Source organism: Acidovorax sp. BL-A-41-H1 (assembly GCF_051942715.1).
The window spans coordinates 511021-739488 of the sequence record NZ_JBPVJQ010000003.1 but is presented as its reverse complement, the minus strand read 5'-3'; the positions used below and the strand labels follow the sequence as shown (position 1 = coordinate 739488).

General features: G+C 66.4%; 196 protein-coding genes and 2 tRNA genes (2 of these 198 cut by a window edge). 94 read left to right on the top strand and 104 right to left on the bottom strand.

What is annotated here, in order from left to right; translation table 11 throughout:
• Positions 1–897: the 5' end (the start) of a putative bifunctional diguanylate cyclase/phosphodiesterase gene (locus ACTPOI_RS04365; RefSeq protein WP_440106769.1), read on the bottom strand. The gene continues 1452 nt to the left of window position 1, outside the view; 897 of the gene's 2349 nt are visible here — the first part of the coding sequence; its start codon is at positions 895–897; the stop codon falls past the left edge of the window.
• Positions 894–1520, bottom strand: coding sequence for a methylamine utilization protein (locus tag ACTPOI_RS04360; RefSeq protein WP_440106767.1), 627 nt, complete (start codon positions 1518–1520; stop codon positions 894–896). The genes ACTPOI_RS04365 and ACTPOI_RS04360 overlap by 4 nt, the downstream gene beginning before the upstream one ends.
• Before the next feature lie 383 nt (positions 1521–1903).
• Here ACTPOI_RS04360 and ACTPOI_RS04355 point away from each other — a divergent pair, with 383 nt between their 5' ends.
• Complete coding sequence (locus ACTPOI_RS04355; protein ID WP_440106765.1) at positions 1904–3610, top strand: methyl-accepting chemotaxis protein; 1707 nt, start codon at positions 1904–1906, stop codon at positions 3608–3610.
• Between the two features lie 53 nt (positions 3611–3663).
• Here the strand turns inward: ACTPOI_RS04355 and ACTPOI_RS04350 are convergent, their stop codons facing one another.
• Positions 3664–4377 carry a Crp/Fnr family transcriptional regulator gene (locus ACTPOI_RS04350; protein WP_440106763.1) on the bottom strand — a complete coding sequence of 238 codons (714 nt, stop codon included), beginning with the start codon at positions 4375–4377 and terminating at the stop codon, positions 3664–3666.
• 277 nt (positions 4378–4654) lie between these two features.
• Here ACTPOI_RS04350 and ACTPOI_RS04345 point away from each other — a divergent pair, with 277 nt between their 5' ends.
• The gene (locus ACTPOI_RS04345; RefSeq protein WP_440108261.1) at positions 4655–5761 is read left to right on the top strand and encodes an ABC transporter substrate-binding protein; all 1107 of its coding nucleotides are present in this window, start codon (positions 4655–4657) and stop codon (positions 5759–5761) included.
• A gap of 163 nt (positions 5762–5924) precedes the next feature.
• Here ACTPOI_RS04345 and ACTPOI_RS04340 read toward each other — a convergent pair whose 3' ends face one another.
• Both ACTPOI_RS04340 and ACTPOI_RS04335 read right to left on the bottom strand, forming a co-directional pair.
• On the bottom strand, positions 5925–6809 hold the full coding sequence (locus ACTPOI_RS04340) for a general secretion pathway protein GspB (protein WP_440106761.1): 885 nt from the start codon (positions 6807–6809) through the stop codon (positions 5925–5927).
• Between the two features lie 5 nt (positions 6810–6814).
• Positions 6815–8542 carry an ExeA family protein gene (locus tag ACTPOI_RS04335; protein ID WP_440108260.1) on the bottom strand — a complete coding sequence of 576 codons (1728 nt, stop codon included), beginning with the start codon at positions 8540–8542 and terminating at the stop codon, positions 6815–6817.
• A 226-nt stretch (positions 8543–8768) separates the two neighbouring features.
• On the opposite strand from ACTPOI_RS04335, the gene ACTPOI_RS04330 reads away from it, so the two are divergent.
• The 9 genes from ACTPOI_RS04330 (at position 8769) to ACTPOI_RS04290 (ending at position 20189) form a co-directional block, all read left to right on the top strand.
• On the top strand, positions 8769–10715 hold the full coding sequence (locus tag ACTPOI_RS04330; protein WP_440106759.1) for an AMP-dependent synthetase/ligase: 1947 nt from the start codon (positions 8769–8771) through the stop codon (positions 10713–10715).
• 22 nt (positions 10716–10737) lie between these two features.
• On the top strand, positions 10738–11523 hold the full coding sequence (locus tag ACTPOI_RS04325) for an ABC transporter ATP-binding protein (RefSeq protein ID WP_440106757.1): 786 nt from the start codon (positions 10738–10740) through the stop codon (positions 11521–11523).
• Positions 11524–11539: 16 nt separating this feature from the next.
• Positions 11540–12469: a branched-chain amino acid ABC transporter permease gene (locus tag ACTPOI_RS04320; protein WP_440106755.1), complete on the top strand. Its 930-nt coding sequence runs from the start codon at positions 11540–11542 to the stop codon at positions 12467–12469.
• Positions 12470–12620: 151 nt separating this feature from the next.
• A complete protein-coding gene (locus tag ACTPOI_RS04315) occupies positions 12621–13697 on the top strand; it encodes a branched-chain amino acid ABC transporter permease (RefSeq protein ID WP_440106753.1) in 1077 nt (358 codons plus the stop codon).
• Positions 13698–13745: 48 nt separating this feature from the next.
• A complete protein-coding gene (locus ACTPOI_RS04310) occupies positions 13746–15083 on the top strand; it encodes an ABC transporter substrate-binding protein (RefSeq protein ID WP_440106751.1) in 1338 nt (445 codons plus the stop codon).
• Between the two features lie 222 nt (positions 15084–15305).
• A complete protein-coding gene (locus ACTPOI_RS04305; protein WP_440106749.1) occupies positions 15306–16115 on the top strand; it encodes an ABC transporter ATP-binding protein in 810 nt (269 codons plus the stop codon).
• Positions 16116–16342: 227 nt separating this feature from the next.
• Positions 16343–17590, top strand: a complete 1248-nt coding sequence (locus tag ACTPOI_RS04300; protein WP_440106747.1) for a phenylacetate--CoA ligase family protein — start codon at positions 16343–16345, stop codon at positions 17588–17590.
• Between the two features lie 364 nt (positions 17591–17954).
• Positions 17955–18941: a tripartite tricarboxylate transporter substrate-binding protein gene (locus ACTPOI_RS04295; protein WP_440106745.1), complete on the top strand. Its 987-nt coding sequence runs from the start codon at positions 17955–17957 to the stop codon at positions 18939–18941.
• A 222-nt stretch (positions 18942–19163) separates the two neighbouring features.
• Positions 19164–20189 (top strand): Bug family tripartite tricarboxylate transporter substrate binding protein, encoded by a 1026-nt coding sequence (locus ACTPOI_RS04290; RefSeq protein WP_440106743.1) that lies wholly within the window; start codon positions 19164–19166, stop codon positions 20187–20189.
• 36 nt (positions 20190–20225) lie between these two features.
• Here ACTPOI_RS04290 and ACTPOI_RS04285 read toward each other — a convergent pair whose 3' ends face one another.
• Both ACTPOI_RS04285 and ACTPOI_RS04280 read right to left on the bottom strand, forming a co-directional pair.
• Positions 20226–20624, bottom strand: coding sequence for a nuclear transport factor 2 family protein (locus ACTPOI_RS04285; RefSeq protein WP_440106741.1), 399 nt, complete (start codon positions 20622–20624; stop codon positions 20226–20228).
• A complete protein-coding gene (locus tag ACTPOI_RS04280; RefSeq protein WP_440106739.1) occupies positions 20612–20929 on the bottom strand; it encodes a DUF1840 domain-containing protein in 318 nt (105 codons plus the stop codon). Before ACTPOI_RS04280 ends, ACTPOI_RS04285 begins: the two co-directional genes overlap by 13 nt.
• Before the next feature lie 150 nt (positions 20930–21079).
• Between ACTPOI_RS04280 and ACTPOI_RS04275 the strand changes: the two genes are divergently transcribed.
• From ACTPOI_RS04275 to ACTPOI_RS04250, 6 genes are read left to right on the top strand one after another with little or no spacing between them, the layout of a single operon-like run.
• On the top strand, positions 21080–23431 hold the full coding sequence (locus tag ACTPOI_RS04275) for a bifunctional salicylyl-CoA 5-hydroxylase/oxidoreductase (RefSeq protein ID WP_440106737.1): 2352 nt from the start codon (positions 21080–21082) through the stop codon (positions 23429–23431).
• An 8-nt stretch (positions 23432–23439) separates the two neighbouring features.
• Entirely contained in the window at positions 23440–23940 is a 501-nt protein-coding gene (locus ACTPOI_RS04270; protein WP_440106735.1) for a MarR family winged helix-turn-helix transcriptional regulator, read from the top strand.
• Positions 23937–24791 (top strand): enoyl-CoA hydratase family protein, encoded by an 855-nt coding sequence (locus ACTPOI_RS04265; protein WP_440106733.1) that lies wholly within the window; start codon positions 23937–23939, stop codon positions 24789–24791. The genes ACTPOI_RS04270 and ACTPOI_RS04265 overlap by 4 nt, the downstream gene beginning before the upstream one ends.
• A 4-nt stretch (positions 24792–24795) precedes the next feature.
• Complete coding sequence (locus ACTPOI_RS04260) at positions 24796–26031, top strand: acyl-CoA dehydrogenase family protein (protein WP_440106731.1); 1236 nt, start codon at positions 24796–24798, stop codon at positions 26029–26031.
• Between the two features lie 6 nt (positions 26032–26037).
• A complete protein-coding gene (locus ACTPOI_RS04255; protein ID WP_440106729.1) occupies positions 26038–27720 on the top strand; it encodes an AMP-binding protein in 1683 nt (560 codons plus the stop codon).
• Positions 27721–27725: 5 nt separating this feature from the next.
• On the top strand, positions 27726–28130 hold the full coding sequence (locus tag ACTPOI_RS04250; protein WP_440108259.1) for a RidA family protein: 405 nt from the start codon (positions 27726–27728) through the stop codon (positions 28128–28130).
• 936 nt (positions 28131–29066) lie between these two features.
• Here the strand turns inward: ACTPOI_RS04250 and ACTPOI_RS04245 are convergent.
• On the bottom strand, positions 29067–30014 hold the full coding sequence (locus ACTPOI_RS04245) for an EamA family transporter (protein WP_440106727.1): 948 nt from the start codon (positions 30012–30014) through the stop codon (positions 29067–29069).
• Positions 30015–30111: 97 nt separating this feature from the next.
• On the opposite strand from ACTPOI_RS04245, the gene ACTPOI_RS04240 reads away from it, so the two are divergent.
• From ACTPOI_RS04240 to ACTPOI_RS04220, 5 genes are all read left to right on the top strand, one after another.
• Positions 30112–30573, top strand: coding sequence for an Lrp/AsnC family transcriptional regulator (locus ACTPOI_RS04240; protein WP_440106725.1), 462 nt, complete (start codon positions 30112–30114; stop codon positions 30571–30573).
• Between the two features lie 72 nt (positions 30574–30645).
• On the top strand, positions 30646–31368 hold the full coding sequence (locus ACTPOI_RS04235; protein WP_440106723.1) for a DUF1045 domain-containing protein: 723 nt from the start codon (positions 30646–30648) through the stop codon (positions 31366–31368).
• A gap of 43 nt (positions 31369–31411) precedes the next feature.
• Positions 31412–31843 carry an arsenate reductase (glutaredoxin) gene (arsC, locus tag ACTPOI_RS04230; protein ID WP_440106721.1) on the top strand — a complete coding sequence of 144 codons (432 nt, stop codon included), beginning with the start codon at positions 31412–31414 and terminating at the stop codon, positions 31841–31843.
• The gene (arsH, locus tag ACTPOI_RS04225; RefSeq protein WP_440106719.1) at positions 31836–32582 is read left to right on the top strand and encodes an arsenical resistance protein ArsH; all 747 of its coding nucleotides are present in this window, start codon (positions 31836–31838) and stop codon (positions 32580–32582) included. The genes arsC and arsH overlap by 8 nt, the downstream gene beginning before the upstream one ends.
• A 34-nt stretch (positions 32583–32616) precedes the next feature.
• Positions 32617–33837 (top strand): MFS transporter, encoded by a 1221-nt coding sequence (locus ACTPOI_RS04220; RefSeq protein ID WP_440106717.1) that lies wholly within the window; start codon positions 32617–32619, stop codon positions 33835–33837.
• Between the two features lie 57 nt (positions 33838–33894).
• On the opposite strand, the gene ACTPOI_RS04215 is transcribed toward ACTPOI_RS04220, so the two are convergent.
• On the bottom strand, positions 33895–34566 hold the full coding sequence (locus ACTPOI_RS04215) for a DNA-3-methyladenine glycosylase I (protein WP_440106715.1): 672 nt from the start codon (positions 34564–34566) through the stop codon (positions 33895–33897).
• 85 nt (positions 34567–34651) lie between these two features.
• On the opposite strand from ACTPOI_RS04215, the gene ACTPOI_RS04210 reads away from it, so the two are divergent.
• Genes ACTPOI_RS04210 through ACTPOI_RS04200 form a run of 3 tightly spaced genes read left to right on the top strand, consistent with a single transcriptional unit; the run spans position 34652 to position 36998 of the window.
• Positions 34652–35800: an aminopeptidase gene (locus ACTPOI_RS04210; protein WP_440106713.1), complete on the top strand. Its 1149-nt coding sequence runs from the start codon at positions 34652–34654 to the stop codon at positions 35798–35800.
• 29 nt (positions 35801–35829) lie between these two features.
• Entirely contained in the window at positions 35830–36249 is a 420-nt protein-coding gene (locus ACTPOI_RS04205) for a polyhydroxyalkanoic acid system family protein (RefSeq protein WP_440106711.1), read from the top strand.
• Positions 36250–36287: 38 nt separating this feature from the next.
• A complete protein-coding gene (locus tag ACTPOI_RS04200) occupies positions 36288–36998 on the top strand; it encodes a nitroreductase (RefSeq protein ID WP_440106709.1) in 711 nt (236 codons plus the stop codon).
• Between the two features lie 66 nt (positions 36999–37064).
• Here the strand turns inward: ACTPOI_RS04200 and ACTPOI_RS04195 are convergent, their stop codons facing one another.
• Positions 37065–38180: an ornithine cyclodeaminase gene (locus ACTPOI_RS04195; protein ID WP_440106707.1), complete on the bottom strand. Its 1116-nt coding sequence runs from the start codon at positions 38178–38180 to the stop codon at positions 37065–37067.
• Between the two features lie 208 nt (positions 38181–38388).
• Here ACTPOI_RS04195 and ACTPOI_RS04190 point away from each other — a divergent pair, with 208 nt between their 5' ends.
• Positions 38389–38808: an Lrp/AsnC family transcriptional regulator gene (locus ACTPOI_RS04190; protein WP_440106705.1), complete on the top strand. Its 420-nt coding sequence runs from the start codon at positions 38389–38391 to the stop codon at positions 38806–38808.
• Positions 38809–38849: 41 nt separating this feature from the next.
• Positions 38850–39773: a hydroxymethylglutaryl-CoA lyase gene (locus tag ACTPOI_RS04185; RefSeq protein WP_440106703.1), complete on the top strand. Its 924-nt coding sequence runs from the start codon at positions 38850–38852 to the stop codon at positions 39771–39773.
• Positions 39774–39879: 106 nt separating this feature from the next.
• Here the strand turns inward: ACTPOI_RS04185 and ACTPOI_RS04180 are convergent, their stop codons facing one another.
• The gene (locus ACTPOI_RS04180; protein ID WP_291516770.1) at positions 39880–40134 is read right to left on the bottom strand and encodes an acyl-CoA-binding protein; all 255 of its coding nucleotides are present in this window, start codon (positions 40132–40134) and stop codon (positions 39880–39882) included.
• Positions 40135–40318: 184 nt separating this feature from the next.
• Between ACTPOI_RS04180 and ACTPOI_RS04175 the strand changes: the two genes are divergently transcribed.
• Together ACTPOI_RS04175 and ACTPOI_RS04170 are read left to right on the top strand one after the other, a co-directional pair.
• On the top strand, positions 40319–41977 hold the full coding sequence (locus ACTPOI_RS04175) for a wax ester/triacylglycerol synthase family O-acyltransferase (RefSeq protein WP_440106701.1): 1659 nt from the start codon (positions 40319–40321) through the stop codon (positions 41975–41977).
• Entirely contained in the window at positions 41974–42561 is a 588-nt protein-coding gene (locus tag ACTPOI_RS04170) for a DUF922 domain-containing protein (protein WP_440106699.1), read from the top strand. Before ACTPOI_RS04175 ends, ACTPOI_RS04170 begins: the two co-directional genes overlap by 4 nt.
• Before the next feature lie 97 nt (positions 42562–42658).
• Here ACTPOI_RS04170 and ACTPOI_RS04165 read toward each other — a convergent pair whose 3' ends face one another.
• Both ACTPOI_RS04165 and ACTPOI_RS04160 read right to left on the bottom strand, forming a co-directional pair.
• Positions 42659–43756, bottom strand: coding sequence for a M14 family metallopeptidase (locus ACTPOI_RS04165; RefSeq protein WP_440106697.1), 1098 nt, complete (start codon positions 43754–43756; stop codon positions 42659–42661).
• Between the two features lie 83 nt (positions 43757–43839).
• On the bottom strand, positions 43840–45051 hold the full coding sequence (locus ACTPOI_RS04160; protein WP_440106695.1) for a M20 aminoacylase family protein: 1212 nt from the start codon (positions 45049–45051) through the stop codon (positions 43840–43842).
• Positions 45052–45131: 80 nt separating this feature from the next.
• Between ACTPOI_RS04160 and argE the strand changes: the two genes are divergently transcribed.
• Positions 45132–46301 carry an acetylornithine deacetylase gene (gene argE, locus ACTPOI_RS04155; protein WP_440106693.1) on the top strand — a complete coding sequence of 390 codons (1170 nt, stop codon included), beginning with the start codon at positions 45132–45134 and terminating at the stop codon, positions 46299–46301.
• On the opposite strand, the gene ACTPOI_RS04150 is transcribed toward argE, so the two are convergent.
• Positions 46264–53001: a hypothetical protein gene (locus tag ACTPOI_RS04150; RefSeq protein WP_440106691.1), complete on the bottom strand. Its 6738-nt coding sequence runs from the start codon at positions 52999–53001 to the stop codon at positions 46264–46266. The genes argE and ACTPOI_RS04150 overlap by 38 nt on opposite strands.
• A gap of 448 nt (positions 53002–53449) precedes the next feature.
• On the bottom strand, positions 53450–54598 hold the full coding sequence (locus tag ACTPOI_RS04145; RefSeq protein ID WP_440106689.1) for an ABC transporter substrate-binding protein: 1149 nt from the start codon (positions 54596–54598) through the stop codon (positions 53450–53452).
• 138 nt (positions 54599–54736) lie between these two features.
• Here ACTPOI_RS04145 and ACTPOI_RS04140 point away from each other — a divergent pair, with 138 nt between their 5' ends.
• On the top strand, positions 54737–56848 hold the full coding sequence (locus tag ACTPOI_RS04140) for a molybdopterin-containing oxidoreductase family protein (protein ID WP_440106687.1): 2112 nt from the start codon (positions 54737–54739) through the stop codon (positions 56846–56848).
• A 268-nt stretch (positions 56849–57116) separates the two neighbouring features.
• Here the strand turns inward: ACTPOI_RS04140 and ACTPOI_RS04135 are convergent, their stop codons facing one another.
• The 4 genes from ACTPOI_RS04135 to ACTPOI_RS04120 all read right to left on the bottom strand — a co-directional run bounded on the left by ACTPOI_RS04135 (position 57117) and on the right by ACTPOI_RS04120 (position 61546).
• The gene (locus ACTPOI_RS04135) at positions 57117–57806 is read right to left on the bottom strand and encodes a type 1 glutamine amidotransferase domain-containing protein (RefSeq protein ID WP_440106685.1); all 690 of its coding nucleotides are present in this window, start codon (positions 57804–57806) and stop codon (positions 57117–57119) included.
• Between the two features lie 151 nt (positions 57807–57957).
• Entirely contained in the window at positions 57958–59040 is a 1083-nt protein-coding gene (locus tag ACTPOI_RS04130) for an alpha/beta hydrolase family protein (RefSeq protein ID WP_440106683.1), read from the bottom strand.
• Between the two features lie 159 nt (positions 59041–59199).
• Entirely contained in the window at positions 59200–60360 is a 1161-nt protein-coding gene (locus ACTPOI_RS04125; protein ID WP_440106681.1) for an iron-containing alcohol dehydrogenase, read from the bottom strand.
• Between the two features lie 172 nt (positions 60361–60532).
• The gene (locus ACTPOI_RS04120) at positions 60533–61546 is read right to left on the bottom strand and encodes a fumarylacetoacetate hydrolase family protein (RefSeq protein ID WP_440106679.1); all 1014 of its coding nucleotides are present in this window, start codon (positions 61544–61546) and stop codon (positions 60533–60535) included.
• 160 nt (positions 61547–61706) lie between these two features.
• Here ACTPOI_RS04120 and ACTPOI_RS04115 point away from each other — a divergent pair, with 160 nt between their 5' ends.
• From ACTPOI_RS04115 to ACTPOI_RS04105, 3 genes are all read left to right on the top strand, one after another.
• Complete coding sequence (locus ACTPOI_RS04115; protein ID WP_440106677.1) at positions 61707–62489, top strand: IclR family transcriptional regulator; 783 nt, start codon at positions 61707–61709, stop codon at positions 62487–62489.
• 14 nt (positions 62490–62503) lie between these two features.
• The gene (locus ACTPOI_RS04110; RefSeq protein ID WP_440106675.1) at positions 62504–63691 is read left to right on the top strand and encodes a DUF3108 domain-containing protein; all 1188 of its coding nucleotides are present in this window, start codon (positions 62504–62506) and stop codon (positions 63689–63691) included.
• A gap of 363 nt (positions 63692–64054) precedes the next feature.
• Positions 64055–64360 carry a BTH_I0359 family protein gene (locus tag ACTPOI_RS04105; protein WP_440106673.1) on the top strand — a complete coding sequence of 102 codons (306 nt, stop codon included), beginning with the start codon at positions 64055–64057 and terminating at the stop codon, positions 64358–64360.
• Between the two features lie 319 nt (positions 64361–64679).
• On the opposite strand, the gene ACTPOI_RS04100 is transcribed toward ACTPOI_RS04105, so the two are convergent.
• From ACTPOI_RS04100 to ACTPOI_RS04025, 16 genes are all read right to left on the bottom strand, one after another.
• Complete coding sequence (locus tag ACTPOI_RS04100; protein ID WP_440106671.1) at positions 64680–65771, bottom strand: AbrB family transcriptional regulator; 1092 nt, start codon at positions 65769–65771, stop codon at positions 64680–64682.
• Between the two features lie 470 nt (positions 65772–66241).
• Positions 66242–66802, bottom strand: a complete 561-nt coding sequence (locus ACTPOI_RS04095) for a hemerythrin domain-containing protein (RefSeq protein WP_440106669.1) — start codon at positions 66800–66802, stop codon at positions 66242–66244.
• Between the two features lie 10 nt (positions 66803–66812).
• Positions 66813–67226 carry a ribonucleotide reductase subunit alpha gene (locus tag ACTPOI_RS04090; RefSeq protein WP_440106667.1) on the bottom strand — a complete coding sequence of 138 codons (414 nt, stop codon included), beginning with the start codon at positions 67224–67226 and terminating at the stop codon, positions 66813–66815.
• A 110-nt stretch (positions 67227–67336) separates the two neighbouring features.
• The gene (locus ACTPOI_RS04085; RefSeq protein WP_440106665.1) at positions 67337–67999 is read right to left on the bottom strand and encodes a nitroreductase family protein; all 663 of its coding nucleotides are present in this window, start codon (positions 67997–67999) and stop codon (positions 67337–67339) included.
• 18 nt (positions 68000–68017) lie between these two features.
• Positions 68018–69337 (bottom strand): NnrS family protein, encoded by a 1320-nt coding sequence (locus tag ACTPOI_RS04080; RefSeq protein ID WP_440106663.1) that lies wholly within the window; start codon positions 69335–69337, stop codon positions 68018–68020.
• 55 nt (positions 69338–69392) lie between these two features.
• Positions 69393–71837 (bottom strand): adenosylcobalamin-dependent ribonucleoside-diphosphate reductase, encoded by a 2445-nt coding sequence (locus ACTPOI_RS04075; RefSeq protein ID WP_440106661.1) that lies wholly within the window; start codon positions 71835–71837, stop codon positions 69393–69395.
• Between the two features lie 142 nt (positions 71838–71979).
• The gene (locus tag ACTPOI_RS04070; protein ID WP_440106659.1) at positions 71980–72654 is read right to left on the bottom strand and encodes a carbonic anhydrase; all 675 of its coding nucleotides are present in this window, start codon (positions 72652–72654) and stop codon (positions 71980–71982) included.
• A 32-nt stretch (positions 72655–72686) separates the two neighbouring features.
• Complete coding sequence (locus ACTPOI_RS04065; RefSeq protein WP_440106657.1) at positions 72687–73628, bottom strand: peptidylprolyl isomerase; 942 nt, start codon at positions 73626–73628, stop codon at positions 72687–72689.
• A gap of 26 nt (positions 73629–73654) precedes the next feature.
• Positions 73655–74386: a respiratory nitrate reductase subunit gamma gene (narI, locus tag ACTPOI_RS04060; RefSeq protein ID WP_440106655.1), complete on the bottom strand. Its 732-nt coding sequence runs from the start codon at positions 74384–74386 to the stop codon at positions 73655–73657.
• Positions 74383–75084 (bottom strand): nitrate reductase molybdenum cofactor assembly chaperone, encoded by a 702-nt coding sequence (gene narJ / locus ACTPOI_RS04055; RefSeq protein WP_440106653.1) that lies wholly within the window; start codon positions 75082–75084, stop codon positions 74383–74385. Before narJ ends, narI begins: the two co-directional genes overlap by 4 nt.
• A 159-nt stretch (positions 75085–75243) precedes the next feature.
• The gene (gene narH, locus ACTPOI_RS04050; protein ID WP_440106651.1) at positions 75244–76767 is read right to left on the bottom strand and encodes a nitrate reductase subunit beta; all 1524 of its coding nucleotides are present in this window, start codon (positions 76765–76767) and stop codon (positions 75244–75246) included.
• A gap of 23 nt (positions 76768–76790) precedes the next feature.
• Positions 76791–80594 carry a nitrate reductase subunit alpha gene (locus ACTPOI_RS04045; RefSeq protein ID WP_440106649.1) on the bottom strand — a complete coding sequence of 1268 codons (3804 nt, stop codon included), beginning with the start codon at positions 80592–80594 and terminating at the stop codon, positions 76791–76793.
• 41 nt (positions 80595–80635) lie between these two features.
• Positions 80636–82048, bottom strand: coding sequence for a NarK family nitrate/nitrite MFS transporter (locus ACTPOI_RS04040; RefSeq protein ID WP_440106647.1), 1413 nt, complete (start codon positions 82046–82048; stop codon positions 80636–80638).
• A 23-nt stretch (positions 82049–82071) separates the two neighbouring features.
• Positions 82072–83364, bottom strand: coding sequence for an MFS transporter (locus ACTPOI_RS04035; RefSeq protein ID WP_440106645.1), 1293 nt, complete (start codon positions 83362–83364; stop codon positions 82072–82074).
• A 301-nt stretch (positions 83365–83665) separates the two neighbouring features.
• Complete coding sequence (locus ACTPOI_RS04030; protein WP_440106643.1) at positions 83666–84400, bottom strand: response regulator; 735 nt, start codon at positions 84398–84400, stop codon at positions 83666–83668.
• Positions 84397–86379, bottom strand: a complete 1983-nt coding sequence (locus ACTPOI_RS04025) for a type IV pili methyl-accepting chemotaxis transducer N-terminal domain-containing protein (RefSeq protein WP_440106641.1) — start codon at positions 86377–86379, stop codon at positions 84397–84399. The genes ACTPOI_RS04030 and ACTPOI_RS04025 overlap by 4 nt, the downstream gene beginning before the upstream one ends.
• A 72-nt stretch (positions 86380–86451) precedes the next feature.
• On the opposite strand from ACTPOI_RS04025, the gene ACTPOI_RS04020 reads away from it, so the two are divergent.
• Positions 86452–87366: a ChaN family lipoprotein gene (locus ACTPOI_RS04020; RefSeq protein WP_440106639.1), complete on the top strand. Its 915-nt coding sequence runs from the start codon at positions 86452–86454 to the stop codon at positions 87364–87366.
• 49 nt (positions 87367–87415) lie between these two features.
• On the opposite strand, the gene ACTPOI_RS04015 is transcribed toward ACTPOI_RS04020, so the two are convergent.
• Positions 87416–89755, bottom strand: coding sequence for a putative bifunctional diguanylate cyclase/phosphodiesterase (locus ACTPOI_RS04015; protein WP_440106636.1), 2340 nt, complete (start codon positions 89753–89755; stop codon positions 87416–87418).
• A gap of 51 nt (positions 89756–89806) precedes the next feature.
• Here ACTPOI_RS04015 and purU point away from each other — a divergent pair, with 51 nt between their 5' ends.
• The 6 genes from purU to ACTPOI_RS03985 all read left to right on the top strand — a co-directional run bounded on the left by purU (position 89807) and on the right by ACTPOI_RS03985 (position 95520).
• Positions 89807–90655 carry a formyltetrahydrofolate deformylase gene (gene purU, locus ACTPOI_RS04010; RefSeq protein ID WP_440106634.1) on the top strand — a complete coding sequence of 283 codons (849 nt, stop codon included), beginning with the start codon at positions 89807–89809 and terminating at the stop codon, positions 90653–90655.
• 19 nt (positions 90656–90674) lie between these two features.
• A complete protein-coding gene (locus ACTPOI_RS04005; protein ID WP_440106632.1) occupies positions 90675–91580 on the top strand; it encodes a LysR substrate-binding domain-containing protein in 906 nt (301 codons plus the stop codon).
• Positions 91581–91808: 228 nt separating this feature from the next.
• The gene (locus ACTPOI_RS04000; RefSeq protein WP_440106630.1) at positions 91809–93317 is read left to right on the top strand and encodes an FAD-linked oxidase C-terminal domain-containing protein; all 1509 of its coding nucleotides are present in this window, start codon (positions 91809–91811) and stop codon (positions 93315–93317) included.
• A 15-nt stretch (positions 93318–93332) separates the two neighbouring features.
• Positions 93333–93710 carry a CidA/LrgA family protein gene (locus tag ACTPOI_RS03995; RefSeq protein ID WP_440106628.1) on the top strand — a complete coding sequence of 126 codons (378 nt, stop codon included), beginning with the start codon at positions 93333–93335 and terminating at the stop codon, positions 93708–93710.
• Complete coding sequence (locus ACTPOI_RS03990) at positions 93691–94419, top strand: LrgB family protein (RefSeq protein WP_440106626.1); 729 nt, start codon at positions 93691–93693, stop codon at positions 94417–94419. The genes ACTPOI_RS03995 and ACTPOI_RS03990 overlap by 20 nt, the downstream gene beginning before the upstream one ends.
• Before the next feature lie 645 nt (positions 94420–95064).
• Positions 95065–95520, top strand: coding sequence for a hypothetical protein (locus tag ACTPOI_RS03985; RefSeq protein WP_440106624.1), 456 nt, complete (start codon positions 95065–95067; stop codon positions 95518–95520).
• A 262-nt stretch (positions 95521–95782) separates the two neighbouring features.
• Here the strand turns inward: ACTPOI_RS03985 and ACTPOI_RS03980 are convergent, their stop codons facing one another.
• The 3 genes from ACTPOI_RS03980 to ACTPOI_RS03970 form a co-directional block, all read right to left on the bottom strand.
• Positions 95783–97090, bottom strand: a complete 1308-nt coding sequence (locus tag ACTPOI_RS03980; protein ID WP_440106622.1) for a DUF445 domain-containing protein — start codon at positions 97088–97090, stop codon at positions 95783–95785.
• A gap of 27 nt (positions 97091–97117) precedes the next feature.
• On the bottom strand, positions 97118–98275 hold the full coding sequence (locus ACTPOI_RS03975; protein ID WP_440106620.1) for a pyridoxal-phosphate-dependent aminotransferase family protein: 1158 nt from the start codon (positions 98273–98275) through the stop codon (positions 97118–97120).
• 90 nt (positions 98276–98365) lie between these two features.
• A complete protein-coding gene (locus ACTPOI_RS03970) occupies positions 98366–101638 on the bottom strand; it encodes a carboxyl transferase domain-containing protein (protein ID WP_440108258.1) in 3273 nt (1090 codons plus the stop codon).
• Between the two features lie 174 nt (positions 101639–101812).
• Between ACTPOI_RS03970 and ltaE the strand changes: the two genes are divergently transcribed.
• Positions 101813–102877 (top strand): low-specificity L-threonine aldolase, encoded by a 1065-nt coding sequence (ltaE, locus tag ACTPOI_RS03965; protein WP_440106618.1) that lies wholly within the window; start codon positions 101813–101815, stop codon positions 102875–102877.
• An 85-nt stretch (positions 102878–102962) separates the two neighbouring features.
• On the opposite strand, the gene ACTPOI_RS03960 is transcribed toward ltaE, so the two are convergent.
• Positions 102963–103688, bottom strand: a complete 726-nt coding sequence (locus tag ACTPOI_RS03960; protein ID WP_440106616.1) for a YggS family pyridoxal phosphate-dependent enzyme — start codon at positions 103686–103688, stop codon at positions 102963–102965.
• A gap of 38 nt (positions 103689–103726) precedes the next feature.
• On the opposite strand from ACTPOI_RS03960, the gene ACTPOI_RS03955 reads away from it, so the two are divergent.
• The 4 genes from ACTPOI_RS03955 (at position 103727) to ACTPOI_RS03940 (ending at position 107788) form a co-directional block, all read left to right on the top strand.
• The gene (locus ACTPOI_RS03955; RefSeq protein WP_440106614.1) at positions 103727–104770 is read left to right on the top strand and encodes a type IV pilus twitching motility protein PilT; all 1044 of its coding nucleotides are present in this window, start codon (positions 103727–103729) and stop codon (positions 104768–104770) included.
• 58 nt (positions 104771–104828) lie between these two features.
• Positions 104829–105464 carry a cyclic nucleotide-binding domain-containing protein gene (locus ACTPOI_RS03950; RefSeq protein ID WP_440106612.1) on the top strand — a complete coding sequence of 212 codons (636 nt, stop codon included), beginning with the start codon at positions 104829–104831 and terminating at the stop codon, positions 105462–105464.
• A gap of 69 nt (positions 105465–105533) precedes the next feature.
• Complete coding sequence (locus tag ACTPOI_RS03945; protein ID WP_300457332.1) at positions 105534–106670, top strand: PilT/PilU family type 4a pilus ATPase; 1137 nt, start codon at positions 105534–105536, stop codon at positions 106668–106670.
• A gap of 203 nt (positions 106671–106873) precedes the next feature.
• Positions 106874–107788 carry an NAD(P)-dependent oxidoreductase gene (locus ACTPOI_RS03940; protein ID WP_440106609.1) on the top strand — a complete coding sequence of 305 codons (915 nt, stop codon included), beginning with the start codon at positions 106874–106876 and terminating at the stop codon, positions 107786–107788.
• A 76-nt stretch (positions 107789–107864) separates the two neighbouring features.
• Here the strand turns inward: ACTPOI_RS03940 and ACTPOI_RS03935 are convergent, their stop codons facing one another.
• The 3 genes from ACTPOI_RS03935 to ACTPOI_RS03925 form a co-directional block, all read right to left on the bottom strand.
• Positions 107865–108560, bottom strand: a complete 696-nt coding sequence (locus ACTPOI_RS03935; protein WP_440106607.1) for a BON domain-containing protein — start codon at positions 108558–108560, stop codon at positions 107865–107867.
• Complete coding sequence (locus tag ACTPOI_RS03930) at positions 108557–109159, bottom strand: SIS domain-containing protein (RefSeq protein WP_440106605.1); 603 nt, start codon at positions 109157–109159, stop codon at positions 108557–108559. The genes ACTPOI_RS03935 and ACTPOI_RS03930 overlap by 4 nt, the downstream gene beginning before the upstream one ends.
• Before the next feature lie 95 nt (positions 109160–109254).
• Entirely contained in the window at positions 109255–109662 is a 408-nt protein-coding gene (locus ACTPOI_RS03925; RefSeq protein ID WP_440106603.1) for a YraN family protein, read from the bottom strand.
• On the opposite strand from ACTPOI_RS03925, the gene rsmI reads away from it, so the two are divergent.
• Complete coding sequence (gene rsmI / locus ACTPOI_RS03920; RefSeq protein WP_440106601.1) at positions 109662–110633, top strand: 16S rRNA (cytidine(1402)-2'-O)-methyltransferase; 972 nt, start codon at positions 109662–109664, stop codon at positions 110631–110633. The genes ACTPOI_RS03925 and rsmI overlap by 1 nt on opposite strands.
• 136 nt (positions 110634–110769) lie before the next feature.
• On the opposite strand, the gene ACTPOI_RS03915 is transcribed toward rsmI, so the two are convergent.
• Complete coding sequence (locus ACTPOI_RS03915; protein WP_440106599.1) at positions 110770–112038, bottom strand: Hsp70 family protein; 1269 nt, start codon at positions 112036–112038, stop codon at positions 110770–110772.
• A gap of 245 nt (positions 112039–112283) precedes the next feature.
• Here ACTPOI_RS03915 and ACTPOI_RS03910 point away from each other — a divergent pair, with 245 nt between their 5' ends.
• The gene (locus tag ACTPOI_RS03910) at positions 112284–112430 is read left to right on the top strand and encodes a hypothetical protein (protein WP_440106597.1); all 147 of its coding nucleotides are present in this window, start codon (positions 112284–112286) and stop codon (positions 112428–112430) included.
• Between the two features lie 73 nt (positions 112431–112503).
• Here the strand turns inward: ACTPOI_RS03910 and ACTPOI_RS03905 are convergent, their stop codons facing one another.
• A complete protein-coding gene (locus tag ACTPOI_RS03905; RefSeq protein ID WP_440106595.1) occupies positions 112504–113886 on the bottom strand; it encodes a sigma-54-dependent transcriptional regulator in 1383 nt (460 codons plus the stop codon).
• Between the two features lie 451 nt (positions 113887–114337).
• Between ACTPOI_RS03905 and rpoN the strand changes: the two genes are divergently transcribed.
• The 3 genes from rpoN to ACTPOI_RS03890 all read left to right on the top strand — a co-directional run bounded on the left by rpoN (position 114338) and on the right by ACTPOI_RS03890 (position 117253).
• Positions 114338–115762 (top strand): RNA polymerase factor sigma-54, encoded by a 1425-nt coding sequence (rpoN, locus tag ACTPOI_RS03900; protein ID WP_440106593.1) that lies wholly within the window; start codon positions 114338–114340, stop codon positions 115760–115762.
• A 242-nt stretch (positions 115763–116004) separates the two neighbouring features.
• On the top strand, positions 116005–116328 hold the full coding sequence (locus ACTPOI_RS03895) for a KGG domain-containing protein (protein WP_440106591.1): 324 nt from the start codon (positions 116005–116007) through the stop codon (positions 116326–116328).
• A gap of 289 nt (positions 116329–116617) precedes the next feature.
• On the top strand, positions 116618–117253 hold the full coding sequence (locus ACTPOI_RS03890; RefSeq protein ID WP_440106589.1) for a DUF4142 domain-containing protein: 636 nt from the start codon (positions 116618–116620) through the stop codon (positions 117251–117253).
• Between the two features lie 169 nt (positions 117254–117422).
• On the opposite strand, the gene ACTPOI_RS03885 is transcribed toward ACTPOI_RS03890, so the two are convergent.
• From ACTPOI_RS03885 to ACTPOI_RS03770, 24 genes are all read right to left on the bottom strand, one after another.
• Positions 117423–117498: transfer RNA gene (locus ACTPOI_RS03885), tRNA-Phe, on the bottom strand.
• Between the two features lie 79 nt (positions 117499–117577).
• Positions 117578–118273, bottom strand: coding sequence for a response regulator (locus ACTPOI_RS03880; protein ID WP_440106587.1), 696 nt, complete (start codon positions 118271–118273; stop codon positions 117578–117580).
• A 42-nt stretch (positions 118274–118315) separates the two neighbouring features.
• The gene (locus ACTPOI_RS03875) at positions 118316–120628 is read right to left on the bottom strand and encodes an ATP-binding protein (RefSeq protein WP_440106585.1); all 2313 of its coding nucleotides are present in this window, start codon (positions 120626–120628) and stop codon (positions 118316–118318) included.
• Positions 120625–121185 carry a DUF4390 domain-containing protein gene (locus tag ACTPOI_RS03870; protein WP_440106583.1) on the bottom strand — a complete coding sequence of 187 codons (561 nt, stop codon included), beginning with the start codon at positions 121183–121185 and terminating at the stop codon, positions 120625–120627. The genes ACTPOI_RS03875 and ACTPOI_RS03870 overlap by 4 nt, the downstream gene beginning before the upstream one ends.
• A 49-nt stretch (positions 121186–121234) precedes the next feature.
• Positions 121235–122563, bottom strand: a complete 1329-nt coding sequence (rsmB, locus tag ACTPOI_RS03865) for a 16S rRNA (cytosine(967)-C(5))-methyltransferase RsmB (RefSeq protein WP_440108257.1) — start codon at positions 122561–122563, stop codon at positions 121235–121237.
• Between the two features lie 163 nt (positions 122564–122726).
• Positions 122727–123407, bottom strand: coding sequence for a LemA family protein (locus tag ACTPOI_RS03860; protein ID WP_440106581.1), 681 nt, complete (start codon positions 123405–123407; stop codon positions 122727–122729).
• A 172-nt stretch (positions 123408–123579) separates the two neighbouring features.
• Entirely contained in the window at positions 123580–127818 is a 4239-nt protein-coding gene (gene rpoC / locus ACTPOI_RS03855) for a DNA-directed RNA polymerase subunit beta' (RefSeq protein ID WP_440106578.1), read from the bottom strand.
• A 21-nt stretch (positions 127819–127839) separates the two neighbouring features.
• A complete protein-coding gene (rpoB, locus tag ACTPOI_RS03850; RefSeq protein WP_440106576.1) occupies positions 127840–131952 on the bottom strand; it encodes a DNA-directed RNA polymerase subunit beta in 4113 nt (1370 codons plus the stop codon).
• 302 nt (positions 131953–132254) lie between these two features.
• A complete protein-coding gene (rplL, locus tag ACTPOI_RS03845) occupies positions 132255–132632 on the bottom strand; it encodes a 50S ribosomal protein L7/L12 (protein WP_440106574.1) in 378 nt (125 codons plus the stop codon).
• Positions 132633–132672: 40 nt separating this feature from the next.
• Positions 132673–133197: a 50S ribosomal protein L10 gene (rplJ, locus tag ACTPOI_RS03840; protein ID WP_056165010.1), complete on the bottom strand. Its 525-nt coding sequence runs from the start codon at positions 133195–133197 to the stop codon at positions 132673–132675.
• A gap of 229 nt (positions 133198–133426) precedes the next feature.
• Complete coding sequence (rplA, locus tag ACTPOI_RS03835; RefSeq protein WP_291519235.1) at positions 133427–134122, bottom strand: 50S ribosomal protein L1; 696 nt, start codon at positions 134120–134122, stop codon at positions 133427–133429.
• A gap of 1 nt (position 134123) precedes the next feature.
• Positions 134124–134555, bottom strand: coding sequence for a 50S ribosomal protein L11 (rplK, locus tag ACTPOI_RS03830; RefSeq protein WP_007850051.1), 432 nt, complete (start codon positions 134553–134555; stop codon positions 134124–134126).
• 143 nt (positions 134556–134698) lie between these two features.
• Entirely contained in the window at positions 134699–135295 is a 597-nt protein-coding gene (nusG, locus tag ACTPOI_RS03825; RefSeq protein ID WP_440106571.1) for a transcription termination/antitermination protein NusG, read from the bottom strand.
• Positions 135292–135678 carry a preprotein translocase subunit SecE gene (gene secE / locus ACTPOI_RS03820; RefSeq protein ID WP_440106569.1) on the bottom strand — a complete coding sequence of 129 codons (387 nt, stop codon included), beginning with the start codon at positions 135676–135678 and terminating at the stop codon, positions 135292–135294. Before secE ends, nusG begins: the two co-directional genes overlap by 4 nt.
• A gap of 91 nt (positions 135679–135769) precedes the next feature.
• Positions 135770–135845 (bottom strand) — tRNA-Trp (locus ACTPOI_RS03815).
• Between the two features lie 14 nt (positions 135846–135859).
• Positions 135860–137050: an elongation factor Tu gene (gene tuf, locus ACTPOI_RS03810; RefSeq protein ID WP_069104469.1), complete on the bottom strand. Its 1191-nt coding sequence runs from the start codon at positions 137048–137050 to the stop codon at positions 135860–135862.
• A 219-nt stretch (positions 137051–137269) separates the two neighbouring features.
• On the bottom strand, positions 137270–139372 hold the full coding sequence (fusA, locus tag ACTPOI_RS03805) for an elongation factor G (protein WP_440106566.1): 2103 nt from the start codon (positions 139370–139372) through the stop codon (positions 137270–137272).
• Between the two features lie 153 nt (positions 139373–139525).
• The gene (gene rpsG, locus ACTPOI_RS03800; protein WP_005798541.1) at positions 139526–139999 is read right to left on the bottom strand and encodes a 30S ribosomal protein S7; all 474 of its coding nucleotides are present in this window, start codon (positions 139997–139999) and stop codon (positions 139526–139528) included.
• Between the two features lie 171 nt (positions 140000–140170).
• A complete protein-coding gene (gene rpsL / locus ACTPOI_RS03795) occupies positions 140171–140548 on the bottom strand; it encodes a 30S ribosomal protein S12 (protein WP_008905797.1) in 378 nt (125 codons plus the stop codon).
• Between the two features lie 484 nt (positions 140549–141032).
• Positions 141033–142202, bottom strand: a complete 1170-nt coding sequence (locus ACTPOI_RS03790) for a D-alanyl-D-alanine carboxypeptidase family protein (RefSeq protein ID WP_440106562.1) — start codon at positions 142200–142202, stop codon at positions 141033–141035.
• Positions 142203–142355: 153 nt separating this feature from the next.
• Positions 142356–143006 (bottom strand): alpha/beta hydrolase, encoded by a 651-nt coding sequence (locus tag ACTPOI_RS03785; protein ID WP_440106559.1) that lies wholly within the window; start codon positions 143004–143006, stop codon positions 142356–142358.
• Positions 143007–143180: 174 nt separating this feature from the next.
• The gene (locus tag ACTPOI_RS03780; protein ID WP_440106557.1) at positions 143181–143528 is read right to left on the bottom strand and encodes a (2Fe-2S) ferredoxin domain-containing protein; all 348 of its coding nucleotides are present in this window, start codon (positions 143526–143528) and stop codon (positions 143181–143183) included.
• A gap of 81 nt (positions 143529–143609) precedes the next feature.
• Positions 143610–144707 carry a VanZ family protein gene (locus ACTPOI_RS03775; RefSeq protein WP_440106555.1) on the bottom strand — a complete coding sequence of 366 codons (1098 nt, stop codon included), beginning with the start codon at positions 144705–144707 and terminating at the stop codon, positions 143610–143612.
• A gap of 21 nt (positions 144708–144728) precedes the next feature.
• Positions 144729–145151 carry a CopD family protein gene (locus tag ACTPOI_RS03770; protein ID WP_440106553.1) on the bottom strand — a complete coding sequence of 141 codons (423 nt, stop codon included), beginning with the start codon at positions 145149–145151 and terminating at the stop codon, positions 144729–144731.
• Between the two features lie 257 nt (positions 145152–145408).
• Between ACTPOI_RS03770 and hemB the strand changes: the two genes are divergently transcribed.
• From hemB to ACTPOI_RS03750, 4 genes are all read left to right on the top strand, one after another.
• Positions 145409–146416, top strand: a complete 1008-nt coding sequence (hemB, locus tag ACTPOI_RS03765; protein ID WP_440106551.1) for a porphobilinogen synthase — start codon at positions 145409–145411, stop codon at positions 146414–146416.
• A 78-nt stretch (positions 146417–146494) separates the two neighbouring features.
• Entirely contained in the window at positions 146495–147661 is a 1167-nt protein-coding gene (locus ACTPOI_RS03760) for a magnesium transporter CorA family protein (protein WP_440106549.1), read from the top strand.
• A 101-nt stretch (positions 147662–147762) separates the two neighbouring features.
• On the top strand, positions 147763–148578 hold the full coding sequence (locus tag ACTPOI_RS03755; RefSeq protein ID WP_440106547.1) for a DUF72 domain-containing protein: 816 nt from the start codon (positions 147763–147765) through the stop codon (positions 148576–148578).
• Between the two features lie 176 nt (positions 148579–148754).
• Positions 148755–150332: a methyl-accepting chemotaxis protein gene (locus tag ACTPOI_RS03750; RefSeq protein ID WP_440106545.1), complete on the top strand. Its 1578-nt coding sequence runs from the start codon at positions 148755–148757 to the stop codon at positions 150330–150332.
• Between the two features lie 22 nt (positions 150333–150354).
• On the opposite strand, the gene ACTPOI_RS03745 is transcribed toward ACTPOI_RS03750, so the two are convergent.
• Together ACTPOI_RS03745 and ACTPOI_RS03740 are read right to left on the bottom strand one after the other, a co-directional pair.
• Positions 150355–151284 carry an amidohydrolase family protein gene (locus tag ACTPOI_RS03745; protein ID WP_440106543.1) on the bottom strand — a complete coding sequence of 310 codons (930 nt, stop codon included), beginning with the start codon at positions 151282–151284 and terminating at the stop codon, positions 150355–150357.
• A 61-nt stretch (positions 151285–151345) separates the two neighbouring features.
• Complete coding sequence (locus tag ACTPOI_RS03740; protein WP_440106541.1) at positions 151346–152035, bottom strand: dienelactone hydrolase family protein; 690 nt, start codon at positions 152033–152035, stop codon at positions 151346–151348.
• Between the two features lie 122 nt (positions 152036–152157).
• On the opposite strand from ACTPOI_RS03740, the gene ACTPOI_RS03735 reads away from it, so the two are divergent.
• The 6 genes from ACTPOI_RS03735 (at position 152158) to ACTPOI_RS03710 (ending at position 157877) form a co-directional block, all read left to right on the top strand.
• Entirely contained in the window at positions 152158–152904 is a 747-nt protein-coding gene (locus tag ACTPOI_RS03735; RefSeq protein WP_440106538.1) for an SDR family oxidoreductase, read from the top strand.
• A gap of 170 nt (positions 152905–153074) precedes the next feature.
• Entirely contained in the window at positions 153075–153710 is a 636-nt protein-coding gene (locus ACTPOI_RS03730; RefSeq protein ID WP_440106535.1) for a MarC family protein, read from the top strand.
• A gap of 42 nt (positions 153711–153752) precedes the next feature.
• On the top strand, positions 153753–154448 hold the full coding sequence (locus ACTPOI_RS03725) for a winged helix-turn-helix domain-containing protein (RefSeq protein ID WP_440106533.1): 696 nt from the start codon (positions 153753–153755) through the stop codon (positions 154446–154448).
• A gap of 66 nt (positions 154449–154514) precedes the next feature.
• Positions 154515–155978 carry a two-component system sensor histidine kinase CreC gene (creC, locus tag ACTPOI_RS03720; protein WP_440106531.1) on the top strand — a complete coding sequence of 488 codons (1464 nt, stop codon included), beginning with the start codon at positions 154515–154517 and terminating at the stop codon, positions 155976–155978.
• Positions 155979–156105: 127 nt separating this feature from the next.
• Entirely contained in the window at positions 156106–157536 is a 1431-nt protein-coding gene (gene creD / locus ACTPOI_RS03715; RefSeq protein ID WP_440106529.1) for a cell envelope integrity protein CreD, read from the top strand.
• Positions 157533–157877, top strand: coding sequence for a hypothetical protein (locus ACTPOI_RS03710; RefSeq protein WP_440106527.1), 345 nt, complete (start codon positions 157533–157535; stop codon positions 157875–157877). The genes creD and ACTPOI_RS03710 overlap by 4 nt, the downstream gene beginning before the upstream one ends.
• A gap of 85 nt (positions 157878–157962) precedes the next feature.
• Here ACTPOI_RS03710 and ACTPOI_RS03705 read toward each other — a convergent pair whose 3' ends face one another.
• The 3 genes from ACTPOI_RS03705 to ACTPOI_RS03695 all read right to left on the bottom strand — a co-directional run bounded on the left by ACTPOI_RS03705 (position 157963) and on the right by ACTPOI_RS03695 (position 159657).
• A complete protein-coding gene (locus tag ACTPOI_RS03705; protein WP_440106525.1) occupies positions 157963–158484 on the bottom strand; it encodes a hemerythrin domain-containing protein in 522 nt (173 codons plus the stop codon).
• 280 nt (positions 158485–158764) lie between these two features.
• Entirely contained in the window at positions 158765–159349 is a 585-nt protein-coding gene (locus ACTPOI_RS03700) for a hypothetical protein (RefSeq protein WP_440106523.1), read from the bottom strand.
• An 89-nt stretch (positions 159350–159438) separates the two neighbouring features.
• Positions 159439–159657 carry a CsbD family protein gene (locus ACTPOI_RS03695; protein WP_440106521.1) on the bottom strand — a complete coding sequence of 73 codons (219 nt, stop codon included), beginning with the start codon at positions 159655–159657 and terminating at the stop codon, positions 159439–159441.
• Between the two features lie 532 nt (positions 159658–160189).
• Here ACTPOI_RS03695 and ACTPOI_RS03690 point away from each other — a divergent pair.
• The 3 genes from ACTPOI_RS03690 (at position 160190) to ACTPOI_RS03680 (ending at position 165337) form a co-directional block, all read left to right on the top strand.
• Positions 160190–162193 carry a DUF1800 domain-containing protein gene (locus tag ACTPOI_RS03690; RefSeq protein WP_440106519.1) on the top strand — a complete coding sequence of 668 codons (2004 nt, stop codon included), beginning with the start codon at positions 160190–160192 and terminating at the stop codon, positions 162191–162193.
• A gap of 43 nt (positions 162194–162236) precedes the next feature.
• The gene (locus tag ACTPOI_RS03685) at positions 162237–163700 is read left to right on the top strand and encodes a DUF1501 domain-containing protein (RefSeq protein WP_440106517.1); all 1464 of its coding nucleotides are present in this window, start codon (positions 162237–162239) and stop codon (positions 163698–163700) included.
• 218 nt (positions 163701–163918) lie between these two features.
• Complete coding sequence (locus ACTPOI_RS03680) at positions 163919–165337, top strand: NAD(P)/FAD-dependent oxidoreductase (RefSeq protein WP_440106515.1); 1419 nt, start codon at positions 163919–163921, stop codon at positions 165335–165337.
• Between the two features lie 59 nt (positions 165338–165396).
• Here ACTPOI_RS03680 and ACTPOI_RS03675 read toward each other — a convergent pair whose 3' ends face one another.
• From ACTPOI_RS03675 to ACTPOI_RS03655, 5 genes are all read right to left on the bottom strand, one after another.
• On the bottom strand, positions 165397–165999 hold the full coding sequence (locus ACTPOI_RS03675; protein ID WP_440106513.1) for an ABC-type transport auxiliary lipoprotein family protein: 603 nt from the start codon (positions 165997–165999) through the stop codon (positions 165397–165399).
• A gap of 99 nt (positions 166000–166098) precedes the next feature.
• Entirely contained in the window at positions 166099–167064 is a 966-nt protein-coding gene (locus ACTPOI_RS03670) for an MlaD family protein (protein WP_440106511.1), read from the bottom strand.
• Positions 167064–167936: an ABC transporter ATP-binding protein gene (locus ACTPOI_RS03665; RefSeq protein WP_440106509.1), complete on the bottom strand. Its 873-nt coding sequence runs from the start codon at positions 167934–167936 to the stop codon at positions 167064–167066. The genes ACTPOI_RS03670 and ACTPOI_RS03665 overlap by 1 nt, the downstream gene beginning before the upstream one ends.
• A gap of 126 nt (positions 167937–168062) precedes the next feature.
• Positions 168063–169193 carry an MlaE family ABC transporter permease gene (locus tag ACTPOI_RS03660; RefSeq protein WP_440108256.1) on the bottom strand — a complete coding sequence of 377 codons (1131 nt, stop codon included), beginning with the start codon at positions 169191–169193 and terminating at the stop codon, positions 168063–168065.
• 353 nt (positions 169194–169546) lie between these two features.
• Positions 169547–170467, bottom strand: a complete 921-nt coding sequence (locus ACTPOI_RS03655) for a LysR family transcriptional regulator (RefSeq protein ID WP_440106507.1) — start codon at positions 170465–170467, stop codon at positions 169547–169549.
• A gap of 133 nt (positions 170468–170600) precedes the next feature.
• On the opposite strand from ACTPOI_RS03655, the gene ACTPOI_RS03650 reads away from it, so the two are divergent.
• The 7 genes from ACTPOI_RS03650 to ACTPOI_RS03620 all read left to right on the top strand — a co-directional run bounded on the left by ACTPOI_RS03650 (position 170601) and on the right by ACTPOI_RS03620 (position 178427).
• Positions 170601–172277, top strand: a complete 1677-nt coding sequence (locus ACTPOI_RS03650; RefSeq protein WP_440106505.1) for a GMC family oxidoreductase — start codon at positions 170601–170603, stop codon at positions 172275–172277.
• 320 nt (positions 172278–172597) lie between these two features.
• Complete coding sequence (locus ACTPOI_RS03645) at positions 172598–173356, top strand: sulfite exporter TauE/SafE family protein (protein WP_440106503.1); 759 nt, start codon at positions 172598–172600, stop codon at positions 173354–173356.
• A gap of 238 nt (positions 173357–173594) precedes the next feature.
• Entirely contained in the window at positions 173595–174356 is a 762-nt protein-coding gene (locus ACTPOI_RS03640; protein ID WP_440106501.1) for an ABC transporter substrate-binding protein, read from the top strand.
• 166 nt (positions 174357–174522) lie between these two features.
• On the top strand, positions 174523–175305 hold the full coding sequence (locus ACTPOI_RS03635) for an amino acid ABC transporter permease (RefSeq protein ID WP_291519164.1): 783 nt from the start codon (positions 174523–174525) through the stop codon (positions 175303–175305).
• Positions 175302–176048 carry an amino acid ABC transporter ATP-binding protein gene (locus ACTPOI_RS03630; RefSeq protein WP_440106499.1) on the top strand — a complete coding sequence of 249 codons (747 nt, stop codon included), beginning with the start codon at positions 175302–175304 and terminating at the stop codon, positions 176046–176048. Before ACTPOI_RS03635 ends, ACTPOI_RS03630 begins: the two co-directional genes overlap by 4 nt.
• Positions 176049–176167: 119 nt before the next feature.
• Positions 176168–177466, top strand: a complete 1299-nt coding sequence (locus tag ACTPOI_RS03625; RefSeq protein WP_440106497.1) for a DcaP family trimeric outer membrane transporter — start codon at positions 176168–176170, stop codon at positions 177464–177466.
• A gap of 67 nt (positions 177467–177533) precedes the next feature.
• Complete coding sequence (locus ACTPOI_RS03620) at positions 177534–178427, top strand: DMT family transporter (RefSeq protein WP_440106495.1); 894 nt, start codon at positions 177534–177536, stop codon at positions 178425–178427.
• A 299-nt stretch (positions 178428–178726) separates the two neighbouring features.
• On the opposite strand, the gene mrdA is transcribed toward ACTPOI_RS03620, so the two are convergent.
• The 4 genes from mrdA to ACTPOI_RS03600 all read right to left on the bottom strand — a co-directional run bounded on the left by mrdA (position 178727) and on the right by ACTPOI_RS03600 (position 183474).
• Positions 178727–180667 (bottom strand): penicillin-binding protein 2, encoded by a 1941-nt coding sequence (mrdA, locus tag ACTPOI_RS03615; protein WP_440108255.1) that lies wholly within the window; start codon positions 180665–180667, stop codon positions 178727–178729.
• A 96-nt stretch (positions 180668–180763) separates the two neighbouring features.
• Positions 180764–181282, bottom strand: a complete 519-nt coding sequence (gene mreD / locus ACTPOI_RS03610) for a rod shape-determining protein MreD (RefSeq protein ID WP_440106493.1) — start codon at positions 181280–181282, stop codon at positions 180764–180766.
• Between the two features lie 100 nt (positions 181283–181382).
• Positions 181383–182303, bottom strand: coding sequence for a rod shape-determining protein MreC (gene mreC, locus ACTPOI_RS03605; protein ID WP_440106491.1), 921 nt, complete (start codon positions 182301–182303; stop codon positions 181383–181385).
• Between the two features lie 127 nt (positions 182304–182430).
• Complete coding sequence (locus ACTPOI_RS03600; RefSeq protein WP_005798130.1) at positions 182431–183474, bottom strand: rod shape-determining protein; 1044 nt, start codon at positions 183472–183474, stop codon at positions 182431–182433.
• A 205-nt stretch (positions 183475–183679) separates the two neighbouring features.
• Here ACTPOI_RS03600 and gatC point away from each other — a divergent pair, with 205 nt between their 5' ends.
• Genes gatC through gatB form a run of 3 tightly spaced genes read left to right on the top strand, consistent with a single transcriptional unit; the run spans position 183680 to position 186946 of the window.
• Entirely contained in the window at positions 183680–183979 is a 300-nt protein-coding gene (gene gatC / locus ACTPOI_RS03595; RefSeq protein WP_440106488.1) for an Asp-tRNA(Asn)/Glu-tRNA(Gln) amidotransferase subunit GatC, read from the top strand.
• 11 nt (positions 183980–183990) lie between these two features.
• Positions 183991–185490: an Asp-tRNA(Asn)/Glu-tRNA(Gln) amidotransferase subunit GatA gene (gene gatA / locus ACTPOI_RS03590; protein ID WP_440106486.1), complete on the top strand. Its 1500-nt coding sequence runs from the start codon at positions 183991–183993 to the stop codon at positions 185488–185490.
• Between the two features lies 1 nt (position 185491).
• Positions 185492–186946 (top strand): Asp-tRNA(Asn)/Glu-tRNA(Gln) amidotransferase subunit GatB, encoded by a 1455-nt coding sequence (gene gatB / locus ACTPOI_RS03585; protein ID WP_440106484.1) that lies wholly within the window; start codon positions 185492–185494, stop codon positions 186944–186946.
• A gap of 244 nt (positions 186947–187190) precedes the next feature.
• Here the strand turns inward: gatB and ACTPOI_RS03580 are convergent, their stop codons facing one another.
• Entirely contained in the window at positions 187191–187880 is a 690-nt protein-coding gene (locus ACTPOI_RS03580; protein WP_440106482.1) for a DUF4124 domain-containing protein, read from the bottom strand.
• 5 nt (positions 187881–187885) lie between these two features.
• A complete protein-coding gene (gene pyrE / locus ACTPOI_RS03575; protein ID WP_440106480.1) occupies positions 187886–188584 on the bottom strand; it encodes an orotate phosphoribosyltransferase in 699 nt (232 codons plus the stop codon).
• A 10-nt stretch (positions 188585–188594) separates the two neighbouring features.
• Between pyrE and ACTPOI_RS03570 the strand changes: the two genes are divergently transcribed.
• The 4 genes from ACTPOI_RS03570 to ACTPOI_RS03555 all read left to right on the top strand — a co-directional run bounded on the left by ACTPOI_RS03570 (position 188595) and on the right by ACTPOI_RS03555 (position 193126).
• Positions 188595–189398, top strand: coding sequence for an exodeoxyribonuclease III (locus ACTPOI_RS03570; RefSeq protein ID WP_440106478.1), 804 nt, complete (start codon positions 188595–188597; stop codon positions 189396–189398).
• 24 nt (positions 189399–189422) lie between these two features.
• Positions 189423–191369 (top strand): GspE/PulE family protein, encoded by a 1947-nt coding sequence (locus tag ACTPOI_RS03565; RefSeq protein ID WP_440106476.1) that lies wholly within the window; start codon positions 189423–189425, stop codon positions 191367–191369.
• Between the two features lie 145 nt (positions 191370–191514).
• Complete coding sequence (locus tag ACTPOI_RS03560; RefSeq protein WP_440106474.1) at positions 191515–192153, top strand: MBL fold metallo-hydrolase; 639 nt, start codon at positions 191515–191517, stop codon at positions 192151–192153.
• A 310-nt stretch (positions 192154–192463) separates the two neighbouring features.
• A complete protein-coding gene (locus ACTPOI_RS03555; protein WP_440106472.1) occupies positions 192464–193126 on the top strand; it encodes an ORF6N domain-containing protein in 663 nt (220 codons plus the stop codon).
• Between the two features lie 106 nt (positions 193127–193232).
• Here the strand turns inward: ACTPOI_RS03555 and ACTPOI_RS03550 are convergent, their stop codons facing one another.
• The 3 genes from ACTPOI_RS03550 to ACTPOI_RS03540 all read right to left on the bottom strand — a co-directional run bounded on the left by ACTPOI_RS03550 (position 193233) and on the right by ACTPOI_RS03540 (position 196154).
• Entirely contained in the window at positions 193233–193562 is a 330-nt protein-coding gene (locus ACTPOI_RS03550) for an Imm58 family immunity protein (RefSeq protein WP_440106470.1), read from the bottom strand.
• Between the two features lie 9 nt (positions 193563–193571).
• A complete protein-coding gene (locus tag ACTPOI_RS03545; protein ID WP_440106468.1) occupies positions 193572–195110 on the bottom strand; it encodes an RHS repeat-associated core domain-containing protein in 1539 nt (512 codons plus the stop codon).
• A gap of 165 nt (positions 195111–195275) precedes the next feature.
• A complete protein-coding gene (locus ACTPOI_RS03540) occupies positions 195276–196154 on the bottom strand; it encodes a M48 family metallopeptidase (protein ID WP_440106466.1) in 879 nt (292 codons plus the stop codon).
• A gap of 192 nt (positions 196155–196346) precedes the next feature.
• On the opposite strand from ACTPOI_RS03540, the gene ACTPOI_RS03535 reads away from it, so the two are divergent.
• The 3 genes from ACTPOI_RS03535 (at position 196347) to ACTPOI_RS03525 (ending at position 200035) form a co-directional block, all read left to right on the top strand.
• Positions 196347–197723: an AmpG family muropeptide MFS transporter gene (locus ACTPOI_RS03535; RefSeq protein ID WP_440106464.1), complete on the top strand. Its 1377-nt coding sequence runs from the start codon at positions 196347–196349 to the stop codon at positions 197721–197723.
• 161 nt (positions 197724–197884) lie between these two features.
• Positions 197885–198610, top strand: a complete 726-nt coding sequence (locus ACTPOI_RS03530; protein ID WP_440106462.1) for a response regulator — start codon at positions 197885–197887, stop codon at positions 198608–198610.
• Between the two features lie 150 nt (positions 198611–198760).
• Complete coding sequence (locus tag ACTPOI_RS03525) at positions 198761–200035, top strand: HAMP domain-containing sensor histidine kinase (protein WP_440106460.1); 1275 nt, start codon at positions 198761–198763, stop codon at positions 200033–200035.
• Here the strand turns inward: ACTPOI_RS03525 and ACTPOI_RS03520 are convergent.
• The gene (locus tag ACTPOI_RS03520; RefSeq protein ID WP_440106458.1) at positions 200010–201251 is read right to left on the bottom strand and encodes a YbfB/YjiJ family MFS transporter; all 1242 of its coding nucleotides are present in this window, start codon (positions 201249–201251) and stop codon (positions 200010–200012) included. The genes ACTPOI_RS03525 and ACTPOI_RS03520 overlap by 26 nt on opposite strands.
• Positions 201252–201340: 89 nt before the next feature.
• Between ACTPOI_RS03520 and ACTPOI_RS03515 the strand changes: the two genes are divergently transcribed.
• The 3 genes from ACTPOI_RS03515 to ACTPOI_RS03505 all read left to right on the top strand — a co-directional run bounded on the left by ACTPOI_RS03515 (position 201341) and on the right by ACTPOI_RS03505 (position 204436).
• Entirely contained in the window at positions 201341–202216 is an 876-nt protein-coding gene (locus tag ACTPOI_RS03515) for a LysR substrate-binding domain-containing protein (RefSeq protein WP_440106456.1), read from the top strand.
• 63 nt (positions 202217–202279) lie between these two features.
• Positions 202280–203389, top strand: coding sequence for an NAD(P)H-dependent flavin oxidoreductase (locus ACTPOI_RS03510; RefSeq protein ID WP_440106454.1), 1110 nt, complete (start codon positions 202280–202282; stop codon positions 203387–203389).
• Positions 203390–203455: 66 nt separating this feature from the next.
• Positions 203456–204436 (top strand): hypothetical protein, encoded by a 981-nt coding sequence (locus ACTPOI_RS03505; protein WP_440106452.1) that lies wholly within the window; start codon positions 203456–203458, stop codon positions 204434–204436.
• Between the two features lie 13 nt (positions 204437–204449).
• On the opposite strand, the gene ACTPOI_RS03500 is transcribed toward ACTPOI_RS03505, so the two are convergent.
• Positions 204450–205652, bottom strand: a complete 1203-nt coding sequence (locus ACTPOI_RS03500; RefSeq protein WP_440106450.1) for an O-antigen ligase family protein — start codon at positions 205650–205652, stop codon at positions 204450–204452.
• A gap of 153 nt (positions 205653–205805) precedes the next feature.
• On the opposite strand from ACTPOI_RS03500, the gene ACTPOI_RS03495 reads away from it, so the two are divergent.
• Positions 205806–206528 carry a hypothetical protein gene (locus ACTPOI_RS03495; protein ID WP_440106448.1) on the top strand — a complete coding sequence of 241 codons (723 nt, stop codon included), beginning with the start codon at positions 205806–205808 and terminating at the stop codon, positions 206526–206528.
• A gap of 17 nt (positions 206529–206545) precedes the next feature.
• Positions 206546–207286 carry a glycosyltransferase family 25 protein gene (locus tag ACTPOI_RS03490; protein ID WP_440106446.1) on the top strand — a complete coding sequence of 247 codons (741 nt, stop codon included), beginning with the start codon at positions 206546–206548 and terminating at the stop codon, positions 207284–207286.
• A gap of 44 nt (positions 207287–207330) precedes the next feature.
• Here the strand turns inward: ACTPOI_RS03490 and ACTPOI_RS03485 are convergent, their stop codons facing one another.
• From ACTPOI_RS03485 to radA, 5 genes are all read right to left on the bottom strand, one after another.
• A complete protein-coding gene (locus ACTPOI_RS03485) occupies positions 207331–208422 on the bottom strand; it encodes a glycosyltransferase (protein ID WP_440106444.1) in 1092 nt (363 codons plus the stop codon).
• Positions 208423–208492: 70 nt separating this feature from the next.
• Entirely contained in the window at positions 208493–208699 is a 207-nt protein-coding gene (locus tag ACTPOI_RS03480; protein WP_440106442.1) for a zinc-finger domain-containing protein, read from the bottom strand.
• Positions 208700–208704: 5 nt separating this feature from the next.
• On the bottom strand, positions 208705–209643 hold the full coding sequence (locus ACTPOI_RS03475; RefSeq protein WP_440106440.1) for a branched-chain amino acid transaminase: 939 nt from the start codon (positions 209641–209643) through the stop codon (positions 208705–208707).
• A gap of 39 nt (positions 209644–209682) precedes the next feature.
• Complete coding sequence (locus ACTPOI_RS03470) at positions 209683–210117, bottom strand: glycerate kinase (RefSeq protein WP_440106438.1); 435 nt, start codon at positions 210115–210117, stop codon at positions 209683–209685.
• Between the two features lie 79 nt (positions 210118–210196).
• On the bottom strand, positions 210197–211576 hold the full coding sequence (radA, locus tag ACTPOI_RS03465) for a DNA repair protein RadA (protein ID WP_291516000.1): 1380 nt from the start codon (positions 211574–211576) through the stop codon (positions 210197–210199).
• A gap of 115 nt (positions 211577–211691) precedes the next feature.
• Between radA and ACTPOI_RS03460 the strand changes: the two genes are divergently transcribed.
• The 3 genes from ACTPOI_RS03460 (at position 211692) to ACTPOI_RS03450 (ending at position 214258) form a co-directional block, all read left to right on the top strand.
• Complete coding sequence (locus tag ACTPOI_RS03460; RefSeq protein ID WP_440106435.1) at positions 211692–212534, top strand: aldolase/citrate lyase family protein; 843 nt, start codon at positions 211692–211694, stop codon at positions 212532–212534.
• 46 nt (positions 212535–212580) lie between these two features.
• Positions 212581–213561, top strand: coding sequence for a 2-dehydropantoate 2-reductase (locus tag ACTPOI_RS03455; RefSeq protein ID WP_440106433.1), 981 nt, complete (start codon positions 212581–212583; stop codon positions 213559–213561).
• Between the two features lie 73 nt (positions 213562–213634).
• Positions 213635–214258, top strand: a complete 624-nt coding sequence (locus tag ACTPOI_RS03450; RefSeq protein WP_440106431.1) for a glutathione S-transferase family protein — start codon at positions 213635–213637, stop codon at positions 214256–214258.
• A gap of 261 nt (positions 214259–214519) precedes the next feature.
• Here ACTPOI_RS03450 and ACTPOI_RS03445 read toward each other — a convergent pair whose 3' ends face one another.
• Both ACTPOI_RS03445 and ACTPOI_RS03440 read right to left on the bottom strand, forming a co-directional pair.
• Complete coding sequence (locus ACTPOI_RS03445; protein ID WP_440106429.1) at positions 214520–216106, bottom strand: ABC transporter substrate-binding protein; 1587 nt, start codon at positions 216104–216106, stop codon at positions 214520–214522.
• A gap of 71 nt (positions 216107–216177) precedes the next feature.
• A complete protein-coding gene (locus ACTPOI_RS03440) occupies positions 216178–216786 on the bottom strand; it encodes a LysE/ArgO family amino acid transporter (RefSeq protein WP_440106427.1) in 609 nt (202 codons plus the stop codon).
• Between the two features lie 89 nt (positions 216787–216875).
• Between ACTPOI_RS03440 and ACTPOI_RS03435 the strand changes: the two genes are divergently transcribed.
• The gene (locus ACTPOI_RS03435; RefSeq protein ID WP_440106425.1) at positions 216876–217778 is read left to right on the top strand and encodes a LysR family transcriptional regulator ArgP; all 903 of its coding nucleotides are present in this window, start codon (positions 216876–216878) and stop codon (positions 217776–217778) included.
• Positions 217779–217941: 163 nt separating this feature from the next.
• On the opposite strand, the gene ACTPOI_RS03430 is transcribed toward ACTPOI_RS03435, so the two are convergent.
• Both ACTPOI_RS03430 and alr read right to left on the bottom strand, forming a co-directional pair.
• Positions 217942–218799, bottom strand: coding sequence for a hypothetical protein (locus tag ACTPOI_RS03430; RefSeq protein ID WP_440106423.1), 858 nt, complete (start codon positions 218797–218799; stop codon positions 217942–217944).
• Positions 218800–218973: 174 nt separating this feature from the next.
• Positions 218974–220089, bottom strand: a complete 1116-nt coding sequence (gene alr / locus ACTPOI_RS03425; protein ID WP_440106421.1) for an alanine racemase — start codon at positions 220087–220089, stop codon at positions 218974–218976.
• A 167-nt stretch (positions 220090–220256) separates the two neighbouring features.
• On the opposite strand from alr, the gene lplT reads away from it, so the two are divergent.
• The 3 genes from lplT (at position 220257) to ACTPOI_RS03410 (ending at position 223206) form a co-directional block, all read left to right on the top strand.
• Positions 220257–221561, top strand: coding sequence for a lysophospholipid transporter LplT (lplT, locus tag ACTPOI_RS03420; protein ID WP_440106419.1), 1305 nt, complete (start codon positions 220257–220259; stop codon positions 221559–221561).
• Positions 221562–221752: 191 nt separating this feature from the next.
• On the top strand, positions 221753–222649 hold the full coding sequence (locus ACTPOI_RS03415; RefSeq protein WP_440106417.1) for a DMT family transporter: 897 nt from the start codon (positions 221753–221755) through the stop codon (positions 222647–222649).
• Positions 222650–222717: 68 nt separating this feature from the next.
• A complete protein-coding gene (locus ACTPOI_RS03410; RefSeq protein ID WP_440106415.1) occupies positions 222718–223206 on the top strand; it encodes a glutathione peroxidase in 489 nt (162 codons plus the stop codon).
• 30 nt (positions 223207–223236) lie between these two features.
• On the opposite strand, the gene ACTPOI_RS03405 is transcribed toward ACTPOI_RS03410, so the two are convergent.
• The 5 genes from ACTPOI_RS03405 to ACTPOI_RS03385 form a co-directional block, all read right to left on the bottom strand.
• Positions 223237–224493, bottom strand: coding sequence for a putative Na+/H+ antiporter (locus tag ACTPOI_RS03405; RefSeq protein WP_440106413.1), 1257 nt, complete (start codon positions 224491–224493; stop codon positions 223237–223239).
• 137 nt (positions 224494–224630) lie between these two features.
• Positions 224631–225353, bottom strand: coding sequence for a helix-turn-helix transcriptional regulator (locus ACTPOI_RS03400; RefSeq protein ID WP_440106411.1), 723 nt, complete (start codon positions 225351–225353; stop codon positions 224631–224633).
• Between the two features lie 110 nt (positions 225354–225463).
• Positions 225464–226123, bottom strand: coding sequence for a glutathione S-transferase family protein (locus ACTPOI_RS03395; RefSeq protein ID WP_440106409.1), 660 nt, complete (start codon positions 226121–226123; stop codon positions 225464–225466).
• Between the two features lie 27 nt (positions 226124–226150).
• Entirely contained in the window at positions 226151–226681 is a 531-nt protein-coding gene (locus ACTPOI_RS03390) for a GyrI-like domain-containing protein (protein WP_440106407.1), read from the bottom strand.
• A gap of 307 nt (positions 226682–226988) precedes the next feature.
• On the bottom strand, positions 226989–227867 hold the full coding sequence (locus ACTPOI_RS03385; RefSeq protein ID WP_440106405.1) for a ProQ/FINO family protein: 879 nt from the start codon (positions 227865–227867) through the stop codon (positions 226989–226991).
• 150 nt (positions 227868–228017) lie between these two features.
• Between ACTPOI_RS03385 and ACTPOI_RS03380 the strand changes: the two genes are divergently transcribed.
• On the top strand, positions 228018–228468 hold the 5' end (the start) of the coding sequence (locus ACTPOI_RS03380; RefSeq protein WP_440106403.1) for an ABC transporter substrate-binding protein. The gene runs 563 nt beyond the window's last position; 451 of the gene's 1014 nt are visible here — the first part of the coding sequence; it begins with the start codon at positions 228018–228020; its stop codon lies beyond the right edge, outside the window.

Here is a 228468-nt window from a genome sequence, read left to right as displayed (position 1 = left end):
GCGCTGCGCGACCAGCCCCGTGCCTACGGCAAACAGCGCAAGGCCTGCCGCCGTGATGATGGCCAGCAGCACCTGGAGCTGCTGGTACGGCGCCACCACCTCATCCACCGAACGCAGCAGCAGCGTGCGCACATCGGCCCCCTTGCCGGCACTGGCCATGCGCACATCCCGCGCAAGCAAGGTGCCCTCGGGCGTGACCAGAGCACCGCCCACCACGCCTTGCTCGCGCAGCAGTGCCAGCGACGGGGCGGGCAGCGTGCTGACCGGCAGACTCATGCCGGATGCGTCCGACCCCACGCGCAAGACCACGTCCACCGACATGAGCTGGCGCATTTCGTCGGCCAGCATCTGGTTGATGGGAAAGCCCATCAGCACCCAGCCCACCACCACTGGTGCCCGCAGCGGCACCATGACGAACTGGTAGGCCATGCCATTGATCACGGCAATGCGGCTGCCGCTCGGATCGGCCGCCAAAGGCTGCACCACTTCAGCCAGCGCAGCCGGCAGCGCCTCCATGCCGTCGGCCATGCTCACCGAGCGCAGCGCAAACCCGGTATCCAGCAACGCTGTCACCGCGGCGCCAATGCGGCTGCCGTGGTTTTCCAGCACGGACTGGATCGTCTCTTCGTCGCCCGAATTCACAGCCGAACGGAAACCGTAATCGGCAGCCAGCAGGGCCGAGCCCTGGCGCAGCCGCTCGGCGTTCTGGTCCAGAAGGCGGCGCCAGACCTTCTCGTCCAGATCCAGCGCCCGCTCGATCTGGGCGCGTGCGTTGCGGTCGATGCTGGCGCGCACCACGGCAAAACCGGCAGCCTGCACGATCAGCAGGAGCAGCAGCGAGAAGCCCACCAGCCGCAGGATCAGGCTGCGCCGCAGCCACTGCCACCTCTGGCTCAAGGCTGCAGTCCCGTGACGCGCGCCGCGGCCTGTATGGACCCGGTGGCGGGCACCACCAGCGTCTGCTCCATGGCAGCAGCGCCTGCGGGCAAGCGTGAATGCCAGGTGCGCAAGGTGTATCGGCCCGCTGGCACGTTATCGATCTGCAGTTTGCCGGTGCCGGCGGCCGAGCGGCCGAAATACGGCGTATCGACCACCACCACCCAGCCCACCATCCGGTCATGGATGTTGCAGCCCAGCGTGACCACGCCCTGCTGGTCGAAGACCACCGGGCTGGACGGCGTGCCTGCATAGAGCTTGAGCTCGAACTTCTTGGCCGGTGAAAACGAATAGACGTGGTGGCGTACTTTGTCGCGGTTCGGGAACATCACCGCGGTACCCGTGGGCACCACCAGGACCGCAGGGACAAACTGGCGGCCTTCCTGGACGATCTCTGCATCGGCCAGCGGCTTGACCAGCTTGCGGGCTTCAGGCGATTCGAGATACACGATGGCATCGGACAGGGGCCGGCCTTCGGCGTCGGATACGTCCACCTGCACCGTGGCGGCCACGGCGCTGCCACACACCAGCCACGCAAGCAACGCTGCGCGGCCATACGCGGGTAACGGGACAGGACGGGCCATGCAGGGTCTCCGGGATGTAACGACGCTTTATACACCCGGCTTGTACAAGCACGATCCGCATGGGCGTAACGTCCTGGCGCAGGCAGCATTTTTGATAGCAGTAGGCATAGATACAACGTGCGCCCCAACCCGTTTTCCCAAGGGTTCTTCCTGATCAGGCGGCACCGCGGCGGTGCAAGCCCCCGGAGTCAGATATGTAACAGCGCTCCTATGCGAATTGGGCATAGCCCAATCCGCAAGCCTCATGACACATTTTGTAAATATTCCCTACACTGGGCTGGCGCAGCGGTGACGCCCCTCCCGACAACCGCGCACAGGCACCGATATTGCATGGCCCGGTTCATGGTCAGTAGCGAGGCCTCGATCGATCCCAAAGGACTGTCATGCCATCTGTTTCACTCAAATCCCTGTCCATCTCCAGCCGGCTCGGCCTGGGCTTTGGCTGCATGCTCGTTCTATTGATTGCGGTAGCGGCGGTAGGGCGGCTATCACTGGGCAAGGTGCACGACCAGATGCGGCAGATCACCGGCGCGGGTGCCGAGAAGTCCAAGCTGGTGAACGGCATGCTGGAAACCGTGAGCGCCATCGGCATCCAGAGCCGCTCGGCCGCCATGCTCAACGACATTGACCCCAAACAGGCCCAGGCACAGATCGCCGCCGTAGCCAGCAGCCTCAAGGAATACGCCCGCCAGGAGGCCGCCCTCATCGATCTTCTCAAGACACCGACTGCACTGCCAGCGCAGGTCAAGCTGCTCGAAGAAGTGCAGGCCCTGGGGAGCAAAACGCGGCCCGAGCTGGACACGGCCATCAAGGCTGCGGATGACGGCGACACGGTGAGCGCCACCCTTGCGCTGATGACCCGCGTCGCCCCCAACGAGACCCTCTGGCGCGCCAAGCTGCGCGAGCTGATCGAACTGCAGAACACCCTGAACGCGGAAGCCACCGCATCGGCCGAGCAGACGCAGAGCCGCGCACGCACCGTGGGCGGGCTGCTGGTGACCCTGGCCATTGCCCTGGGCGTGCTCATTGCCTGGCGCATCACCACCAGCATCACGGCGCCCATCGGCCGCGCAGTGGTGGTGGCCGAGCGCATTGCCAACGGCGACCTCACCTCGCAGATCGAGGTGCGCATCCACGACGAAACGGGCCGGCTGCTCGACGCCATTGCAGCCATGCAGGACCGCCTGCGCGCGCTGGTGGGCGACATCAGCCAGACGGCCGACTCCATCCTGGTGGCCAGCTCCGAGGTGGCGTCTGGCAACCTGGACCTGAGCCAGCGCACCGAGCACACCTCCCACAACCTGCAGGGTGCAGCGTCTGCGCTGGCAGAGCTCACCGGCACGGTGTCGCAAAGCGCCGACTCGGCACGGCAGGCCAACCAGCTGGCCTCCACCGCGTCCGAAGCCGCCACCCGTGGCGGTGAGGTGGTGGGCCAGGTGGTGCGCACCATGGACACCATCAGCGCCAGTTCGCGCAAGATTGCCGACATCATCAGCGTGATTGATGGCATTGCCTTCCAGACCAACATCCTGGCACTGAATGCGGCCGTGGAGGCCGCCCGTGCGGGCGAGCAGGGCCGCGGCTTTGCGGTGGTGGCGAGCGAAGTGCGCAGCCTCGCCGGGCGCAGTGCAGAGGCTGCCAAGCAGATCAAGGCCCTGATCGGTGCCAGCGTGGACCAGGTGCAAGAGGGCAGCACGCTCGTCAACCATGCCGGCAAGACCATTCAGGACCTGGTGCTGTCGGTCCGACGCGTGTCGGACATCATGGGAGAGATCACGGCGGCCACGCAGGAGCAAAGCCAGCGCATCGGCCACGTGAGCCAGTCTGTAGGCGAGCTGGAAGATATGACCCAGCAGAACGCTGCGCTGGTGGAGGAAGGCGCCGCCGCAGCCGACAGTCTCAAGGAGCAGGCCGGCCGCCTGACGCAGATGGTGCATGCCTTCCGGCTGACCCGCAACGGTGGTGAGACCGGTGGATGGAACGCCTCGGGTGGCGCAACGGCAGCCCCGGCTGCAATGCCTGCACCCCATCACAACGCTGCTCCACGCCAGCTTGCATCCCGCAGCGCCCCCGCACTGCCGCGCAGCTGAAGCGACGGCGGGGCAAGGCGCAGGGGAGCATCCCGCGCGATGCGGCGGGCCCCTCAGGAAGGGATCACGCTCGACCGGAGCGACGCAAGGTCCAGCACGCGCAGGCCGCCGTATTCCACGCGGATCGTGCCCTGTGCTTCCAGTGCCGAAAGCGCCTCGTTCACACGCTGGCGCGACAGCCCCACCAGGTAGGCCAGCTCCTGCTGCGTGATGCGCAGCACCTCGCCCACGCCCGGGTACAGCACCGGGTTGAACAGTGAGGCCAGGCTGCGCGCCACGCGCACGTCGGGGTTGTTCATGCGGTCGATCTCGCGCGCTGCGATGAACTGACCCAGCCGTTCGTTGAGCTGGTTCATCACGAAACGGTTGAAGCCGATGGAGTGATCGAGCAGCCAGTGGAAGGTGTCGATGGGCAACCCCGCCACGGTGCTTCTGCGCAGCGCCTGGATGTTGTAGCGGTAGGGCTCGCGCTTGAGCGCCGTGCCCTCGCCAAACCAGCCGCCGGGCGGCACGCCGGTGAAGGTCATGGTCTGGCCCTGGGCGTTGTCGCTGCTCATCTTGAGCAGCCCTTCCACCACACCAAACCAGTACGTCACGGGCCGGCCCACGCGGCAGACATAGTCGCCGGCCCGGGCATCGCCCACCAGTAGCGCGGCCATGGCGCGTTCGCATTCGGATGGCTGCAGCAGGCCCAGCCACGGGATGCCCTGCAGCTCTTCCTCGGTGGGCGGCCTGCGCCGCTGGTGCAATGAAAGGTCCTGGCTCATGGCGGGATCATCGCGGGTTTCTTGCGGTTGAACGCAACCCCGGGGCCCCGGGAATACCACGAGGGCAATTGTCGTCAGAAAGACAAAAAAATGCCAATTGCACCCGGATGATCCTGCGTCTTGCGCGCCGCCACCCCTGGCGCAGCCCCACTATCCAGGAGACCTCATGCAGTCACATCAGCGCGCCACTGCCGGGCATGCGCAAGCTCACCCTCTGCCTTTCGCATCAGGCCCAGGCACCACACCCCCGCTGGCACGGCGGCGGCTGGTGGCCGCCATGGTGGGCGTGCCCTTGCTGGCGGTGGCCGGACGCACCGTGCGCGCGCAAGAGGGCTCCATCCGTATCGGGCAGTCCACCGCGCTCACGGGGCCGCTGGGCGAGCTGGGCTCGGCCATGCACCAGGGAGCCAAGGCTGCATTTGCCGCCATCAACGCCCGCGGCGGCGTGAACGGCCGCAGCATCGAGTTGGTGACCCAGGACGATACCTACGACGTGACCAAGGCGGTGGCCAACGTGGATGCATTCCTGGCCGACCGTGACACCTTCGCCCTGTTCAACTGCATGGGCACCCCGATGATCGAGGCCATGCTGCCCAAGGTGATCGACAGCGGCATGCCGTTCTTCGCGCCGTTTACCGGTGCGCAGGTCAGCCGCGTCAAGACGGCGCGCAATGTGTTCAACATCCGCGCCAGCTACGGCGACGAGGCCGAAAAGCTCGTGCAGCACCTGGCCACCATCGGCATCCGCCGCATTGGCATGGTGTACCAGAACAACGCGTTCGGCAAAGAGGTGTACGGCGCTGCGCGCCAGTCCATCGAGCGCCTGAAACTGCCCGAAGCCCTGTCTGTCACCGTGGAGAGCAACGCATCCGATGCAGGCGCGGCAGCCACCAAGCTCGCGGGAGCCAATCTGGAAGCCATCGTGATCGGCCTGGCCGGCAAGCCTACGCTGGAGTTCGTGAAGGCCTTTCGCGCACAGCAGCGCGGCGTCACGCTGTATGCCCTGTCGGTGATGGGCACGGCTGCCACGGTGAAGGCGCTGGGCCCCGACGCGACGGGCATGGCCATCTCGCAGGTGGTGCCGCTGCCCAGCCATGTGGTGATGCCGGTGGTGCGCGATTTCCAGGCGGCATGGAAGGCATCAGGCGCCACGGCCGATGCGTCGCACCTGGCGCTGGAGGGCTACATCAACGCCCGCGTGTTTGCCGAAGCCCTGCAGCGCGCCGGCCGCAACCCGACGCGGGCCGGGTTCATTGATGCGATGTGGAACCTCAAGAAGTGGGACCTGGGCGGCTTCGAGATCAACGCCAGCACGCCGGAGCGCAACGCATCGCGCTTTGTGGAGCTGACGCTGGTGGGGCGAGACGGCCGGTTCTTGCGGTGATGCGCCGCCATGCCACTGCTATTAAATGAATAGCTATCAGGCATTGTTTGGCAAGCGCTACAGGCAATTTTTGCTCAAAAACCAGTGTCGACAGGCTTTTGGGGAGGCTCCCACTCGCCCCGGCGAGCTGCGCAGGTCGCATCCTCGGCGCCACCGCGGGCCCCTACTGCGAACCCACGGCATACCGGTAGCCGCGGAACGACCACACGGTGCGGCTTTGCTCGACCCGCTCCAGCACCAGCCCAGGCCCGGCCTGATCGCCTTCGAGCAGCACCTGACCGTTGACGATGGCCATCCGGTGGGCCGGGTTGTTCGAATACGTGGCGCCTGAAATCTTGAGCACCGGCAGCTGGCTGCGGATCGCCTCGGGCAGATCGGCCTGCGCAAACACAGGCGCGGCGGCCGGTGGCGCAGTGGCAGCGCCTGGACCTTGCCCGGCCACGGGCTGGCCGGGCGCTGCCACCGCGGCAGCGCCTGTAGCCGGAGCCCCCGACGACCTCGGGCGCGGCGCCTCGCCTGCCGGCGCAGGCATCGGGGCAGGCGCGGCCCGTTGCGCTCCAGACTCCGCCGCCGGCCGTTCCCGTGGCTTTTCAGCGGCCCGCTTTTCAGGCGCCCGCCGCTCCGGCAAAGGAGCCGCGGGCGCAACGGGCGCCTGGCCTGCCGTGGCCGCAGCGGGCGGTGCCGGCTCGGGTGGCTGCAGCACTGCAGCTGCAGGTGGAAGCGACGGCGCAGGCACGCCCACGGCGGGCAGCGGCTGAGAAAGCGGTACAGGGGGCGGGTTCACAGGTGCCGCAGGCAACGCGGGCATAGCAGCCACCTGCACTGCAGGGGCGCCGCCGGGGCGCTGCATGGCCCACCACGTGCCGCCTGCGGCCAGGGCGGCCAGCGCCAGCGCACCGCCCAGCAACACGGCCGGGTGTGCTGCCAGTGGCCTTGCGGCTGCGGGCGCAGCGCCATGCACCGGCACCGCCTGGCTGTGCAGCCCGGGCACGCCGCCACGGCCGCGCTCTGCTTCAGCGCGCCGCAGGGCATCAAGGATGTACGACATAAAAACTAGCCTCCGGTGCGCAGGCGCGGCTCGTTCACGCCGGTGGCGCGGTTGAGCAGCATGAGGGTCAGGGGTCCGGGGCGGCCGTCGGGCACGACGCCCTGGGCCAGCTGGAACCGGTGGATGCTGGCCTGGCGCTGGGCCGGCGTGGCCGCGCGCCGTTCAGGCCCGGCGCCGCCAGCAGCGCGGCTGGCCAGCTGGGCATCGAGCCAGGCGGCGCCCGCCGCGGTGTCGGTGATCTCGCCCTTGTCGGGCATGGCATCGGGCGCGCGCCATAGCGTGGCCAGGTCGCCGCGCCACACGTCGGCCAGGTCTTCCACCGGCACACGCACGCGCTGCCCGGCGCCTTCCAGCGTGGCCAGGTTGCCGTCAAGGTGGCGCAGCACGGCCGAGACCGGGTTGTCGGGCGCAGCAGTCGGGTACAGCGTGAGCAGCACCGGCCGGTCCAGCTGGCGCACCAGGTTGAGGCCCGCGCGCGGGTTGCGGTAGCAGCGCACACCGTCGCGCGGCAGGCTGGTGCAGGGGTCGACCCGGTCGGGCACGCTGGCGCCCCAGGCTGCGGCAAGAGCCAGCCACGCGGCCGTGTCGTCAGCGTCTTGCGCGCGCAAAAATTGCGCCAGTGCGTCAGCAGGCTTTGGCGCAGTGACCGCCGTGACCGCGCTGGCAGCACTCGCGGGGCTTGCAGCAGCACTGGCCGCGGCACCTGGCGCTGCGGCGGTGGGACCCGATGCCGCGCCGGCGGGCAACACGGGCACGTCTGCACTACGCTGGCCGCCCGGCACCCACACGCCCGCAGCCCAGCCGGCCAAGGCGAGGGCGGCAGCCCCGGCCACAGCGCCCAGACCCGCCACGGCCCAGCGCGGCACGCGCTGGCGCAGCTTGCGCGCGGCCGATGCGGCGGCTGCCGCAGCGGGCCGATCAAACACCTCGCGCGCAGCGCGGTTGACCATGGCCACCGTGACGCCCCGCACCCCGGCCGCATAGGCGCCCAGCAGTGCGCGGTCGCACAGCAGGTTGATGCGCCGCGGTATGCCGCGCGACAACGCGTGCACCCGGCGCATGGCACGGGCGCTGAAGGGCAGCGGCCCTTGCAGCCCGGCCACCGCCATGCGGTGGGCGATGTACTGCTGCGTTTCTTCCAGGCTGAGCGCATCGAGGTGAAAGCGTGCAATCACACGCTGCGCCAGTTGCTCCAGCGCCGGGCTGGCCACCATGGCGCGCAGTTCAGGCTGGCCGATCAGGATGATCTGCAGCAGCTTGCGCTCGCTGGTTTCCAGGTTGGTCAGCAGGCGCAACTGCTCCAGCACATCGGCCGAAAGGTTCTGCGCCTCGTCGATGATGAGCACCGTGTTGCGCCCGGCGCCGTGCGCGGCCAGCAGCGATGCGTTGAGCGGGTCGATGTAGTCCTTGATGGTCTCGACACCCGATGCGCCCGGCTTGTGCGGCACACCAAACTCGTCGCATACCGAGCGCAGCAGCTCGTGCACCGTGAGCTTGGGGTTGAAGATGTAGGCCACGTTGCAGTGGCTGGGGATCTGCTCCAGGAAGCAGCGGCACACGGTGGTCTTGCCTGCGCCGACCTCGCCAGTGAGCAGTACGAAACCGCCGCCCGCATCCAGCCCGTACAGCAGGTGCGCCAGCGCCTCGCGGTGCCGCTCGCTCATGAACAGATAGCGCGGATCGGGGGCGATGGAAAACGGCGGGTGCCGTAGGCCGAAATACGGTGCGTACATATCCACCGAAGGATACCGCCCCACCACAGCCTGTCCGCTGCTCACCACAACGCGGGCACTCGGAAACCCGGGGAAGGGTTTAACCCGATCAGGAGTTTCCCGTAAATTGTCGTCGGCAAGACAAGATGGCGTCAAAGTGAGTTCTAGCATTCCCTCACCGCGCAATCACAGGCTTGCGCTCCCGGCAGTCACCGGGCTGACACGCTCTCACTTTTAGGAACCTGCAATGTTGACCACGTTCCCGCAATTGCTGCTCAAGCACGCTGCCGAGCGCCCCGAGGCGCCAGCCCTGCGCGAAAAAGAATATGGCATCTGGCAGACACACACCTGGGCCGACCTCGCCCGCCTGGTGGAGCAGGTTGCGGCCGGCTTGCACCAGGCCGGGCTCCAGCGCCACGAACACATGGTGGTGGTCGGCGCCAACCGTCCCCGCCTGTACGCGACCATGCTGGCCGCGCAGTCGCTGGGTGCCATCCCGGTGCCGCTGTACCAGGATGCGGTGGCCGCCGAATGCGTCTTCCCGCTGAACAACGCCGAGGTGCGCTTTTGCCTGGTGGAAGACCAGGAACAGGTCGACAAGATGCTGGAGGTGCGCGAGCAGTGCCCGCAGATCAGCCACATCTTCTACGACGACCCGCGCGGCCTGCGCAAGTACGAAGAAGAAGGCCTGGCCTCGCTCGATTCGCTGATCGAGGCGGGCAAGGCCTTTGCAGCCCAGAACCCCGGCTGGTTCAAGGCCGAGGTGGCCAAGGCCCAGCCTGGCGATGTGGCCGCCATGTTCTTCACCTCGGGCACCACCGGCAACCCCAAGGGCGTGGTGCACACGCACAGCACGCTGCTGGACCGCGCCTCGGCCGGCGCCGAATTCGACAAGCTCACCAGCAGCGAGGAAGTGCTGGCCTACCTGCCGCCGGCATGGATCGGCCAGAACATCTTCAGCTATGCGCAGTGGCTGGCTTGCGGCTACGTGGTCAACTGCCCCGAGTCGGCCAGCACAGTGACCATCGACCTGAAAGAAGTGGGCCCTACCTACTACTTTGCGCCCCCCCGCATCTTTGAAGGCCTGCTGACCAGCGTGATGATCCGCATGGAAGACGCCGGCGCCATCAAGCGCAAGATGTTCGAGGCCTGCATGAGCGTGGCAAAGCGGGTAGGCCCTGCGCTGATGGACGGCCAGGACGTGAGCGCCATCGACAAGATCAAGTACGCGCTGGGCAACCTGCTGGTGTACGGGCCGCTGCGCAACAACCTCGGCTTCAGCCGCGTGCGCGTGGCCTACACGGCGGGCGAGGCCATCGGGCCCGATCTGTTCACCTTCTACCGCTCCATCGGGATCAACCTGAAACAGCTGTACGGCTCCACCGAGACCGCCGTGTTCGTCTGCCTGCAGCCCGACAACCAGGCCCGCGCCGACACGGTGGGCGTGCCCATTCGCGGCGTAGAGATCAAGGTGGCCGACAACGGCGAAATCCTCGTCAAATCGGCCGGGCTGCTCAAGGAGTACTACAAGAACCCCGCCGCCACAGCCGAGGTGCTGACGGCCGATGGCTGGTACCACACCAGCGATGCAGGCTTTCTGGATGCGCACGGCCACCTCAAGATCATCGACCGCGTGAAAGACGTGGGCCGCATCATGGGCGGCGCCAACGATGGCGCCATGTTCGCGCCCAAGTATGTGGAGAACAAGCTCAAGTTCTTCCCGCACATCAAGGAAGTCGTGGCCCTGGGCGACAAGCGCGAGAAGGTGTGCGTGATGATCAACATCGACTTCGACGCCGTGGGCAACTGGGCCGAGCGCCGCAACCTGCCTTACGCCGGCTACACCGACCTGGCGCAAAAGCCCGATGTGTACGAGCTGATCCGCGAGTGCATCGAAAAGGTCAACGCCGACCTCGCCACCGACGCCATGCTGGCAGGCAGCCAGGTCAGCCGGTTCCTGGTGCTGCACAAGGAACTGGACGCCGATGACGGCGAGCTGACCCGCACCAACAAGGTCCGCCGCGGCTTCATCGCCGACAAGTATGGCGTGCTGGTCGATGCGCTGTACGCAGGCCGCACCGAGCAGTACATCGAGACCATGGTGAAGTTCGAGGACGGCCGCTCAGGCAGCGTGAGCGCCACGCTCAAGCTGTCAGACGCAAAGACCTTTGCCCCCGTGAAGAACGCTGCCTGACCCACGCGCCGGAAGACACCCCATGAGCACCAAGAAGATCGGCGACGTCATCCTTGACGTCAACAACATCAGCCTCAGGTTCGGCGGCGTGAAGGCGCTGACCGACATTTCCTTCAATGTGAAAGAGCACGAGATCCGCGCCATCATCGGCCCCAACGGTGCCGGCAAGAGCTCCATGCTCAACTGCATCAACGGCGTGTACACGCCGCAAGAGGGCTCCATCACGTTCCGTGGCAAGACGTTCTCGCACATGAACTCGCGCCAGGTGGCCGAGATGGGTGTGGCGCGCACGTTCCAGAACCTGGCGCTGTTCAAGGGCATGAGCGTGATCGACAACATCATGACCGGCCGCAACCTCAAGATCAAAAGCAACCTGCTGCTGCAGGCGCTGCGCATCGGGCCCGCCGAGCGCGAGGAGATCCGCCACCGCGAATACGTCGAGCACATCATCGACTTCCTGGAAATCCAGGCCTTTCGCAAGACACCCGTGGGCCAGCTGCCCTACGGCCTGCAAAAGCGCGTGGACCTGGGCCGCGCCCTGGCCATGGAGCCGCAGGTGCTGCTGCTCGATGAACCCATGGCCGGCATGAACGTGGAAGAAAAGCAGGACATGTGCCGCTTCATCCTGGACGTGAACGACGAGTTCGGCACCACCATCGTGCTGATCGAGCACGACATGGGCGTGGTGATGGACATCAGCGACCGCGTGGTGGTGCTGGACTACGGCAAGAAGATCGGTGACGGCTCGCCTGACGAGGTGCGCAATAACCAAGAAGTCATCAGCGCGTACCTCGGCACCAGCCACTGAACACGGAGACAACAAGATGGGTTTCTTCATTGAAGCATTGTTCGGCGGCCTGATGGCCGGCATGCTGTATTCGCTGGTGGCGCTGGGCTTTGTGCTGATCTACAAGGCCTCGGGCGTGTTCAACTTTGCGCAGGGCGCCATGGTGCTGTTCGCAGCGCTGGCCATGGCCCGCTTCTCGCAATGGATTCCGCAGTGGCTGGGGCTGGAAAGCAAGCTGCTCGTGAACATCATCGCGTTTGCCATTTCGGCCGGCTGCATGTTCATCCTGGCCTGGCTGATCGAGCGGCTGGTGCTGCGCCACCTGGTGAACCAGGAGGGCGTGACCCTGCTGATGGCCACGCTGGGCATCACCTACTTCCTCGACGGCCTGGGCCAGACGATCTTCGGCTCGGCCATTTACCAGATCGACGTCGGCATGCCCAAGGAGCCGGTGTTCCTGTTCGAGAACCTGTTCCAGGGCGGCGTGCTGATTAATCTGGAGGACGTCTATGCGGCCTGTGTGGCAGCGCTGCTGGTGATGGTGCTGTCGCTGTTCTTCCAGAAGACCGGTACCGGCCGGGCGCTGCGTGCGGTGGCCGACGACCACCAGGCCGCGCAATCCATCGGCATTCCGCTCAACCGCATCTGGGTCATCGTGTGGTTCGTGGCCGGCATCACCGCGCTGGTGGCCGGGATCATCTGGGGCTCCAAGCTGGGCGTGCAGTTCTCGCTGACCACAGTGGCCCTGCGCGCCCTGCCCGTGATCATCCTGGGCGGCCTCACATCGGTACCCGGCGCCATCATCGGCGGCCTGATCATCGGCGTGGGTGAAAAGCTCTCCGAGGTCTACCTTGGCCCGATGGTCGGCGGCGGCATCGAAATCTGGTTCGCGTATGTGCTGGCGCTCGTGTTCCTGCTATTCAGACCGCAGGGGCTGTTTGGCGAAAAAATTATTGATCGCGTATGAAATACGAGACCAATAATTTTTTGAAGGAGGCACAACGTGCAGCGCGCGTTGTCAGCGGAGCCGAAGGCGCCGCGCAGCACCGCAGGTGCGCCCCCGTGCAAAAGATCTCAGACCGCGTCTGATCCAGAACAAGAACAACAGGAGACCTTCCATGTTCTATCGTGAAAACGGTCAATTCAAGACCTCCTACCGCGCCGACCAGCAGATCTTCGCGATTGCGCAAGACCGCTGGGCCGTCCTCGCACTGATCGCCTTTGCCTTCGTCGGCGTGCCCATGCTGGCCGACGAATACATGTTCCGCGCCATCCTGATCCCGTTTCTGATCCTGGCGCTGGCCGCCCTGGGCGTAAACATCCTGGTGGGCTACTGCGGCCAGATCTCGCTGGGCTCGGGCGCCTTCATGGCGGTGGGCGCCTACATGGCCTACAACACGTATGTGCGCATCGACGGCATGCCACTGATCGTGGCCGTGCTTGCGGGGGGCTTCTTTGCCACCCTGGTGGGCATGTTCTTCGGCATTCCCAGCCTGCGCGTCAAGGGCCTGTACCTGGCGGTGGCCACGCTGGCCGCGCAGTTCTTCTGCGACTGGGCCTTCAGCCGCATCAGCTGGTTCACCAACAACAGCACCTCCGGCTCGGTGTCTGTCTCCAACCTGCAGGTGATGGGCTGGACCATCAACACCCCGGTCGAAAAATACCTGTTCTGCCTGGCGTTCCTCGTGGTGTTCGGCCTGCTGGCCAAGAACCTGGTGCGCAGCGCGATCGGCCGCGAATGGATGGCCATCCGCGACATGGACGTGGCCGCAGCCGTGATCGGCATCCGCCCGATGTACGCCAAGCTGTCGGCCTTTGCGGTGAGCTCCTTCATCGTCGGCGTGGCCGGTGCGCTGTGGGCTTTTGTGCACCTGGGCTCGTGGGAGCCAGCCGCCTTCTCGATCGACCGCTCCTTCCAGTTGCTGTTCATGGTGATCATCGGCGGCATGGGTTCCATCATGGGCAGCTTCTTTGGCGCGGCCTTCATCGTGGTGCTGCCCATCTTCCTGAACCAGTTCATGCCCTGGCTGGGCTCGCTGGTCGGCGTGGAGATCTCCACCGCAGCGGTGTCGCACACCGAATTCATGATCTTCGGTGCCCTGATTGTGTGGTTCCTGATCGTCGAGCCCCACGGCCTGGCCAAGCTCTGGAGCATTGCAAAACAAAAACTGCGCCTGTGGCCCTTCCCCCACTGACCTTCCGTTTTCCGTGTGTGTGTGACCGTTCCTATAAGGAGACAAATGATGAAAGTACGTAGCCTGGTTCTCTCTGTTTCGATGGCCTGTGCCGCCCTCTCGGGAGCGGTCGTTTCGTCTGCCGCCCTGGCGCAGGAAAAGGTCCAGTTCTTCCCGGTGCTCTCCGGCCGCACCGGCCCGGTGGCGCCCAACGCGACGCCGTGGGCCAACGGCCACAACGACTACATGAAGCTGGTCAACGAACGCGGCGGCATCAACGGCGTGAAGACGCTGGTGGAAGAGTGCGAAACCGCCTACGCCACCGACCGTGGCGTGGAATGCTATGAGCGCCTGAAGGGCAAGCACGGTGGCGCCACGGTGTTCCAGCCGCTGTCCACCGGCATCACCTTTGCGCTGACCGAAAAGATCCCGGCCGACAAGATCCCGATGATCACCTCCGGCTACGGCCGCAGCGACTCGGCTGACGGCGGCGTCTTCAAGTGGAACTTCCCGCTGATCGGCCACTACTGGGTGGCGGGCGACACGGTGCTGCAGCACATTGCCAAGCAGGAAGGTGGCTGGGACAAGCTCAAGGGCAAGAAGATCGGCGTGGCCTACCACGACAGCCCGTTTGGCAAGGAGCTGCTGCCCATCATGCAGGAGCGCGCCGCCATGCACGGCTTCACGCTGCAGCTGCTGCCCATCCCCGCGCCTGGCGTTGAGCAAAAGGCCATTTGGCTGCAGGTACGCCAGCAGCGGCCGGACTTCGTGGTGCTGCAGACCTGGGGCGTGATGACCGCCACCGCCGTCAAGGAAGCCGTGGCCACGGGTTACCCGCGCGAGAAGATGTTCGGCACCTGGTGGTCGGGTGCTGAACCGGATCTGAAGGACGTGGGCGCCGGCGCCAAGGGCTACAGCGCGGTGATGATGCAACACGGCGCCGAATACCAGTCGGACGTGGTCAAGGACATCCTGCAGAAGGTGCATGCCAAGGGCCAGGGCACCGGCCCGAAGGATGAAGTGGGCTCGGTGCTGTACATGCGCGGCGTGGTCGGCGCCATGCTGGCCGTGGAAGGCGTGCGCGCCGCCCAGGAACGCTTCGGCAAGGGCAAGGTCATGACCGGTGAGCAGGCCCGCTGGGGCTACGAGAACCTGAACCTGACGCAGGCCAAGCTCGACGCACTCGGCTTCAAGGGCGTGATGCGCCCTGTGTCCACCAGCTGCCAGGACCACATGGGCTCGGCCTGGACGCGCGTGCACACCTGGGACGGCAGCAAGTTCGTCTGGGCCTCCGACTGGCTGCAGGCCGACGACCAGATCATCCGCCCGCTGGTGAAGGCTTCGGCCGAGAAGTACGCGGCCGAGAAGAAGCTGAGCCGTCGCGCACCGGCTGACTGCCAGAGCTAAGTACATCCCCCTGAGCGGCTTCGCCGCCTCCCCCTTCTCTCTTGGCGCTTCGCGCCGCGGGAAGGGGGACGCCACCGGCGCGGCGGGGCGGCCCTTGCGCGGTGGCACTGGCATTCAGGCAGCGACCGTATCAAGGGCCAGTGAAGCGTGGTTGCCTTCGGGCAACCGCCAACCGAAAGGGTTGCATCGCAACCTTTTCGATTGGTACAGGAAGGCAACACCATGGAACCCAAGAACATCGTTCTCAACGTCAACGGCATCGAGGTCATCTACAACCACGTGATCCTGGTGCTCAAGGGCGTTTCGCTCAACGTGCCGGAGGGCACGATCGCGGCCGTTCTGGGCGGCAACGGCGCGGGCAAGACGACCACGTTGCGCGCTATCTCCAACCTGCTCAAGGCCGAGCGCGGGGAGGTCACCAAGGGCAGCATCGAACTGCGCGGGGAGCGCATCGAGAACCTCACCCCTGCCGACCTGGTCAACCGCGGCGTGGTGCAGGTGATGGAGGGGCGCCACTGCTTCGCGCACCTGACCATCGAGGAAAACCTGATGACGGGCTCCTACACCCGCACCGACAAGGCCGAGATCGCGCGCAACCTGGAGAAGGTGTACAGCTACTTCCCACGGCTGAAGACGCGCCGCACCTCGCAGGCCGCCTACACCTCGGGTGGCGAGCAGCAGATGTGCGCCATCGGCCGCGCGCTGATGACCAACCCCAGCGTGATGCTGCTCGATGAGCCCTCGATGGGCCTGGCGCCACAGATCGTCGAAGAAGTGTTCGAGATCGTGAAGGACCTCAACAGCAAGGAAAAGGTCACCTTCCTGATCGCCGAGCAGAACACCAACATGGCGCTGAAGTACGCCGACTACGGCTACATCATGGAAAGCGGCCGCGTGGTGATGGACGGCGCCGCTAAGGACCTGGCCAACAACGAGGACGTCAAGGAGTTCTACCTGGGCATGGGTGGCGGCGAGCGCAAGAGCTTCAAGGATGTGAAGAGCTACAAGCGGCGCAAGCGCTGGTTGGCTTGAAAGCCCCCCTGCGTCGCCTTCGGCGCCTTCCCCCGAGGGGGGACGCCACCAGCGCGGCGGGGCGGCCCTTGCGCGGTGGCGCTGGCCTTCGGCAGCGCGGGCTGCCAGAGCAGTGTTCATTTTCAGACCTCGGACGATTTCACTCCTGATTTCATAGCTGCTTGCGCTTGACGGATAAGCGCCAGAGGCCAATTTCACTTAAAAACCACCTCACAAGGAACCCAGGCATGAGCACGTTCTATGACGCCCTGGAAACCCGCAGCCCGGCCGAGCGCGAAGCGGCGCTGCTGGCCGCGCTGCCGCAGCAGATCGCCCATGCCCAGAAGGCGTCGCCCGCTTTTGCCAGCATCCTGGCGGGTGTGGACGCCTCCGGGGTCACCAGCCGCGCGGCGCTGGCAGCCTTGCCGGTCACGCGCAAGTACGAGCTGCTGGAGCGCCAGCAGGCGGGCCGCGCCAGCAACGTGTTTGGCGGCTTCAGCGCGCTCGGGTTTGGCCCGGGCATGACGCGCGTGTTTGCCAGCCCCGGCACCATCTACGAGCCCGAGGGCACGCGGCGCGACTACTGGCGCATGGCGCGGGCGATTCACGCCGCAGGGTTTCGCAGCGGCGAGCTGATCCACAACAGCTTCAGCTACCACTTTGTACCTGCGGGTTCGATGATGGAAACCGGCGCGCATGCACTGGGCTGCACCGTGTTTCCGGGCGGCACCGGGCAGACCGAGCAGCAGGTGCAGGCCATGGCCGAGCTGCAGCCGGCGGGCTACATCGGTACGCCCAGCTTTCTCAAGATCATTGTCGAGAAGGCCGCCGAGCTGGGCGTTGCGCTTCCGACCGTGACCAAGGCCCTCGTCTCCGGCGAGGCGTTTCCGCCCAGCCTGCGCGACTGGTTTACCGAGCGCGGCATTGCAGGCTACCAGTGCTACGCCACGGCAGACCTGGGCCTCATTGCGTATGAAACCAGCGCCCGCGAAGGCCTGGTGCTGGACGAGGGTGTGATCGTCGAGATCGTGCGCCCCGGCACGGGCGACCCGGTGCCGGAGGGCGAGGTGGGCGAACTGGTCATCACCACGCTCAACCCCGACTACCCGCTGATCAGGTTCGGCACGGGCGACCTGTCGGCTGTGCTGCCCGGCACCTGCCCCACCGGTCGCACCAACACGCGCATCAAGGGCTGGATGGGCCGGGCCGACCAGACCACCAAGGTGCGCGGCATGTTTGTGCACCCCGGCCAGGTCGCATCGATTGCCAAGCGGTTTCCGCAGGTGCTGCGCGCGCGTCTGGTCGTCAGCGGCGAAATGGCCAACGACCAGATGGTGTTGAAAGTGGAAACGGTGGAGACCGCCGAAGGCCTGGCGCGCCAGCTGGGCGAAGCGATTCGCGACGTGACCAAGCTGCGCGGAGATGTGGAGATGGTGGCCCCGGGCAGCCTGCCCAACGACGGCCGTGTGATCGAGGACGCCCGCAGCTACCGCTGACCTTCACGCCCCCGTGATGCCGCGTACCGCGTGACCCGCGGTACCGGGCGGCCTGGCCTGGCCTTGCCTCGCAGGGACGCGGCCAGGATAACGGCCGCCACCGAAGGCGGCCAAAAAGCGCATACGTGTAGCCCACTTGGTTGCGCAGGCTCAAGAAGGGGGCGGATCGCACGCTCCCCGGCATGCGTTCCAGCGCAGTGTTTACCCTAAGAATGCTATTTATTTAGCAGCAACCAGACCAATTAATTCAAAGGCTGCAGACCGGTTTTGCTTAAAACCCTTGCTGCTGACGTGCTACGTAATATCCGCAATGCAGCTCCAAAAGCCCGTGGCTATCATCGCGGCACTTTCACCAGGAGCACCCATGAAGAAGATGTTGAAACTTGCACTGATCGCTGCAGCCACCGTCGCCGCTTTCGGCGCACATGCCGAAGATTTCCCGGCCAAGGACAAGAACATCACGATCGTGGTGCCCTTTGCCGCCGGCGGCCCCACCGACCGCGTGGCACGCGACCTGGCCGAAGCCCTGCGCAAGCCGCTGGGCGCTACGGTAGTGATCGACAACACGGCCGGTGCTGGCAGCTCGATCGGCGCTGCCCGTGTGGCCCGCGCCACACCCGATGGCTACACGCTGCTGCTGAATCACATCGCCATGTCGACCATGCCCGCGCTGTACCGCAAGCTGGCGTTCAACGTGCCCACCGACTTCGAATACCTGGGCATGATCAACGAAGTGCCCATGACGCTGATCGCGCGCCCCACCATGCCCGCCAACAACTTCAAGGAGCTGACGGCCTGGATCCAGCAGAACAAGGGCAAGATCAACCTGGGTAACGCAGGCCTGGGCGCTGCCTCGCACCTGTGCGGCCTGATGTTCCAGAGCGCCATGCAGGTAGACATGACGGCCGTGCCCTACAAGGGCACCGCGCCCGCCATCACCGACCTGATCGGCGGCCAGATTGACCTGCTGTGCGACCAGACCACCAACACCACGCCGCAGATCGAGGGCAAGAAGGTCAAGGCCTACGCCGTGACCACGCCCAAGCGGCTGACCACGCCCGCCCTGAAGGATCTGCCCACGCTGGCCGAATCGGGCCTCAAGGACTTCAACGTGAGCATCTGGCACGGCCTGTATGCCCCCAAGGGCACGCCAGCCGATGTGCAAAAGAAGATCAACGAAGCCATGAAGGTCGCGCTGAAGGATCCTGAGTTCATCAAGAAGCAGGAAGCCCTGGGCGCAGTGATCATCACCGACAAGCGCGTGGACGGTGCCGAGCACAAGAAGTTCGTGGCTTCCGAAATCGACAAGTGGGGCGCCGTGATCAAGGCAGCCGGCACGTACGCCGACTGAGGACCCGGCAGAGGCCGGCATCAGGCTCGCGCTTGCGGACGGCTCCGCTTACCAAAGCCACCGGCATCCCCGGTGGCTTTTTTCATGGGCATTCAGACTGCACGTAGTCCGGACGCAGCGCCGAGGATGTGACGAGATGAAAGGCTTCGGGTTATCCATCTGACTGCTGCGGCCCCGCGCACGTACAACGGTGGCATCGCTGACCTGAAAGGACCCACCCGCATGACATCCCTGATCCGCCGACGCACCCTCACATCCACCGCAGCCGTGACCGCCCTGGCACTGGCCACCGGCGTTGCGCTGCTGCCCCAGGCCCATGCCCAGGCCGCCTGGCCCAACAAGCCGGTGCGCATCGTGGTGCCGTTTGCGCCCGGTGGCACCACCGACATCCTGGCCCGCGCGCTGGTGCCCGACCTCAGCGCGGCTTTCGGGCAGCAGTTTGTGGTGGACAACCGCGCGGGCGCGGGTGGCAACGTGGGTGCCGACATGGTGGCCAAGGCACCTGCCGACGGGTACACGCTGCTGATGGGCACCGTGGGTACGCATGGCATCAACCGCGCGCTGTATGCCAAGCTGCCGTTCGATCCGATCAAGGACTTTGTGCCCATCACGCTGGTGGCCGCCGTGCCCAACGTGATGGTGATGAACGCCGACAAGGCCCGTGCGCTCGGCATCGCCAATGTGCAGGACTTCATCCGCGTGGCCAAGGCCAGCCCGGGCAAGCTGAACATGGCCTCCAGCGGCAATGGCACGTCCATCCACCTGGCGGGCGAGCTGTTCAAGAGCATGACAGGCACCTTCATGGTCCACCTGCCCTACCGGGGCTCGGGCCCGGCGCTGATGGACATGGTGGCCGGCAATGCCGATGTGATGTTCGACAACCTGCCTTCGTCCATGGCGCAAATCAAGGCCGGCAAGCTCACGGCACTGGCCGTGACCAGCGCCACGCGCTCGGGCGCGCTGCCCGAGGTGCCGACCATCGAGCAGGCCGGCGGCCCGACCCTCAAGGGTTATGAGGCCAGCTCGTGGTTCGGCCTGCTGGCGCCTGCGGGCACGCCGCCCGACATCGTCAACCGCATCCAGCAGGAAGTTGCCAAGTCGCTCGCATCGCCGGCGATGAAGGAACGCCTGCTGGCCCAGGGCGCCATCCCCGGCGGCATCACGCCGGCAGAGTTTGTGCGCCACATTGACGCCGAACACACCAAATGGGCGCAGGTGGTCAAGGCCTCCGGCGCCAAGGTGGACTGACCCGGACGTCAGGCGGCACACCCGCCGTCCGCAGGCTCAGTCAGCGCATGGCGCATGCCCCGGCCGCCGTTCGCCGGTGGCAAAAGAAGCGCGGCGGATGCGACCCTGCTCCACCTGGTAGATGCACAGCATCTCCAGCGTGCCCGGGCCTTCCGGGAAGTTGCGCGTGATCAGTTCCGCGTCCACCACGGTGCCGCCCAGCACCGTGCGCGACAGCAGTCGTGCGTGCAGGTCCGGCTCGGCAAAGCGGGCGAGAAACCGCTCCCGCAACTGCGCGTGCCCCTGTGCCAGCCGCTCGCCATGCAGGGTGTACTGCTCTGCATCGGGGGCATAGGTGGCCAGCAGCGCGTCGATGTCCTTGGCGTTGTAGGCATCCAGCTGGGCCTGCACCACGGCCTGGGGCGATTGGCCGTGAACCGCGCCTACACGCCCCACACCACGTCCGCCTTTTCGGCGGCACTGACGCGCAGCATCTTGATGAAGGGCGTCACGCGCTGGCGCAGGCTCACCAGCTCGGCACGCTGCTGCTCGGTCAGCTCCTGGTCTTCTGCGGTCTCGGCCTGCCGCGCCTCTTCGGCGGCTACGGCCGCTTCCAGCGCAGCGATGGCATCGGGGATCTGCGCCACGGTCACGATGCCGCTGGCGCCCGGCGTCTTGCCCATCAGGGTCACGATCTGGCGGCCCTGGGGCTCCAGCATGATCAGATCGGCAGCGGCACGGGACTTGAATTTGTAAAGCATGGAATGGGGCCCTGTCGGGTGGGTTCAGTGCAGAAAACGGGCAACGCTGCCCTCGACAGACATTGTGCGCCGCAGGCACGGGAGCGCTGTCACAAGTTGCACGGGATGGCCCCATTGACAGCCTTTTGTTTAGGTCTAAACTATTTTTACATGAACATCCTCTGCATTGGTGGCGGCCCCGCGGGCCTCTACTTCGCCCTGCTGATGAAGCAGCAGAACCCGGCCCACCGCATCACGGTGGTCGAACGTAACCGCCCGTTTGACACCTTCGGCTGGGGCGTGGTGCTGTCGGACCAGACCCTTGCCAACCTGCAGGCGGCCGACGCGCCCACGGCCGTGCTCATCGGTGATGCGTTCAACCACTGGGACGACATCGAGGTGTTCTTCAAGGGCCGCAGCGTGCGCTCCACAGGGCACGGCTTTTGCGGCATCGGCCGCAAGCGGCTGCTCAACATCCTGCAGGACCGCTGCCTGGCACTGGGCGTGGACCTGCAGTTCGAGACCGACGTGGCCGATGACCAGCAACTCGCCGCGCAGTACGACGCCGACCTGGTGATCGCCAGCGACGGCCTCAACAGCCGCATCCGCACGCGGTACGCCAGCACCTTCCAGCCCGACATCGACCTGCGCGAATGCCGCTTCGTGTGGCTGGGCACCCAGAAAAAGTTCGACGCCTTCACCTTTGCCTTCGAAGAGACGGAGCACGGCTGGTTCCAGGCGCATGCCTACCAGTTCGATACCGACACATCGACCTTCATTGTGGAAACGCCCGAGGCCGTGTGGAAGGCGCACGGCCTGGATGCGATGGAGCAGCCCGAGGCCATCGCCTTTTGCGAAAAGCTGTTTGCCAAGTATCTGGACGGCAACACGCTCATCAGCAACGCCACGCACCTGCGTGGCTCGGCCAACTGGATCCGTTTTCCGCGCGTGATCTGCAACACCTGGGTGCACCGCGAGAGCATTGGCGGCAAGCAGGTGCCCATCGTGCTGATGGGCGATGCGGCGCACACCGCGCATTTTTCGATTGGCAGCGGCACCAAGCTGGCGCTGGAGGACGCCATCGACCTGGCCAACGAGTTCGCGACCGGCTTGCCCCTCGATGAAGTGCTACAGCACTACGAGGCGCGCCGCAGCGTGGAGGTGCTCAAGATCCAGAACGCCGCGCGCAACAGCACCGAGTGGTTTGAGAACGTGGCGCGCTACACGGCCATGCCCGTCGAGCAATTCACGTATTCGCTGCTCACGCGCAGCCAGCGCATCAGCCACGAAAACCTGCGGCTGCGCGATGCAGCGTGGCTGGAGGGGTACGAGGCTTGGCTTGCGGGGGGCAAGGCGGCAGTGCCGCCCATGCTCACGCCGTTCACGTTGAAGAGCGTGACGCTGAAAAACCGCATCGTCGTCTCGCCCATGGCCACCTACAACGCTGTCGACGGCGTGCCGCAGGACTTCCACCTGGTGCACCTCGGCGCACGGGCCCTGGGCGGCGCGGCACTGGTGATGGTGGAGATGACCAGCCCCACGCCCGAAGGCCGCATCACCCCGGCCTGCACGGGGTTGTGGAACGACGCACAGCAGGCTGCCTTTGCGCGCATCGTCCACTTTGTGCACGACAGCAGCACGGCCAAGATCGGCCTGCAGCTGGGCCACAGCGGTCCCAAGGGCTCCACCCGGGTGGGCTGGGAGGGCACAGACGAGCCGCTGGAGACAGGCAACTGGCCCCTGCTGGCCGCCAGCCCCATGGCCTACGGCGCACAGAACCAGACGCCCGCGGCCATGACCCGCGCCGACATGGACCGCATGACCGCCGCATTCGTCGCCAGTGCACAGCGCGCCGTGGCCTGCGGCTTCGACTGGCTGGAGCTGCACTGTGCACACGGCTACCTGCTGGCCAGCTTCATCAGCCCCGCCACCAACCAGCGCACCGATGAATACGGTGGCAGCCTGCACAACCGCTGCCGCTACCCGCTGGAAGTGTTCACCGCGCTGCGCGCCGTGTGGCCCGATGAAAAGCCCTTCAGCGTACGGATATCGGCCCACGACTGGCTCCCGGATGGCAACACTGCCGACGACGCGATTGCCATTGCCCGCCTGTTCAAGGCGGCGGGTGCAGACCTGATCGACGTGTCATCCGGCCAGACCACGCGCGCATCGCGCCCGGTCTATGGCCGCATGTACCAGACGCCGTTTGCCGACCGCATCCGCAACGAGCTGGGCATTGCCACCATGGCCGTGGGCGCCATCACCGAAGCCGACCACGCCAACAGCATCATCGCCGCGGGCCGCGCCGACCTCTGCGCCATTGCCCGCCCGCACCTGGCCGACCCGGCCTGGACGCTGCACGCCGCCGCCCAGCTGGGCCCCGTGGCCGCCGCGCACACCGACTGGCCCGCGCCGTACTGGAGCGGCCGCGACCAGCTGCTGCGCGAGGCCTCCAAGCTCAAGCAGGCCGCGGCGCTGGCCAGCCAGGCGCCTGCCGCCACCAAACCGGAAGCCATCGAATAAGGCGCGTCATGGACCTCGAAGCCCGCCTGCACGGCGCCGCCCCCAGCGAACACCCCGAAGCCCTGCGCCTGTGGCTGCGCATGCTCACCTGCACGCAGCTGATTGAAAAGCAGGTGCGTGCCCAGCTGCGTACGCAGTTCGACACCACCCTGCCCCGCTTTGACCTGATGGCGCAGCTGGAGCGCGCCCCCGCCGGCATGAAGATGAAAGACCTCTCGCGCCGGATGATGGTGACCAGCGGCAACGTGACCGGCATCACCGACCAGCTGGTGGCCGAAGGCCTGGTCGAGCGCATGGACGTGGAAGGCGACCGCCGCGCCTACCTGGTGCGCCTGACGCCCGCCGGGCGCGAGCAGTTCAACGCCATGGCCCGCCAGCACGAGCAATGGATCGTCGAGGCGTTTGCCGCCTTGGGCAAACGCGACATCACCACGCTGTACCGGCTGCTGGGCAAGGTCAAGGAACACGCGCAGCAGCACGGCCTGAATCCTCTGGAGACCGCTGAATGAAACACTACATCGGCGCTGGCAACCCCATGCGCGACCAGTTCAACCCGCAGGCCAGCTACGTGGCCGAGCACTTTGCCTGGAGCTTTGACGCCGGCGTGGGCACCGTCACGCTCAACCGGCCCGACCGCAAGAACCCGCTGACGTTCCAGAGCTATTCAGAGCTGCGCGACTTCTTCTACACGCTGCGCTTTGCTACCGATGTGAAGGCCATCGTGGTGACCGGTGCGGGCGGCAACTTCTGCTCGGGCGGCGACGTGCACGAGATCATCGGCCCGCTCACCACCATGACCATGCCCGAACTGCTGGAGTTCACGCGCATGACGGGCGACTTGGTGAAAGCCATGCGTGCCTGCCCGCAGCCCGTGCTGGGCGCCATCGACGGCATCTGCGCCGGTGCGGGCGCCATGATGGCGCTGGCCTGCGACATGCGCTACGGCACCGAGGCCACCAAGACCGCCTTCCTCTTCACCCGCGTGGGCCTGGCCGGTGCCGACATGGGCGCGTGCGCGCTGCTGCCCCGCATGATCGGCCAGGGCCGCGCCAGCGAGCTGCTATTCACCGGCCGCGCGATGACGGCCCACGAGGGCCTGGCGTGGGGCTTCTTCAACGACCTGTACGCCAGCGCCGACCTGCTGGCCAGCGTACAAGCCACCGCCCGCACCCTGGCCGACGGCCCCACCTTTGCGCACGGCATGACGAAGACCATGCTGAGCCAGGAATGGAGCATGACCATCGAGCAGGCCATTGAAGCCGAGGCACAGGCGCAGGCCATCTGCATGCAGACCGAAGATTTCCGGCGCGCGTATGAGGCGTTTGCTGCCAAGCAAAAGCCTGTCTTTCAAGGAGATTGAACGGATGCACGTCGCCACGCCACCCGCTCCCCGCCCGCCCTCCACCGCGCACCTGGCCCTGCCCTTCTTTGACGACGCCCACCGCGCGCTGGCCGAGGGGCTGGTGCCCTGGGCCGCTGCGCAGGAGGTCGATGAAACCGACGACCGCGCCGCCTGCCGCGACTGGGTGAAGCGCCTGGGCGCGGGCGGCTGGCTGCGCTACTGCGTGCCGGCTGAACGCGGCGGCGCGTTGCCTGCGCTGGACTCGCGTGCCTTGGTGCTGCTGCGCGAAACGCTGGCCTACCACTCGCCGCTGGCAGACTTTGCGTTTGCCATGCAGGGCCTGGGCAGTGGCGCGATCACGCTGGCGGGCAGCCCGGCGCAGCAGGCCCACTACCTGCGGGGTGTGGCGCGCGGCGAGCTGATTGCGGCGTTTGCGCTCAGCGAGCCCGAAGCGGGCTCCGACGTAGGCGCTATGAAAACAATAGCTGCCAGTGCAAACAATACAAGCGCTGGAAGCCCAAAAGACTCATATTCCCTCACCGGGACCAAGACCTGGATCAGCAACGGCGGCATTGCCGACTTCTATTGCGTCTTCGCCAAGACCGACTCCGCTGGCGGCACACGCGGCATCAGCGCCTTCATCGTCGATGCCAACACACCCGGGCTGGATGCGTCGCGCCACATCCACGTGATGGCGCCGCATCCGCTGGCCACGCTGCAATTCACCGACTGCACCGTGCCCGCCACCGCGCTGCTGGGTGAAGAAAACAGCGGCTTCAAGCTGGCCATGCGCACGCTCGACATCTTCCGCGCATCGGTGGCCGCAGCTGCCCTGGGCATGGCGCGCCGCGCGCTGGCCGAGGCCGTGCACCACGCGCGCCAACGCCGCATGTTCGGCCAGACGCTGGCGGACTTCCAGCTCACGCAGGCAAAGATCGGCGAGATGGCCGCGCTGGTGGACAGCGCTGCGCTGCTCACCTACCGCGCGGCCTGGCTGCGCGACACCGGCCAGGCACGTGTGACGGCCGAAGCCGAAAGGCAAAGAGATCGCAGCGTCTCCGCTGCGATGGCCAAGATGACCGCCACCGAGAACGCCCAGCGCGTGATCGACATGGCGCTGCAGCTGCACGGCGGCCGCGGCGTAGAGCTGGGCAGCAAGGTCGAATCGCTGTACCGCGACATCCGCTCGCTGCGCATCTATGAAGGCGCTACCGAGGTGCAGCAGCTCATCATCGGCAAGGCCGTTTTGCAGGAGTAACACGACATGAGCAGCAGCGCTCCCTCCGCCCAGCCCGACCATTTCGTGCACGATCGCCTGCCGCCGCAGGACGCATGGCCCACGCTGCGCTACGACCTGCCCGAACTGCAGATGGCGCCCCAGGTCAACCTGGTGCAGGCCCTGTTCGACCAGGCGGGGCGTGCCGGCAACACCGACCGCCCGCTGCTGCGCGGCCCGCACCGCACGTACACCTACCGCGAGGCCCGCGAAGAGGCCGCGCGCATTGCCGAGGTGCTGACGCAGGACCACGGCCTGGTGCCCGGCAACCGAGTGCTGCTGCGCGGCGGCAACACGGTAGAGATGGCGCTGGCTTGGCTGGGCACGGTGTACGCAGGGCTGGTGGCGGTGGCGACCATGCCGCTGCTGCGCGCGGGCGAGCTGGCCAGCATCATCGAGCGCGCCCAGCCCACGCTGGCGCTGTCCGACGGCCGCCTGCTGGGTGAGTTGCAGGCCGCCCAGGTGCATCAACCGGTGCTGGCCACCATCGTGCCCTTTCACACCGCGCCCGATGCGGCCGACCTGATCCAGCGCGCCCAAGGCAAGGCGGGCACCACGCCGCCCTGCCTCACGGCAGCGGACGACATTGCGCTGATGGCGTTCACATCCGGCACCACGGGCGCGCCCAAGGCCGCCGTGCACACCCACCGCGATGTACTGGCCGCCTGCGAGGCCTGGCCGCGCCATGTGCTCAAGGCCACGCCCGACGACATCGTGGCGGGCTCGCCGCCGCTGGCGTTCACCTTCGGGCTGGGCGGCTTGCTGGTCTTCCCCATGTGGGCGGGCGCCAGCGTGTACTTCCCGGACCAGCCCTACACCCCCGAAACCATGGTGACGCTGATGCGCGATGCCGGCGTCACCATCAGCTACACCGCGCCCACGTTCTACCGGCAGATGGCGCCGTTTGCCAAGGCTATTGGCGGACTGCCCCAGATGCGCATCTGCGTGAGCGCAGGCGAGGGCCTGCCCGACGCCACGCGCCAGCTGTGGAAAGACGCCACCGGCATCGACATGACCGACGGCATCGGTGCCACCGAAATGTTCCACATCTTCATCTCCTCCACCGGAAGCGACATCCGCCCCGGCGCGGTGGGCAAGGTGGTGCCTGGCTACACGGCGAAGGTGGTGGATGACGAGGGCCACGAAGTGCCGCGCGGCACCGTGGGCAAGCTGGCAGTGATTGGCCCCACAGGCTGCAAGTACCTGGATGACCCGCGACAGGCCAGGTATGTGAAGGCCGGCTGGAACTACCCGGGCGATGCCTTCATGCAGGACGCCGGCGGCTACTTCTTCTACCAGGCACGCGATGACGACATGATCATCACCGCCGGCTACAACGTGGGCGGCCCCGAGGTGGAAGACGCCCTGCTGCGGCACGCCGCGGTGGCCGAGTGCGCGGTGATCGGCGTGCCCGACGAGGAGCGCGGCATGGTCGTCAAAGCCGTGTGCGTGCTCAAGCCCGGCCACACGGGCGACGCCGCCATGGTCAAGACCTTGCAGGACCATGTGAAGGCGACCATCGCGCCGTTCAAATACCCGCGCATCGTTGAATTCGCGGCATCCCTGCCGCGCACCGAAACCGGCAAGCTCCAGCGCTTCAAGCTGCGCCAGGGCGCTGCTACTGCTGCTGCAGCAGCGACCTCCAGCCCACCCAAGGCGACCACACCATGACCACGATGATCCACACCGTTTTGCAACCCGAAGGCTGGGTAACGCCCAAAGGCTATGCCAACGGCATGGCTGCGCGCGGCACGCTGGTGGTCACCGGCGGCCAGATCGGCTGGAACGCACAGCAGCAGTTTGAAAGCGACGATTTCATCGACCAGACGCGGCAGACGCTGCTGAACGTCCGCGCCGTGCTGGAGGCGGCCGGCGCGGGGCCGGAGCATCTGGTGCGGCTGACCTGGTACGTGCTGGACCGCCAGGAGTACAACGCGCGGCTCAAGGAGCTGGGGGTGGTGTACCGCGAGGTGCTAGGCAAGCACTTTCCGGCGATGGCGTGTGTGCAGGTGGGGGGGTTGATGGAGGAGAGGGCGAAGGTGGAGATTGAGGCGACGGCGGTGGTGCCGGATGGTGCTTGAGACCGGGTCGTTCGGGCTGAACTGATCTGAGCGGCGTTTGTTGAAGCGTCGCAGCCTGAGAGTCACCCCCCAGTCCGTTCGGGCTGAGCTTGTCGAAGCCTGGTGTGGCGGTGGGTACCGCATGCCTTTGCTCAGGGCGGGAGCCGGGAGTCGCCCGGCGTGCGAGTAACTTTCTTTCGCGTCGCCGAAAGAAAGTCACCAAAGAAAGGGCGACCCCGCTGTCTGCGTCCCTGCGCTTCGCTCCGGGCAACCTGTGGTGCTCGCGGGTGGGGTGCGCCGCAGAACTCGCTGCGCGCGGCGCGCTCCGCTCAAACAGCTGCGGCGAGTCAGTTCACGAAGCGCGTGTGTCCTTCGGCACACGCGCCACCCCACCCGCTGCGCTCCTCGGCGCATACAGAGGGGATGGGAGCGAACATCCATTCGGGCCTTTGCTTCGCTCGGCCCCACTTCGCGGGCGCAGGCGCCCCGCGCTGGGCGCCGCCGCTGGCGCCGGGCGCAGCCACTGCCGGGGTCGAGCGCAGCGACGACCCGTGTGGCTGTTCGGCTGTTCGGCTGTTCGGCTGTTCGGCACCCTACCCCTTCTGGCTGCGCCTGCGCCGGGGCGGTTGCGGGGTGGCAGTCGCGCAAGTGCGCGGCTGCTTCGTGAACTGACTCGCCGCGGCTGTCCGAGCGGAGCTGCGAAGCAGCAAAGCGAGTTCCGCGGCGCACCCCGCAACCGCCCCGGCGCAGGTCTGCCCCCACGCACCGCGTGGGGGTCGCAGACTGAGGGTCGCCTTTTCTTTGCTTACTTTCTTTTGGCGAAGCAAAAGAAAGTGAGTCGCTCGCCGGGCGACTCCCGGCTCCCGCCCTGAACACAGGCATGCCGTAGCCACATCACACGAAGCCGAGACAGGCTCAGCCCAAACAGGTCAAGGATCACGGGTCCAGCATCCATTCCTACCCCGCACGCAATCCCATCCACACCGCCCGCCGCCCAGCCCACCACCCCTGCAACAACCGCCCATACAAGATGAACACCAGCGCCGCCCCAATCAACGGCAACGCCGCAAACACCCACCCCGTAAGCAACTCCCCACCCAGCGCCACCCCCACGATCAGTGCCACCGCCGGGTTCACAAACGAATAGCTCCCTGCCAACGCCGCCGACGTGTTCTGCAGCAGCCACAGGTAGGCGTTGAGCGCCACCATCGTCCCGAACACCAGCAGGTACACCCACGCCGCCCACGACTTCGCGCTGATTTGCGACAGCGCTGGCACGGGCTCAAACCACAGCGCCACCACCAGCCCCATCGCCCCACCCACAAACCACTGCGCGGCCGACGCCATGGCCGGCGCGGGCAGCGACAGCTTGCGCGATGCGTACGAGCCCAGGCTCCAGCACAGCGGTGCGGCAAAGGCCAACAGCCCGCCCAGCCAGGTGGCTGAGAAATTTCCCTCCCGGGCCAGCAGCACGGCGCCGGCCACGCCCAGGCCCAGGCCAATCCAGCTGGTCACCGGCACCCGCTCGCCGCCCCAGCGCGTCCACAGCGCCAGCCACATGGGCATGGTCGTCACCACCATCGCCATCAGGCCCGAGCCGATACCCAGCTTCTGGGCCAGCCCGATGAGGTTCATGGCCAGGAAGACCATGAGCCCGCCCACCACGGCCGAGTTGCGCCACTGCACCGCCGTGGGCAGGGCGTGGCCCTGCCACAGAGCAATGAGCAGCATGACCACGCCCGCGCACAGAAAACGCACGGCGTTCATCAGCAAGGGCGGCATGGTCTGCAGCGCAATGCTGGTGGCGAAGTACGTGGTGCCCCACACCACATAGACCAGCAGCAGCGCGGTTGCCACCACCCAGGATCTCCGTCCTTGTGCTTGCACATTGAAAATTGCCGGCATATTCTTCGCCTCACCGAATAATTTATGGGAAACAGCCCGTTTCCGGAATTTTTACCAAAATCAGGCGGCTATGCAAGCAAATATTCAGACAGATGACATGGACGCCAGAATTATTTCGGCTTTGGGGGCGGATGGCCGGCGTTCGTACGCCGATGTGGGTGCCGAGGTGGGCCTATCGACCGCGGCCGTCCATGAGCGGGTGAAAAAGCTGCTGGACAAGGGCGTGATCCGCCGCTTCTCGATCAGCGTGGACCCGGAGCGCGTGGGTCTGAACTTCACGGCCTTTGTGGCCATCCGCAACGATGGCGGCATCCACTGCCGAGATGTGGCACCCCGGCTGCGCGCCATGCCGCAGGTGGAAGAACTGCACAGCGTGGCCGGGGAATACGACTTTCTGGCCAAGATCCGCACCACGCATGCGCGCGCGCTCGAAGACGTGATCTACGAGATCAAGGCCATTGCCGGCGTGGCGCGCACCACCAGCACGGTGGTGCTGAACACCGAGTTTGAAGACCGGCCGCTGGACCTGGCCTGGGTGAACGCGGCCAAGGCCGACTGAACAGCCTCACCGCGGGTCGGACGCCTTTGCCAGCAGCCTGCCAAACGCACGCCAGCCCCCCAACCAGCGCCCATGAACACACCGCCCCCCCACAACGCCCACCGCTACGCGGTTTACTACACGCCCAGCCCGGGCACGCTGGGTTGGCTGGCCGGCAGCCACTGGCTGGGCCGCTGCGCAGCGCTGCTGCGGCCGCTGCCGCAACTGGATATCCACGGCGTTGAACCTGAAGACCTGCAGCGCCTGACGGCAGCCCCACGGCGCTACGGCTGGCACGCCACGCTCAAGGCCCCCTTTGCGCTGGCGCCCGGGACCGACTGGCTGGAACTGCACCACGCCGTGCAGCAGGTGGCGCGAGGCCTGACCCCGTTTGCCATGCCGCCCCTGCAGGTGGAGCAGATTGGCGATTTCCTGGCCCTGGTCCCCCTGCCGCGGCACCCTGCCAACACAGCGCTGGCTGCGGTGGCCGAAGCCTGCGTCAAGGAGTTACAGCCCCTGGCCGCGCCGCTGGCGGCCGACGACCTCACCCGCCGCTCTGCGGGGCTGACCCCACGCCAGCTGGGCATGCTGCAGCGCTGGGGGCATCCCTTTGTGCTCGATGAATTCCGGTTCCACCTGTCGCTCACAGGCAGCCTGGGGTTGGTGGACACGGCCACCGCCGATCTGGTGCTGGACGCGGCGCAGCAGTACTTTTCAGACCTGCCTCCCCTCACGTTCAACAGCCTGGCGCTGTTTGCCGAGCCCGCGCCTGGTGCGGACCTGGTGCTGCTCGACCACCTGGAGCTGGGCGCCTGACGCCACGCGAGTCTTTCCTTCACCCACCCGCGCCCCCCTTCCCATGACTACCACGCCCGTCACGATCTATCACAACCCCAAGTGCGGCACCTCCCGCAACACGCTGGCCATGATCCGCAACAGCGGCATTGAGCCGCTGGTCATCGAATACCTCAAGACCCCACCCGACCGCGCCACGCTGGAGGCACTGATAGCCGCTACCGGTCAGCCCGTGATCGCTGCCGTGCGCACCAAGGAAGCCGTGTTCACAGAACTGGGCCTCGATGCGCCGCGCACCACCGGCGCACAGCTCATCGACGCCATGCTGGCGCACCCCATCCTCATCAACCGCCCCATCGTCGTCACACCCCTGGGCACGCGGCTGTGCCGGCCGTCCGAGCAGGTGCTCGACATCCTGCCCGCACCGCAGCAAGGCACATTCACCAAGGAAGACGGCGAAGCGGTGGTCAACGCCGAGGGAGAGCGCCTTGCCTGAAGCCACCCTGCCCGAGGCAGCAAGCGCTACGACCGAACTGCCCCAGCTCGACGCTGCCTTCTTCGACGTGCCATCGATGGCACACCTGCAGGCGGTTCCCAGCACCCACCCGCCGCGGTTTGCGTTGCTCTACGGTTCGCTGCGGCCGCGGTCGTTCAGCCGGCTGGTGACCGAAGAGGCCGCACGCCTGCTGACCGCCATGGGCGGCAAGGTGCGCGTCTTCAATCCCAGTGGCCTGCCACAGGTGGATGACGCGCCCGACACGCACCCCAAGGTCGTTGAGCTTCGGGCCCTGGCGCAATGGTCGGAAGGCATGGTGTGGTGCTCGCCCGAGCGCCATGGCGCCATGACAGGCCTCATGAAAACGCAGATCGACTGGATTCCCCTGTCGGTCGGCGCCCTCCGGCCCACGCAGGGCAAGACGCTGGCCGTGATGCAGGTAAGCGGGGGCTCGCAGTCGTTCAACGCCGTCAACCAGATGCGCGTGCTGGGCCGCTGGATGCGGATGCTCACGATTCCGAACCAGTCATCGGTGGCCAAGGCGTATCAGGAGTTCGGGGATGACGACCGCATGAAGCCCTCGGCGTACTACGACCGCATCGTGGACGTGGTGGAGGAGCTGTTCAAGTTCACCCTGCTCACCCGCGATGTGGCGCCCTATCTGGTGGACCGCTACAGCGAGCGCAAGGAAAGCGCCGAGGCGCTGGCACGGCGGGTGAACCTGCCCAAGGCGGTGTGATGGCGGACCGCGCCCGCTCTGCCCGGCCAGCACCATGACTGCTGCGCCAAGGCAGCGCGGTGCGGTCGCACGGCTGGGTACGGCCCAGACCCTGGCGTGGGCATCGTCCTACTACCTGCCCGCCATGCTGGCCGAGCCCATGGCACGTGACCTGGGGGTGGGCACTGCGACCGTGTTCGGGGCGTTTTCCGTGGCACTCATCGTGTCGGCCCTGCTGGGCCCGCTGGCGGGCCGCGCCATCGACACGCACGGCGGGCGCCCGGTGCTGGTGGGCACCAACCTGGTTTTTGCAACCGGGCTGGGCTGCATGGCCATGGCCCAAGGGCCGGCCACCCTGTTTGCGGCCTGGGTCATCATGGGCGTGGCCATGGGGTCGGGCCTGTACGAGGCGGCCTTTGCCAGCCTGGTACGGCTGTACGGCCAGGGGGCCCGCAACGCGATTACCGGCATCACGCTCATTGCGGGTTTTGCCAGCACCGTGGGCTGGCCGCTGTCCGCGTGGATGGAGGCGCACTGGGGCTGGCGCGGGGCCTGCATGGGCTGGGCAGCGCTGCACCTGCTGGTGGGCGTGCCGCTCAACAGCTGGCTCCCGCGCGGAGCCGGCGCGCACGCTGCGGATGGCAGCACTGCAACTGCTGGCACTGCGCCCAACACTTCAGGCGCCAGCGCGGCCGTGCCCGCTGCGGCCGCGGCAGGCACCCACACCAGCACGCTGCGGGCCACGCTGCTGTTGTCGTTTGTATTCGCCGTGACCTGGTTCACCAGCACGGCCATGGCGGCGCACCTGCCGCGGCTGCTGCAGGCCAGTGGCACATCGCTGCAGGTGGCGGTGGCCATGGCCGCGCTGGTGGGGCCAGCGCAGGTGGCGGCGCGGCTGGCCGAGTTTGGGCTGCTGCGCCGCATGCACCCGCTGGTGTCAGCGCAGCTGGCCGCTGCTGCGCACCCCGCGGGCGCGGGCATCCTGATGCTGCTGGGCGGCCCGGCTGCCGCGGTGTTCACGGTGCTGCACGGCGTGGGCAACGGCGTGCTCACCATTGCCAAGGGCACACTGCCGCTGGTGCTGTTCGGCGCGCAGGGCTACGGTGCGCGGCAGGGGCTGATGATGGTGCCCGCACGTGTGGCGCAGGCCTTTGCGCCCGTGCTGTTTGGCATGTTGCTGGACCAGTTTGGCGCGGGTGCGCTGTGGCTGACCAGCCTGCTGGGCCTGGCAGCGCTGGGTGCGCTGTGGATGCTGCGGCCGCAGATGCAGCGGTAGAGGGCTGCGGCCAGGGCCCCAGCCTGCGATGGCATCAAGCCCGTGCGGAGTGTTGTATCAGCCCCTGGGCACCACAAACTCCGCCCGCGCCTGCAAGGCCAGCGCGCGTGCATGGCAGTCCTCCAGATGGTCGTTGACCAGCCCCATGGCCTGCATGAAGGCATACACCGTGGTGGGCCCCACAAACGTCCAGCCGCGCTTCTTGAGGTCTTTCGACATGGCCATCGACGCGGCCGACGTGGACAGGGTGCGCGCCACCTCACTGGTGATGCGCGCGGGCCGGTCTGCCGCCGCGGGCTCGTAGCGCCATGCGTAGTGCGCCAGCGAACCGAATTCGCTGCGCAGTTCGAGCACGCGGCGCGCATTGTTGAGGGTCGAGGCGATCTTGCCGCGGTGGCGCACGATGGCTGCGTCGGCCACCAGGCGCTCCACATCGTGTGCGTCGAAGGCAGCCATCTGTTCGGCATCGAAGTTGGCAAATGCAGCGCGAAAACCCTCGCGCTTGTTCAGGATGGTGAGCCAGCTCAGGCCCGACTGAAAGCCCTCCAGGCACAGCTTTTCAAACAGCCGCCGGTCGTCAGCCACCGGAAAGCCCCACTCGGTGTCGTGGTAGCGGCGGTACAGCGGCGTGGCCTGGCACCAGCGGCAGCGCGGGCAGCCCGCGTCGTCGGCAAACAGGCCTTCGGGCAGCGCTGCGGCAGGGGTGGCTTGTTCGGTCATGCGCTGCATTCTAGGAACGGGCTGCGCCATGCTGCTGCCACGGCGCGAAGCCCCACGCCATACCCCTCCCGCGATCTGCCCATAAACTGCCCCGATGCAATCTCCTCTGGCTCCCGCAAGGCTTGCAGCCCTGATCCTGACACTGCTCACCTTGGCCGGCTGCGCCAGCAATGTCTCGGGGCCGGGCGCCGTGCGCTACTACTGGCAGTCGCTGCGCGGACATGTGCAGCTCATGCAGGCGGCCGAGCCCATTGACCAATGGGTGGCGCGCGACGACATCTCGCCCGCGCTGCGCGAGCGCCTGCAGCTGGCCCAGCGCGCACGCGCCTTTGCTGTAGCCGAGCTGGGCCTGCCCGACAACGCCAGCTACCGCCGCTATGCGGACCTCAAGCGCCCCGCCGCCGTGTGGAACGTGGTAGCCGCGCCGCCGTATGAACTGAAACTGCACACCTGGTGCTTCCCCATCACGGGCTGCATTGGCTACCGCGGCTATTTCAGCGAGGCCGACGCACAGGCCGAAGCCGCCCAGCTGGCCGCCCAGGGGCTGGAGGTGGAGGTCTACGGCGTGCCGGCTTACTCTACGCTGGGCTACATGAACTGGGCGGGGGGCGACCCGCTACTGAACACCTTCATCGTCTGGCCAGAAGGCGACTTCGTACGGCTGCTGTTCCACGAGCTGGCGCACCAGGTGGTGTATGCCGAAGGCGACACGCTGTTCAACGAATCGTTTGCCACCGCCGTCGAGCGCATCGGTATTGCGCAATGGCTGGCCACGCAGGCGAGCGAGCCGGCCCGCGCAGCAGCGGCCACCAGCGAGGCGCGCCGCAGCGCGTTCCGCGCGCTCACCCGGGCCACGCGGGCACGCCTTTCGGCAATTTATGAGCAAAAACAGGCTGGAGCCCAATCAGAATCACCCCTGTTAGCTATGAAAGCAGGAGCAATGGAGGCTTTTCGTGCCGACTACGCCGCGCTGCGGGCGCGCTGGCTTGCACCGCACGATGGCGCCCCACCGCTGGCCACCACGGCCCAGGTGGCGGGGTATGACCGCTGGGTGGCCAAGGCAAACAACGCGAGCTTTGCAGCCCAGGCCGCCTACGATGAACTGGTGCCCGCTTTTGAAGCCCTGCATGCCCGCGAGGGCGGCGACTGGCCGCGGTTTTATGATGCCGTACGGCAGCTGGCCCGGCAGCCACAGGCTCAGCGCCAGGAGGCCCTGCGCGCGCTGCTGCCAGCCCCCCACTGATAACGACCCACGCCCCAAGGAGACCCCCGGTGCCAGACATCCACATCCATCGCGAACACCACCTGGGCTTCAAGGAAGCCCGCAAGGTCGCCTTTGCCTGGGCCGAAAAGGCCGAAGAGAAGTTCGACATGGAATGCACCTACGAAGAAGGTGATACCGAAGACCTGCTCACCTTCAGCCGCTCCGGCGTCAAGGGCACGCTGCTGGTGGATGGCCACCAGTTCGAGATGAAGGCCCAGCTGGGCTTTCTGTTCGGCGCGTTCAAGGACCGCATCGAGGCCGAGATCGGCGAGCAGCTGGACGCCCTGCTGAACGCGCCCCACCCGGCCGCGAAGAAGGCAACGGCGGACAAGAAGAAATCTGCCGATGCGGCGGCTGCAAAACCCGAAGGCAAGGCAGCCTCTGCCAAGACTGCGGCCAAGGCGCCCGCCAAGGCCAAAAAGGCCTGAGCGCGCGCAGACCTCTGCAACGCCTGCGACTGCGCTTCATGACAAATCTCCCTGCCGCAGGCTCGCCTGCTGCCACCACGCCGGCTTTCGACACCGTATCGGCCCTGCTGCACAGCCGCTACAGCTGCCGTGCGTTTCTGCCAGCGCCCCTGCCACGCGCCACCATTGATCGCATCCTGGCCGCCGCGCAGCGCACGGCATCGTGGTGCAACGCCCAGCCCTGGCAACTGCACATCGCCAGCGGGAACACGCTGCAGGCCCTGCGCACCGCGCTGCAGGCGCGCGTGGCAGGTGCCCCGCCCGCGCCCGACCTGCCCTGGCCGCGCGAATACCGCGGTGTGTACCAGGAGCGCCGCCGCGAATGCGGCCTGGGCCTGTACGACGCGGTGGGCATTGCCCGTGGCGACCGCGCGGCATCGGCGCTGCAGGCGGCGCAGAACTTCACCATGTTTGGCGCGCCGCATGTGGCTATCGTCACCAGCGACGAGGCGCTGGGCACTTACGGCGCGGTGGACTGCGGTGCCTATGTGGCCAACTTTCTACTGGCCGCCCAAAGCCTGGGCGTGGCCACCATCGCCCAGGCGGCGCTGGCCGCCTACCCCGATGTGCTGCGCGAGGTGCTGGGCATCGGGGCTGACCGTACCGTGGTGTGCGCCATCTCGTTCGGCATGGCAGATGCCGCGCACCCGGCCAACCAGTTCCGCACCACGCGGGCCGACCCGGCCCACAGTGCGGTGTGGCGGGACTGAGCGGCTGCGCTGCACGCCCGGGGGGCGCTCGGCCGCAGCAACGCCAGCGCCTGGTTCAGAGGCCGGTCATGCAGGCTCGGCCTGTGCCGTTGTCAGGTTGATGGGGTGCGCGGTTGCCGCGGGTTGGCGCACCGGGGGACGCAGCAGGGCAAACAGGTCCCGCGGGTCGTCCAGGTCCGGCACCAGCTCAATGTGCTTGCCCATGCCCATCTCCCGCGCTGCGTCGTACATGTAGCGCAAGGCAGAGAAGTCTTCCAGCGCAAAGCCCACCGAATCGAACACGGTGACCTCGTCAGGGGTCTGGCGCCCGGCCTGGCGGCCCGCCAGTACCTCCCACAGTTCGGTCACGGGGAAATCGGCCGGCATCTGCTGGATCTCCCCCTCCACACGGGTCTGCGGGATGTATTCGACAAACACACGTCCCAGGGTGAGCACGGCAGCCTCCAGCTCGGTCTTGCCCGGGCAGTCACCGCCCACCGCATTGATGTGCGTGCCCGGCGCCACCATGTCGGCGCGCAGCACGACGGCCCGTGTCTTGTCGGCGGTAATGGTGGTGATGATGTCCGCACCCCGTGCGGCTTCGTCCGCGCTGTGGCACACCACGATCGCGAGCCCGGAGTCCTGGAGGTTGGCCCGGAGCTTGGCCGTGGCGCGCGGATCGGTATCGAACAACCGCAGCTCGCGGATGCCGAGCAGGTGCTGGAACGCCAACGCCTGGAACTCGCTTTGCGCTCCATTGCCGATCAGAGCCATCACCCTGCTGTCGGGCCGCGCGAGCGCCCGGGCCGCCACGGCCGACATGGCCGCGGTGCGCATCGCCGTGGTCAGCGTAAGCTCGCTCAGGAACCGCGGCGTGCCGGTGGCCACATCGGCCAGCACCCCGAAGGCCATCACGGTCGACAGGCCCAGGCGCGTGTTGCCAGGATGGCCGTTCACGTACTTGAAGGTGTAGGTCGCGTCGTCGGCAATCGGCATCAGCTCGATCGCCCCGCCGGACGAATAGCTGGCCACGCGGGCCGACTTGTCGAAATCGCCCCAGCGCAGAAAGTCGGCCGCAATGCTGTCGGCGATGCCCCGCAGGCAGGCCGGCAATCCCCGGGCGCCGATGAGCCGCGCAGCCTCGGGCGCGCTCAGGTACAAGGTGGCGGTGGGGCGGGTGGCGGGTGTCAGGCGGTGGGGCATGGCGTGTCTCCGTGGCGGGTTCAAAGCGGGTGCAGCGCCCTGCGGGGGCAGGGTTCGTGCTTGCGTAAAAGCAGTGTGTTCGCTGTGCGCGCCAACCGGAAGCGTCAAACTTGTGCCGTTTGGCGGCCAGTTTTGCCAAAATGACAGGCCTTGTTCACACAATCGCTAACCCATGCCTTTACAGGCATGGCGGCTATAGCCCCACCCTATGGACGAACTCGACCAGTCCCTCATCAGCCTGCTGCGCCAGGACGCGCGCATGAACATTGCCGATCTGGCGCACAAGCTGGGCGTTTCGCGTGGCACCGTGACCAACCGCATCCGCAAGCTCGAAGACAGCCAGGTCATCGTGGGCTACACCGTCAAGCTGCGGCCCGAGGCCGAGCCCGACCGCATCCGTGCGTGGATGGGCATCATGGTGGAGGGCAACCACGGGCGCAAAGTGGTGGCCAGCCTGCTGGGCGAGCCCGGCGTGGCGTCGCTGCACGACACCAACGGCCGGTGGGACCTGCTGGCCGAGCTGGAGGCGCGGTCGATGGGGGAGCTGTCGCAGGTGCTGGAGCGCATCCGGCTCGTACCCGGCATTCGCGGCACGGAGACCAATATCCACCTGTCGACCTACCGCTGAATTGGCGACCCGACCCATTCATGCCAAAACTCTACCCCGACATGAAACCTCTAGACGTCCTCATCAGCGAGGTTGGCCCGCGCGATGGGCTGCAATCCGTCAAGGCGACCATGCCCACGGCCGACAAGCTGCGCTGGATTGATGCCTTGGCCGCCGCCGGCCTGCGCGAGATCGAGGTCGGCTCGTTCGTACCTGCGCGGCTGCTGCCGCAGATGGCCGACGTGGCCGACGTGGTGCGCCATGCGCTCACGCACCCGGGCGTCACCGTGATGGCACTGGCGCCCAACCTCCGCGGGGCCGAGGCGGCCATCGCGGCCGGGGTGCACAAGGTCACGCTGCCCGTGTCGGCCAGCCCCGCGCATTCGCTGGCCAACGTGCGCATGACGCCCGACGCCATGGTGGATGAGGTGCGTGCCGTGGTGGCCCTGCGCGATGCGCAGGCGCCGGGGGTGCAGGTGGAAGTGGGCCTGTCCACCGCGTTTGGCTGCACGCTGCAGGGCCCCGTGCCCGAAGACGACGTGATCCGCCTGGCCGTGGCCTGCGCCGAGGCAGGGGTCGATGAGGTGGGCCTGTCGGACACCACGGGCATGGCCAACCCGGCACAGGTGCGCCGCCTGTTCGCCCGGCTGCGGGCCGAGCTGGCAGGCAAGGCCGGCGCGGCCCACATGCACAACACGCGCGGCCTGGGGCTGGCCAACTGCCTGGCGGCATACGACGCCGGGGTGCGCACCTTTGATGCATCGCTGGGCGGGCTGGGCGGCTGCCCCTACGCACCGGGTGCCTCGGGCAACGTGGTCACCGAAGACCTGGTATTCATGTTCGAGGCCATGGGCATCCGCACGGGGGTGGACCTGAACCTGCTGATGGCGGCACGTGCGCCGCTGCAGGCCGGGCTGCCCGGCGAGCCGCTGTACGGCATGACCCCCGAGGCCGGGCTGCCCAAGGGCTGGACTCCGGCCTGGTAGAACATCTCCAGAAAGCCGCAGCGCGCAGCAACGCATCAACAGGCCATACAAAAGAGAAAAGGCGACCGAGGTCGCCTTTTGTCATGGTGCGGGGTGCCAGCGCCGATCAGCTCAGCGAGGTGATCAGGTCGATGTACTGCTGCTTGGCGGCGTCGGCATCGGTGCCCTTGAGGGTGTTCCAGGCGTCCCACTTGGCGCGGCCGACCATGTCGGAAAAGCTGGGCTTCTTTTCGGTGTTGTCGCCGGCGGTGGCCTGCTTGTACAGGCCGTAGATCTTGAGCAGCGTGGCGTTGTCGGGGCGCTCGCTCAGGTTCTTGGAATTGGCGACGGCGGCTTCGAAGGTGGCGTTCAGGTCGGACATGGAGGAGCTCCTAGGACTGGAAGACAAAACGCAGGAGGCGATGCATCCGGCGAATGGGGGGAGGGAAAGAACGGTGTCGGCGACAGCGTGCTGCGTTGTATCTTACGGGCTGCACCGCGCCCTGGCCGCTGCAAACCTTAGAGCCAGGCCCCCAAAAAACAGCACGACAACAGGCGTCCATCCGATGGTGACCCGCACAACCGCTCCCGCCGCAACCCAGCCCGCACCAGAGCCGTCCAGCCCGCACGTACCGCAACAAGCCTCACCGCCACAGTCCATCGCCGCCGCCGCAGCAGCGCGCAGGGCGGCACAGGCGTTGCCGCCTGCAGCCCGAAAGGCCGCAACGGCTGTGCAAAAGAACATGCGGCGTGCGGCCAGCGGCATGCTGGGCATCTCGGGCGAGCGCATGAGCAAGGTCGACACCGCCTGGCTGCGCATGGATTCGGACAGCAATCTGATGATGATCAACGGCGTGTGGACGCTGTCGCCCGGCATCACCTGGCAGGCACTGTGCGAACGCGTGCAGCAGCGCCTGCTGCAGTACCCGCGCTTTCACCAGCGGGTGGTGGAAGACGCCGCGGGCGCCACCTGGGTGGAGGACCGCAACTTCGACATCGCCGCCCATGTGCTGCGCGAAAAGCTCCCGCGCCGCAAAGGCCACAGCATGCAGCGCGCCCTGCAGGACCGCGTTGGCGAGCTGGCCATGCAGCCGCTGGACCCGCGCCGCCCACTGTGGCAGATGCACCTGATCGAGGACTTCGTGGGCGACGACGGCCAAAGCGGCAGCGCGCTCATCGTGCGCATCCACCACTGCATTGCCGACGGCATTGCGCTCATCTCGGTGACCATGTCCCTGGTGGACGGGGGCGCCGAGCCCCCGCGCCGCAAGGCCCGCAGCAAACCCGATACCGCCGCAACGGCGGAAGACTGGATTGCCGACATGCTGATCAAGCCCTTTACCGGGCTCACCGTGAAGGCGCTGGACCTGGCAGGCGACGGCGCAGCGCGGTCACTTCAGATGCTGGGCGACCCCGAAAAGACCATGCAGCATGGCGTGGCGGGCACCATGGACATGGCACGCGTGGCCTACCAGCTGGTGAGCGACGCCGCCGCACTGGCGCTGATGCCCGACGACTCGCCCACCCGACTGAAGGGCCCCCCCGGCCGCTGCAAGCGCGTGGCCTGGTGTCCGCCCATTCCGCTCGATGAAGTCCGCGCCATCGGCAAGGCGCTGAACTGCTCCATCAACGATGTGCTGCTGTCGTGCGTGGCTGGTGCCATTGGCGGCTACCTGCGCAGCCAGGGCGACGACCCCACAGGCCAGGAGATCCGGGCCATGATCCCCGTCAACTTGCGCCCCATGGAAGAAGCCTGGAAGCTGGGCAACCACTTCGGCCTGGTGCCGCTCGTGCTGCCGATTGGCATGGCCAACCCGGTCGAGCGCGTGTACGAGGTGCGGGCCCGCATGAATGCCTTGAAGGGCAGCACCCAGCCGATCCTGGCATTTGCCATGCTGGCCGTAGCGGGCCTGATGATCAAGCCCGCGCAGGACGCGCTGCTCAACCTGTTCGGCCGCAAGACCACGGCCGTGATGACCAACGTGCCCGGCCCCAAGGAGCAGCTCACCATGTGCGGCGCGAAGGTCACGCAGTGCATGTTCTGGGTACCGCAGTCGGGCGACATCGGCCTGGGCGTGTCCATCCTGAGCTACGGCGGCGGCGTGCAGTTTGGCGTGATCACCGATACCGTGTTGTGCCCCGAGCCGCAGCAGATCATTGACGCGTTTGCGCCCGAGTTCGCGCAGCTGTCGCTGCTCACGCTGATGCTGCCCTGGGGCGAATGACGGGCGGGGCTGCGTCGCTGCGGCGCAATGCAGGCGCGGCCCTGGCGCTGGCGCTGTGGGCGGCCTGTGCGACAGCCGCGGTGCAGGAGCAGCATGCCGAGCGCAACTACCCCGTGCATGCAGACCCGGCCCAGTCGCTGCGCGAGGCGCTGAACGCCGCCACGCCGATCACGGTAAACGGCAGGCGCTTTCACGGGTACACGCGCTGGTATGTGCGCTGGACCTTCCGCTGGTGGCGGGAGCCCTCGGGCCGCTGCCGCATCACCGAGGTGACCACGCGCCTGACCACCGAGGTGCAGCTGCCCGACCTGCGCCGCGCCACACCAGCGCAGCAGGCCCGTTTTGACCGCTACCTGCCCGCCCTGTCGCAGCACGAGCAGGGCCATGTGCAACTGGGCCGCGATGCCGCCCACGCCATCGACGCCGCCATTGCCGCCCTGCCGGCCGCCAGCGACTGCGCCACCCTGGAGCGCAGCGCCAACGCCCTCGGCCACGCTCTCCTTCAGGAACACGTGGAGCGCGAAAAGCGCTATGACGCCACCACGGGCCACGGCGCCACGCAGGGCGCACGGCTCGAAGACTGACCCGGCCGCCAGCTGCCGCGGCAAATCTCGAATGCTATGTTTTCAATAGCAAAAAGGGCAGTCAAAACCAGGGCTGCAGGTCATTTCGCCCTCAAAGTCACCCCGCAAGGCCATCCACCGCCTGGAACATCGACTGCCGCGCCTGGCTGATGATCTGGCCCTTCCAGGCATCGGTGTCAGTGTAGAAGGCCGCCAGCATCTGCGCCTTGATCTGCGCAGCCTGCGCGGCCGGTGCCTCGGGATGCAGGTTGAGCCACTGCTCGGCGCGGATGGCGTCCATCACCTGCAGCACCGGCACGGTGCCGTACTCCATGGCGATGCCGGTGTGCTCGGCCTCTGGGCACTCATCGTAGATCGCGTTCCACATCAGCCCGGTGAGGAAGGCCGAGGTGGATGAGCCGTCATAGATCGACGTGACCGGCGTCGCGCCGCCGCCGTCCCACCACGCACGGGCGCGGGCCACGGCCACGGCGTCGTCGTTGCCAGCGAAGATGCGCTCGCCGTGGCCGCTGGGGCCCAGGCCCGTGTGCAGGTCGATCCACGCGATGCGCGATGCACCCGCTCCATGCTGGCGCAGCACAGCGCGCAGCGTGCGGTTGCTCCAGGTGGGTTCGGTGCCGCCGAAGAACAGGCCGTCGGCAAACTCATGCTGCCCGCGCGAGATCGCAGCCTGCCAAGCGGCTTCGCCACGGGTGGCGATGTACTGCTGCACCGCGGCCACGTTGTCGGCGTTCGGCGGCCACTGCTCGGGCAAGAGCAGCGGGTGTACCTCGCGGTAGGCATCGTTGCCGGGCAGGGGCTTGGAGAAATCCTGGAAATTGCGGTTCAGGTCCACGTTCTCGTGCGTGAACCGGCGCAGGTGCGAAAAGCCGTAGGGGTTGAGCGCGTGGATGTACACCACGGCCACGTTGGCCGCGCGGGCCTTGGCGCGCCACTCGGCATCGTGCAGCGCAAACACCTGCACGCCGCTGCCGCAGTAGCCCTCCACGCCATGGCAGGCGCTGCTGATGATGAGCAGCTTATCGGCATCGGCCGGGCCGTCGCGCACCACATCCATGGCCAGGTCTTCGCCGTCGCGGCCCTTGAGCGGGTGCGCGTGCGATTCGATGGGCAGGCCGGCAGCTGCCGCCGCCTCCAGAAACTGTGCGCGCGCCCGGGCGTAGCTGGGCGAGAAGGCTTGGGGAATACCGATCATGGCGGGGCTTTCGCAGGAGGGTCAGGAGAAAAGAAAAACCCGGGCATGGGGGCCCGGGCATGGCGGTGGCAGACAGACGGAGATCAGGCGGCGCGCGTGGGCTGGGCCAGCCACTCTTCGGCCAGCTTGACCCAGTAGGTGGCGCCCAGCGGGATCAGGTCGTCATTGAAGTCGTAGCTGGGGTTGTGCAGCATGCAGGGGCCGCCGCCGTGACCGATGGCGCGATGGTCGCCCTCGCCGTTGGCGATGAAGCAGTACGCGCCCGGCTTGGCCTGCAGCATGTAGGCAAAGTCTTCGGCGCCCATGGTGGGCTCCTGGGCCAGCACGCGCTCTTCACCCACGATGCCGGCCATGACCTTGCGGGCAAAATCGGCCTCGGGTGCGGTGTTGATGGTGGGCGGGTAGTTGCGCACAAACTCGAATTCGCAGGTAGCGTCGTGCGCTGCGCAGGTGTGCTCGGCCACCTGGCGCATGCGCTTTTCGATCAGGTCCAGCACCTCCACCGTGAAGGTGCGCACGGTGCCCTGCAGTTCCACGCTGTCGGGCACCACGTTGGTGGCCTCGCCCGCGTGGATCATGGTGACCGAGATCACACCCGCATCCACCGGCTTCTTGTTGCGGCTGATGATGGTCTGGAAGGTCTGCACCATCTGGCAGGCAATCGGCACCGGGTCGATACCGGTGTGCGGCAGGGCCGCATGGCCACCCTTGCCGCGCAGGGTGATCTTGAATTCGCTGGTCGACGCCATCACCGGGCCGGGGCTTACGGCAAAGGTGCCCACGGGCATGCCGGGCCAGTTGTGCATGCCGTACACGGCCTGCATGGGGAACTGCTCGAACAGGCCGTCTTCGATCATCACGCGGGCACCGCCGCCGCCTTCTTCGGCCGGCTGGAAGATCAGGTACACCGTGCCGTCAAAGTTGCGGTGTTTGGCAAAGTGCTGCGCCGCCGCCAGCAGCATGGCCACATGGCCGTCGTGGCCGCAGGCGTGCATCTTGCCCTGGTACTTGCTGGCGTGGGCGAAGGTATTGAACTCTTGCATGGGCAGTGCGTCCATGTCGGCCCGCAGACCGATGGCCCGGCCGCTGGCGCCGCCATCGCGGCCGTGGACGATGCCGACCACGCCCGTCTTGCCCAGGCCGCGGTGGATGGGAATGCCCCACTCGGTCAGCTTCTGTGCCACCACGTCGGCGGTGCGCACCTCTTCAAAACACAGCTCGGGGTGGGCGTGAATGTCCCGGCGCACGGCTGCAATACTGGCCGCCTGCGTGACGATCGAGTCGATAACGTTCATGATATGTGTCCTTACGATCTCACAGTCTAGCCCGACTGGATGCTTTCTGTCAGTCCGGGTTAATCACCAGCCAGCGCACCATGATCTCCTCCCAAGCCCTCGACTTTGCGCAGACCCTGGTGCGCATGAACACGGTCAGCCACCACTCCAACCTGGAGCTGATCCACTTCATCCGCGACCACCTCGCGCGGCTGGGCGTCACCAGCCGCCTGACGTACAACGAAGACAAGACCAAGGCCAACCTGTTTGCCACGCTGGGCGAGGGCAAGCCGGCCGGCATCATCCTGTCGGGCCACACCGATACCGTGCCGTGGGACGGTCAGGACTGGACCATGGACCCTTTGAGCGGCGTCCTGCAAACCGGCCCCGAGGGGCCCAGCCTGTACGGCCGCGGCAGTGCCGACATGAAGGCCTTCATCGGCATCGCTGTGTCGCACGCCGAGCAGTTCCTGAACAGCAACGCGCCGTTTGCCGTGCACTTTGCCTTCAGCTACGACGAAGAGGTGGGCTGCTTTGGCGTCAAGGAGCTGATCGCCGACCTGCGCGATGCCAGCATCAGGCCGCTGGCCTGCATCGTGGGCGAGCCCACCAGCATGATCCCCGCAATCGCGCACAAGGGCGTGTACCGCTACAAGTGCTGCGTGCGCGGCAAGGAGGCACATTCGTCCCTCACGCCGCACTCGGTCAACGCCATCGAGATGGCGGCACGTGTGGTGGGGCGCCTGCGCGACATGGGGGAAGACTTCGAGAAGAACGAGCCGCGCTTCGAGGGTTTTGACGTGCCGTTTTCGACCACCAGCGTGGGCCAGTTCCACGGCGGCATTGCCGATAACGTGGTGCCGCGCGATGCCGAGTTCCGCTACGAGTTTCGCGACCTGCCCACGGCCAATGCCGCGCAGATGCAGGCCGATGTGGTGGCGTATGCCCGTTCGCTGGAGCCGCGCATGAAAGCCGTGGCACCCGCAGCAGGTTTTGACTTTTCGACCATCTGCGAGATACCCAGCTTTCTGGGCAGCAAGGACGACGCTGTCACGCGCCTGGCCCAGCAGCTGGCCGGCGAGGAGCGCACCACGCTGGTGGCGTTTGGCACGGAAGCCGGCCTCTTCAAAAACGCCGGTATTTCTACCGTGGTATGCGGTCCAGGCAGTATCCAGCAGGCGCACCAGCCGGACGAATACGTGAGCCTGGCGCAGCTGGCGCGTTGCGAGGCCTTCATGCAAGGTCTGGCGGCCACCCGGGCTTTCGGCTGACTCCGGGGCGCGGCCGGGGGCGCACTCGCGCGTACCGGGCCGGGCTATGACCGTCTGTGCCGCGGGCCTGCATGCGCCAGCCCAATCCACCGAGCAGCAAGGTCAGCACGGCCCACATCCATGGCCCGAACACCGGTATGGCAGCGGCGTTGGACGGACCGGCAGGTACGAGACCGACAGGCAAAGCCGTGGTCAGCGTCTGGCCGACAGTGACCACCTGACCGTCGGTGCTGGTGGTTTCGGTGTACCCGGCGGGCGGCGTGACGAATACCTTCACCGCCTGCACTCCCGGAAGCTGAACGCTGAAATTCCCACTGGCATCCGTGATGGCCGTCCACGTGCCCGCGGCTTTGACCTGCGGCGCGCCCCGTAACTGCAGGGACACCGGCGTGCCCTGGGTGACCTGCTGCAGCGTGATGGACACATTCGCGAAAGGTGGCTCACCTGCGTCCTTCACGCCATTGCGGTTGAGGTCCCTGAACACATGGCCTGCCACCGTACAGCCACAGGCCGCCACCGTGGTGGGGTCGGTGGCCGTGTTGTTGCCGGGCGACGCGTCGCCACCGCCGGACACGGTGGCCGTATTCGTGACCGACGCCGCGGCGTTCGTGGCCACCGTCACCGTCACAGTGATCGGCGGCCACGCTGCCGCGGGAGCAAGCGCATCGCTGCGCGTGCAACTCAGCGTGCCGAGGACGCAGGTCCAACCGGTACCCCCAATGGCGGTGGCTGCAAGGCCCGTGGGAAGGGTGTCGGTCACCGTGACGGCGCCCGAGGTCGGCCCCCCGCCGGTATTGCGCACCGTGATGACATAAGTCGCGCCCGTCTGGCCCTGAGTGAAGTTGCCCGTGTGGGTTTTTGTCAGGGTGAGATCGGGCGCCAGGGACACCGCCGTGATGGTGGTGGGGTCGCTCGCGCTGTTGTTGCTCGTGTTGGTCTCGCCACCACCGCTTACAGCCGCCTGGTTGGTGACCTGCGCTGCAGCGTTGGCGGCCACGCTCACAGTGAGCGTGATCGCGGGATAGCCCCCCCCTGAGGCCAGCGCGTCCGAGCGCGTGCAGGTTACCGTAGCCAGCGTGCAGGTCCAGCCGGTACCGCTCAGCGCCGTAGCGGTGAGGCCTGCCGGTAGCGTGTCGCTCACCGTAACGGTACCCGATGTGGCACCGGTACCTCCATTGGTGACGACAAGGCTGTATTGCGCGCCAGTCTGGCCCTGGCTGAAGTTGCCGGTGTGTGACTTGGCCAGCGTCAGGTCCGGCAGCGCTGCCGCGCTGACAAACCCCATGAAAGCCTGTTTGCTCTCTTGCGCAGCGACCATCACCGTGGCGGGATTGCTGAAACTCGCGCCCAGGTTCAGGGACGCCGGCAGGCCGGTGGTCACCGCCTGCACAGTCCATGTGCCAAGGGGCACGACGCGGCTGTAACGGCCCGCAGCGTCGGTCACCTCCTCGTACATGAGGGTATTGGTGCCGTCGAAGAAACGCATGGTCACGCCCGACAGGGGTGTATCCAGCGCGGCGTCATAGGTACCGTTGTTGTCGGCATCCTGAAACACCACCCCGGATATCTGGCCCGCATCGGTCCCCAGCACGACCACGTCCTCCGCGGTCGACGCCAGGAAGTCGTACGCCACGGTGCGGTTGGAAGGCAGCGCCGAAGCGTCGTTCTGGTACGTCGCCGTGCCCGCGTTCACCGACACGCGCGCAGCGAAACGCACGGTGAGCGTCTTGCCAGGTTGCAGGACGAAAGCCCCCCAGGACAGGTTGGTATCGCCCGGCGCCGGGGCCGATGCGGGCACCACGAGCGCCCCGTCGTTGAGCACCTCGGTCGTGGACTCGTATTGAAAGCCCGATGCGAGCACGTCGGTTGCCGATACGCCGTTGATCGCAGTGGCTGCCGTGTTGCGCACATCGATCACGTAGTGCGCCAGGCCGCCGGCGGCTACCGAAGGCGTGGTGGTGCGCTTGGTCACGACGAGCCCGCCTACCGACGTCGTCGCACTCGCAGGTACCGCAGCGCCACATACCCCGCATTGAATGCTGGCCTGGTTGGTGTAGCTGCCTGCAGACGCCGGCAGGGCCACGAGCTGGACCGAGCCACCAGCTTGGGGGTCGAGGTTGCCAAGACTCCACGTGACGCTGCTGCCAGACACTGTCGCCGGTGGATCGGCCGCCACAAAGGCCAGCCCCGCAGGAAGAGTGTCGGTCAAGTCCACGTTGGTGGCGGTGGCGGCTCCCGTGTTCTGGTAAGTCAACGTGTAGGTGACCGCCGCCCGCACCTGCGCACCCGACGCCGCGGAAACTGGAGAGGCCAGCGTCAGCGTAGTGGGCGAAAGCCCCACAACCCGTACCGTGGAGCCCCCTACGGCCACATACTGGCCCAGTGCGATCTGGCTGCTGTCGTTCACGCGCAGCACGGTCGTGTTGCTGGCAGGCTGGGTGAGCAGGGCAGCCGGCTCGCTGACCTGCGCCGGCCCCTGCTTGGTCAGCGTGAGCTGCGGGGTAGCGGTCGCGGTGACAGACACACTGGCCGTGCGGCTCGGCGCGTTTTGCGCCGACGCCGTTGCCGTGTTCAGGATGGGCGTATTGCCTGCAGCCAAGGCCTGCACCACAGCGCCGAAGCTCAACGTGGCCGTCCCGCCCGCGCCGAGGTCGCCAACGGCAAATACCATGCGGTTGTTCACAGCATCAAAGCTGGCCGATCCCATGCTTGTGCTGACCGTACCGCTGTAACGCAGACCCGCGGGGATCGGGTCGGTCACCACCACGGCCGTGGCTGCAGCGCTGCCGGTGTTGGAGACGCTCAGTGTGTACGTCAGAGTCTGCCCCGGCGTGGGGTTGGCAGGGCCGGACACCTGCTTTGTGAAGCCAAGCTGCGGGTTGCCGCTGATACTGACGTTGACGATGTTGCTGCTAACACTCGCTACCGATGTGGCCTGGGCCGAGGCCTGGTCGGGGACAACCGTGACGCCGGGGTTCAGCCCGGCAGTTCCAACCTGCATGGTGAAGGTATACGAGGCTGTGCCCCCGACAGCCAGGGAGGCCAGCGACCACTGCGCGGTGCTGCCAGTCAACGTGCAACCGCCCGAGCAGCTTCCATATGTGTAGTAGCTGCGCAGTGGGAGTGGATTAGAGACGGTCACATTGCTCGCAGCGGCTGTGCCAACATTTACGACGGTGACGGTATACGTGACAGTGTCACCTGGCACCGCCGTCGTCCGGTCGGCCGCCACCTGCACGGCCAGTTGGGGAGTCCCCGATCCACCTTGCACGTAGGTGGTCGCCGACGCGGAATTGGGATTGGTCTGGGCGCTGCTGATCGAAGCAGTGTTTTGCAACGCCCCCGTAGCCGCCGCATCCACCGTTGCCTGGACCACCAGGTTGCCCGAAGTGCCTCCGGACACTTCGCCCGGCGTGGCGTCTGTGGTGGAGCGAATGCCGTTGAAGGTCAGTTGCTGACCCGACTGCACCGGTGTGATCGCACCCCCGTTGAGGGTCGCACTCAAGAAGCTGATCCCCGATGGCAGGGTATCGACGATCTGCACGCCAGTGGCTTTGGTCTGGCCCGTATTGGCAAAAGACAGGGTGTACTGCACCGCCGTCTGAACGCCACCGCTGACCGAACTCTTGTCCACGGTTTTCTGGAAAGCGAGGTTGGCAGGTGGCGTCACGCAGAACTCTCCGCGCGAAGGTGCGTCGATGGTCCCCCCGCTGTTGGGGTTTGGCACTGCATTGCCGTCGTACTGGAAATTGACGGTAAACGTCTGCGTATTGGCCGACAGCACGCTGTAGCGGAACAGCAGACGATGCCCCTTGAGCAATGTCCCGGTGGCATTGAACGCGGGCGGGTTGTTGGACCCGTCGCGCACCAGTCCCTTGGTGCTGCCGTTCATCTGGATGGTGGATGCCGTCCCGATGGAGGTAAGCGTGCCCGTAGCCGTGTCGTAGTCGAACACCTCGGTCCGGACCTGGAGCCCCGGGCCGTTGGCGCGGTCGACGTAGATGTAGGAGGTGATGGCGCCGTTGAAGTTCACCGACGACGCCGTCACCGGATCCGTGTAGAACTCCAGCGCCGTCACAAAGCTTCCGCTGCTCGCCGGCACGTTGACCGCCTTGACGGCGCCAGCACCCGTGGGAACTGCCGTCGACTGCGTGGCGATCAGCTGGCTACCGGCCACGGCACCGACGTTGAGGGAGCTGTTGCGGAAATAGTATTTGCTGCACGACTGACCGGTCACGCCGGTCTGTACGGAGGCCTGGATCGGACTGCCTGCATTGCCCGTCCAGTTGAGGCTGGCCGTATTGGTAGCGGGGTTCAGCGCTGTGAAGACCGCATCTGCCCGCGCCGTGACGGTGACTGCCCCCCCGGCCCCAGCTGCTACTGCGCCAATGTTCCAGGACACTGAGCTTCCACTGAGCACGCCGCCGCCTGTGCTGGAAACGTAGGTGAAACCGGCTGGCATCGGATCCGAGATCGTCACACCGCTGGCCGCCGCGTTGCCGTAGTTGTTGTACGCCAAGGTCCAGACCACGGTTGCGCCCGGTGCAACCTGTGCAGCCGATGCCGTCTTGGTGAACGCGAACGCGGGCGCAGCGGTTCCGCTGGCAGGGACCGACACGGTCGAAGACGCCGACTGGGACACAGGATTGCCTGCGGGGTCGGAACCGTCCAGTGTGGCGCTGTTGGTGAGGCTCGACGTGGGGTAGCCGCTATTGACAGTAATAGTGACCTGCACCGAGCCCGAGGCGCCGCCAGCCAGCGTGCCGAGCGACCATGTCACCTGGTTGCCCGAGACGCTGCACCCGCCTGTGCAGTTGGCGTACGTGACGCCCGCTGGCAGCGTGTCGACGATCCGCGCATTGGCCACAGCCACGGTGGAATCGTTGGCATAGCGCAGTGTGTACACCAGCGGCGTACTGCCGTCGGCTGTGGCCTGGTAGGTGCTGGGCGTTTTGGTGAAAGAAAGACGGGCGCCATCGACCGCCACAGGCACAGGGGCAGCAGTCAATGTACCGAAGCTCGTGTTCGCGGTGGCGGTGTTGTTGTAGTTCCCGGCCACGTTACCTGCCTGGGCGCGAAAGGCAAACGTTCCAGTTGCGCCCGCAGCCAGCGAGGCAGCAGGCGAAAACGTCCAGCTCACCGTGCCAGTGGCCCCGGGTGTCGGGCTGCCCGATGGTGTCAGCGTTCCCGGCGCCGTGCTGACCACCGAAAAGCCGGACGGCAAGCTGTCGTCGATGCGGTCGATGGTGAGCACCTGCGACAGGCTGTTGGTGACGGTCAAGGTGTAGTCGATCTGGCCACCCACCGACAGGTTCGCGGTGCTCGCTGCTTTGGTCAGGGTCGGCGCCACGCCGCAGTCGTTCAGCGCAAGCCCCACAAGGGCTACCTGATTGCCTGTCACCGAGGGGTTGCCCCACCAGTTCTCTGTCGCCCCGGGAGACGCCATCGCTGGGCTGTGCACAGGTACCGTGGCATAAGTCGTCCCGCTGACCTCGATGCGGTTCTCGGCATCTCCAGCGACGTACGAAAACGTGCGATTGTTCACGCCGGAGGGCGTCACACCCAGATCGACCTTGGTGTTGTCGTCCAGCGCTTGCACACCGATGAGGTAGCTGCCCTTGGGCAACCCTGCGCCGCTCCACTGGGCGACCCAGGTGTTCAAGGTCCCGGGGCGTAACGTAGCGTCGGCCGCGAATGTCCATGTCCCGCCATCGTCGGCGAGTCCGTTTCCGTTGGCATCGTGGTAGGAATAGAAACGAACTGCCTGCACCGACGCCACCACGCTTCCGTTGACCACCGCCAGCGTGTCTTGGACGGTGGCGGTGAGCGTGTAGTTTCCCGGACAGGTGTTCGGCGGGGTGGCGACCACCTTGGAAACGATAGGCTGCGCATATGGCGCCGCCTGGTTGAACGAAACGTAGTCTCCGAAGGGCGCTGGCCGCGCCGAGGCGCCCGTCCAACTGGCGTTGATGGCGCAGTCTTTCTGGAACGGGTTGTTCAGGCTGTTTGCCGTGCAGAACACCATCGAGATCGGCGTGCTGCGCGTGATCTTGGGCCCACCCTGCGTGCTCGCATCGAGCATCTTCACCGGAATCTGGTAATCGATGAAGAACTCATTGCAGGGGCTGCTGCTCACCCGCTTGGCACGGGTGGTGCCATAGTCCCAGGTGGTCTCGGCGCTTCCGTTGGGCCAGGTCGGCTGGGGCACTCCCGCCGACCGCACGCCGAAGTTCAGCAACCGGCCTGTGCCCGGATCGACGAAGGCAGTCGGGTTGTGCGCAAGCAACTGAACATTGCTCGGGTCGCCAAGGTAATCGAGCGATTGGGTGGGGCGCTTGCTCCAGATGCCGGCGATGCGATCGATCGAAGCGGCAGGTGCGCCGGAAGACCCGTCCAGATGGGCCGCCAGATCCAGGTATCCATCACCGTCCACATCGAACAGCACGCTCCACAGCGCAGAACTCCAGGGATCCGAAGCGCCGTAAGCCCCCGCACTGGGCCCGGTGGCGTAGGTGTTGGCGATCTGCTCCACCCGCCAGCGGAACATGATGGTGTCCTCGCTGCCATTGGGGTTGGCGCCCTGCCGCAGAGCGAAGTACACGCTGGGCGCATTCTTGTCGACGCACGACGACGCGATGTTGACGTAGTTCTGAGGTGCCGTGCCCCCATTGGACGGATCCTGCGTACGAGGGTCTGCCACGCCGCTCTGGAACCGGGTGTAGGGCTGCCACTCACCGCAACTGGCTCCGCACTGCAACGGATTTGTTGGCTCGGCAGGCCACGCTACCGGCGGGAAATGGGCTGCACCGTTGGCGAGGGTAGGAGGGAACGGGTCAGCCAGCGAATGCAGACCGGCGAATAGCAGCGCAGCTGAAAGACAGATTTTCAGGCGCGAAATCAAGGAAGCCGACATACCACCCACCCTTGGTATCGCGAGGAAATCTTGCTCCTCGCGAGCTGTAACGAGCGGGCGTCACATCGTCCGCAATCGGTGGATTATGTAGAAAAAGCCACAGCAAATCAGCAAAAATGCTAAACGATAACAAACGTGTTGTGTGCGCAACACATTTTGTTACACCCAAAGAGGGGCGTAATCTGGCAGCCGAAGGTTCCAGGGAAGGCAATAGCGTGGGTAGCGAATGAGCCCCTCAGGTCCGCACCCGCCCGTCGCCAGTCAGCATCGACATCTCCACAAAAGTCGATGCCGAGTGGTCGTTGGGGCCGTAGGTGACCGGGTAGCCCGAGATCATTTGCGAGCCCAGGCCCTCCAGGCCCGAAATGAGGTTCTCTCGCGTGAGCTTGCCGTTGCCCTGCGCCTGGCGCAACCCTTCGGTGAAAATGCGCGCGGCGAGGAACCCCTCCAGACTGGAGTAGTTGGCCTGCACCTTGTCGCCACCCTTCTTGATGGCCTCCAGGAATTCGCGCGTGATCTGGCGCGAGGGCTGGTAGGGCGAGGGCACGACCTGCGACACCACCACACCGGCCCCGTCCTTGCCGAGTTCATCGGCCAGGGCTTGCGTACCCACGAAAGACACGTTGTAGAACGTACCGCCAAAGCCCGCCTTGCGGGCCGACCGCACAAAGGCCGCAGCGCCGCCATAGGCCGCAATCTGCACCACGGCATCGGGCGCAGCGGCCACCAGCTTTTCGGTAGCGGCCTTCACATCGGTCGAATTGCGCTCGACCGTAGCCGTGGCAACAGGAGTGAGCTTGAGTTCGGTCAGAGCGCGGGTCACACCATCGAGCCCAGCCTTGCCGTAGGCGTCGTTCTGGTAGAACACCGCGATCTTCTTGAGGCCCAGGTTGGTGAGCTGGCGCACGATGAGCGCGGTCTCGTCGTAGTACGAAGCCCGCACATGGAAGATCAGGCGGTTAAAGGGCTGCCGCAGAGCCTCGGCACCTGTGAATGGACCGAAGAACGGCACCTTTTCCTTGGAGAAGATGGGCATCGCCGCCAGACTGGTAGGCGTGCCGATGTAGCCGAACAGCGCAAATACGTCCTCGGCAATGAGTTTGCGGGTGTTTTCGGCGCATCGGTCGGGCTCGTAGCCGTCGTCCATGGTTCGAATTTCGATGGTGCGCTTGCCCAGGCCACCCTGGGCATTGAGCTGGTCGAAATAGAGCTTGGCGCCGAGGTTGAACTGGATGCCCAGTTGCGCGGCTGGACCGGTGAATGGGGCGGACTGGCCCAAGATGATGCGCCCCTCGGATTGGGCATGGGCCATGTGAAACCCGCCCAACGCAGCCGCGCCCAGACCTACGGAAAACTGCCTGCGTCCCAATAGCGTCTTGTTCATGGTGAAATCCCCGGTGAATGCTTGAACAGTTGAGGGCTGAGCCACTCGCGCCGCCTGCTGGCGGGCTCTTTTTTCTGGACGTTGCCTGTGTATGCAGGTGTGTCACTGTTGGCGAAGTTTAACGATCCCGACTTGCAAATGACTGCGACTTCAGTAGTAACTCCCGCTCCGGTTGTAAGCAAAAGTGTGCGCGGCGCCTGCCCCCACGACTGCCCTGATACCTGCGCCCTGATCACCACCGTGGAGGGCGGCGTGGCCACCCGTGTACAGGGCAACCCTGAACACCTGCACACGGGCGGCGTGCTGTGTGCCAAGGTGAGCAAGTACACCGAGCGCACCTACCACCCCGAGCGCATCCTCACACCGCTCAAGCGGAGCGGGCCCAAAGGCAGCGGGCAGTTCACGCCCGTCAGCTGGGACGAGGCCCTGGCTGACATCGCCCAGCGCCTGCAATCCATCGCGGCGCGCGCGCCCGAAGCCGTCCTGCCCTACAGCTACGCCGGCACCATGGGCATGGTGCAAGGCGAAAGCATGGACCGACGGTTTTTCCACCAACTGGGCGCCTCGCAGCTCGATCGCACCATCTGTGCATCGGCTGGGGCCGAGGCCCTGGTGCAGACGCTGGGCGGCAAGGTGGGCATGAAGGTCGAGTTCTTCGCCGAGTCAAAGCTCATCATCATCTGGGGCAGCAATTCGATTGGCAGCAACCTGCACTTCTGGCGCTTTGCCCAGCAGGCCAAGCGCGACGGCGCCCGGCTGGTCTGCATCGACCCGCGCAAGAGCGAAACCGCCGACAAGTGCCACGAACACATCGCGCTGCGCCCCGGCACCGATGCGGCGCTGGCGCTCGCGCTGATGCACGAGCTGATTGCCCATGACTGGCTGGACCACGACTACATCGCCCGCCACACGCTGGGGTGGGACGCGCTGCGCGAACGCGCACTGCAATGGCCGCCCGAGCGCGCGGCCGAGGTGTGCGGCATTCCGGTGGAGCAGATCCGCCAGCTCGCCCAGGACTACGGTACGACGAAGCCCGCCGCCATTCGCCTGAACTACGGCATGCAGCGCGTGCGCGGCGGCGGCAATGCGGTGCGCGCCGTGGCCTGCCTGCCGGCGCTGACCGGCGCGTGGCGACACCGTGCGGGCGGCATGCTGCTATCGAGCTCAGGGCAGTTTCCGGCACAGCGCGCCGTGCTGCAGCGGCCCGATCTGATGCCATCGAAAACGCCGCGCACGATCAACATGTCCACCATTGGCGACGATCTGCTGCGCGAGGCCGCGCCCGCGTTCGGGCCCAAGGTGGAGGCCATCGTGGTCTACAACAGCAACCCCGTGGCCGTGGCACCCGACTCGGGCAAGGTGGTGCAGGGCTTTTCGCGCGAAGACCTGTTCACCGTGGTGCTGGAGCATTTCCAGACCGACACCGCCGACTGGGCCGACTACATCCTGCCCGCCACCACGCAGCTGGAGCAATGGGATGTGCACCTGTCCTACGGCCATACCGACGTGGTGCTCAACCGCCCTGCCGTCGCGCCCGTGGGGCAGGCGCGTAGCAACGCACAAATCTTTCGTGACTTGGCCGCGCGCATGGGCTACACCGAGCCCTGCTTCGCCGACACCGATGAGGCCCTGTGCCGCCAGGCCTTTGGCGACGCGGTGGACTACGCGCTGCTCGAAAGCCAGGGCTTTGCCACGCTGGCTGTACCTGATGCACCGTTTGCCGAAGGCAATTTTCCCAGCCCCAGCGGCAAGTGTGAGTTCTACAGCGCCCGCCTGGCGGCGCAAGGGCTGGACGGTCTGCCCGACCACCTGCCCAACCACGAACTGGCGGGCACCAGCGCCCGCTACCCGCTGGCCATGATCTCGCCGCCCGCGCGCAACTTTTTGAACTCCACCTTCGTGAACGTGCAAAGCCTGCGCGACATTGAAGGCCGCCCGGTGCTGGAGATGCACCCCGACGATGCCGAGGCCCGGGGTATAGGCAACGATGCGGTGGTGCGCGTGTTCAACGACCGGGGCAGCTACCTGTGCCACGCCACGGTGTCGCGCCGCGCGCGGCCGGGCGTGGTCAACGGCCTGGGGATCTGGTGGCGCAAGCTCGGGCTGAACGGCACCAACGTGAACGAGGTGACCAGCCAGGCCCTGACCGACCTGGGCAGGGCGCCCACGTTTTATGACTGCCTGGTGCAGGTGGAGGCCCACGCAGGGCCGGTGACGGCAGCGGGCAGTGCGAAGGCTGCTGCCGCCTGAGCCGACGGGGTATAGCGGCCGCCTTTGTAGCCTGGATGCCCCGTGCGCGTTGGCGTTTGCCCTGACCTTGGCTTTTAGCGACCAGCCTTCAGGCTGAAGGGGAGCAGCCCTGGTCTTATGCTATTTAATTTATAGCATTAGAGGCAATCAAATCATGGACTACAGGCCGATTTGACCAAAACTCCGTGTTTCAGCGCCCTGACAGCGCCCCGGCAAGCAGCAGGGGCGCGATCCTGCCGCCCGGTGGAACACTGCACCTGCTGCCGCTTCACGCCAGGCTGCCCAGCGCCTTCAGCAGCGCCTTCGCCGCCGGCTCCGACGACGCCGGGTTCTGCCCGGTGATGAGCAGGCCATCCGTCACCACATGCGGCTGCCAGTCGCCCTGCTTGGTATACAGCGCGCCGTGTGACATGAGCATGTCTTCCACCAGGAACGGGACCACATCGGTGAGGCCCGCGGCGGCTTCCTCACCGTTGGTGAAGCCGGTCACGTTCTTGCCGCGCACCAGCGGTGTGCCGTCTTGCGCCTTGGCGCCGCGCAGCACGCCGGGCGCATGGCACACGGCGGCCAGGGGCTTGCCGGCGCCCAGCGTGGCTTCGATGAGGGCGATGGAGCGTGCGTCATACGCCAGGTCCCACAGCGGGCCGTGGCCGCCGGGGTAGAACACGGCGTCAAAGTCAGCCGGGTCCACGCCATCGAGCTGCACGGTGCTGGCCAGCGCGGCCTGCGCAGGAGCGTCGGCCTTGAAGCGGCGGGTGGCATCGGTCTGCGCTCCGGGCTCGTCGCTCTTGGGGTCCAGCGGCGGCTGGCCGCCCAGGGGCGATGCCAGCGTGACCTGGGCGCCCGCGTCCTTGAACACGTAGTACGGGGCGGCAAACTCTTCCAGCCAGAAGCCGGTCTTTTTGCCGGTGTCGCCCAGCTGGTCGTGGGATGTCAGAACCATGAGGATGTGTGGCATGGGGTCGCTTTCGTGGTGGCGTGGATCTGCGCAAGCGCAAGGAACGCCACCGTAGCAGCCAACCGGCCTTTGTGCCGCGGTGCGTGCACGGTTGCGGCATTGGCCTACAGAACGGCACGCGCGGTGCGCAGGGACCAGGCCTCGCCGCCCCTCAACGCCACTGCGCGCCGAAGAACTCCGCCACGTCATTTTCCAGCGTGGCGTGGTAGGCCACCCGGTCGAAGCCCTCGGGGTTGGCAGCCGCATCGCCTGCATCGGAAGGCAGGGGCCAGACGGGCTGGGCCATGAAGGCGAAGTGGCCCGCACCCGGCACTATGCTCGCCTTGGCCGACGGCATATGCGTGGCCACATAGTTGCCGTGGTACGCGCCGTTGAGCACGGCATCGCGCCCCGCCACGCGCAGACGCACCGGAATGCTGACGGCACGAAGGCTTGCAGGAGTGAACACGACGGCCATCGGCGCCATGGCCACCACGGCGCCAATGCGAGGGTCAGGTACGGCGACCAGCGGGCCGTCCTGCGTGGGGGCTGCGCCCTGCGCCGCGGCGGTGGCGACCGGTACAGGCCCTGCCGCAACGGTGTCGCTCCGCGCATGCAGCTTGCCCAGGCTGCAAAACCCAGGGTCATCCGTCACGCTGCGGCAATGCTGCACCGCGCGCGCCGGTTCAGCCTGCCCGCCCGCCAGCGCCAGCACGGTGTAGCCGCCCGCCGAATGCCCCACGGCGCCGATGCGTCCGGCCGGGATGTGCGGGCCCCATTCGGCGCTGGCCAGCAGGGCATCCAGCACGCGGCTGACCTGGCGCGGGCGCTCGCTGAAGTAGTGGCCCGAGGTGACCATCGACCGGTCTTCCCAGTTGTCGCCGGGGTGGCGCAGCGCGGCCACCAAGTAGCCATCGGCCGCCAGTCGCGTGGCCAGGTTGTGGTGGCCCAGCTCGTGGCCGCCGGTGCCGTGCGAGATCAGGATGAGGCCCCTGAGGGGCGTCGCCGCCACCGGCGCGCCTGGCGTCACCCGGGGCTGCCACGGGCCCATGGGCACGGTGCGGTCAGCGACCTGCGTGGGATAGAACAGCGCCACCGTGATCGGCGAGCCCCCGGGAACCACCAGGGTGCGCAGGCCAGCATGCTGGGCAGATGCCGGCGTGGTGAAGGCCAGCAATGCCATGCAAGCCAACAGCATTGGGATGAGGGCATTGCGCCCTGCAGCGCGCAGGGCCAAGGTAAGGATGAGGATCACGGTGCGCCTTTCGCCAAGGCCGCCCGGGGTGGGCGGCTTGACGGCACTTTAGGCACCGCTCGGTGCAGGCTCCAGCGCCTTGCGACGAAACGCCGCTGCGCGCCGCGAAATGCACTGCCGGCAGGGCCAACGCATGCCGGCCCGGCCTGTGCAAAGCACTTACAGCGCTGCTTCCAGGATGCGGCGGCTGACGGCCGGCGTGATCTCGCGCTGCTCACCCAGCTTGACCATGCCGTGCGCTTCCAGTTGTGCGATCAGCGGGCCGATGGCGTCCGCACCCAGCCCGTAGCCCGACAGGCGCGTGCGGATGCCCATGCTTTCAAAGAAGTCGCGCGTGCGCTCGATGGCGGCGGTGATGCGCTCGTCGTCGGTGCCCGTGGTGATGCCCCACACGCGCTCGGCGTATTGCAGCAGCTTGGCCTGCTTGGGCACGCGGCGCTCGTGGAGCAGCGCGGGCAGCACGATGGCGAGCGTGCGCGCATGGTCGATGCCGTGCGCGGCGGTCAGCTCGTGGCCAATCATGTGCGTGGCCCAGTCCTGCGGCACCCCGGCGCCAATCAGCCCGTTGAGCGCCATGGTGGCGGCCCACATCAGGTTGGCGCGGTCGTCGTACACCGGCTCGGGCGCAGTCAGCAGGCGCGGACCCACCTCGATCAGCGTCTGCAAAATGCCTTCGGCAAAGCGGTCCTGCACGGGCGCGTTGACCGGGTAGGTCAGGTACTGCTCCACCGTGTGCACGAATGCATCGACCACCCCATTGGCCAGTTGCTGGGGCGGCAAGGTGTAGGTCTTGGTCGGGTCGAGTACCGAGAACACCGGGTAGGTATGCACGCTGTTGAACGGCAGCTTGGCGCCCTTGCCGCGGTGCGTGATGACGCTGCCGTTATTCATCTCGGAGCCCGTCGCGGGCAGCGTGAGCACCGCACCGAACGGCAGCGCACGCGTGACGTTGCGGCCGAACTTCTCCAGGATGGCCCAGGGCTCGCCTTCAAACAGCGCTGCGGCTGCGATGAACTTGGTCGCGTCGATGACCGAGCCGCCCCCCACGGCCAGCAAAAAGTCGAACCCGCCCTCGCGCACCTGGGCGACGGCGTTCATCGACGTTTCGTAGCTGGGGTTGGGCTCGATGCCTGCGAAGGTGGCGTGCTGACGGTCGCCCAGCGCAGCGCGCACCTCAGCCAGGGTGCCGGTCTTCTCGGCACTGGCGCCGCCGACCACGATCAGCACTTTGGCGGCAGCGGGCACCAGCTTGGCAAGGTCGGCAATGCGGCCCTGGCCGAAGGCGATGTGGGTGGGGTTGTGAAAGTCAAAATTGAGCATGGTGCGGCTTGCTTGTGAAACGAAGCCCCGCAGGGTAGCGGCTTTGCACAAACCCTGCCGCGCGCAGGTGACAGCGGCAATTGCTACTTATTTAATAGCTAAAATACCAATTGATATAAGCGCTTGCAGCCATTTTTTCTCTAAAACCGGCACGGGGGCCGGTTTTGGACGCTCAGGCAGCTGGCGCCGCGATAGCCTGGTCAATGGCCCCAAAGATGCTCGCACCATCCTTGCCCTTGACCTCGATGCGGATGGTGTCGCCAAACTTCATGAATTCAGTGCTGGGCTTGCCGTCCTGGATGGTTTCGATGCAACGCTTTTCGGCGATGCAGCTGTAGCCCTTGGGCCACTCGGTGCGGCCGCTGGCGTCGGTGATGCCCTTGTTGCTCACCGTGCCGCTGCCGATGATGGAGCCCGCGCGCACGTTGCGCGTCTTGGCCACATGGGCGATCAGCTGGCCGAAGTGGAAGGTCATCTCGGGGCCGGCGTCGCACATGCCGACCTTGCGGCCGTTCCAGGTGGATTGCACCGTGAGGTGCAGGCGGCCGTGGTCCCATGCGTCGCCCAGCTCGTCCAGCGTGACGGCCACCGGGCCGAACGCGGTGGCGGGCTTGCTCTGGAAGAAACCGAAGCCCTTGGCCAGCTCGGCCGGGATCAGGTTGCGCAGGCTCACGTCGTTGGCAATCATCACCAGACGGATGCCATCGAGCGCCTGGTCGGCGTCGGTGCCCATCTTCACGTCGCCGGTCACCACAGCGATCTCGGCCTCGAAGTCGATGCCCATGGCTTCGCTGGGGACCACCACGTCGTCGCAGGGGCCGATGAAATCGTCGCTGCCGCCCTGGTACATCAGCGGGTCGGTGTAGAAGCTCTCGGGCACTTCAGAGTTGCGCGCCTTGCGCACCAGTTCCACGTGGTTGATGTAGGCCGAGCCATCGGCCCACTGGTAGGCGCGGGGCAGCGGGGCCATGCACTGGGCCGGGTCAAACGGGAAAGCGTGGCGCGCGCGGCCGCTGTTGAGCTGGTCGTAGAGGTCCTGCAGCTGGGGCGAGAGGAAGCCCCAGTCGTCCAGCACCTGCTGCATCTTGCTGGCAATGCCGGTCGCATAATGGGCTGTGCCCAGATCGCGGGATACGACAACGAGTTGGCCGTCGCGCGAGCCGTCTTTGTAGGTAGCAAGTTTCATGGTGGCAGGACCTTTGTCTCAGGGTGACGTTCTGTGAAAAGTGGATCCACCAGAGCGCCCTGCACCACCACCGACGCGCGCCAGTGATGCCGGGGCCCCTAGCGGAATTACGCTGGGGTAAATTGATTTAACTAAACAAAACACGCGGATTTTAGTGCACATGGCCAAAGAACGTGCAGGTATTCAGTCGGTGGAGGTCGGTTTCGCCTTGCTGGAGGGGCTGACGCGCTCCCGCGGGCCGCTGATGCTCAAGGATGTGGCGGCCGCCGGCGGCATGAGCGCGGCCAAGGCGCACCGCTATCTGGTGAGCTTCCAGCGCCTAGGGCTGGTGGTGCAGGACGCCCGCACCGCGCGCTACGACCTGGGCCCCGCCGCGCTGAAGCTGGGGCTGGCATCGCTGGCCCGGCTGGATGCCGTGCGCATGGCCCGCGAGCGCATGCCCGAGCTGATGGAAAGCATCGGCCACACGCTCGCACTGGCCGTGTGGGGCAACCACGGCCCCACCATCGTGCACTGGGAGGAATCGCCCCAGGCCGTCACCGCCAACCTGCGCCTGGGCGACGTGATGCCACTGCTCTCGTCGGCCACGGGCCGGTGCTTTGCCGCCCACATGGCGCCCGAGGTGGTGGCGCCGCTGCTCAAGGAAGAACTGGGCCGCGCCGTGAAGATGCGCCGCACCGACCTGCCCGCCACCATGGCCGAGGTGAACACGCTGCTGGCCGAAGTGCGCGAGCGTGGCGCGGCCCGCGTGGTCGATACCCTGCTGCCCGGCATCGTGGCGTTCTGTGCGCCGGTGTTCGACTCGGACGGCCACCTGGAACTGGGCATCACCACGCTGGGCTCGATTGCCACCTTTGACCCCGAGTGGGGCGGCGCGGTGGATGTGCCCCTGCGCGCGGCTGCCGCCCAGCTGTCGCGTGACCTGGGCGCTGGCAGCGCCTGACCCAGCCAAAACCCGTGCCGCGGCGCGCCCTGTTCCTGATCACCGCGGTGGTGCTGGCCCTGCACTGGCTGGTGCTGGGCGGTGTGTCGCTGGGCTGGGACCATGCGCCGCAGCCTGCGGGCAAGGTGTTCAGTACCCGCAGCATTGCGGCGGCCCCGCCGGTATTGCCCGCCGCACAGACACCCGAGGCCGCATCGCCCGCGCCGCCGCGACCCGCCCCAGCCGCCCGCCCGGCGCCGCGAAAGCCGCCCGCCACGGCGAGGCAGCCTGCACAGCCGCCCACACCCCACAGCACACCAGCCGACACCGCCGCGGCCACCGCAACCGATGCCAGCGGCGAATCCGCGCAGCCCACTGCAGAAACACAGATCGCGGGCGCGCAACCGGACGTAGACACCGCAGCAGCCCCCAGCCCGCAGGCCGCAGCGTCTGGCCCGGTGGCACGGGGGGCCCCTGCCTCTGGCCCCTTGCCGGCCAGTACCGACACACCCGCAGGCGCGGGCGTGGACATCAGCCCGCCGGGCGACGGCGCAGGCCGCAGCGCCAGCACCGCACCGCCGCCTGCCCGACTGCCCCCGCCCGCGCGGCTGGCCTTTGATGTGAGCGGCCAGGCCAAGAAGTTTGCCTACAACGCCCGCGCCGAACTGCTGTGGCAGCACGACGGCGCCCGGTACGAGGCCCGGCAGGAGGTCAGTGCGTTTCTGGTGGGCAGCCGCGCGCAGCGCAGTGTGGGCACCATCAGCAGCCAGGGGCTGTTGCCCGAACGGTTTTCCGACAAGTCGCGCAGCGAGCAGGCTGCGCACTTTGACTACGCCAAGAGCCGTGTGATCTTCAGCGCCAATACCCCAGAGGCCGCGCTGGGCCCTGGCACGCAGGACCGGCTCAGCGTGTTCATTCAGTTGGGCGCCCTGCTGGCGGCCGACCCGGGCAGGTTTGTGCCGGGCACGCACATCACGCTGACCACCGTGAGCGCCCGCAGCGCCGACCGCTGGACCTTCAGCGTGGAAGCCACCGAAACCCTGGACCTGCCCGCCGGCCCCACGCTGGCCCTCAAGCTGCAGCGCCTGCCGCGCAAGGACTACGACCAGAAAGCCGAGCTGTGGGTGGCACCCGCGCTGGGCTACCTGCCGGTGCGCATCCGCATCACGCAGGCCAATGGCGACTTTGCAGACCTGCAGCTGCGCAGCCGCACCGCGCCCTGACAGCCCCGGTGCCATGGCGCGGACGGGTGCATCAATGACACATAACGGGGACAAACTGGCCAGCCGACGGCCCAACGCACTGTTGTGCCAGCGCCGCACACCTTGCACATATCCCCCCGACCCGGACGGACCGCGCGTTTCGTGAAATACTGCATTGGCAGGAGCAAAACCCCGTGCAGCGGGCCTTGTAGCCCGACCCACCGGGCAGGTAGGACACCGCGTTTCCACCACGCCAGACAGCTGCGCCAGCTGCCCCCGGGGCTTGAACTCCGCACACCCGCTGTCATCTGACACTCATGGCGTGCGTGCAGCCTTCGCACCAGCGAGGGCCGCCACATGCCCCATATCGACAAGGGGAACACGATGCATATGCTCTACGACTCAGAATCCTTCGTGGTGGTCCACATGCTGCCCGATGCCGTGCAGGCCACAGCAACGAGTCGCCAGGCGCTCAACGACACCGCACCCGCCGTTCCCCAGCTCGCCCGCCACGGCTTTGAAATCGTGGACAAGCGATCGGGCAAAGAGGTGTACCTTGACGGCTCGTGGGCCGAAATGTTCCAGGAGCAGATCCTGGCCTGGCAGCGCGACACGCCCACCCAGGAAGAGGTGGAAGATGCGCTGGACCGCTATGCGGGGCTGGCGCAGAACCCGGTTGTGGTGCATTGATAGCGATACCCCCCTGAGCCGCTTCGCGGCTTCCCCCCGCTCTCGCTACGCTCCGCTGCGCGGGCAGGGGGACGACGACCTCGCTGCGGGGCGGCCCCAGGGATGACCTGCATCACTCCCTGTGGTCGGTGATAGCGCGGCCTCGGGCGGTTCGCTGCGTTGCTTTTCTTGCCAATAGCCCGGCTATTGGCTACAAAAAGACGCCTTGCGGCCCATCCCGATCCGCACTACCACCGACGCACGAGGGTGATGCAGGTCATCCCTTGCTAGTCGTCTCTCGCGATAGCGCAGTGCCGGTTTCGACGGCGCTCGCCCCGGTTTAGGTTGCGGAGCCAGCTTGCGCTGGCGGGTAGATTCTGCGGTACAGCGGGTCCACCAGCATCAATACGGCGATCAGGCGGCACACCTGGAATGCGGTCACCACCGGCACGCCCAGTTGCAGCACCTTGGCGGTGATGGCCATTTCGGTGATGCCGCCGGGGGATGTGCCCAGCAGCAGCGTGACCCATGGCAGGCCCGTGGCCCAGGCAAGTACGCCGGCGAATGCTGCGCAGATGGCCATGAGGCCCAGCGTGCCCACGGCGACCGATGCCAGCCAGCGGGGGGCGGTACGTAAAAAGTCTGCACGGAACCGAACGCCTAAACTCACGCCAATCACCAGTTGCGCAGCGTTCACCAGCGGCTGAGGCACCGCCGACAGGCTGAGCCCGGCCACGGTGAGCGCCATCGATACCAGCATGGCCCCCATGAACCACGGGTTGGCGCGGCCCAGGCGGTCCATCAGCAGGGCGCCCGCCCCCGTCAGCACGGCCATCAGCGCCAGCCAGGGCCAGCTCACCACGCGCGGCGTGGGCGGCAGGATGTCGAGCCCGTGCAGGCCGCTCCACTGCAGGGCAAACGGAATCGTCACGGTGACGATGAGCAGGCGCAGACTGTGGCTGGCGGCCACCAGATCGGTGCGGGCGTTTTCGCGCTCGGACAGCAGCGTCATCTCCGAAGCCGCGCCAATGGCCCCCGCAAAGTAGCTGGTGGCACGCATCATGGGCACGGGTACGCCGTGCATGCGCGGCGCGTGCACGCGGTACAGCCACGCGCCAAACAGCCAGCCCAGCAGCAGGGCCCAGGCAATGCCCAGCACAATGGCCCACCACAGCCCCCCCACCAGCGCCACCACCTCGGGCGTGAAGTAAAGGCCCAACGCCGCGCCGATGGTCCACTGGCCTGCGTTGCGCAGCGGGCCCCAGCTCTCGGTGGGCCCGCCAGCAATGGACACCAGCGAGGTGGCCAGCAGCGGACCGATCATCCAGGGCAAGGGGGTGTTCAGCGCCACGCAGGCGGCTGCAGCGGCCCACGCCAGCGCCAGGGTGGTGAGGACGCGGACGACAAAGGGAAGGCGTACGAAAAAGGTCAAGGCGAAGGGACGGGATCGGACAAGGCAGGCAGCGGCCGAACGGTTGACGTGAACCAGGCACGTTGGCAACAGCACCCGAGTATCGGGCCAGCGCGCGGGCTCTGTTGCGTGGCTGCATGCCAAGGCGATATGGCAGCCATCGCCGGCTGGCAAAAGCGGCGTTGCCCACGCATTGGCACCTTGAAGCCGCCGGTACCCGCAGCATGCGACGGGGCGCGCATGGCCCGAGGGCCCCTTCCCGGTGCAATCACCGCAGCTCCCCCGCACATCGCGAACGCACCACATGAAGGGGCTGTGTGCTTGCCGCTGCGATGAGGGCAAACAACGGGGGACGCGTACCGGGCAGGCGGGTGGCCCTGGTGCGGGGCGTCGCCCAACGGGCCCAAAACAGGCGTTTACAGCCAAAAACAGGCCAAAACAGGCTCAGGCCCTGATAACAAATGCCCCCATTGCTATTACTTTCATAGCAATTAGCCAGCGCCGCGCCGGGCGGCCATTTCCTGCCCCATGCCAGCAAGTGCGCGTGGCGCCAGCAACGCTTCGGCGGCAGGGTAAGCGCTGCCCTCTTCCGCGGCGATGTGGTCGGCATAGCGCCGGGCAAAACGGTCCATGGCCACGTCGTCGTCCGGGGTGAACGCCGCGGCCTCGCCACCCACCAGCTTCTGCAGCGGCAGGCGCGCCGCGGCCCAGTCGGCCGCCATGTGGCGGTGGTCGTCCTGCAGGCGCTCCACCAGTGCCTGCATCGTGGCCGACCCCTGCGCAAGCAGCAGCGGGAACACGTGCAGCTCCTCGTCCTGGTGGTGTAGCGGCGCGGCGATATCGAAATAGCGAAGTACATCGCGGGCCGCATCGCGGGCGGCCTGATCGGGGCCCCGTTTGTGCACATGGTCGCGAAGGCGCGCAAGCAGGTCGAGTGTGCGCTGCACGCGATCGTGGCAGGCCTGCAGCATGGCAAAGGGCTCGTCAAAGCCGACGGCCGGCGTACTGAAGCCGGGCAGGTGGCGCGCGGCGGCGCCCGGGCTGGAGGCCATCGGCGGCCCCTCAGCCAAACCGCACCGGCTGCCCGCTGCGGTCAAACGGAATGTAGGCGCCGTGCGCGCCGCCCTTGATGGCGTCGACCATCCGCTGCAGCGGGGCCTCGGCGTCGGCGCTGGTGGGCGCCTTGTTGAGCGTGCCCGACATGGCCGCGGCAAACACGATGGTCCAGTCGTGACCGGGTGCTGTGAATTGCTGCGCTTCGTCTACCAGCGCTGCAAACGAAGCGAGTTCCTGCGGTGTCTTGTCCACGCACATCCGTGGCACCAGGGCGCCGCCCTGCCCGGCCTCGAACCGCACGCGCTGGGCGGGAGTGGCGTCGTCGGGCAGCTCGGCCGCGGCGAACACAAACAGCAGTCGCTGGGGCTCGGGCTGCTGGCGGGCAGCCATCAGCAGGTCGTCAAAGCTGGCAATTTCCATCTCAAGTCTCGCAATCGCAGTCAAAGGTATTTTGGTGGGCCCGCGCGCTGCACGGACCATAAAAGGTCGTACAAGGCGGGTGGGCGCAGCGCATCAAGAAGCTGTCGGAATCAAAACCCGGGCACCACGCCGCGGCGTGCGTCCAGCGTGCTCACATAGCGGCGCACGGCAGGCCGGGCACGCGCAGCCTTGCGCGACTGCACCGTGCCGATGCTGATGAAACACAGCGCCTGCTCTGTGGGTGCTACCTGGAACAGCGCCCGCAGGCTTTGCGACTTGAGCGCCTTGCCGCTGGTGAGCGCAGAGCCATAGCCCTGGGCCGTGGCCATCAGCAACATGTTCTGCACGGCGCAGCCGGCAGACACCAGCCTCTCGGCGGCGTCCACCTCAGGGTCGCCGCTCTGGGTATCGACCACCGCCAGCATCAGCACGGGCGAGCGAAACGCCTTTTCGCGCGCCTGCTCGATCTGATCGGGCATGGCAGCGGGGTCGCGCTCGACCAGCGCCTGCGCAAACACCTCGGCCAGCGCAGGGCGGCTGGCCTCGGGCACCAGCACGAAGCGCCAGGGCACCAGCTGGCCATGGTCGGGCGCGTGGGCGGCGGCGTTCAGGATCTGGGCCAGCTCGTCCGCACCGGGGCCGGGTGCTGCCAGCCGCTTGGGCAAGATGGTCTGGCGCGACTGGATGAGCGTAGCGGCCATGGCCGCGATGTCGTCTTCTGCCGCGGGCGCAGCCGGCAGATTTTGGGTCAGGGGCCAGGGAATGACAGCCATTGCAGATCCTCAGGTAATTCAGCCGGGCCGGCCGTCGGCGCGCAGGCGGCCATACCAGCCGCCCAGCCGCACGCCCCACACCGCCATCGTGGCCGCCCACAACAGGGCCGCGGTGGGCAGCAACCAGACCCAGGCCACACCAAACATGCCCGGCACCTCGGCGCCGATGCGCAGCACTGCAGCCAGCTGCAGCAGCCAGAACAGTGTCCAGGCGATACGGTCGGCCACCAGGGCGCGGCCGCTATGGCCGCACGACACGCGCGTGACCATTGCCAGCATCAGCGATGCCAGGCAACCCATGGTGAGCGCATGCAAGGCACCCAGCCCCAGCGCGCCCAGGCCAAAGCCCCACGCCAGCCAGTGCGACGCCCCCGCCAGCACAAACGCAACGCCAAGCCATACAAAGCCGATGTGCAGCATGGCCAGCAGCCGGTTCCTGAGACTTTGCACCAGGCCCCACACGCAGGCCAGCCACACCAGCACGCCACCCACCAGCAGCTGCAACGTGCCCAGCACCAGCGTCCACGGCGGGCCCGCGCCCACCACGGGCACACCAGCCCATTCCAGCCACGCCGCCGCCACCTGCATGAGCGCTGCGCCCAGCATCAGCCACAGCAACCAAAAGGGCCGCCACGCCTGCACCATGGGCATCGCGCTCGATGTGAAAAACGGAATCATGCGGTGGGCCACGCTCACGTACACCACCACGACAAAGCCCCACAGGGCCGAATAGATGAACGCCCGCGACAGCGCGTGCGTGCCAAAGGCCAGACTCAGCCACAAGCCCGCCACACACAGGCAACCCACCACGCAGCCAGCGGCGATCACGCGGGCATGGACCTGATCCTCTGCCCGACTGGCATGCACGCGGCCCAGAAACAGCGCCGTCATCCACGCCAGGCCCAGCCCCGCCAGCGCCAGCCCGACCAGCGACGCGCCAATGCGCCAGTGCGCGCCCGCCAGCCACAGCAGCCAGCCCAGCGCCTGCAACACCAGCGGCGCTGCAATGGACCGCGTGGGCAGTGCATCCACGCCCAGCCACTTGGGGCCCGCAGTGAACAGAAAGCCCGAGAAAAACAGCGGAATGAACCCCAGCACCATTACCGCTGCATGGATGGTGGTGGGCGACATGGCGTAGTACATGCCCCACCAGCCGGTGGACCGCGCCACCTGTACCGCCGCCCACCAACCGCCCGACGCCACCAGCACCAGCATGGCCAGGAAAAACCCGAGCCGGTGCGGCGCCAGCATGAGGTAGCGCGGGCGCCACGCAGCATCCTGCTGCGCGATGGCTTGGGCCGTGGGCTTGGCGGATGCGAGCGGAATGGTGCGGCTCATGCGCGGCCCGCCGTTGGCTGCAACCCGGACTGCAGGCGCGTGCAGACAGCTGTGCTCATCCGCAGGTACCGAGATGCCCGCACTGCGTGCAGTAGTCGCAGCCATCCTTGCGGATCACGGCATGGGCGCCGCACTCGGTGCACTTCTTGCCAGCCATCGCCTGGGGCACTGGCGCGGCCACGGCTGGGGGCTCATCCAGCGGCAGTTGCTGCTGCACGGGGTCGGAAACGCGGCGCGCCAGGATGTTCTGGATGGCATAGGCCATGGCCGCCACTTCGGAGTCGTGCCACATGGGCACGACGGTGCCGTCGTCCTTGCGGTGCGTGCCCAGGCGCACAGGGCCGCGGTCCCACGCCACCTTGCGCATGTCCGACAGCGCCCGCTCCAGGAACCCGCCACGCGCTGCCAGCGACAGCATGCGCATGCTGGAGGTGATCCACTGCTGCGATTCGCCGCTTTGCCCCACGGGCATGAAGAATTCGATGGCACGGTCCACCGTGCCATTCCCGATGCCTGTGGGCACGGGCAGGAACGAGACGATGAGGTACAGCGTCTTGTGGCCTTCCTGCGTCCAGTATTCGAGCTTTTCAGCCACGGCCGAGAGACCGCCGCGCGGGCGGCTTTCGATCACGGTGCGCATCGGGTCCACAGGGATGGCGGGCGCTGCAGGCGCTGGCGCGGCCTTAGCAGCCGGCGTCGGGGTGTGCACTTCCAGCACCGATCCCAAGATGGCGTTGGGCCGGTACGTGGCCAGGCCCTTCAGGCGCGCCTGCCAGGCCTGCATGTACAGGTTCTTGAAATCGTCGTAAGGGTAGTCCGCGGGGATGTTGACCGTCTTGGAGATGGCCGTGTCCACAAAGGGCTGCACCGCCTCCATCATGGCGATGTGGTCCTGCGCCGACATGGCCAGCGCCGAGACGAAGTAGTCGGGCAGCGCATCCACATTGCCGCCCAGCTCGCGGTACAGGCGCCAGGCATGGTCTTCCACCGCGTACTCGGTGGTGCTGCCGTCGGACTCGCGCTTCTTGCGCTTGTACATCCACGAAAACGGTGGCTCGATGCCGTTGGAGGCATTGTCGGCAAACGCCAGGCTCACTGTGCCCGTGGGCGCAATCGACAGCAGGTGGCTGTTGCGGATGCCATGCGCGCGGATGGACGCCTTGATCGGCTCGGGCAGGCGGCTGGCAAAGGTGCCTTCTGCCAGGTACTGCGCGGCATCGAACTTGGGGAATGCACCCTTCTCGGTAGCCAGCGCCACCGAGGCGGTGTATGCCGCATCGCGCATGCATTGGGCAATGCGTGCCGCCATCTCGCGGCCTTCGGCCTGGTCGTAGCGCAGGCACAGCATGGCCAGCGCGTTACCCATGCCGGTAAAGCCCACGCCGATGCGGCGCTTGGCAGCAGATTCCTCGCGCTGCTGCGGCAGCGGCCAAAAGGTCACATCCAGCACGTTGTCGAGCGCCCGCACCTGCAGCGCCACCACCTGTGCAAAGGCATCGAAGTCGAAAGCGGGCACGCCACCGAAGCCGAACGCATGGCGCACAAAGCGCGGCAGGATCACGGGGCCGAGGTCGCAGCAGCCGTAGGACGGAAGTGGTTGCTCACCACAGGGGTTCGTCGCCGCAATCTCTTCGCAGTAGCGCAGGTTGTTGTCTTCGTTGATACGCCCCAGGAACAAGATGCCGGGCTCCGCGAAGTCGTAGGCCGACTTCATGATGGTGTCCCACAGCGACTGTGCCTGCACGGTGGCATACACCCACTGGCCATCCGCCCGCTGGTGCGCGCCCTCGGCGAGCAGGTCGTCGCCGGGGCGGGCCTTGTGGACGAGGTCCCAGGTGCCCCCGCTCTGCACAGCCTGCAAAAATGCATCGGATACGCCCACCGACACGTTGAAGTTGTTCCAGCGCCCGGGCGTGCGCTTGGCGGTGATGAATTCCTGCACGTCGGGGTGGTCGATGCGCAGCACGCCCATCTGCGCACCGCGGCGTGCGCCAGCGCTCTCGACCGTGGAGCAGGACTGGTCAAACACGTTCATGTAGCTGCAGGGGCCCGATGCCATCGAGGCCGTGCCCTTGACCCGCGCGCCCTTGGGGCGGATGCGGGAGAAGTCATAGCCCACGCCACCGCCGCGCCGCATGGTCTCGGCCGCCTCGCGCAGGGCCTCGTAGATACCCGGGAAACCCTCGTCATCCACGCCCTGGATGCAGTCACCCACGGGCTGCACAAAGCAGTTGATGAGCGTGGCCTGGATGTCGGTACCGGCAGCACTCATGATGCGGCCAGCGCCAATCGCCCCGGCGTGCAGGTTGGCCAAGAACCGGGCTTCGTACTCAGAGCGGAGTTCAGGCGCTTCGGCAGATGCCAGCGCCCGCGCCACGCGGGTGTAAAGCTCGTCGGCCGTGGTTTCGCCGGGCTTGAGGTATTTCTCGCGCAGCACATCCAGGCTGATGGGCTGCATGGAGGTCGATGGGGAAAGGGAGGAAGTGGATTCGCGCTTCATGGGTGCAGATGATTGGGGTTGGGGCGGCGGCTGCCTTGCGTTTGGTCAACAAGGTGCCAATGCATGCCCGGAGTGCCCGAAAAGGGGGCGGCCGGCGGCATGACACGAGCGCGCCAGAGACGTGAGCATGCACCCTGCCGGTCTACTCTGCAAGGATCTGGCCGTCGTGTTCCACGTAAGGCTGGTAAGGCCCCGTTCCGCTGTTGTCGGCAAGCGAAGCCGGTACAAAACCGCCGGTCTGGACGTCGAACACATGGACCTCGCCCTCCTCGATCACGTAGTGCCACCCATGCAGGCTGATCTGCCCTGCCTGCACACGGCTGCGCACCATGGGGTACTCCATGAGGCGCTCGAGTTGCAGCACCACCGCACGCTGCTCGGTGCGGCGCAGCGCCTCGGGGCCGGGCTGCACGGGCAGCAGGGCTTCGCGCCCCAGGTCGAGCCAGCGGTTGAGGTTGGGGGCCTCGGGCGAGACCTCACCATACATCGCCTTGATAGCCCCACAGTGACTGTGGCCGCACACGATGATGCGGCTGACATGCAGGTTGAGCACGGCAAATTCGATGGCCGCCGTAGTGCCATGGTGACCATGCGATCCATCGTAGGGCGGCACAAAGGCACCCACATTGCGAACCAGAAACAGCTCCCCAGGCCCGGCGCCCGTCAGCAGGTAAGGCACCAGGCGCGAGTCCGAACACCCGATGAACAGCGTGGTCGGATGCTGTCCCTCATCCACGAGCGCCTGAAAGGTCTGCCGGTATTGCGGGAACGCGTCGTCGTGGAAGCGCCGCAGGCGGGCTAGCAGTTCATCGGGCATACAGTTTTTTCAGTTCGTGACGCCATTTACGGCTACTGAACCAGTGGAGATTCGGCAGCGTCCAGTTCCACACCTTCCACCGCGGCCGCGCCGGCCAGCAGTTGCAGGTACTGGCGCAGCGCATTCACCCAGGCCTGCTGGCGCAGCGTGAGCGCAATTGCGTTGCGGACCTCTTCAAACGCAGGCTGCTGGCCAGGGTCCCGCGCGACCACTTCCACCACGTGCAGGCCAAAACGGCTGTGCACCAGCCGGGCCAGCACGCCGATCTCGGCGCCACCAAACACCTCGCGCGCAAACTCGGGGGCGCAGTCGGCGCGCGTGAGCCAGCCCAGGTCGCCGCCGTGCTGGCCGCTGGGGCAGTTGGACCACTGGGCGGCTGCCTCGGCAAATTTGGCACCGCCGTCGTCTGCGCAGCGCAGATCGATCAGCATGGCCTCGGCCCGCAGCCGCAGTTGCTTCACATCCACGCCGGGCGTCACGGCGAACAGCACGTGGCGCAAGTGGGCGCGCTCGCCGTGGGCATGTGCCGCGGGATGTGCGTCGTGGTAACGGCGGCAGGCTTCTTCCGAAGGCTCGGGGATGGCAAGTTCGCGCTCCAGCAGCTGCTCGATTGCGCCTGAGGCCTGAGCGCTGATGGCGCCGCCGGTGCCAGGCGCGTCGTCCTGTGCGAGCAGGCCAGCGTGCTGTGCCGCCTGCCGCAGCAGCTCGGTACAGGCGCGCTGGCGCAGGGATTCTTCGTCCAGCATCTCCTGCGGGCTGTTCAGCGCCACGCCATTGATGCGCGCCACCGGTGCGGCGGCAAAGCTGCCTGCTGGCGGCACGCTGGCGCTGGGCGCCAGCACGGGCGCATCCGCCATCGATGCCGACAGCGCCTCATAGGCTGCCGCCTGCGTGGGCGTCAGCGTGCTGGCAGGTGCCGCACTGCTGGATTCTGTGGAGCTGCAGCCGCAGCCCCCGGTTCCACATCCGCTCATGGTGTACTCCTTGGGGTGGTGGTGTTTCAGGCGCGGCGGTCTTGCGACTGCATGTGGCCGGCGGGCAGGTTCATGCGGCGTGCGCGCACCACCTGGTAGGGGCGCAACACATAGGCCAGCGTGCCGAAGCCGCTCCACACGTGCACCAGGCGGGTAAACGGGAAGACCAGGAAGATCGTCATGCCCAGGAACATGTGGGCCTTGAAGATCCAGCCGGCTTCAGCCAGCAGCTCGACGCCGCCGCTGCGGAAGGTCACCACGCGCTGGCCCCATTCGGCCAGCTTCATCATCATGGAACCGTCCAGATGCTGGGCCGACAGCGGAATGGTGGCCAGCCCCAGGGCCAGCTGCAGCCACAGCAGCACGAGGATCAGGATGTCGCTGGCCCTGGAGGTAGCGCGGATACGCTCATCGAAGAGCCGGCGGTGCAGCAGGATGGACAGGCCGATGAAGGCCAGCACACCTGCAATACCCCCCGTCACCATCGCCATGATCTGCTTGGCGCCTGCGGTGATGAAGGCTTCGTACAGGAAGTGCGGCGTGAGCATGCCCACGGTATGACCGAAGAACAGGAACAGCACGCCCACATGGAACAGGTTACTGCCCCAGCGCAGGCTGCCGGTACGCAGCAGCTGCGACGAATCGCTCTTCCAGGTGTACTGGTCGCGGTCGAACCGCGCCCAGCTGCCAATGAAGAACACGGCCAGGCAAATGTAGGGATAGATGCCGAACAACAGGGTATCAAGCCAGGCGGTCATACGGAGACTCCTTCTGGGGCCCGCTCTGCGCGGGGGGTACGAACAAAATGCATCGGTTGGGGCTGCTCGGGCTTGGCCTGGCCCTGGGTGCTGCAACCGCCAAACGCCTCGGGCTCGGCCCAGACCTCGTCCATGGGCGGCTCGGGCGTGAGGGCCACCGACTGCACGCGCTGGCCCGACACCTCGAGCACGGCGGCAATCACGCTGGCGTAGGGGCTGCTGCGGGCGACCAGCGCGCTGAACAGCGCGTTCAGGATGTGGGCCATCTCGCCCAGGAATTCCTTGGCCACTTCAGGCGGCTGGGTGGAGGCGAACTCCAGCACCACGGGCAGGTGATCGGGCAGCTCTTCCGCGTCGAACTTCAGGCCCGCTTTTTCGTAGGTCTGCAGCAGGTCGATGAGGGCCGGCCCGCGGTCACGCGAGTCGCCATGCACATGCTCGAACAGGTGCAGCGATGTCTGGCGGCCCCGGTCGAAGTTGTCCACGTAGCGGGCTTCCGCTTCCAGCGGGTCGAGTGCTGCCAGGTGCTGACACACGGCTTCGAGTTCGGCCATGCGCTCGCTGGTCAGGGCTTGCTCCACCTGCAGCGCATCGATCAGCTGCGGCATCACGCTGCGCAGCTGCGCATCGGGGTAGCTCAGCAGATAGCCCAGCGCGCGCAGGGTCAGGCGCAAAGAGGTCGGGTTCTTCTTGAACATGGTGGTTTCCTTGTTTTCAGTGGCCCATTGCGCCAGTTGTGAACTGAGGCGAATGAGACTGGCGCAGCGGTATCGCGAGGACGGCCAGCAAGTGCCGCCCCGCAGCAAAGGCCGTCGTCCCCCTGAAGGGGGAAGGCGCGAAGCGACTCAGGGGGTGTTTCATACCGTGGCCTTGATCGGGATGGTCCGGGGCTTCTTGCCGCCAAACATGCTGACTTCGGTAGCACCATCGGAGCAGCCGTTACCGAACGAGAAACCGCAACCGCCACGGATGTCGAACGCGTTTTCGGCGTATTCGCGGTGAGCCGACGGAATGACGAAACGGTCTTCGTAGTTGGCAATCGCCATCACGTGGTACATCTCCTCAACCTCGGCCATCGACAGGCCGGCCTGCTGCAGCACGGCCAGGTTCTGGCGCTGCTCCACATGCTTGTCGCGCTGGTAGGTGCGCATGGCCAGCATGCGCTCCAGTGCGCGCACCACGGGGCCGGTGTCGCCGGCGGTGAGCAGGTTGGCCAGGTACTGCACAGGGATGCGCAGTTGCGACACATCGGGGATGTCGCCATTCACACCCACATGGCCTGCGTTGGCGGCGGCCGTGATGGGCGAGAGCGGTGGCACATACCAGACCATGGGCAGCGTGCGGTACTCGGGGTGCAGCGGCAGGGCCACCTTCCACTGCACAGCCATCTTGTAGACGGGGCTGTTGCGCGCGGCGTCCATCCAGCTGTCGGGAATGCCGTCGATGCGGGCCTGCTTGATCACGTCCGGATCGTTCGGGTCCAGGAAAATGTCGAGCTGGGCCTGGTACAGGTCGCGGTCGCGCTCCACGCTGGCGGCTTCCTGGATGCGGTCTGCGTCATACAGCAGCACGCCCAGGTAGCGGATGCGGCCCACGCAGGTTTCCGAGCACACTGTGGGCTGACCGGCCTCGATGCGGGGGTAGCAGAAGATGCACTTCTCGGCCTTGCCCGACTGCCAGTTGTAGTAGATCTTCTTGTAGGGGCAGCCGCTCACGCACATGCGCCAGCCGCGGCACTTGTCCTGGTCGATCAGCACGATGCCGTCTTCCTCGCGCTTGTAGATCGAGCCGCTGGGGCACGACGCGACACAGGTCGGGTTCAGGCAGTGCTCGCACAAGCGCGGCAGGTACATCATGAAGGTGTTTTCGAACTGGCCGTAGATGTCCTTCTGGACATCGTCGAAGTTCTTGTCCTTGCTGCGCTTGCTGAACTCGCCGCCCAGGATTTCTTCCCAGTTCGGGCCCCACTCGATCTTCTCCATGCGCTTGCCGGTGATCAGGCTGCGCGGCCGTGCGGTCGGAGCAGCCTTGGTTTCGGGCGCCGACTGCAGGTGGTCGTAGTCGAACGTGAAAGGCTCGTAGTAGTCGTCGATCTGTGGCAGGTTCGGGTTGGCGAAGATGCGCATGAGCAGCTTCCACTTGCCACCCTGGCGGGGGGCGATGGAGCCGTCCGGGTTGCGTACCCAGCCGCCGTTCCACTTGTCCTGGTTTTCCCACTCCTTGGGGTAGCCGATGCCAGGCTTGCTCTCCACGTTGTTGAACCAGGCATATTCCACCCCGGGGCGGCTGGTCCAGACGTTCTTGCAGGTGACGGAACAGGTGTGGCAACCAATGCACTTGTCCAGGTTCAGCACCATGCCGATTTGTGCGCGAATTTTCATCGTGTTTCTCCTTGTCTTCGGCTTCAGGCGTGCGTGGCCGAGGTGGCGACTGGCTCGTCATCAAGCCAGTCGACGCGGTCCATCTTGCGCACCAGCACGAACTCGTCGCGGTTGGTGCCGATGGTTCCGTAGTAGTTGAAGCCGTAGCTCAGCTGCGCATAGCCGCCGATCATGTGCGTGGGCTTGAGCACGATGCGGGTGACCGAGTTGTGGATGCCGCCGCGGGTGCCGGTGATCTCGGAGCCGGGGGTGTTGATGATCTTCTCTTGCGAGTGGTACATCATCACCATGCCAGGGTTCACACGCTGGCTCACCACCGCACGGGCTGCAATGGCACCGTTGGCGTTGAACAGCTCGACCCAGTCGTTGTCCACGATGCCGGCGCTCGTGGCGTCGTCTTCGCTCAGCCACACCACCGAACCACCACGGTTCAGCGTCAGCATCATCAGGTTGTCGCTGTACGTGCTGTGGATGCCCCACTTCTGGTGCGGCGTGATGAAGTTCAGCGCAATCTCGCGGTTGCCGTTGGGCTTCTTGCCTTCGACTTCTTCCAGCGTCTTGAGGTGCACCGGTGGGCGGTAGCTCACGAACCCTTCACCAAAGTCACGCATCCAGGGGTGGTCCTGGTAGAACTGCTGGCGGCCGGTGAGAGTGCGCCATGGGATGTACTCGTGCACGTTGGTGTAGCCGGCGTTGTAGCTGACCTTTTCGCTTTCCAGACCGCTCCATGTTGGCGAGCTGATGATCTTGCGCGGTTGCGCCTGGATGTCGCGGAAGCGGATCTTCTCGTCCTCGCGGTGCAGGGCCAGGTGCACGTGGTCGCGGCCCGTCTGCTTGCCCAGTGCTTCCCAGGCCTTGCAGGCCACATGGCCGTTGGTTTCGGGCGCCAGCATCATCACCACTTCGGTGGCGTCGATGTCGGTCACGATGCGGGGCATACCCTGCGTCACGCCCTCTTCCTTCACGCGACCGTTGAGGTCGCCGAGCTGGCCGACTTCAGTCTGGGTGTTCCAGCCAATGCCCTTGCCACCGTTGCCCACCTTGTCCATCAGCGGGCCCAGGGCAGTGAAGCGCTTGTAGAGGTTCGGGTAGTCGCGTTCGACCACGGTGACCTGCGGTGCGGTCTTGCCGGGGATGAGTTCACACTCGCCCTTCTTCCAGTCACGCACGCCGTAGGGCTGGGCCATTTCGCCCGCTGTGTCGTGCATGATGGGCGTGAGCACCACGTCCTTTTCCACGCCCAGGTGTCCCACGCTGACTTCGCTCACGGCCTTGGCGAAACCCTTGTAGATCTCCCAGTCGCTCTTGGCCTGCCAGGCAGGATCCACTGCGGTGGACAGCGGGTGAATGAAGGGGTGCATGTCGCTGGTGTTGAGGTCGTTCTTCTCATACCAGGTGGCCGTGGGCAGCACGATGTCCGAGTACAGGCAGGTCGTGCTCATGCGGAAGTCCAGCGTGACCAGCAGGTCCAGCTTGCCTTCAGGCGCGTTGGTGTGCCACTGCACTTCCTCGGGCTTGGCTTCGTCCTTGCCCAAATCTTTGCCCTGCACACCATGGGTGGTGCCCAGCAGATGCTTGAGGAAGTACTCATGGCCCTTGCCCGACGAGCCCAGGATGTTGGAGCGCCACACGAACATGTTGCGCGGCCAGTTGGACCGGTGGTCCGGGTCCTCGCAGCTCATCTCCAGGCTGCCGTCCTTCAGGGACTTGACGACGTAGTCCTTGGCGTCCATGCCTGCCGCAGCTGCATCCTTGGCCACCTGCATCGGGTTGGTCTTGAGCTGGGGCGCCGATGGCAGCCAGCCCATGCGCTCGGCGCGCACGTTGTAGTCGATCTGGGCGCCGTGGTAGGCGCGGGCATCGGCCAGGGGCGAGAGGATTTCTTCCATGCCCAGCTTCTCGTAGCGCCACTGGTCGGTGTGGGCGTAGAAGAAGCTCGTGCTGTTCATCTGGCGGGGTGGGCGGATCCAGTCCAGCGCAAAGGCCAGCGCCGTCCAGCCGGTTTGCGGGCGCAGCTTTTCCTGGCCCACATAGTGCGCCCAGCCGCCGCCGCTTTGGCCGATACAGCCGCACAGCATCAGCATGTTGATGATGCCGCGGTAGTTCATGTCACTGTGGTACCAGTGGTTCATGGCCGCGCCGATGATCACCATGGACTTGCCATGGGTCTTGTGGGCGTTGTCAGCAAACTGGCGGGCCACGGTGATGATCTGCTCGCGCGGCACACCGGTGATCTTTTCCTGCCAGGCAGGGGTGAACGGGCGGTCGGCGTCATAGCTACCACCGGCTTCTTCACCGGGCAGGCCACGGTCGATCCCGTAGTTGCCGGCCAGCAGGTCGAACACAGTGGCCACCATCACGCGGCCCTGGGCTTCGTGACCGTCCAGGTCGAGGTGGGTGACGGGCACGCGGCGCACCATCACATCACCGCCCTGATCGTTGGCGGTGAAGTTGGGTGCGTGCACGCCGCCAAAGTACGGGAAGGCCACGTCGGCCACGTCATGCGGCTGCTCGCCGTCTTCGATCACCGACAGCTTGAGCCTGACGTCATTGCCGGTGCGGGCATCCTTGTTTTCCAGGTTCCACAGGCCCTGGTCGGGGCGGCCGTCGGTACCCCAGCGGAAACCGATGGAGCCGTTGGGCAGCGTGACCTGGCCCAGCTCGTCGTAGCCCACGGTCTTCCAGTCGGGGTTGTTCGACTGGTCGAGCTTGCTCGGGAAATCGCTGGCGCGCACGTAGCGGTCGGGCACCATCACGGTCCGGCCATCGGGCAGCGCCTTTTCCTTGAGCACTACCAGCAGCGGCAGGTCGGTGTAGCGGCGGGCGTAGTCATCAAAGTAGGCACTGCGGCCCTTGCCGCCGTCCTTGAAGTAGAACTCCTTCAGGATTACATGGCCCATGGCCATTGCCACGGCTGCGTCGGTGCCCTGCTTGGGGTGCATCCACAGGTCGCCCAGCTTGGCGACTTCGGAGTAGTCAGGCGTGATCGACACGACCTTGGTGCCCTTGTAGCGAACTTCGGTCAGGAAGTGGGCATCGGGCGTGCGGGTCTGGGGCACGTTGGAGCCCCAGGCAATGATGTAGGAGCTGTTGTACCAGTCGGCCGACTCGGGCACGTCGGTCTGCTCGCCCCACACCTGCGGGCTCGAGGGAGGCAGGTCGCAGTACCAGTCGTAGAAGCTCATGCACACCCCGCCGATGAGGCTGAGGTAGCGCGAGCCTGCGGCGTACGAGATCATCGACATCGCCGGGATGGGCGAGAAGCCGATGATGCGGTCGGGGCCGTGCTTCTTGATGGTGTACACGTTGGCCGCGGCGATCATCTGGTTGACTTCGTCCCAGGTGCTGCGCACGAAACCGCCCAGGCCGCGCTGCTTTTGCCATTCGCTCTTGGCGGCGTCGTTTTCTACGATGCTGGCCCAGGCATCCACCGGGCTCTTGGCCAGGGCAATGGCGGCGCGCCAGTGCTTGAGCAGGCGGCCACGCACCATGGGGTACTTCACGCGGTTGGCGCTGTACAGGTACCAGCTGTAGCTGGCGCCGCGCGCGCAGCCACGGGGCTCGTGGTTGGGCAGGTCGGGCCGGGTGCGGGGGTAGTCGGTCTGCTGGGTTTCCCAGGTGACGATGCCGCCCTTGACGTAGATCTTCCACGAGCAGCTGCCCGTGCAGTTCACGCCGTGGGTGCTGCGCACGATCTTGTCGTGCGCCCAGCGGTCGCGGTAGGCGTCTTCCCAGGTGCGGTCTTCACCGTTGGTTTCGCCGTGGCCTTGTGCAAATGTCTCGCGGGGCTGCGAGAAGTAGGAAAGGCGGTCGAGAAAATGGCTCATCGGAGGCTCCTTGTTCTGCTGTCTTGTTCGGGGGTGCCTGCTCAGCAGGGCATCTCGGCGTGCTTGCGGGCGTAGTACCACCAGGTCAGCACGATGCAAACGATGTAGAACGCGAAGAACGTCCACAGCGCGGCGTGGGGGCTGCCAGTGAGTGCGATGGAGCTGCCGTAGCTCTTGGGGATGAAGAACCCGCCGTAGGCGGCCATGGCGGCCGTGAAGCCCAGCGTGGCGGCGCCCAGGGTGTTGCCTTCCTTGTTGGCGCTGGCCATGGCGGCGGCGTTGTTCCTGTCCACGCCTCGCATGGCTTCGGTCAGGAAGATCACGGGGATCATGCGGAAGGTGGAACCATTGCCGATGCCGGTGGTGAGGAACAGCACCAGGAAGCACACGAAGAAGCCTGCAAACTGGCCCTCGTTGCCTGCCGAGGGCAGGAACACCGTCACGCCCACCACGGCAATTGCCATGACGATGAAGTTCCACAGCGTGACACGCGCACCGCCGAGCTTGTCAGCCAGCCAGCCGCCAAAGGGACGGATCACAGCGCCCACCAGCGGGCCCAGCCATGCGTAGGCCAGCGGGTTGACACCGGGGAACTGGCTCTTGATGAGCAATGGAAAGCCCGCGGCGTAGCCGATGAACGAGCCGAAGGTGCCCAGATACAGCACGCACATCAGCCAGTTGTGCTTGCGGCGGAAGATGGCGGCCTGCGCAGCGAACGAGGCACGCGCATCGGCAATGTCGTTCATGCCGAACCAGGCGGCCAGTGCCGTCAGCGCAATCCATGGCACCCAGATGAATGCAGCGTTCTGCGTCCACACCTGCACGGTCTGGCCGTTCTTGACGATGGTCTGGCCTTCGCCGCCGAAGATGCCGAAGATGCCGGCCGTGACGACCAGGGGGCTCAGGAACTGCACGACCGACACGCCCAGGTTGCCCAGCCCCGCATTCACGCCCAGCGCCGAGCCCTTGCGCTCCTTCGGAAAGAAGAAGCTGATGTTGGCCATGCTGGAGCTGAAGTTGCCCCCGCCCAGGCCGCACAGCAGCGCCAGGATGAGCATGGTGGGGTAGGCAGTGGTGTTGTCCTGCACCGCAAAGCCAATACCGATGGCGGGGATCAGCAGGCTGGCGGTGGAGATCGCCGTCCAGCGGCGGCCGCCGACCAGTGGCACCATGAACGAGTAGAAGATGCGCAGCGTGGCACCCGAAAGCGCCGGCGCTGCGGCCAGCCAGAACAGCTGGTTGGTCGAATACTTGAAGCCGAGGCCGGGCAGGCTCACGGCGACGACGCTCCAGACCTGCCAGATGGCGAAGGCCAGGAACAGTGCGGGCACCGATATCCACAGGTTGAGCTTGGCGACGGCTTCGCCCTCGCGCTCCCAGAACTTCTTGTCCTCGGGCGCCCAGAGGGTGAGCAGGCGCCCCTGGCGCCCGCTGGTGGTGGTCGTGGCAGACATGGTGAGGTTTCCTTCGAGAAAAATCAGCGGGTGGCAGGCAGCGCGGCCGTGCCCTGCGAGCCCATGAGGCGGGTGTTGCGCACTTCGGTGAAGTACATCCAGATGAGCGACACCCAGACCACGCCGTACATCAGCATGAAAGCGCTGGAGCGGATGCCCGTGAGGTCCATCAGCGCGCCGAACAGGATGGGCAGGATGAAGCCGCCCAAGCCGCCGGCCAGGCCCACGATGCCGCTGATGGCACCGATGTTTTGCGGGTAGTCGTCGCTGATGTACTTGAAGACGCTGGCCTTTCCGAAGGCCCAGCAGATGCCCAGCAGGAACATCAGGCCGGTGAACAGGTACACGTTCAGGCCGATGTGGAAAGTCTTGGGGCCGTTGACGGTGACGATGGTGAAATCGGTCTGGGGGTAGCTCAGCAGGAACAGGCAGATCCAGCTCACCCACATCACCCACCAGGTCACGCTGTGGGCGCCGTACTTGTCGCTCAGCATGCCGCCAATGGCGCGCAGAACACCGCCAGGCAGCGAGAAGCAGGCGGCCAGAAGTGCAGCCACGCGGATATCAAGACCGAACTCGCCCACGTAGTACTGCACCATCCACAGTGACAGGGCCACATAGCCGCCGAACACGATGCTGTAGTACTGGCAGTACTTGAGAACCTTGGGGTCCTTCAGCGCCTTGAGCTGGTCGGTGAACTTGACGTTGCTGGGTACCAGGTGGGCCGGGTCGCTGTGGCTGAAGCACCAGAACAGCACCAGCGTGCCGAGCATGATGGCCGCATACACCTGGGGCACCATGGTCCAGCCAAAGGCCACCAGCAGCACGGGGGCGACGAACTTGTTGACCGCTGCGCCCGAATTGCCTGCGCCATACACGCCCATGGCCGTGCCCTGGCGGTGCTTGGGAAACCAGCGCGCCACATACGGCGTGCCCACCGAGAACGAGCCGCCAGCCAAACCCACGAACAGGCCGATGGTCAGGAAGTGCCAGTACTCGGTGGCATAGCTCATCATCCAGATGGCCGGCACGGTGGTGGCCATGACGCAGGCCATGACGATGCGGCCACCGAACTTGTCGGTCCAGATGCCCAAGGGGACGCGCACCAGCGATCCGGTGAGCACGGGCATCGCCATGAGCAGCCCGAACTGCGTGGAGTTCAGGTTCAGCATCTTCTTGATGGGGATGCCGATCACGCCGAACATCATCCAGACCATGAAGCACACGGTGAATGCGAACGTGCTGACGATGAGCACCGACCACGCCTGGCGGGTGCGCTGGGGGCTTTCGCCCGGGGGCAATGCAGTGTGGGCCATTGCGCGATTCCTCTTTTTTTGCATGAGAGGAATGGTCGCGTGAATGGGGCTTGCTGCCCATCCTTCTCTAGACGAGCAGAGCCAAAGCAAAAGGACTACTCCCGCTGGCGCAACCCTCGTCCTGAAGAACTACTCGTCGTCAAAACGACGGCCGGTACGCCTTCTTTTGATGTGGATCAAGACGCCCGGAGCACAAAGACTTTCGCCAGCTTGCTGGTGGCAGGCAAAAGCATGCAGCAAGGCGCACACGGGTGTGACAGAGGGCCGTGGCAACGCCACGCAGCCGGGCAGGGCAGACAGGTCAGCGTTGACGGTCGGATGCGTAGACCGCAGCCTGCACGCGAGAGCTGAGACCCAGCTTGCGCAGGATGTGCTGCACGTGGATCTTCACGGTGGTCTCGGCGATGTCGAGCACGCGCGCGATTTCCTTGTTGCTCAGGCCGCGTGCAATCTCGCGCAGCACGTCTTCTTCACGCGGCGACAGGGGCGACACGCCGGCCGCATCGCCCGACTCAGACGCCTCGCCCTGAGCAGGGAGCGCGGCACCCAGCGGCGCCTCTGGTGCACCCTGTGCTTGGAAGGCCGCCACCAGCTTGCCCATCAGCTCGGGGCTGACCACCGGCTCGCCGCGTGCTGCGCGCCGAATGGCCTGGGCCAGCAGGTCGCCGTCGATGGTCTTGAGCAGGTAGCCTAGCGCCCCATTGCGCAGGGCTGCGGCCAGGTCCTGGGCTTCCTCGCTCACCGTGAGCATGAGCACGCGCGAGCCGGGCGAGACCTCGCGCAGGCCCTGGATGGCGTCCACGCCCATCACGCCGGGCAGGTGGTTGTCGAGCAGGATCACCTGTGGCCTGAGCTGGGGCGCCAGCCGCAGCGCCTCGGCGGCATCACCCGCCTCGCCCACCACCTGCAGGCCGTCGTCCTGGCCCAGCAGCGCGATCAGCCCGCGGCGAAACAGGGTGTGGTCGTCCACCACCAGCAGCGTGACCGGAGCCTGATCGCCCGGAGCGGGATGTGCCGCAGGGGGCGTGGGATTCATGGGGTGCTTTCGGCGTACTGCGCGGCGGCGGGCATGCGCGCCAGCGCAGCAGGATGAAGGGTGTGGACGGCGGGGATGGCGCCAGATGAGCGCTGTGCGTCCGCCGCGGGCGATGCGTGCGGGGTGGTGGGCAGCTCGATGCACACGCGCGTGCCGCGGCCGGGGGCGGAATCCACCTGCACCACTGCCCCCACGCGCTGGGCGCGCTCTCGCATGATGCCCAGGCCCACGTGCAGCGAATCGGGCGGTACGCTGGCCGCATCAAAACCACAGCCGTTATCTTGCACCTCAAAGCGCCAGCGCGGGTGGCGGTGCACGGTGAGCTCGACACGGGTGGCGCCAGCGTGTTTGCGCACGTTCGACAGCGCTTCCTGCACCATATGCAGCACCTGGATCTGCACGTCGGGCGCCAGCGGCAGGCCGTGGCCCGCCATCGTCAGCACGGTGGACATGCCTGTCTGGTGCTCGAACTTGGATAGCGTGGCACGCAGAGCGGACTCGATGTCCTCATCGCTGGTGCGGGTGCGGAAATGCACCAGCAGCTCGCGTACGTCCGAATAGCATTCGCGCACGCCCACATCCAGCTCGCCCATCGTGCGATCGCGCTTGGCATCGTCACCCTTGGCCACGGCATCGCGCAGCAGCTGGGTCTGGATCTTGAGGAAGGCGAGCGACTGGGCGATGGAATCGTGCAGCTCGCGGGCGATCATGCTGCGCTCCTGCGACACGGCGGCTTCACGCTCCAGGGCCGTGGCGCGCAGTCCTTCCATGGCGCTGGCCAGGTGGCGCGTCATGGCTTCGAGCAGGTCGCGCAGCTCACCCGTCAGCTCCACGGGCGTGCGGAAGAACAGGTCCACCTCACCCAGCACGCGCTGCTGCATCTGCACGGGGATGCTGACCATGGTTTCAAAGCCGGCGTCCCGGCAGTGCGGAAGGGCCAGATCGGTCACCGAAGAGATGGGGATGACGCGCGTGCGAGCCTCGGCCTGTGGTTGCCCGCACAGGCAGCTGGCGGTGGGCACGCAGTGCTCGCCATCCACCAGCGCCTGCGGCAGGCCATCGCCGGCCAGCAGCACGTAGCGCTCGTTGGCCTCGTCTGACCATCGCACCGCCGCAGCTGCTGCCCCGGCCACGCGGCGGATCTGGGCCACAAAGCCCTGGGCCAGCACTTCCAGGCTACCCGCGGTGGAGGCCAGCGCGCTCACTTCGTACAGTGCCTTGAGCCGCTGGTTCTGCACGGCAATGCTGGCGGTCTTCTCGCGCACCTTCAATTCCAGCTCGTCGTGCGATGTCTGCAGCGCATGCGCCATCAGGTTGAAGCCGGCCGACAGCTGGCCGAACTCGTCATCGGTATCGACCGGCAGCCGCGCATCCAGCTCACCCTGGCGCAGGCGCGCCTGGGCCTGTTGCAGGCGCGATACCGGGTTGATCACCAGCAGATAGCTGACGGCCATGAAGGTGACGGCCGCCACCACGGCCAAAGCCATCATGAACAGCTGGAACAGGTGCAGCGCGGCCGTCCAGCCGGCAATCTGCAGTTCGATGGCGTCCACAAAGGCATCGACCTCGCGCACGAACTCATCGGCCTGCGCCAGCGTGGCGGCCCGGTCGGGCGGCAGCGGGCCCACCCAGCCGGTGCGCGCATGCGCCCAGCGCACACGGATGGCATCAAACAGGGTGCGGGTCTCGTCGCTCCAGGGCACAAACAGCGGGCGCGACGGGTCGCCGGTGCGCAGCAGGTCCAGGCTGGCGTCGAACAGGCGGGCGCGCTCCTCCACGGCCGCGGGCGGTTCGGTCTGCAGCACCAGCACCATGCGCAGCATGTTCATGCGCAGGCGGCCGGCCTCGTTGACGGCCGCTGCGCCGCCTTCGAGCTTCCAGGTCACCCACAGCGTCAGGCTGATGGAGGCCAGCGCCACCATGAGAAAACCCACGCCGAGCGCGAGGAGCTTGGTGGTGAGCGTGGGCTTGTTGCGCATGGGCGCAGTGTAGGCACGATAGGGGTGCGGTTTCTTGACCTGCGTCAAGTCGGCGCGGCGTAGCATCACGCCATGCAAACACCCGGATTACCCATCGCCGCGCTTTGGCGCGCCCCCGTAGCCAAGACGCTGCTCGCGCTCGGGGCCCTGGCTGGGCTGGCGACGCTCACCGGTTGCGCCGCCAACCCTGCGACGGACACCACCGCTGGTGCAGCGCCCGGCTGGGGGCGCCACGTCGATGCACTGTTGCCTGCCGACGTCCTGCTGTTGGGCGAGCAGCACGATGCCACCGAACACCAGCGCCTGCAGCGCGATACCGTGCAACGGCTGGCCGAACGCGGCCAACTGGCCGCCGTGGTGATGGAAATGGCCGAGCACGGCCATGGCACTGCGGGCCTGCCCGCCAGCGCGACACCGGACCAGGCCCGGGCGGCACTGCAATGGAACGACGCCGCCTGGCCCTGGCAGGCCTACGGCCCGGTGGTCATGGCCGCCGTACAGGCGGGTGTGCCCGTGCTGGGCGGCAACCTGCCGCGCAGCAGTATGCGGGCGGCCATGCAAGACACCGCGTGGGACGCCCATCTGCCGGCAGCCGCCCTGCAGCGCCAGTACACCGCACTGCGCGAAGGCCACTGCGGCCTGCTGCCCGAGTCGCAGATTGCGCCCATGGCACGCATCCAGCTTGCGCGCGACGCCAGCATGGCCCAGACCGTGCAGGGCGCACTGCAGCCGGGCAAGACGGTGGTGCTGATTGCCGGCGCCGGACATGTGCACCGCAGCATGGGTGTGCCCACGCACTGGCCTGCCAGCGTGCGCGCGCAGGTTGTGGTGGCGCGTGCCGGTGCGGGTGCGCCAGTGCCCGAGCCAGGTGACGCCGACGCCGTGCTGGAAACTGCCGCCGCGCCAGCACGCGATGCCTGCGCCGAACTGCGCCAGCAATGGCAGGCACGGCCCGCCGCGCAACCGGCCGCGGGTGCCAGGCCCTGAGCCGCGGCACTGGTACCTGCCTGCGACCCCGCCCCGGGGCCGCGCTGTTTCAGCCTGCAAGAGCCGGCTGATCCGCCGGTGCGCTGCCCCAGCCGTGGCGCGTCTGCAGCAGCGCCATGCATTGCGCGGCCGGAAGCGGCCGGCTGCACAGGTAGCCCTGGTAGGCATCGCATCCTCGCTCGCTCAAAAATGCAAGCTGCCCGGCCGTCTCCACCCCCTCGGCCAACACCGCCATCCCCATGCTGTGGCCCATGGCAATGATGGCCGCGCTGATGGCCATGTCGTCTTCGCTGCCCGGAATGTCGCGGATGAAGCCCTGGTCGATCTTGAGCACATCGATGGGAAAGCGCTTGAGCTGAGCCAGCGACGAGTAGCCCGTCCCGAAATCGTCGACGGCTATGCGCACCCCGAGGGCGCGCAGCCTTTCCAGCACCTGGCGCGCTTCTTCCGTGCGTTCGGCCAGCGCACTCTCTGTGATCTCCAGCTCCAGCAGCGCAGGCGGAAAGCCTGATTCCTTCAGCGCCTGCGCAGCGCAGCCCACCAGGTCCGTCAGGTGGAACTGGCGCGGCGACACATTCACCGCCAGCGTCATGTCAGGCAGGCCGGCAGCACGCCACGCCTGGCCCTGGCGGCACACCTGGTGCAGCACCCATTCCCCGATGGGCCCGATCACGCCCGAGGATTCAGCCACCGGGATGAACCGCGCTGGCGATACCAGTCCCTCTTGCGGATCGTTCCAGCGCACCAGGGCTTCGGCGCCCAGCACGCGGCCGGTGGCAATGTCGATCTGGGGCTGGTAGTACATCTCCAGCTGGCCCTGCGCCAGCGCCAGCCGCAGGCGCGACTCCAGCGCCAGCCGCTCGCGCGCTGCCTGCGTCATGGCTTCGTGGAAAAAGCACCATGCGCCCCGGCCGCGCGCCTTGGCACCGTACACGGCCGCATGCGCGCCCTGCAGCAACAGCTCGGTGGTTTCGGCATGGTCGGGGAACATGCAGATGCCCACGCTGGCCCCGGCCACCACCTCAAAACCATCCGGAGAGCGCCAGGGCTCGGCCACGGCGGCAATCAGATGGCGCGCCACGGCGGCAGCGCCGTCGGCATGGCGCAGGTGGCGGGCCACCACGGCCAGCTCGTCGCCCGCCAGGCGGCCCAGTACGTCGCCCGGCCGCAGGGCCGACTGCACCTGCCGCGCAATGTGCCGCAGCACCGCATCGCCCGTGGTGTGGCCGTAGCTGTCGTTCACGTCCTTGAAACGGTCAAGGTTGATCAGCAGCACGGCCACGATCTCGCCGCTCTCACGCGCCTCCGACACGGCCAGCTCCAGCTCGGCGCCAAACCAGTTGCGGTTGGCCAGCCCGGTGAGCGCATCGCGGTGGGCCAGGAACTCCAGCCGCTGCTGCTGGGCCTTTTCCTCGGACACGTCGGTGAACATGCACACGTAGTGCGTGATCTCCCCGGCCGGGTCGCGCACCGCCGACAGCGACATCTGCTCGGGGAACACCTCGCCGTTCTTGCGGCGGTTCCAGATCTCGCCCTTCCAGTGGCCCGTCTGGCGCAGGGTGTCCCACATCACGTCATAAAAGGCAGGCCCATGCCGGCCCGACTGGAAAACGCGCGGCGTCTTGCCCAACAGCTCGGCCTCGGTGTAGCCCAGCATGCGGGTCACCGCCGCGTTGACCGACAGGATGCGGCTTTGCGCATCGGTCACCACCACGCCCTCCAGGGTGTTGTCCACCACCGTGGCCGCCAGGCGCTGGCGGGCCTCGCTGCGTTGCAGGGCGGCGCGCGCGGCCTGGATCTCGTCGAGGTTCTGCACCATGCACACCAGGTGCTCGGCATCGCCGTCGGTGCCGGGCGCCAGTGTGATGGTGCACAGCACGGGCACCTCGCTCCCGTCGCCCGGCCGGCGACAAGCACGCTCGTCAATGAAATGGTCGATCTCGCCCGCCAGCAGCCGCTGCAAGTGGGCCTGCGCCACATCAGGGTCGGCCGGGCGCATCACCTCGCGAAAATTGAGCGCCAGCACATCGGCCAGCGGCACGCCCAGCAGTGCCTGCATGCGGGGGTTGGCCCACAGCACGCGGCCATCAGGCGCCACCCGTGCCACACCGGCCGGCGCATGGCGGACGATGAGCGAAAGCTCCTGCGCGGTGGCGCGGCGCCCCTGGTCTGCCCGGCGCGCCCGGCGCAGCACCCAGCCCGCCAGCAGGCTGGTCAGCGCCACATAGCCCCATCCCTTCCAGGTCTGCAGACGGGTCAGCGTGGCCGGGTCGCTCACGAAGTGCGCCAGCAGCACATCGCCCGCAAACACCCAGGCCACCCCCACGGCCAGGTAGAGCAGCATGCCCCGCCAGGGAGCGATCAGCGGGGCAGCGACCGGGTTGGACATCGAGTTTCCTGTTCCACGCGTATGGGGCCATCCTGCGACAATCGTGCCGCTATGACCAATGCCTACATCCTCACACTGTCCTGCCCCGACCGGCTGGGACTGGTGCACGCCGTCTCGGGCTTTCTGCTGGAGCATGGCGGCAACATCGAAGAAGCCGCGCAGTACAACGACCACGCCACCGGCCTGTTCTTCATGCGGGTGCAGTTCGCCTGCGACCAGCACGACACCGCTACCCTCAAGACCCGCCTGGCCAGCTTTGCCGAGCCCTTCGCCATGCGCTGGAGCCTGCACGCCACCGCCGCGCCGATGAAGACGGTGCTCATGGTCAGCAAGGAAGGCCATTGCCTGAACGACCTGCTGTTCCGCTGGAAGAGCGGCCTGCTGCCCATCGACATCCGCGCCATCATCAGCAACCACCGCGATTTTTACCAGCTGGCGGCCAGCTACAACGTGCCCTTCCACCACATCCCGCTCACCGCCGCGACCAAGGCCCAGGGCGAGGCAAAACAGCTGGAGATTATCGAGGCCGAGGGGGCCGAACTGGTGGTATTAGCCCGTTACATGCAGATACTTTCTCTTGACCTGTGTCAAAAACTGGCGGGTCGGGCGATCAACATCCACCACAGCTTCCTGCCCAGCTTCAAGGGTGCCAAGCCGTACTACCAGGCGCATGACCGCGGCGTGAAGCTGATTGGCGCCACCGCCCACTATGTGACGGCCGACCTGGACGAAGGCCCCATCATCGAACAGGACGTGGCCCGCGCCGACCACACCGACACCGTGGAAGACCTCACCGCCCGCGGCCGTGACACCGAAAGCCAGGTGCTGGCTCGCGCCGTGAAGTGGCACAGCGAGCACCGCGTGATCCTGAACGGCCACAAGACCGTGATCTTCCGGTAGCCGACCGTCGCAGAGCGCCATGCCCACCGCAGCCCCCTCCTCCTTCCTCAGCAGCGCGGCGCGGCGCATTCCGCCCATCCAGTGCCTGCTGACGTTTGAGGCCCTTGCGCGCCTGCGCAGCGTCACGCAGACGGCCGACGAGCTGTGTGTGACGCCCAGCGCCGTGAGCCACCGGGTCAAGCAGCTCGAGCAGATCCTGGGCGTGCGGCTGTTCGGCCGGGCCGATTTTTCGCTGACCACCGAGGGCAGCGCCTACCTGGCCCATGTGCGCGAGGGCCTGGGTGCGCTGCAGCGCTTTCCGGGCCAGGCCACGGCCCCCGGCCGCCGCCGCCTGAAGCTGGCGGTGACGCCCACCTTTGCCCGCACCATCCTCATCCCGCGGCTGCGCCAGTTCACGGAGGCCTACCCCGAGATCGACCTGGCGCTGCAGGTGTCCATCCCGCTGCTGGACGTGGTGGCCGAGGACGCCGACCTGATGGTCCGCTTTGGCCCCGGCCACTATGCGGATGTGGAACATGTGGTGATTGCCCGCGACAGCGTCACGCCGCTGGCATCCCCCGGCTTCGTGCGCGAGCAGGGCCCGTTTGAGCGGCCCGAAGACCTGGAGGGCGTGCCCCTTCTGCGCAGCCCGCTGGAGCCCTGGCGCACCTGGTTTGCCGCCGCGGGCCTGGAATGGCCCGAGCCCGCCGAGGGCTCGCAGTTCAACGACATCGGCCTGATGTGCGACGCCGCCGCCGCCGGCATGGGCGTGGCCCTGGTGCGCCACAAGCTGGGCGCGCCCTGGCTGGAAAACGGCACGCTGGTGCGCCTGTTTCCCATGGATACCCCCAGCCCGCACGCCCACTACCTGTGCTGGCGCACCGGCACCATGGACCGCTGGGAATGCGCCGCCTTTGCCGAGTGGCTGCAAAAGACCATGGCCTGACCACGGGCCGCTGCCTGGATGGCGCGGCCAGGCGGCGGTGCTGATGCCCCGGCGCACCCGTATCACGCCCCACCCGAAAAAATGAACCAAAACTGATCCTAGCGCTTGTCCCGATTGCCCCCGTAGCTATCAAAACATGAGCGATTACCTGTTTTTCACGTACTCCTGCAGAAAAACTCACGCGCCCCAGCGCACCCAAGCCGGCCCCCATCCCCTACAGTGGCAGGCATGAACAACGCCAGCCCTTCCGCCCTCGCGGCGATGTCGTCCACCGAACGCGCCGCCCGCCAGGCCGAGGTCGTGCAGGCCCTGGGCCGCGTGCTGCCGGCCCACGCCCTGCTGTGGAACTCCGAGGACACCACGCCGTATGAATGCGATGGCCTCACCGCCTACCGCCAGCGCCCGCTGGTGGTGTGCCTGCCCGAGACGTACGACGAAGTGGCCGCCGTGCTCAAGACCTGCCATGCGCTGCAGGTGCCGGTGGTGGCACGCGGCGCGGGCACGGGGCTTTCGGGCGGGGCCATGCCGCATGCCATGGGCGTGACGATGTCGCTGGCCAAGTTCAACCGCATCCTGAAGATGGACCCCGAAAGCCGCACGGCCGTGGTGCAGTGTGGCGTGCGCAACCTGGCCATCAGCGAGGCGGCCGCGCCCTACGGCCTGTACTACGCGCCCGACCCCAGCAGCCAGATCGCCTGCACCATCGGCGGCAACGTGGCCGAAAACTCGGGCGGGGTGCACTGCCTGAAATACGGCCTCACGGTGCACAACGTGCTGGCCGTGAAGGGGTTCACGGTGGAAGGCGAGCCCGTGGAGTTTGGCAGCGCAGCGCTGGACGCCCCCGGCTATGACCTGCTGGCGGCCGTCATCGGCAGCGAAGGCATGCTGGCCGTGACCACCGAGGTCACCGTCAAGCTGGTGCCCAAGCCGCAGCTGGCCCGCTGCATCATGGCCAGCTTTGACGACGTGCGCAAAGCCGGTGACGCCGTGGCGGCGGTGATCGCCGCCGGCATCATCCCGGCGGGCCTGGAGATGATGGACGGCCCCATGACGGCAGCGGTGGAAGACTTCGTACACGCCGACTACGACCTGAGCGCAGCCGCCATCCTGCTGTGCGAGAGCGACGGCACGCCCGAAGAGGTCGAGGAAGAAATCGGCCGCATGACCGAAGTGCTGCGCGGCGCCGGCGCCACCGCCATTGCCGTGAGCCGCGACGAAGCCCAGCGCCTGAAATTCTGGAGCGGCCGCAAGAACGCCTTCCCGGCCAGCGGGCGCATCAGCCCTGACTACATGTGCATGGACTCGACCATCCCGCGCAAGCGCCTGGCCGACATCCTGGAAGCCATTGCGGGCATGGAAATCAAATACGGCCTCAAGTGCCTGAACGTGTTCCACGCCGGCGACGGCAACCTGCACCCGCTCATCCTGTTCGACGCCAACGATGCCGACCAGCTGCGCCGCTGCGAGCTGTTTGGCGCCGACATCCTGGAGACCAGCGTGGCCATGGGCGGCACCGTGACGGGCGAGCATGGCGTGGGCATCGAAAAAATCAGCAGCATGTGCGTGCAGTTCTCGCCCGAAGAAAACGCGCAGATGTTCGGGCTGAAGCACGCGTTCGACCCGGCCGGCCTGCTCAACCCCGGCAAGGTCATCCCCACGCTGCACCGCTGCGCCGAATACGGAAAGATGCTGGTGCGCGGCGGCCAGATCAAGCACCCCGACCTGCCGCGCTTTTAGACCCCAACGCAGCCGATGAAACCCCTGCAGGGCCTGGCCTTCCTTCTGCTCATGCAGTCGGCGGGCGAGGCCCTGTCGCACTTTCTGAAGCTGCCCGTACCCGGCCCCGTGGTGGGCATGGTGGCGCTGCTGCTGGCGCTGCGCTGGGCCCCCGTGCAACAGGCGGTGGCCCCGGCGGCAGGCTTTTTGCTGAACCACCTGTCGCTGCTGTTTGTGCCCGTGGGCGTGGGCGTGATGACCCACCTGGACCTGCTGGGCGCGTACGGCCTGCGCCTGCTGCTGGTGATTGTGCTGTCCACCTGGATCGGCATGGCGGTAACGGCGCTGGTGCTGCGCTGGCTGCAACGGCCGGGCAAGACGGAAGGAGGTTCCGATGGCGAACAACTTCGTTGAGCTGTGGGTTTACCTCTCGTCCGCACCGCTGTTCGGCCTGACGGCGACGCTGGCGGTGTACGTGATGGCGCAAGCGCTATCGGTGCGCTACGGCCATGCGCCCTGGGCCAACCCGGTGATGCTGTCGGTCATCGTGCTGGCCGGCCTGCTGCTGGCCACCGGCACGGCCTACCCCACGTATTTCGCGGGCGCGCAGTTCATCCACTTTCTGCTGGGCCCGGCCGTGGTGGCGCTGGGCTGGCCGCTGTGGCAGCGCCGCGCGGCGCTGCGTGCGCGCTGGGGGCGGCTGGTGGTGGCATCGCTGGCCGGTGGCACGGCGGCGGCGGCCAGCGCCGTGGGGCTGGGCTGGGCGCTGGGCCTGCCGGGCGATGTGCTGCTGTCGCTGGCACCCAAGTCGGTGACCGCGCCGGTGGCGATGGGTGTGGCGGCGCAGATTGGCGGCGTACCGGCACTGGCTGCCGTGTTTGCCGCGCTGACGGGGATGGTGGGGGCGCTGTCTGCCCGCTGGCTGTTTGGTCTGCTGCGGTTGCCGACCGATCCGGAAGGGATGGCGCTGCGGGGGTTTGCGCTCGGCACGGCGTCGCATGGCATCGGGGCGGCGCATGCGTTGCAGGTGCATGCGGATGCGGGGGCGTATGCGGGGTTGGCGTTGGGGTTGCAGGTGGTGTTGGCGGCTGTATTGATGCCGTTGGCGTTTCAGTGGCTTTGAGGGGGCGTCTCAAGAGTTTTTTGGCGTTTTTGGCCGGTGGCGCTTGCTTTGATTGCCTCTACAGCTATTACTTTTATAGCGATTGAGATTACTTGGCGTTAGCTGGATTGCGTTGGCTGCTTTTGGTCTTTGGTCGTCTCGGCGTTTCTTGTCGTGGCTACTGCATGCCTGAGTTCAGGGCGGAGGCCGGGAGTCGCCCGGCGTGCGAGTAACTTTCTTTTGGCTCGCCAAAAGAAAGTCACCAAAGAAAAGGCGACCCCGCTGTCTGCGTCCCCTGCGCTTCGCTACGGGGCAACCTGCGGTGCTCGCGGGCGGGGTGCGCTGCGGAACTCGCTGCGCTGCCTTGCAGCTCCGCTCAAACAGCCGCAGCGAGTCAGTTCACGATACGCGTGTGTCCTTCGGCACACGCGCCCACCCCACCCGCTGCGCTCCTCGGCGCATACAGAGGGGATGGGGGAGCGGACATCCATTCGGGCCTTTGCTTCGCTCGGCCCCGTCTCGCGGGCGCAGGCGCCTCGCGCTGGGCGCCACCGCTAGCGCCGGGCGCGGCCCACGCCGGGTCGAGCGCAGCGACGACCCGCGTGGCTGTTTGGCTGTTTGGCTGTTTGGCTGTTTGGCTGTTTGGCTGTTTGGCTGTTTGGCTGTTTGGCTGTTTGGCTGTTTGGCTGTTTGGCTGTTTGGCTGTTTGGCTGTTTGGCTGTTTGGCTGTTTGGCTGTTTGGCTGTTTGGCTGTTTGGCTGTTTGGCTGTTTGGCTGTTTGGCTGTTTGGCTGTTTGGCTGTTTGGCTGTTCGGCTGTTCGGCTGTTCGGCTGTTCGGCTGTTTGGCTGTTTGGCTGTTTGGCTGTTTGGCTGTTTGGCTGTTTGGCTGTTTGGCTGTTTGGCTGTTTGGCTGTTTGGCTGTTTGGCTGTTTGGCTGTTCGGCTGTTCGGCTGTTCGGCTGTTCGGCTGTTCGGCTGTTCGGCTGTTCGGCTGTTCGGCTGTTCGGCTGTTCGGCTGTTCGGCTGTTCGGCTGTTCGGCACCCTACCCCCTTCTGGCTGCGCCTGCGCCGGGGCGGTTGCGGGGTGGCAGTCGCGCAGGTGCGCGCCTGCTTCGTGATCTGACTCGCCGCGGCTGTCCGAACGAAGCGCCAACGGCGCGCAGTGAGTTCCGCGGCGCACCCCGCAACCGCCACGGCGCAGGTTTGCCCCGCAGCGAAGCGAAGGGGTCGCAGACTGAGGGTCGCCTTTTCTTTGCTTACTTTCTTTTGGCGAAGCAAAAGAAAGTGAGTCGCTCGCCGGGCGACTCCCGGCTCCCGCCCTGAACACGAGCACGCCTTTCAAACCAGCGCGCTAGGGCTTGGACAAGCTCAACCAGAACGGGTGGTCAGCCGCCCAACACCGCCCGCCAAATCTCCCCCGCGTGCGACACCCCAAACAACACCAGCCCAATCAACCCACCCACCACCGTCCCATTGATCCGGATGTACTGCAGATCCTTCCCGATATTCAACTCGATCAGCTCCGTCATCTCCCGCACATCCCACCGCCGTACCGTGTCCTCAATGTGCTGCGCGATGAAGGCCGACACATCCGGCGCCAGCCCCTCCGCCCAGCGCTCCAGCCGGTCATTGAAGGACTGCCGCAGCGCGGTATCCCCCGCCAGCGACTCGCCCAGCCACAACCCCAGCCGGCCCACCTGCCGCGCGAGCGCTGAATCGGCATCGGCCAAGTCGCGCTGCAGCGCGCCGCGCAGGTCCAGCCACAGCGACTGCACATAGCCGCCCACCGTGGCATCGGTCTGCAGCCACGCGCGCACTTCCTCGCCCTTGCGGGCCCATTCCGGGTCGTTCTTGAGGCGGTCAATCAAGCGCTGCACGGCCGCATCAAACTGGGTGCGCAACGCGTGCTGCGGGTTGGCCGCCACGTCCGCCATCAGGCTCTCCAGCGCGCGGGCCAGCAGCACCGAGCCCTTGTCGCCCAGCCAGTCGCTGGGCAACAGCTTCTCGGTGCGCGGATGGTCTTTTTTCAGCCAGGCCACGATGCTTTGCGCGACCCAGGCGCGGGTCTGCTCGTTTTGCAGAAGCTCGATGAGCTTGCCCAGCACATCGTCCAGCAGCGCCTGGTGGCGGCCGTTGTGCGTGAGGGTATCGAGCACCGCCGCCAGCGCCCGTGACATGTCCACCTGCCCGATCAGCGCCCGCGCGGCTTTGTGGATGAAGCGCTCCACCTGCGCGTCCTGCACCATCTCCAGCGCGGCCGATGCCAGGCGCGTGGCCTGGTGGCCCAGCAGGCCTGCGTTGCCAGGTGCAGTGAGCCACTGTGCAATGCGTTCGGCAGGGTCGTGCCGGCGGATCAGCGCCACCAGCGAGGGCACATCCAGGAACTTGTCACGCACAAAAGTGGCCAGGTTGCGGCCAATGCGGTCCTGGTTGCGCGCGATGACGGCCGTGTGTGGGATCGGCAAGCCCAGCGGGCGGCGAAACAGCGCCACCACCGCAAACCAGTCGGCCAGCGCGCCCACCATCGCCGCCTCGGCCATGGCCTTGAGGCAGTTGAGCCCCAAACCGCGGTCGGGCACCAGGCTGGTGGCAATGAAGACCGCTGTCACCGCCAGCAGCAGGGCCAGGGCCTGCAGCTTGGCGCGGCGCAGCGCTCGCGCGGGGTCGTAGGCGGGTGAAGGTGCTGCGGTCATGCGGCCCTGTGCACCCGCCGCACGCCGTCAGGCCGCAACGGCAGGCGCGGTGGCAGCAGCAATGTCGTCCAGAGCCTTGGCCAGGTGGCCCACCGTGCGGTCCACGTTGTGCCACTTCTCCAGGCCAAACAGGCCGATGCGGAAGGTCTTGAAATCCGGGCCTTCGTCGCACTGCAGCGGCACGCCGGCAGCGGTCTGCAAGCCCACTTCCATGAACTTCTTGCCGTTCTGGATGCCAGGGTCGGTGGTGTAGCTCACCACCACGCCGGGGGCCTTCCAGCCATCAGCCGCCACGCTGGGGAAGCCGCGCGATTCCATGAGCGCGCGCACCTTGGCGCCCAGCTCGATCTGCTCTTCGCGTACCTTGGCAAAGCCGTATTCGCGAGTCTCGGCCATCACCTCGCGCAGGCGCACCAGCGCATCGGTGGGCATGGTGGTGTGGTACGCGTGCTGGCCCTTTTCGTAGCCCTCGGCGATCTGCATCCACTTCTTGAGGTCGCACGAAAAGCTGCTGCTGGTGGTGCCCTCGATCGCCTGCCGCGCGCGTTCGCTCAGCATCACCATGGCGCAGCAGGGCGAGCCGCTCCAGCCCTTTTGCGGGGCACTGATGAGCACATCCACGCCCGTGGACTGCATGTCCACCCACATCGCGCCGGAGGCCACGCAGTCCAGCACAAACAGCGCGCCCACGTCGTGCGCGGCGGCGGTCAGCGTACGCAGGTAGTCGTCATTCAGGATGATGCCGCTTGATGTCTCGACATGCGGGGCAAACACCACCTTGGGGCGCTCGGCGCGGATGGTGGCGGCCACCTCGTTGGCCGGGCATGGTGCCCAGGGTGCCTGCGCGCCGCTGCCCTGCTGGCGCGCCTTGCACACCACGGAGCCGCCACCCAGGCCCTTGTCGGCATCAAAGATCTGCGTCCAGCGGTAGCTGAACCAGCCGTTGCGCACGATGAGCACCTTTTCCTGGTTGGCAAACTGGCGCGCCACGGCTTCCATGCCAAAGGTGCCGCTGCCGGGCACCAGCACGGCGGTATGGGCGTGATACACCTCTTTCAGCGTGCCCAGGATGTCCTGCACCACGCCGGCAAAGCGCTTGGACATGTGGTTGAGCGCGCGGTCGGTGTAGACCACCGAAAATTCGAGCAGGCCGTCGGGATCGATATCGGGCAGCAGTCCGGGCATGGGCAAAGTCTCCATCAAACAGGGGCGCCGCCCCATTGAGGGCGGGCACGGCAAACCAGCTTAGCACGCACCACGCTGGCCGCGCAGGGCTCACCAGGTGTCGATGAACCGGTGCCCCAGCGGCCCGACCTGCGCCGATGCCAGCCCGCGCGCCAGCCAGGCCCGCGTCTCTGCCGGGTCGATCACCGCGTCAATCTCCAGCGTGGCGGCCATGTGCATCGCCTCGCCGTTGGCGTACGACTTGGCCAGCAGCTTGGCAAACAGCGCGTCGCGCTCGGCGCCTTCGGGCAGCGCCTCCAGCTCCTTCCTGAACCCCAGGCGCACGGCGCCTTCGAGCCCCATGGCGCCAAACTCGCCCGTGGGCCAGGCCACCGTGAACACCGGCGCATGAAAGCCCCCGGCCGCCATGCCCATGGCGCCCAGGCCGTAGCCCTTGCGCAGCACCACGCTGAAGAACGGCACGCGCAGGCTGGCCGCCGTGACAAACAGGCGGCTCACATGGCGCACCTGGGCCGTGGCTTCGACCTCGGGGCCGACCATGAAGCCCGGCGTGTCCACCAGGCTCACGATGGGCAGGCCGTGCGCGTTGCACAGCTGCATGAAGCGCGCTCCCTTGTCGGCGGCATCGGCATCAATGGCGCCGCCCAGGTGTTGCGGGTTGTTGGCCAGCAGGCCCACGGGGCGGCCTTCGATGCGTGCCAGCGCTGTGTGGATGCCTGCGCCAAAGCCGGTGCGCAGCAGCAGCAGGCTGCCCTCGTCCACCAGACCCGCCATCGCCGTGCGGGTGTCGTACACGCGCAGGCGGTTCTCGGGCACCACGGCGCGCAGCAGGCGCTGGTCGGGCGCGGACCATTGCGATGTGCGGCCCTGGAAGAAAGAGAGATAGTGCCGCGCGGCCGCCGCCGCCTCAGCCTCGTTTTGCACCAGCACGTCGATCACGCCATTGGCATGCTGCACGCCGCTGGGGCCAATCTGCTCGGGCTTGAACACGCCCAGGCCGCCGCCCTCCACCATCGCCGGGCCGCCCATGCCGATGTTGCTGGCATGGGTGGCGATAACCACGTCGCTGCAGCCCAGCAGCGCCGCGTTGCCCGCAAAGCAGCGCCCCGCGGCGATGCCGATCACCGGCACTTGGCCCGACAGCGCGGCGTATCGGGCAAAGGTGTGCACATGCAGCCCGGCCACGATGGGCATGTCGGTATCGCCCGGGCGACCGCCGCCGCCCTCGGCAAACAGCACTACCGGGAGCTTCTGCGCCAGGGCGATGCCCAGCATGCGATCGGTCTTGGCGTGGTTGCGCATGCCCTGGGTGCCCGCCAGCACAGTGGCGTCGTACGCCATGACCACGGTGCGGGAATGCTCGGGCCCGAACAGCGCGGCGTTGATGCTGCCGATGCCCGTCACCATGCCATCGGCAGGCGTGTTAGCCATCAGGTCGTCCAGGCTGCGGCGGCGCGTCTGCGCGGCGATGGCGAGCGCGCCGTATTCGATGAAGCTGCCGTCGTCGCACAGGTCGGCAATGTTCTCGCGCGCGGTGCGGCCGCCTTGCGCACGGCGCTTGGCCATCGCTTCGGGGCGTGCGGCGTCGAGCGTGAAGGCGTGGCGGTCGATCGCGCGTTGCAGGTCTGCACGGATGTGGTCGGGGTCGTGCGCAGCACTGCCTTGCACTGCCACATCGGCCGCGTCGTCCACCGTATCCAGCACCAGCAGCGGCTGCCCCTGCACCACGTAGCCACCCGCCACGGCCAGCAGCGCGCCCACCCGGCCCGCGTGGGGTGCCAGCAGCACATGCTCCATCTTCATCGCCTCCAGCACGGCCAGCTCGGTGCCTGCGGCCACTACATCGCCCTCGGCCACACTCAGTTGCACCAGGCGGGCTGGCATGGGGGCCAGCACGGCGCCCGCGGGAGCTCCGGAGGCCGAATTTTGGTCATATTGGCCTGAGGCCCTTTTGGAATCATCCCGGACAGCTACATTTTTAATAGCATTCAGCAACTGTGGCAGCAACGGCTCCAGCCAGCGTGTGTGGACCTGCTGGCTCTCCATTTCAGGCCGTGCGGCCAAGGCCTGCAGCAGCGCGAGATTGGTGGCCACGCCCTCGATGCGGCACTCGGCCAGCGCGCGCCGGGACCGGCGCAGCGCATCGGCAAAGCGCGGGCCGCGTGTGTGCACGATGAGCTTGGCCAGCAGCGTGTCGTAGTGCGGCGACGGCGTGGCGCCTGCCGCGCCGTGCGTGTCCACCCGCACGCCCGGGCCCGTAGGCAGGTCAAAGCGGCGGAGCGTGCCGCTGCCGGGCGTGGCGTTGCCCTGCGCGTCCAGCGTTTCTGCGTTGATGCGCCACTGGATCGCAAAGCCCTGCACGGCGGGTGGTGCGGCAGGGTTCAGGCCGATGTCATGCAGCGTGCAGCCTGCAGCCAGCGCGATCTGCGCCTGCACCAGGTCGACGCCGGTAACTTCTTCGGTGATGGTGTGCTCCACCTGCAGGCGCGGGTTGCATTCGATGAACACAAAGGGCAAGTCGCGGGAGGCCAGGTCCACCAGAAACTCGAAGGTGCCCAGGCCTTCGTATTTGACGGCCCGCGCCATGGTCAGCGCGGCGTCGGTGAGCGACAAGCGCAGCGACGCGGGCAGCGAGGGACTGGGTGCGATCTCCACGACCTTCTGAAAGCGCCGCTGCAGCGTGCACTCGCGTTCGCCCAGGGCGATCATCTCGCGTCCGTCGCCCAGCACCTGCACCTCTATGTGGCGTGCGTTGTCCATCAGTCGCTCCACATAGACGCCATCCACACCGAACGCGGCCTGCGCCTCGCTGCGGCAGCGCGCGTAGGCAGCGGGCAGTTCGTCGGCCGACTGCACCGCACGCATGCCACGCCCGCCACCGCCGCCGATGGCCTTGATCACGATGCCAGCAGGGGCGTGCTGCGCGAAGAAGGCTTGGGCTTCCGGGAGCGTCACCGCTGCCTGCGTGCCGGGCATCAGCGGCACGCGCTGCTGCTGCGCCAGCGTGCGGGCCCGGGCCTTGTCCCCAAACAGCGCCAGCTGATCGGGCATGGGGCCGATGAATCGCAGGCCTGCGTCGGCGCAGGCACGCGCGAAGTCGGCCCTCTCGCTCAGGAAACCGTAGCCCGGATGCACGGCGTCGCAGCCCTGCGCCCGCGCGATGGAGATCAGGCGCGCGCCGTCCAGATACGCGGCCGGGCCGGTGGCACCCAGCGCCACCGCCGCACTTGCTGCGTGCACGTGGGGGCTTGCGGCGTCGTCATCGGCGTACACGGCCACGCTGGCGATGCCCAGGTCGTTCAGGGCGCGCGCGATGCGCAGCGCGACTTCGCCCCTGTTGGCGATCAGGACTCGGCAAAACAGCGGGCGTGCAGTCATGGTGGGGCATTCACGGCGGTAAAGGTTGCGCTGCATTCTGGCGGCGCGGGCAAGGCCACGCTGGCAAACAAGCGACAGCGCACGGGCATTTGCTAAAACCCTCCGGGTGTTGCCCGGGCGCTGCGCCGCTACGATGGACTCTTTGCCTTCAGGACGCCCATGCCCGACTTTCGCAGCGACACAGTGACCCAGCCCACGCCCGCCATGCGCGAGGCCATGTTCCAGGCCCCGCTGGGCGACGATGTGTTTGCCGACGACCCGTCGGTAAACGCATTGCAGGAACATGCGGCGCAGTTACTCGGCTTTGAGGCCGCGCTGTTTGCGCCATCGGGCACGCAGACCAACCTGATCGCGCTGTGGGGCCACTGCCAGCGCGGCGACGAGGCCATCGTGGGCCAGAGCTGGCATACCTACCGCTGGGAAGCGGGTGGCATGGCGGTGCTGGGCTCCATCCAGCCGCAGCCTGTGGAAACGCAGCCCGATGGCACCCTGCGCCTGGCCGACATTGCCGCCGCCATCAAGCCCGACGATCCGCACTTTGCGCGCACGCGGCTTCTGGTGCTGGAGAACACCACGGGCGGCCAGGTGCTGCCGCCCGCCTACGTGGCCGAGGCGGCCCAGCTGGCCCGCAGCCGCGGGCTGGCGTTACACCTGGACGGCGCGCGCATGTTCAACGCCGCCACCGCCAATGCAGCGCGCCATGGCACCGATGTGTACGACGAAGCCCGCGCACTGTGCAGCCATTTCGATTCAGTGTCGGTATGCCTGAGCAAGGGCCTGGGCGCGCCGGTGGGCTCGCTGGTGCTGGGCACGCGCGACTTCATCCGGCAGGCAAGGCGCACGCGCAAGATCCTGGGCGGCGGGATGCGCCAGGCGGGGGTGCTGGCGGCTGCGGGCCAGTTTGCGCTGGAACACCATGTGCGCCGGCTGGCGGATGACCATGCCAACCTGGCCAGGCTAGCCCAGGGGCTGACGCAAGCGGCACAGAGCCATGCCGTGCTGCAAGGCCGCATCACGGTGCACCCGTGGCAGACCAACATCCTGTTCACGGATCTGGCTGCAGACGTGGCGCCCGCGTTTGTGGCGTGGCTCGCCGCCCACAACGTTCGCGTGACCAGCAGTCTGTACGGTGGTGCCACGCGCCTGCGCTGGGTGACGCACCTGGATGTGAGCGCGGCGGATGTGGACGCCGCGCTGGAATGCGTGGCGCAGTTCAGAGGCTGAGAAAGCGGCCGGGCGGGCGATCCATCGTCCTGCCACGGATCACTGCCGTGCGGGCGCGGCCGGCAAAGCCGCAGGCCCCCGGCACTCAGCCTACCGGCCGTGGTCGCACGCCAAAAATGCCGGTGCCCACGCGCACCATGGTGCTGCCCGCGTGGATGGCGGCTTCCAGGTCGGCCGTCATGCCCATCGACAGGGTGTCGAACGCATCAAGGCCGCCCACCCCCGAGGCGGCAATCCGGTCGAACAGCTGCCGCGTGGCCTCATGCACCGCCAGCTGGGCGGCGTATTCAGGCGCCACATCCGGAATGCTCATGAGCCCCCGCACCTTCAGGTGCGGCAAATGCGCCACTGCCTGCACCAGCGCAAGCGCCTCTGCCGGTGGCACCCCCGACTTGGTGGCGCCGCCATCCATGTTGACCTGGATGCACACCTGCAACGGCTGCAGGCCCGCAGGCCGCTGGGCCGACAGGCGCTCGGCGATCTTCAGGCGGTCTACCGTGTGCACCCAGTCGAAGTGCTCGGCCACCAGACGCGTCTTGTTGCTCTGGATGGGCCCGATGCAGTGCCACTGCAGGCCGCTGCCTGGCAGCGCAGCCATGTCGCGCAGCACCAGGATTTTCTCGACACCCTCCTGGATGTAGTTCTCGCCGAATGCCCGTTGCCCGGCCGCTGCGGCCTCTGCCACCGCATCGGGGCCAAAGGTCTTGGACACAGCAAGTAACAGGACGTTTCCGGCATCGCGCCCAGCAGCCGCACAGGCCTGTGTGATACGGCCTTGCACCTGTTGGAGGTTGTTAGCAATCGTGGTCATAATGTTTGGCAAGCGTATCAAACGATTTGAGGGAATCCGTGGACATCACCCAATTGCTCGCGTTCAGCGTCAAGAACAAGGCCTCCGACCTGCACCTGTCCGCCGGGCTGCCACCGATGATCCGCGTACACGGCGACGTGCGCCGCATCAACGTCGATGCGCTGGACCACAAGACGGTCCACGCGATGGTCTACGACATCATGAACGACTCGCAGCGTAAGGCCTACGAGGAGTTCCTGGAAGTCGACTTCTCGTTTGAAATCGAAGGCCTCGCGCGCTTTCGCGTCAACGCCTTCAACCAGAACCGCGGTGCCGCCGCCGTGTTCCGGACCATTCCCTCCAAGATCCTCACGCTGGAGCAGCTCAACGCCCCGAAGATCTTTGGCGACCCGGCCCTGAAGCCGCGCGGTCTGGTGCTGGTGACCGGCCCCACGGGTTCGGGCAAGTCCACCACGCTGGCCGCCATGGTCAACTACCTCAACGAAACCGAGTACGGCCACATCCTCACGGTAGAGGACCCGATCGAGTTCGTGCACGAATCCAAAAAGTGCCTGATCAACCAGCGCGAAGTGGGCCCGATGACGCTGTCGTTCGCGGCGGCCCTGAAGTCTGCGCTGCGCGAAGACCCGGACGCCATCCTGGTGGGCGAAATGCGCGACCTGGAAACCATCCGCCTGGCCATGACGGCCGCCGAAACGGGCCACCTGGTGTTCGGCACGCTGCACACATCCAGTGCCGCCAAGACCATCGACCGCATCATCGACGTGTTCCCCGCCGAAGAAAAGGAAATGGTCCGCGCGATGTTGTCCGAATCGCTGCAGGCCGTGATCTCGCAGACGCTGTGCAAGACCAAGGACGGTTCGGGCCGGGTGGCGGCCCACGAGATCATGCTGGGCACCAGCGCCATCCGCAACCTGATCCGCGAGGCCAAGGTGGCGCAGATGTACTCCACCATCCAGACCAGCAACAGCGTGGGCATGCAGACGCTGGACCAGAACCTCACCGACCTGGTTCGCCGCAACATCATCAGCCCGGCCGAGGCACGGTCCAAGGCCAAGATCCCCGAGAACTTCCCGGGCTGACCACGCCACCATCCCTGACTTGGCAGCCCGGTAGCGGCTGCATACCGGAGCTATGACTATGAAAGGCATTCTGGGCCTTCTGAAAATGAAATCCCGCGGTGACAGGCCCACGGAGGACCATACCGACTCGGTGCTGTTCTCCACGGCTTTTGCTGGCCAGGGCGTCGACGACTCGATGCTGGTGCCCTGGGAGGCGCGTGCGGTGGAAGTGGGTGCCAAGCGCCTGCCCACCAGCCGCGGCGGCAAGCTTCTGCAGGGCCTGTGGGCCAAAGACAAGTACATGGCACACCTGGACAAGGACGCCGTGGAACGCATGGAGCGGTTCTTTGAATTCGCGGCCGTGCCGTCGAACCGCGACGTCATCCGCCAGGATGAATACGGCAACTTCATGGTGGTCCTGCTCACCGGCACCATTGCCGTGGACCGCGTGCAGCCCTGGGGCGAGCAACTGCGGCTGGCCGAAACGAGGCCCGGCGACATCCTGGGCGAAATGTCGCTGCTGGACAGCGGCATCCGATTTTCGGCCTGCACCACGCTCACCGACTGCGAGATCGCCGTTCTGAGCGCCGAGGCCCTGGACGACATGATGAGCAAGGACCCGCAACTGGCGGCCAGCCTGGTCGCATTGCTGGCGCGCAAGTTGTCGCTGCGCCTGCGGGTGGTCAGTGCGCGCCTGAGCGACAACCAGAAATAACCGCCACATGCCCATGCAACCCACACCCACCGACGGCCTGGCCCATGTGCCTGCCCGGGAGAATTTCTGATGGAACGCGATCAGGCCAGTAAATTCATCAACGACCTGCTCAAGCTGATGGTGAGCCGCAATGGCAGCGACCTCTTCATCACCGCCGAGTTTCCGCCTGCGATCAAGGTCGACGGCAAGGTCACAAAGGTATCGCCCCAGCCCCTGACGCCCAACCACACGCTCACGCTGGCGCGGGCCATCATGAGCGACAAGCAGGTGGCAGACTTCGAGCGCACGAAAGAGTGCAACTTCGCGATCTCGCCAGCGGGCATCGGGCGCTTTCGTGTCAACGCCTTCATCCAGCAGGGCCGGGTCGGCATGGTGCTGCGAACTATTCCGCTTACGCTGCCCACCATCGACGGCCTGGGCGTGCCGCAGGTGCTCAAGGAAGTGACCATGACCAAGCGCGGCCTGTGCATCCTGGTGGGTGCCACGGGCTCGGGCAAGTCGACCACGCTGGCTGCCATGGTGGACTGGCGCAACGAGAACTCCTACGGCCACATCATCACGGTGGAAGACCCGATCGAGTTCGTGCACCCGCACAAGAACTGCGTGGTGACGCAGCGCGAGGTGGGGCTGGATACCGACAGCTGGGAAGCGGCCCTGAAAAACACGCTGCGCCAGGCGCCCGACGTGATCCTGATGGGCGAAATCCGCGATCGCGAGACCATGGAACACGCGGTGGCGTTTGCAGAAACCGGCCACCTGTGCCTGGCCACGCTGCACGCCAACAGTGCCAACCAGGCGCTGGACCGCATCATCAACTTCTTCCCCGAAGAGCGCCGTGCGCAACTGCTGATGGACCTGTCGCTCAACCTGCGCGCCATGGTCTCGCAGCGGCTGATTCCCAAACAGGACGGCAAGGGCCGCGCCGCCGCTGTCGAGGTGATGCTCAACACGCCGCTGATCTCCGACCTGATCTTCAAGGGCGATGTCACCGAGATCAAGGAGATCATGAAAAAGAGCCGCAACCTGGGCATGCAGACGTTTGACCAGGCGCTGTTCGACGCGTACGAAGCCAACGTCATCAGCTACGAAGATGCCCTGCGCAACGCCGATTCGCTCAACGACCTGCGTCTGCAGATCAAGCTCAACAGCCAGCGCGCCCGTTCGCCCGACCTGGCCCAGGGTACCGAGCACTTCGCGATCGTCTAGCCGATGCGCCAGTGCAGGCGGGGGGCAGGCCCCTGCCCTCGCCGATTCACCGGCGGCAACACGGGGGCGCCCGCCCTCCGAATACAGCGGCGACGGCAGGCTGCAAACGCACCGGCATGCGGCCTGCCGCCAATTCCCGACCGGCCTCCGTGGTCCGGCCTCTTCTGGCAAGCTCTCCCACCACCCTTACTTCCACACCCGCCATGCCAAGCACCAATCCTCGCAACTACGACGCCACCCCTTCGCGCAAGGTCGCCTTTCTGGGCCTGGGCGTGATGGGATACCCCATGGCAGGCCACCTGGCCCTGGCCGGCCATGAAGTGACGGTGTACAACCGCACCGCTACAAAATCAGTAGCATGGTGTGCAGAATTTGCCAGCACTACAGCGCCAAAACATGCCACAACGCCGCGTGAGGCTGCTGCAGGCGCCGACATCGTGTTCTGCTGTGTGGGCAACGACGACGACCTGCGCTCGGTGACGCTGGGCGCAGACGGTGCCTTTGCGGGCATGAAGCCCGGCGCCATTTTTGTGGACCACACCACGGCGTCGGCCGAAGTAGCGCGAGAGTTGTATGCCGCAGCCCGCGCGCTGGGCCTGCAGTTTGTGGATGCGCCCGTGTCGGGCGGTCAGGCAGGCGCGCAAAACGGCATGCTCACCGTGATGTGCGGGGGGGATGCCGATGCCTTTGCCGCGGCGCAGCCGGTAGCCATGGCGTTTTCGCGTGCGTTCACGCTGCTGGGTGACAGCGGCTCGGGCCAGCTGGCCAAGATGGTCAACCAGATCTGCATCGCGGGCCTGGTGCAGGGCCTGTCGGAGGCCGTGGCGTTCGGCCAGAACGCGGGGCTGGACATGAAGCAGGTGCTGGACGTGATCGGCAAGGGCGCCGCACAAAGCTGGCAGATGGACAACCGCGGCAAGACCATGGTGGACGGCAAGTTCGACTTCGGCTTTGCCGTGGACTGGATGCGCAAGGACCTGGGCCTGGTGCTGGACGAAGCACGCCGCAACGGCTCGCGCGTGCCGGTGACGGCGCTGGTGGACCAGTTCTATGCCGATGTGCAGAAGATGGGCGGCAACCGCTGGGACACGTCCAGCCTGATCAAGCGCCTGGGCTGAGCACCGCGCGGCTTGCGCCATGAAAAAACCCGGGGTGCGAAGGCAGCCCGGGTTTTTTTGTCTGGCGCAGCGGGGATCAGCCGCCGGCAGGAGCGCGGTCCGTCGTCACAGGGGCCGGCTGGGGCGCGCTGCGGCGCAGCTCTTCTTCCGAGACGATCTCGAACACGCGCACGACCTTGACCACCCCGCTCACCCCGCGCGCGATTTCGGTGGCACGCGTGGCCTCGCGCTGCGACACGCGGCCCATCAGGTACACGGTGCCGCGCTCGGTCACCACCTTGAAGGCATTGGCAGTAATGTCGCGGGCGTCCACCAGGCTGGCGCGCACCTTGCCGGTGATGAATGTGTCGTTGGAACGCTGGCTCAGGGTGCTGGGCGGCGTCACGGCCAGGTCGTTGACGACCGAGCGCACGTTGTCCACCTGCGAGACGATCTGCTCGACCGACTGGCGGTCCTGGGCGTTATTCACTTCGCCGGTCACCAGCGCCTGGCGGTTGTAACTCGTGATGTTGACGTGCACGCGGTCGCCCAGCGTTTCGCGGATGCGGGCCGCGGCGCGCAGCTCGATGCCTTCGTCCTCGATCTGCGTACCCGCCGTGCGGCGGTCCACTGCCATCACGCCGCCCACGACGGCGCCGCCGACGATCAGCGGGGCGCAGGCCGACAGGGTGGCGGCCAGTGCGGCAGCGGCCAGCACGGTGCACACGGTGCGGCGGGCCGAACGGGCGGCCACAGCGCCGCGGGGCAAGGAAGAATATGGGGTCTGGTTCATAGCGGAGTCTCCTGTTCACCAAGTAACTGGGCGTCCACACCGTCGCTCAGACAGTGCAGCACAAGGGCGTGGACTTCACGCACGCGCGCCGCGCGGTCGTGCGGCACGTTGATCAATACATCGGTTTCGCGCAGCAGCGCAGCCAGCTTGCCGCCCGTGCGGCCGGTCAGCGCCACCACCGTCATGTCGCGCTCGTGGGCGGCTTCGGCGGCGGCCAGCAGGTTGGCATCGTTGCCGCTGACCGACAGCAGCAGCAGCACGTCGCCCGCCTGCCCCAGCGCGCGCACCTGCCGCGCAAACTGCTGGGCGGCATCGCTGGCGCCGGCCGATACGGCCGTGAGCATGGTTCCGTCGGACGTGAGCGCCACGGCGGCCAGTTCAGGGCGTTCGCGCTCGAAACCGGCCACGCAGAAGGCGGCAAACTGCTGCGCCTCGGCGGCCGATGCGCCGTTGCCGCAGGCCAGCACCTTGCCCCCGCTGGTCACGCAGGCCAGCACGGCCTGCACGGCGGCAGCGATGGGGTGGCTCAGAACCTGCGCGGCCTGGTACTTCAGGTCGGCACTGTCGATGAAATGCTGTTGGATGCGTTGCTCTAGCATGAGGGCCCGATGATACCCGGCTGGTGTTACATATTTTGTAGCAAACCGTAGAGGCGGGTGGGTCGTCTGGCGGCTCCGGGAGCGTTTATCACCCGCTACTGCGCGTCAAACGCGGCTTGGAGCCACTGCACGGTGTCTTCCACCAGCACCACGTCAAACCGGCACGGTGGCGGCGACGGCAGGCGCAGCAGGTAGTGGCGCGCCGCCAGCACAATGCGCCGCTGCTTGACCGCGCCAATGCTCGCGCCCGCCCCGCCAAACGCGGCAGTGCCCCGGCTGCGCACTTCCACAAACACCAGCGTGCCATCGCGGTCGCGCATCACCAGGTCAATCTCGCCACCGCCGCGGCCGGGCGTCCGATAATTGCGGGCCACGGCACGCAGGCCCTGCTGTTCCAGGTAGGCCAGGGCGCGGTCCTCTGCCATGTTGCCGCGCTCCCGCGTTGTGGGCGCAGTGCCTGTGCTGGATTCGGGCGCGGGCTTACTTCTTCCAAGGAATTTCATTGAGCGCATCTTTCGCTTCAGCCCTTGACGCCGCGCGCGAAGCGGCGGCTGCGCAGCATTATCCGCAGGGTGCCCTGTATGTGGTGGCCACGCCGATTGGCAACCTGGCCGACATCACGCTGCGGGCGCTACATGTGCTGCAGATGGCCGACACCGTGGCCTGCGAGGACACGCGCCACACCCAGGCGCTGCTGCGCGCCTACGGCATCGACAAGGGGTCGGCCCAGTGCCTGGCCGTGCACCAGCACAACGAGGCCGAGGCCGCGCAGAACGTGGTGCTGCGGCTGCAGCAGGGCCAGCGCGTGGCCTACGTGAGCGATGCAGGCACCCCCGGCGTGAGCGACCCCGGTGCGCGCCTGGTGGCCGCTGTGCAGGCCGCAGGCCTGCGTGCCGTGCCCCTGCCCGGCGCCAGCAGCGTGACCACGGCGCTCAGCGTGGCCGGGGCCGTGGCGCACGGCAGCGAGCACGGCGGCTTTGTGTTTGCCGGGTTCCTGCCCACCAAAAGCGCCGAGCGCGCCACCGCCATTGCGCAGCAGCTGGCCCCTGAGCCCCGGTGCGTGGTGCTGCTGGAAGCCCCCCACCGCATCGGCGAACTGGCCCAGGCGCTGGCCGTGCTGGGCGAACGCCCCGTCACGCTGGCCCGCGAGCTGACCAAGCAGTTTGAAGAGGTGACGACCCAGCCCGCGAAGGATCTGAAGGCCTGGCTGGACGGATCACCGCAGCGCTCTCGCGGTGAATTCGTCGTGCTGCTGCACCCGGTGGCCGTGGCCACGGACGACAGCGAGAGCCTGCGTGTGCTGCGCCTGCTGGTGCAGGAACTTCCCCTCAAAACGGCCGTGCGGCTGGCCGCCGAAATCACCGGCGCGCCGCGTAACCAGCTCTACAACACCGCCCTGGCGTGGAAGCGCGAGGACGGGGACCAGGGGGACGACGGGGGGGACGGGAAGATCGATGGCGCTGGCACGGCGTGACGCACCCGCTGAAAGCGCCAAAACCGTGCCCGGATGGTCAATTTTGGGCAAAACAGGCCTGAGGCCCAGGAAGAACAATCCCTGACAGCTATCAATACAATAGCAAAACGGGATTCAAGGACCTGCACCGGAGGGTTTAGCGACCACTGACGGCCAGCCCCGACGCCACCCCGCCAAACAGGTCGCCCTCGACCTGCGGCGTCTCCGGAAACGCCTGCCGCAGCGCGTGGCGCAAGGGCCGCAGGGCCGACGAGCCTCCGGTAAGGTAGATCGCGTCCACCCCGCCCGGTGCGGCCAGGCCGGCCCGTTGCAGGCACTCGCCCGCACAGGCCACCACCTGCTCCAGCGGCTGCGCCAGCGACTGGGCCAGCCCCTGCGGGGTGACGGTGGCCGCCAGCAGCGGTTCGATCCAGTCCAGTGCCATGGGCGCATCGGCATCGGCCAGCGACGCGGCAATCTTGGCCTGCTCCACCGTGTCGGCCAGGCGGTGGCCCAGGCGCTCGTGCAGCACACGCATCAGCCGGGCGTGCAGGCGAGCGTCGGCATAGCTGGTGCGCAGGTCTTGTGCGTCGCGCATGGCGCGTGGCGCGTACAGCCACTGGATCAGGTGCCAGGTCGAGAGGTCAAAGAACACGCGGCTGGGTACCTCGCGCCCGGCGGGGCCGGTGTGGCGAAAGCCCAGCAGGGGCATCAGCAGGTCCAGGCTGAGGCGCCGGTCGAAGTCGGTGCCGCCCACATGCACGCCGGTGGTGGCCAGCACATCGCTGGCGCGGTCGGCGCGCTGCATGCGCTCGGGGCCCAGGCGCACCACCGTGAAGTCCGACGTACCGCCGCCGATGTCCACCACCAGCACCAGCGTCTCGCGGTCGATGCGCTGCTCATGGTCCAGCGCCGCGGCAATTGGCTCGTACTGGAACGACACGTCGGCAAAGCCCGCATCCTCGGCAGCGCGGCGCAATGCGTCTTCGGCCTGCTGGTCACGCCCGGGGTCGCCATCCACAAAATGCACGGGGCGGCCCATCACCACGCGCTCGGGCATCCCGCCCAGTTCGCCCTGGGCCTTTTGCACCAGCATGCGCAGGAACAGGCTGATGATGTCCTGGTAGCTCACCAGCTTGTTGTGCACCGCCGTCTTGTCCTGCAGCAGCGCGCTGCCCAGCAGGCTCTTGAGCGAGCGCATCAGGCGGCCCTCGGTGCCCGCCAGGTAGTGGGCCACGGCGTCGCGGCCGAAGTGGGTGCGATGGTCTTCGCCATTGAAGAACAGCGCGGTGGGCAGCGTACGTGCATCGCCTTCCACCGCAATCATCTGCGACAGCCCGTTGCCCTGCCGCACGGCCATGGCCGAGTTGGAGGTGCCAAAGTCGATTCCGAGGGTGGTGTGGGGCAGGACAGGCACTGGGGACATGGAAAGCCAGGGTGAACATAGGGCAGCGGCCGCCGCGCGTGAACCGCTGCGGGGCCGCAGGCCCTGAGAAAAGGGTGAGCCCGCAGTACGGGGCGGGCGAGGCAGATGCGTGTGCCAACTGACCGCCGGGCCAGGGCCACAGCAGCCGTGCGGGGCGCGAATTCTATACCGCGGCTGCTTTTGCCAAAGCCCCGCAGCGGGGCCGGGCACGCCGATTGCCAGGGTACGGACAACTGGTCCATGCGGTGACCGGGCACCTGAAGCTGACCCAGGAGCCTGCCTTTGCCAAAGACAGCATCAAGCGCGCGGCCCGGGTGGCACGTCAGCCGCCCGACCTGGCCCGGTCGATGCTGTTCGCCGCGCAGCACCCAACGCGGATGCGCTACAGCTAGGCCGGGTCCATGAAGCCGTCCCTACATCCCGTCGGTAACCGGCGCCGCCCGTTGCATTAAGCCCCTCACTCATTCAGTGCGGCGTGTTCGTGGCGGGCATGCCCTCGTACTCCTTGAGCCGGTTGTACAGCGTCTTCAGGCTCACACCCAGTGCCGCGGCCGTGCGCTCCTTGTGGTTCTGAAAATGCCCGAGCGTGGCCAGGATGAGCTTGCGCTCCGTCTCGGCCAGCGAGGTTCCCAGCGGCACACGGATGCCATCGCCACCCCGCTCTTGGGCACCATCCGCGCTCCTGCGTGGATCTGCTGCGGTCGGCATCCACGCGTCGGTCACCTCATCACCTTCTGCCATCACATAGGCGCGCTGCACGGCGTTGCGCAGCTCGCGCACATTGCCCGGCCAGGGGTAGGCCTGCAACGCGCGCAGTGCTGCGGGTGTAAACACGCGGGTGTGGCCTTCACGCCGCGCCACGTCTACCAGAAAGTGCTGCGCCAGCAAGGGTACGTCTTCGAGCCGCTCGCGCAAGGGCGGCAGCTCCACCGGAAACACGTTGAGGCGGTAGAACAGGTCTTCACGCAGCGCGCCGCTGCGTACGGCCTGCCCGGGGTCACGGTTGGTGGCCGCCACAATGCGCACATCGGCCTCCAGCACACGGGTAGAGCCCACCCGCATGTAGCTGCGTGTTTCCAGAATGCGCAGCAGCTTGACCTGCAACTGCTGCGGCATCTCGGTCACCTCATCCAGAAACAGCGTGCCGCCCTCGGCCCGCTCGAAAAAGCCCTGGTGCTGGCGGTCGGCCCCGGTGAAGCTGCCCTTCTCGTGGCCGAAGATTTCGCTCTCGATCAGTTGCGGCGAAATGGCGCCACAGTTGACCGCCAGAAACGGCCCCGCCCTGCGGCGGCTCAGGTCATGCACGGTACGCGCCACCAGCTCTTTGCCGGTGCCGCTCTCCCCCGCAATCAGCACCGTGATGGCCGTGCCCGCCACGCGGGCGATCTGCTGGTACACACCGCTCATGGCCGCTGACTTGCCTACCAGGTGCCCGAACAATCCGGTGCGCTGCCATTCCGTCTGCAGCCCGGTGATCTCGGCCTGCAGGGCCCCGGGGCGGGTAATGCGCGACAGCACGCCGCGCAGCTGGCTTTCCGACACGGGCTTGACGAGGTAGTCCACGGCGCCCAAGCGCAGGGCTTCGATGGAGGTGTCCAGCGTGGCGTGGCCGGTGATCAGCACCACGTCACACGGCGGGGCACCCGACTCGTCACGCAGCAGCGCCAGACCGTTCCCGTCGGGCAGATGCAGGTCCAGCAGGATGAGGTTAGGCGTGTGCAGCGCCATCTGGGCGCGGGCCTCACGCAGGCTGCGGGCCACCGTCACAGAGAAGCCCAGCATCCCGATCCACAGCGCCATCACCTCCCCGGCGTCCCTGTCGTCTTCGATGATCAACACATGGCTCACGGTCACCTCCCATCTGTCGTGTCTGTATGCATGTGAGTTCATTCTTTCATGCACCTTCTAGCGGCGCACGCGTGCAAATAGCATTCGTAACGGCGTCCATCAGCCTGTAGGCACAGGTTGCAGCACCAGAAATCAACACCCGCGCGATGCTGTCGCCAGCGACGGGCCAACCGCCCTGGACAAGGTAACCGGTAAAAGTTACCGCAACTTACGCAGCGGCCGGCAAACCCGTTTTGCGCCTGTGGAAGCTCGCGATACCAGTGCGAACACGCCCCTGTAGGCTGTGAACGCGACCGTGTGCAATGCGCATACCCGGCGACGCGGCATTTTGAAACGCGGTGGTTGCGCGTGAATCAGGGTGTTTACCGAGCGCTTGCGGCACAGAGCTTGCGCAGTACCCACCCATTCCGGAGCTGTTGCCCCGGCATCACTCCAGTCGTACGGCCCACCCATGCTCCAACTCGCCGCCCTGCCCCACCAAGTCCACCAACTGGCCATGTCGCCACGCCAGCAGCAAGCCGTGAAGCTGCTGCAGATGTCATCGCTCGATTTCCGGCAGGTACTGCAGAACGCGGTGGCCAACAACCCGTTCATCGAATGCACCGACATCGACGGCATCCTGAGCGCCAACGACGCTGCAGATGGCGTGGATGACGACACCTCAGCCCTCTATGACGGCATGGACGATGCCAGCTGGCTGGATGCACCCAGACACGCGCCCGCCGCCAACGGCGACGCACTGCAAGACCGCTGCGCTCACAGCCCCACACTGGCCGACCACCTGATGGCCCAGCTGGACCTGCTGCGGCTGTCGGAGCGCGAGCGGGAACTGGCGCGCCTGGTGGCGGCATCGCTGGAAGACGACGGCTACTTTCGCACCAGTATTGATGAACTGGCCATGGCCACACTGCTGGCCGACTGGCCCGAGCAGCCCGACGAGGATGAGTGGCGCATTGCCCTGTGCCGGGTGCAGTCGCTGGAGCCCGCCGGTGTGGGCGCGCGCGACCTGGCCGAGTGCCTGCGCCTGCAGGTGCGCGCCATGGCGCCGGTACCGCAACAGGCGCTGTGCCTGCGCGCGCTCGACCACCTGGGCCGTGTCGCCGCCAGCGATGTGCAGACGCTGTCTGCCCTGCTGAATGTCAGCAGCGCCGATGTGCTGGCCGTGCTGGCCCGCATCCGCCGGCTCGACCCGCATCCGGGCTGGAGCGTGAACTCGCCCCCGGTGCAGTACGTGGTGCCAGATGTGCGCGTGGTCCGCAGGCGCAGCGGCGAGTGGACGGTGCAGAGCAACCACCGCGCGGTACCGCGCTTGCGTGTCAACCACGACTACGTCGACGCTGCACGCCGCGCAGGCATCGACGCAGGCTCGGCGCTCGACGGGCAGATCCGCGAAGCCACCTGGACCGTGCGCAACATCGAGCAGCGCATCTCCACCATCATGTCGGTGGCCCAGGCCATCGTGCGGCACCAGCAAGGCTTCTTCGAGCACGGGCCACTTGCGCTCAAGCCGCTGGCGCTGGCGCAGATTGCCGAGGATGTGGGCGTGCACGAATCCACGGTGTGCCGGGTGACCAACAACAAATTCATGGAAACCCCGCACGGGGTGATGGAGCTCAAGAAATTCTTCTCGCGCGCCATGCGCCTGAGCGGAGGCGGTGAATGTTCTCAGGCCGCCATCCGTGAACTGATCGGTGGCATGGTCGCGGCTGAATCATCAGACGCGCCCTTGACGGACGCTGACCTGACGCGCCATCTCGAACGCCAGGGCGTGAAGGTGGCGCGCCGCACGGTCACCAAGTACCGGCAGGAATTGCGCATCGAGCCTGCCGAGCGCCGCAAAGCGCGCAACAGCATGCCGGTGTGGCGCTTTGGCTGATCGGTCGCCGGGAAAGCACCTCTCTTGTTCATCGCGCTGCCAACAGCGCTGCATGTCAACACGCTCCGACAAGGCGAAAGAGGGGCCCGGCTCAGCAAGCTCTGCCGAACGATTTACCACCTGTGCAATCGGTACCGGAGGAGTCAGCCCTGGATCACGCATACCCCGAGTGGCACCCCGATTGCCACAGGAGTAAGGCACCAGTGGCGATGTTGCTGCCGGGCTTTCAAAGGAGTATTTCAATGGCATCGAATCAGGGAAATCAGGGAAACCAAAGCGGTGGCAACCAGAACAGCGGCGGCAGTTCCAACCGCGGCTTTGCGGCGATGGACCCCGAACGCCAGCGTGAAATTGCCAGCAAGGGGGGCCAGGCAGCCCACCAAAGTGGCAATGCGCACGAGTTCACGTCGGAAGAGGCCCGCCAGGCCGGCGCCAAGAGCCACGGCGGTGGTGGCAACGGTAGTGGCAACGGTGGGAACAGCGGTGGCAGCGGTGGCGGTACACGCGGCGGCTCATCCGAGCAGCATGCCGAAGCCGGCCGCCAGAGTCACAAGAATGACCGCTGATAAGGCGCGGAGCCTTTAAGACCGCCGGTCCCCACAACCAACCGGCAAGCGTGCATCGCTTGCCGGTTTTTTTATGTACTCGACTGTCATCGCCGGACCGTCCCAGTGCCCGCTTGCGAAAGGCAAAGGCTTGTGCACGGCACACCGGTGTGCGCCCGCGCAGCACAGTTGTCTGCCCCCTGCGTTCGCCCGAATCACACGGCGGACATCAACACCGTCCTACGACACGCCCGCGCTGGTGCGCCCAACCTCCGTGTTTCACATTGACCCGCCCGCAGGAGCACTCACCATGACTTTTCACCGCACTCCCATGACCATCGCCACCGTTACGCTGTTTGCAGCGCTGTCGGCCCCCGGCGTCTCGTTGGCCCAGAACACCACGCAGGGCAGCCAGGGCACTTCCGGCACAACCGCCAAGGCGAGCGGCCAGGGTGCCGGAAACTCCGATTCAGCCGCAACGTCCGGCCAGCGGCGTGTAGACGGCGCAGACCGGGACTTCATGGAAAAGGCCGCGCACAGCGGTTTCGCCGAGGTCGAGAGCAGCAAGCTCGCCATAGAGAAAGCCACCAGCCCCGAGATCAAGGCCTTTGCCCAGCAGATGGTGAAGGACCACACCCAGACCAACGAGGAACTGGCTGCGCTGGCCCAGGCCCGTGGCGTGAAGCTGCCCGACGGTCCATCAATGGTGCAAAAGGGCAAGATGAAGCTGCTGTCGACCGCCGACGGCGCAGACTTCGACCGCCGCTATGCCGAGTCCATGGGCATCGAGGCACACCGGGACACGATCGAACTGTTCGAGAAGGCGTCGCGCGACGCGAAGGACGCTGAGATCAAGGCCTTTGCATCGGGCAAGCTGCCGGCGTTGCGCCATCACCTGGAAATGGCGCAACAGTTGCCGCAAGCCAAGAACAAGGACCGCAAGTAACGGATCGTCGGAGCGTTGCCACGGCATGGGATGGCCGTTGGGGCCTTGAACAGATCCTCGCAGATTGGCCTGCCTAGGCGTCCCGGCCCGATGCGCCAACAAAAAAGCGACCTTTTAAGGGGTCGCTTTTTGCGTTTTACCGGCGTCCAAAAGGTCGTCCATAAAAATTTGGTGGCCTGGGGCGGAATCGAACCACCGACACAAGGATTTTCAATCCTCTGCTCTACCGACTGAGCTACCGGGCCTGAGCCTCAAATTATATCCAGAAAAACCGGCGCAAAAACGCGACCCCACAATTTTCTGCAAAGCGAGAAGGTTCGCCGGTCAGCCGCGCTTGCCGCGGCCCAGGTCCACGCCCAGCTGGCGCAGCTTGCGGTACAGGTGGGTGCGCTCCAGCCCCGTCTTCTCGGCCACGCGGGTCATCGAACCGCCCTCGCGCGCCAGATGGAACTCGAAGTAGGCTTTTTCGAATCCGTCCCGTGCCTCGCGCAGAGGACGGTCCAGATCGAACCCCTGATGGGCATGCGGCCCGTTGTCGGCGCCGGCCAGGACGGCCACGACGCTCGACGCGGACGGGATTGCATACGCCGGGTCGGCAGCGACTTGGGCCACCGCCGCGACTTGCACGGCTGCAGTGGGGGCTGCCTGGTGGGCGGCATTGCGGGCCAGGCCCTGCTCCACGGCCTTGAGCAACTTTTGCAGGGTGATGGGCTTTTCGAGAAACGAAAATGCGCCGATGCGGGTGGCTTCTACCGCGGTGTCGATGGTGGCGTGTCCGCTCATCATGATCACGGGCATCGTCAGCGCGCCCGCGGTGGACCATTCCTTGAGCAGCGACACCCCGTCGGTGTCGGGCATCCAGATATCCAGCAGCACCAGGTCGTAGGTGTTGGCGGCACGCGCACTGCGGGCCTGCGTCGCGTTTTCCGCCAGGTCCACACTGTGGCCTTCGTCGTTCAGAATTTCTGACAGCAGGTCACGGATGCCCAGCTCGTCGTCGACCACCAGAATGTTTGCCATGAGTTTTGAAGCGCCTTGAGGTACTGCGGGGCGCTGTTGTTATCACGCCACCGGGGATTCAGGGGCGAATGATAGCGACACTTGCGCGCCCCGCACCACACCGTCTTCCGTGCGGTTGGACAGGTCAATCCGCGCTCCATGCTCATCGGCGATCTTCTTGACCACTGCCAGCCCCAGGCCGGTACCGCGCGCCTTTGTGGTCACGTAGGGCTCGAACGCACGCTGCAGGATGTGCGCGGGAAAGCCACTCCCCGAGTCCGAAACGGTCAGGCGCACACGCCGCGAAGTGCTACCCCAGCGGGTGCTGATCCGTACCGGCATCAGTTCGGTCTTGCCCTCGACGCGCGCCTGTTCGGTGGCGTCTTGCGCGTTTTGCAAAAGGTTGTGCACCACCTGCCGCAGTTGCTGCGCGTCGCCTGCAATCGGGGGGCATTGCGGGTCCAGCTCAGCCACCACCGGCACGGTGGCATTCTCTTCGCCGTAGAGGTTCAGCACGTCAGCAACCAGTGCGTTCAGATCCAGCGACTGCAGTTCGGCAGCAGGCAGGCGCGCGTAATCACGGAACTCGTTGACCAGGCGCTTCATGGCATCGACCTGGTCCACGATGGTCTTCACCGACTTGGTCAGGATGGCCTGTTCCGGTGCGGCCACCTTGCCCGAGAGCTTCATCTCCAAGCGCTCTGCAGACAGCTGGATGGGGGTCAGCGGGTTCTTGATTTCGTGCGCAAGGCGCCTGGCGACCTCGCCCCAGGCCTGTGCGCGCTGGGCCGAAACAATCTCCGAAATGTCGTCAAAAACCAACAGCCGGGCGGCATTCGGGAGCTCGGCGCCCCGCGCGACCAGGCTGGTGGCGTGTTGCTGCGCGCCGCCGCCCGCAGATGGATGCAGTTCAAATGGCTGCTGCCAGTGGTCGAGCCCATGCCGCTCGTGGTCCCCCAGAAAGGCGTCGAAATGCCCCTGCACCGAGGCAGCAAACTCGGCCAGGCCGGGCACGGCAGACAGCGGCTGGCGTTCATAAGCCGCCATGGGCGCCTTCAGGATCCGCGTAGCGCCCGGGTTGGACGACAGGATGAGGCCTTCGGCGTCGAGCACGATGACGCCTGCGGTGAGGTTGTCCAGAATGGTCTGCAGGTTGGCACGCGCGGCATCGACCTGACCCATGCTCTGCTCCACGGCCTGGCGCGCATCGGCCAGCTGCTGCGTCATGAGCGCAAACGACCGCGTCAGCCCGCCCAGTTCGTCGCGGCCCTGCAGCGCCGCCTTGGGGCTGAGGTTGCCCGCAGCCACTTCGCGCACCCCCTCGGCCAGCACCAGCAGCGGTCGCACAAGCTGGTTGCCCAGCAACACGGCCAGCAGCACGGCCCCGAACACGGCCAGGAAAAGGCTCAGCGTGAGCGTGCCAACGTACATGCGGCGCAGTCCTCCACGGGCCAGCGCGCGCTCCTGGTACTCGCGGTTGGCGTCCTGCACTGCGATGGCATTGGCCACGAGCGCGGGTGGCAACGGCAGCGTCGCCTGCAGATAACGCGGCTCTACCAGCAACCCCACACCGGGCGTGCTGACCAGTACCAGCACCTTCACCCGCGCGCTCTGCGCCGCCAGCGGGTCCGAAATGTCGTCCAGCCCTTCGATCTGCGCAGTGGCCCGCTGCTGTCGTACCGTGCGCAGCAACGCGGCGCCCGGCCGCTCCGGGTTCAGGCTGAACCGGCTTTGCCCCGCACTGGCCACGGCCTGGCCCGAGGCATTCCACAGCACCACGTCGGTGGCACCCAGTTGTTCCCGAATGCGCTCCAGCACCAGGCCGGCTCCGGCGTCCGGGACGGGGCCGATCTGCGCACTGGCATTGCGGGCTTTGGACGCCATGTCGGTTGCCAGCGAATCGAGCGATACCCGCGCCAAATTCACCCCGGCCGAAAGGGCCCCCTCCACCTTCACGTCGAACCAGCTCTCGATGGAGCGGGTGACGAACTGGTATGAGACCACGTAAATCAGCACGCCGGGCACCAGCCCGACCAGCGCGAAGATGGCCGCCAGCTTGACCAGCAGACGGCTGCCAAACCGCCCCCGCCGAAGTCGGATGCCCAGACGTACCGCCACCCACAACAGCACGGCCAGCAGCAGCACGGCCACCAGCACATTCACGCCGAACAGCCAGGCGTAGTTGCGCTCGTACAGCGCGCGGTTGTTGGTGGCCAGCGTCAGCAGAAACAGCAGCACCAGGCCGATGGCCGACATGATGGCCGCGCCCACGCCCAGTGCCCACCGCACCGCGCGCGACTGCCGGGCAGCGCTGTGGCTGGAAGCCGGATCGCCTGGCTTGCCCGACCTGCCCGGGCCGCTGGCGGACGACGTCACCGTGCGGGCTCCGGCGTCAGGCGCTGGCTGCGCAAGACCAGCACATTCCAGCCAGACTGGCCAACAGCTCCGATCTGGAAGGGGCGCGGCAGTTGCGACACGTCCAGCCGAAAACGCAGGTTGACGGTGTGCATGGCGTCGGACTCCATTGCAGCTGCATCGGCGATTTTCCAGCGCGCGATCCGCTGTACCGCGGCCATGGCGTCGTCGTAGTCATCAAAGTTTTGCCCCAGCACCACGCCCAGACCCGAGTTGGAAAAGGGCACGGTGGAGGTGTTGAGCCGCCACCGGCGCGTCAGCGGTTGGTAGCTGAGCCGCAGGTACCGCGTGGCTTGGGCAACCTGCTTGTCGGACCAGTACCAGCGGTGGCGCAAGACCTGCGCTTCGGCCACAAAGAACATGGGGATGCCCTTGTAGAGCGCGTCTTCGGCCAGCTCGGGCAAGGCAAACTGGAGACTGGTGCTGAGGAATACGCCGTCACTGGTGCGATCCACGCGCAGTTCGGTGCTCTCGGCAGCGGTCGCGTCGGACGCGGCTGCCCCGCTCGTCTGGACCATCAGTACGAAGAGCGCAGCGCACACCAGCCAGCCGCAAGCCCTCACGAACTCATGGCGACGTTTTCTGCAACAGCGCGTAAAAAAATCCGTCGTGATCACTGGATGGATTGTCCGGGACGTGTGCGCGGCTGTCCCGGATAGCGGGAATTAAATGGCCCGGCGAGGGCAGCAAAACGGCGTCGGTGTTGTGCGCAAGAAACGTTTGCACCTGCTGCTCGCCCTCGGCCCGAAAGACCGAGCAGGTGCAGTACAGCAGACGTCCGCCGACACGCACCAGCGGCCACAGGGCTTCGAGCAGACGCGCCTGGATTGCGGCCAGCTGCGCAATGTCCGACTCGCGGCGCAGCCAGCGCACATCGGGGTGACGACGCACGATACCCGACGCGGTGCACGGCGCATCCAGCAAGATGGCATCGAAGAGTGCCCCACTGCACTGCTGCTGCCACCAGGCATCGGGTCGGGCGGCATCGGCCACCACCACCTGGGCGTGCAGGCCCAGCCGGTCCAGCGTTTCGGTGATGCGGCTTGCGCGGACGGGGTCGATCTCCAGCGCCGTAACCTGAAGCGGCGCGCCCTCACCCGCATGCTCCAGCAGATGGGCTGTCTTGCCACCGGGGGCTGCACAGGCATCGAGCACGCGCAGGGGCTGGGCCATGTCGAGACCGTCGAGCAACAGGCCCGCTGCGCGCTGGGCCGCAGCATCCTGCACCGACACCCAGCCCTGCGCAAAGCCGGGCAGCATCTGCACAGGTACGGGGCGCTCCAGCACCAGCCCGCTATCGCCCACGGCATTTGCTCCTATATCAATAGCATTCAGGGCAATAAGGTATTGCGCTACCGTGCTTTTTTGCTTGTTAACACGCAATGTCATGGGCGCGTGGGCATTGTTGGCCGCCAGAATCTGCTCCCACGCGGATGGGTGGTCCTTGCGCAAGCGGTCGATCCACCAGCGCGGATGGTTCCAGCGGGCCAGCGGCTCGCCGTCTGTGGCCGCCACCAGCGCCTCGCGCTCGCGCAGGAACCGGCGCAGGCAGCCATTGATGAACGAGGCCTGGGCCCGCGTGGCAGGGTCGTGCTTGGCGGCCTCGACCGTCTGGTTGACCAGCGTGAACGGTTCGTAGGGCGACTGCAGCGGGTCCCAGCACAGGGCGAGGGCGGTGCACAGCAACGCATCTGCCGCAGGGGGCGGGGTGCGCGGTGCCATGTGGCGTCGCAGGGTTTCGGCCCGGCCTGCCTGGCGCAGCACCTGGAACAGCAGCGATTGAACGCCCGGGCGCAAGTCGGGCCGCACCGCAGCAAGCGCCGCGGTACCCGACTGTCCGCCGCGTATGGCCTGCAATGCAATCGCTACCTGGGCAAGCTGCTGCCACAGGGCCACAGAGCCGTCAGCGGCAGGCCGAGGCCTTGCTGCAGCCTGAGCACCCCTTTCGGCGGGTACCGGGCCGCTGCTGCGGGGCCGTGCCTGGCGGACGGGCTGCGCAGGCGGCGCGCGGCGCGGGGAAGAAGGATGGGTCATGGTGGTGAATGGATCGGGGCTCGTTTCAGAGCCCGCGTGTGGCCTTGAAGCCGAAAAGCCGGGCGAGCAAGCTCGCCGGAAACTGAGCGACAGCCTCGTTGTACTGCCTGACCGCATCGTTGAAGGTATCGATGGCGTGACCGGCGTGGGCCACGTTTTCGCTCCAGCGTATCTGCAAGGGTACCAAGGTGTGCAGCGCGACTGATGCGGCCGCACCTGTATCGCCTGACGCTTCATCCACGGCAACGCTGCCTTGGGTAGGTGCAGCGCTGGAGTCGCCCGGGGCAGCCACGTTCTGAGTCGCCAGGCCGGCGCTTTCGTTCATGGCAGCCGCCCAGCAAGCATCCAGCACGCTGCGGGCGGCCGCCAGGGCGGCAAGCGCATCCGCATGCAACGGCCGCGCGCGCGCAACCGCCAGTGATGCGCTGAACTGCACCGTGGCGCCCTCCAGGGCAGCCATGCGGTCATCGGCACGAACCGCTGGTATCACGGTGCTGGCAGGGTCCACAGTACGGCTCACGGCTCCGTCAACCGGCCGCGCTGCTGCCACCTCACCAAGCAAGGCCAGCAGGCGCTGCATGTGCGCATCAAAGGCACCGAACGCCTGCACCACGGCGGAGCGCAGGCGCATCAGGCGGTTGTACGCGCCCAGCGCCCAGAAGACGGTGAGCGAGACAGCTATCCAGAAAAGGGGGGAAGACCACATGGGCAGATGGCAGGGTGCAGGGGCGCAGGCAGCTTCGCTTGACGTGAACCAATAACGGCCAAAGATCCATTGTGGCGGGTCGGTCAGGCAAGGTACCTGCACCAGTAAAAACGCTCCCGGCCTGCCACAGGACAGGACGGGAGCGTTTCATTCGGCGACAGCCGCAGGGGGTTTAGTCCGCAGCGGAATCCGTAGCGGTGACGGTGCTGCTGCTTTCCTCATCGGAGGCAGAGCCCTGGGCTTCCATTTCAGCGGCTTCGGCTTCGGCGATGGCACGGCGCTCGGCGTCGTCCATGGCGTCCTTGGCCTTGCGTGCCTGGTGGTAGGCCATGCCGGTACCGGCAGGGATCAGGCGACCCACGATGACGTTTTCCTTCAGGCCACGCAGCTCGTCGCGCTTGCCCATGATGGCAGCCTCGGTCAGCACGCGCGTCGTTTCCTGGAAGGAAGCGGCCGAGATGAACGAGTCGGTCGACAGCGAAGCCTTCGTGATACCCAGCAACAGGTTGCTGTAGGTCGCGGGGATCTTGCCTTCGCCCTGCAGCGCATCGTTGGTGTTGAGAATCTCCGAGCGCTCGACCTGCTCGCCTGCGATGTAGTTGGACTCGCCAACGTTCTCGACCACGACACGGCGCAGCATCTGGCGAACGATCACCTCGATGTGCTTGTCGTTGATCTTCACACCCTGCAAGCGGTACACGTCCTGCACTTCATCAACGATGTAGCGCGACAGCTCTTCGATGCCCAGCAGGCGCAGGATGTCCTGCGGATCGGCCGGGCCGTCGACGATGGATTCGCCCTTGTTCACCACCTGGCCTTCGTGCACCAGGATGTTCTTCTCCTTGGGCACGAGTTCTTCGAACACGTGGCCTTCGGGATCGGTGATCTGCAGGCGGACCTTGCCCTTGGTTTCCTTGCCGAACGACACGGTACCGGTCATCTCGGCCAGCGTGCCCTTGTCCTTCGGCGTACGGGCTTCGAACAGCTCGGCCACGCGAGGCAGACCACCGGTAATGTCGCGGGTCTTCTGACCTTCGACCGGGATACGGGCCAGCACTTCGCCGGGACCCACGTCCTGACCGTCGCGCACCTGGATCAGCGCGCCGACCTGGAAACCGATGGTCACCGAGTGGTCGGTGCCAGGGATCTTCACTTCGTTGCCCTGGGCGTCGATCAGCTTCACCTGTGGGCGAACAACCTTGGCAGCGCCGCGGCGCTTGGGGTCGATCACCACCAGGGTGGACAGACCGGTCACCTCATCGACCTGCTTCGCAACCGTGAGACCTTCTTCGACATTCTCGAACTTGGTCTGGCCGGCGAACTCGGTGATGATGGGGCGCGTCAGCGGATCCCAGTTGGCCAGAATCGTGCCGGCCTTGATCGTCTGATCTGCCTTGACGGTCAGCGTGGCGCCGTACGGCACCTTGTGGCGCTCGCGCTCGCGGCCATGTTCGTCGTGGATGATGATTTCACCCGAACGTGCAATCACCACCAGCTCGCCCTTGGTGTTGCTCACATAGCGCATCGTGGCGTTGAAGCCGATCACGCCGTTGGACTTGGCTTCCACGCTCGATGCGATGGCAGCGCGCGACGCGGCACCACCGATGTGGAACGTACGCATGGTCAGCTGCGTGCCGGGCTCGCCGATGGACTGGGCAGCGATCACACCCACGGCTTCGCCGAGGTTGATCAGGCCGCCACGGCCCAGATCGCGGCCATAGCACTTGGCGCACAGGCCGTAGCGCGTTTCGCAGGTCAGCGCCGTGCGCACCTTGACTTCGTCGACGCCAGCAGCTTCCAGCTCTTCGATGAGGTCTTCTTCCAGCATCACGCCGGCTTCGACCAGCACCGCACGAGTCTCGGGGTGCAGCACATCTTCGGCAGCCGTGCGACCCAGGATACGATCGCGCAGCGATTCGATCACTTCACCGCCTTCAACAATGGCGCGCATCAGCGAGCCATTGGAGGTACCGCAATCTTCCTCGGTCACCACCAGATCCTGCGTCACGTCCACCAGACGGCGGGTGAGGTAGCCGGAGTTGGCGGTCTTCAGCGCCGTATCGGCCAGACCCTTACGGGCACCGTGGGTGGAGATGAAGTACTCCAGCACGTTCAGACCTTCGCGGAAGTTCGCGGTAATAGGCGTCTCGATGATCGAGCCGTCGGGCTTGGCCATCAGGCCCCGCATGCCGGCCACCTGACGGATCTGGGCGGCAGAGCCGCGGGCACCCGAGTCGGCCATCATGTAGATGGAGTTGAAGGACTCCTGGTCCACTTCCTTGCCGTGGCGGTCCATGACCTTCTGCTTGGACAGCTGGGCCATCATCACCTTGGACACTTCGTCGCCGGCCTTGCCCCAGATGTCCACCACCTTGTTGTAGCGCTCGCCAGACGTCACCAGACCGGACACGTACTGCTGTTCGATCTCTTTGACTTCCTTCTCGGAGCGCTCGATGATGCCGGCCTTCTGTGGCGGCACCAGCATGTCGTCGATGGCGATCGAGATACCGGCGCGCGTGGCCAGGCGGAAGCCGTTTTGCAGCAGCTTGTCTGCAAACACCACGGTTTCCTTCAGGCCGCACTTGCGGAAGCTCACGTTGATGAGCTTGGAGATTTCCTTCTTCTTGAGCGCCTTGTTCATGTTGCTGAACGGCAGGCCCTTGGGAAGAATCTCGGACAGCAGCGCGCGGCCCGCAGTGGTTTCCACGAGCGAAGTAGACGGCACGAACTCGCCCGTTTCCTTGTTCTTGGTCCACTCGGTCATGCGCACGGTGATCTTGGCAGCCAGCTCGACCTCGCCCGCATCCAGCGCGCGTTGCACTTCACCGGTGTCGGCAAACACCAGGCCTTCGCCCTTGCCGTTGATACGGTCACGGGTGGCGTAGTACAGACCCAGCACCACGTCCTGCGAAGGAACGATGGAGGGTTCGCCCGATGCCGGGAACAGCACGTTGTTGGAGGCCAGCATCAGCGTGCGGGCTTCCATCTGCGCTTCCACCGACAGCGGTACGTGAACAGCCATCTGGTCACCGTCGAAGTCAGCGTTGAAGGCCGCGCAGACGAGGGGGTGCAGCTGGATGGCCTTGCCTTCGATCAGGATGGGCTCAAAGGCCTGGATACCCAGACGGTGCAGCGTAGGCGCACGGTTGAGCATCACGGGGTGTTCCTTGATGACCTCTTCCAGGATGTCCCACACCACCGGCGTGCCGGATTCGACTTCCTTCTTGGCGGCCTTGATCGTCGTCGCGATGCCCATGGCTTCGAGGCGCGAGAAGATGAATGGCTTGAACAGTTCGAGCGCCATCAGCTTGGGCAAACCGCACTGGTGCAGCTTGAGCGTGGGGCCCACGGTGATCACGGAACGACCGGAGTAGTCCACGCGCTTGCCCAGCAAGTTCTGGCGGAAACGACCGGACTTGCCCTTGATCATGTCGGCCAGCGACTTCAGGGCACGCTTGTTCGCGCCCGTCATGGCCTTGCCGCGGCGGCCGTTGTCCAGCAAGGAGTCGACGGCTTCCTGCAGCATCCGCTTTTCGTTGCGAGCGATGATTTCAGGGGCCTTCAGCTCCAGCAGGCGGCGCAGACGGCTGTTGCGATTGATGACGCGGCGATACAGGTCGTTCAGGTCGGAGGTCGCGAAGCGGCCGCCGTCCAGCGGCACCAGCGGACGCAGGTCCGGTGGCAGCACGGGCAGCACTTCGAGCACCATCCACTCGGGCTTGATGCCGGACTTCTTGAAGGCTTCGAGCACCTTCAGGCGCTTGGCGTTCTTCTTGACCTTGACTTCGGAGCCGGTCAGGTCACCGCGCAAGCGTTCGATCGACAGGTCGATGTCGATGGATTCCAGCAGGTCCTTGATGCCTTCAGCGCCCATCTTGGCGATGAATTCGTCGCCGTATTCCTTGCGCTTGGCGTCGTAGTCGTCCTCGGACATGATGCTGAACTTCTTCAGCGGGGTCATGCCTGGGTCGGTCACCACGTAGGCTTCAAAGTACAGCACGCGTTCGATATCGCGCAGCGTCATGTCCAGCACCAGGCCCAGACGCGATGGCAGCGACTTCAGGAACCAGATGTGGGCGCAGGGCGCGGCCAGATCGATGTGGCCCATGCGCTCGCGGCGCACCTTGGTCTGCGTGACTTCAACGCCGCACTTCTCGCAGATCACACCGCGGTGCTTGAGGCGCTTGTACTTGCCGCACAGGCATTCGTAGTCCTTGATAGGACCAAAAATCTTGGCGCAGAAGAGGCCGTCACGCTCGGGCTTGAACGTGCGGTAGTTGATGGTTTCAGGCTTCTTCACTTCGCCGAAAGACCACGAACGGATCTTCTCGGGCGAAGCCATGCCGATGCGGATGGCATCGAAGTGCTCATCCGGCGTGAATTGCTTGAACAGGTCGAGTAGCGATTTCATAGTGACTCTTTCCTTTTCTGCTTAGGAGCGTTCCAGCTCGATGTCCAGGCCCAGCGAACGGATTTCCTTGACCAGCACGTTGAACGATTCCGGCATGCCGGCTTCGATGGCGTGTTCGCCCTTGACGATGGATTCGTACACCTTGGTACGGCCCACCACGTCGTCGGACTTCACAGTCAGCATTTCCTGCAGCACGTAGGCGGCGCCGTAAGCTTCCAGCGCCCACACTTCCATTTCCCCGAAACGCTGGCCACCGAACTGGGCCTTGCCGCCCAGCGGCTGCTGCGTGACGAGCGAGTACGGACCGGTCGAGCGGGCGTGCATCTTGTCGTCCACCAAGTGGTGCAGCTTCAGGTAGTGCATGTAGCCGATGGTGGTCGGGCGCTCGAAGCGCTCGCCAGTGCGGCCGTCAAACAGGTAAGCCTGCGTACGGGTTGGTGTCAAGCCCTTGCGCTCAGCAATGTCGTCCGGGTAGGCGATCTTGAGCATGTCCTTGATCTCTTCTTCCGAAGCACCATCGAACACGGGGGTGGCATACGGCACGCCGGTGGTGAGGTGGGCCGCCATGGCCATCAGGTCCTCGTCGCTCAGCTGCGACAGGTCTTCCTTGCGGCCGCGCGAGTTGTACACCTCTTCCAGGAACGTGCGCATTTCCGACGCCTTGGCCTGCTCTTGCAGCATGTTGCCAATGCGCTGGCCAATGCCCTTGCCAGCCCAGCCCAGGTGGACTTCCAGCACCTGACCGATGTTCATCCGCGATGGCACGCCCAGCGGGTTCAGAACGATGTCGGCAGGGGTGCCGTCAGCCATGTAGGGCATGTCTTCGACCGGAACGATCTTCGACACCACGCCCTTGTTGCCGTGGCGGCCGGCCATCTTGTCGCCAGGCTGCAGGCGGCGCTTGACGGCCAGGTACACCTTGACCATCTTGAGCACGCCAGCGGGCAGCTCGTCGCCTTGCGTCAGCTTCTTGCGCTTTTCTTCAAAGGCCAGGTCGAAGCTGTGGCGCGTCTGCTCCAGGGCGTTCTTGATGGACTCGAGCTGCGTGGCGACTTCGTCTTCCGCAGGGCGGATGTCGAACCAGTGGAACTTCTCGACCGAAGCCAGGTAGACCTTGTCGATCTTCGTGCCCTTGGCCAGCTTCTGCGGGCCACCGTTGGCAACGCGGCCATTCAGCAGCTTTTCGATACGGTCGAACGCGTCGGCCTCGACGATGCGCAGCTGGTCGTTCAGGTCCAGGCGGAAGCGCTTGAGTTCATCGTCGATGATCTGCTGGGCGCGCTTGTCACGCTGGATCCCTTCGCGGGTGAACACCTGCACGTCGATCACGGTGCCTTGCGAGCCCTGGTCCACACGCAGCGAGGTGTCCTTCACGTCGGAAGCCTTCTCGCCAAAGATGGCGCGCAGCAGCTTCTCTTCAGGCGTGAGGGTGGTCTCGCCCTTGGGCGTGACCTTGCCGACCAGCGTGTCGCCGGGTTGCACTTCAGCGCCCACGTAGATGATGCCGGACTCGTCCAGACGGTTCAGCTGCTGTTCCGACAGGTTCGGAATGTCGCGCGTGATTTCCTCGGCACCCAGCTTGGTGTCACGGGCCATGACCACGAGTTCCTCGATGTGGATCGAGGTGTAGCGGTCTTCGGCGACCACACGCTCAGAGATCAGGATCGAATCTTCGAAGTTGTAGCCGTTCCAGGGCATGAACGCGATGAGCATGTTCTGGCCGATGGCGATTTCGCCAAAGTCCGTCGATGCGCCGTCAGCGATCACATCACCCTTGACCAGCATGTCGCCCTTCTTGACGATGGGGCGCTGGTGGATGTTGGTGTTCTGGTTGGAACGCTGATACTTGATCAGGTTGTAGATGTCCACGCCCACTTCGCCGGCCACGGCTTCGGCGTCATTCACGCGTACCACGATGCGCGTCGCATCGACATAGTCCACGATACCGCCGCGGTTGGCGGTGACCACGGTGCCCGAGTCCACGGCAGCAACGCGCTCGATACCCGTGCCCACCAGTGGCTTCTCGGGGCGCAGCACAGGCACGGCCTGACGCGACATGTTGGCACCCATCAGCGCGCGGTTCGCATCGTCGTGCTCCAGGAACGGAACCAGCGATGCAGCCACCGACACGATCTGCGCGGGCGACACGTCCATGTACTGCACGCGGTCTGCGCCGCACAGGATGGATTCACCCTTTTCACGTGCCGACACCAGTTCGCCCGTCAGGCGACCGTCCTTGTCGAGCACGGCGTTGGCCTGCGCAATGACGTACTTGCCTTCTTCAATGGCCGACAGGTAGTCGATCTCGTTCGTGACCTTGCCATCCACCACGCGGCGGTAGGGAGTCTCGATGAAGCCGTACTCGTTCAAGCGGGCGTACAAAGCCAGCGAGTTGATCAGGCCAATGTTTGGACCTTCAGGCGTTTCGATAGGGCACACGCGACCGTAGTGGGTCACGTGCACGTCACGCACTTCAAAGCCGGCACGTTCGCGCGTCAGACCGCCTGGGCCCAGTGCGGAAACACGGCGCTTGTGCGTGATTTCGGCCAGTGGGTTGGTCTGGTCCATGAACTGCGACAGCTGCGATGCACCGAAGAATTCCTTCAGGGCAGCCGAAATCGGCTTGCTGTTGATCAGGTCGTGGGGCATGAGCGGTTCCTGCTCTGCCTGGCCCAGACGTTCCTTCACGGCCTTTTCGATACGTGCCAGACCCGTGCGGTACTGGTTTTCGGCCAGTTCGCCCACGCAACGCACGCGGCGGTTGCCCAGGTGGTCGATATCGTCGACTTCGCCATTGCCGTTGCGCAGGTCCACCAGGATCTTGACCACGGCCAGGATGTCCTCGTTGGACAGCACCATGGGGCCGGTGGATTCGTCGCGGCCGATCTTGGCGTTGAACTTCATGCGGCCCACGCGCGACAGGTCGTAGGTGTCAGGGTTGTAGAACAGGCGCTGGAACAGGGCCTGCACTGCATCTTCCGTCGGTGGTTCGCCGGGGCGCATCATGCGGTAGATGGCCACGCGCGCTGCGAACTCATCAACAGTTTCGTCGATGCGCAGGGTCTGCGACATGTACGCGCCCTGGTCCAGTTCATTCGTGTAGATGCACTGAACGTCCTGCACGCCGGCGCTGCGCAGCTTCTTGAGCAGCGCTTCCGTCAGCTCGTCGTTGGCCTTGGCGATGATTTCACCCGTGTCGGCATCGACGATGTTGCGGGCCACCACGCGGCCGATCAGGAAGTCTTCAGGGACGCTGATGTGCGTGGTGCCAGACTGCTCCAGATCGCGCGTGTGGCGTGCCGTGACGCGCTTGTCCTTGGCGACGATGACCTTGCCCGACTTGTCGGTGATGTCAAAGCGCGCGACTTCACCGCGCAGGCGCTCGGACACAAATTCCATTTGTGCGCCGCTGTCCATCAGGCGGAAGTTGTCGTTGACGAAGAAGTTCGCCAGGATCGATTCGGGGTTCAGGCCGATGGCCTTGAGCAGGATCGTGACCGGCATCTTGCGACGACGGTCCACGCGGAAATACAGGATGTCCTTGGGGTCGAACTCGAAGTCGAGCCACGAGCCGCGGTAAGGAATGATGCGCGCCGAGAACAGCAGCTTGCCCGAGCTGTGTGTCTTGCCCTTGTCGTGTTCAAAAAACACACCAGGCGAACGGTGGAGCTGCGAGACGATGACGCGCTCGGTGCCGTTGATGATGAACGAGCCCTTGTCGGTCATGAGCGGCACTTCGCCCATGTAGACCTCTTGCTCCTTCACTTCCTTGACCACCTTGGACTGCGAAGTCGACGATTCGCGGTCATAGATGATCAGCTGGACCTTGGCGCGGACGGCGGATGCAAACGTCAGACCACGGGTCTGGCATTCGCGCACATCAAACGCGGGCTTTGCGAGGTTGTACTCGATGAACTTCATCTCCACAAAACCGTTGTGGGAGACGATGGGGAAGGCAGCGTCAAATGCAGCCTGAAGACCTTCTATGGTTCTTTTCTGGGGTGCTTTATCTGCCTGCAGGAAAGCGGTGTATGCGTCCTTCTGCATCTGGAGCAGGTAAGGAACTTCGAGCACGCTATCGCGGGTGCCGAAACTTTTGCGAATTCGCTTGCGTTCGGTGTAGGAATAGGCCATGAGATCTCCGGGCAAAGACATGAGTCCTGGGTCTTCGACGACTGACCCGCAAAGTGAGCTGTCACTGCGGGCTTGGCGGTTGGCCACTACCAACCATGGCGGACGGTGATGCGTTGCACATCACCCGAACCAAGGCATCTTCTGCTGTCGGGGTTGTCAGAAGACACTCGAAAACTGGCTTGGGCTTTCCGCAGACGCAGGGCCTGCGGGAAACCGGCACGACCGGTTTTCGGGTGCTCTCTGAAAGCACCAAAGGCTGGAGGCCCTTTGAAGGAACACTCCAGCCCTTGAGCGAGACCGAATTACTTGAGTTCGGCCTTGGCGCCGGCTTCCACCAGCTTCTTGACAGCTGCTTCGGCGTCGGCCTTGGCAATGGCTTCCTTGACGTTCTTGGGAGCGCCGTCCACCAGGTCCTTGGCTTCCTTGAGGCCCAGGCCAGTGATTTCGCGCACTGCCTTGATGACGGACACCTTGTTGGCGCCAGCTTCGAGCAGGACCACGTTGAATTCCGTCTTTTCTTCTGCAGCTGCAGCAGCGCCGCCGCCGCCAGCGGCAGCAGGAGCAGCCATGGCCGCAGCGCTCACGCCAAACTTCTCTTCAATGGCCTTGACCAGGTCATTGAGTTCCATAACCGTCATGCTGTCCAGAGCGGTCAAAAATGCGTCTTTATCGAATGCCATTTTTATTTCCTAACAATTTTGTTGGTTATCTATCGGGCAATTAAGCCGCGACAGGTTCGGCGGCCGTTTCGGCAGCGCCTTCGCCTTTTTTCGCCGCCAGTGCGCCCAGCACAACGGCCGTACGCGACATGGGGGACATAAGCAAGCCGCAAATCTGGGCCAGCAACACTTCCTTGGAAGGAATGTTGGCCAGTTGCTTAACGCCGTTGACATCCAGGGCCTTGCCACCGAAAGCGCCACCGCGAATCACCAGCTTGTCGTTGGTCTTCGCGAAATCGGCCACCACCTTGGCGGCGGCCACAGCGTCTTCGGAGAAGCCATAGATCAGAGGACCGGTCATCTGGTCCGCCACCACGTCAAACGCGCTGCCAGCCACAGCACGGCGAGCCAGAGTGTTCTTCAGAACACTCAGGGTCACGCCCTTGCTGCGAGCATCAACACGCAGTTTGGTCATGTCGGCGACCGTGATGCCGCGGTACTCCGCGATCACAAGCGTTTGAGCTTTAGCGGCGAGGCTGGTCACTTCACTGATGACCGCTTCTTTCTCACTGCGATTAAGACTCAAGGTCTACTCCTTAAATTGCGCATTCGGGCTTTCACCCTCCTGCACGCTCTTGTTGCAGCGACCAACTGTTTCGGAAAAACTTTCCATCTGCAGCGGGATCGCCATCTGCGTTGGCCCCGAGGGATTAAGTGCGGTAGCACACCAACGGTCTTGGATGGCCTGACAACACCCGAAGATGCTGCCAGCCCACCACATCGGGCTTTCGAAAAAACCCGAAGATTCTTCGCAATTACGCTGCGATGGTCTGGGTATCAACGCGCACGCCGAGACCCATGGTCGAGGACACAGCCACCTTGCGCAGGTACACACCCTTGCTGGTAGCAGGCTTGGCCTTGGTCAGCGCATCGATGAGCGCGGCCAGGTTCCCCTGCAGCTTGTCGTTGTCGAACGAACGACGGCCGATTGTGCTGTGCACGATGCCGGCCTTGTCCACGCGGAATTGCACTTGACCAGCCTTGGCGTTCTTGACGGCCGTGGCCACGTCAGGCGTGACGGTGCCAACCTTGGGGTTGGGCATCAGGCCACGTGGGCCCAGGATCTGGCCCAGCGTACCCACGACGCGCATGGCGTCAGGCGCAGCAATCACGATGTCAAAGGGCATGTCACCAGCCTTGACCATCGCGGCGAGGTCGTCCATGCCGACGATGTCAGCGCCAGCGGCCTTGGCTTCCTCAGCCTTGGCACCCTGTGCGAACACGGCCACACGCGTTGTTTTGCCGGTACCGTTGGGCAGCACCACGGCGCCACGAACCACCTGGTCAGACTTCTTGGCATCGATGCCAAGCTGAACGGCCACGTCGATGGATTCGTCGAACTTGGCCGTAGCGGCCTCCTTCACGATCGCGACTGCTTCGGCGAATGCGTACAGCTTCGTGCTGTCAACCTTGCCTTGCAGGGCCTTTTGCTTTTTGGTCAGCTTTGCCATCTTACAAACCCTCCACCGTCACGCCCATCGAGCGTGCAGAGCCAGCCAGCGTGCGCACAGCGGCGTCTACGTTGGCAGCGTTCATGTCCTTCATCTTGGTCTTGGCGATTTCTTCGAGCTGTTCGCGCGTGATCTTGCCGACCTTGGTCTTCAGAGGGTTCGACGAACCCTTGTCGAGCTTGATAGCCTTCTTGATCAGGGTCGTCGCGGGCGGCGTCTTGATGATGAAGGTGAAGCTCTTGTCTGCAAAAGCCGTGATGACCACGGGCAATGGCAGACCTGGCTCAACGCCTTGAGTCTGCGCATTGAATGCCTTGCAGAACTCCATGATGTTGAGGCCACGCTGACCCAGCGCTGGGCCGATCGGTGGGGATGGGTTGGCCTTACCGGCTGGCACTTGCAGCTTGATAAAACCGACGATTTTTTTCGCCATGTTTACTCCTTGCGGGTGATAACGCCTGCGCTACACACTGCAGCGACGGGCTCCCCGGGGTTAACGACTCACTACTTCATGCACTGCGCCGAGTCGAAAAGCGCAGCACCAAAAAAATTGGCCGCCCGTGGATGCCGGAAAAATCAGGTCTTCTCTACCTGACCGAATTCGAGTTCCACAGGCGTGGAGCGCCCGAAGATCATCACGGACACTCGTACGCGGCTCTTTTCGTAGTTGACCTCTTCCACTGAACCGTTGAAGTCCGTAAACGGGCCTTCCTTCACACGCACCAGCTCGCCGACCATGAATTCGATCTTGTGGCGTGGCTTCTCGGTGCCTTCCTGCATCTGGCTGACGATCTTCTGGACTTCTTCCTCGGAAATCGGAGCCGGACGATTCTTGGCGCCGCCGACAAATCCGGTAACCTTGTTGGTGTGCTTCACCAGATGCCACGTGTCGTCGTCCATGATCATTTCGACGAAGACATAGCCAGGGAAAAGACGGCGCTCAGTGGTCTTGCGCTGTCCGTTCTTCATCTCCACCACTTCTTCGGTAGGCACAAGAATGCGGCCGAATTTGGTATCCATGCCTGAACGGGCGATTCGCTCCTGAATGTTGCGCTCGACAGCTTTTTCCATCCCAGAGTAGGCATGGACGATGTACCAGCGCAGATCAGGATTGACAGCGGCCGAAGTGGCTACAGGAGCCTCGGCTCCATTCATTTCTGCTTCGGTGGTCATGATTTTCTCCAGCCCAAGATCAAGTCGTACAGGACCCACTCAAGCGTCTTGTCGGTGAACCAAAGAAAAAGAGCCATCACGACGACGAACGCAAACACATACGCCGTCATCTGCAGCGTTTCCTTGCGGGTCGGCCAGACAACCTTCTTGACCTCGCGCCAGGCGTCCCTTGCAAAGGCAATGAACTGCCGCCCAGGCTCCGAGATGAGAAATACGCCAGCTGCTGCGACCAATCCGACAAGCAGCGCGGCCCACTGAACCAGTGCACCTTGTTTGCCAAGCAAATAAAAGCCCGCAACCGACGCGATGACCAGAGCCACCACCGCTGCGAGCTTGGCCTTGTCTGCGCCCGTGTTAACAGTTTCGACCTGTGAAGTGGCCATGTTTGAGTATTTCCTGCTTCCGAATCACGGTGCCGTCCAAGACACCGAAGCCCGCCAGAGTGTGGCGGGCTTGGTTTGGGCCACATTCAAGTGGCAGGGGCAGTAGGAATCGAACCTACAACCTTCGGTTTTGGAGACCGACGCTCTGCCAATTGAGCTATACCCCTATTTGAACCTTGCTTTAAGCAATGATCTTGGCAACCACGCCGGCGCCCACGGTACGACCGCCTTCGCGGATGGCGAAGCGCAGGCCTTCTTCCATGGCGATGGGGTTGATCAGCTTGACGGTGATCGACACGTTGTCACCAGGCATGACCATTTCCTTGTCGGCTGGCAGCTCGATGGCACCGGTCACGTCAGTCGTGCGGAAGTAGAACTGGGGACGGTAGTTGTTGAAGAAAGGCGTGTGACGGCCACCTTCGTCCTTGGACAGCACGTACACCTCGGCGGTGAAGTGCGTGTGCGGCTTGATCGAGCCGGGCTTGCACAGCACTTGGCCGCGCTCGACGTCTTCGCGCTTGGTGCCGCGCAGCAGCAGACCGACGTTGTCGCCTGCCTGGCCCTGGTCCAGCAGCTTGCGGAACATTTCCACGCCCGTGCAGGTGGTCTTGGCGGTGTCCTTGATACCGACGATTTCGATTTCTTCGCCGACCTTGATGATGCCGCGCTCGATACGGCCGGTCACCACGGTGCCGCGGCCAGAGATGGAGAACACGTCTTCCACGGGCATCAGGAAAGCACCGTCCACAGCGCGGTCAGGCGTAGGGATGTAGGTGTCCAGGGCTTCGGCCAGCTTCATGATGGCTTCTTCACCCAGCTTGCCCTTGTCGCCTTCCAGGGCGAGCTTGGCAGAGCCACGGATGATCGGGGTGTCGTCGCCTGGGAAGTCGTACTTGTCCAGGAGCTCGCGCACTTCCATTTCGACGAGTTCCAGCAGTTCTTCGTCGTCCACCATGTCGCACTTGTTCAGGAACACGATGATGTAAGGCACGCCCACCTGACGGGCCAGCAGGATGTGCTCGCGGGTCTGGGGCATGGGGCCGTCAGCGGCCGAGCACACCAGGATCGCGCCGTCCATCTGGGCTGCGCCGGTGATCATGTTCTTCACATAATCGGCGTGGCCAGGGCAGTCCACGTGGGCGTAGTGGCGGTTGGCCGTTTCGTATTCCACGTGGGCGGTGTTGATGGTGATGCCGCGTGCCTTTTCTTCAGGCGCTGCGTCGATCTGGTCGTAAGCCTTGGCTTCGCCGCCGAACTTGGCCGACAGCACGGTGGCAATCGCTGCAGTCAGCGTCGTCTTGCCATGGTCCACGTGGCCGATCGTGCCCACGTTGACGTGGGGCTTGGTCCGTTCAAATTTACCTTTTGCCATTTCGATATCTCCAAAGAGCAGTGCCTGTGTCAGGGTTTAACGTCTGCACCCGATTGCTGATTCGTCCCGCACAGGGCAACAGGACGGCACCGGGTCGCAGATTGCAAGAATCTTGCTACTTATTTAATAGCGCCCAGAGCATGAAGAACAAGCGCTGGGTGCATGTTTGGCTTCAAAAGCGATTGGCAAGGCCTGCCGAAGCAGGACTTGCCCTGCACCTTACTTGGCGCGCGAAGCCATGATGGCTTCGGACACGTTGCGAGGCGCTTCGTTGTAGTGCTTGAATTCCATCGAGTACGTGGCACGGCCTTGCGTTGCGGATCGCAGCGAGGTCGAGTAGCCGAACATTTCCGACAGCGGCACTTCAGCGCGGATGGCCTTGCCGCCGCCCGGGATGTCGTCCATGCCCTGCACCATGCCGCGACGGCTGGACAGATCGCCCATCACCGTGCCGGCGTAGTCTTCAGGCGTTTCCACTTCCACAGCCATCATGGGTTCCAGAATCACGGGGCCGGCCTTGCGGCAGCCTTCCTTGAAGCCGAAGATGGCAGCCATCTTGAACGCCAGTTCGTTCGAGTCCACATCGTGGTACGAACCGAAGTGCAGCGTGACCTTGACGTCCACCACGGGGTAACCGGCCAGCACGCCTTGCGTGACGGCTTCGTTGATACCCTTTTCCACGGCCGGGATGAATTCGCGAGGAACCACACCGCCCTTGATCGCGTCGACGAACTCAATGCCCTTGCCGGCTTCGTTGGGTTCGATCTTGAGCACGACGTGACCGTACTGGCCCTTACCACCGGACTGGCGCACGAACTTGCCTTCGGCTTCTTCCACCGTCTTGCGGATGGTTTCGCGGTAGGCCACCTGGGGCTTGCCCACGTTGGCCTCCACGCCGAATTCACGCTTCATGCGGTCCACGATGATTTCCAGGTGCAGCTCGCCCATACCGGCGATCAGCGTCTGGCCCGACTCTTCGTCAGTCTTCACGCGGAAGGATGGATCTTCAGCAGCCAGGCGTTGCAGGGCAATGCCCATCTTTTCCTGGTCGGCCTTGGTCTTGGGTTCCACGGCCTGTGTGATCACGGGCTCAGGGAACACCATGCGCTCCAGAATGATCTGGGAGTCGATGTCGCTCAGCGTTTCGCCGGTCGTCACGTCCTTCAGGCCCACGCAGGCAGCGATGTCGCCAGCGCGGATTTCTTCGACTTCCTGACGCTCATTGGCGTGCATCTGCACGATACGGCCGATACGCTCTTTCTTGCCCTTGATCGGGTTGTAGACGGTATCGCCCTTGGTCAGCACGCCGGAGTACACGCGCACGAAGGTCAGCTGGCCGACGAACGGGTCGGTCATCAGCTTGAATGCCAGTGCCGAGAACTTTTCGCTGTCGTCAGCCTTGCGGGTGACGGGGTTTTCGTCTTCGTCCGTACCGGTCACGTCATCGATGTCGGTAGGCGCTGGCAGGTAGTCGATCACGGCGTCGAGCATGCGCTGAACACCCTTGTTCTTGAACGCGGTGCCGCACAGCATCGGATGGATTTCCGTAGCGATGGTGCGCGTGCGCAGGCCGAACTTGATTTCAGCTTCGGAGAGGTCACCCTCTTCGAGGTACTTGTTCATCAGCTCTTCAGAGGCTTCAGCAGCAGCTTCCACCATCTTCTCGCGCCATTCCTTGGCGGACTCGAGCAGCTCAGCCGGGATTTCTTCGTAGCTGAACTTCATGCCCTGCGAGGCTTCGTCCCAAATGATGGCCTTCATCTTCAGCAGATCGACCACGCCGGTGAACTTGTCTTCGGCACCGATCGGGATCACGACGGGCACAGGGTTGGCCTTCAGGCGCAGCTTCATCTGGTCGTAGACCTTGAAGAAGTTGGCACCGGTACGGTCCATCTTGTTCACAAAGGCCAGACGTGGCACCTTGTACTTGTTGGCCTGGCGCCAGACGGTTTCCGACTGGGGCTGCACGCCACCCACGGCGCAGTACACCATGCAGGCGCCGTCAAGCACGCGCATCGAACGTTCCACTTCGATCGTGAAGTCCACGTGACCGGGGGTGTCGATGATGTTGAAGCGGTGCTCTTCGTAGGAATTGTCCATTCCCTTCCAGAAGCAGGTCGTGGCAGCCGAGGTGATCGTGATGCCGCGCTCTTGTTCCTGCTCCATCCAGTCCATGGTGGCAGCGCCATCGTGCACTTCACCAATCTTGTGGCTCACGCCCGTGTAGAACAGGATACGTTCGGTGGTCGTGGTCTTGCCAGCGTCAATGTGGGCCGAGATACCGATATTGCGGTAGCGCTCGATGGGGGTCTTGCGAGCCATGGTGGATCCTTGGATGGGTCGTTTTGTTTCGGGGGATGGCACCGCACTGTGGCGCAGCCATCCGTCAATTTTGTGACCGCCTCAATCGCCACAAGGCTGCAGGCAAAAATGCCGGCAGCCTTGCGCTTGGCGACGAGCGAGTCGTCGATTTGCTTAGAAGCGGAAGTGGCTGAATGCCTTGTTGGCTTCGGCCATGCGGTGCACTTCGTCACGCTTCTTCATGGCACCGCCGCGGCCTTCGGTGGCCTCGAGCAGCTCGTTGGCCAGACGCTGGGCCATCGACTTTTCACCGCGCTTGCGGGCGGCTTCCTTGATCCAGCGCATCGACAGGGCGAGGCGACGGACTGGGCGCACTTCGACTGGCACCTGGTAGTTGGCGCCGCCCACGCGGCGGGACTTCACTTCCACCATGGGCTTCACGTTGTTGATGGCAACGGTGAAGGCCTCCAGAGGGTCCTTGTCGGGGTGCTTCTTCTCGATCAGTTCCAGGGCGCCATAAATGATGCGCTCTGCAACTGCCTTCTTGCCGCCTTCCATGATCACGTTCATGAATTTGGACAGCTCTACATTGCCGAACTTTGGATCCGGCAGGATTTCACGTTTGGGGACTTCGCGACGACGTGGCATTTTTTACCTCTATCTTTGCTTCAGTTGGCATCTTTTCAGACACCGCGAGAGCCATTCAGGACTCCCACTTACTCGACCCACGCAAGACATTTGCGCTTGGGGTCACTACGCTGGATCACCGCGCCACGCGGGAAACAGCACCGAAAATTCTTGGAACCGAAAAACCAGGGCTTACTTGGCCTTTGGCTTCTTGGCACCGTACTTGGAGCGCGACTGCTTGCGGTCTTTCACGCCTTGCAAGTCGAGCGAACCGCGCACGATGTGGTAACGCACACCGGGCAAGTCCTTGACACGACCGCCGCGAACCAGCACCACGCTGTGTTCCTGCAGGTTGTGGCCTTCACCGCCGATGTAGGAGATCACCTCGAAACCGTTGGTCAGGCGCACCTTGGCGACCTTACGCAGAGCGGAGTTAGGCTTCTTTGGCGTCGTGGTGTACACACGGGTGCACACGCCACGGCGCTGTGGAGAGTTTTCCATCGCGGGGCTCTTGGACTTGGTCTTTTCGACCTCGCGCCCCTGACGGACCAGTTGATTGATGGTTGGCATGAATTACGTCCCTAAACGTGAATTTGCTTTCGTGAAAAGCAGTGCGCTTCGTGAAAAGCGAAAACGTGAATCCCTTCGGAAATTCCGAAAAGCCTTCTAATGTAGCAGCAAGCGCCAAAACGGGCAAGCGCACTGGTCTCACCACCCTCCCCGCTATGCATGGCAAGTACCCGCCATTGCCTGCGACCGTCGAAAGCGCACGGCAAATGCGAGAGCAGCCGTGCAAGGGCCTCCCCGCCGCGCCAGTGTGGTGTTGTGCGCTTGACGGCACATTAAAACTGATGGATTTTTGGTCAGGGCAAGACGCAAACCACAGCGATACCTGTAGGTATCGCGCGGATTTGCAACGTAGCCCGGGCCGAAAAGACGCGGTTTTAAGTGCCGGATAGCGCGCAACACCACACTAGCTGCGTCCCCCTTCCCGAATGGCGCAGCCATTCGAGAGAAGGGGTGAAGGCGCGAAAGCGCCTCAGGGGGTTGCACCCTATTTGATCCACAGGCGGATCGCATCCCAGGCGCGGCCCATGATGCCCGCCTGCGCGACGCCATCGAGCGCCACCAGCGGCACTTCGGCCAGGGCCTGGTCGCCCAGCACCACCTTCAGCGTGCCCACGGGCTGGCCCTTGGTGAACGGCGCCACCAGCGGGTCGGGGCGGGCGATTTCGGTCTTGATCTTGCCTGCGCTGCCGGCGGGCACGGTGACTACGATGGCTTCGGGGCGGCCGATCTTGAGCGTGTTTTCGGTGCCTTTCCACACGGCGGGGGTCGATACGGCCTGGCCCGCGTCGAACAGCTTGACGGCCTCAAACGCGGTGTAGCCCCAGTTCAGGAGCTTCTGGCTTTCGTTGGCGCGCGCGTTTTCGCTGGAAGCACCCAGCACGATGGACAGCAGGCGGCGCTGGCCCACGCCGGGGAAGTCGCGCTTGGACGTGGCCACCAGGCAGTAGCCGGCAGCGGCGGTGTGGCCGGTCTTGAGGCCGTCTACCGTGGGGTCACGGAACAGCAGCGAATTGCGGTTGCTGCCGTTGGATGCCGGGGTGCCGGGGTAGCTGTACTGCTTGGTGGCGTAGTAGTGCATGTACTCCGGAAAGTCCTTCATCAGCCGCGTGGCCAGCACGCTCAGGTCGCGGGCGGTGGTCAGGTGGCCGGGCTCCGTGAGGCCTTCGGGGTTCTTGTAGCTGGTGCCGTTCATGCCCAGGGCCTTGGCCTGGTCGTTCATCAGCTTGACGAAGTTCTCGTACGTACCGCCCACGCCTTCGGCCAGCGCCACGGTAGCGTCGTTGCCCGACTGCACGATCATTCCCTTGATGAGGTCTTCCACCGGCACCTGCATCTTGGGGTCGATGAACATGCGCGAGCCGGGCATCTTCCAGGCGCGCACGCTCACGGGCAGCTTCTGGTCCAGGGCGATCTTCTTGGCGCGCAGTGCGTCGAACACCAGATAGCCGGTCATGAGCTTGGTGAGCGAAGCCTGCTCGACCGGCGCATCGATGTCCTTGGCGGCCAGCACCTGGTTGGCGGTGATGTCGACCAGCATGTAGGTGCGGGCGGCAATCTCGGGCGGCTGGGGGGCCTGGGCATGGACGCCGAAGGCGGCCGGGGCCACGACGGCAAGGACAGCAAGGGATCGCAGCGCAGACAGGATTCGTTTCATGGGCAGATAAGGGCGGAAAGGGCTCGGAAGAAAGAAGGACATGAGGCCGAAGTCGCTGGCGGCAGCGCGTGCCACCGGCGCGCGCTACATGTGCAGCTGACCCGGCAAGGCCGTGGAGACCCGTGCAGCGCGGAGCCCGCGGCGCACGGCCCGTCAGCCGCCGGACTGCAGGTGGCGCACCACCAAGCTTTTCAAAAGCGGCAATTGTCCGTGAAAGAAATGCCCTACAGCCGGTATGACTGTGACGGGCAGTATCTGGGGCCGGGCCCAGTCCATCACCGACGCCAGCGGCACCGTGTCGTCGGCCTCGCCGTGCAGCACCAGCGTGCGCGCATGGGCTTCGGGCGGGATGGGGGCCACGGCGAAGCGGCTGGCCGCGGTGCCTACGAGCACGGCCTGGTCGATGCGGCCCTGCGGCCACAGCTCAGCCAGTGCATGGCTGGTGACGAAGGCGCCGAACGAGAACCCCGCGAGCGCGATGCGCTGGCCCTCAGCCGCAGGCGCCACCTGCTCGACCACGGCCAGCAGGTCGTCACGCTCGCCACGGCCGTCGTCGTGCGTGCCCGCCGTGCCGCCCACGCCGCGGAAGTTAAAGCGCACCGCCGTCCAGCCGCATTGCACAAAGGCACGCGCCAGCGTCTGGACGACCTTGTTGTCCATGGTGCCGCCAAACAGCGGGTGGGGATGGGCAATGACGGCAACGCCGCGCGGTGCGACGCCGTCGGGCGTGGTGGCGGCATCGCGCACGGCCTCGATGGCTCCGGCGGGGCCTTGCAGGGTCAGGCGTTCGGTCTGGGCGTTCACGAATTTGCTATATTATTTATAGCTAACAGTGCAATTACTAACTGGACTGCAAGCCAAAAAGACCAAAAATTATCCCAATGACCGTTGGAGGACGGTGCCAGGCAGCAGGAGCGCCGCGCGACGGCATCCGGCGCGACATTTCATGGGCACTGGCGGAGGCCGATGGTCGCGCTCTCAGCGGCCGAGTTCCGCCGGCGTCACCAGGCGCTCGACGACCTGGCCGTTCTTGAGGTGCGATTCCACGATTTCGTCGATGTCGGCCGCGTCCACGTAGGTGTACCAGGTTCCCTCGGGGTACACGACGGCCACGGGGCCGGCGGCACAGCGGTCCAGGCAGCCGGCCTTGTTCACGCGCACCTTGCCGGCGCCAGCCAGCCCGGCCGCCTTGACCTGGGCCTTGCAGCGGTCAAAACCCGCCTGCGCGTTGTGGTGGGCACAGCTGTCGTCGCCGTTGCTGCGCTCGTTCAGGCAAAAGAAGATGTGGCGCTGGTAGTAGCCGGGGGCAGTCGATTGGTCGGTCATGCCGTCATTCTACGAAGCCGCCCCCAACAACAAAGTTCAGCCCACTTGCAAGCGGGCGATAGAAAAGAAGCCCGGGGCGGCTCAGGCCGCGCTTTCGCGGCGCGAGACCCGCATCAGCACATACAGCAGGGCGGCATACGGCCACAGCCAGCCCAGCCACTGGCCCAGGCCATAAAAGCGGATGAAGCGCCCCTGCTCCCAGATCTGCAGGGTCTGCGCAAAGTAAGCGCTGGTGGGCGCCTGGTTGAGCAGTGACAGGTGCCAGGCCAGCGCCACCAGCAGCACGGCCGCGCATGCCCGGCGCGGCATGGCCAGCATGAGTACCGCCACCGCCACCGCGCCCCACACGCCCACGCGCGCCGGCATCCCCAGCCATTCCCATGCATGCATGGGGCCCCAGCTCAGGGCGGACGACAGCGCCGTGAGTCCCACGCCCACCACCACCACGGCCACAGCAAACAGCGCACGGCGGCCGGTCTGGCGGATCACGCAGTAGCCCAGCAGCACGGGGATCAGCAGGCCCAGCGCCACCGCCAGCAGCTCGCCGCCGGGCGACAGGGGCTCAAACACCGAGTCGCGCATGGGCACCCATTCCAGAAACGGTGTGTCGGCCAGCAGCTCGACCAGCGCGTTCTCCAGCCGCTCGAGCACCTGCCCCAGGCCGAAGGGCACGGCCGCCGGGAACAGCAGCGCCATCGGCCACAGGGCCAGCAGCACCATGGCGCCGCTGGCGTCCGACACGAACCACCGCGCGCGGAAATGACTCCACCGGTCGATGGCGCCCAGGCGCTCCAGCAGCAGCGCCGTCAGGGCGCCGGCCAGCGTACCCGCGGTGTTGAGCGTGAGATCCATGTTGGAGGGCACCCGCCGCGGCAGGTAGATCTGCAGGAATTCCATGCCCAGCGACAGCAGGCCGCCGGCCAGCGCCGCCAGCGCCACGGCACCGCGAGCATGGCCCGAGCGTAGCATGGCCAGCGCCAGCAAGAACCCCAGCGGCACATAGCCAGCGATATTGATGGTGACGTCAAACCCCGTCCAGTACGGCGGCGGCAGGGGCGCCAGCAGGAACACGAGCGGATCGATCCCCTGCGCGCGCCAGCCATCAAACGGAAACAGGCTGGCAAAGACGATGAGCACTGCATACAGCAGTGCCAGGGGCCAGGCAGATGTCTTGTGCATCGGCACCGCCCGGACGAAGACTCAGAACGGCTTGACGACCACCAGCACCACGGCGATCACCAGCAGCAGCACGGGCGCTTCGTTGAACCAGCGAAACCACACATGGCTGCGGCGGCAGGTGCCGTCGGCCAGCTTGCGCAGCAGCACGCTGCACGCATGGTGGTAGCCGATCACGAGCAGCACCACGGCCAGCTTGGCGTGCATCCAGCCGTTGCCCCGGCCGATGCCGTAGCCCATCCACAGCCAGATGCCCAGCACCAGCGCAGGTACCGACAGCAAGGTGGTGAAGCGAAGCAGCTTGCGCGCCATGAGCAGCAACCGGTCACGCTCGGCGGCCGAGCCGGGCGCCACCATCGCCAGATTGACGAAGATGCGCGGCAGATAGAAAAGACCCGCGAACCAGCTGGCCACGAAGACGATGTGAAAGGCTTTGACCCAGAGCATGGGTGCAGTTTAAGGGCCGGGCCCTGCCCCAAGGGCCAGATCCAAAAAAGAAGCCCGGCAAACGTGCCGGGCCCACAAGTGCCTGACCGCACGGCTGCCGGTGCAGGCCCCGCTCAGGGAGGAAAGCGGGGGGCGGAGTCCACCCGGCACCAATCTATCGCGCCGCACTGCGCGCTGCAAGCTGCGCCGCAGCATGGCCGGGCGGACTGCGGCGTCATCTGACGCCAGCGCGCCGGGGGATCAGGCAGAATTTCCCCATGCATCACAGTAGCCCCACTCCTTTTCCACAGCAACGCCCTCGCCGCCTGCGCCGCGACGCGTTCACCCGCAACCTGGTGCGCGAAAACCGCGTGACGGCGCACGACCTGATCTACCCGGTGTTTGTGCACGAGGGCAGCAACGTACGCACCGCGGTCACGTCGATGCCCGGCGTGGACCGCCTGAGCCTGGACCTGCTGCTGCCGGTGGCTGAAGACTGCGTGAAGCTGGGCATCCCGGTGCTGGCGCTGTTCCCAGCCATCGACCCGGCACTCAAGACGCCTGACGGCAAGGAAGCGCTGAACCCCGACGGCCTGATCCCGCGGGTGGTGCGGGCGCTGAAGAAGGAATTCCCCGACCTGGGCGTGATGACCGATGTGGCGCTGGACCCGTACACCAGCCACGGCCAGGACGGGGTGCTCGACGACACCGGCTACATCATCAATGACGACACGGTGGAGATCCTCACCGGCCAGGCGCTCACGCATGCCGAAGCCGGCGTGGACATCGTCGCGCCCAGCGACATGATGGACGGCCGCATCGGCGCCATCCGCGAGGCGCTGGAGGTGCAGGGCCACATCCACACGCGCATCATGGCCTACAGCGCCAAGTACGCCAGCGCCTTCTACGGCCCCTTCCGCGACGCCGTGGGCACGCGCGGCGCCCTGGGCAAGGCCGACAAGAATGTGTACCAGATGGACCCGGCCAACAGCGACGAGGCCCTGCGCGAAGTGGCGCTGGACATTGCCGAAGGCGCCGACATGGTGATGGTCAAGCCCGGCATGCCGTACCTCGACATCGTGCGCCGCGTGAAGGACGAGTTCCGCGTGCCCACGTTTGCCTACCAGGTGAGCGGCGAGTACGCCATGATCAAGGCCGCCGCCGCCAACGGCTGGCTGGACCACGATGCCGTGATGATGGAAAGCCTGCTGGCCTTCAAGCGTGCGGGCGCCGATGGCGTGCTGACCTACTTTGCGCGCGATGCGGCACGCTTGCTACAAACATAATAGCTACCGGTGCATGATTAACGTGCACTACAGGCACTTTTTGCCATAAATCACCTTCCCGGAGCCCACGCCGCGCCCATGCGCATCTTCCACATCCACGGCAGCGGCGTGCACGAGCTGACCGCCCTGCCCCACCAACTGCCCGAACAGGGCTTTGTGTGGATCGCGTGCGCGCGCCCCGCCTTCCAGCTGCGGCTGGCCGAGATCCAGCAGCACCTGCAGCTGCTCACCGGCCTGCAGCTGGTAGACCTGCATGTGTCCGACCTGCTCAACGCGCAGCTGCCATCGCACTACGACTACACCTCGCAGTACGACCTGCTGGTGTTCCGGCGGCTGGGCACGGGCAACGGCGACCGGCCTGCCGATGTCCCGCCACCTGCCAGCCCCACCCAAGGCGTCGCCACCCCGGCACCCGCCCCGGCCCGGCGCGGCGGCCCGCCGGTGCTGCGCCGCATCGACACCAGCCCCGTGGGCTTTGCCGTGTTCGACCGCGTGCTGCTCACCGTGCACCCGCCAGACTGCCTGGTGCGCGATACATACGCCACGCGCCTGCTGGCCGCCGTGCCCAGCACCGGCAACGGCGACGTGCGCGAAGGCCGCCCCAGCCCGGTGGCCGGCAGCCGTCTGCCTGCCAGCCCGGCCGACCTGATGCTGCGCGTGGTCAACCTGATGGTGGACAGCTACCTGGAGCTGCGCCGCGAGCTCACGCGCCAGCTGGACCACTGGCAGACCGAGCTGCTGAAGCCCCGGGCGCGCTACGTGAACTGGTCGTCCCTGCTGGAGGCGCGCCTGTCGCTCCACGCACTGGACGAAACCTGCGAAGACCAGCGCAGCGCCGTGCAGGACTGGATCGACGCGCTGGAAACCTGGGCGCCCCCCGACACCGCCGCCGGCCTGCGCGAGCTGGACCTGCTCAAGGTGCGCAGCCGCGACGTGCTCGAACACATCGAGCGCGTGGTGCACCACGTGCGCCGGCTGGAGCAAAGCACCGAGACCGCCGTGCAGATGCACTTTTCGGTGCAGAGCAACCGCACCAACGACATCATGCGCACCCTGACCGCGCTGACCGCCGTGTTCCTGCCGCTGAACCTGATTGCCGGCATCTTCGGCATGAACTTCGAGTTTCTGCCGCTCATCCACATGCAGGACGGGTTCTGGTGGGCGGTGGGGGCCATGATTGCCATTGCCGTAGGCCTGGTGGCGCTGTTCTGGCGCAAGCGCTACCTGGCGCGCACAGGGGCCTGACGCCGCGCGGATGCACCGCCCGACCTTGGCCTGCTCAGATGCCTTCCCTCTCCCGCCACACACGGGGATCACCGGACACCCCTTCGCCGAAGCCCCCTGACTTGCCACATGCGCCCGGGCTTCATGCCACAGCCGGCGCCCAGGCCGACGCAAGCGTCGCCGTCAACGTGGGGACCGCCGGCTGGAACCTGCCGCGCCAGACGCAAGACGCGTTTGCGGGGCCCGGGACGGGCACGCATCTGCAGCGCTACGCCCTCCGGCTGGGAGCCGTGGAGATCAACTCGTCGTTCTACCGGCCGCACCAGCGCGCCACCTACGCCCGCTGGGCCGGGGGCACACCGGGCACGTTCCGCTTCTCCGTGAAGCTGCCCCGCGCCATCACGCACACCGCGCGGCTGGCGCAGTGCGATGCGCTGCTGGAGGATTTCTGCGACCAGGTGCAGGGCCTGGGCACGCGGCTGGGCTGCCTGCTGGTGCAGCTGCCGCCCAGCCTCGCCTTGGACCCAGGCACAGTCACGGACTTCCTGCGTTCGTTGCGGGGCCTGCACGGCACCGGCAGCGTGGCGCTGGAGCCACGGCACGCCAGCTGGTTCACACCCGAGGCCGATGCGCTGCTGGCCGACTGGCAGGTGGGCCGTGTGCTGGCCGACCCGGTACTGCACCCCGCCGGAAGTGCACCCGGGGGCTGGCCAGGTCTGGTGTACTGCCGGCTGCACGGCACGCCACGCCGTTACTACTCGGCCTACAGCCCGGCGCTCATCGGTGCCCTGGCGGCCCGACTGCAGCAGGCCACGCACGAGGCACAGGCGACTTGGTGCATCTTTGACAACACGGCCAGCGGCGCCGCCACCGGCAACGCGGTGGCGCTGCACGACGCACTGACGATGCTGCGGCGTGGCGGTTCGCCGCAAGCCTGAGCGCCTGCACCGGCGTTCCCGCGCGTGCGCAGCCCCCCGACTTGGGGCAACCGCAGGCACGCGCGCAACAGACACGAACGCCGGTTGACGAATGTCAAGATCGAGCAAGAGGCGATTGTTACAGTTGTAAACGCTTCTCAACAACTCTGCCCGGCGGTTCCGGGTCGGCCCTTTCCATGTCTGTGTCCACCCCCACCGCGCAACCGTCCGGCGCGCGGCAGATGAGTATTGCCAACAAGCTGCGGCTGTTGGCCGCATTGAGCACCTTTGTTCTCGTGGCCCTTGCAAGCTACCTCCTGCACGAGGAATACCAGATCAACCGTCAGGGCCGCCAGGTGGCGGTGCGCCAGACGGTGGAGGTCGCGCACTCCGTGCTGGCATGGGCCCATTCCCTGGAGACCAAGGGCACCCACACCCGCGAGCAGGCGCAGGCCCTCGCACTGCAGGCCCTGCAAAGCTCGCGCTACTCCGGCGAGGAGTATTTCTGGCTGCAGGATGTGGACGCCCGGGTGGTCATGCATCCCTTCCGACCCGACCTGAACGGCAAGGACGGATCCGCCATCAAGGACCCCGACGGGCTGCCCATCTTCATCGCGTTTGCCAAACGCGCCCAGCAGGCCGATGGCGGCGGGCTCATTGAATACCAGTGGCCCAAGCCCGGGCAGGAACAGCCAGTGCCCAAGTTCGCCCATGTCAAGCTGTTCAAGCCCTGGGGCTGGGTCGTGGGCTCTGGCGTCTACGTGGACGACCTGCGCACCGCGTTCCTGCAGAGCCTGGGGCGCACCGCAGCGGTGATTGCACTGGCCCTGCTGGTCAACACGGTGCTCACGGTCAACATCCGCCGCGGCATCGTCAACGGTTTGCGACAGGCGGTGTCGGTGGCTCATGCCATCTCGCAGCGGGACCTGACCGTGCAGATCGGGGACCCCGGCACCGACGAGATTGGCCAGCTGTTGACAGCGATGCGCACCATGGCCGGCGACTTGCGCGAGACCCTGCGCACCGTGCGCGACGCGACCGACCAGCTGGCCCAGGCCAGCGAGCAGATTGCCGTGGGCAACGCAGACCTGAGTGGCCGCACCGAAAGCACGGCCGCCAACCTGGAAGAAACGGCCGCCAGCATGGAGCAACTCACCGGCTCGGTCACGCAGAACACGCAGGCTGCGCGCCGCGGGGCCCAGCAAGCCACCACCGCCAGCGAAGTGGCGGCGCAGGGCGGCGAGGCCGTCTCGCAGGTGGTGGACACCATGAACGGCATCTCGGCCTCGTCGCGGCGCATTGCCGACATCATCGGTGTGATCGATGGCATCGCGTTCCAGACCAACATCCTCGCGCTCAATGCTGCTGTGGAGGCCGCCCGCGCGGGCGAGCAGGGCCGTGGCTTTGCCGTGGTGGCGGGCGAGGTGCGCAGCCTGGCCCAGCGCAGCGCCGAAGCCGCGCGCGAGATCAAGGGCCTGATCAACGCATCCGTCGCACAGATCGAAAGCGGCGCGCAGCAGGTGCATGCCGCCGGTGCCACCATGGACCAGGTCGTGGCCGCCGTGGCCGAGGTACACACGCTGATCCAGGAGATCACCACCGCCACCGGCGAGCAAAGCGACGGCATCGGGCAGGTCAACGTGGCCGTGGCCGAGCTTGACCGCATGACCCAGCAGAACGCGTCGCTGGTGGAGGAGTCAGCCGCCGCGGCCGAAAGCCTGCGCGAGCAGGCGGTGGCGCTGTCCGAAAGCGTCAACCGCTTCCGGCTGGCCTGAAGGCGCCCCCCCCCGCGCCGACTCAGCGCGCGGGCAGCCCGAACAGCCGCGCCGCATTGCCCCAAGCCACCTTTTGGGCCACATCGGCCGGCAGGCCGCCCAGCCAGGTGCGGTAGCCCTGCATCAGGCTTTCGTAGTACTGCCAGCGCTGGTTGACCCAGGTGTCTGATCCGATGACGAAGCGGTCGGGGTATTTGAGCAGCAGCGTGCGCCAGGCGGGGCACAGCTGATCGTTCTCGCACACCAGCCCAGGCCGGTATGACAGCTCGCCCACCAGGCCGGGGTAGCGCGCCATCAGCGCATCCACCCGCTCCACCGGGGCGCCGCCGATGCCGGTGTGCGCCCATATCAGCTGCATGGTGCGACCCTGCGACGGGGTGTGGGCCATCAGCAGGTCGATGGCCACATCGTCCACATGCGCCAACACCACCAGGCTGCGCTGCTCGGCCAGGGCCATCAGCTTCTTTGCCACGGGGCCGTTAGCGTTGGCGCTGTCGTACAGGTGGAATTCGCCGATGCCGCGGTAGGGCCCGGCGGGGGTACCGCGGGCCAGTTCGTCGAGCACCATGGTGTGGATGGTCTCGTCGGCAAACCAGGTGCTGTAGTCGGCCCGGTTGCGGTACAGGCGCACAAAGGGCACCACCGTGATGCCGGCCTCGCGCATCTGCGGCAGGCCCGCCAGCGCCAGCGACCCCGCGTTGGGCCGCGAGTTGGCAAGAATGCCGCGCACCTGCGATGCCTTCATGCGGGCCAGCACGTCCGCCGGCGGGTGCGGGCCGGCCTTGCCGTCCCAGGCCTCGTCGTTGTAATGCAGGTGGGCGTCAAACAGCGGGCCCGTGTAGCCACCCGCCACGGCCGGGGCGCCAGTTGCTATTGAAATAATAGCAGCAAGGGCAATTGGAACAAGCGCTACAGGGCTAAAACGCTTGAAAAACCGGGTTTGGATGGCCATGGCGGTGTCCTTGACTGTTTCAGCGCTGCACAACCGCAGCGATGCGGCCCGTTCCCTCAGCTCACGCCAGGTGGCGGTCGAAGAAGGCCAGGGTGCGGTCGCGGGCGACCATGGCGGCGGCCTCGTCGTAGCTGCCGCGCTGGTCGCAGTTGAAGCCATGGTCGGCGGCGTAGATGTGCACCTCCACGCCGGGCTGGGCGCGGGCAAAGGCCTGCACGCTGTCTACCGGAATCCAGTGGTCACGCTCGCCAAAGTGGGCCAGCACCGGCACCTTGGGCGTGCGGGCCACTTCGTCGGGCGTGGTCACGCCGCCGCCGTAGTAGGGCACAGCGGCCGACAGGCCCTGCAGTTCGCAGGCCGCGCGCCAGGTCAGCAGGCCGCCCCAGCAAAAGCCGACGATGCCGACCTTGCCCCCGCTCTGCGCAGCGGCGTAGTCGATGGCGGCCTGGATGTCGGGCATCACGCCGGGTGCGGGCAGCGCCTCGACAGCGGCCTTGAGGCCCATGCCGGCCTGCATGTCGTCGCCGGTGTAGCCCAGTTCCACCCCCTGCTTGACGCGGTGGAAGGTGGATGGCGCCACGGCCAAGTAGCCGCTGGCGGCATAGCGGTCGGCCACCGAGCGGATGTGCGAGTTCACGCCAAAAATTTCTTGCAGCACCACCACGGCGCCACGGGGGGTGCCCTCGGGCTTGGCAACCCAGGCGGGGGCCACAAAACCGTCACTCGACGTCAGATCCACAAACTGTCCCATGCTGAATGCTCCTTTGCTTTGGTAAATAGGGTGCCCGATTGCGCCGCGATATCGGACACGACGCTGCGCGGCGGGGCGCAGAACCTGTTTCAATGCGCCATTCTTGCAGGAGACCCCAACCCATGGAGAGGATCGCACTCATTACCGGTGCCAGCCGGGGCATTGGCGCCGCCACCGCACGGCTGGCCGCAAAACATGGCTGGGCCGTGGCCGTCAACTATCTCGCCAATGAGGCCGCCGCGCAGGCCGTGGTCGATGCCATCCGTGCAGAAGGCGGCACCGCCATCGCGGTGCAGGGCGACGTGGCGAGCGAGGCCGATATCCTGGCGATGTTCCAGGCGGTAGACGCTAAGCTAGGCCGCATCAGTGCCCTGGTCAACAACGCCGGGGTGGTGGACGTGACCGCCCGGGTGGATGAGATGAGCACCGAGCGCCTGCGCCGCATGTTCGACACCAACGTGATCGGCAGCATCGTCTGCGCCCGCGAGGCCGTGCGCCGCATGAGCACGCGCCATGGCGGCAGCGGTGGCGCCATCGTCAACGTGTCCAGCGCTGCCTCGCGCCTGGGCTCGGCCCACCAATATGTGGACTACGCGGCCGCCAAGGGCGCCATCGACACCTTCACCCTCGGCCTGGCGCGCGAGGTGGCGGCCGAGGGCATCCGCGTGAACGCCGTGCGCCCGGGCCTGATCGAGACCGACATCCACGCCAGCGGCGGCCTGCCCGACCGGGTGCGTGACCTCTCGCACCAGGTGCCCATGCAGCGCGGCGGCACGGCCGACGAGGTGGCCGAAGCCATCGTCTGGCTGATGTCGCCCGCAGCGAGCTACACCACCGCCACCTTGATGGATGTGTCGGGCGGGCGCTGAGGGCACCGCGCCACCCCAGAGCAAGCACGCTGCAGCGCAGCATTTCTGACCGCCAAACGGAGCAAAAAACACCGCATACTCGCGCACAGCCCGGGCTGTGCCACCCTCCTCTATTGTTGGCCTGAGCCCCCGAAGAACCACCCTGCCCACTTGCCCTTGGGAGCGCCCTGATGGACCTCAAACCCCTGATCACTCTGCTGGCCATCGTGAACCCCCTGGCCATCGTGCCGTTCTTCATCCACTACACCCAGGGGTTTTCGTATGCGCAGCGGCGCCGCACCATCCAGGTGGCCAGCTTCAGCGTGTTCTGCGTGATTGCCGCCTGCGCACTGCTGGGCCTGCAGATCCTGGATTTCTTCAACATCTCGCTGGAAAGCTTTCAGGTGGGCGGCGGCATGCTGCTGCTCATCAGCGCGATGAACATGCTCAACGCCCAGCCGGCCGAGGCCAAGCCCAGTACCAATGAATACGAGGAAGGTGCCGAGAAGGCCGCCGCCGGCAGCTCCATTGCCGTGGTGCCGCTCACCATCCCGCTGCTCACTGGCCCGGCCAGCATGTCCACCGTGGTGATCTACGCCGACCGCGCCCAGGGCGTGTGGCAGACGCTGGCACTGGTGGGCTACGGCGTGGTCATTGCGCTGGCCACCGCCGTGTGCTTTGCGCTGGCCGACCCGATCGCACGCGTGCTGGGCAAGACGGGCATCAATGTGATGACGCGGCTGATGGGGCTGATCCTGGCCGCGCTGGCGGTGGAGGTGATGGCCGATGGCCTGGGCAAGCTGTTTCCGATCCTGATCGCAAGGTGACAACCACCTGAGTCGCCTGCGGCGCTGCAGGTGGATTGAGACATGTCTGCAAAAGTCCTACTGCTCGAAGACGACCCCGCCATCGCCCGCACCGTGGCCTATGCGCTAGCGCGCGATGGCCTGGCCGTGACGCACAGCCTGCTGGTGCATGACGCGCGCCAGCAACTGACCTCGCAGCGCTTTGACCTGCTGGTGCTGGACGTGGGCCTGCCCGATGGCAGCGGGCTCGATCTGCTGCGCGAGCTGCGCAACGCCGCGGCCACTGCTGCGCTGCCGGTACTGATGCTGAGCGCACACGGCGAAGAGATCGACCGCGTGCTGGGCCTGGAGCTGGGCGCTGACGACTACCTGGCCAAGCCGTTCAGCCCGCGCGAGCTGGCGGCGCGCGTGAAGGCCCTGCTGCGCAGGGCGGGCCACGGGCAGCACGCGGCCACGGCAGCTGCCGCTGCCGCGCCGGTGCTACATGACGACGAAGCCGGGCAGCGCATCAGCCTGCGTGGCCAGCCCCTGCTGCTCACGCGGCGTGAATACCGCCTGCTGTCGCACCTGCTGCGCGGCGCGGGCCGCATCCATTCGCGCGATGCGCTGCTTGCCGCCGCCTGGGGCGACGACAGCGAGAGCACCGACCGCACGGTGGACACCCATATCAAGACCCTGCGCGCCAAGCTGCGCGAGGCGGATCCGGCACGCGAATACATCAGCACGCACCGCGGCATGGGATATTGCCTGGACATCTGAAGCCCCATTGGCCCCTGGCGCACGTCTTTGAAGCGCTGGCAGCTATTGTTTTTGAAGTAATGCACCATGCGCCTCGGCATTCGCCTGCTGTTCGCCTTCTTCCTCATCAACGGCATCGCCGCATTCTTTGTGCTGCGCGTGTTCATGGCCGAGATCAAGCCCAGCGTGCGCGAGGTGATGGAAGACATGATGGTGGACACCGCCAACATCCTGGCGGAGCTGGCCAGCGACGACCTGGCCGCCGGGCGGCTGCAGGCGGGCGGTGCGGGCCACAGCCTGTTTGCGAAGCAGGTGCAGCGCTACGCCAGCCGGCCGCTGGACGCCAACATCTGGGGCATGTCCAAGCAAACGCTGGACTACCGCATCTACGTGACCGACGCGCAGGGCCGCGTGCTGTTCGATTCGGAAAACCAGGCGGTGGGGGCCGACTATTCGCAGTGGCGCGATGTGGCGCGCACGCTGCGCGGCGAGTACGGCGCGCGCTCCACCCGCGAGGTCGAGAGCGACGACACCAGCAGCGTGATGCATGTGGCCGCCCCCATCTACGTGACCACGCCGCAGGGCCGCCAGATTGCCGGAGCCCTCACGGTGGCCAAGCCCACGCGCACCGTGCAGCGCTTCATCGACCGCGCCGAGCGCAAGGTGTTCATGGGCGGGCTGCTGCTGCTGGCGCTGTCGGCCGCGGTGGGGGTGGCCGTGACGCTGTGGATGGTGTGGAACGTGCGCCGCCTGCGCGACTACGCCCTGAGCGTGCAGGGCCCGGCCATTGGCGACGAGGCCGGGTTGGCGCCCACCGCGCTGGCCGTGCCCCAGGTACCCGGCGAGCTGGGCGACCTGGCGCGCGCCATGGACCGCATGCGCGCCCGGCTGGAAGGGCGCGACTACATCGAGGGCTACGTGCGCGCTTTGACGCACGAGCTCAAGAGCCCCGTGGCTGCGATCCGCGGCGCGGGCGAACTGCTGCAGGACGATTTGCCCCCAGCCGACCGCGCCGGGTTCGCCACGCAGGTGGTGCAGCAGAGCGAGCGCCTGCAGCGCATCATCGACCGTCTGCTGGAGCTGTCTAAGCTGGAGCAGCGGCAGCATGCCGAGGGCAGCGCGCCGGTGGCGCTGCAGACCTGCGCCGAAGTGGCGATAGACCAGACCCGGGGCCGCGCGGCACAGAGGGGCATCACGCTGGAACTGCATGGCAATGGCCGCAACGGTGCTTGGGAGGCCGAGCTGGTGACCATGGCAGTGACCAACCTGCTGGACAACGCTATCGACTTTGCGCCTGCGGGCAGCACGGTGCGGGTGGAGCTGGATGGCGCCACCCTGGCCGTGCAGGACCACGGCCCCGGCGTGCCCGACTACGCGCTGCCGCGTCTGGGTGAGCGGTTCTTCACCACAGCGCGGCCAGGCGGCGAGCGCAGCGGATCAGGCCTGGGCCTGGCCATCGTCCGGCGCGTGATGGCGCTGCACGGCGGGCACATGACGGCAGGCAACACGTCGCCCGGCCTGCGTGTGGTGCTGGAGTTTGGCGCGGGCTAGGAGCCAGCGCCAGTCGATGGCCCGCCAGGTCATTGCGGGCGAGCCACTTCACACCGGCCTCACAAACTTCATAGCGCCCTCACCCCCGGGCCCAACACTCCCCGCACATTCACTTGCGGAGGATTCCTTGAAACACCCCCTGTTCGTCAAACTGGCTGCGCTGGCAGCCGTCGTCGTGCTGCTGCTCATTGGCCTGGGGCTTATCGAAGAAGTCGTGCACGACCGGCAACGCTACCGCAGCCTCACGGCGCAAAGCGTGGCAGACAGCCTGGCCGGGCCGCAGACCCTGATGGGGCCGATGATTCACAGCGCCTGCGTGGAAACCTGGGAGGTCGAGACCGGCAAGGGAGCAGAGCGCCGCATGGTCGAGCAGCGCCGGGAGTTCATGCTGACCGCCATGCCCGAGCAGCTCAAGCTCGCCACGAGTGCTGCCATGGAAGAGCGTGCACGCGGGGTGCACAAGGTGAACGCCTTCAACCTCAAGGCACAGGTCACTGCGCAGTGGGCATCCCTGGCCAGCCTGCAGCCAGCGAGCACCATGAAGGACTCGCGCATGAACTGCGGCGCACCCATCGTGATGATGGCAGTGGGCGATGCCCGTGGCATCCGTACCGCGCAGCTGAGCCTGGGTGAGCAGACCCTGGCCCTGAAACCCGGCACCTTCCACCCTAGCTACAGCCGCGGCCTGCACGCGCCCCTGCCCGAATCCCTGCGCAGCAGCAAGGACGGGCTGACCGCAACGCTGGAACTGGAGCTGGTGGGCACCGAACGCGTTTCCATCGTGCCCCTGGGTGGCAGCACCGAAGTGCTGATGACCAGCGGTTGGCCCCACCCGTCGTTCACCGGGCGGTTTCTCCCGTCGGAGCGGGAGGTCAAGGCCGACGGGTTCTCCGCCCGGTGGCGGCTGTCGTCGCTGGCCACCACGGCACAGGCCGATGTGTCCAGCGGCAAGCCCGTCTGCATGGGCAGCTACAGTGAAGGCACACCTGAACAGGCGCCCGCCCGCGCAGATTGCGCCGACAGCTTTACCGTGGCGTTTGTCGACCCGGTGAACCCGTATTCGCTGAGTGACCGCGCCACCAAGTACGGCCTGCTGTTCATTGCCCTCACGTTCGTGGCCGTGGGGTTGCTCGAACTGATGGGCCAGGGCCGGCATGCGGCACCGCTGCGGGTGCACCCCGTGCAGTACCTGCTGGTGGGCAGCGCGCTGTGCAGCTTTTTCCTGTTGCTGGTGAGCCTGTCGGAACACGTGCCGTTTGGCGTGGCCTACGCCATGGCGGCCGCGGCGTGCGTGCTGTTGCTGGGGTACTACGCCAGCCACGTGCTGGGCGGCCTGGCGCGCGGCATTCCGCTGAGCGCGGGCGTGGCCGTGCTGTATGGGCTGCTGTATGTGCTGCTGCAACTGGAGCAGACGGCGCTGGCGGTGGGTGCCATCGCGCTGTTCCTGGTGCTGGCTGCCGTGATGGTGCTCACGCGCAAGGTCAACTGGTACGGGTTGTCGGCTGGCGTATCGCCCCGATCCGCCACGGGCGACGCCGTGCAAGGTGGTGCGGCATGACGGAACCGACCGCGTATTGCGAGCCCCGGCGTCCGTGGGCTTTATACCTTGCAGGTGGGGCTCCGGTGACGTCGGCCCACCTGTCGGAGTACGAAGCGTTGCGGGTGCAGCGCTACCGGGACCGCCTGCTGCAAGCGCTGCAGGCACGCGACAAGGCGGCCCTGCGCACGGCCAAGCACGCTGTAATGGTGGCAGCGTTCGGCCAGGCAACCGAGGTGGCATACCCGCGGCCGGTCACCCCGCCGCCACCCGTGTCACCCGCGCTGCGCCGTGCCTTGCGCGACCTGGCGTGGCGCATGAGCGGCCTGCTGGTGCACGAGCGTTCAGGCGGTGTGCGGTAAGTCATCGCGATACAAACCCCTTTGTGGATTCATGCTGTGCAGCACGCGAGGCTGGCTCTCGCTGGAGTGCGGGTCGGCCCGCGCTTCAGGCGCCCGCGCACTCGGGCTCCGGCGGCGCGTGTGCTGTGCGGGACGTGTCAGCGCACGACGCGCCGCCACAACCGTGGATCAACGCGTCTGGCAGCGCGCCAGGGGCATGAACGATGCCGGTAGATGGGTCGAACCCCACGCGGCGCAGGTGCAGGGCCAGTGCAGCATCCATGCTCTGCGCGTGCTGCGGGAACCACAGCGCAAGCTCCCCGGCCATCACGCGCAGAACGTTCAGGTCACCCTGCTGCGCCCGTGCGGTCGCCTCGCGCATCACCTGCAGCACGACGCGGTGCTGGGTGGCATGGCAGTTTCCCGAGGCAAACCGGGTGGCCACCATGAACCGGTCTTCCTGCGCGAAATGGTTGTCCGTATGGTCTACCAAAGACTGCCACGCGGCCATCAAATGCGCATCCGGCGCACCGTCCACGGCAGCGAGCAGGTCGACAAACTCGTGGTGGATGTCGTCCATCAGCGGCAGATCAAGAGCGAGCGCATCTGACCATTCGAGTCGGGCCATCGCGGAGTCCTTTGCAAAGTACTGAACAGGGCCCCAAGCGTAGGCAGCACACCCGCAGGGCGCATTGACCCAGGTCAGATGACTGGCGGGCTGGCGTTCCAGCACCGGCAGGTTGCCATCGGATTTGGCGAGGGTGGGGCGCCACTGCCCACGATTGAATGGTCAGCACCCATGAAAAAGCCCCGCGATTGCGGGGCTTGTGGGGTGGACAGAACGAGCAGCCGAAATAGCGTCTGCTTGTGCCTGCCTGCCCCAGCAGCGCCGTGGCGCCACCAGATCATCAGTTCTGGCTATACATGCGCTTGGCGTCGTCCACACACTTGGATTTGGCATCACCCGACATCGCGTCACAGCGCTCGCGTGCGGCCTTGTAGTTCGCTTCGTTCTTTTCGGCGGATGCGTCCTTGCGGGCTTCGGCCACGGCTGCGCCCTGACCGGCGGCGGTATTGGCCGGCTTGGCCTGGGCCGCTGCCACCTTGGCGTTTTCCTTGGCCTTCACGTGAGCGGCCTTGGCGTCCTTCACGCAGACATCCTTGGCGTTGCCCTGCTGGTCATCGCACTTTTCCTTGGCAACGTTGTACTCCGCATCGGCACGGGCCTCTGCCAGCTTGCGGGTGTTGCGCTCGCTGGGCTTGTACTGCGATTCCAGTTCGGCCTTTGCGACATCTTCAGCGCCCTTGGCTTCCTTGGTGCAAATGTCCTTGGCGTTACCGTTCATGCCGTCGCACCTTTCCTTGGCTGCTTTGTACTCGGCCGAGATGCGGTCCTTGGCGGTCTTGTGCTCTGCAGACGTCATGGCGAAAGACGAAGTGGCCATCAGGCCGGCTGCCACGGAAGCAATGAGGGTACGGGTGAGTTTTTTCATGGTTTTCTCCGAAGGGAAATGGGGCTTGAATTGCGTTCCTGCGGTCCGCGGCCAGCGCGGCCGCCGAGGGAGGAACCGCACGGAAACAGTCAGTCGTTGAAACGGAAATCGGGGTGGCGGGACTGCCAGTCATTGAGCTGCTGCTCTGCGGCATCACGGGCGATGCCGTGGCGCTCCTGCAAGCGGCCCAGCAGCTGCTCGCGCTTGCCGTCGATGACATCGAAATCGTCGTCCGTGAGCTTGCCCCACTGTTCGACCATCTTGCCCTTGAACTGCTTCCAGTTGCCCTTGACGGTATCTTCATTCATGGTGTGCATCCTCAAAATCTTCGCCCCCGCCATCCACTCGGGTTGCGTGGAACACGTGCCTGGTGCGATGGAAATGACTGTAGAGATCAAGCGGTGCGCACCACGTAGGCGCAGCCGTGCGCGGCGCGTCAGTGCGCGACTACGGCGCGTGACAGCGAATGCTCCGCCGGGCGTTCCAGGGGATGTGGCGCCACCTGCGACGCGACTGAGCGCAGCCACACAACACCGCATGTAACTTTTGGTACGCGCGCGTTTCGATATGTGAGCGCTAACCGGGCGGTCAGTGCGAATGACGGCGGAGTGCAGTTCCGGCGCGGGTCGCGTCCAGGAAGTGGCGCGCTTGGCCCGGTTTCTGCTATGACAAGAAATCCGCCGGCGGCCGGGATCGGATGGGCAACACCCAGCCACCGAACGGTGCCACAAACTGTCATACGAAGGTTTCTTTTCGTGACGTTTGTGTCGTGCAGCCATTGAAAGTGTGTGTTGAAGTAACGAAGCACCGCATCAAGCGGGCGATCCCACCCCCACGATCATGCAAAAATCAAACGAGGAAGCCTTGGCCACAAAGATGCCCGAGGCGCAAGGAGAGGCAGCCACCACGGTCACGCCCGAAGACGGCTCCAGTGCAACGCCCGCCGGCCTGGCGGCGTTGTTTGCTTCAGTGGCGCTGGCCGCATGTGGCGGTGGAGAAAGCGGGGGCAGTTCCGCCCAGCCGCTGCCGCCGCTACCCAATCCGACCGTCCCACCCGGAGCTGCCCCGGCGCCTTCGCCAACGCCAGGTCCTGCACCTGCCCCCGGGCCTGCGCCGGCTCCTTCGCCCACTCCACCCGCACCGGCTCCGGGCCCTGCGCCAGCGCCGGCGCCCCCGGCTCCGCCCACGCTGGGCACCTACACCTATAAATCGGCCACCACAGACCAGGAAGCCGCCCGCTTCCTGCTGCAGGCGCAGTTTTCGGCGTCCGCCACCGAGATTGCCGCGTTGCGTGGCACGACCTATGCCGATTGGGTGGACAGCCAGTTCAACGCAACCGCAGGCATCAGCGGATGGGATTGGCTCAACCAGCGCGGCTATGCCGCGATCAGCAACGACACGTCCTACTACGACCAGACCTACCCCGCCGACTACATGATCTGGCACCAGCTCATGCAGTCCCCGGACGGGATGCGCAGGCGGGTGGCGCTTGCCTTGTCGGAGATCTGTGTGGTGTCGCTCACCGGCCTGGATTTCAACTGGCGCAGCCACGCCATGGCGCACTACTGGGACCAGCTGTGCACCAACGCCTTCGGCAACTACCGCAAGGTGCTCGAAGACGTCACGCTCAACCCCGCGATGGGCTACTACCTGAACACGCGCGGCAACCAGAAGGAAAACACCGCTACCGGTCGCCAGCCCGACGAGAACTACGCCCGCGAGGTGCTGCAGCTCATGTCCATCGGACTCGTCATGCTCAACCCTGACGGCACCCCGAAGAAAGATGGGACCGGGAAGCCGCTGGACAGCTACACCCAGAGCGATGTCACCAACCTCGCGCGTGTCTTCACCGGGTACGACTACGACCTGTCGCAGAACACGCCGACAACGGTACCGGGCACCACACGCGTCGTACCCAGCACCACCTTCGCCCGGCTGCCGATGGCACTGACGGAATCACGCCACTCCGCGCTGGCGGCGACCTTTCTGGGCACCACGATAGCCGCCAGCACGCCCGGCGCTGCAGCACTCAAAACCGCGCTGGACACCATTTTCAACCACCCCAATGTCGGCCCGTTCATCGGCAAGCAGATGATCCAGCGGCTGGTGACCAGCAACCCGTCACCTGCCTACGTGGCGCGCGTGACGGCGGCCTTTGACAACAACGGCCTCGGCGTGCGGGGCGACATGCGCGCTGTCGTCAAGGCGATTTTGCTGGACGATGAAGCGCGGGCGCCATCAGGCCTGGCCCAACCGGGCTTTGGCAAGCTGCGCGAGCCCATGCTGCGTTTCGTGCAGTGGGGCCGCACTTTCGGCATCACTTCAGCCCGCGGCAGCTGGAAGATTGGCAACACCGGCGACGCCGGCTCGCGCCTGGGCCAGAGCCCGCTGCGCTCGCCCTCGGTGTTCAACTTCTTTCGCCCCGGCTATATCCCGCCATCGACTGCGCTGGCTGCCGCAGGCGCGGTGGCGCCTGAGTTCCAGCTCGTCAACGAAAGCAGTGTGGGCGGGTACCTGAACTTCATGCAGGACGCGATCCGGCGGGGCATCTTCGTCAGTGCACCCGAGCTTCCCAACAGCACCAACTCGGCCAACAACGGTTACGACATCCAGGCCACCTACGCCAACGAGCTGGCGCTGGTGCTGGACGCGGACGCACTGGTGGCGCGCGTCAACCTGCTGATGACCGCGGGCCAGCTGTCGGCGGCCACGGTCAAGCTCATTGCCGACGCGCTCAAGGCCACACCTCTCACGACTGCCAGCACCGACGCCGCCCGGCGCGACCGCGTAGCCGCGGCGGTCTTCCTGGTCATGGCTTCGGCCGAGTACCTGGTCCAGAAGTAGCCAGCCGGCCACCCCGCACAGAACCCAACCGAAGCCACACGCCATGCACCTGCTTCAGCCAGAACTCCACACGCGCCGGGCTTTCCTGCGCCGGTCCAGCCAGCTCGGCCTTGCCGGAACCGCACTGCCCTTTGCGCTCAACCTCGCCGCGATGGGCGAGGCAGCAGCGTTTGATGCCACCGACTACAAGGCCCTGGTCTGCGTCTTCCTGTACGGAGGTAACGACTATGCCAACACGGTCGTCAACTACGACGACGCCAGCTACAACCGCTACAGCACCATCCGCGGTGGTGGCGGCGGGCAGACAGCGGGCGGCATTGCGCTGGCCAAGGCCGACCTCTTGAACACGCTGCTCAAGCCCACCACAGGCAACGAGTTGGCGGGCGGACTGCAGTACGCGTTGCACCCCGCCATGACAGGGATGACCAACCTGTTCAACACTGGGAAGGCGGCGGTGCAACTGAACGTGGGGCCGCTGGTGGTTCCGCTGACGCGCACGCAATACAACAGCAGCAACCGCACGCTGTACCCCCTGCCGCCCAAGCTGTTCTCGCACAACGATCAGCAGTCGGTGTGGCAGTCTTCGTCGCCAGAGGGCTCCACCGTGGGCTGGGGCGGCAACCTGGGCGACCTGGCCCTGTCATCCAACAGCAATTCACTGTTCACCTGCATTTCGGTCACGGGCAACGCGGTGTTCCTGTCGGGCGATTCGGCTCTCTCCTACCAGGTCAGCACCAATGGTGCTGTGGCCATCAATGGCGTGAAAAACAGTGTGTATGGCTCGACCGCCGTCCGCTCGGCGCTGACGACACTGATCCAGCAATCGAGCACGCAGACGCTGGAGAACGAATACAACCGTGTGACGAAACGCGCGGTCCAGTCGGAGACCCAGGTTTCCAGCGCGCTGTCCAGCGCGGTGGTGGCCACGCAGTTTCCTTCTGGCAACCCGCTGGCCGACCAGCTCAAGACCGTGGCGCGCCTCATTGCATCGCGCAGCGCTCTGGGCAGCAAGCGCCAGGTGTTCCTGGTGTCGCTGGGCGGGTTCGACCTGCACGACAACCTCATCAGCCAGCAGCCCGTTCTGATGCAGCGCCTGAGCGATGCCATGACGAAGTTTTATGACGCGACTGTGGAACTGGGCGTGGCCGACAAGGTGACTGCGTTCACTGCGTCAGACTTTGGCCGCACGCTCAGCTCCAACGGCGATGGCTCCGACCACGGCTGGGGCAGCCACCACTTCATGGTGGGCGGCGCCGTCAAGGGTGGTGCGTTCTACGGTACGCCCCCGCCGGTGAGCGTCACCAACACCACGGCGCCGGAAGACCAGTGGCATGTGGGCCAGGGCCGCCTGCTGCCGACCACGTCGGTAGACCAGTACGCCGCCACACTGGCCAAATGGTTTGGCGTGGCCGACAGCGAGCTGGTGGGCATGCTGCCCAACATCACGCACTTTGGCGCCGCGGCCAACCGGCCGGACTACCCGGTGAACCTGGGATTCATGCGCTGACAACCCGCCAGCGCTTCCGGGCGCTACAGCGGCGGTGGCGTCGTGGCGGGCGGCCATGACGTCGCGGGCCGGTTGATCTGGCCCGCGCTCGGCCCGACGCGCCAGTACACGGCGACAGCAATCGCTGCGGCGCCCCCGCACACCACGTCGCGCATGTCTGACAAGACCCGTGCGAATGCGCCTTACCGCGCGCAGCGCATGGCTTCAATAATGCGCACATGACCTCACCCGCTCTTCCCGCGTCCGCCCGTTCCCTCCGCCCCCGCGTGGTCATCATCGGCTGCGGCTTCGGCGGGCTGGAAGCAGCCCGCGCCCTGCGCAAAGCTGCGGTGGATGTGACGCTGGTCGACCGCGCCAACCACCACCTGTTCCAGCCGCTGCTTTACCAGGTCGCCACGGCCGGGCTGTCTGCGCCCGCCATTGCGGCGCCCATACGGCACCTGTTTCGCCACCAGGCCAACGCCACGGTGTTGCTGGGCGACGTGACCGGAATCGACGTGGCCGCGCGCACGGTGCGCCTTCGGGACGGGCTGGCCCTGCCGTACGACCACCTCATCGTGGCTGCAGGGGCCACACACAGCTACTTCGGCCATGACGAGTGGGCCCCCTTTGCGCCCGGGCTCAAAACGCTGGACGATGCGTTCGACATCCGCAGCCGCATCCTGCTGGCCTTCGAAGCGGCCGAGAAGGAGCCCGACCCCACCCGCCGTGCCGAGTGGCTGACCTTTGTGGTGATTGGTGGCGGCCCCACGGGCGTGGAGATGGCGGGCACGCTCGCCGAAATTGCGCGGCACACCCTGCCCGGCGAGTTCCGCCACATCGACCCGGCCACTGCGCGCATCCTTTTGGTGGAGGGAAGCGACCGCGTGATGCAGTCCATGCCGCCCGCGCTCAGCCAGCGCGCGCAGGAACAACTGGAGAAACTGGGCGTGGAGGTACGGGTGAATGCACGCGTGACGGGCATTGATGCGCATGGATTAATGGTCCAACCAGCCCCAACCGGAGGAAACGAAAGCACCGACAGCTATCGCATTCATAGCAAATGCGTGATCTGGGCCGCCGGTGTGGCCGCGTCGCCCCTGGGCCGGCAGCTGGCCGAAGGCACCGGCGCCATGACCGACCGCGCGGGCCGTGTGGTCGTACAGCCCGATCTCAGCCTGCCCGGCCACCCCGAGATCAGCGTGATTGGCGACCTGGCGGCTGCGCACACCCATGCGCCGGGCCAGGCGGCCACCGTGGTGCCCGGGGTCTCTCCTGCCGCCAAGCAGATGGGGCGCATCGCCGCTGCCAACATCCTGCGGCGGCTGCAGGGCAGCGCCACACAGCCGTTTCGCTACCGCGACTACGGCAACCTGGCCACCATCGGCCGCAATGCTGCCGTGGTGGACCTGAGCTCGCCGCTGGGGCCGGTGCGGTTTTCAGGCTACCCGGCGTGGCTGTTCTGGCTGTTTGCGCACGTGTTCTTCCTCATCGGTTTTCGCAACCGGGTGGTGGTACTGCTCGACTGGGCGTGGGCGTACTGGAGCTTTGCGCGCTATGCGCGGGTGGTCACCGGACTGGCTTCCCGGCCGGTAGAAGAAAGACGCACTCCGGCAGACGCCGCGGCCACAGCGCCTGCATCGTCACCAGGGCACTGACTGGCAAGGCCGGCTGCCATCGCCCCGGACACCGCGATGGCAACCCCGGGAAGCCAGCGTCATTTACGCTGCGGCGGAAGGGCCTGCTCCAGCCACCCAGCCACTTCATCGGCCACCTGGGTGGACGCCTGAGCCAGCGCCGCCACGCCGCCCGGTGCATCGGCCGTGCGCGCAGGGGTGCGCACGGTGAACACCTGCTGGCCGCGCAGGGTTTCGCCCTCCGGCAGCAGGTCAACCACGGTGGCGCGCACGCGCACCACACCGGCGCTTTCAGTGGTGCTGTTGAAGATGTGGCTGAACTCCTCCAGCTCCACGCGCAGCACCGGCGGCAGCCGCCCACCCAGCTCGGGGTTCCGCGCCAGGGCAGCGCCGTTGTCGGGCCGCAGGATGGCGCGGCGCTGGCCGAGTTGCTCGCGCAAGCGCTGGTGAAACAGCAGCGCAGGCGGCTGGCTCCAGCGGGCCTGGCTGTAGGGGCGCAGCTGCTGCGCGTCGGCATAGGCCAGGCGGTACAGCACGGCGTTGCTGCCCTCGGTCACGCCGGGGGCCTCGATGTCGTCGAGCGTGAGCGGGGACAGCTGGGGCGTGCGGCGCTCCGCCGCCGACTGCAATGCGGGCCCCGGTCCGAAGTCGTACAGAGCAGGGCGCGACGGCGGTTGCGGCAATGCAGAGCATCCCGCAAGGAAAATCAAGCCAAAAACGGCTGTAGCGCTTGTTTTGATTGCCCTGTTAGCTATATTTTTGATAGTGAGCATGGGGATTCCTCAAGGGGCGACAAAACCGGGCTCGCCCGGGCCAGGCGGGATGCGGCCCGATCCGTAAATGAACAGCTGGGGGTTGTCCTGCACGCCGGTGGCAGTGCGGCCAATCTGGCGGGCCGCGCGGCCGGTGTCGTCGGCAGCACGGTTCAAGCGCGGCAGCGTGGCAGTGCTGAACTGGTCGGCGGCGCGGGCCAGCGCCTGCGTGCCCACGTTGATCTGGTCGATGGCGCCGCCGTCGGCCGTGAGGCGGCGCGTGGTCTCGCCAAAGTCGGTGGCCAGCGTGGTGACGCTGTCGCCGGCCTTGCGCAACGACTGCAGCGTCTGGCGCGCATCGCCTGCCAGCGTGGGCAGCGCGGCCAGGGCCGGGTCGAGCCGCTGGGTCAGCGTGGTGTCGAGCCGCTGTGTGAGCGTGTTGATGCCGGCCGCAGCCTGGTTGATGTTGGAGAGCGCCTCCGACAGCTGCTGCTGGTTGCCGTCGCCCAGCAGGCGGTTGATGCGACGCGTGGCCTCCTCGACCTGACCCAGGATGGCGGGCGCCTGCTCGGCCAGTTTGCCAAAGGGCGATGCCTTGAGCGGCAGTCGCGGCAGGCCGCTGGGGCCCGGCGGCAGCTCGGGGTAGGGCTGCTCGCTGTCGTCCAGCAGGATGTGAGCCAGGCCCGTCACGCCCTGGTAGCCCAGCACGGCAAACGTGGTGCGACTCAAAGGCGCCTGCTCGCTCACGGCAATGCGGATCAGCACGTTGCCGGGTACCTGCGCATCGAACCCGATGCGCGTGACCTTGCCCACGCTCACGCCCTTGTAGCGCACGGCCGCCTGGGGCTGCAAGCCGCCCACGCCGTCTTTGGTGGACAGCTCGTAGAGCTGATAGTTGGCGTTGTCGCGCGTCAGCCAGACGGCCAGACCGGCCAGCATGGCGGCCACCAGCAGCACGAAGACGCCGGCAGCCAATGCGTGGGATTTGTTTTCCATCAGGGGTGTTCCTTGTCTATCGTGGCCGCGCCGCCCGGGCCCGCCGGTGCAGTCGCAGCCTGCACCGGGGCCATCGCGCGGCGGCCGCGCTCGCCCATGAAAAAGTGTTCGATGAACGGGTGCTGAAAATGCGCTACCTCGTGCGGCGGCCCGGTGACGATGACCTTCTTGTCGGCCAGCACGGCCACGCGGGTAGAGAGCGCAAACAGGGTGTCCAGGTCGTGCGTGACCATCACCACGGTAAGGCCCAGCGCAGCGCGCAGCTCGCGCAGCAGCGTGCAAAAGTCGTCCGAGCTGCTGGGGTCGAGCCCGGCGGTGGGCTCATCGAGCAGCAGCAGCGGCGGGTCCATCATGAGCGCGCGGGCCAGGGCCACGCGTTTGACCATGCCGCCCGACAGGTCGGCCGGCATGCGGCTGGCGTGCTCGGGCTTGAGGCCCACCATCTGCAGCTTGACCAGCGCGGCATCGCGCACCAGGTCGGCCGGCAGCGTGCCCTGCTCGCGCAGCGCAAAGGCCACGTTGTCGAGCACATTGAACGCAGAGAACAGCGCGCCGTGCTGGAACAGCATCCCCACCCGGCTGGCCGCGCCCTCGCGGCCCATCTCGCTGGCCGGGCGGCCAAGCACCGTCACCTGGCCGCGCGAAGGCTTGGCCAGACCCAGGATCTGCCGCAGCAGCACCGTCTTGCCCGTGCCGGAGCCCCCCACCAGCGACAGCATTTCCCCGCGCTGCACGCTGAAGTTCAAGTCCTGGTGAACATGAAAGGCCTCGCTGCCCTTGCCAAACGTGGTCCACAGGCCCTGCACATCCACGATGGGTGGCTCGCCCGGAGGGATAGCAATGTGTTGGGGCTTGGCGACGCGCTCAACCATGGCTGCACCCCCGTTGAAACTGGCGCGTTCCCAGGCCAGTGCCACCGTGGAGCTGGCTTTGCCAGGCCACGGGTGGCGTCCCCCCTTGGGGGGATGACGCGAAGCGGCTCAGGGGGGGCTTCCTGGTCATATTCCGATGTTCTTGAACGCCACCGCAAAGAGCGCATCCACGATGATGACCATGGTGATGGACGTCACCACCGACGCCGTGGTGCCCTCGCCCAGGCTTTGCGTGTTGGGCTTGACGCGCAGGCCCCAGTGGCAGCCGATGAGCGCGATGAACGCGCCAAACACCACTGACTTGGCGATGGCCAGGCCGAGGTTGCCGATCTTCACGGCCGCAGGCAGCGCCTGCACAAAATACGCGGGCGAGATGTCCATGGCCACATCGGCCGCCAGCATGCCGCCGGCCAGCGCCGCCAGCGTGGTCCACACGCTGATGAGCGGCATGGCAATAGCCAATGCAATCGTGCGCGGCATCACCAGCCGGAAGCCGTGCGGGATGCCCATCACGCGCATGGCATCCAGCTCCTCGGTCACCCGCATCACCCCTATCTGCGCCGTGATGGCCGAGCCCGAGCGCCCCGCCACCAGGATCGCCGCCAGCATGGGGCCCAGCTCGCGGATGAGCGAGATACCCAGGATGTTGACGATGAACGACTCGGCACCAAACTGCCTCAGCTGCAGACTCATCAGATAGGCCAGCACCACGCCGATGAGAAAGCCCACCAGCGCCGTGATGGGCAGGGCCGTGGCACCCATGCGGTACAGGTGGCCCGACACATCGCGCCACGGCCCGCGCTGCGGCGCGCGCGCCAGGCGGATCAGGTCCAGCGCCAGCTGGCCGACGAGCTGCAGCAGGTGACGGGCGTGGTCCAGCCCGTGCAGCACCAGCACGCCGAGGTGGTCGATTTCGTGCGCAAGCCGCCAGGGCTCGTCCGGCGGCGGCGCCACGGTGAACTGCGCCACGCGCTCCAGGATGTCGCGTTCACGCGGCTGCACCTGCACCTGCGCAGGCCAGGCCTGGCCCCAGTGCTCCCACAGCATTTGCGCACCCACATGGTCCAGCCACGCCAGGCCGCGCAGATCCCAGGCCACATCGGCTGCGGGCGGGGCGGCATCCAGCTGGCTGCGCAGGGCCTGCACGACCTTGCGGTCGCCCATTTCTGCCGCGCCCCAGCGGCCCAGCACCTGCACTGCGCGCCCGGCAGGCTGCGCGCCCGCTTCCACAACGAGGCGGGGCACAAGATCCGGCAAAAGGGTTGCGTTGGTGGGCAAGGCGGGTAAAGAAACAGGCAGCGGCAACAGGGCAGCGTGTAGCAACAGGTGCATGGACCCGCAAGCCTGCGGTGGCAAGCCCCGTGTCCGCTGCCAGCCGAGACGCCGTTGCCGGGTCAGCAGGCCTGCCAGACCTTTCCATCCAGCCCGGCCAGCCCCGTGCACACCGCACAGGCGCCAGCGCCAGGCACACGCCAGAAGTCAGCCGGCATCCTACCGCGTGCGCCGCGCGCGGGGTGCAATTTCATCGCGCACGAATGCGTGACCGGGCCGCAGCACAACACCTGGCGCCCGCCAGTGCGCGCTGGCAGCCCGCATCGGCACAGCGCCGGTCAATCCCAGGCCAGCGACAACGCCGCCAGCGCCGCCGCAATCAGCGGCTCATGCGCCCGCGCGCGCAGCCACACCACGGCCAGCGAGCATTCCAGCTGCACCTGGTCGGCCACCACCAGCCCGCGGGCCTGGGCCTCGCGCATGGCAATGGCATCGCGCACCAGCGATAGCCCCACGCCCGAGCGCACCAGGTCCAGCATGCTGGATTCCTGGTCGACCAGCGCCACGCGCCGCGGCTCCACCCCGGCCGGCGAGCCCGGGCCAAACACGGCGGCCTGCAGCCGGTGGTGCACCGAGGCCGGCGGCGTGCCCAGCCAGGGCAGCGCCGCCAGCGCCCGCCAGTCGCGCCCGAGCACCTGGGGGCCCCAGCCGGCGGGTGCGAGTACGCGGTACGCAAAGCGGGTGAGCGTACGCTGCGCAAAATCCGCCCCGGGGGCGCCGTAGCCCGATGCATCGGCGTTCGCATCGCCCAGGTAGAAGGCCACATCGAGCGCGCCGCGCGCCAGTGGCGCCAGATGGTCGCCACTCATGGCCTGGCGCAGGTCGGTGTCGGCCTGCGGTGCGGCGTCGATGAAGGCACCCAGAAAGGCGCCCAGGCGCGTGAACTCGGGGTCCAGGATGGTGCCAATGCGCAGCGTGCCGCGTACGGCGCCATGCAGGTTCTGGGCGGCCTGCCCAAAGTCTGCCAGCGCAGCCAGCACGCGCTCTGCCTGGGGCAGTAGCACGGCGGCATCGCGCGTGGGGGCCAGCCCGCGCGAGGTGCGCGTGAACAGCACAAGCCCCGTCTGCTGCGCCAGCGCCTTGAGCTGCAGGCTGACCGCTGGCTGCGACAGGTGCAGTTGCTGCGCCGCGCGCGAAACGCTGCCCTCGCGGGCCACGGCCACAAAGGCGCGCAACGCCTGGGGTTCGACGGCAGACATGGTTGATATCAGCTTTTCAAATGATGTAATTTTGCCGAAATCATTGGCCTATGGCAGGTTTGGTGCGCATACTCGCCTGCGGCTGCGCAAGTGGTTACATCAACATTACAAATATCATCCCGGAGACGATGGCATGGCGGAAACGGCGGAGTTTGACTACATCATCATTGGCGGCGGCACGGCCGGTGCGCTGCTGAGCAACCGCCTGAGCGCGGGCCGCTACCGCGTGCTGCTGATCGAAGCCGGCCGCAAGGACGACTACCACTGGATCCACATCCCCGTGGGCTACCTGTACTGCATCGGCAACCCCCGCACCGACTGGCTGTACAACACCGAACCCGACGCAGGCCTGAATGGCCGTACCCTGCGCTACCCGCGCGGCAAGACGCTGGGCGGCTGCAGCAGCATCAACGGCATGATCTACATGCGCGGCCAGGCGCGCGACTACGACCAGTGGGCCGCGCTGACGGGCGACGACAGCTGGCGCTGGGACAACACCCTGGCGTACTTCCGCCGCCACGAGGACCACTGGCGCCTGGACCAGCCCGAAGGCGCCAACGAGAACTTCAAGCGCCTGCATGGCAACAAGGCCACCGGCAGCACCGGCGAGTGGCGGGTGGAAAAGCAGCGCCTGCGCTGGGACGTGCTCGACGCGTTCGCGCAGGCCGCGCAGCAGGCCGGCATCCCGGCCACCGATGACTTCAATGGCGGCAACAACGAAGGTGTGGGGTACTTCGAGGTCAACCAGAAAAGCGGCTTTCGGTGGAACACCGCCAAGGCCTTCCTGCGGCCCACCTGCTACGGTCGAGCCAACTTCGAGATGTGGACCAGCGCCCACGTGACCCGGCTGAACATCGAGACGCAGCCCGACGGCAGCAAGCGCTGCACCGGCGTGCAGGTGTGGGATGGCACGCAAATGATCACCGCCAACGCGGCGCGGGAAATCATCCTGAGCGCAGGCGCCGTGAACTCGCCGCAGATCCTGCAGCTGTCGGGCATCGGCCCGGCGGCCCTGCTGCGCCAGCACGGCATCGAGGTGGTGCACGACCTGCCTGGCGTGGGCGCAAACCTGCAGGACCACCTGCAGATCCGTGCGGTGTTCAAGGTCAACGGTGTGACCACGCTCAACACGCTGGCCAGCTCGCTGTGGGGCAAGGCGCGCATCGGGCTGGAATACCTGGCCAAGCGCACCGGCCCCATGAGCATGGCGCCTTCGCAGCTGGGCGCGTTCACCCGAAGCAGCGCCGACCAGCCGTGGCCCAACATCGAATACCACGTACAGCCCCTGTCGCTTGATGCGTTTGGCGAGCCGCTGCACAACTTTCCGGCGTTTACCGCAAGCGTGTGCAACCTCAACCCCACGAGCCGCGGCACCGTGCAGATCAAGAGCGCCGACTTCAAGACCGCCCCTGCCATTGCGCCCAACTACCTGAGCACGCCCGAAGACCGCCAGGTGGCGGCCGACAGCCTGCGCGTCACGCGCCGCATCGTGGCCCAGCCCGCGCTGGCCAAGTACCAGCCGCAGGAATGGAAGCCCGGCGTGCAGTTTGAAAGCGACGAAGACCTGGCGCGGCTGGCAGGCGACATCGCCACCACCATCTTCCACCCCGTGGGTACCACGAAGATGGGGCGCGACGGCGACCCGATGGCCGTGCTCGACCCGCAACTGCGGGTGCGCGGCATCAACGGCCTGCGCGTGGTGGACGCCGGCGCCATGCCCACCATCACCAGCGGCAACACCAACTCGCCCACGCTGATGCTCGCCGAGCGTGCGGCTGAGTGGATCGTGGCAGCACGGCGCACGACCTGACCGAGAACGCACCGTTACGGTGCAAGACCAAAGCGCCACCCATTTTTCGCAGCCACATGGGGGCGGGAAACCCCCAATGCACTGCTGCGGTGCAGCAAAGTACATTCACGGCACTCGAAAGCGCGCTTCGGTGTGCCAAGCGAGGGGCCGAGGAGACAACCTCTACAAGCAACAAATTCCAAGCACCCAACGAGGTGCAACACCTTTCAGGCGCTGGCGATCCCAGCGCCTTTTTTATTTCCCGTTCGGCCCTTGGCAGCCGTCCCCCGTGCGTCACCGCGATATCAATTCGATAGCAATACCGGTGCGAAAATGCTGCAATGGAATGGATTTTTATTACCCTGGCATCGCTGCTGGCCGGCTTTGTGGATGCCATCGTGGGTGGCGGCGGGCTGGTGATGGTGCCCGCATTGTTTGCTGCGTTCCCGTCCGCCCCGCCCGCTACCCTGCTGGGCACCAACAAGGCGGCCTCGGTATGGGGTACGGCCATGGCCACCTGGCAGTACAGCCGCCGGGTGCAGATCCGCTGGTCGGCCATGCTGCCGGCGGCCGCGGCAGGGTTCGCCGGATCGTTTGCCGGGGCCTGGGCCGTGACGGTGATGTCAGCCGACTTCCTGCGCAAGCTCTTGCCGCTGGTGCTGCTGGGCGTGCTGGCCTACACATTGGCCAAGAAGGAACTGGGCCGCCACCACGCCCCGCGGTACACGGGCAGGGCCGAGCTGGTGGCCGCTTGCCTCATCGGCGTGCTCATCGGCTTTTACGACGGCTTCTTTGGGCCGGGCACAGGCAGCTTCTTTGTGTTCCTGTTTGTGCGCCTGCTGGGATACGACTTCCTCAATGCATCGGCTTCGGCCAAGCTGCTCAATTGCGCCACCAACGTTGCCGCCATTGCGCTATTTGCCGCCAAGGGGCATGTGTGGTGGCACTTTGCCGTGACGCTGGCAGTGGCCAACGTGGTGGGCAGCCTGCTGGGCACCCACCTGGCGCTCAAGCATGGCACCGGATTTGTGCGCGGCATCTTCATCCTGGTCGTCAGCACGCTGATCCTCAAGACCGGGTACGACGCCTTTTTGCGCTGACGCCGCGCCCCCGCCGCTTGGGGAATGCCTCTAAACCTGTTGTGAATTCGCCCACAACCGGGGGGTGCAGCCGGTTCGCGGTACCGCGGGAAAAAACCGCATATTTATAATCGTGACCACTTGATGACGGCAGCCTTCGCGCTTTGCGATGGCGCTGCCTTATTCGCACCAGCTTCCGGCCTGCTCACCAGCAGGCCGGATTTTTTGTACCTGAAATACCCCCGACAGGACCCGCTCCATGAAATTGTTCAAGGCTGTTGCCACCGCCGTCGCCCTCTGCGCCGCCTTTGCCGCCCAGGCCCGCACGCTGGATGAGGTCAGGAAAGACGGCAAGATCCTCATCGCGACCGAAGGCCAGTTCGCCCCGTTCAATTTCTTCAACGGCACCACGCTCACCGGCTTTGAAGTGGAAGTGGCCGAGCTGGTGGCCAAGAAGATGGGCCTGAAGATCCAGTGGAAGACGCTGGGCTTTGACGCCCTGCTGACCGGCCTGCGCCAGGACCGCTGGGACCTGGTGATTGCCTCGCACGGCATCACCGAAGAGCGCGCCAAGGCCGTCACCTTCACCGAGCCGCACTACTGCTCGGGCGGCATGATCATTGCCATGGACCCCGCCATCAAGAGCGCCAAGGACCTGGCCGGCAAGGTGGTGGCCGTGCAGACCGGCACCAGCTACCTCGAGAACGTGCAAAAGGTCTCGGCCATCAAGGAAATGAAGAACTTCCCCACCGACGTGGACGCGCGCAGCGCCCTGAACTCGCGCCGCGTGGATGCCTGGGTGACCGACCGCTTCGTGGCCAAGGCCGTGGCCGAGAAGAACCCCGGCGCTGGCTTCAAGCTGGGCGAGATGCTGTTCGTCGAGCGCATTGCGGCTGCCGTGTCCAAGGGCAACAGCTCGCTGGCCGGCGGCTGGAACAAGGCGCTGGCCGAGGTGATGGCCGACGGCAGCTACGCCGCGCTGTCCAAGAAGTATTTCAACGAAGACGTTCGCTGCAACTGACGCCAGCGCGCGCACACCGCTGCCTGCGCCCAGCCCGCCCGCGCCGTGACGGCTGCGGGCGCCCGCGATTGCGCCGTGCATGGCGTTTGTGCGCCGCCCCGCTTGTGGTGCTGCCTGCCCGTCTGTCTGCAGACCCTGCCTTTTCGATCCTGAACCGGATTCCCTGATGCTCATCGCCCTCTGGCCCCAGCGCTGGACCCGCCAGCAGCGCAGCAATGCCACCCTCATCTCGGCCGTGGTGCTGATGGTGCTGGCGCTTGCGCTGCTCGGCAAGCTGCTGTCCTTCCTGCCCGATCCGATCGGGCCCAACGCGCAGGCTTTCTCTGACGGTGCGCGCATGACGCTGTGGCTCACGCTGGTCAGCGGCACGCTGGGCCTGGCGCTGGGCACGGGCGCAGCCCTGGCGCGCACCGCCCGCTGGGCCGCCGTGCGCTGGGTGGCCAGCTTCTATATCTGGGTGATCCGCGGCACGCCGCTGCTGGTGCAGATCCTGTTTGTGTACTTTGCGCTGCCCGTGCTGGTGCCGGGCCTGAACCTGCCCGACTTTGCCGCCGCCGTGCTGGCGCTGGGCCTGAACGTGGGCGCGTACAACGCCGAAGCCATCCGCGCCGGCCTGCTGGCCGTGCCGCGTGGCCAGACTGAAGCCGCCAAGGCGCTGGGCCTGGGCCGCGTGCATGTGTTCCTGGACGTTGTGTTTCCGCAGGCCTTCAAGATCTCGCTGCCGCCGCTGGTAAGCAACTTTGTCGCGTTGCTCAAGGACTCGTCGCTGGCCTACGCCATCGGCGTGGTCGAGCTGACCAATGTGGGCAACCGCATCCAGTCGGCCACGTTCCAGCCCATAGCCACGCTGTCCACCGTGGCCATCACATACCTGCTGCTGACCACGCTGGTCACGCAGATCAGCAACGCGGTGGAGTACCGCTTTGATGTGGAGGGCCGCAACCAATGAGCGCGCAGCCCACTCCCTTCATCGTGGCCGACGGGGTCTGCAAGTCATTTGGCAGCCACCAGGTGCTGCGCAATGTGTCCACCGTGTTCAACACCGGCGAGGTCACCGTGATCATCGGCGCGTCGGGCTCGGGCAAGAGCACGCTGCTGCGTGCCATCAACCGGCTGGAGCCGCACGACGCGGGCCGTATCACCATCGATGGTGTCGAGGTGACGGACGACCTGCCCACCCTGCAAAAGCAGCGCAGCGAAGTCGGCATGGTGTTCCAGCAGTTCAACCTGTTCGGTCACATGAGCGTGCTCGACAACGTGACGCTGGCGCCGCGCCGCATCCGCCACACCCCGCGCGCGCAGGCCAACGAGCAAGCCATGGCGCTGCTGACCCGCGTGGGAATGCAGGCCCATGCGCACAAGTACCCCTGGCAGCTTTCGGGCGGACAGCAGCAGCGCGTGGCCATTGCCCGGGCACTGGCCATGCAGCCCAAGGTGATGCTGTTTGACGAGCCCACCTCGGCGCTGGACCCGGAGATGGTGCAGGAGGTGCTGGACGTGATGCGCGAACTGGCCCGCGGCGGCATGACCATGATCGTGGTGACCCACGAGATGGGCTTTGCGCGCGAGGTGGCCGACCGCGTGATGTTTTTCGACCAGGGCCGCATTGCCCACGACGCCCCGCCGCAGGAGTTTTTCAGCAACCCCGCCAATGACCGCATCCGCGCCTTCATCGGCCGCATGACCAGCTGATATGAAGCACCCCCTGCGTTCTCGCGGCCCGTTCCGACCCACCCCAGATGCCATGGACACCTGAGATCCAGGTCCACGACTACCCCAGAAAAACCATAACCCCTACCGGAGTGACTCCCATGAAACTGAACCACACGTTCCTCGCCCTGATGGCCGCCGGCCTGTGCAGCCTGCCGCCTGCGGCCTTCGCCCAGTCGGCCAAGGACTTCGAAGACATGCGCAACGAGCTCAAGGCCCTGCGTGCCGAGCTCAACCAGATCAAGGCCCAGCAGGCGCAGGCGCCCGCAGCAGCCCCTGCCGCTTCGGCCTCGGCCTGGAACGACCGCATCGACGCCGTTGAGCTCAAGCAAAAGGACGCCGTGGTGCTGGGCGACATCCCTGGCAGCTTCCGCCTGCCCGGCAGCGAGACCTCCATCCGCATCTACGGCTATGCCGAGGCCAACATGGTCAAGGACGCCAAGGGTACGGCCCCCGGCGACACCTTCACCAACCTGATGGAGCAGCCCCTGGTCAAGACCGGCAGCGGCAAGACCAGCCTGACCGCGCAAACCTCGCGCTTCGGTTTCGAGACCTCCACCCCCACATCGGTCGGCACCTTCAACACCAAGATCGAAGCCGACTTTTATGCCTATTGCGGCAGCGAGTGCAACCGCAACCGCCTGCGCCTGCGCCACGCCTACGGCGAATACGCCGGCTGGCTGATCGGCCAGACCTGGTCGACCTTCATGGACGTGGACAACCTGCCCGAGACGGTGGACTTCAATGGCCCGCCCGGCGCTACCTTCCGCCGCCCCGCGCAGATCCGCTACACCTACAACAACCCCAACCTGGCCAAGTTCCAGTTCGCAGTGGAAGAGCCTGCCGACGGCGCACGCAGCCCCAACCTGGTGGCCCGCGCCGACAAGGCCTACGACTGGGGCAACGTGAACGTGCGTCTGCTGTCGCACGAGCAGCGCGTCAACGGCGTGAGCAAGCGCGGCATGGGCTTTGGCCTGGGCGCTGGCTACAAGATCACCGGCACCACCACGCTGATGGCGCAGTACACGCGCCTGGACGGCGATGGCGACGGTGCCTACCTGGTGGGCACCAACTACCCTGTGCTCGATGGCGGCACCGTGCGCCTGGACAAATCGCAGGGCGTGGTGCTGGGACTGTCCAACATCTTCAGCGAACAGCTGCGCGGCACGGTCTCGCTGGGCATGGTGCGCTCGCGCAACAAGCTGGGCGATGCCTACGTGAACGCCTACGGCGCCGAAGGCAACCACAAGCTGTACCAGTGGCATGCCGGCATGTACTACCTGCCAATCAAGAACGTGGAACTGGGCGGCGAACTCATCGGCGGCCGCCGCACCACGTTTGACGGCCAGCAGGGCGACATGCTGCGCCTGAACCTGCAGGCCCGTTACCTCTTCAACTGACCCTGGCTTGCGCCTAGACAGGCTGGCCGGGAAACCGGCCAGCCTTTTTCTTTTTGTGTGGGACTTTATGAAACCCGAACGCCTGGGCCTGCTGGCCCTGCTGGTGGTGACCGTGGTGTGGGGCACGACGTTCCCGGCGATGAAGCTGCTGTCGGCCCACCTCGATGCATTGCAGATCATCTGGCTGCGCTTTGTGATTGCGCTGGCCGTGCTGGCACCGCTGTGGTGGGGCATGCGCCGGACCGAGCGGCTGTGGGGCTGCGGGCTGGGGCTGCTGCTGTTCCTGGCGTTCTGGCTGCAGATCGAGGGCTTGGCGCGCACCAGCAGCAACCGCAACGCCTTTGTGACGGGTCTGAACGTGCTGGTGGTGCCGCTGATTGCCATGGCGCTGCTGGGCCGGCGCTACGGCTGGCGGCTGTGGGCGGCGTGCACCATGGCGCTGGCGGGCATGGCGCTGATGTTCCACGAGAACGAGCCGTGGAACCTGGGCGATACGCTGACGCTGGCCAGCACGGTGTTCTACGCGCTATACATCCTGGCGCTGGAGGAATGCGCCCGGCGCAACGCCCCTCAGCCGCTGCGCGCCACGCGCATGGCGGCTGCCCAGGCCACGGTGATGGCGCTGGCGGCCACCACGCTCCTGCTGGCGCAAAGCGGCAACATGGACTGGCTGCGCGCTACAGCCGACCTGCCGGCGGATGCCTTGCTGGCCCTGCTCTACCTGGGCCTGCTGGCCAGCGTGGTGGTGGTGAGCCTGCAGGCCTGGGGCCAGCAGCGCGTGGACGCCATGCGCAGCGCCATCGTGTTCGGGCTGGAGCCCGTGTTTGCCGCCCTCACCGCGTGGGCACTGCTGGGCGAACAGTTAGGCTGGGCGGGCCTGGCCGGGGCCACGCTGATTGTGGCCGCGCTGGTGTTCAGCCAGATGGCACCGGCGCAGAGCGGTCGCCTTGCGCGGACCTGAGTGGGATGCGACCAATGGCTGGGCCCGGCTGGCCCGCGTGGCTGGCTGGAGGTCGCGGTAGACGAAACAGGCGATGCGTCCGCCGCGGACTGATCCACCGAATAGCGACGGCAAGAAACAGTCAAAACAGCCTCTAGCGCCTGGTTCATAAGCACTGATTGCTATCAATTTTGAAAATGAACCCGCCGTTGGCTCCTGTGGACCACCGCGAGGGCCTCCAAACCGGCCTCTGGCAGGCTTTTGAAGCCGTAGCGGGCTGTAGCCCAGGTATTTATTACCCTGATTGCTATCTTTTTTAATCAGGGCGCTGCCAGCGGCACATCCACCGCCTTGCGCGGCTTGCCGATGGGAGCAGCCGCCAGACCCTTTTGCACGGCGGCCAGGTCTTCTTCGCTGGGGTAGTCGCCCAGAAGCCAGTAGTCGAACACGCGGCGGGCAATGGGAGCGGCATGGGCAGCACCGAAACCGGCGTTCTCGACGATGGCGGCAATCACGATGGTCGGGTTCTCCGCCGGGGCGAAGGCGGCGTACAGCGAGTGGTCTCGCTGGTGCTCCTCCAGCGACTTGGCGTTGTACTTGACGTTCTGGCCCAGGCTCACGGCCTGCGCAGTACCCGTCTTGCCGCCCGAGGTGTAAGGCGCACCGGCGAACACGCGGGTGCCCGTGCCGCCCTTGTTCACGGCCACCATGGCGTTGCGCACGATCTCGACATTGCGCGGGGCGTAGCCCAGGTTCTCGCCCGGGGGCTGCTCGATCTCGGTCACGGCGCCGGTCACCGCATTCTTGATGGCCTTGGCCAGGTGCGGGCGATAACGCACACCGCCGTTGGCCATGGTGGCCTGTGCCAGCGCCAGCTGGAGCATGGTGAAGTTGTTGTAGCCCTGGCCAATGCCCAGCGACACCGTCTCGCCCGGGTACCAGCGCTTCATGTCGGGGCGCTTGTAGGCGTTGCGCTTCCACTCGGTGCTGGGCAGGGTGCCGCGCAGCTCGCCGTTCAGATCGATCCCCGTGACCTGGCCGAAGCCCAGCGGTTTCATGAAGTCGTGGATGGCGTCCACCCCCATCTCCACGGCCAGCGAATAGAAATACGTGTTGCTCGACTGCTGGATGGCGCGGTGCATGTCCACGCCGCCCAGGCCACCTTCGTGGCTGCGGAAGGTGTGGCCGCCAAAGGTGTAGAAGCCGGGATCGTTCACGATCACGCTGGGTGCGCGCTTGTTCAGCTGCAGGGCGGCCAGCGCCATGAACGGCTTGTAGGTGGAGCCCGGCGGATACGCGCCGCGCAGCGCGCGGTTGAGCAGCGGTTTGTCGATCGACTCGTTGAGCGCCTGCCAGTTCTCCACGTCGATGCCTTCAACGAACAGGTTGGGGTCGAACGTGGGCTTGCTCACCAGCGCCAGGATCTCGCCGTTGCGCGGGTCGATGGCCACCAGCGCGCCGCGGCGCTCGCCGTACATCTCCTCGATCAGCTTTTGCAGCTTGATATCGATCGACAGCATCACGCTGTCGCCCGGTGTGGCGGCGTGGCTGGAGAGCTTGCGCACGGCACGCCCGCCGGCCGAGGTCTCCATCTGCTCGACGCCCGTGGAGCCGTGCAGCGCCGATTCAAAGCTCTGCTCGATGCCCAGCTTGCCGATGTATTCGGTGCCGCGGTAGTTGGCCTCGTCCTCGGTGTCCTGGATACGTGCTTTTTCGGCCTGGTTGATGCGGCCGATGTAGCCGATGGCGTGGGCGCCCACATCGCCCAGCGGATAGTTGCGAAACAGCCGGGCCTTGATGTCCACGCCCGGGAAGCGGTAGCGCTGCGCGGTGAAGCGGGCGACTTCCTGGTCGGTCAGGCGGGTGCGGATGGGCAGCGATTCGAAGTTGCGCGACTCGTCCATCAGGCGCTTGAAGCGGCGGCGGTCGCGCGACTGGATATCCACCACCTTGGACAGCTGGTCGATGGTCTCGTCGAGGTTGCCCGCGCGCGATGGCGTGATCTCCAATGTGTAGGCCGAGTAGTTGGTGGCCAGCACCACGCCATTGCGGTCCAGGATCAACCCGCGGTTGGGCACGATGGGCACTACGGCCGTGCGGTTGCTTTCAGCCTGCGCGGCCAGGTCGTCGTGCCGCACCACCTGGAGGTACACCAGCCGTGCCGCCACCAGACCGAATGCAAACAGCACCACGGCGCCGAGAACGATGATGCGCCAGCGAAAGCGCGATGCACTGGCTTCGCTGCTGCCCAGTTCGGTCATCGTGCTACCCCCCGCGGGCCAGCGCGCGAAACTGCGCTCGCGTGCACGCACCATGCGGTGCAAAGGGAAAGGTTCACGGGGCGGCGCGGCATGGGATTACAGGGGCCGGTTCTGGTCGCTGTCGGGCGGGCGGCGCTGCGGCGCCAGCAACACCCAGCTGGCCATGGGCCACAGCACGGCCTCCAGCAAGGGCGCCAGGAAGATCCACCAGCCCGGAAAAATGCCGCCCGAGACCAGGCGCAGCAGCAGCTCGATGGCATGGGCCAGCGCAAACAGCGGCAGCACCTGCAAGGCCTGCGAGGGCACGCTGTACCACAGCAGGCGGCGGTGGATGGCAATGGCGGCAAACGACAGCACGGTGTAGGCCAGCGCATGCTGGCCCAGCAGCGCCGACTGGGCCACGTCCATGCACAGGCCCAGCACAAACGCCACGCCCATGCCGATGCGCAGCGGCTGGTGCACGCCCCAGAACACCAGCAGCACCATCAGCAGATCGGGCGTCCAGACCACCCGGCCCAGCGGCAGCAGGTTGATGGCCAGCCCCGCCACCAGGCTCAGCCCGATGAACACCGGGTTGACCGGCATCAGCAGCGGTTCGCCGCGAGGCATGATCATCGCGAAGACCCTCCGAAGGCGCGCGGCGAGAGACCGGTCTGTCGCCCGTTGCAGCCGATGCTCCCTCTGCGGCAAAGGCTCCCAGGTGTCATGCAGACCATCATTTGCGGGCTCCGCGTTTGGCGGGTGCAGGGTGCGCGGGCTCGGGCCGCGGCAGCGCGTTTTCGGGCAGGGGCTTGAGTACCACCACATGGCGGGCGCCCTGCACCTGGGCCAGCGGCACGCAGTACACACGGGCAAAGGCCGAATCGGCCCGGCGCTCCACGCGCACCACGCGGGCCACGGGCAGGCCCGGCGGGTACAGGCCATCGACGCCGCTGGTGGTCAGCACGTCGTCGGCACGTACATCGGCATTGGCGGGCATGAAGCGCAGTTCCATGCCGCCGCCGTTACCTGCCACCGGGTCGCCATAGGCCACGCCGCGGGCGCCGGTGCGGATGTTGAGCACAGGAATCGCCTGGTCGCGGTCCACCAGCAAGGTGACTTCGCTGACCAGCGGAAACACGCGCGTGACCTGGCCCAGCACGCCGGCTTCGTCCATCACCGGCGAGCCGGGCTCCACCCCGCCGGTCTGGCCGCGGTCAATCACCACGCGGCGGGTAAAGGGGTCGGCCGTGTCATAGATGACCTCTGCCGCCTGCGCCGGCGTCTGGAGGCGGTCGCGCAAGGCCAGCAGCTGGCGCAGCCGCCCGTTTTCCAGCTCCAGCTGTTCAGCCTGATTGGCGCGCTGGCCCATCTGCGTCATGCGCTGGCGGGCGGCGTCGAGCTCCTGCTGGGCCTGCTGGAGCGACTGGAAATATCCGGACCCGTGGCTCGCCCACTCCACGGGCTTGAGCATGGCCCACTGGATCGGGTACAGCGCGGTTGCCACGGCCAGCCGCAGGGGCCCCGTCAGCTGAAAACGTGCGTCGGCCACCATCAGGAACACCGCGAGCGCGCTGTACACCGCCAAGCGCGACAGGGCCGAAGGGCCTTGCTTGAAAAAGGGTGGCGCGCTGCGCTCCAGAGTACCCAGGGGCATGGTGCGCGGCGGTCAGAAGCGGGGGCGTGGAAATGCTTCCACGGACGCAGGCTCGAAATCCACAGGAGCGGACGGTGTCATGCAGTTCAGAGCGAAAAAAGTGCCTGCAGGATACAGGCAGCGCCGGTTACTCGCTCGTGAAAATGCTGCCGAGACGGTCCATGCGCTCCAGCGCAATGCCGCAACCGCGCACCACGCAGGTCAGCGGGTCTTCGGCCACCAGCACAGGCAGGCCGGTTTCCTCGGCCAGCAGGCGATCGAGGTCGCGCAGCAGGGCGCCACCGCCGGTCAGCATCATGCCGCGGTCGGCAATGTCGGCGCCCAGCTCGGGGGGAGTCTGCTCCAGCGCGTTCTTCACGGCGCTGACGATCTGGTTGAGCGGGTCGGTCAGGGCTTCCAGCACTTCGTTGGAAGAAATGGTGAAGCTGCGCGGCACGCCTTCCGACAGATTGCGGCCCTTGACTTCCATCTCGCGCACTTCGGAGCCCGGAAAGGCCGAACCGATGTTCTTCTTGATGGCTTCTGCGGTGGGCTCACCGATCAGCATGCCGTAGTTGCGGCGGATGTAGCTGATGATGGCTTCGTCGAACTTGTCGCCACCCACGCGGACGCTGCCCTTGTAGACCATGCCGCCCAGCGAGATTACTCCCACTTCAGTGGTGCCGCCGCCAATGTCCACCACCATCGAGCCGGAGGCTTCAGAGACGGGCAGGCCGGCACCGATGCCGGCCGCCATCGGTTCTTCAATCAGGTAGACCGCGGTGGCGCCAGCGGCTTCGGCCGCGTCCTTGATGGCGCGGCGCTCGACCTGGGTGGAGCCGCAGGGCACGCAGATGATGATGCGCGGGCTGGGGGTGAACAGCGTGCGCGGGTGCACCATCTTGATGAACTGCTTGATCATCTGCTCGGTGATCACGAAGTCGGCGATCACCCCGTCCTTCATGGGCCGGATGGCTTCAATGTTGCCGGGCACCTTGCCCAGCATGGCCTTGGCTTCGCGGCCTACGGCCTGGATGACCTTCTTGCCGTGGGGGCCGCCTTCGTGGCGAATGGCAACGACGGATGGCTCGTCGAGCACAATGCCTTTGTCGCGGGCAAAGATGAGGGTGTTGGCTGTGCCAAGGTCAATGGCCAGGTCGGTGGAGAAGTACCGACGGAAAGCTCCGAACATTCAGGAATCCTCTCGGGCACGGCATGCGCGTCGGCCTGCCATCGCCGTGTTTTACGGGGTCAAAACTCGCTTTTTTCGCACAATGACCGGCAGATGGGGGGCTATTGCGGCAAAGCCGGGATAATACCCCATCCCCTGTGAATAACTCCCCGCCACTCGGCCGGGGCCGCAGCTTTACTTCCGGTTTCTCTAGATTTTTCTCCCTATGGCACTGACCCCCCAGGACATTGGCCGCATCGCCAATCTTGCCCGGCTTGAACTAACGTCTTCCGAAAGTGAGCGCATGCTCACGCAGCTCAACGGTTTCTTCGACATCGTGGAAAAAATGCGGGCTGTGGATACCTCGGGCGTTGCGCCCCTGGCGCACCCCGTGGCGGCCATCCAGGACGTGACGTTGCGCCTGCGCGAGGACGTCGCCAGCGAACCCAACCAGCGTGAGGCCAACCAGAAAAGCGCCCCCGCCGTCGAGCGTGGCCTGTTCCTTGTGCCCAAAGTGATCGAGTAAGGCGCGCCAGCATGACGAATTCCACCCAAGCCCTGCACGATCTGGGCGTTTCCGAGCTGGCCGCCGGCCTGCGTTCCAAACAGTTCTCGGCCGTTGAAGCCGCGCAGCATTTCCTGGCCCGCGCCCAGGCGCACCAGAACCTGGGCGCCTACGTGGCCCTGAACGAAGACGCCACCCTGGCCCAGGCCCGCGCTGCGGATGCGCGCATTGCCGCCGGCACGGCGGGCGCGCTGGAAGGCGTGCCCATCGCGCACAAGGACATCTTCGTTACCAAAGCCTTCCCCACCACCGCCGGTTCCAAGATGCTGGCGGGCTACCAGTCGCCCTTTGACGCCACCGTGGTCACCAGGCTGGCCGACGCTGGCGCCGTCACGCTGGGCAAGCTCAACTGCGACGAGTTCGCCATGGGCTCGGCCAACGAGAACTCGGCCGTGGCCCCCGTGGGCTTTGACGCGCCCGCCCCGGTGCGCAACCCCTGGGCCACCGATCGCATCCCGGGCGGCTCGTCCGGCGGCAGCGCCGTGGCCGTGGCCGCGCGCTTGGCTCCGGCGGTCACAGGCACCGACACCGGCGGGTCCATCCGCCAACCCGCATCGTTCTGCGGCATCACCGGCATCAAGCCGACCTACGGACGCGCCAGCCGCTACGGCATGGTCGCCTTTGCCTCCAGCCTCGACCAGGCCGGCCCCATGGCCCGCAGCGCTGAAGACTGCGCCCTGCTGCTGTCGGCCATGTGCGGACCTGATCCCGACCGTGATTCCACCAGCCTCGACGTACCCGCCGAAAACTTCAGCGCCAAGCTCAACGACAGCATCGACGGCCTGCGCATCGGCATCCCTGCTGAGTTCTTTGGCGACGGCCTGGCGCCTGATGTACGCGCTGCCGTGGATGCCGCACTCAAGGAATACGAAAAGCTGGGCGCGAAGCTGGTGCCCATCAGCCTGCCGCGCACCGAGCTGTCCATTCCGGTGTACTACATCATTGCGCCCGCCGAGGCGTCGTCCAACCTCAGCCGCTTTGACGGCGTGAAGTTCGGCCACCGCGCCAAGGACTACACCGACCTGGTGGACATGTACAAGAAGACCCGCGCCGAAGGCTTTGGCGACGAGGTCAAGCGCCGCATCATGATTGGCGCCTACGTGCTGAGCCACGGCTACTACGACGCCTACTACCTGCAGGCGCAAAAGATCCGCCGCATGATCGCCGACGACTTCCAGAACGCCTTCAAGAGCTGCGACGTGATCGCCGGCCCAGTGGCACCCACCGTGGCCTGGAAGCTGGGCGAGCACGGCAACGACCCGCTGGCCGACTACCTGGCCGACATCTTCACGCTGCCCGCCTCGCTGGCCGGCCTGCCCGGCATGAGCGTGCCCGCCGGCTTTGGCGAGGGCGGCATGCCCGTGGGGCTGCAGCTGATCGGCAATTACTTTGAGGAAAGCCGCCTGCTCACCGCCGCCCACCGCCTGCAACAGGCCACCGATTTCCACCTCCGCCAACCCGGGGGTCTGTGACATGACGACGACCAGCAAATTGATCCACGGCTACGAAGTCGTCATCGGCTTCGAGACCCACGCCCAGCTTGCCACGCAGAGCAAGATCTTCAGCCGCGCGCCGATTGCGTTTGGCGCCGAGCCCAACACCCAGGCCTGCGCGGTGGACCTTGCCCTGCCCGGCACACTGCCGGTGATGAACCGCGAGGCGGTGGCCTGCGCTATCCGCCTCGGCCTGGCCCTTGGTTCCCACATTGCGCCCGTGAGCATTTTTGCCCGCAAGAACTACTTCTACCCCGACCTGCCCAAGGGCTACCAGATCAGCCAGTTCGAGATCCCGGTGGTGCAGGGTGGCGAGGTCGAGTTCTTTCTGGGTGATGAAAAGAAAACCGTGCGCCTGGTGCGCGCCCACCTGGAAGAAGACGCCGGCAAGTCGCTGCATGAAGACTTCATCGGCCAAAGCGGCATCGACCTGAACCGCGCAGGCACGCCGCTGCTGGAGATCGTGACCGAGCCCGACATGCGCAGCAGCGAAGAAGCCGTAGCCTACGCCCGCGAGCTGCACAAGATCGTGACCTGGATCGGCATCTGCGACGGCAACATGCAGGAGGGATCTTTCCGCTGCGACGCCAACGTCTCCGTGCGCAAGCCCGGCGGCCCCTTGGGCACGCGCCGCGAGATCAAGAACCTGAACTCGTTCAAGTTCATGCAGCAGGCTATCGACTACGAAATCCGCTGGCAGATCGACCAGATCGAGGATGGCCACGCCATCCAGCAGGCCACCGTGCTGTTCGACCCCGACACGGGCGAAACCCGCGCCATGCGCACCAAGGAAGACGCGGCAGACTACCGCTACTTTCCCGATCCGGACCTGCCGCCGCTACATATTTCAGAGCAGTGGGTGCAGACTGAACGTGCGCTCATGGCCGAATTGCCTCGCAGCATGGCTGCGCGCTTCGTCGCCGACTACGGGCTGCCCGAATACGACGCCACCACGCTCACGCAGAGCAAGGCCATGGCGGCCTACTTTGAGGCAGCAGCCAAGGCGTGCGGCCAGCCCAAGCTGGCGAGCAACTGGATCATGGGCGAGGTATCGCGCCGCCTGAACACCAGCGAAGCGGGGATTGAGGCCGCACCGGTGACGGCCGTGCAGCTGGCCGCGCTGATTGGCCGCATCGCCGACGGCACCATCTCCAACAACGCCGCCAAGCAGGTGTTTGATGCGCTGTGGACCGGCGAGTCGGCCGATGTGGACGCCGTCATCGAGGCCAAGGGCCTCAAGCAGATGAACGACACCGGCGCGCTGGAGAAGATCATCGACGAGGTGATTGCCGCCAATGCCGACAACGTGGCGCAGTTCCGTGCGGGCAAGGACAAGGCCTTCAACGCGCTGGTAGGCCAGATCATGAAGGCCAGCAAGGGCAAGGCCAATCCGCAGCAGGTCAACGATCTGCTGCGTGCCAAGCTGGCGGGCTGACCGCTGCAAGCCCATCCCGAAACGGGTGGCGCAGATCACGGGGAGGGCCGGCTTTTGCCGGCCCTTCTTTTTCGGGGGTTCAGCACGGCACCGACCTGGCTGGTTCGCGCACAGAGTGTGCAGCAGTTGCTGATGCGTGCGCTGGGGTGATCGGCGCCGCGCGCGATTTGCCTTGTTGATGCCTCGTGCCCGCCAGCCCTTCAGCGGACCTTGCCGGCGCCGCCGGCCAGGGTGATCGGCCGGCTCAGCGGGTAGCCGCCGCTGCAGGCACTGCGTCAGTACCCGTCACCGGTGCGCGCTGCGCGTCCCACAGCCTGCGCAGCTGCGCCAGTTCGGCATCAAACCGCTGGTGCACACGGCGCTTTTCCTGGTCTTGCCCGGCTAGGAACTTCTGCTGCTCGGCAATGCTGTCTTCGTTCTCGGCAATCCGGCGGCGCAGCGTCATCGGCGCCTTGTTGGGGTCCTTCTTGTAGAACTCCATCTCGGTGTCGAAGGTCTTGCGCTGCTCGCGCAGCTCGGCGATGCGCTTTTCAGCCGTGGCGGTCACGTCGTCCACCATGGCAATGGCGGCGGCGCGTTCGACATCGTGGGTGGCCTTGTCCGGGTAGCGGGCCGTCAGCACCCGCTCGCGCCGACGTTCCTCGACCTGGCGGGAGCGTTCTTCGGCCTCCTTGCGGCGCTGGGCTTCGACAGCCGCACGTTCCTGTTCGGTGAGCGAAGGGCCGATCTGCCGGCGCACGATGCCCGTGGGACCCAGTTCGCGCTGCTCGCGGTCCAGGCACTCGGGAATGGGCCGGTCGGCAGTGAGCTTGCGACCGTTGCGGTCGATGCAGGTGTAGATGCTGCCGCCCGCGGCCTGGGCGTGGGCAAGCCCGGTGACACACACCACCACCGCTGCCAGTATCCCGCCCCTGACCCAGTCCTGATTGCTCAAACGACCTACCTTTCGTCAACCCCGTACCGCTGGCGGTACGCCAGCACTTTTTCGTGGTGGGAGCGCATCCCCTCTTCCCCATTGTGGGAGAGGTACAGCAATAAGTCTGCCAGGCGCGCAATGGCACACACCTGCATGCCCAGCTGCTGGCGCACGTACTGCACTGCGCTGTGCTCCACGTCCTGGCCATTCTCGGTGGCTTTTTCCTGGCGGTCCAGCGCAATGGCCACCGCATGCGGGGTGGCACCGGCAGCGCGGATGATGGCGATCGACTCGCGCGCGGCGGTGCCGGCCGACATCACGTCGTCGATGATGAGCACCCGGCCCTTGAGCGGCGCACCCACCAGGGTGCCGCCTTCGCCGTGGTCCTTGGCTTCCTTGCGGTTGTAGGCAAACGGCACGTTGCGACCCAGGCGCGCCAGCTCCACCGCCACCGTGGCCGCCAGCGGAATGCCCTTGTAGGCGGGGCCGAAAACCATGTCGAATTCGATGCCGCTGGCCAGCAGGGCTTTTGCATAAAATTCGGCCAGCCGTCCCAGCTTGAGGCCGTCGTCGAACAGGCCCGCGTTGAAGAAATACGGGCTCATGCGGCCCGCCTTGGTCTTGAACTCGCCGAATCGCAGCACGCCCGATTCAACGGCAAAACCCACAAATTCCTGCGCCAGCTGGTTCTGCTCAGTGGCTTGCGCGACACCATCCACCATGGGGACATCCTTGTTCAAATTAACCAGCCTCAATCTCAATGGCATCCGCTCGGCCACCAGCAAAGGCGTGGAAAGCTGGATGGCAGCCACGCGGCCGGATTGTATTTGCGTGCAGGAGATCAAGGCCCAGGCGGCAGACATGGCAGACCGCTTTGAGCGCTTGGCCGGGCTGCAGGGGCACTTTCACTTTGCCGAGAAAAAGGGCTACTCGGGCGTGGGCGTCTACACACGGCATATCCCCTCGGACGTGATCGTGGGCTTCGGCTCGGCCGAGTTCGATGCCGAGGGCCGCTATGTGGAACTGCGCTTTGACACGCCCGCGCGCAAGCTCTCGATCATCAGTGCGTACTTCCCCAGCGGTTCTTCTGGCGAAGAGCGGCAGCAGGCCAAATTCCGCTTTCTGGCAGAGATGCACCCGCACCTGATGCGGCTGAAGGCAGAGCGCGAATTCATCCTGTGCGGCGACATCAACATCGCACACCAGCAGATCGATCTGAAAAACTGGCGCAGCAACCAGAAAAACAGTGGCTTTTTGCCGGAAGAACGGGCCTGGATGACAAAGTTGTTGCACACAACTGATGAAGGCGGAGGCATGATGGATGTTTACCGCCTGTTACAACCCACGGCTACCGACACCGCCTACACCTGGTGGAGCAACCGCGGCCAGGCCTACGCCAACAACGTGGGCTGGCGCCTGGACTACCACCTGGCCACACCGGCGCTGGCGGCCCTGGCGCGCACAGAGTCCATCTACAAGGGCGAGAAGTTCTCAGACCACGCACCCATTACCGTGGAGTACGACCTGAGCTTCTGAGCCGCACTGCCAGCCACGTTCCGAATGCTCTCCGCTTCTGCTTCAGCCCCGACCCTCGTCCCCGCACCAGCTTCAGCGGCCCCGCTCAGCCCGGCGCCCCACACCTTCCGTCCCGCCAGTGCCGATGACCTGTGGCGGCAGCTGTCCACTCCCCACGCAGGAGCCGGCGGCGCGCGCCACCTGGGCGAGGCGCTGGTCCATGCGGGTCTGCTGTCGGTCGATTCGCTCGCACAAGGATTGCAGGCGCAGCAGCATGAACGCAAGACCGGGCGGCACCGCCCTATCGGGCAGGTCCTGGTGGACCGCGGCGCATTGACGCAAGAGCAGCTTCGCGGCGTGATCGCCTCCTGGCTGGGCGAATACGCCATCCACCCCGGCGACATTGCCCCCGAGCCGGCGGCCCTGGCGCTCATTCCGCGCAGCGTGGCCGAACGCGAATCGGTGTTGCCGCTGCTGGCCCGCGACGACGCACTGGTGCTGCTGATGGCCGATCCGTGGGACAAGATGCTGGCCGATGAAATGCGCTTTCTGACCCAGCGGCGCATCGTGCCGGTGCAGGCCGCGCCGGGTACGCTGGCTCCGGCCATCCAGCGTGCATACCGGGGCGGGGCCGATGCCAGGGGCACGGCAGCACCGGGCGCGCGGCCCACCTCGCAAGAGCTGGTGTCCAACCTGGCCAGCGCCCTGCCCGAGGCCAATTCCGAACACGCCGACGTGATCAGCGAATCGGACAACACGCTGGTGCGGCTCATCAACTCGCTGATCGACGAGGCCATCAGCCACCGCGCCTCCGACATCCACATCGAGACCGAGCCCGCGCCGAAGAACGTGCGCGTGCGCCTGCGCATCGATGGCGACCTCACGCCTTACCTGGAACTGCCCGCGCGCTACCGCTTTGCAATGGTGGCGCGCATCAAGATCATGGCGGGCATGGACATTTCCGAGCACCGAAAGCCCCAGGACGGCAAGATCGACTTTGCGCGCTTTGGCGGCCCGCCGGTAGAACTGCGCGTGGTCACGGTGCCCACCTCTCGCGGACTCGAAGACGTGGTGCTGCGGCTGCTGGCGGGCGCCAAGCCCCTGCCGCTCGACGGCATCGGCCTGAGCGCGGCCAACCTGACCACCCTGCGCGCAGTGGTGCAAAAGAGCTACGGCCTGGTGCTGGTGTGCGGCCCCACGGGCTGCGGCAAGACCACCACGCTGCACTCGGTGATCAGCGACATCAACACCGCCGGCCGCAAGATCTGGACAGCCGAAGACCCCATCGAGATCACGCAGGAGGGCCTGCGCCAGGTGCAGGTGAATCCGCGCATCGGCTGGACCTTTGCAGCGGCCATGCGCACCTTTTTGCGCGCCGACCCTGACGTGGTGATGATCGGCGAGATGCGCGATGAGGAAACCGCCCGCATCGCCATCGAGGCCTCGCTCACGGGGCACCTGGTGCTTTCTACCCTGCACACCAACTCGGCGCCCGAGAGCATTGCGCGGCTGCTGGAGATCGGGCTGGACCCGTTCAACTTCTCCGATTCGCTGCTGGCCATCCTGGCGCAGCGGCTGGTGCGGCGGCTGTGCAGCACCTGCCGCACGGCCACTGTGGCCGACGAGGGCACCCTGATGGAGCTGGCCTCGCAGTACCTGGAAAGCGGCGCGCACAACACCGCCGACCTGCAGGCCGCCCAGGTGCAGCGCTGGCGCCAGGCCCATGGCGACGCCGAAGGCCGGGTACGCCTGTGGCGCCACGCGGGCTGCCCGGCCTGCGACGGCCTGGGCTACCGCGGCCGCCTGGGCATCCACGAGCTGATGATGAGCGACGATCCGATCCGCCAGGCTATCCGCCACCGCGCGCCCGCGTCCGAAGTGCGCCACCTGGCACTGAACGCCGGCATGCGCACCCTCCGCCAGGACGGCATCGAGAAGGTGCTGCAAGGCCTGACCGACATGGCCCAGGTGACCGCCGCCACGAATCTGTGACGTGCCTGGGCAGCGCGCTGCGCCAGGCGCCATGCGCGCTGGCAACGCAGCCCGGTGCAGGGGCCTGAAGGGCCGCTGCGCGACCCGGTGCGCCCAGGCGCCAAAATACGCACGCTGTTCCCTCTTTTTATCCCCTGCCCGCCGCATGCTCCGCTACCTCACCGTCCCCGTCACCGCCTTCCAGCAGAACTGCTCCATCGTCTGGTGCGACGCCACGAACCAGGCCGCCATCGTGGACCCGGGCGGCGACCTGGACACCCTGCTGGCCGAGATCGCGCGGCTGAACCTCACGCTCGAACAGATCTGGCTGACCCACGCCCACATCGACCATGCGGGCGGCACCGGCGAGCTGGCACAGCGCCTGTCGCTACCCATCATCGGCCCGCACCCCGGCGACCAGTTCTGGATTGACGGCCTGCCCCAGCAGAGCGCGATGTTCGGGTTTCCGCCCGCGCAGCACTTCACGCCCACGCGCTGGCTGGCCGATGGCGACACGGTGCAGATCGGCCACGAGACGCTGAACGTGCGCCACTGCCCCGGCCACACGCCCGGCCATGTGGTGTTCCATGCGCCGCAGATCGACCGCGCGTTTGTGGGCGACGTGCTGTTTGCCGGCAGCATCGGCCGCACCGACTTCCCGCAGGGCAACCACCAGGACCTGATCGACAGCATCACGCAGCGCCTGTGGCCCATGGGCGACCAGACCGTGTTCATCCCGGGCCACGGCCCCGAGAGCACGTTCGGGCGTGAGCGCCAGAGCAACCCGTACGTGGGCGGGACCTGACGAGGCGCAGCGGCTGCCCTGCGCCGCATGGCGCCGCGGCGGCAGATGCAGCGGCCCACGCCGTTGATCAGCCCATAGCGAGCGCTTTTCAGGTTTTTTGAGCCTTTTTGGCTCCAGGCGGATGTTTCATATGCCTTAGCAGCTATTGAAATAATAGCAACGACAAGGCGGCTGCCAGGAATACCCCGGCCAGGCGCGGGCCCACCCCGAAGTGGCAGCAGCAGATGGAGCAGATCGCCACGCTGCCGCGTGCCAAGCAGCAGGTGGTCATGCAGATGCTCGACGGCCTGCTGGCCGGGAGCGCTGCAGCATGAGCAACCCCTCGGCGCCTCCTTCATCCTCTTCGCTGCTGCCGCTGGAGCTGGTGACCCACCGGGTCAAGGTGCTGCGCGGTCAGCGGGTCATCATGGACGCCGATCTGGCCGCCCTCTATGGAGTAGAGACCAAGCGTTTCAATGAGGCTGTCAAGCGCAATGCCGAGAAGTTTCCAGCGGATTTCATGTTCCAGCTCACCGCCGAGGAGTTCGCGGCTTTGAGGTCGCAATTTGCGACCTCAAACGAGGACGACACGCAAACCGCCCCTGGGCGCGGTGGCAGGCGATACGCGCCACGGGTGTTCACCGAGCATGGCGCGTTGATGGCTGCCACGATTCTCAACAGCCCGCGTGCGGTGGAGGTGTCGATTTACGTGGTAAGGGCTTTTGTGCAGCTTCGCGAGTTGGCCAATACCCACCAGGGCCTGGCCAAGCGGCTGAATGCGCTGGAGGAGAAGACCGAGGCGCTGGCCATGTCACATGACACCTTCAGCCGCAATACGCGCAATCAGCTCAAGCAGATTTTTGAGGCGCTGCGGGAGTTGGCTGCACCAGCTGAGCCACCGCCGCTGCCCAAGCGGCCTATCGGGTTCATCACGCCTGAGGACAAGAAGGACACGCCCAAGGGCAGTGCCAAGGCGAGGGGCAAGAAGGCGTAGCGCGCCACCGTTCAGCGGCTAAAAGAAGAAGCCACCCGAACCCCACAGCTTTAGCGGCTGGCTGGGGGGCGGGTGGCTTTTTGTTGAGCACGGCCCCAGTGAATTTTTAAGGCCTACCGACGCTCTTCAGCCGACCCTGCTCAAAGTTAAACCGGATCTCATCGAACCAAATTACCCCTTCTTCTTTCTTCACGACAATCCCCTCGTTCGGATGACGCGCAGCTTCAGCCTGAAGTTTTTCCAGAACGGCGCTTTCTGACATGCCGCTCCATGCAGCACCCAGCAATGTCTCAAAACGGTGGATTGAAGCATCGCTTGCGTCGGCGCTCTGCTTTACGTAGCTCAGCGTTACTGAGCGGTCAATCCACAAATATGCAAATGCTGTGCAACCCGCTAGAGCAGCAATCAATGCTCCCGTCGTCAGTGTCATTTTCATTCGTATCTCCTAACGCCCAGCACTGAAGGCACCTTTTGCGAACGTCCGGCATTGGTTAGCACCCCAAGGCTTCCAGTTGTATTTGGGACGACTCTGGTTGTTAGCAACGCTCATTGCATATTCATAGACCTTTTTCTCGTCTACATCCGCGTCGCAAGTGAGTTCAGCCCTCGTGTTTTTGCCGGACTTCTTAGCAAGCGCCTTCCTGAGCACTTCCATCGACTGGGGCGTCGGTTGGCCGTCTTTTCCGATGACAAGATTAGGCACACCCATGCGCCGAACATTGCCATCGTCAGCGGGTAACTGTGCGCCTATGACTCCTGGGCTATTCGGGCTGTACCGCCCGTATTCGTAGTACTGCGTCACGCCTGCCGAGTCGTATCCCAAAACGCCTCCGTGTCCACCCAGCCAAGTGCTGGTCATTCCGTCGGCATACTCAATAGGGTAGTCCGGGAACAGCACGACACAAGCAGCCAGGCCCTCCGGATCGACGAATGAGAGTGGATTCCCATCCACATAGGCAAACCGATTCCACCCTCCATCAAGCCCAATCGGGTCTGATTGGATGTACCGCCCCGTCTGCGGGTCATAGTACCGGTTCAGGTTGTAGCTCAGCCTTGTTTCCTCATCCCACTGCTGCCCCGGGTAGCGCAGGTTGAACGTGACTGCCTCGCTGTACACCCGGCTGTTGTCAATGCCGCTGAGGGCATAGCCCTTGGTGCCCAGCGTGGGCTGCACTTCCCCAAACCCGGTGACGAGCCACTGCCAGGCCACCTGGCCCTGGGCGTTGGTCAGGCGCCGGGGCGTGTTCAGGTGGTCGGTGTGGATGGCGTACGCCCGGCCGTTGATGTGCGCTGCGATCGGCATCGGCCCGCCCGGGGTGGGCAGGTAGATGACTTCGGTGCTGTCCATCTCGCCCGTGGGGGCGGCGCTGGTGGTGCTCCTGCGGTTGCCGTACACACCGAGCACGGTGGAGCCGATGTCGTCGTCTACATAGACGGTGTGCTCTGTGGCCGGGGTGGTGGTGGACAGGCGGGCGTCGCGTTTGAACACGCGCTGGCTGGCGCTGGTGTAGGTGTAGTCCACGGCCTGGGCGATCTGGGCGTTGCTGTTGAGGCTGGCCCGGGCAATGCGGCCCTGGGGGCTGTAGTGCAGGTAGGTGTCTCCCATGCGGGTGATGGCCCCACCGGTATCGAGCGTGAACGCTACTGTGCTGACCTGGCCGGTGGTGCTGCCCGGCAGGGTGTCGGTCTGGGTGTAGCCGGTGACGCGGTTGGTGCCTGCGCTGGCCTGCACATCGCGCCGCACGGTGGTGGTGCCACCCCCGGTGGTGATGCTGTAGAAGGCCTGGGTGCGGTTGCCGTTGGCGTCGTAGGCGTAGCCCATGCTGTTGGGGCCGATGATGTCGCTCAGGCTCCAGCCCGAGGGCAGGGCCTGGGCGGGGGTGGCGCTGTGGGCGCTGGCGGTGAGCCGGCCGGTGCGGTCATAGGTATAGGCGCTGGCGATGCCGGTTTGCTGGGCCACCGTGGTGCTGCTGGTGGGCAGCATGTGCTGCTGGGTGATGCGGCTGACGCGGCCTGCGCTGTCTCATGAAACCGTCCTGCCGCCAGCCCCGCATGGCCTTCAGACACGCTCAGGGATAAAAATTGGGTCGAGATGGGCTGTAGCGGTTTCAGCATCGTCCCTGACAGCTATCTTTTTAATAGCAAATGATCAGCCCGGCTTACCCGCAGCAGGCCGCTGTGCCGCTTCGTACAGCCGCTGCACCTTGGGCACGTTCTGCTCCAGCTCCTTGATGCGCGCGGGGCCTGAGGGGTGGGTGGACAGGAACGCCAGCCCGTTTTGCTTGCTGCCGCTGGCCTTGCCCATCTTCTGCCACAGGGTCACCGCGGCCTGCGGGTTGTAGCCACCGCGCGCGGCCAGCTCCAGGCCCACCAGGTCGGCATCGCTCTCGTCCGACCGGCTGAACTGCAGGCTCAGCAGCTGCCCGCCCAGCCCGGCAGCTACGTTGCCCAGGTCACCCAGGCCCAGCAATTGGGAGCCCAGCCGCAGGGCCATGTTGGTGCCCTGCGTCTTGGCAATGCGCTCGCGCGCATGCTCGCGCAGGGCGTGCGCCATCTCGTGGCCCATGATCATGGCGGTCTCGTCGTCGGACAGCTTGAGCTGGTCGAGGATGCCGGTGTAGAAGGCGATCTTGCCACCGGGCATGCAGAACGCGTTGATCTGCTGGCTGCCAATGAGGTTCACCTCCCAGCGCCAGCCTGCGGCACGCTCGTTCCACGGGCCGGTGTGGGGGATCAGCCGCCTGGCGATGGCATGCAGGCGCTGCAGCTGCGGGTGGCTGTCGGGCGCCAGGGCGCGCTGGGCGCGGGCCTGCTCCAGCATCTGCCGGTACTGCTGCGCAGCGGATTTCTCCAGCGTTTCCGCCGGGATCAGCTTGCGCAGGCTGGAGGCCGAGCCCACATCCACCTGCGCCAGCGCCGGGCTCGTGGCCGCCGCGGCACCCGCAGCGCCCGCAGCCAGCAGGAAGCCCCGGCGCGAAGCCCAGGGCGACGAAGGAGCGACACGGGGTGTGGGGCAGAAAAGGCACATACCTGGTTCACCTGAAGGAATAATGGTCGAGGCTGGCGTACCGCCTTGAGCGCAGGGCGCCCTCGGTGTGCAGATGGTGCCGGTCCGCCCGGCTGCAAGGGACGACGCCCCGGCACAGGCTGGCGGCGGCCCACGGCCACCCGCTGAAGTGCCTCCAGCGTCAGCGATGATAGGCAAAACCCCCAGTCTTCCATGTCAGACACATCCACATCCCCCCACGCCGCTGCCGGAGCCCCCGCCCGCACCCCCTGGCTCCAGACCTTGCGGGTCTATCTGGAGCCGGCCAGCCTGCGCATGCTCACCCTGGGTTTTGCAGCCGGGCTGCCGCTGCTGCTGGTGCTGGGCACGCTGAGCTTTCGCCTGCGCGAAGCGGGCATCGACCGCAGCACCATCGGGTACCTGAGCTGGGTGGGGCTGGCCTACGCATTCAAGTGGGTGTGGGCGCCGCTGGTGGACCGCATGCCTATCCCGGTGATGACGCGGGTGATGGGGCGGCGGCGCAGCTGGCTGCTGCTGTCGCAGCTGGTCATCGTGGCGGGGCTGGTGGGCATGGCGCTGGCCGACCCGCGCATGACGCTGGGGCCCATCGTGTGGTGCGCACTGGCGGTGGCGTTTGGCTCGGCCACGCAGGACATCGCGCTCGATGCCTACCGCATCGAGTCGGCCGATGCCAACCACCAGGCCGCGCTGGCAGCCTCGTACCAGACGGGCTACCGGCTGGCGATGATCTGGGCCGGCGCGGGCGTGCTGTGGATTGCCGCACGGGCAGAGGCCGCCCCAGCCGTGGGACAGGCGCTGGCGCAGGGCGCGGCGGCCTACCAGAACGGAGCGTGGAAGGCGGCCTACCTGGCCATGGCCGCGTCGATGGCGGTGGGCATCATCACCGTGCTGTTCTCGCGCGAGCCGGTGCCCGTGGCACTGCCGCCTGCCAAGAATGCGGCCGAGTGGATTCGTGGCGCGGTCATCGACCCGTTTGCCGACTTTTTGCGCCGCTACGGCTGGCACGCGGCGCTCATCCTGGGGCTGATCGCCGTGTACCGCATCAGCGACGTGGTGATGGGCATCATGGCCAACCCGTTTTACGTGGACATGGGTTTCACCAAGGACGAGGTAGCGGCCGTTACCAAGGTGTATGGCGTGGTCATGACGCTGGTGGGCGCCTTTGTGGGTGGCGTGCTGTCGATGCGCTTTGGCGTGATGCGCATCCTGATGCTGGGCGCGGTGCTGAGCGCGGGCAGCAACCTGCTGTTTGCCTGGCTGGCCGGGCACGGGCACGACGTGACCGCGCTGATCGCCGTGGTGTCGGCCGACAACCTGGCCGGCGGCATTGCATCGGCGGCGTTCATTGCCTACCTGTCGGGCCTGACGAACGTGAGCTACTCGGCCACGCAGTACGCGCTGTTCAGCTCGATGATGCTGCTGCTGCCGAAGTTCATCGCCGGGTTCTCGGGGCAGTATGTCGATGCGTTTGGCTATGCGCACTTCTTCACGGCCACGGCGCTGCTGGGTGTGCCGGTGCTGGCGCTCGTGTGGCTAGCTTCCAGGGTCAAAACAGCCGGTAGCGCTTGATTCGATTGGACCTATCGCTATATTTTAGATAGCATTTATCTTACAGCCCGGTGCACCGGTTTACCTGAACTTTACGGGCACGACAACGCGGCGAGATACCGCGGGGCGAGCATCAGGGCCCGGGTGTGAATGCCGCAGCCCCGCTACTACACTGGTTTCCCATGAGCTCGCAACTGTTGATGATCGAAGACGATGCCCGCCTTGCGCAGATGGTGGGCGAGTACCTGGGCCAGTCGGGCCTGGTGGTCACGCACCGTGCCGACGGCAAGAGCGGGCTGGCCGAACTGCAGGGCGAAGGCGCCAGCCCCGTGCCCGACCTGGTCATCCTCGACCTGATGCTGCCGGACATGGACGGGCTGGAAGTGTGCCGCCGCATCCGGTCGCTGCAGGGGCCCGCGGCCCATGTGCCGGTGCTGATGCTCACCGCCAAGGGCGACCCGATGGACCGCATCATCGGCCTGGAGCTGGGCGCCGACGACTACCTGCCCAAGCCCTTTGAACCGCGCGAGCTGCTGGCGCGCATCCGCGCCATCCTGCGCCGCCGCACCGACCACAGCGGGTCGGGCGCGGCATCGGCCCAGCCGCTGCGCTTTGGCTCGCTGGAGATCGACCGCGACGCGCGCACCGTGACGGTGGGCGGGCAGAACGCTGACCTGACGTCCTACCAGTTCGACCTGCTGGTGGCCCTGGCCGAGCGCGCAGGCCGCGTGCTGACACGCGACCAGATCATGGAGGCCGTTCGCGGCCGCGAGCTGGAGGCGTTTGACCGCTCGATCGACGTGCACATGGGCCGCATTCGCGCTGCCATCGAGGCGGATGCGAAGAACCCGCGCCGCATCCTGACGGTGCGGGGGGTGGGGTATGTGTTCGCCAAGCAGCAGGACTGATGGATTCCCCCCTGAGTCGCTGCGCGCCTTCCCCCCAGAGGGGGACGCCGCCAGCGCGGCGGGGCGGCCCTTGCGCGGCGGCCGCTGGCCTGGGGCAGCGCGGGCGCAACCGTCGCGGCCACGCGTGTGCCACTGCGATGAACCCATAGCATGTCATTGACCAACCCGTTCTCGCGCCGTCTGTACCTGCGCATCTGGCTGGCCGTGGTGGGCGGCATGGCGGTACTGACGCTGGCCGTGGGCTGGGCATGGCGGATGGCCGAGGAGCAAAAAGCGCAGACCGCCCAACCGTTTGTGCCGCCCTCGCGCGAGATGGTGCTGCGCGATCCGTCCGGCACCGAGGTGCTGCGCGGGCTGTCCACGCGCCAGCCCAGCCAGCCGGGCGAGGGGGCGGAGTTCCAGATCGAGACCGAGGACGGGCGGGTGTTCAGCATGCAGATGGCGCCACGCGCACCACGCATGGACCGGGGCGACCGCCCCCTTCGACCCGGTGGGCCCGGCGGGCCTGGGAAACAGGGCGATGCTGCATTCTGGACGCGGCCTCCGTTCGGTTTCCTCTGGCTGCTGGGCATCGTCGGGGTTGCGGTGGCCATCGGCGTGTACCCCATCATCCGCCGCCTCACGCTGCGGCTGGAGGCGCTGCAGCGCAGCGTGCAGAAATTTGGCGAGGGCGACTTGTCGGTGCGCGTGCCCGAGGAAGGCCAGGACGAGGTGGCCGACCTGGCCCGGCAGTTCAACGCCGCCGCCGCGCGGGTCGAAACGCTGGTGAAGTCGCACAAGTCGCTGCTGGCCAATGCATCGCACGAGCTGCGCTCGCCGCTCACGCGCATCCGCATGGGGCTGGAACTGATGGGCGGGCAGCAGCCCTCGCCCGCCTTCCGCGAAGAGATCCTGCGCAACATTGCCGAGCTGGACCAGCTGGTGGACGAGATCCTGCTGGCCAGCCGGCTCGACGCCCGCGAGGCCGACGTGGGCACCGTGGAGTTGGTCGACCTGATCGGCCTGGCCGCCGAGGAATGCGCCCGCGTGGATGCAGACCTGGACGCCAGCTCCAGTGCCGACACCGTGGAGGTGCGCGGCGTGGCCAAGCTGCTGCGCCGGGCCATCCGCAACCTGCTGGAAAACGCCCGGCGCTACAGCACGGGCGACATCACGGTGGTGGTACGCCGCAGCCCCGGCCATGCCGAGGTGCGCGTGTACGACCGCGGCCCGGGTGTGCCCGCGGGCCAGCGCGAACGCATCTTTGAGCCGTTTTACCGGCTGCCGGGTGCCAGCGAGCGGTCGGGCGGCGTGGGGCTGGGGCTGTCGCTGGTGCGGTCCATCGCGGGCCGCCACAACGGCACGGTGCACTGCGAAGACCGCGAGGGCGGTGGCGCCTGTTTTGTGCTGCGCCTTCCGGTCAGCGCCGCCAGCGCCATGCCATGAAGGCATAGGCCGCACTGCCCAGCACCAGTACCGACAGCGCCACGCCCAAGGCCTGGTCAAACCCCTGCGCCGCCGAGGGCGCCCGCGCCAGCAGCGCCGCCGCCATGGGCGGGCCGGCAATCTGCCCCAGGCCATACAGCGCGGTCAGCAGCCCGGTAAAGCCCGCCGCAGCGCGCGGCCACTGGTGCCGCGCCTCCTGCAGCGCAAAGAAGGTGATGGCCGTGAAAGGCAGCCCCAGCAGCAGGCTGCCCAGCGCAAAACCGAACCGGTTGGGCAGCGCCAGGCTGAGCCCGATGGCAACCGCCTGCAGCAGGTAGGCCCCAGCCAGCAGCAACCGGCGGTCGCGCGCAGGCGCAATGCGGGTGGCCAGAAACGCCCCCAGCGCCACGCCCGCACCAAACATCGGCCAGAACAGGTCAGGCCACACGGACCCCGGCGGCAAGGCCGCACGCGCGATGACGGGCAGGAACGTGGCGGTGACGATGTAGCCCAGCCCCGCCAGCCCGTAGGCCGCGGCTAGCAGCATGCGCTCGGGTGCGCTGCGTGCTGCGGGCACGGCTGCCGTACCGACCCCGGTGGCACCGGCCGCGGGGGCATCACCACCGCGCAGCACCGGCCACGCCACCGCGGCCAGCAGTGCAGCCAGCGCGGCAAAGGTGGCCCAGCCCGCCGCGGCGCTCCAGCCGGCCGCCACCATGGCGCCTACGGGCAGCCCGGTCACCACAATGCCCAGCCCCGGCCCGCAGAAGATCAGCCCACCCAGCGCAGGCTTGCCCAGCTGCGCGAGGCGCGCCATGCACCAGTTGGCCGTGCCCAGAAATACCAGGCCGCTCGCCACGCCCGCCAGCAGGCGCAGCGCAGGCCATGCGCCGGGCACCGGCAGTGCCAGGAGCCCCGTGAGCACGGCCGTGGCCACCAGCCCGCCCCGGGCCAGCGCCGCATTGCCCGGCACCACGCGGGGCGCCCGCCGGGCCACCCAGGGCAGCGCCATGAACATCAGTGCGCCGACCAGGTAGCCCACGTAGTTGGCTGCGGCCAGCGTGCTGCCGGTGGGGATGTCCACCACGCCGTCGTGCAGCATCATGGGCAGCAGGGGCGTGAAGGCAAAACGGCCGATACCCATCGCCGCCGCCAGCGCAGCCATGCCCGCCAGCGCCACCTGCAGCGCAGATGCGCTGGCGTTGATCGCTGGGGGCTTCAAAGGGGATAGATCCATCGCGGGTAAGGGCACGGTGGCCGGGCAGGCAAGGTTGCCGGTATCATCTTAAACAAAGATCGTATTCTGTACATTCATCCTTTCTGCAGATGAACCCGCACACCCCGCCACTGGACCTCGCCGCGCTGGACATCTTTCGCACCGTGGCGGCCGAGGGCAGCGTCACGCGTGCAGCCGAGCGCCTGCAGCGCGTGCAGTCGAACGTGACCACCCGCGTGCAGCAACTGGAGGCCGATGTGGGCGTACCGCTGTTTCTGCGCGAGGGCAAGCGCATGACCCTGACGCCCGAGGGCCAGACGCTGCTGGGCTATGCCGACCGTTTGCTCGCCCTGGCCCATGAGGCGCGGCAGGCGCTGCGCCCCGGCATGCCCGCCGGCCGGCTGCGCCTGGGCTCGATGGAAAGCACCGCGGCCAGCCGCCTGCCGGCCCCGCTGGCACGGCTGCACCGGCAGCACCCGGGCGTGGCGCTGGAGCTGTCGACCGCGCCGACGCAGGAACTGGTCGAGCGCCTGCGCGCCCATGCGCTCGATGCCGTGCTGGTGGCATGGCCGCCCGGCCTGCCGCCCGACCCGGCCCTGGAAACACTGCCGGTGTTCACCGAAGAGCTTTTGCTGGTGCTGCCGGCTCGCCACCCCTTTGCCACGCATCCGGATGATGTGCAGCCAGGCACCCTGGCAGTGTTTGAGCCCGGCTGCACCTACCGCCGCATGGCGCAGGACTGGTTTGCAGCGCGCAGCCAGCCCATGCAGCCGCTGGAGCTGGGCTCGTACCACGCCATTCTGGCGAACGTGGCGGGCGGCGGCTGCGCGGGCGTGGTGCCGCGCTCGGTCCTCAAGCTTTCGCCGCAGGCGCGTCACCTCGCCGTGCAGCCCCTGGCCACCATCGACACGCTGCTGGCCTGGCGGCAGGGCTATCGGTCTGCCGCACTGGATGCCCTGCGCAACATGCTGTCCCCAGCCGGGTGAACCCGGCCCGCCCTCCGCCGGCTCGCACCTTCACTCACGCCCCCATCTTCAGGAGTCCTTCGCATGCCCGCCCCCAGCCTTCTCGCCGCGCTGTCGCTGCGCCTGCCCATCATCCAGGGCCCCATGACAGGGTCGGACACGCCAGCGCTGGCCGCTGCGGTGTCGGCGAGTGGCGGCCTGGGCATGCTGGGCTGCGGCATGCGGTCGCCCGATGCCATGGCCGAGGCTGCGGCCCAGGTGCGGCAATTGACCGACCGGCCTTTCGGCATGAACCTGTTTGTGCAGGACACCCCCGCACCGGATTCCGCCACAGTGGCTGCCGCGCTGGAGCGCCTGGCGCCGCTGTATGCCGAGTTCGGCATGACCTCTGCAGCACCTGCGCGCTGGTGTGAAGACTTCAACGCGCAACTGGATGCGCTCATCGCCTCCCGCCCGGCCGTGGCAAGCTTCACATTCGGCATCCTCACCGCTGCGCAGGTCGAGCGCCTGCACGCTGCGGGCTGCCATGTGATCGGCACGGCCACCACCGTGGCCGAGGCACTTGCGTGGGCCGATGTAGGCGCCGATGCCGTGTGCGCATCGGGCATGGAAGCCGGGGGCCACCGCGGCACGTTTCTGGCGGCTGGCGGCACGCCGGGCGCGCAGCCATCGCTGGCGGACTTTGCCGCTGCCATGGTGGGCACGCTGCCGCTGGTGGCGCAGTGCGTGGATGCTCTGGCTCCCCGCGGAATTCCGGTGGTGGCGGCTGGCGGCATCATGGACGGCCGCGGCATCGCCGCCGCCCAGGCGCTGGGTGCCGAAGCCGTGCAGATGGGCACGGCTTTCCTGGCATGTGATGAGTCGGGCATCAGCGCTGCGTACCGCGCCGCACTGCAGACCGCCACAGCCACCGATACGCGCACCACGGGCGCCCTCACCGGCCGCCCGGCCCGCGGCATCGTCAACACGCTGATGCAGCGCCTGCACCCCGACGAGGCGCATGTGCCTGCATACCCCGTACAGAACGCGCTGACGGGCGCCTTGCGAAAAGCTTGCGCCCAGGCGGGTCGCGCTGACTACCTGTCGCTGTGGGCGGGGCAAGGCGTTGCCGCCGTGCGGCCCATGCAGGCGGCGGCGCTGATGGCCGTGCTGGAGCGCGAGTGGCACGCGGCGCGGGCGGCAGTGGCCGGGTAAGCCGATTCGTGCCACGGGTTTCGCGTGTCGGGCGCTGCCTACAATCGCGGCACTGCTTTCGCATCCATGCTGCACATCATTGCCAACCCTTTCACCCTGACGGAGTTCCTGCTGGACAGCCTGCCTGTGGACCAGCGTGCCCGCGTACAGATACACCCCAAGCGGATCAAGGGCGTGGCGTATTCCTTGCTGAAAGCGGCAGACGCATGGCTGCCGTTCCGGCTGCCGGGCTTTCGCCCGTTTCCGCAGCCCTACCTGGAGGCGCTGCAAGCCATTCCTGAAGACGCAGCGGTGCTGATATTCGGCATCGAGAACATCAAGGACCTGCGCATCCTCCGCAAGTACCTGCGCACACGCCGCGTGGCGGTGTTCACCTGGAACCCGGTCATCGACTACCAGCAGAACCACCGCGTGCGGCAGGTTCACATCCGGCAGCTCAAGGGGCTGGGCTTTCGTGTTTTCACCTTCGACCCCGAGGATGCGCGCCAGTACGACCTGACGCTTACCCAGCAGGTGTACCGCCAAGTGGATGCGCACCGCCGGGATGCGCCTGCAGACTGGGACATCTATTTTCTGGGCCAGGACAAGAACCGGTTCGACACCCTGCGCGCGCTGGGCGAGCAGTGGCAGGCAGCCGGCCTGCGTACGCGCCTGCAGATGGTGCCCGAGCCCGGCCGAAGCTATCCAGCCACGCCTGCAGTGGAGCTGCTCGCCCGCAGCATCGACTACGAAGCCAACATCGATGCCATCAACCGCTCACGCTGCCTGCTGGAGATCACGCAGGCCAACCAGAACGGCCTGACCGTGCGTTGCCTGGAAGCGCTTTTCTTCGGCAAGAAACTCATCACCAGCAACCCTGCCGTGCGCGGCCTGCCATGGTACGACCCGGGGCGGTTCTTCATCGTTGGGCAGGACGACGCCCGCGGGGTCGGGGCATTTCTGGATGCGCCGCTGCCAGAGCTGCCGCGCGACCTGTTGCTGCCGCATGACTTTGCGCACTGGGTGCGGCAGTTTGAGAGCCTTTCGGCTGCAGGTCGCGCCGCCTGAAACGCCGCCGCCTTTATGCTGTGCTTTCAGACGGCGAACCTGCCAGGCGTGGCGCACTGAGCACCAGCACAAGCCCGAAGCTGTAGGCCAGACCTTCGTTGGCCAGCCAGATGCCGCTATGGGTCAGGTTACCCACAAACGCAACGCCCACAAAGGCCAGGGCAACAGCACGGTCCAGCCGCTCCATGCGCAGGGTCTGCCACAACCCCGCGGCAAACACCGCAGTGAACGCAGCGAGCCCGGCAATGCCGTGCTCGATCATGAAAAACAGGAACTGGTTGTGCGGGTGGAACGAGCCAGCCTTGCACCACTCAGGCGTCGTGGCCACCCTGCAGAATTCGCCGTGATAGGCCCCTGTACCCCAGCCCAGCCAGGGCTTTTGCAGGAACAGCTCCAGGCCATAGTGCAGAAAGTAAAGGCGCGGCCCGATGGAGGTGGTGGTGGCAGGCACCTCGCCCAGCTCCTTGAGCCCCAGCGCTACCCGGGGCCAGATCGTGGGCGACATGAAAACCGCAGCCGCAAGAAACAGGGCCACCAAACCCAGCGCCATCCACCAGCGCCGCATGGGAACCAGGGCCAGTACAAAGGCAACCACCGCAACGGCAGTGGCCACATAGCCCGTGCGTCCGTACGAGAGCTGGGTGTTGCAGACGAAGGCCAGCCCTGCCACTGCAAACCAGGCCCAGCGCTGCCCGGCATTCACGGGCGCACGCATGCCCAGGTACAGGCTGCGCAGCATGAGCAGCGACACCAGCACGCTTTGCGTGATGTAGTCCTTGAACACGGAATGGTCGCCCCCCCAGCCGATGCTGCGGGTGCGCGACCATGGCAGCGTCCACCAGATGCTGAGATAGCTGCTCGCCAGGGTGAAAAGCACGGCGACCATGAACGCCGTCCAGCACTGCTCGCGCGTCTTGCCATCGGACAGCAGCGAGACGGCAATCACCATCAGCAGCAGCTTGTCGTACTTGAGCCAGTGATCGGCTACCACTTTCCATGGCGCGGTGGTGTACAGGGCGCCCAGCAGGATCAGTGCGTAGACGGCCAGCAGGGGGTACGTGATGGCGTTGGCGCGCGCCGTATCCCAGCGCTGGCGCAGCCCTCCGGCCAGAAGCCAGGACAGAAGCAGGCACAGCAGCGCGATATTGGCCCCTGCCAGCGTCCACGGAATGAAGAAATAGGCGGTGACGGCACTGAAGCCAGCCAGAGCGCGCAAGGAAACGTGGGGATACTGCATAGACCATGTCGCCGCACCGGCAACAACATTGACACCAGGCCCGGCACAACGCCTGTGCCCGGACCGCGATAATTGACGCTGTCACATTATCCATTGCGCGGCGGCGCGCCAAACGCCGCCTGCACCGCGTCCATGTCCTTGCCCACCGTCCACACCATGCATTGGGACAACATTCCCGATGTGGTCCTGCTCAAGCAGCGCGAAGTGTTTTCCACCCTGGGCGTGCCGCTGCAGCAGGAGGCGGCCCACCGCATTGCGCACGGCACCTGGATGAACAGCGTGGTCGAACGCATGCAGTCGCAAGACATCGTCATCTTTTGTGACATCGATGCATTTCCCCTCAAGCGCGCGGGCTACGAGATGGCGGTGGCCCATGCCGAGGCTGGGGCGATCTTCGGGCTGTCGCAGTTCTCCAACCACAAGAAGACCACCGAAACCTATGCGGGGCCCATGTTCATGGCGTTTCGCAAGTCGGTGTGGGAACAGCTGGGCCGGCCCGATCTGAAATCGTCGTCGGCCTGGGATGCTGCCGAAGGCATGTCGGTGCTGGCGCGCGAAAATGGCGTGCCACTGGTGCTGCACAAGCCCACGGCCACGCTGATTTCCAAGTTCGCGCTGGGTAACGAGGGCGTCTTCGGTATCGGCACCTTCTACGGCGACAACGACTTCTTTCACCTGTTCGAATCCCGCGAGCCAGCGTACGAGCAACTGCTGGTGGCCGTGGCCGACGATGTGATCGCGCAGCGGCCCCTGCAGTTCGCCCGCTACCTCGACGCCGCGATGGCATTGCAGCAAGGCGGCGGCGTCCCGGCCAAGAAAAAGAAGCGGCGCTGGTGGCGGCGCCTGCTGCGCTGAAGCGGGTGGTGCGCACCATGCCCCTGCCGCTTGTCTTCATCAACCTCGACCGCGACGCCGAGCGGCGCGAGCGGCTGCAGGCGCAACTCGACCAGTTGCCGCTGCCGAGCCAGCGCTTTCCGGCCGTGTGGTGGGCCGATGTACCCGCCGCGCAGGCGCAGCGGTGGTACAGCGATACGCTGAATGCGCGCCAGTACTACAAGCCCCTGCGCAACGGCGAAAAGGGCTGCTACGCCAGCCACATCGGCGCCTGGCAGCAGTTGCTGGCCAGCGACGCACCCGCGTTGGTGGTGCTCGAAGACGATGTGCGCCTGACCCCGCAGTTCACCGCAGTGATCGAGGGCATTGCCGCGCTGCAAGAGCCGTGGGACATGGTCAAGCTGCTGGGCCGCGACCGCGAAAAGACTCGTTCGCAGCGTCCCTTGACGGGCAACACCGTGCTGGTGGGTTACGCCCGCGTGCCCAGCATGACGGCGGGGTACGTGATCAGCCGCGCCGGCGCCGCTCGGCTGCTGGCGCACCGCCAGCCTTTCGGCCGCCCCATTGACGTGGACCTGCGGTTCTGGTGGGAGTGCGGCGATCTGCGCATCCTGGGCGTGTCCCCGGCGGCCATCGCGCTGGATGACACCAGCCTGGTCAGCTCCATCTGGGACGAGCGCGACAAGCTGACGCCCGCGCAGCGCTGGCGCAAGTTCTGCATGAAGTTGGCGCTCACGCTGGGCAACGCCTGGCACCGGCGCAGCCAGCCCAGACTGTAGGTCCGCGGAGCCTGAGCACGCGGTGGCCCGGGCGCCAGGGGCCGTCAGCCCACCCCGGCGTGCACCCGCTCCAGCAGCGCCTGATAGCCAGCATGCATGTGCCCAAGCCCGAACTGCGACTGCGCAGCATGGCGGGCAGCCTGGCCCATTGCGGCTGCGGCACCGGGGTCGCCCAAGAGCCGTGCGATGGCGGCTGCCAGCGCAGCCGCGTCGCCCTCGGGCACCAGCAGCCCGGTTTTCCCGTGTTCGATCACGCCGCGCACGCCCACCACGTCTGACGCCACACAGGCACAGCCCGCCGCCATGCCCTCGACCAGGGCCAGTGGCATGCCTTCGTAATGGGTGGACAGCACAAACAGCGGGTGCTGCATCAGCCGTTGGGGCAGGTCAGCCACCGCACCCAGGAACTGCACCTCGTCGGTCACGCCTTTTTGCTGTGCCAGCGCCTGCATGCGCGCCGCAATGCGCGCCTTGCCGCCGCCGGCCAGATACACCGGCACGTTCAGCCCCTGCGCCTTGAGCAAGGCCGCGGCCTCGATCAACGTGGCATGGTCTTTCTGGCGGGCAAACCGCGCGGCCATGATGATGCCCGGAGCGCGCTCGGCAAACGGCACCAGCGCGGCCTCGGGAAAGCGCTGCAGGTCGATGCCATTGGGAATCGCCACGCAGCGGTCCGCCGGAAAGCCCCGCAGCACCAGCTGCTCTCGCACGCCTTCCGAGACACCGACCGTGGCGGCCGTGCGTTCAGCCAGCCACAGCGCCTGCTTCAGGCGCCAGCGCGTGTAGCGCTCGCGGGAGTTGTGTTCGACATGCACCATGCGCGGCACGCGCGCCAGCAGGCCGGCATAGCGACCCCACAGGTGTTCGCTGTAGCCATGGGCCACCAGAACGTCGGGACGCCATTGCAGGGCCAGGGCCCTCACGGCCCAGATGGTGGCGATGTGTGCCCACCCGGGAACAATGCGTACATCGAGCCCTTGGGCCCGCAACGCGTTTACACGCGCCGGTGTGGTGGTGCGTTTTTTGCGCAGCACCAGCACCACGTCCTGGCCTGCGCTTCGGGCCGCGAGACACAAGTCCACGGCGACCTGGGTCGCGCCCGAAAAGCCCCCGGTGACGAAGTGCATCACGCGCATGGCGTCACCCTGCCTGCGCGATGGCAACGCGGGCGATGCGCAACGCGATCACCGCGCAACCGGGTCAAGCTCAATGCCCGGCGTGCAGGCGCTCGCCCTCTTTGAGGCGGTACACCGTGCCGCAGTAAGGGCACTTGGCCTCGCCGGTGCGGGCGATGTCCAGGTACACCTTGGGGTGGGTGTTCCACAGTTTCATGTCGGCTTTGGGGTTGGGGCAGAAGACCCCGCCCTGCGAATTGAGGTCTTTGGCCAGGACTTCGACAACGGCTTGCGACATGATTTTCAGACCTTGGTGAGCCAGTGGGCGTACTTGGGATTGCGGCCGCCCACGATATCGAAGAACGCAGTCTGGATCTTCTCGGTGATGGGACCGCGCGAGCCGGCACCGATCTCGAGGCGGTCCAGCTCGCGGATGGGCGTCACTTCAGCGGCGGTGCCGGTGAAGAAGGCCTCGTCGGCAATGTAGACCTCGTCACGCGTGATGCGCTTTTGTACGATCTCCAGGCCCAGGTCCTTGGCGATGTGGAACACAGTGTTGCGCGTGATGCCGTTCAGGGCGCCGGCCGACAGGTCGGGCGTGTAGATCACGCCGTTCTTGATGACGAAGATGTTCTCGCCCGCGCCTTCGGACACAAAGCCAGAGCTGTCGAGCAGCAGGGCTTCGTCGTAGCCGTCGTCCAGGGCTTCCATGTTGGCCAGGATGGAGTTGGTGTAGTTGCTTACCGCCTTGGCCTGCGTCATGGTGATGTTGACGTGGTGGCGGGTGTAGCTGCTGGTCTTGACGCGGATGCCGCGCTTCATGCCCTCTTCGCCCAGGTAGGCGCCCCAGGCCCAGGCGGCCACCATCAGGTGGATCTGGTTGCCCTTGGGGGAGACGCCCAGCTTTTGCGAGCCGATCCAGGTCAGCGGGCGCAGGTAACCCGATTCAAGATGGTTCTCGCGCACCACGGCGCGCTGGGCGTCGTTGACTTCCTGTTTGCTGAAGGGAATGTTCATGCGCAGGATCTTGGCGCTGTTGAACAGGCGGTCGGTGTGCTCTTCGAGCCGGAAGATCGCCGTGCCGTCCACCGTCTTGTAGGCGCGCACGCCCTCAAATGCGCCGCAGCCGTAGTGCAGCGTGTGGCTCAGCACATGGATCTTGGCGTCGCGCCAGTCGACCATCTGGCCGTCCATCCAGATCTTGCCGTCACGGTCGGCCATCGAGGGAACTACGGGGCTCATGGGTGTCCTTTGGTTGCTGTGAATCGCAAAGCCAGGATTTTACGGGGCAGCACGGCCGGCTGTTACATCGCTGTCAGAGCCCTCCGGCTCGGGTCGGACCAGCGTCCACTTCACCAGCTTTCCATGCTGGAACTCGCAGGTGACGTGCGAGCGGGTGCCATCCGTCCAGCGGTACACCTCGGGATCGGCCCCGTCTGCGGACAGAGGTTCGCCCAGCGCCTGCGTCATCGCCACCACATGCATCAGGTTGACGCCCTCGGTTAGCCGGGCGTTGAGCATGACGGCGCTGCCCACATAGCCGATGGGCCGCTTGGCGGCCTTCTTCATCACGTTCACCAGCCGCGTGAAGTGCAGCAGGGCCCACATGACCAGGCCACCGCTCACTGCAGCCACTCCCGGCCAGCCATAGGCGACAAAGCCGAAGATGACCAGACCGACGACCCCCACGGGCACGAGAATTTTGCGCAGATTCATCCCGCCATTGTCTTACGGCGGCGCCTGCCCCGCCCTGTGGGGATTGCTTAGGCGTGCCGCCGCGCACCTGTTGCGGACATCACATTCCCCGCACCACGTCCATGGCCTCATCCACGCGCTCCACGGCGTGGATGGTCAGCCCCTCGATGGGCTTCTTGGGGGCATTGGCCTTGGGCACCACGGCCACGGAAAAGCCCAGTTTGGCGGCTTCCTTCAGCCGCTCCTGCCCGCGGGGCGCAGGGCGCACCTCGCCCGCCAGCCCCACCTCGCCAAAGGCCAGAAAGCCCCGGGGCAACGCCTTGCCCCGCAGGCTGGAGGTGATGGCCAGCATCACCGCCAGGTCTGCCGCAGGCTCGCTGATGCGCACGCCGCCTACGGCATTCACGAACACATCCTGGTCCATGCAGGCCACGCCCGCGTGGCGGTGCAGCACGGCCAGCAGCATGGCCAGGCGGTCCTTGTCCAGGCCCACGCTCAGGCGGCGCGGGCTGGGGCCGCCGGTGTCCACCAGCGCCTGGATCTCCACCAGCAGCGGGCGCGTGCCCTCCAGCGTCACCATCACGCAGCTGCCGGGCACGGGCTCGCTGTGCTGGCTCAGAAAGATGGCGCTGGGGTTGCTCACGCCCTTGAGGCCCTTCTCGGTCATGGCAAACACGCCGATCTCGTTGACGGCGCCAAAACGGTTCTTGATGGCGCGCACCAGGCGGAACTGGCTGTGCGTGTCGCCCTCGAAATACAGCACCGTGTCCACCATGTGCTCCAGCACGCGGGGGCCCGCCAGCGCGCCCTCCTTGGTGACATGGCCCACCAGAATGACGGCGATGCCCGTGCCCTTGGCCATGCGCGTGAGGTGCGCCGCGCATTCGCGCACCTGAGCCACCGAGCCCGGCGCGCTGGTGAGCTGGTCGGAGTACGTGGTCTGGATGGAGTCGATGACGACCACCGCCGGCTGCGTGGCCTCCACCGTGGCCAGGATCTTTTCGAGCTGGATTTCGGCCAGCAGCTGCACCTGGCTGCCGTCAATGCCCAGGCGGCGCGAGCGCAGCGCCACCTGCGCGCCGCTTTCCTCACCCGTCACGTACAGCGTGGGCAGCCCGGCGCGCTGCAGCGCATCCATGGCCTGCAGCAGCAGGGTCGATTTGCCAATGCCCGGATCGCCGCCGATGAGCACCACGCCGCCCTCCACAATGCCGCCGCCCAGCACGCGGTCCAGCTCGTCGATGCCGCTGGGGGTGCGCGCCACGTCCTGCGCCTCGATGGCGGCCAGCGGCAGTACAGGCTGCGCATTGGCCAGGCCCGCGTAGCCCTGCGGCGCGCTCAGCCGGTTCTTGCCCGGCGCGGCCTCGGCCACCTGCTCGATCAGCGTGTTCCAGGCGCCGCAGGACGGGCACTTGCCCAGCCAGCGCGGGCTGGTGCCGCCGCACTCGGTGCAGGTGAACGTGGTTTTTTCTTTGGCCATGGCGGTGTGGATGGGAGGACGCAAAAGCAGGGGTAACCGACTATAGCGACCCGCCCCGCACGCATCGGCAACAGCCCGTACGATGGCAGGCTTCGCACCGCCGCAGGAGTTCCGATTGCAGACCCCCACCAACGTTTTCAAGCAGGCCATGGCCCAGCGCCAGGCGCAGATCGGCCTGTGGCTGGGCCTGGCCGATGCCTACAGCGCCGAGATCCTGGCAGGCACCGGCTACGACTGGCTGCTGGTCGATGGCGAACATGCACCCAACGACCTGCGCTCCATCCTGCACCAGCTGCAGGCCATAGCCAGTGCGGCCAGTGCGACCAGTGCATTGCCGCCAGGCGCACAAGCGCCCCACCCTATTGCGCGCGTGCCGGTGGGTGACACCGCGCTCATCAAGCAGTACCTGGACCTGGGCGTGCAGACCCTGCTGGTGCCCATGGTCGATACGCCCGGGCAAGCGCAGCAACTGGTGCGCGCCACGCGCTATGCCCCCGAGGGCGTACGCGGCATGGGCAGCGCGCTGGCCCGTTCGTCGCGCTGGCAGGCCTACCCGCAGTACGTGCACGAGGCCAACCAGCAGATCTGCCTGCTGGTGCAGGCCGAAACGGTGGAGGCCATGGCGAACCTCGATGCGATTGCGGCCACGCCCGGCGTGGACGGCGTATTCATCGGCCCGGCCGACCTGTCGGCATCGATGGGCCACCCCGGCAACGCCGGGCACCCCGACGTGCAGGCGGCCATCCACGATGGCATCCGTCGCATCCTGGCTGCAGGCAAGGCCCCGGGCATCCTCGCGACCACCGAATCGCAGGCGCGGCAGTGGCTGGCGGCGGGCGCTTTGTTCGTGGCGGTGGGGGTGGACACCATGCTGCTGGCCCGTGCTGCGCAGGATCTGCTGGCGCGGTTTCGCCCCCCGGGTGCCTCGCCGGCCGCCTCGCACACGCCCGGCTACTGATGGCATCTCCTGCACATTTCCTGAATTCAAAAAAGGCTCGATGACGATGAAGGCATGTATCTACGGCGCTGGCGCCATTGGCGGCTGGCTGGGCATGGCACTGGCGCAGGCCGGCTGCGAACTGGGCGTGGTAGCACGTGGCGCCACGCTGACGGCGCTGCAGGCCGACGGGCTTCGCCTGCGCCGGGCTGACGGCACGCTGGCACACACGCCTGTGAACGCGCAGGCCCACCCGGCCGACCTGGGCGTACAAGACCTGGTGGTGCTGGCCGTCAAGGCCCCCGGCCTGCCCGATGTGGCGCGCGCCATGGGCCCGCTGATCGGGCCCCACACCATCGTGCTGACGGCCATGAACGGGGTGCCTTGGTGGTTCCTTGACGGATTTGGCGGGCCTGCAAGCGGCCACGCGCTGCAGTCGGTGGATGCCGGCGGCGAGATCGCACGCGCCATTCCCGGCCGCCACGTGCTGGGCAGCGTGGTGCACACCAGCTGCTCGGTGGAAGCCCCGGGGCTGGTGCGCCAGCACTTTGGCAACCGGCTCATCGTGGGTGAGCCCGGCGGCAGCCGCAGCGCACGGCTGCAACAGGTGGCCGATACGCTGCAGCGCGGCGGCATCGATGTGGAAGTGACCTCCACCATCCAGAAGGACATCTGGTTCAAGCTGTGGGGCAACCTCACGGTCAATCCCATCAGCGCGCTGACCGGCGCCACCACCGACCGCATCCTGGACGACGACCTGGTACGCGGCTTTGTGAGCGCCGTGATGCTGGAGGCCAAGGCCATCGGCGAAAAGCTGGGCCTGCCCATCGACCAGCAGCCCGAAGACCGCCACGCCGTCACCCGCAAGCTGGGCGCATTCAAGACATCGATGCTGCAAGACGTGGAGGCTGGCAAGCCGCTGGAGATCGACGCGCTGGTGGGCGCGGTGCGGGAGCTGGGGCAGATCACCGGCACGCCCACGCCGCATACGGACGCGCTGCTGGGCCTGGTACGGCTGATGGGGCGCACGCGGGGCCTGTACACATGATTTTTGAGCAAAACTGGCTTCAAGCCCAGGCTAAATAATCCTCTTTAGCTATTAACAACATAGCGATACGACCATGACAAACCTTTCGCTTCACTACGCGCCTGGCACCTGCGCACTGGCCGTTCGCATCGCGCTGGAAGAGGCTGGCGCCCCGTACGAGCTGGTCCGCGTGGACTTCGCCTCGGCCCAGCAGCGCAGCCCGGCATACCTGGCCCTGAACCCCAAGGGCCGCGTGCCGGTGCTGGTGACGGGCCAAGGGGTGCTGACCGAAACACCCGCATTGCTGGTCTATGTGGCGCAATCCTTTCCTGACGCCCGCCTGGCCCCTGCCGACGCCCACGGCTTTGCGCGCATGCAAGAGTTCCACAGCTACCTCGCGTCCACCGTGCATGTGGCCCACGCACACCGGCCCCGCGCCAGCCGCTGGGCTGACGAGCCCGACGCCATCGCCGCCATGCAGCGCAAGGTGCCGCAGAACATGACCGACTGCTTTGATTTCATCGAACACCACTACTTTGCCCGTGCGGATCAGGGCCCCTGGGTGATGGGCGCGCAGTACACGGTGGCCGATGGCTACCTGTTCACCATCGGCACCTGGCTGGAGGGCGATGGCGTGGACATTGCCCGGTTCCCGAAGGTGTATGCGCACGCGCAGCGGGTGCGGGAGCGGCCGGCAGTGCAGCGCGCGCTGGCCTGAATCGTTGCGGGCTCATTGCCTCAAAGCCGCCTGAATGCGCAGCCTTTGAAACTGGCGCGGCCGAGGCGAGGGCCGCCGCGCAAGGGCCGCCTGGCTGCGTAGGCAGCGCTGCACTTGCGTGCGCTGGCGGCGTCCCCCTTCCCGAATTGCGCAGCAATTCGAGAAAGGGGCTGAGGGCCGTGGCTCCAAGCCTGCCTGCGCAGGCTTGGACGTGCCCGAAGAGCCGCCGCCTCTGGCGGTGGCACCGAGGCGCGAAGCGACTCAGGGGGTTGTCACTCTCAAATACCGCCAGTCGATCCGGTTGTCCGCACGGTGGATCACATCCACCTTCTTCGTCGCAGCCCACGGAATCACCTGGTTGTACAGCGGGATGTGTGTCACCAGCTCATGCTCCTTGATCAGCGCCTGTTCGATCAGGTTGTTGCGCGTGGCGGTGTCGGTTTCCTTCTTCACCCGTTCGATCAGCGCATCCATCTGCGGGTCTGAGAAACGGCCCAGGTTGAAGTTGCCGTCGCCCCCCGCGCCGGGCGAGCGCACCAGCGACTGCAGGCTGTAGAACGCATCAAACGTGGGCACGCCCCAGCCCAGCAGGTAGATGCTGGCCTCGTTGCGCTGGATCATCGGGAAGTAGGTGGCAAACGGCAGCGAGCGCAGCTTGGCCTTCACGCCCACCTTGGCCCATTGCGAAGTGATGGCCTGGCACAGCTGCTCGTCGTTGATGTAGCGGCCTGCACTGCAGGCAAAGTCCACTTCAAAGCCGTTGGGGTAGCCCGCGTCGGCCAGCAGCTTTTGGGAGGCCTTGGCGTCAAACGGGTAGCGCACGTCGGCCTTCTTGGTCCAGCCGTTGACCTGGTTGGCAATCAGCGCGCCGGTGGGCTGGGCCAGCCCGCGCATCACCACGCGCTGGATGGACTGGATGTCGATGGCCTGGTATAGCGCCTTGCGCACGCGCTGGTCCTTGAGCGGGTTCTTGCCCTTCACGTCCGAGCCCGGCAGCTCCTCGCGGAACTGGTCCATGCCCAAAAAGATGGTGCGGTACTCGGGTCCTTCCAGCACCTTCAGGTTGGGCGTCTGCTTGATGCGCGCCAGATCCTGCAGGCTGGGGTCGATCACGAAGTCCACCTCGCCCGACAGCAGCGCGGCCGTGCGCGTGGCGTCGGCCTTGATGGGCGTGTAGACGATCTCGGTCAGGTTGGTGGGGTACTTGCCCTTGCCCCACCAGTTGGGGTTGGGCTCCAGCACCACGCGCTGGTCGGGTGTCCACTGCTTGAGCTGGTAGGGGCCCGTGCCCAGCGCGTTGCGGTGGGCATAGGTTTCGTCCTTGTTCTTGATGTCCTTGGGCTCCACAGACTTGTTCTTCTCCGCCCAGGCCTTGCTCATGATGCGCAGCTCGGTCAGCTGGTTCACCAGCACCGGGTTGGGCAGCTCGGAGTGGATGTCGATGGTGTAGGCATCGATCTTTTCGACACGGTCGATGCCTTGGGTGTACACGGCAAAGTTGGAGCTTTTGGCCTTGGCGCGCTCCAGCGAGAACTTGGCGTCATCGGCCGTGAACTCGCTGCCGTCACTGAACTTCACGCCCTTGCGCAGGGTCAGGCGCAGCTGCGTGGGCTTGACCAGCTTCCACTCGGTGGCCAGCGACGGCTCGGGCTTGAAGGTCTTGCTGTTGTATTCGACCAGCGTGTCGTACACCGCGCCGTGCATGGTGTTGTTCACGCCCACGTTCTGGGTATGGATGTCCCAGGATGAAATGTCTACCGAGCGGGACCAGCGGAAGGTGTTGGCCTGTGCGGCCAGGGGCAGTGCGGCGGCCACGGCCGCCGCAAGCAAGAGGAACTTGAAACGCATGGGGATTACTCCAGATCAATCAGCCCCCACTATGGCGCAATACGCTTGTCCGCGTAACGAACTTGTCTTTCTTAGCTTAGAACCATCACCCCGGCCAGCAGCAGCATGGTGGCTGCGGTGGCTGCATCCAGCACACGCCACGCGGCGGGCGATGCAAACACCGGCGCCAGCCAGCGCGCGCCGAAGCCCAGCGCCATGAACCACGCCGCACTGGCCAGCGCACCGCCCACGGCAAACGCGGCGCGCCCCCAGGCCGGGTAGGGGCTGGCCATGGTGCCCAGCAGCACCACGGTGTCCAGGTACACATGGGGGTTCAGCCACGTCAGTGCCGTCACGGTGAGCAGCGTGGTGCGCAGGCTGGCGCCAGGGCCGCTGGCAGACACCAGCAGGTGCGCCGGACGCAGGGCCCGGGCACCTGCCTGCAGCGCGTAGCCCACCAGAAAGATCGCCCCCGCCCAGCGCATGAACTGCGCCCACTCGGGCCGCGCCGCCAGCACGCCGCCCATGCCCCACACGCCAGCCTGCAGCAGCACGGCATCGGACAGCGCACACACCATCACCACCGGCAGCACATGCTCGCGCCGCAGCCCCTGGCGCAGCACAAAAGCGTTTTGCGCGCCAATCGCCATGATGAGCAGCGCGGTCGATGTGAATCCGTGAACGAGGGCAGTGGTGGTCATGGGCCGCGATTCTGCTGATGGCCCTGCATTCACGCCAGCTATACTTTTTAACGTTCCGTCAAAATCTCTAACTCCATCGGTGTCACCCCATGGCCCTTGATTCAGCCCAGCTCAGCGCGTTTGCCGCGGTGGTGGACGAAGGCAGCTTCGAGCGCGCCGCGGCGGTGCTGCATGTCACCCGCTCGGCGGTGTCGCAGCGCATCAAGCTGCTGGAAGAGCGCGTGGGCCAGGTGCTGGTGCGCCGCGCCACGCCCTGCACACCCACCGAGGCAGGGCAGGCGCTGTACCGCCATGCGCGCGAAGTAGCGCTGAGCGAGGCCGATGCGCTGGATGCCATCGGCGGCGGCCAGCACACCAGCACGCGCCTGGCCGTGGGGGTGAATGCCGATTCGCTGGCCACCTGGCTGCCCCTGGCCATGGCGCGGGCCGCCGAGGGCGAGAACATCACCTTCGACATCCATGTGGAGGACCAGGACCACTCGGCCAACCTGCTGCGCGAGGGCCGCGTGATGGCTGCCGTGACGGCCGACCCGCAGCCCGTGCAGGGCTGCAAGGTGCTGCCGCTGGGCGTGCTGCGTTACCGGGCGCTGGCCAGCCCCGCCTTCATGGAGCGCCACTTTGCCGCCGGCGTGACGGCGGCCACGCTGGCAAAGGCGCCCATGCTGGTCTTCAACCGCAAGGACGCATTGCAGGAGCGCTTTGTGCGCCGCGTGACGCGCCGCGCCATCGCACCGCCCGTGCACTGGCTGCCCGAGGCACATGCGTTTGTCACCACCACGCGCGCAGGCCTGGGCTGGGGCATGATCCCCGACCCCATGGTGGTGGATGCGCGCAAAGCGGGCGAGCTGGTGGAGCTGATTCCGGGCAAACCGGTGGACGTGGCGCTGTACTGGCAGTACTGGCGCCTGAACGTGCGGGCACTGAATCACATGACCGAAGCCGTGCGCGAGGCGGCCGGCAGCGTGCTGCTGAGCACGGCCGTGAAAGGCTGAGAAAGCGGCCCCACGGGTGTTTTTGAGCCAAACAGGGCTGTAGCGCACGTTTCATATGCCCTTAACGCTATCGATTAAATAGCTTATTGATGGGATACCGAAAGAGGCATTTGCCCCGGCGCGCCCACGGCGAAGCGGCAGCCAAGGCTCCGTTCAATCCCCCTCAGCGCCCCTGAATGGCCCGCACTGCCTCGGGCAGCGACTGCACGCCAGGCAGGAAGTGGTCAATGGTGGCGCCCAGCACCACCGCACACAGCAGCGCGCCCAGCAGGGGCTTCCACGTCAGGCGCACGGCGGCCGCGAGCCAGCCCTCGCGCTCCACGCCCACCGCCGCGCGGGCCGCAACCACCGAGAAGGCCACTTCCACCGCCACGGCCAGCAGCACATCCCAGCCAAAGAACAGCATGGCCAGCGAGCCCGCGCCGAATACCAGTGCCGCGCCGATGGGGAAGATGGCGACGATGGGCACCACAACCACCGCACCGTCGTCCGCGCTGCCGATGGCATCCACCGCCCCGCTGGCCATGTCGCCCAGACCGTCCAGCGCGCCACTGCTGCTGCCGGCATCGATCCCGGGTTGCACCTCGGACAGGCGTGGCATCCGCACGGGCACGGTGCCGGAGTTGCCACCACCGCGCGACCACGCCATGTCGGCCACGTCGGCCGCAATCTCGACGGCATCTGAGCCGCCTTCCAGGCCGCCACTGTCCTCATCACGCACCAGGCGCGCGGCCCAGGCGCGCACCACCAGCAGATACGCCACATAGCCCACCGACAGCGTGACCAGATAGCGCAGCGCCAGCGACTCCACCCCCAGCCGCATCTGCACATGCGAGGTCAGCCACATCAGCAGCAGCGTGAAGCTGCCGATCAGCAACCCGTGCCAGCGCAGGCTGTGCCGCTGCTGCAAGGTCTGCACCACATCGTGCGGGTGCAGCTGCGGCATGCGCACGGCGCGCCAGCTGGAAGGCTTGCCGCGGGCGGCGGTAGGTGTGCTGGACGGGCGTTGCTGTGTGGCCATCGTGAAGGTCTTGCAAGGGTCAGGGCCGACCAAGGCCGGGAGGGCATGGGCGGAACGGAGCGTATTTCACACCAGCGCCAGAATCACGGCCACTGCTTTTGTGCGCGGCCGGCCAACCCTGCGCCCCGCCGCCCGGCCAGGGCACACGCCCCGGCCCGCAGCCGTCCGCCTGGCTCAGGCGGTGCCGTCCACAGCCACCGGCACGCGCTGTGCCAGGGCGCACATCAGCTCGTAGCCCACGGTACCGGCGGCCTGGGCCACCTCGTCGATCGGCAAGACCGCGCCCGTGGAAGCCCGGCCCCAGAGCGTGACCTCGGTGCCGAAACCGGCCGGTATGCCAGCAGCAATCACCGGGGCCAGGTCCACCGTCACCATGTCCATGCTCACCCGCCCCACCAGCCGCGTGCGCACGCCGCCCACCAGCACCGGGGTGCCCGTGTCGCAATGGCGCGGGTAGCCGTCGGCATAGCCGCAGGCGGCGATGCCGATGGTCATGGGCTCGGTGGCGGTAAAGCGCGAGCCGTAGCCCACCGTGTCGCCCGGCTGCAGGTGCTGCACGGCCAGCAGGCGCGTGGCCAGCGTCATGGTGGGCTGCACCTGCCAGTGCGCGGGGCTGTTTTCGGGAAAGTCGGGGGCGCTGCCGTACAGGACGATGCCCGCGCGCACCCAGTCGGAGCGCAGGCGGGCATCAGTGTGGTGGCGCAGCGTGGCCGCGCTGTTGGACACGCTGCGCTCGCCCGGCAGGTCCTGGGTGGCGGCGTTGAAGGCCTCGATCTGGTGGCCGATGCCGCGCGGGCTGTCGGCGTCGCTGAAATGCGTCATGACCGAGATCTCGTCGACCTGCGGCAGTGCACCCAGCCGCGCCCAGGCCGCGCGGTAGCGGGCGGGCGTGAACCCCAGGCGGTTCATGCCCGAGTTCATCTTGAGGAATACGCGGTGCGGCACCTGCGTCTTGTGGGCGGCCAGCATGTCGATCTGCTCGTCGCAATGCACGGCATGCCACAGGCCCAGGCGCGAGCACAGCTCCAGGTCGCGCGGTTCGAACACGCCCTCCAGCAGCAGGATGGGGCCGCGCCAGCCCAGGTGGCGCACGCGCTCGGCCTCGGCCAGGTCCAGCAGCGCAAAGCCGTCGGCACCGCGCAGGCCTTCAAACACGCGCTCGATGCCGTGGCCGTAGGCGTTGGCCTTGACCACCGCCCACACCTTGGCGTCGGGTACCGACTGGCGCACCCGCTGCAGGTTGTGGTGCAAGGCGGTGGTGTGGATGGTGGCGGCAATGGGGCGGGGCATGGCGGTGCAGCGTGAAAGGGCCTGATGGACCGGAAGAATCTACCGGGGAATACGCGGAGGATTCTGGCACTGTGCCCGTTTATCCGCGTGATATAACCGTCTGTCACCAGCCAGCGTCCCACTTTTAACAGCGCATCAGCACCGCTGATGCAGCCTCCAGCCATTCGATGAAGCGCGGTTTTTACACCATCATGTCGGCGCAGTTTTTCAGCTCGCTGGCCGACAACGCACTCTTCGTCGCTGCCGTCGAACTCCTGCGCACCGGGGGCGCACCCGAATGGCAACGCGCAGCACTGGTGCCCATGTTCGCGCTCTTTTATGTAGTGCTCGCGCCTTTCGTCGGCGCGTTTGCCGACGCGCTGCCCAAGGGCAAGGTGATGTTTGTCAGCAACGCCATCAAGGTGGTGGGCTGCCTGATGATGCTGTTTGGCTCGCACCCGCTGATTGCCTATGCCGTGGTGGGACTGGGGGCCGCGGCGTACTCGCCCGCCAAGTACGGCATCCTGACCGAGCTGCTGCCGGCATCGCAGCTCGTCAAGGCCAATGGCTGGATCGAAGGGCTCACCATTGCCTCCATCATCCTGGGCGTACTGCTGGGCGGCCAGCTGGTGGGCCACAGCCTGTCGGGCATGCTGCTGCGCGTGGACATCCCGATGATGGATACCGGGGTGGATACGCCTGCCGAAGCGGCCATCGCCGCACTGATCGCCGTGTATGCGATCGCCGCCTGGTTCAACACCCGCATTCCGCACACCGGTGTGGAGATGCGCCCCCTGCGTGCCGACCCCAGCCGCAGCGTGGTGGCCAACGCCCTGAGTCTGCTGCCCGACTTCTGGTCGTGCAACAGCCGCCTGTGGCGCGACAAGCTCGGTCAGATCTCGCTGGCCACCACCACACTGTTCTGGGGCGCGGGCGGCAACCTCAAGTTCATCGTGCTGGCCTGGGCCGCCGTGGCACTGGGCTACAACACCACGCAGGCCTCGGCCCTCACCGGCGTGGTGGCCATCGGCACCGCCGTGGGCGCGGTGGTGGCCTCCATGCGCATGCGGCTGGACATGGCCACCAAGGTCATCCCGCTGGGCATTGCCATGGGGCTGCTACTGATCCTGATGGTGTTCATCAGCAACATCTGGATCGCCATTCCTTTCCTCATCATCCTGGGCGGCCTGGGCGGCTACCTGGTGGTGCCCATGAACGCGCTGCTGCAGCACCGCGGCCATAACCTGATGGGCGCGGGTCGCTCGATTGCCGTGCAGAACTTCAACGAGCAGGCCTGCATCCTGGGCCTGGGCGCGTTCTACAGCCTGTCGCTCAAGTTCGGGCTGTCGGTGTTTGGCGCGATCACGGCGTTTGGCCTGGTGGTGGCGGGCGTGATGTGGATCATTCGCCGCTGGCACCAGCGCAACTGCATCAACCACCGCGACGAAGTGAACCACCTGCTGGACATCGCGCGGCACGATACGCATCATTGAGAAGCCCCCCTGAGCGGCTGCGCCGCTTCCCCCGGAGGGGGACGCACCCGGTGGCCTGGCAAAGCCAGTTCCACGGGTGCACTCGCTTCGGGCGTGCCAGTTTTTGACGCCCCGCCCTTAAGCGCAAAACGCTACACAATGTATAGCTAACAGCGCTTATTCAACAAGCGCTAGAGCCGGTTTTATTCTCAATGCACTCCCCCCTACCCTTCGCCGCGCTGCTGTTCAATGCCTTCGTCTGGGGCCTGGCTTGGTGGCCGTTTCAGCGCATGCACCAAGCGGGGCTGCACCCGCTGTGGGCCACGGCCTGCATGTATGCGGTGGTGCTGCTGGCCCTGCTGGCGTGGCGCCCCGGCATCGTGCGCCAGTTGCGCGACCACCCCGGGCTGTGGCTGCTGGCGGTGGCATCGGGCCTGAACAACGTGGCCTTCAACTGGGCCGTGACCATTGGCGACGTGGTACGTGTGATCCTGCTGTTTTATCTGATGCCCGCGTGGGCCGTGCTGCTGGCCTGGCGCATTCTGGGCGAGCGGCCGACGCCCGCCGCGCTGATGCGCCTGGCACTGGCCTTTGCGGGCGTGGTCCTGGTGCTGCTGCCGCAGGGCACATCCACAGCCCGACTGCTGCAGAACCTGAGTTTGGCCGACGCCCTGGCCCTGCTGGGCGGCTTCATGTTTGCGCTGACCAACGTCACGCTGCGCCGCCTGCATGCCGTGCCCGGGCCGGCCCGCATGGCCACCATGTTTGGCGGCTGCATGCTGATGGCGCTGGCCACGGCAGGCGTCGGGCTGCAGATGGGTGTGGTCGAGCCCTTTCCGGCCATCGACAGCACCTGGGTCATTACCGCGCTGGTACTGGCTGGGTTGCTGATGCTGGGCAACTGGGCGCTGCAGTACGGCGCTGCGCGGCTGGCGGCCGGCACCACCGCGCTGGTGATGCTTTCGGAGGTGGTGTTTGCCAGCGTGTCGTCGGCCCTGCTGGGTGCAGCCACCCTCAACGCGCAAACGCTGCTGGGCGGGGCGCTGATCCTGCTGGCCTCGTTGCTGGCCGCGCTGCAGTTTCGCCGCGGCAGCGCACCGGCCCATTGAACCGCTGGCGCGCAGCCCCACGCCCCAGGGGCTACCATCGCGTGTTGTTCCAACCCAGGAGTCCGCGCATGGCCAGCAGCATCTACGAGTTTGAAGCCCAACAGATGAACGGGCAGACCGTGCCCCTGTCACAGTTCCAGGGCAAGGTCCTGCTCATCGTGAACACTGCCAGCGCCTGCGGCTTCACGCCCCAGTTTGGTGGCCTCGAAGAACTTCACAAGCAGTACGCCGACAAGGGCCTGGTGGTGCTGGGCTTTCCGTGCAACCAGTTCGGCAGCCAGGACCCGGGCAGCAACGACGAGATCGCGAGTTTTTGCCAGCTGAACTACGGCGTGAGCTTTCCGATGATGGCCAAGATCGATGTGAACGGCGCCAACGCATCCCCCCTGTACCAGTGGCTGGCCGCCGAGGCCCCGGGCCTGCTGGGCAGCAAGGCCATCAAATGGAACTTCACCAAGTTCCTCGTCGGCAAGGACGGCCGCGTGATCCGCCGCTACGCGCCGCAGGACGCACCGAAGAAGCTGGCGGGGGATATTGAGGCGGCGCTGGCGGGGTGAGCGGGCGCCGGACGAAGCGCCGGCTCGACATCAAAGCAGCAGGAAGGCGGCCGCTGCCACACAAGTGGGAGCGAGGGCGCCCATGAGAAGGCCGCCAGCGCTGATCGTCTCGTCGGCAAAACCGCGCTTGAGCAACGCGACACCTGCCGGATTGGGCGCGTTTGCGATCACGGTGAGCCCACCGCCCGCCACGGCCCCGGCCACCAGCATGTATTTGGACTCGTCGGACATCCCCACAATGAGCGAGCCCAGATAGGTGAGCGCTGCGTTGTCGGTGATCGCGGTAAGACCCAGCGCACCAAAGAACAGTTGCAGCGGCGCGAGTGAGGACACGATAGGTTGCAGCCACCACTGCTGCATGCCGCCCAGCACCACGAGCCCGGCGAGGAAAAAGCCCACCAGCAGCGCTTCCTTGAGGATGAGGGGGCTCTGATGGCGGCCATAGGCCTGTGTGAAGCCGAGAAACATCAGGAACAGCGCCAGGAATGCCACAGGGTGGTGTGCCAGCAGCACGACCCCCGCCAAAAAACCCAGGTGCACTGCAACGACCGGCCACGGCACAGGCACCACTGGCGTGCTGGCGCCGGATGGCGCCGCGTTCAGGGAATCGCGAAGCACGAAGGTGGCGGCAGTGGCATTGATGCAGACGGCAATTGCAGCCTTCCAACCGAAATTCGCAAGCATGAAGGCGCTGTCCCACTGCCACGTGGCGGCGACCATGAGCACCGGGGGGGCGGCATAGGACGTGAGCGTCCCGCCAATCGACACATTGACGAACAGGACTCCGAGCGCGAAGTACTTTGCCCGCTCGGGCACCATGGGCCGAAAGACCTGCGGCGCAAGCATGAGAGCGGCAATCGTCATTGCTGCCGGCTCTGTGATCAGCGAGCCCAGCAGCGGTACGGCCGCCAGACCCAGCCAGGCCGTGGCCACAGGCGTGCTTGCCGGAAGCATCCGCGCCAGGCGATCCGAGAGGTTCATCACGGTGAGCAGTACAGGCCGGGATGCGGCGATCACCATCACGACAAATACGAACAGCGGCTCGGTGTAGTTGCGCGACTCCGCATAGGCCAGTGCATCCGCGCCACCCGTGCCCAGCGCGAGGCCGATGATCAGCACGATGGCCCAGAAGCCGAAGACAACTTCCACCTCTCCGAGCAGATGGAAGAGGCCGGCGTGCCTGGGATAGCGGTGGGAAAGCCTCTCGAACTGCTTGACCGTGAAGGTATGCACGAGAGCGATGGCGAAGATGGCGGCAGCCATCCACTGGATGTGGGTGTCAGACATGAAGGCGGTCGAAGAAAAGCCGCGAGGCGGCCCGACCTATCGCAACACCTGGCGCACCCGCGTGGCGCGACACCCGGGACCGATTCTACAAGGCGGGCGCGGCTCGAGCCCCCAGCGCTGTTCCGGGAATAGGTTGGTCAGCCGCCTGGCGCACCCGTCCACTCTGCCGGCCGCCCTTCCATTTCCCCCTCCAACTTGCGCAGCAAATCGGCCAGCGTCTTCCCCGGCTCCTGCCGGAACCGCTCTTCCAGCACCGACACCGCCACGATGCGGTCGATGCGAAAGCCGCGGAAGTCGTTGCGCAGCTCGCACCAGGCCGACAGCGTCCAGACCTTGCCCCAGTAAAAGCACCCCAGCGGGCGCAGGCGGCGCAGGCTGGGGCGGCCCTGCACGTCGGCGTAATCGATCTGCACCACATGGCAGCTGTGCACGGCCTCGCGCAGCACTTGCAGCGTGGCCTGGGCGCGGGCGTCCAGGCCGACCGGTGGGGCGTACAGAGCCTGGGCCTCGGCGGCCACGCGGGCGGCGGGGGGGAGTACCGACAGGATCTTGCCCAGGGCGCCCTCCACCTCGCGGGCCAGCCCGGCATCCAGCCACGACTGCGCCAGGCGGGCGGCGGCCACCAGGGCGTTGGCCTCGCCCTGGGTGAACATCAGCGGCGGCAGCTCGAAGCCCGCCCCCAGGCGGTAGCCCACACCGGCCTCGCCCTCAATGGGAACGCCCTGGTGCTGGAGGTCCGCCACGTCGCGGTAGATGGTGCGCGGGGACACCTCCAGCCGCTCCGCCAGGAAGGCCGCCGTGGACAGGCGCCGCCCGCGGATGAGCTGGACGATCTGGAACAGGCGGTCAGCGCGGCGCATGGGGAACGGGAGCGGCGGCGAGGATTGGGGCGGCTGTGCGGTGTGCGGCGCTCGCGCAGGAGGCAGGCAGCCGTACCCACCAGCCAGGTCGCTCCGTCACATCAGCCAGATCAGCCATTTGCTTTGGCATTGGCCTGGCTGGCTGCTGCCAGTGCGTCGTCGATGGCGGCTGCGCGCAGGTACGCCGGGCGCTGCAGCAGCGGCTGCACAAAGGCCTCGAACGCGGGGCGGCGTTCGATGGTGCCGAACTGCATGCCCCAGTTCAGGTGGGCACCCACGTACAGGTCCGCCGCCGTGAACGCGTCGCCGCACAGGAAAGGGCGGGCCTGCGCCACGGCATGCTCCAGTGTGTCCATCACGCTGGCGTAGCTGCCGTATCCCACCATCACCGCACGCTCGGCCGGGGCCAGCAGGTTCAGGGCCTTGGCGGTGGCGGCGGTTTCCAGCGGGCCGGCGCTGAAGAACAGCCAGCGGTAGTAGGCCGCACGCTGCGGCGAACCAGCCGGCGGGGCCAGGCCTTTTTCGGGGAACACATCGGCCAGGTAGGCGCAGATGGCGGCCACCTCGGTGACGACCACGTCGCCGTGCTGCAGGGCGGGCACCTTGCCCATGGGGTTGATGGCCAGGTACGCGGGCGCCTTCATGGTGGTGCCGTACTCCAGCACCACAGTGTCGTAGGGCATGCCGCATTCTTCCAGCATCCAGCGCACGGTGCGGCCGCGCGACTGAGGGTGGGTGTAGAAGGTCAGGGGAGCGGAGGAGTTGGGCATGGGAGGGTTCCTTTGCGGGGCTGCGGCTCAGGCGGCGGCGGTGGTGCCTGCAGTGTCTGTGTCGTCTGCGCTGGCTCCGTTCGCGGGCAGCACGCCGATGTAGATCGCCACCTGGTCCGGGCCTTCGTACTGCTCGAAGTCCGTGCCGAAACGGCGGCGGTGCGCAGGTGCCGCCGCAAAGTGCTGCCACACCCGCACCCAGCCGTCGATGACCATCTGCGGCATTGTGCCTTCGCACCGGAACACCAGGTACGGGCCGCCCTGCACGCTGACCTGCGTGACGCCATCAGCAAATGCGGCACCGGGCGCTACGGCCACACCAGCCGTCACGTCGAACGCGCCGTGCTCGTCGGATTCGTAGCCGCTGTACACCCCGAACACCCGGCCATCGTCACCACGGCCGGGCACGCTGCGCTCCCAGCTCTGGCTGAAAAAGCGGCCCCACAGGTCGCCCAGGCGCGCGGTGGCGGGGTTCATCTCGTCGCTGTTGCGGGTGCGCACGGCCAGTCCGGCGACGTGGAAGGAATCAACCTGCTCCAGGGTGGGCGCTGCAGTCATCAAAACGGGCCTTTCGTTGGAAGAAGGCCGCATGGTGCCGCCAGACTACTGACAACCTTGTGTCAGCAGCGTGTTCTGCCCAGACACGGCGCTGCGGCTTGTACCCGCTGGGCGTACGTGGAAGGCAGGGACGCCGGCCCGCGGCCCTGGAAAGCTGGACGCGCTGGTTTGCTATATTTTTAATAGCTATACAGGCAATCAAATCGTGGACTGGGGGTCGATATCGCCTGAATTTACCTACTGCAGTGCCGCTGCAGGCCCCACAGGCCCCACAGGCCCATGGGCGCAGAGCCCGTGTGCCCGGGCGTCAGGCCGATGGCGTGGCCTGGGCCGTGTCTGCGGATTCAACCGGCTCAGCGGGCTCGGCGGTGGCCGCTGCAGACACATTGGCAGCAGCGACGGCAGCGGCAGCCGCTGCCGCTGCCACGCGGCGTGCGCGCTCCAGCTGCTGGCCCACGGTGCGGGCCACCATGCCGTACATGTCGGCGAAGGCTTCCAGCGTCTGGCCGCTGGCTTCAAAGGCGCGCAGCAAGGCTTCGTCCTTGGCGTTGCGGGCCGACCATTCGGCAAAGGCTTCCTGCAGGATGGCGTTGGCGGCCTCGTCGCGGCTTTGCACCAGCTCGGTGTAGGCGTCGCGCGTGAGGCCCGACGCCTCGAACGCGGCCATCATGCGGTTGCGCAGCTTGGGCAGCAGGTCTTCGGTGGATCGCGCCTTCTTGCGGCGGTACACCTCCAGCAGCGCGTGGTGCACGTGCTCGGGCGCCATGTCTTCCACGGGCTGGCCGGCCAAGTCAAACCGGCGCTCGCCAGCGGCCACGCTTTGCAGATAACGCGTGGAGCGCGTGTGGATGCCCAGCGCAACCTTCAGCGCCTCGCGTTCGAACAAATCGGGGTGGGCCGCCTGAATGTCCTGGAAGATGCCGCGCTTGAGAGGGCGGAACACCGCGCCGAACAGGTGCGGGTACAGGCCTGCCAGTTGCTCCAGCACCGGATGCGGCGCCTTGGCCGCAGCAGGGGCCGCACCGGGTGCCGCGGTACTGCCTGCCGGGCCTGCACGGCCTGATGGATCACGGGGCGCCTGGCGCCTGCCGCCCCGGCGCGAACGGCCAGCGCTGGCAACGGGTGCATCGGACGATGCGGGAGCGGGCGCGGAGACGGGGGAAGGGGTCGAGGAATCGGCTGACATGGTCGTGGCAATCAGGCGGCAGGCGCGCTGCAGCAGGGGGCAGAGAGAACAACCCCGGATCATCCCAGATTTCAGTCGGAGGGCACCCGGCTGCGGGGCCGGTGTCATTTCTGTGTCTGGTTTTTCGTATATGGGGCTTACCATCGGGCGATGCACTCCTCTGTGCCCTCCCCTGTGGACCGCCCGACACACCGCGGCCAGTGGCGCCGTGCCTGTGCGGCGCTGGCCCTGGCAGGGTGCGCAGCCCTGCTGGCAGCCTGCGGGCCCCGCCACGAAGCGCCGCTCACGGTGGGCACCAACACTTGGACTGGCTACGAGCCCCTGTACCTTGCGCGCGACCTGGGCCTGCACAACAGCCTGCCCGTGCGGCTGGTGGAACTGGGCTCCACCACGCAGAGCATGGATGCCCTGCGCACCAGCCGCCTCGCCATGGCCGGGCTCACACTCGACGAAGTGCTCACCCTCGTCCAGGAGGGCGTGCCGCTCAAGGTGGTGTGGGTGGTTGACATCTCCAACGGCGCCGATGCACTGGTGGCGCGCGCAGGCATCTCGGGCCTGGCCGACCTGCGCGGGCGCAAGGTGGGCGTGGAGCAGACCGCCG

What these genes read in the sequence shown, in the direction of transcription:
- ACTPOI_RS04360 (WP_440106767.1), bottom strand. Translation starts at nt 1,520, where the DNA reads ATGGCCCGTCCTGTCCCGTTACCCGCGTATGGCCGCGCAGCGTTGCTT.
- ACTPOI_RS04355 (WP_440106765.1), top strand. Translation starts at nt 1,904, where the DNA reads ATGCCATCTGTTTCACTCAAATCCCTGTCCATCTCCAGCCGGCTCGGC.
- ACTPOI_RS04350 (WP_440106763.1), bottom strand. Translation starts at nt 4,377, where the DNA reads ATGAGCCAGGACCTTTCATTGCACCAGCGGCGCAGGCCGCCCACCGAG.
- ACTPOI_RS04345 (WP_440108261.1), top strand. Translation starts at nt 4,655, where the DNA reads ATGGTGGGCGTGCCCTTGCTGGCGGTGGCCGGACGCACCGTGCGCGCG.
- ACTPOI_RS04340 (WP_440106761.1), bottom strand. Translation starts at nt 6,809, where the DNA reads ATGTCGTACATCCTTGATGCCCTGCGGCGCGCTGAAGCAGAGCGCGGC.
- ACTPOI_RS04335 (WP_440108260.1), bottom strand. Translation starts at nt 8,542, where the DNA reads ATGTACGCACCGTATTTCGGCCTACGGCACCCGCCGTTTTCCATCGCC.
- ACTPOI_RS04330 (WP_440106759.1), top strand. Translation starts at nt 8,769, where the DNA reads ATGTTGACCACGTTCCCGCAATTGCTGCTCAAGCACGCTGCCGAGCGC.
- ACTPOI_RS04325 (WP_440106757.1), top strand. Translation starts at nt 10,738, where the DNA reads ATGAGCACCAAGAAGATCGGCGACGTCATCCTTGACGTCAACAACATC.
- ACTPOI_RS04320 (WP_440106755.1), top strand. Translation starts at nt 11,540, where the DNA reads ATGGGTTTCTTCATTGAAGCATTGTTCGGCGGCCTGATGGCCGGCATG.
- ACTPOI_RS04315 (WP_440106753.1), top strand. Translation starts at nt 12,621, where the DNA reads ATGTTCTATCGTGAAAACGGTCAATTCAAGACCTCCTACCGCGCCGAC.
- ACTPOI_RS04310 (WP_440106751.1), top strand. Translation starts at nt 13,746, where the DNA reads ATGAAAGTACGTAGCCTGGTTCTCTCTGTTTCGATGGCCTGTGCCGCC.
- ACTPOI_RS04305 (WP_440106749.1), top strand. Translation starts at nt 15,306, where the DNA reads ATGGAACCCAAGAACATCGTTCTCAACGTCAACGGCATCGAGGTCATC.
- ACTPOI_RS04300 (WP_440106747.1), top strand. Translation starts at nt 16,343, where the DNA reads ATGAGCACGTTCTATGACGCCCTGGAAACCCGCAGCCCGGCCGAGCGC.
- ACTPOI_RS04295 (WP_440106745.1), top strand. Translation starts at nt 17,955, where the DNA reads ATGAAGAAGATGTTGAAACTTGCACTGATCGCTGCAGCCACCGTCGCC.
- ACTPOI_RS04290 (WP_440106743.1), top strand. Translation starts at nt 19,164, where the DNA reads ATGACATCCCTGATCCGCCGACGCACCCTCACATCCACCGCAGCCGTG.
- ACTPOI_RS04280 (WP_440106739.1), bottom strand. Translation starts at nt 20,929, where the DNA reads ATGCTTTACAAATTCAAGTCCCGTGCCGCTGCCGATCTGATCATGCTG.
- ACTPOI_RS04275 (WP_440106737.1), top strand. Translation starts at nt 21,080, where the DNA reads ATGAACATCCTCTGCATTGGTGGCGGCCCCGCGGGCCTCTACTTCGCC.
- ACTPOI_RS04270 (WP_440106735.1), top strand. Translation starts at nt 23,440, where the DNA reads ATGGACCTCGAAGCCCGCCTGCACGGCGCCGCCCCCAGCGAACACCCC.
- ACTPOI_RS04265 (WP_440106733.1), top strand. Translation starts at nt 23,937, where the DNA reads ATGAAACACTACATCGGCGCTGGCAACCCCATGCGCGACCAGTTCAAC.
- ACTPOI_RS04260 (WP_440106731.1), top strand. Translation starts at nt 24,796, where the DNA reads ATGCACGTCGCCACGCCACCCGCTCCCCGCCCGCCCTCCACCGCGCAC.
- ACTPOI_RS04255 (WP_440106729.1), top strand. Translation starts at nt 26,038, where the DNA reads ATGAGCAGCAGCGCTCCCTCCGCCCAGCCCGACCATTTCGTGCACGAT.
- ACTPOI_RS04250 (WP_440108259.1), top strand. Translation starts at nt 27,726, where the DNA reads ATGATCCACACCGTTTTGCAACCCGAAGGCTGGGTAACGCCCAAAGGC.
- ACTPOI_RS04245 (WP_440106727.1), bottom strand. Translation starts at nt 30,014, where the DNA reads ATGCCGGCAATTTTCAATGTGCAAGCACAAGGACGGAGATCCTGGGTG.
- ACTPOI_RS04240 (WP_440106725.1), top strand. Translation starts at nt 30,112, where the DNA reads ATGGACGCCAGAATTATTTCGGCTTTGGGGGCGGATGGCCGGCGTTCG.
- ACTPOI_RS04235 (WP_440106723.1), top strand. Translation starts at nt 30,646, where the DNA reads ATGAACACACCGCCCCCCCACAACGCCCACCGCTACGCGGTTTACTAC.
- arsC (WP_440106721.1), top strand. Translation starts at nt 31,412, where the DNA reads ATGACTACCACGCCCGTCACGATCTATCACAACCCCAAGTGCGGCACC.
- ACTPOI_RS04220 (WP_440106717.1), top strand. Translation starts at nt 32,617, where the DNA reads ATGACTGCTGCGCCAAGGCAGCGCGGTGCGGTCGCACGGCTGGGTACG.
- ACTPOI_RS04215 (WP_440106715.1), bottom strand. Translation starts at nt 34,566, where the DNA reads ATGCAGCGCATGACCGAACAAGCCACCCCTGCCGCAGCGCTGCCCGAA.
- ACTPOI_RS04210 (WP_440106713.1), top strand. Translation starts at nt 34,652, where the DNA reads ATGCAATCTCCTCTGGCTCCCGCAAGGCTTGCAGCCCTGATCCTGACA.
- ACTPOI_RS04200 (WP_440106709.1), top strand. Translation starts at nt 36,288, where the DNA reads ATGACAAATCTCCCTGCCGCAGGCTCGCCTGCTGCCACCACGCCGGCT.
- ACTPOI_RS04195 (WP_440106707.1), bottom strand. Translation starts at nt 38,180, where the DNA reads ATGCCCCACCGCCTGACACCCGCCACCCGCCCCACCGCCACCTTGTAC.
- ACTPOI_RS04190 (WP_440106705.1), top strand. Translation starts at nt 38,389, where the DNA reads ATGGACGAACTCGACCAGTCCCTCATCAGCCTGCTGCGCCAGGACGCG.
- ACTPOI_RS04185 (WP_440106703.1), top strand. Translation starts at nt 38,850, where the DNA reads ATGAAACCTCTAGACGTCCTCATCAGCGAGGTTGGCCCGCGCGATGGG.
- ACTPOI_RS04180 (WP_291516770.1), bottom strand. Translation starts at nt 40,134, where the DNA reads ATGTCCGACCTGAACGCCACCTTCGAAGCCGCCGTCGCCAATTCCAAG.
- ACTPOI_RS04175 (WP_440106701.1), top strand. Translation starts at nt 40,319, where the DNA reads ATGGTGACCCGCACAACCGCTCCCGCCGCAACCCAGCCCGCACCAGAG.
- ACTPOI_RS04170 (WP_440106699.1), top strand. Translation starts at nt 41,974, where the DNA reads ATGACGGGCGGGGCTGCGTCGCTGCGGCGCAATGCAGGCGCGGCCCTG.
- ACTPOI_RS04165 (WP_440106697.1), bottom strand. Translation starts at nt 43,756, where the DNA reads ATGATCGGTATTCCCCAAGCCTTCTCGCCCAGCTACGCCCGGGCGCGC.
- ACTPOI_RS04160 (WP_440106695.1), bottom strand. Translation starts at nt 45,051, where the DNA reads ATGAACGTTATCGACTCGATCGTCACGCAGGCGGCCAGTATTGCAGCC.
- argE (WP_440106693.1), top strand. Translation starts at nt 45,132, where the DNA reads ATGATCTCCTCCCAAGCCCTCGACTTTGCGCAGACCCTGGTGCGCATG.
- ACTPOI_RS04145 (WP_440106689.1), bottom strand. Translation starts at nt 54,598, where the DNA reads ATGAACAAGACGCTATTGGGACGCAGGCAGTTTTCCGTAGGTCTGGGC.
- ACTPOI_RS04140 (WP_440106687.1), top strand. Translation starts at nt 54,737, where the DNA reads ATGACTGCGACTTCAGTAGTAACTCCCGCTCCGGTTGTAAGCAAAAGT.
- ACTPOI_RS04135 (WP_440106685.1), bottom strand. Translation starts at nt 57,806, where the DNA reads ATGCCACACATCCTCATGGTTCTGACATCCCACGACCAGCTGGGCGAC.
- ACTPOI_RS04125 (WP_440106681.1), bottom strand. Translation starts at nt 60,360, where the DNA reads ATGCTCAATTTTGACTTTCACAACCCCACCCACATCGCCTTCGGCCAG.
- ACTPOI_RS04120 (WP_440106679.1), bottom strand. Translation starts at nt 61,546, where the DNA reads ATGAAACTTGCTACCTACAAAGACGGCTCGCGCGACGGCCAACTCGTT.
- ACTPOI_RS04115 (WP_440106677.1), top strand. Translation starts at nt 61,707, where the DNA reads ATGGCCAAAGAACGTGCAGGTATTCAGTCGGTGGAGGTCGGTTTCGCC.
- ACTPOI_RS04105 (WP_440106673.1), top strand. Translation starts at nt 64,055, where the DNA reads ATGCATATGCTCTACGACTCAGAATCCTTCGTGGTGGTCCACATGCTG.
- ACTPOI_RS04095 (WP_440106669.1), bottom strand. Translation starts at nt 66,802, where the DNA reads ATGGCCTCCAGCCCGGGCGCCGCCGCGCGCCACCTGCCCGGCTTCAGT.
- ACTPOI_RS04090 (WP_440106667.1), bottom strand. Translation starts at nt 67,226, where the DNA reads ATGGAAATTGCCAGCTTTGACGACCTGCTGATGGCTGCCCGCCAGCAG.
- ACTPOI_RS04085 (WP_440106665.1), bottom strand. Translation starts at nt 67,999, where the DNA reads ATGGCTGTCATTCCCTGGCCCCTGACCCAAAATCTGCCGGCTGCGCCC.
- ACTPOI_RS04080 (WP_440106663.1), bottom strand. Translation starts at nt 69,337, where the DNA reads ATGAGCCGCACCATTCCGCTCGCATCCGCCAAGCCCACGGCCCAAGCC.
- ACTPOI_RS04075 (WP_440106661.1), bottom strand. Translation starts at nt 71,837, where the DNA reads ATGAAGCGCGAATCCACTTCCTCCCTTTCCCCATCGACCTCCATGCAG.
- ACTPOI_RS04070 (WP_440106659.1), bottom strand. Translation starts at nt 72,654, where the DNA reads ATGCCCGATGAACTGCTAGCCCGCCTGCGGCGCTTCCACGACGACGCG.
- ACTPOI_RS04065 (WP_440106657.1), bottom strand. Translation starts at nt 73,628, where the DNA reads ATGAGCGGATGTGGAACCGGGGGCTGCGGCTGCAGCTCCACAGAATCC.
- narI (WP_440106655.1), bottom strand. Translation starts at nt 74,386, where the DNA reads ATGACCGCCTGGCTTGATACCCTGTTGTTCGGCATCTATCCCTACATT.
- narJ (WP_440106653.1), bottom strand. Translation starts at nt 75,084, where the DNA reads ATGTTCAAGAAGAACCCGACCTCTTTGCGCCTGACCCTGCGCGCGCTG.
- narH (WP_440106651.1), bottom strand. Translation starts at nt 76,767, where the DNA reads ATGAAAATTCGCGCACAAATCGGCATGGTGCTGAACCTGGACAAGTGC.
- ACTPOI_RS04045 (WP_440106649.1), bottom strand. Translation starts at nt 80,594, where the DNA reads ATGAGCCATTTTCTCGACCGCCTTTCCTACTTCTCGCAGCCCCGCGAG.
- ACTPOI_RS04040 (WP_440106647.1), bottom strand. Translation starts at nt 82,048, where the DNA reads ATGTCTGCCACGACCACCACCAGCGGGCGCCAGGGGCGCCTGCTCACC.
- ACTPOI_RS04035 (WP_440106645.1), bottom strand. Translation starts at nt 83,364, where the DNA reads ATGGCCCACACTGCATTGCCCCCGGGCGAAAGCCCCCAGCGCACCCGC.
- ACTPOI_RS04030 (WP_440106643.1), bottom strand. Translation starts at nt 84,400, where the DNA reads ATGAATCCCACGCCCCCTGCGGCACATCCCGCTCCGGGCGATCAGGCT.
- ACTPOI_RS04025 (WP_440106641.1), bottom strand. Translation starts at nt 86,379, where the DNA reads ATGCGCAACAAGCCCACGCTCACCACCAAGCTCCTCGCGCTCGGCGTG.
- ACTPOI_RS04020 (WP_440106639.1), top strand. Translation starts at nt 86,452, where the DNA reads ATGCAAACACCCGGATTACCCATCGCCGCGCTTTGGCGCGCCCCCGTA.
- ACTPOI_RS04015 (WP_440106636.1), bottom strand. Translation starts at nt 89,755, where the DNA reads ATGTCCAACCCGGTCGCTGCCCCGCTGATCGCTCCCTGGCGGGGCATG.
- purU (WP_440106634.1), top strand. Translation starts at nt 89,807, where the DNA reads ATGACCAATGCCTACATCCTCACACTGTCCTGCCCCGACCGGCTGGGA.
- ACTPOI_RS04005 (WP_440106632.1), top strand. Translation starts at nt 90,675, where the DNA reads ATGCCCACCGCAGCCCCCTCCTCCTTCCTCAGCAGCGCGGCGCGGCGC.
- ACTPOI_RS04000 (WP_440106630.1), top strand. Translation starts at nt 91,809, where the DNA reads ATGAACAACGCCAGCCCTTCCGCCCTCGCGGCGATGTCGTCCACCGAA.
- ACTPOI_RS03995 (WP_440106628.1), top strand. Translation starts at nt 93,333, where the DNA reads ATGAAACCCCTGCAGGGCCTGGCCTTCCTTCTGCTCATGCAGTCGGCG.
- ACTPOI_RS03990 (WP_440106626.1), top strand. Translation starts at nt 93,691, where the DNA reads ATGGCGAACAACTTCGTTGAGCTGTGGGTTTACCTCTCGTCCGCACCG.
- ACTPOI_RS03980 (WP_440106622.1), bottom strand. Translation starts at nt 97,090, where the DNA reads ATGACCGCAGCACCTTCACCCGCCTACGACCCCGCGCGAGCGCTGCGC.
- ACTPOI_RS03975 (WP_440106620.1), bottom strand. Translation starts at nt 98,275, where the DNA reads ATGCCCGGACTGCTGCCCGATATCGATCCCGACGGCCTGCTCGAATTT.
- ltaE (WP_440106618.1), top strand. Translation starts at nt 101,813, where the DNA reads ATGCCCGACTTTCGCAGCGACACAGTGACCCAGCCCACGCCCGCCATG.
- ACTPOI_RS03960 (WP_440106616.1), bottom strand. Translation starts at nt 103,688, where the DNA reads ATGACCACGATTGCTAACAACCTCCAACAGGTGCAAGGCCGTATCACA.
- ACTPOI_RS03950 (WP_440106612.1), top strand. Translation starts at nt 104,829, where the DNA reads ATGAAAGGCATTCTGGGCCTTCTGAAAATGAAATCCCGCGGTGACAGG.
- ACTPOI_RS03945 (WP_300457332.1), top strand. Translation starts at nt 105,534, where the DNA reads ATGGAACGCGATCAGGCCAGTAAATTCATCAACGACCTGCTCAAGCTG.
- ACTPOI_RS03940 (WP_440106609.1), top strand. Translation starts at nt 106,874, where the DNA reads ATGCCAAGCACCAATCCTCGCAACTACGACGCCACCCCTTCGCGCAAG.
- ACTPOI_RS03935 (WP_440106607.1), bottom strand. Translation starts at nt 108,560, where the DNA reads ATGAACCAGACCCCATATTCTTCCTTGCCCCGCGGCGCTGTGGCCGCC.
- ACTPOI_RS03930 (WP_440106605.1), bottom strand. Translation starts at nt 109,159, where the DNA reads ATGCTAGAGCAACGCATCCAACAGCATTTCATCGACAGTGCCGACCTG.
- ACTPOI_RS03925 (WP_440106603.1), bottom strand. Translation starts at nt 109,662, where the DNA reads ATGAAATTCCTTGGAAGAAGTAAGCCCGCGCCCGAATCCAGCACAGGC.
- ACTPOI_RS03915 (WP_440106599.1), bottom strand. Translation starts at nt 112,038, where the DNA reads ATGTCCCCAGTGCCTGTCCTGCCCCACACCACCCTCGGAATCGACTTT.
- rpoN (WP_440106593.1), top strand. Translation starts at nt 114,338, where the DNA reads ATGCTCCAACTCGCCGCCCTGCCCCACCAAGTCCACCAACTGGCCATG.
- ACTPOI_RS03895 (WP_440106591.1), top strand. Translation starts at nt 116,005, where the DNA reads ATGGCATCGAATCAGGGAAATCAGGGAAACCAAAGCGGTGGCAACCAG.
- ACTPOI_RS03890 (WP_440106589.1), top strand. Translation starts at nt 116,618, where the DNA reads ATGACTTTTCACCGCACTCCCATGACCATCGCCACCGTTACGCTGTTT.
- ACTPOI_RS03880 (WP_440106587.1), bottom strand. Translation starts at nt 118,273, where the DNA reads ATGGCAAACATTCTGGTGGTCGACGACGAGCTGGGCATCCGTGACCTG.
- ACTPOI_RS03870 (WP_440106583.1), bottom strand. Translation starts at nt 121,185, where the DNA reads ATGGTCCAGACGAGCGGGGCAGCCGCGTCCGACGCGACCGCTGCCGAG.
- ACTPOI_RS03860 (WP_440106581.1), bottom strand. Translation starts at nt 123,407, where the DNA reads ATGTGGTCTTCCCCCCTTTTCTGGATAGCTGTCTCGCTCACCGTCTTC.
- rpoC (WP_440106578.1), bottom strand. Translation starts at nt 127,818, where the DNA reads ATGAAATCGCTACTCGACCTGTTCAAGCAATTCACGCCGGATGAGCAC.
- rpoB (WP_440106576.1), bottom strand. Translation starts at nt 131,952, where the DNA reads ATGGCCTATTCCTACACCGAACGCAAGCGAATTCGCAAAAGTTTCGGC.
- rplL (WP_440106574.1), bottom strand. Translation starts at nt 132,632, where the DNA reads ATGGCATTCGATAAAGACGCATTTTTGACCGCTCTGGACAGCATGACG.
- rplA (WP_291519235.1), bottom strand. Translation starts at nt 134,122, where the DNA reads ATGGCAAAGCTGACCAAAAAGCAAAAGGCCCTGCAAGGCAAGGTTGAC.
- rplK (WP_007850051.1), bottom strand. Translation starts at nt 134,555, where the DNA reads ATGGCGAAAAAAATCGTCGGTTTTATCAAGCTGCAAGTGCCAGCCGGT.
- nusG (WP_440106571.1), bottom strand. Translation starts at nt 135,295, where the DNA reads ATGACCACCGAAGCAGAAATGAATGGAGCCGAGGCTCCTGTAGCCACT.
- secE (WP_440106569.1), bottom strand. Translation starts at nt 135,678, where the DNA reads ATGGCCACTTCACAGGTCGAAACTGTTAACACGGGCGCAGACAAGGCC.
- tuf (WP_069104469.1), bottom strand. Translation starts at nt 137,050, where the DNA reads ATGGCAAAAGGTAAATTTGAACGGACCAAGCCCCACGTCAACGTGGGC.
- fusA (WP_440106566.1), bottom strand. Translation starts at nt 139,372, where the DNA reads ATGGCTCGCAAGACCCCCATCGAGCGCTACCGCAATATCGGTATCTCG.
- rpsG (WP_005798541.1), bottom strand. Translation starts at nt 139,999, where the DNA reads ATGCCACGTCGTCGCGAAGTCCCCAAACGTGAAATCCTGCCGGATCCA.
- rpsL (WP_008905797.1), bottom strand. Translation starts at nt 140,548, where the DNA reads ATGCCAACCATCAATCAACTGGTCCGTCAGGGGCGCGAGGTCGAAAAG.
- ACTPOI_RS03790 (WP_440106562.1), bottom strand. Translation starts at nt 142,202, where the DNA reads ATGAAACGAATCCTGTCTGCGCTGCGATCCCTTGCTGTCCTTGCCGTC.
- ACTPOI_RS03780 (WP_440106557.1), bottom strand. Translation starts at nt 143,528, where the DNA reads ATGACCGACCAATCGACTGCCCCCGGCTACTACCAGCGCCACATCTTC.
- ACTPOI_RS03775 (WP_440106555.1), bottom strand. Translation starts at nt 144,707, where the DNA reads ATGCACAAGACATCTGCCTGGCCCCTGGCACTGCTGTATGCAGTGCTC.
- ACTPOI_RS03770 (WP_440106553.1), bottom strand. Translation starts at nt 145,151, where the DNA reads ATGCTCTGGGTCAAAGCCTTTCACATCGTCTTCGTGGCCAGCTGGTTC.
- hemB (WP_440106551.1), top strand. Translation starts at nt 145,409, where the DNA reads ATGCATCACAGTAGCCCCACTCCTTTTCCACAGCAACGCCCTCGCCGC.
- ACTPOI_RS03760 (WP_440106549.1), top strand. Translation starts at nt 146,495, where the DNA reads ATGCGCATCTTCCACATCCACGGCAGCGGCGTGCACGAGCTGACCGCC.
- ACTPOI_RS03750 (WP_440106545.1), top strand. Translation starts at nt 148,755, where the DNA reads ATGTCTGTGTCCACCCCCACCGCGCAACCGTCCGGCGCGCGGCAGATG.
- ACTPOI_RS03745 (WP_440106543.1), bottom strand. Translation starts at nt 151,284, where the DNA reads ATGGCCATCCAAACCCGGTTTTTCAAGCGTTTTAGCCCTGTAGCGCTT.
- ACTPOI_RS03740 (WP_440106541.1), bottom strand. Translation starts at nt 152,035, where the DNA reads ATGGGACAGTTTGTGGATCTGACGTCGAGTGACGGTTTTGTGGCCCCC.
- ACTPOI_RS03735 (WP_440106538.1), top strand. Translation starts at nt 152,158, where the DNA reads ATGGAGAGGATCGCACTCATTACCGGTGCCAGCCGGGGCATTGGCGCC.
- ACTPOI_RS03730 (WP_440106535.1), top strand. Translation starts at nt 153,075, where the DNA reads ATGGACCTCAAACCCCTGATCACTCTGCTGGCCATCGTGAACCCCCTG.
- ACTPOI_RS03725 (WP_440106533.1), top strand. Translation starts at nt 153,753, where the DNA reads ATGTCTGCAAAAGTCCTACTGCTCGAAGACGACCCCGCCATCGCCCGC.
- creC (WP_440106531.1), top strand. Translation starts at nt 154,515, where the DNA reads ATGCGCCTCGGCATTCGCCTGCTGTTCGCCTTCTTCCTCATCAACGGC.
- ACTPOI_RS03710 (WP_440106527.1), top strand. Translation starts at nt 157,533, where the DNA reads ATGACGGAACCGACCGCGTATTGCGAGCCCCGGCGTCCGTGGGCTTTA.
- ACTPOI_RS03705 (WP_440106525.1), bottom strand. Translation starts at nt 158,484, where the DNA reads ATGGCCCGACTCGAATGGTCAGATGCGCTCGCTCTTGATCTGCCGCTG.
- ACTPOI_RS03700 (WP_440106523.1), bottom strand. Translation starts at nt 159,349, where the DNA reads ATGAAAAAACTCACCCGTACCCTCATTGCTTCCGTGGCAGCCGGCCTG.
- ACTPOI_RS03695 (WP_440106521.1), bottom strand. Translation starts at nt 159,657, where the DNA reads ATGAATGAAGATACCGTCAAGGGCAACTGGAAGCAGTTCAAGGGCAAG.
- ACTPOI_RS03690 (WP_440106519.1), top strand. Translation starts at nt 160,190, where the DNA reads ATGCAAAAATCAAACGAGGAAGCCTTGGCCACAAAGATGCCCGAGGCG.
- ACTPOI_RS03685 (WP_440106517.1), top strand. Translation starts at nt 162,237, where the DNA reads ATGCACCTGCTTCAGCCAGAACTCCACACGCGCCGGGCTTTCCTGCGC.
- ACTPOI_RS03680 (WP_440106515.1), top strand. Translation starts at nt 163,919, where the DNA reads ATGACCTCACCCGCTCTTCCCGCGTCCGCCCGTTCCCTCCGCCCCCGC.
- ACTPOI_RS03670 (WP_440106511.1), bottom strand. Translation starts at nt 167,064, where the DNA reads ATGGAAAACAAATCCCACGCATTGGCTGCCGGCGTCTTCGTGCTGCTG.
- ACTPOI_RS03665 (WP_440106509.1), bottom strand. Translation starts at nt 167,936, where the DNA reads ATGGTTGAGCGCGTCGCCAAGCCCCAACACATTGCTATCCCTCCGGGC.
- ACTPOI_RS03655 (WP_440106507.1), bottom strand. Translation starts at nt 170,467, where the DNA reads ATGTCTGCCGTCGAACCCCAGGCGTTGCGCGCCTTTGTGGCCGTGGCC.
- ACTPOI_RS03650 (WP_440106505.1), top strand. Translation starts at nt 170,601, where the DNA reads ATGGCGGAAACGGCGGAGTTTGACTACATCATCATTGGCGGCGGCACG.
- ACTPOI_RS03645 (WP_440106503.1), top strand. Translation starts at nt 172,598, where the DNA reads ATGGAATGGATTTTTATTACCCTGGCATCGCTGCTGGCCGGCTTTGTG.
- ACTPOI_RS03640 (WP_440106501.1), top strand. Translation starts at nt 173,595, where the DNA reads ATGAAATTGTTCAAGGCTGTTGCCACCGCCGTCGCCCTCTGCGCCGCC.
- ACTPOI_RS03635 (WP_291519164.1), top strand. Translation starts at nt 174,523, where the DNA reads ATGCTCATCGCCCTCTGGCCCCAGCGCTGGACCCGCCAGCAGCGCAGC.
- ACTPOI_RS03630 (WP_440106499.1), top strand. Translation starts at nt 175,302, where the DNA reads ATGAGCGCGCAGCCCACTCCCTTCATCGTGGCCGACGGGGTCTGCAAG.
- ACTPOI_RS03625 (WP_440106497.1), top strand. Translation starts at nt 176,168, where the DNA reads ATGAAACTGAACCACACGTTCCTCGCCCTGATGGCCGCCGGCCTGTGC.
- ACTPOI_RS03620 (WP_440106495.1), top strand. Translation starts at nt 177,534, where the DNA reads ATGAAACCCGAACGCCTGGGCCTGCTGGCCCTGCTGGTGGTGACCGTG.
- mrdA (WP_440108255.1), bottom strand. Translation starts at nt 180,667, where the DNA reads ATGACCGAACTGGGCAGCAGCGAAGCCAGTGCATCGCGCTTTCGCTGG.
- mreD (WP_440106493.1), bottom strand. Translation starts at nt 181,282, where the DNA reads ATGATCATGCCTCGCGGCGAACCGCTGCTGATGCCGGTCAACCCGGTG.
- mreC (WP_440106491.1), bottom strand. Translation starts at nt 182,303, where the DNA reads ATGCCCCTGGGTACTCTGGAGCGCAGCGCGCCACCCTTTTTCAAGCAA.
- ACTPOI_RS03600 (WP_005798130.1), bottom strand. Translation starts at nt 183,474, where the DNA reads ATGTTCGGAGCTTTCCGTCGGTACTTCTCCACCGACCTGGCCATTGAC.
- gatC (WP_440106488.1), top strand. Translation starts at nt 183,680, where the DNA reads ATGGCACTGACCCCCCAGGACATTGGCCGCATCGCCAATCTTGCCCGG.
- gatA (WP_440106486.1), top strand. Translation starts at nt 183,991, where the DNA reads ATGACGAATTCCACCCAAGCCCTGCACGATCTGGGCGTTTCCGAGCTG.
- gatB (WP_440106484.1), top strand. Translation starts at nt 185,492, where the DNA reads ATGACGACGACCAGCAAATTGATCCACGGCTACGAAGTCGTCATCGGC.
- pyrE (WP_440106480.1), bottom strand. Translation starts at nt 188,584, where the DNA reads ATGGTGGATGGTGTCGCGCAAGCCACTGAGCAGAACCAGCTGGCGCAG.
- ACTPOI_RS03565 (WP_440106476.1), top strand. Translation starts at nt 189,423, where the DNA reads ATGCTCTCCGCTTCTGCTTCAGCCCCGACCCTCGTCCCCGCACCAGCT.
- ACTPOI_RS03560 (WP_440106474.1), top strand. Translation starts at nt 191,515, where the DNA reads ATGCTCCGCTACCTCACCGTCCCCGTCACCGCCTTCCAGCAGAACTGC.
- ACTPOI_RS03555 (WP_440106472.1), top strand. Translation starts at nt 192,464, where the DNA reads ATGAGCAACCCCTCGGCGCCTCCTTCATCCTCTTCGCTGCTGCCGCTG.
- ACTPOI_RS03550 (WP_440106470.1), bottom strand. Translation starts at nt 193,562, where the DNA reads ATGAAAATGACACTGACGACGGGAGCATTGATTGCTGCTCTAGCGGGT.
- ACTPOI_RS03545 (WP_440106468.1), bottom strand. Translation starts at nt 195,110, where the DNA reads ATGCTGCCCACCAGCAGCACCACGGTGGCCCAGCAAACCGGCATCGCC.
- ACTPOI_RS03540 (WP_440106466.1), bottom strand. Translation starts at nt 196,154, where the DNA reads ATGTGCCTTTTCTGCCCCACACCCCGTGTCGCTCCTTCGTCGCCCTGG.
- ACTPOI_RS03535 (WP_440106464.1), top strand. Translation starts at nt 196,347, where the DNA reads ATGTCAGACACATCCACATCCCCCCACGCCGCTGCCGGAGCCCCCGCC.
- ACTPOI_RS03530 (WP_440106462.1), top strand. Translation starts at nt 197,885, where the DNA reads ATGAGCTCGCAACTGTTGATGATCGAAGACGATGCCCGCCTTGCGCAG.
- ACTPOI_RS03525 (WP_440106460.1), top strand. Translation starts at nt 198,761, where the DNA reads ATGTCATTGACCAACCCGTTCTCGCGCCGTCTGTACCTGCGCATCTGG.
- ACTPOI_RS03520 (WP_440106458.1), bottom strand. Translation starts at nt 201,251, where the DNA reads ATGGATCTATCCCCTTTGAAGCCCCCAGCGATCAACGCCAGCGCATCT.
- ACTPOI_RS03515 (WP_440106456.1), top strand. Translation starts at nt 201,341, where the DNA reads ATGAACCCGCACACCCCGCCACTGGACCTCGCCGCGCTGGACATCTTT.
- ACTPOI_RS03510 (WP_440106454.1), top strand. Translation starts at nt 202,280, where the DNA reads ATGCCCGCCCCCAGCCTTCTCGCCGCGCTGTCGCTGCGCCTGCCCATC.
- ACTPOI_RS03505 (WP_440106452.1), top strand. Translation starts at nt 203,456, where the DNA reads ATGCTGCACATCATTGCCAACCCTTTCACCCTGACGGAGTTCCTGCTG.
- ACTPOI_RS03495 (WP_440106448.1), top strand. Translation starts at nt 205,806, where the DNA reads ATGTCCTTGCCCACCGTCCACACCATGCATTGGGACAACATTCCCGAT.
- ACTPOI_RS03490 (WP_440106446.1), top strand. Translation starts at nt 206,546, where the DNA reads ATGCCCCTGCCGCTTGTCTTCATCAACCTCGACCGCGACGCCGAGCGG.
- ACTPOI_RS03485 (WP_440106444.1), bottom strand. Translation starts at nt 208,422, where the DNA reads ATGCGCGTGATGCACTTCGTCACCGGGGGCTTTTCGGGCGCGACCCAG.
- ACTPOI_RS03480 (WP_440106442.1), bottom strand. Translation starts at nt 208,699, where the DNA reads ATGTCGCAAGCCGTTGTCGAAGTCCTGGCCAAAGACCTCAATTCGCAG.
- ACTPOI_RS03475 (WP_440106440.1), bottom strand. Translation starts at nt 209,643, where the DNA reads ATGAGCCCCGTAGTTCCCTCGATGGCCGACCGTGACGGCAAGATCTGG.
- ACTPOI_RS03470 (WP_440106438.1), bottom strand. Translation starts at nt 210,117, where the DNA reads ATGAATCTGCGCAAAATTCTCGTGCCCGTGGGGGTCGTCGGTCTGGTC.
- radA (WP_291516000.1), bottom strand. Translation starts at nt 211,576, where the DNA reads ATGGCCAAAGAAAAAACCACGTTCACCTGCACCGAGTGCGGCGGCACC.
- ACTPOI_RS03455 (WP_440106433.1), top strand. Translation starts at nt 212,581, where the DNA reads ATGAAGGCATGTATCTACGGCGCTGGCGCCATTGGCGGCTGGCTGGGC.
- ACTPOI_RS03450 (WP_440106431.1), top strand. Translation starts at nt 213,635, where the DNA reads ATGACAAACCTTTCGCTTCACTACGCGCCTGGCACCTGCGCACTGGCC.
- ACTPOI_RS03445 (WP_440106429.1), bottom strand. Translation starts at nt 216,106, where the DNA reads ATGCGTTTCAAGTTCCTCTTGCTTGCGGCGGCCGTGGCCGCCGCACTG.
- ACTPOI_RS03440 (WP_440106427.1), bottom strand. Translation starts at nt 216,786, where the DNA reads ATGACCACCACTGCCCTCGTTCACGGATTCACATCGACCGCGCTGCTC.
- ACTPOI_RS03435 (WP_440106425.1), top strand. Translation starts at nt 216,876, where the DNA reads ATGGCCCTTGATTCAGCCCAGCTCAGCGCGTTTGCCGCGGTGGTGGAC.
- ACTPOI_RS03430 (WP_440106423.1), bottom strand. Translation starts at nt 218,799, where the DNA reads ATGGCCACACAGCAACGCCCGTCCAGCACACCTACCGCCGCCCGCGGC.
- alr (WP_440106421.1), bottom strand. Translation starts at nt 220,089, where the DNA reads ATGCCCCGCCCCATTGCCGCCACCATCCACACCACCGCCTTGCACCAC.
- lplT (WP_440106419.1), top strand. Translation starts at nt 220,257, where the DNA reads ATGAAGCGCGGTTTTTACACCATCATGTCGGCGCAGTTTTTCAGCTCG.
- ACTPOI_RS03415 (WP_440106417.1), top strand. Translation starts at nt 221,753, where the DNA reads ATGCACTCCCCCCTACCCTTCGCCGCGCTGCTGTTCAATGCCTTCGTC.
- ACTPOI_RS03410 (WP_440106415.1), top strand. Translation starts at nt 222,718, where the DNA reads ATGGCCAGCAGCATCTACGAGTTTGAAGCCCAACAGATGAACGGGCAG.
- ACTPOI_RS03405 (WP_440106413.1), bottom strand. Translation starts at nt 224,493, where the DNA reads ATGTCTGACACCCACATCCAGTGGATGGCTGCCGCCATCTTCGCCATC.
- ACTPOI_RS03400 (WP_440106411.1), bottom strand. Translation starts at nt 225,353, where the DNA reads ATGCGCCGCGCTGACCGCCTGTTCCAGATCGTCCAGCTCATCCGCGGG.
- ACTPOI_RS03395 (WP_440106409.1), bottom strand. Translation starts at nt 226,123, where the DNA reads ATGCCCAACTCCTCCGCTCCCCTGACCTTCTACACCCACCCTCAGTCG.
- ACTPOI_RS03390 (WP_440106407.1), bottom strand. Translation starts at nt 226,681, where the DNA reads ATGACTGCAGCGCCCACCCTGGAGCAGGTTGATTCCTTCCACGTCGCC.
- ACTPOI_RS03385 (WP_440106405.1), bottom strand. Translation starts at nt 227,867, where the DNA reads ATGTCAGCCGATTCCTCGACCCCTTCCCCCGTCTCCGCGCCCGCTCCC.